169 protein-coding genes, 6 tRNA genes, 1 other RNA gene and 2 pseudogenes (2 of these 178 cut by a window edge) are annotated in these 230,686 nt (G+C 61.2%); 96 read left to right on the forward strand and 82 right to left on the reverse strand.

The annotated features are described in order from the left end of the window. A protein-coding gene (gene mtnC / locus ACSPX5_RS03790; protein WP_439820969.1) for an acireductone synthase crosses the window boundary here: on the forward strand, positions 1–258 show its final stretch. Its footprint begins 426 nt before the window's first position; 258 of the gene's 684 nt are visible here — the last part of the coding sequence; its start codon lies beyond the left edge, outside the window; the stop codon is at positions 256–258. 78 nt (positions 259–336) lie between these two features. Here the strand turns inward: mtnC and ACSPX5_RS03795 are convergent, their stop codons facing one another. Then, positions 337–615, reverse strand: a complete 279-nt coding sequence (locus ACSPX5_RS03795; RefSeq protein WP_039769924.1) for a DUF3509 domain-containing protein — start codon at positions 613–615, stop codon at positions 337–339. A 75-nt stretch (positions 616–690) separates the two neighbouring features. Continuing rightward, entirely contained in the window at positions 691–1,005 is a 315-nt protein-coding gene (locus ACSPX5_RS03800; RefSeq protein ID WP_169429530.1) for a hypothetical protein, read from the reverse strand. Between ACSPX5_RS03800 and ACSPX5_RS03805 the strand changes: the two genes are divergently transcribed. The 10 genes from ACSPX5_RS03805 (at position 1,004) to ACSPX5_RS03850 (ending at position 10,013) form a co-directional block, all read left to right on the forward strand. Then, the gene (locus ACSPX5_RS03805; protein ID WP_169429531.1) at positions 1,004–2,842 is read left to right on the forward strand and encodes a long-chain-acyl-CoA synthetase; all 1,839 of its coding nucleotides are present in this window, start codon (positions 1,004–1,006) and stop codon (positions 2,840–2,842) included. The genes ACSPX5_RS03800 and ACSPX5_RS03805 overlap by 2 nt on opposite strands. A 97-nt stretch (positions 2,843–2,939) precedes the next feature. Then, on the forward strand, positions 2,940–3,458 hold the full coding sequence (locus tag ACSPX5_RS03810) for an ankyrin repeat domain-containing protein (protein WP_169429532.1): 519 nt from the start codon (positions 2,940–2,942) through the stop codon (positions 3,456–3,458). An 89-nt stretch (positions 3,459–3,547) separates the two neighbouring features. Continuing rightward, complete coding sequence (locus tag ACSPX5_RS03815; RefSeq protein ID WP_011333215.1) at positions 3,548–4,078, forward strand: hypothetical protein; 531 nt, start codon at positions 3,548–3,550, stop codon at positions 4,076–4,078. A gap of 71 nt (positions 4,079–4,149) precedes the next feature. Further along, complete coding sequence (locus ACSPX5_RS03820) at positions 4,150–4,341, forward strand: PLDc N-terminal domain-containing protein (protein WP_003223221.1); 192 nt, start codon at positions 4,150–4,152, stop codon at positions 4,339–4,341. A gap of 135 nt (positions 4,342–4,476) precedes the next feature. Next, positions 4,477–5,352: a polyamine aminopropyltransferase gene (gene speE / locus ACSPX5_RS03825; RefSeq protein ID WP_007959983.1), complete on the forward strand. Its 876-nt coding sequence runs from the start codon at positions 4,477–4,479 to the stop codon at positions 5,350–5,352. 216 nt (positions 5,353–5,568) lie between these two features. Then, positions 5,569–5,802 (forward strand): hypothetical protein, encoded by a 234-nt coding sequence (locus tag ACSPX5_RS03830; protein ID WP_007959980.1) that lies wholly within the window; start codon positions 5,569–5,571, stop codon positions 5,800–5,802. 207 nt (positions 5,803–6,009) lie between these two features. Then, positions 6,010–6,357 (forward strand): ribonuclease E inhibitor RraB, encoded by a 348-nt coding sequence (locus ACSPX5_RS03835; protein ID WP_169429533.1) that lies wholly within the window; start codon positions 6,010–6,012, stop codon positions 6,355–6,357. A gap of 477 nt (positions 6,358–6,834) precedes the next feature. After that, positions 6,835–8,244, forward strand: a complete 1,410-nt coding sequence (locus ACSPX5_RS03840) for a circularly permuted type 2 ATP-grasp protein (protein ID WP_039769936.1) — start codon at positions 6,835–6,837, stop codon at positions 8,242–8,244. A 12-nt stretch (positions 8,245–8,256) separates the two neighbouring features. Then, entirely contained in the window at positions 8,257–9,207 is a 951-nt protein-coding gene (locus tag ACSPX5_RS03845) for an alpha-E domain-containing protein (protein ID WP_096822958.1), read from the forward strand. After that, entirely contained in the window at positions 9,204–10,013 is an 810-nt protein-coding gene (locus tag ACSPX5_RS03850) for a transglutaminase family protein (protein WP_007959971.1), read from the forward strand. Before ACSPX5_RS03845 ends, ACSPX5_RS03850 begins: the two co-directional genes overlap by 4 nt. 14 nt (positions 10,014–10,027) lie before the next feature. Here the strand turns inward: ACSPX5_RS03850 and ACSPX5_RS03855 are convergent, their stop codons facing one another. Further along, positions 10,028–10,855 (reverse strand): c-type cytochrome, encoded by an 828-nt coding sequence (locus ACSPX5_RS03855; RefSeq protein WP_439822000.1) that lies wholly within the window; start codon positions 10,853–10,855, stop codon positions 10,028–10,030. A gap of 583 nt (positions 10,856–11,438) precedes the next feature. Between ACSPX5_RS03855 and ACSPX5_RS03860 the strand changes: the two genes are divergently transcribed. The 3 genes from ACSPX5_RS03860 (at position 11,439) to ACSPX5_RS03870 (ending at position 15,624) form a co-directional block, all read left to right on the forward strand. Beyond that, positions 11,439–12,644, forward strand: a complete 1,206-nt coding sequence (locus ACSPX5_RS03860; protein ID WP_169429535.1) for an acetyl-CoA C-acetyltransferase — start codon at positions 11,439–11,441, stop codon at positions 12,642–12,644. Between the two features lie 17 nt (positions 12,645–12,661). Then, positions 12,662–14,806: a 3-hydroxyacyl-CoA dehydrogenase NAD-binding domain-containing protein gene (locus ACSPX5_RS03865; RefSeq protein WP_439820970.1), complete on the forward strand. Its 2,145-nt coding sequence runs from the start codon at positions 12,662–12,664 to the stop codon at positions 14,804–14,806. Positions 14,807–14,901: 95 nt separating this feature from the next. Then, entirely contained in the window at positions 14,902–15,624 is a 723-nt protein-coding gene (locus ACSPX5_RS03870; protein ID WP_439820971.1) for an amidotransferase, read from the forward strand. Between the two features lie 39 nt (positions 15,625–15,663). Here ACSPX5_RS03870 and ACSPX5_RS03875 read toward each other — a convergent pair whose 3' ends face one another. The 3 genes from ACSPX5_RS03875 to ACSPX5_RS03885 all read right to left on the reverse strand — a co-directional run bounded on the left by ACSPX5_RS03875 (position 15,664) and on the right by ACSPX5_RS03885 (position 18,397). After that, positions 15,664–16,635 carry a magnesium and cobalt transport protein CorA gene (locus tag ACSPX5_RS03875; protein WP_207867750.1) on the reverse strand — a complete coding sequence of 324 codons (972 nt, stop codon included), beginning with the start codon at positions 16,633–16,635 and terminating at the stop codon, positions 15,664–15,666. Positions 16,636–16,769: 134 nt separating this feature from the next. Continuing rightward, positions 16,770–17,492, reverse strand: a complete 723-nt coding sequence (locus ACSPX5_RS03880; RefSeq protein WP_439820972.1) for a 1-acylglycerol-3-phosphate O-acyltransferase — start codon at positions 17,490–17,492, stop codon at positions 16,770–16,772. Positions 17,493–17,707: 215 nt separating this feature from the next. Next, positions 17,708–18,397 carry a crotonase/enoyl-CoA hydratase family protein gene (locus ACSPX5_RS03885; RefSeq protein WP_085732367.1) on the reverse strand — a complete coding sequence of 230 codons (690 nt, stop codon included), beginning with the start codon at positions 18,395–18,397 and terminating at the stop codon, positions 17,708–17,710. Positions 18,398–18,704: 307 nt separating this feature from the next. Here ACSPX5_RS03885 and ACSPX5_RS03890 point away from each other — a divergent pair. Continuing rightward, a tRNA-Ser gene (locus tag ACSPX5_RS03890) sits at positions 18,705–18,794 on the forward strand. A gap of 153 nt (positions 18,795–18,947) precedes the next feature. Continuing rightward, complete coding sequence (locus tag ACSPX5_RS03895) at positions 18,948–19,268, forward strand: YbjQ family protein (RefSeq protein WP_207867752.1); 321 nt, start codon at positions 18,948–18,950, stop codon at positions 19,266–19,268. A 55-nt stretch (positions 19,269–19,323) separates the two neighbouring features. Here the strand turns inward: ACSPX5_RS03895 and ACSPX5_RS03900 are convergent, their stop codons facing one another. After that, complete coding sequence (locus tag ACSPX5_RS03900) at positions 19,324–19,599, reverse strand: hypothetical protein (protein WP_207867753.1); 276 nt, start codon at positions 19,597–19,599, stop codon at positions 19,324–19,326. 241 nt (positions 19,600–19,840) lie between these two features. On the opposite strand from ACSPX5_RS03900, the gene ACSPX5_RS03905 reads away from it, so the two are divergent. The 4 genes from ACSPX5_RS03905 to ACSPX5_RS03920 all read left to right on the forward strand — a co-directional run bounded on the left by ACSPX5_RS03905 (position 19,841) and on the right by ACSPX5_RS03920 (position 21,553). Then, a complete protein-coding gene (locus ACSPX5_RS03905; RefSeq protein WP_085690513.1) occupies positions 19,841–20,029 on the forward strand; it encodes a hypothetical protein in 189 nt (62 codons plus the stop codon). Between the two features lie 309 nt (positions 20,030–20,338). Further along, entirely contained in the window at positions 20,339–20,707 is a 369-nt protein-coding gene (locus tag ACSPX5_RS03910) for a bacteriocin (RefSeq protein WP_065258038.1), read from the forward strand. A gap of 136 nt (positions 20,708–20,843) precedes the next feature. Then, on the forward strand, positions 20,844–21,266 hold the full coding sequence (locus ACSPX5_RS03915; RefSeq protein WP_169429542.1) for a YMGG-like glycine zipper-containing protein: 423 nt from the start codon (positions 20,844–20,846) through the stop codon (positions 21,264–21,266). Positions 21,267–21,388: 122 nt separating this feature from the next. Further along, on the forward strand, positions 21,389–21,553 hold the full coding sequence (locus tag ACSPX5_RS03920) for a hypothetical protein (protein WP_169429543.1): 165 nt from the start codon (positions 21,389–21,391) through the stop codon (positions 21,551–21,553). 51 nt (positions 21,554–21,604) lie between these two features. On the opposite strand, the gene ACSPX5_RS03925 is transcribed toward ACSPX5_RS03920, so the two are convergent. Together ACSPX5_RS03925 and ACSPX5_RS03930 are read right to left on the reverse strand one after the other, a co-directional pair. Then, positions 21,605–22,024: a DUF6896 domain-containing protein gene (locus ACSPX5_RS03925; protein ID WP_439820973.1), complete on the reverse strand. Its 420-nt coding sequence runs from the start codon at positions 22,022–22,024 to the stop codon at positions 21,605–21,607. After that, the gene (locus tag ACSPX5_RS03930) at positions 22,021–26,799 is read right to left on the reverse strand and encodes an RHS repeat-associated core domain-containing protein (RefSeq protein ID WP_439820974.1); all 4,779 of its coding nucleotides are present in this window, start codon (positions 26,797–26,799) and stop codon (positions 22,021–22,023) included. Before ACSPX5_RS03930 ends, ACSPX5_RS03925 begins: the two co-directional genes overlap by 4 nt. Before the next feature lie 249 nt (positions 26,800–27,048). Between ACSPX5_RS03930 and ACSPX5_RS03935 the strand changes: the two genes are divergently transcribed. Then, complete coding sequence (locus ACSPX5_RS03935; protein WP_007960113.1) at positions 27,049–27,744, forward strand: HAD-IA family hydrolase; 696 nt, start codon at positions 27,049–27,051, stop codon at positions 27,742–27,744. Between the two features lie 71 nt (positions 27,745–27,815). On the opposite strand, the gene ACSPX5_RS03940 is transcribed toward ACSPX5_RS03935, so the two are convergent. Further along, entirely contained in the window at positions 27,816–28,562 is a 747-nt protein-coding gene (locus ACSPX5_RS03940; protein WP_169429545.1) for a 3-oxoacyl-ACP reductase family protein, read from the reverse strand. Between the two features lie 125 nt (positions 28,563–28,687). Here ACSPX5_RS03940 and ACSPX5_RS03945 point away from each other — a divergent pair, with 125 nt between their 5' ends. Then, complete coding sequence (locus ACSPX5_RS03945) at positions 28,688–29,629, forward strand: LysR family transcriptional regulator (RefSeq protein WP_439820975.1); 942 nt, start codon at positions 28,688–28,690, stop codon at positions 29,627–29,629. Here ACSPX5_RS03945 and ACSPX5_RS03950 read toward each other — a convergent pair. The 3 genes from ACSPX5_RS03950 to ACSPX5_RS03960 form a co-directional block, all read right to left on the reverse strand. Beyond that, positions 29,598–30,326, reverse strand: coding sequence for an aspartate/glutamate racemase family protein (locus ACSPX5_RS03950; RefSeq protein ID WP_007960127.1), 729 nt, complete (start codon positions 30,324–30,326; stop codon positions 29,598–29,600). The two genes, ACSPX5_RS03945 and ACSPX5_RS03950, sit on opposite strands and share 32 nt — an antisense overlap. Before the next feature lie 54 nt (positions 30,327–30,380). Beyond that, the gene (locus ACSPX5_RS03955) at positions 30,381–31,925 is read right to left on the reverse strand and encodes an NCS1 family nucleobase:cation symporter-1 (protein ID WP_439820976.1); all 1,545 of its coding nucleotides are present in this window, start codon (positions 31,923–31,925) and stop codon (positions 30,381–30,383) included. A gap of 509 nt (positions 31,926–32,434) precedes the next feature. Then, a complete protein-coding gene (locus ACSPX5_RS03960) occupies positions 32,435–33,169 on the reverse strand; it encodes a phosphoadenylyl-sulfate reductase (RefSeq protein ID WP_007960132.1) in 735 nt (244 codons plus the stop codon). A gap of 163 nt (positions 33,170–33,332) precedes the next feature. Between ACSPX5_RS03960 and thrH the strand changes: the two genes are divergently transcribed. Continuing rightward, complete coding sequence (thrH, locus tag ACSPX5_RS03965) at positions 33,333–33,950, forward strand: bifunctional phosphoserine phosphatase/homoserine phosphotransferase ThrH (protein WP_439820977.1); 618 nt, start codon at positions 33,333–33,335, stop codon at positions 33,948–33,950. A 41-nt stretch (positions 33,951–33,991) separates the two neighbouring features. Here the strand turns inward: thrH and pabB are convergent, their stop codons facing one another. The 4 genes from pabB to rloA form a co-directional block, all read right to left on the reverse strand. After that, a complete protein-coding gene (gene pabB, locus ACSPX5_RS03970) occupies positions 33,992–35,335 on the reverse strand; it encodes an aminodeoxychorismate synthase component I (RefSeq protein WP_439820978.1) in 1,344 nt (447 codons plus the stop codon). Positions 35,336–35,443: 108 nt separating this feature from the next. Beyond that, positions 35,444–36,430 (reverse strand): alpha-L-glutamate ligase-like protein, encoded by a 987-nt coding sequence (locus tag ACSPX5_RS03975; RefSeq protein ID WP_169429549.1) that lies wholly within the window; start codon positions 36,428–36,430, stop codon positions 35,444–35,446. Next, positions 36,430–37,965, reverse strand: coding sequence for an osmotic stress tolerance membrane protein RloB (rloB, locus tag ACSPX5_RS03980; protein WP_085711890.1), 1,536 nt, complete (start codon positions 37,963–37,965; stop codon positions 36,430–36,432). Before rloB ends, ACSPX5_RS03975 begins: the two co-directional genes overlap by 1 nt. A 5-nt stretch (positions 37,966–37,970) precedes the next feature. Then, positions 37,971–38,507: a retropepsin-like aspartic peptidase RloA gene (gene rloA, locus ACSPX5_RS03985; protein ID WP_169429550.1), complete on the reverse strand. Its 537-nt coding sequence runs from the start codon at positions 38,505–38,507 to the stop codon at positions 37,971–37,973. A gap of 298 nt (positions 38,508–38,805) precedes the next feature. Between rloA and ACSPX5_RS03990 the strand changes: the two genes are divergently transcribed. The 6 genes from ACSPX5_RS03990 to prpD all read left to right on the forward strand — a co-directional run bounded on the left by ACSPX5_RS03990 (position 38,806) and on the right by prpD (position 47,434). Continuing rightward, positions 38,806–39,528, forward strand: coding sequence for a GntR family transcriptional regulator (locus tag ACSPX5_RS03990; protein ID WP_169432611.1), 723 nt, complete (start codon positions 38,806–38,808; stop codon positions 39,526–39,528). Then, positions 39,525–40,415: a methylisocitrate lyase gene (gene prpB / locus ACSPX5_RS03995; protein WP_007951973.1), complete on the forward strand. Its 891-nt coding sequence runs from the start codon at positions 39,525–39,527 to the stop codon at positions 40,413–40,415. Before ACSPX5_RS03990 ends, prpB begins: the two co-directional genes overlap by 4 nt. 43 nt (positions 40,416–40,458) lie before the next feature. Beyond that, positions 40,459–41,586 (forward strand): bifunctional 2-methylcitrate synthase/citrate synthase, encoded by a 1,128-nt coding sequence (gene prpC, locus ACSPX5_RS04000; protein WP_439820979.1) that lies wholly within the window; start codon positions 40,459–40,461, stop codon positions 41,584–41,586. 203 nt (positions 41,587–41,789) lie between these two features. Then, positions 41,790–44,384: a Fe/S-dependent 2-methylisocitrate dehydratase AcnD gene (acnD, locus tag ACSPX5_RS04005; RefSeq protein WP_439820980.1), complete on the forward strand. Its 2,595-nt coding sequence runs from the start codon at positions 41,790–41,792 to the stop codon at positions 44,382–44,384. A gap of 54 nt (positions 44,385–44,438) precedes the next feature. Further along, complete coding sequence (prpF, locus tag ACSPX5_RS04010) at positions 44,439–45,629, forward strand: 2-methylaconitate cis-trans isomerase PrpF (protein ID WP_439820981.1); 1,191 nt, start codon at positions 44,439–44,441, stop codon at positions 45,627–45,629. A 320-nt stretch (positions 45,630–45,949) separates the two neighbouring features. Then, positions 45,950–47,434 carry a 2-methylcitrate dehydratase gene (gene prpD, locus ACSPX5_RS04015; RefSeq protein ID WP_439820982.1) on the forward strand — a complete coding sequence of 495 codons (1,485 nt, stop codon included), beginning with the start codon at positions 45,950–45,952 and terminating at the stop codon, positions 47,432–47,434. 20 nt (positions 47,435–47,454) lie between these two features. Here the strand turns inward: prpD and ACSPX5_RS04020 are convergent, their stop codons facing one another. From ACSPX5_RS04020 to ppsR, 3 genes are all read right to left on the reverse strand, one after another. Next, on the reverse strand, positions 47,455–48,777 hold the full coding sequence (locus ACSPX5_RS04020) for an ABC transporter ATP-binding protein (RefSeq protein ID WP_169429555.1): 1,323 nt from the start codon (positions 48,775–48,777) through the stop codon (positions 47,455–47,457). Between the two features lie 14 nt (positions 48,778–48,791). Beyond that, positions 48,792–50,537: an ABC transporter permease gene (locus ACSPX5_RS04025; protein ID WP_439820983.1), complete on the reverse strand. Its 1,746-nt coding sequence runs from the start codon at positions 50,535–50,537 to the stop codon at positions 48,792–48,794. Between the two features lie 296 nt (positions 50,538–50,833). Next, the gene (gene ppsR, locus ACSPX5_RS04030; RefSeq protein ID WP_169429557.1) at positions 50,834–51,652 is read right to left on the reverse strand and encodes a posphoenolpyruvate synthetase regulatory kinase/phosphorylase PpsR; all 819 of its coding nucleotides are present in this window, start codon (positions 51,650–51,652) and stop codon (positions 50,834–50,836) included. Positions 51,653–51,826: 174 nt separating this feature from the next. Between ppsR and ppsA the strand changes: the two genes are divergently transcribed. The 8 genes from ppsA (at position 51,827) to ACSPX5_RS04070 (ending at position 60,005) form a co-directional block, all read left to right on the forward strand. Beyond that, positions 51,827–54,202, forward strand: a complete 2,376-nt coding sequence (gene ppsA / locus ACSPX5_RS04035; RefSeq protein ID WP_103386412.1) for a phosphoenolpyruvate synthase — start codon at positions 51,827–51,829, stop codon at positions 54,200–54,202. A gap of 98 nt (positions 54,203–54,300) precedes the next feature. Then, complete coding sequence (locus ACSPX5_RS04040; RefSeq protein WP_207868024.1) at positions 54,301–55,290, forward strand: alpha/beta fold hydrolase; 990 nt, start codon at positions 54,301–54,303, stop codon at positions 55,288–55,290. A 226-nt stretch (positions 55,291–55,516) separates the two neighbouring features. After that, the gene (gene rraA, locus ACSPX5_RS04045) at positions 55,517–56,008 is read left to right on the forward strand and encodes a ribonuclease E activity regulator RraA (protein ID WP_065259739.1); all 492 of its coding nucleotides are present in this window, start codon (positions 55,517–55,519) and stop codon (positions 56,006–56,008) included. 24 nt (positions 56,009–56,032) lie between these two features. After that, a complete protein-coding gene (locus tag ACSPX5_RS04050) occupies positions 56,033–57,028 on the forward strand; it encodes a zinc transporter ZntB (protein ID WP_169429559.1) in 996 nt (331 codons plus the stop codon). 63 nt (positions 57,029–57,091) lie between these two features. Beyond that, positions 57,092–57,340 carry a CrfX protein gene (locus tag ACSPX5_RS04055; protein WP_085700244.1) on the forward strand — a complete coding sequence of 83 codons (249 nt, stop codon included), beginning with the start codon at positions 57,092–57,094 and terminating at the stop codon, positions 57,338–57,340. A 2-nt stretch (positions 57,341–57,342) separates the two neighbouring features. Beyond that, on the forward strand, positions 57,343–58,167 hold the full coding sequence (locus ACSPX5_RS04060) for a mechanosensitive ion channel family protein (RefSeq protein WP_065259736.1): 825 nt from the start codon (positions 57,343–57,345) through the stop codon (positions 58,165–58,167). A 90-nt stretch (positions 58,168–58,257) separates the two neighbouring features. Then, the gene (gene sigX, locus ACSPX5_RS04065; protein WP_011333251.1) at positions 58,258–58,848 is read left to right on the forward strand and encodes an RNA polymerase sigma factor SigX; all 591 of its coding nucleotides are present in this window, start codon (positions 58,258–58,260) and stop codon (positions 58,846–58,848) included. 107 nt (positions 58,849–58,955) lie between these two features. Next, entirely contained in the window at positions 58,956–60,005 is a 1,050-nt protein-coding gene (locus ACSPX5_RS04070) for an OmpA family protein (protein ID WP_169429560.1), read from the forward strand. A 74-nt stretch (positions 60,006–60,079) separates the two neighbouring features. Here the strand turns inward: ACSPX5_RS04070 and cobA are convergent, their stop codons facing one another. From cobA to ACSPX5_RS04110, 8 genes are all read right to left on the reverse strand, one after another. Beyond that, positions 60,080–60,832, reverse strand: a complete 753-nt coding sequence (gene cobA, locus ACSPX5_RS04075) for a uroporphyrinogen-III C-methyltransferase (RefSeq protein ID WP_439820984.1) — start codon at positions 60,830–60,832, stop codon at positions 60,080–60,082. Between the two features lie 13 nt (positions 60,833–60,845). Continuing rightward, positions 60,846–63,560, reverse strand: a complete 2,715-nt coding sequence (locus ACSPX5_RS04080) for a nitrate reductase (RefSeq protein WP_439820985.1) — start codon at positions 63,558–63,560, stop codon at positions 60,846–60,848. Next, complete coding sequence (gene nirD, locus ACSPX5_RS04085; protein WP_007951992.1) at positions 63,560–63,877, reverse strand: nitrite reductase small subunit NirD; 318 nt, start codon at positions 63,875–63,877, stop codon at positions 63,560–63,562. The genes ACSPX5_RS04080 and nirD overlap by 1 nt, the downstream gene beginning before the upstream one ends. Next, the gene (gene nirB, locus ACSPX5_RS04090) at positions 63,874–66,342 is read right to left on the reverse strand and encodes a nitrite reductase large subunit NirB (protein WP_169429563.1); all 2,469 of its coding nucleotides are present in this window, start codon (positions 66,340–66,342) and stop codon (positions 63,874–63,876) included. The genes nirD and nirB overlap by 4 nt, the downstream gene beginning before the upstream one ends. A 308-nt stretch (positions 66,343–66,650) precedes the next feature. Then, a complete protein-coding gene (locus tag ACSPX5_RS04095) occupies positions 66,651–68,321 on the reverse strand; it encodes a protein kinase domain-containing protein (protein ID WP_439820986.1) in 1,671 nt (556 codons plus the stop codon). A 7-nt stretch (positions 68,322–68,328) separates the two neighbouring features. Beyond that, positions 68,329–69,540 carry a nitrate/nitrite transporter gene (locus ACSPX5_RS04100; protein WP_007952035.1) on the reverse strand — a complete coding sequence of 404 codons (1,212 nt, stop codon included), beginning with the start codon at positions 69,538–69,540 and terminating at the stop codon, positions 68,329–68,331. Between the two features lie 220 nt (positions 69,541–69,760). After that, positions 69,761–70,336: an ANTAR domain-containing response regulator gene (locus tag ACSPX5_RS04105; RefSeq protein ID WP_007916390.1), complete on the reverse strand. Its 576-nt coding sequence runs from the start codon at positions 70,334–70,336 to the stop codon at positions 69,761–69,763. A gap of 15 nt (positions 70,337–70,351) precedes the next feature. Next, a complete protein-coding gene (locus ACSPX5_RS04110) occupies positions 70,352–71,563 on the reverse strand; it encodes a CmpA/NrtA family ABC transporter substrate-binding protein (protein ID WP_169429566.1) in 1,212 nt (403 codons plus the stop codon). A gap of 222 nt (positions 71,564–71,785) precedes the next feature. Here ACSPX5_RS04110 and ACSPX5_RS04115 point away from each other — a divergent pair, with 222 nt between their 5' ends. After that, positions 71,786–72,805: a quinone-dependent dihydroorotate dehydrogenase gene (locus ACSPX5_RS04115; protein ID WP_439820987.1), complete on the forward strand. Its 1,020-nt coding sequence runs from the start codon at positions 71,786–71,788 to the stop codon at positions 72,803–72,805. A 138-nt stretch (positions 72,806–72,943) separates the two neighbouring features. Here the strand turns inward: ACSPX5_RS04115 and rmf are convergent, their stop codons facing one another. Continuing rightward, positions 72,944–73,159, reverse strand: a complete 216-nt coding sequence (rmf, locus tag ACSPX5_RS04120) for a ribosome modulation factor (protein WP_003223300.1) — start codon at positions 73,157–73,159, stop codon at positions 72,944–72,946. 530 nt (positions 73,160–73,689) lie between these two features. On the opposite strand from rmf, the gene rlmKL reads away from it, so the two are divergent. Next, on the forward strand, positions 73,690–75,960 hold the full coding sequence (rlmKL, locus tag ACSPX5_RS04125; protein WP_169429568.1) for a bifunctional 23S rRNA (guanine(2069)-N(7))-methyltransferase RlmK/23S rRNA (guanine(2445)-N(2))-methyltransferase RlmL: 2,271 nt from the start codon (positions 73,690–73,692) through the stop codon (positions 75,958–75,960). Positions 75,961–76,104: 144 nt separating this feature from the next. After that, complete coding sequence (locus tag ACSPX5_RS04130) at positions 76,105–78,489, forward strand: sensor domain-containing diguanylate cyclase (protein ID WP_439820988.1); 2,385 nt, start codon at positions 76,105–76,107, stop codon at positions 78,487–78,489. A gap of 115 nt (positions 78,490–78,604) precedes the next feature. On the opposite strand, the gene dacB is transcribed toward ACSPX5_RS04130, so the two are convergent. Then, positions 78,605–80,065, reverse strand: a complete 1,461-nt coding sequence (gene dacB / locus ACSPX5_RS04135; RefSeq protein ID WP_439820989.1) for a D-alanyl-D-alanine carboxypeptidase/D-alanyl-D-alanine endopeptidase — start codon at positions 80,063–80,065, stop codon at positions 78,605–78,607. 233 nt (positions 80,066–80,298) lie between these two features. Between dacB and ACSPX5_RS04140 the strand changes: the two genes are divergently transcribed. Continuing rightward, entirely contained in the window at positions 80,299–80,643 is a 345-nt protein-coding gene (locus ACSPX5_RS04140) for a YggL family protein (RefSeq protein WP_085711916.1), read from the forward strand. Between the two features lie 61 nt (positions 80,644–80,704). Here ACSPX5_RS04140 and ACSPX5_RS04145 read toward each other — a convergent pair whose 3' ends face one another. Then, positions 80,705–81,895, reverse strand: coding sequence for a benzoate/H(+) symporter BenE family transporter (locus tag ACSPX5_RS04145; protein WP_169429571.1), 1,191 nt, complete (start codon positions 81,893–81,895; stop codon positions 80,705–80,707). A 224-nt stretch (positions 81,896–82,119) separates the two neighbouring features. On the opposite strand from ACSPX5_RS04145, the gene ACSPX5_RS04150 reads away from it, so the two are divergent. Next, positions 82,120–82,884: a GntR family transcriptional regulator gene (locus ACSPX5_RS04150; RefSeq protein WP_065259727.1), complete on the forward strand. Its 765-nt coding sequence runs from the start codon at positions 82,120–82,122 to the stop codon at positions 82,882–82,884. 157 nt (positions 82,885–83,041) lie between these two features. Here ACSPX5_RS04150 and guaD read toward each other — a convergent pair whose 3' ends face one another. The 4 genes from guaD to xdhA all read right to left on the reverse strand — a co-directional run bounded on the left by guaD (position 83,042) and on the right by xdhA (position 89,202). After that, positions 83,042–84,346, reverse strand: coding sequence for a guanine deaminase (gene guaD / locus ACSPX5_RS04155; protein ID WP_439820990.1), 1,305 nt, complete (start codon positions 84,344–84,346; stop codon positions 83,042–83,044). 13 nt (positions 84,347–84,359) lie between these two features. After that, on the reverse strand, positions 84,360–85,217 hold the full coding sequence (gene xdhC / locus ACSPX5_RS04160) for a xanthine dehydrogenase accessory protein XdhC (protein ID WP_169429573.1): 858 nt from the start codon (positions 85,215–85,217) through the stop codon (positions 84,360–84,362). Between the two features lie 138 nt (positions 85,218–85,355). Continuing rightward, positions 85,356–87,755 (reverse strand): xanthine dehydrogenase molybdopterin binding subunit, encoded by a 2,400-nt coding sequence (gene xdhB / locus ACSPX5_RS04165; RefSeq protein WP_439820991.1) that lies wholly within the window; start codon positions 87,753–87,755, stop codon positions 85,356–85,358. After that, complete coding sequence (xdhA, locus tag ACSPX5_RS04170; RefSeq protein WP_323161652.1) at positions 87,748–89,202, reverse strand: xanthine dehydrogenase small subunit; 1,455 nt, start codon at positions 89,200–89,202, stop codon at positions 87,748–87,750. The genes xdhB and xdhA overlap by 8 nt, the downstream gene beginning before the upstream one ends. A 266-nt stretch (positions 89,203–89,468) precedes the next feature. On the opposite strand from xdhA, the gene ACSPX5_RS04175 reads away from it, so the two are divergent. The 7 genes from ACSPX5_RS04175 (at position 89,469) to ACSPX5_RS04205 (ending at position 100,822) form a co-directional block, all read left to right on the forward strand. Beyond that, entirely contained in the window at positions 89,469–90,128 is a 660-nt protein-coding gene (locus tag ACSPX5_RS04175) for a GntR family transcriptional regulator (RefSeq protein ID WP_065259722.1), read from the forward strand. A 2-nt stretch (positions 90,129–90,130) separates the two neighbouring features. Further along, positions 90,131–93,619, forward strand: coding sequence for a chromosome segregation protein SMC (gene smc / locus ACSPX5_RS04180; protein WP_439820992.1), 3,489 nt, complete (start codon positions 90,131–90,133; stop codon positions 93,617–93,619). 258 nt (positions 93,620–93,877) lie between these two features. Next, the gene (gene zipA, locus ACSPX5_RS04185; protein WP_169429577.1) at positions 93,878–94,744 is read left to right on the forward strand and encodes a cell division protein ZipA; all 867 of its coding nucleotides are present in this window, start codon (positions 93,878–93,880) and stop codon (positions 94,742–94,744) included. An 87-nt stretch (positions 94,745–94,831) separates the two neighbouring features. Continuing rightward, positions 94,832–97,189 carry an NAD-dependent DNA ligase LigA gene (ligA, locus tag ACSPX5_RS04190; protein ID WP_169429578.1) on the forward strand — a complete coding sequence of 786 codons (2,358 nt, stop codon included), beginning with the start codon at positions 94,832–94,834 and terminating at the stop codon, positions 97,187–97,189. Positions 97,190–97,257: 68 nt separating this feature from the next. Beyond that, a complete protein-coding gene (locus ACSPX5_RS04195) occupies positions 97,258–98,424 on the forward strand; it encodes a zinc-binding metallopeptidase family protein (protein ID WP_439820993.1) in 1,167 nt (388 codons plus the stop codon). A gap of 111 nt (positions 98,425–98,535) precedes the next feature. Then, an RNA gene (ffs, locus tag ACSPX5_RS04200) (signal recognition particle sRNA small type) lies at positions 98,536–98,632 on the forward strand. Positions 98,633–98,863: 231 nt separating this feature from the next. Then, positions 98,864–100,822, forward strand: coding sequence for a hypothetical protein (locus ACSPX5_RS04205; protein ID WP_439820994.1), 1,959 nt, complete (start codon positions 98,864–98,866; stop codon positions 100,820–100,822). A gap of 9 nt (positions 100,823–100,831) precedes the next feature. Here the strand turns inward: ACSPX5_RS04205 and ACSPX5_RS04210 are convergent, their stop codons facing one another. Beyond that, complete coding sequence (locus ACSPX5_RS04210; RefSeq protein ID WP_169429581.1) at positions 100,832–101,581, reverse strand: substrate-binding periplasmic protein; 750 nt, start codon at positions 101,579–101,581, stop codon at positions 100,832–100,834. A 145-nt stretch (positions 101,582–101,726) separates the two neighbouring features. On the opposite strand from ACSPX5_RS04210, the gene dnaX reads away from it, so the two are divergent. The 5 genes from dnaX to ACSPX5_RS04235 all read left to right on the forward strand — a co-directional run bounded on the left by dnaX (position 101,727) and on the right by ACSPX5_RS04235 (position 107,403). Then, positions 101,727–103,811 (forward strand): DNA polymerase III subunit gamma/tau, encoded by a 2,085-nt coding sequence (dnaX, locus tag ACSPX5_RS04215; RefSeq protein ID WP_323161658.1) that lies wholly within the window; start codon positions 101,727–101,729, stop codon positions 103,809–103,811. 67 nt (positions 103,812–103,878) lie between these two features. Then, entirely contained in the window at positions 103,879–104,217 is a 339-nt protein-coding gene (locus ACSPX5_RS04220) for a YbaB/EbfC family nucleoid-associated protein (RefSeq protein WP_007951650.1), read from the forward strand. A gap of 262 nt (positions 104,218–104,479) precedes the next feature. Next, entirely contained in the window at positions 104,480–105,514 is a 1,035-nt protein-coding gene (locus ACSPX5_RS04225; protein ID WP_323161659.1) for an NADP-dependent oxidoreductase, read from the forward strand. A 66-nt stretch (positions 105,515–105,580) separates the two neighbouring features. Further along, positions 105,581–106,183, forward strand: a complete 603-nt coding sequence (gene recR, locus ACSPX5_RS04230; RefSeq protein WP_085711931.1) for a recombination mediator RecR — start codon at positions 105,581–105,583, stop codon at positions 106,181–106,183. Positions 106,184–106,254: 71 nt separating this feature from the next. Then, positions 106,255–107,403 carry an acyl-CoA dehydrogenase family protein gene (locus ACSPX5_RS04235; RefSeq protein WP_439820995.1) on the forward strand — a complete coding sequence of 383 codons (1,149 nt, stop codon included), beginning with the start codon at positions 106,255–106,257 and terminating at the stop codon, positions 107,401–107,403. 127 nt (positions 107,404–107,530) lie between these two features. Here the strand turns inward: ACSPX5_RS04235 and ACSPX5_RS04240 are convergent, their stop codons facing one another. Both ACSPX5_RS04240 and fnr read right to left on the reverse strand, forming a co-directional pair. Continuing rightward, complete coding sequence (locus ACSPX5_RS04240) at positions 107,531–108,079, reverse strand: adenine phosphoribosyltransferase (protein ID WP_003223345.1); 549 nt, start codon at positions 108,077–108,079, stop codon at positions 107,531–107,533. Between the two features lie 78 nt (positions 108,080–108,157). Continuing rightward, positions 108,158–108,892 (reverse strand): fumarate/nitrate reduction transcriptional regulator Fnr, encoded by a 735-nt coding sequence (gene fnr / locus ACSPX5_RS04245; RefSeq protein WP_007951654.1) that lies wholly within the window; start codon positions 108,890–108,892, stop codon positions 108,158–108,160. A 146-nt stretch (positions 108,893–109,038) separates the two neighbouring features. On the opposite strand from fnr, the gene ACSPX5_RS04250 reads away from it, so the two are divergent. Continuing rightward, positions 109,039–109,521, forward strand: a complete 483-nt coding sequence (locus ACSPX5_RS04250) for a hypothetical protein (RefSeq protein ID WP_439820996.1) — start codon at positions 109,039–109,041, stop codon at positions 109,519–109,521. Here ACSPX5_RS04250 and hemN read toward each other — a convergent pair. The 6 genes from hemN to ccoG all read right to left on the reverse strand — a co-directional run bounded on the left by hemN (position 109,518) and on the right by ccoG (position 116,628). Beyond that, positions 109,518–110,900, reverse strand: a complete 1,383-nt coding sequence (gene hemN / locus ACSPX5_RS04255) for an oxygen-independent coproporphyrinogen III oxidase (RefSeq protein WP_011333280.1) — start codon at positions 110,898–110,900, stop codon at positions 109,518–109,520. The two genes, ACSPX5_RS04250 and hemN, sit on opposite strands and share 4 nt — an antisense overlap. Positions 110,901–111,098: 198 nt before the next feature. Further along, complete coding sequence (locus ACSPX5_RS04260; RefSeq protein WP_169429587.1) at positions 111,099–111,782, reverse strand: sulfite exporter TauE/SafE family protein; 684 nt, start codon at positions 111,780–111,782, stop codon at positions 111,099–111,101. Continuing rightward, positions 111,775–111,987, reverse strand: coding sequence for a cbb3-type cytochrome oxidase assembly protein CcoS (gene ccoS, locus ACSPX5_RS04265; RefSeq protein ID WP_007951659.1), 213 nt, complete (start codon positions 111,985–111,987; stop codon positions 111,775–111,777). The genes ACSPX5_RS04260 and ccoS overlap by 8 nt, the downstream gene beginning before the upstream one ends. 22 nt (positions 111,988–112,009) lie before the next feature. Beyond that, positions 112,010–114,460 carry a heavy metal translocating P-type ATPase gene (locus tag ACSPX5_RS04270; protein ID WP_439820997.1) on the reverse strand — a complete coding sequence of 817 codons (2,451 nt, stop codon included), beginning with the start codon at positions 114,458–114,460 and terminating at the stop codon, positions 112,010–112,012. A 201-nt stretch (positions 114,461–114,661) separates the two neighbouring features. Beyond that, the gene (locus ACSPX5_RS04275; RefSeq protein WP_169429589.1) at positions 114,662–115,201 is read right to left on the reverse strand and encodes a FixH family protein; all 540 of its coding nucleotides are present in this window, start codon (positions 115,199–115,201) and stop codon (positions 114,662–114,664) included. An 11-nt stretch (positions 115,202–115,212) separates the two neighbouring features. Then, the gene (gene ccoG / locus ACSPX5_RS04280) at positions 115,213–116,628 is read right to left on the reverse strand and encodes a cytochrome c oxidase accessory protein CcoG (protein WP_169429590.1); all 1,416 of its coding nucleotides are present in this window, start codon (positions 116,626–116,628) and stop codon (positions 115,213–115,215) included. A 463-nt stretch (positions 116,629–117,091) separates the two neighbouring features. Between ccoG and ACSPX5_RS04285 the strand changes: the two genes are divergently transcribed. Together ACSPX5_RS04285 and ACSPX5_RS04290 are read left to right on the forward strand one after the other, a co-directional pair. Then, positions 117,092–118,099, forward strand: a complete 1,008-nt coding sequence (locus tag ACSPX5_RS04285; protein WP_439820998.1) for a metallophosphoesterase family protein — start codon at positions 117,092–117,094, stop codon at positions 118,097–118,099. A 65-nt stretch (positions 118,100–118,164) separates the two neighbouring features. Then, positions 118,165–118,389, forward strand: coding sequence for a hypothetical protein (locus ACSPX5_RS04290; protein ID WP_439820999.1), 225 nt, complete (start codon positions 118,165–118,167; stop codon positions 118,387–118,389). A 73-nt stretch (positions 118,390–118,462) separates the two neighbouring features. On the opposite strand, the gene ccoP (ACSPX5_RS04295) is transcribed toward ACSPX5_RS04290, so the two are convergent. From ccoP (ACSPX5_RS04295) to ccoN (ACSPX5_RS04330), 8 genes are all read right to left on the reverse strand, one after another. After that, on the reverse strand, positions 118,463–119,446 hold the full coding sequence (gene ccoP / locus ACSPX5_RS04295) for a cytochrome-c oxidase, cbb3-type subunit III (protein ID WP_439821000.1): 984 nt from the start codon (positions 119,444–119,446) through the stop codon (positions 118,463–118,465). After that, a complete protein-coding gene (locus ACSPX5_RS04300; RefSeq protein WP_003175465.1) occupies positions 119,443–119,628 on the reverse strand; it encodes a CcoQ/FixQ family Cbb3-type cytochrome c oxidase assembly chaperone in 186 nt (61 codons plus the stop codon). Before ACSPX5_RS04300 ends, ccoP (ACSPX5_RS04295) begins: the two co-directional genes overlap by 4 nt. 6 nt (positions 119,629–119,634) lie before the next feature. Continuing rightward, positions 119,635–120,243: a cytochrome-c oxidase, cbb3-type subunit II gene (gene ccoO, locus ACSPX5_RS04305; protein WP_007905434.1), complete on the reverse strand. Its 609-nt coding sequence runs from the start codon at positions 120,241–120,243 to the stop codon at positions 119,635–119,637. Next, the gene (gene ccoN / locus ACSPX5_RS04310) at positions 120,243–121,685 is read right to left on the reverse strand and encodes a cytochrome-c oxidase, cbb3-type subunit I (protein WP_085690137.1); all 1,443 of its coding nucleotides are present in this window, start codon (positions 121,683–121,685) and stop codon (positions 120,243–120,245) included. Before ccoN (ACSPX5_RS04310) ends, ccoO (ACSPX5_RS04305) begins: the two co-directional genes overlap by 1 nt. A 481-nt stretch (positions 121,686–122,166) precedes the next feature. Then, complete coding sequence (gene ccoP, locus ACSPX5_RS04315; protein WP_323161665.1) at positions 122,167–123,120, reverse strand: cytochrome-c oxidase, cbb3-type subunit III; 954 nt, start codon at positions 123,118–123,120, stop codon at positions 122,167–122,169. Next, entirely contained in the window at positions 123,117–123,314 is a 198-nt protein-coding gene (locus tag ACSPX5_RS04320) for a cbb3-type cytochrome oxidase subunit 3 (protein WP_085609010.1), read from the reverse strand. The genes ccoP (ACSPX5_RS04315) and ACSPX5_RS04320 overlap by 4 nt, the downstream gene beginning before the upstream one ends. A 3-nt stretch (positions 123,315–123,317) precedes the next feature. Further along, positions 123,318–123,926, reverse strand: a complete 609-nt coding sequence (gene ccoO, locus ACSPX5_RS04325; protein ID WP_169429595.1) for a cytochrome-c oxidase, cbb3-type subunit II — start codon at positions 123,924–123,926, stop codon at positions 123,318–123,320. 10 nt (positions 123,927–123,936) lie between these two features. After that, the gene (gene ccoN / locus ACSPX5_RS04330) at positions 123,937–125,361 is read right to left on the reverse strand and encodes a cytochrome-c oxidase, cbb3-type subunit I (RefSeq protein WP_011333291.1); all 1,425 of its coding nucleotides are present in this window, start codon (positions 125,359–125,361) and stop codon (positions 123,937–123,939) included. A gap of 86 nt (positions 125,362–125,447) precedes the next feature. Between ccoN (ACSPX5_RS04330) and ACSPX5_RS04335 the strand changes: the two genes are divergently transcribed. After that, entirely contained in the window at positions 125,448–126,125 is a 678-nt protein-coding gene (locus ACSPX5_RS04335; protein WP_439821001.1) for an alpha/beta family hydrolase, read from the forward strand. 393 nt (positions 126,126–126,518) lie between these two features. On the opposite strand, the gene ACSPX5_RS04340 is transcribed toward ACSPX5_RS04335, so the two are convergent. Genes ACSPX5_RS04340 through ACSPX5_RS04350 form a run of 3 tightly spaced genes read right to left on the reverse strand, consistent with a single transcriptional unit; the run spans position 126,519 to position 130,362 of the window. Next, positions 126,519–128,309 carry an ADP-ribosylglycohydrolase family protein gene (locus tag ACSPX5_RS04340; RefSeq protein ID WP_439821002.1) on the reverse strand — a complete coding sequence of 597 codons (1,791 nt, stop codon included), beginning with the start codon at positions 128,307–128,309 and terminating at the stop codon, positions 126,519–126,521. Further along, on the reverse strand, positions 128,306–128,944 hold the full coding sequence (locus ACSPX5_RS04345) for a DarT ssDNA thymidine ADP-ribosyltransferase family protein (protein ID WP_439821003.1): 639 nt from the start codon (positions 128,942–128,944) through the stop codon (positions 128,306–128,308). Before ACSPX5_RS04345 ends, ACSPX5_RS04340 begins: the two co-directional genes overlap by 4 nt. Further along, the gene (locus ACSPX5_RS04350; RefSeq protein WP_439821004.1) at positions 128,941–130,362 is read right to left on the reverse strand and encodes an AAA family ATPase; all 1,422 of its coding nucleotides are present in this window, start codon (positions 130,360–130,362) and stop codon (positions 128,941–128,943) included. Before ACSPX5_RS04350 ends, ACSPX5_RS04345 begins: the two co-directional genes overlap by 4 nt. Positions 130,363–131,025: 663 nt before the next feature. On the opposite strand from ACSPX5_RS04350, the gene ACSPX5_RS04355 reads away from it, so the two are divergent. Both ACSPX5_RS04355 and ACSPX5_RS04360 read left to right on the forward strand, forming a co-directional pair. Beyond that, positions 131,026–131,391, forward strand: coding sequence for a DUF6124 family protein (locus ACSPX5_RS04355; protein ID WP_011333295.1), 366 nt, complete (start codon positions 131,026–131,028; stop codon positions 131,389–131,391). An 87-nt stretch (positions 131,392–131,478) separates the two neighbouring features. Next, positions 131,479–131,838 carry a DUF6124 family protein gene (locus tag ACSPX5_RS04360; protein WP_169429597.1) on the forward strand — a complete coding sequence of 120 codons (360 nt, stop codon included), beginning with the start codon at positions 131,479–131,481 and terminating at the stop codon, positions 131,836–131,838. Positions 131,839–132,362: 524 nt separating this feature from the next. Here ACSPX5_RS04360 and ACSPX5_RS04365 read toward each other — a convergent pair. The 3 genes from ACSPX5_RS04365 to inhA form a co-directional block, all read right to left on the reverse strand. Next, the gene (locus ACSPX5_RS04365) at positions 132,363–133,928 is read right to left on the reverse strand and encodes a methyl-accepting chemotaxis protein (protein WP_169429598.1); all 1,566 of its coding nucleotides are present in this window, start codon (positions 133,926–133,928) and stop codon (positions 132,363–132,365) included. Positions 133,929–134,030: 102 nt separating this feature from the next. Continuing rightward, positions 134,031–134,822: a CPBP family intramembrane glutamic endopeptidase gene (locus tag ACSPX5_RS04370; protein WP_169429599.1), complete on the reverse strand. Its 792-nt coding sequence runs from the start codon at positions 134,820–134,822 to the stop codon at positions 134,031–134,033. A gap of 245 nt (positions 134,823–135,067) precedes the next feature. After that, positions 135,068–135,754, reverse strand: coding sequence for an isonitrile hydratase (gene inhA, locus ACSPX5_RS04375; RefSeq protein ID WP_439821005.1), 687 nt, complete (start codon positions 135,752–135,754; stop codon positions 135,068–135,070). 89 nt (positions 135,755–135,843) lie between these two features. On the opposite strand from inhA, the gene ACSPX5_RS04380 reads away from it, so the two are divergent. After that, positions 135,844–136,827 carry a GlxA family transcriptional regulator gene (locus tag ACSPX5_RS04380; RefSeq protein ID WP_439821006.1) on the forward strand — a complete coding sequence of 328 codons (984 nt, stop codon included), beginning with the start codon at positions 135,844–135,846 and terminating at the stop codon, positions 136,825–136,827. On the opposite strand, the gene ACSPX5_RS04385 is transcribed toward ACSPX5_RS04380, so the two are convergent. From ACSPX5_RS04385 to ACSPX5_RS04400, 4 genes are all read right to left on the reverse strand, one after another. Continuing rightward, entirely contained in the window at positions 136,796–137,695 is a 900-nt protein-coding gene (locus ACSPX5_RS04385) for an alpha/beta fold hydrolase (RefSeq protein ID WP_439821007.1), read from the reverse strand. The two genes, ACSPX5_RS04380 and ACSPX5_RS04385, sit on opposite strands and share 32 nt — an antisense overlap. Before the next feature lie 10 nt (positions 137,696–137,705). Further along, positions 137,706–138,095 (reverse strand): hypothetical protein, encoded by a 390-nt coding sequence (locus tag ACSPX5_RS04390; protein ID WP_439821008.1) that lies wholly within the window; start codon positions 138,093–138,095, stop codon positions 137,706–137,708. 308 nt (positions 138,096–138,403) lie between these two features. Then, positions 138,404–140,230: a glycoside hydrolase family 15 protein gene (locus tag ACSPX5_RS04395; protein ID WP_439821009.1), complete on the reverse strand. Its 1,827-nt coding sequence runs from the start codon at positions 140,228–140,230 to the stop codon at positions 138,404–138,406. After that, positions 140,223–141,023 (reverse strand): glucose 1-dehydrogenase, encoded by an 801-nt coding sequence (locus ACSPX5_RS04400; protein WP_207865070.1) that lies wholly within the window; start codon positions 141,021–141,023, stop codon positions 140,223–140,225. Before ACSPX5_RS04400 ends, ACSPX5_RS04395 begins: the two co-directional genes overlap by 8 nt. A gap of 208 nt (positions 141,024–141,231) precedes the next feature. Here ACSPX5_RS04400 and ACSPX5_RS04405 point away from each other — a divergent pair, with 208 nt between their 5' ends. After that, positions 141,232–142,404 (forward strand): MFS transporter, encoded by a 1,173-nt coding sequence (locus tag ACSPX5_RS04405; RefSeq protein WP_439821010.1) that lies wholly within the window; start codon positions 141,232–141,234, stop codon positions 142,402–142,404. 6 nt (positions 142,405–142,410) lie between these two features. Here ACSPX5_RS04405 and ACSPX5_RS04410 read toward each other — a convergent pair whose 3' ends face one another. Next, positions 142,411–143,544, reverse strand: coding sequence for a cupin-like domain-containing protein (locus ACSPX5_RS04410; RefSeq protein ID WP_439821011.1), 1,134 nt, complete (start codon positions 143,542–143,544; stop codon positions 142,411–142,413). Positions 143,545–143,672: 128 nt separating this feature from the next. On the opposite strand from ACSPX5_RS04410, the gene ACSPX5_RS04415 reads away from it, so the two are divergent. From ACSPX5_RS04415 to ACSPX5_RS04435, 5 genes and pseudogenes are all read left to right on the forward strand, one after another. After that, positions 143,673–144,410 (forward strand): thioesterase II family protein, encoded by a 738-nt coding sequence (locus tag ACSPX5_RS04415; protein ID WP_439821012.1) that lies wholly within the window; start codon positions 143,673–143,675, stop codon positions 144,408–144,410. A 355-nt stretch (positions 144,411–144,765) separates the two neighbouring features. After that, positions 144,766–155,145, forward strand: a pseudogene (locus tag ACSPX5_RS04420) (amino acid adenylation domain-containing protein); the annotation flags it as partial. 123 nt (positions 155,146–155,268) lie between these two features. Beyond that, a pseudogene (locus ACSPX5_RS04425) lies at positions 155,269–157,002 on the forward strand (amino acid adenylation domain-containing protein); the annotation flags it as partial. Next, a complete protein-coding gene (locus ACSPX5_RS04430) occupies positions 157,002–172,061 on the forward strand; it encodes a non-ribosomal peptide synthase/polyketide synthase (protein WP_439821013.1) in 15,060 nt (5,019 codons plus the stop codon). The pseudogene ACSPX5_RS04425 and the gene ACSPX5_RS04430, both read left to right, overlap by 1 nt. A gap of 66 nt (positions 172,062–172,127) precedes the next feature. Continuing rightward, complete coding sequence (locus tag ACSPX5_RS04435) at positions 172,128–173,087, forward strand: alpha/beta hydrolase (RefSeq protein ID WP_439821014.1); 960 nt, start codon at positions 172,128–172,130, stop codon at positions 173,085–173,087. A gap of 119 nt (positions 173,088–173,206) precedes the next feature. Here ACSPX5_RS04435 and ACSPX5_RS04440 read toward each other — a convergent pair whose 3' ends face one another. From ACSPX5_RS04440 to pvdM, 5 genes are all read right to left on the reverse strand, one after another. Continuing rightward, the gene (locus ACSPX5_RS04440; RefSeq protein WP_439821015.1) at positions 173,207–175,666 is read right to left on the reverse strand and encodes a TonB-dependent siderophore receptor; all 2,460 of its coding nucleotides are present in this window, start codon (positions 175,664–175,666) and stop codon (positions 173,207–173,209) included. A gap of 116 nt (positions 175,667–175,782) precedes the next feature. Continuing rightward, entirely contained in the window at positions 175,783–177,432 is a 1,650-nt protein-coding gene (locus tag ACSPX5_RS04445) for a cyclic peptide export ABC transporter (protein ID WP_169429613.1), read from the reverse strand. A 148-nt stretch (positions 177,433–177,580) separates the two neighbouring features. Beyond that, a complete protein-coding gene (gene pvdO / locus ACSPX5_RS04450; protein WP_439821016.1) occupies positions 177,581–178,489 on the reverse strand; it encodes a dihydropyoverdine dehydrogenase in 909 nt (302 codons plus the stop codon). A gap of 32 nt (positions 178,490–178,521) precedes the next feature. Then, positions 178,522–179,802 carry a pyoverdine-tailoring periplasmic protein PvdN gene (gene pvdN / locus ACSPX5_RS04455; protein WP_439821017.1) on the reverse strand — a complete coding sequence of 427 codons (1,281 nt, stop codon included), beginning with the start codon at positions 179,800–179,802 and terminating at the stop codon, positions 178,522–178,524. Then, the gene (pvdM, locus tag ACSPX5_RS04460; protein WP_169429616.1) at positions 179,799–181,169 is read right to left on the reverse strand and encodes a pyoverdine-tailoring dipeptidase-like protein PvdM; all 1,371 of its coding nucleotides are present in this window, start codon (positions 181,167–181,169) and stop codon (positions 179,799–179,801) included. The genes pvdN and pvdM overlap by 4 nt, the downstream gene beginning before the upstream one ends. Before the next feature lie 174 nt (positions 181,170–181,343). On the opposite strand from pvdM, the gene pvdP reads away from it, so the two are divergent. Next, positions 181,344–182,963 (forward strand): pyoverdine maturation tyrosinase PvdP, encoded by a 1,620-nt coding sequence (gene pvdP, locus ACSPX5_RS04465; protein ID WP_439821018.1) that lies wholly within the window; start codon positions 181,344–181,346, stop codon positions 182,961–182,963. A gap of 59 nt (positions 182,964–183,022) precedes the next feature. Here pvdP and ACSPX5_RS04470 read toward each other — a convergent pair whose 3' ends face one another. The 3 genes from ACSPX5_RS04470 to ACSPX5_RS04480 are packed head-to-tail and all read right to left on the reverse strand — an operon-like array spanning position 183,023 to position 187,571. Then, positions 183,023–184,417 carry an efflux transporter outer membrane subunit gene (locus ACSPX5_RS04470; protein WP_439821019.1) on the reverse strand — a complete coding sequence of 465 codons (1,395 nt, stop codon included), beginning with the start codon at positions 184,415–184,417 and terminating at the stop codon, positions 183,023–183,025. Between the two features lie 7 nt (positions 184,418–184,424). Next, positions 184,425–186,398 (reverse strand): MacB family efflux pump subunit, encoded by a 1,974-nt coding sequence (locus tag ACSPX5_RS04475; protein ID WP_439821020.1) that lies wholly within the window; start codon positions 186,396–186,398, stop codon positions 184,425–184,427. Beyond that, complete coding sequence (locus tag ACSPX5_RS04480) at positions 186,399–187,571, reverse strand: efflux RND transporter periplasmic adaptor subunit (protein WP_169429620.1); 1,173 nt, start codon at positions 187,569–187,571, stop codon at positions 186,399–186,401. A gap of 334 nt (positions 187,572–187,905) precedes the next feature. On the opposite strand from ACSPX5_RS04480, the gene ACSPX5_RS04485 reads away from it, so the two are divergent. From ACSPX5_RS04485 to ACSPX5_RS04515, 7 genes are all read left to right on the forward strand, one after another. Further along, on the forward strand, positions 187,906–188,388 hold the full coding sequence (locus ACSPX5_RS04485; RefSeq protein ID WP_169429621.1) for a sigma-70 family RNA polymerase sigma factor: 483 nt from the start codon (positions 187,906–187,908) through the stop codon (positions 188,386–188,388). 134 nt (positions 188,389–188,522) lie between these two features. Then, positions 188,523–189,860: a lysine N(6)-hydroxylase/L-ornithine N(5)-oxygenase family protein gene (locus ACSPX5_RS04490; RefSeq protein WP_439821021.1), complete on the forward strand. Its 1,338-nt coding sequence runs from the start codon at positions 188,523–188,525 to the stop codon at positions 189,858–189,860. Between the two features lie 496 nt (positions 189,861–190,356). Continuing rightward, positions 190,357–193,056: a magnesium-translocating P-type ATPase gene (gene mgtA / locus ACSPX5_RS04495; protein ID WP_207865035.1), complete on the forward strand. Its 2,700-nt coding sequence runs from the start codon at positions 190,357–190,359 to the stop codon at positions 193,054–193,056. Positions 193,057–193,110: 54 nt separating this feature from the next. Then, complete coding sequence (locus ACSPX5_RS04500) at positions 193,111–193,827, forward strand: MgtC/SapB family protein (RefSeq protein WP_439821022.1); 717 nt, start codon at positions 193,111–193,113, stop codon at positions 193,825–193,827. A gap of 144 nt (positions 193,828–193,971) precedes the next feature. Then, a complete protein-coding gene (locus ACSPX5_RS04505) occupies positions 193,972–194,403 on the forward strand; it encodes a chemotaxis protein CheY (protein WP_439821023.1) in 432 nt (143 codons plus the stop codon). Positions 194,404–194,546: 143 nt separating this feature from the next. After that, positions 194,547–195,173, forward strand: a complete 627-nt coding sequence (locus ACSPX5_RS04510) for a response regulator (protein ID WP_439821024.1) — start codon at positions 194,547–194,549, stop codon at positions 195,171–195,173. 11 nt (positions 195,174–195,184) lie between these two features. Then, the gene (locus tag ACSPX5_RS04515) at positions 195,185–198,406 is read left to right on the forward strand and encodes an ATP-binding protein (protein ID WP_439821025.1); all 3,222 of its coding nucleotides are present in this window, start codon (positions 195,185–195,187) and stop codon (positions 198,404–198,406) included. A 4-nt stretch (positions 198,407–198,410) separates the two neighbouring features. Here the strand turns inward: ACSPX5_RS04515 and dkgB are convergent, their stop codons facing one another. After that, a complete protein-coding gene (gene dkgB / locus ACSPX5_RS04520) occupies positions 198,411–199,214 on the reverse strand; it encodes a 2,5-didehydrogluconate reductase DkgB (RefSeq protein WP_439821026.1) in 804 nt (267 codons plus the stop codon). A 221-nt stretch (positions 199,215–199,435) separates the two neighbouring features. Here dkgB and ACSPX5_RS04525 point away from each other — a divergent pair, with 221 nt between their 5' ends. The 4 genes from ACSPX5_RS04525 to ACSPX5_RS04540 all read left to right on the forward strand — a co-directional run bounded on the left by ACSPX5_RS04525 (position 199,436) and on the right by ACSPX5_RS04540 (position 203,734). After that, positions 199,436–200,302 (forward strand): pirin family protein, encoded by an 867-nt coding sequence (locus ACSPX5_RS04525; protein WP_439821027.1) that lies wholly within the window; start codon positions 199,436–199,438, stop codon positions 200,300–200,302. Positions 200,303–200,453: 151 nt separating this feature from the next. Further along, on the forward strand, positions 200,454–201,896 hold the full coding sequence (locus tag ACSPX5_RS04530; RefSeq protein ID WP_439821028.1) for a mechanosensitive ion channel domain-containing protein: 1,443 nt from the start codon (positions 200,454–200,456) through the stop codon (positions 201,894–201,896). A gap of 114 nt (positions 201,897–202,010) precedes the next feature. Further along, positions 202,011–202,805: an exodeoxyribonuclease III gene (gene xth, locus ACSPX5_RS04535; RefSeq protein ID WP_439821029.1), complete on the forward strand. Its 795-nt coding sequence runs from the start codon at positions 202,011–202,013 to the stop codon at positions 202,803–202,805. Positions 202,806–202,906: 101 nt separating this feature from the next. After that, positions 202,907–203,734 (forward strand): arylamine N-acetyltransferase family protein, encoded by an 828-nt coding sequence (locus tag ACSPX5_RS04540; protein WP_439821030.1) that lies wholly within the window; start codon positions 202,907–202,909, stop codon positions 203,732–203,734. Positions 203,735–203,737: 3 nt separating this feature from the next. Here ACSPX5_RS04540 and ACSPX5_RS04545 read toward each other — a convergent pair whose 3' ends face one another. Both ACSPX5_RS04545 and ACSPX5_RS04550 read right to left on the reverse strand, forming a co-directional pair. Further along, a complete protein-coding gene (locus tag ACSPX5_RS04545; RefSeq protein WP_439821031.1) occupies positions 203,738–204,067 on the reverse strand; it encodes a BrnA antitoxin family protein in 330 nt (109 codons plus the stop codon). Further along, complete coding sequence (locus ACSPX5_RS04550; protein ID WP_439821032.1) at positions 204,064–204,354, reverse strand: BrnT family toxin; 291 nt, start codon at positions 204,352–204,354, stop codon at positions 204,064–204,066. The genes ACSPX5_RS04545 and ACSPX5_RS04550 overlap by 4 nt, the downstream gene beginning before the upstream one ends. Before the next feature lie 256 nt (positions 204,355–204,610). On the opposite strand from ACSPX5_RS04550, the gene ACSPX5_RS04555 reads away from it, so the two are divergent. Further along, positions 204,611–206,131, forward strand: coding sequence for a nucleobase:cation symporter-2 family protein (locus tag ACSPX5_RS04555; protein WP_011333335.1), 1,521 nt, complete (start codon positions 204,611–204,613; stop codon positions 206,129–206,131). A 122-nt stretch (positions 206,132–206,253) separates the two neighbouring features. On the opposite strand, the gene ACSPX5_RS04560 is transcribed toward ACSPX5_RS04555, so the two are convergent. After that, positions 206,254–206,329 (reverse strand) — tRNA-Asn (locus tag ACSPX5_RS04560). Positions 206,330–206,557: 228 nt separating this feature from the next. Between ACSPX5_RS04560 and ACSPX5_RS04565 the strand changes: the two genes are divergently transcribed. After that, on the forward strand, positions 206,558–206,788 hold the full coding sequence (locus ACSPX5_RS04565; protein ID WP_169429634.1) for a hypothetical protein: 231 nt from the start codon (positions 206,558–206,560) through the stop codon (positions 206,786–206,788). Here ACSPX5_RS04565 and ACSPX5_RS04570 read toward each other — a convergent pair. Together ACSPX5_RS04570 and ACSPX5_RS04575 are read right to left on the reverse strand one after the other, a co-directional pair. Beyond that, positions 206,785–206,985: a hypothetical protein gene (locus ACSPX5_RS04570; protein ID WP_169429635.1), complete on the reverse strand. Its 201-nt coding sequence runs from the start codon at positions 206,983–206,985 to the stop codon at positions 206,785–206,787. The genes ACSPX5_RS04565 and ACSPX5_RS04570 overlap by 4 nt on opposite strands. 111 nt (positions 206,986–207,096) lie before the next feature. Beyond that, the gene (locus tag ACSPX5_RS04575; RefSeq protein WP_207865023.1) at positions 207,097–208,293 is read right to left on the reverse strand and encodes an amino acid aminotransferase; all 1,197 of its coding nucleotides are present in this window, start codon (positions 208,291–208,293) and stop codon (positions 207,097–207,099) included. Positions 208,294–208,629: 336 nt separating this feature from the next. On the opposite strand from ACSPX5_RS04575, the gene uvrB reads away from it, so the two are divergent. Further along, complete coding sequence (uvrB, locus tag ACSPX5_RS04580) at positions 208,630–210,645, forward strand: excinuclease ABC subunit UvrB (RefSeq protein ID WP_169429637.1); 2,016 nt, start codon at positions 208,630–208,632, stop codon at positions 210,643–210,645. A gap of 113 nt (positions 210,646–210,758) precedes the next feature. Here uvrB and ACSPX5_RS04585 read toward each other — a convergent pair whose 3' ends face one another. Both ACSPX5_RS04585 and ACSPX5_RS04590 read right to left on the reverse strand, forming a co-directional pair. After that, a complete protein-coding gene (locus ACSPX5_RS04585; protein ID WP_169429638.1) occupies positions 210,759–212,309 on the reverse strand; it encodes an MDR family MFS transporter in 1,551 nt (516 codons plus the stop codon). Then, entirely contained in the window at positions 212,299–213,348 is a 1,050-nt protein-coding gene (locus ACSPX5_RS04590) for an HlyD family secretion protein (protein ID WP_207865019.1), read from the reverse strand. The genes ACSPX5_RS04585 and ACSPX5_RS04590 overlap by 11 nt, the downstream gene beginning before the upstream one ends. A gap of 230 nt (positions 213,349–213,578) precedes the next feature. Here ACSPX5_RS04590 and gltX point away from each other — a divergent pair, with 230 nt between their 5' ends. From gltX to ACSPX5_RS04650, 12 genes are all read left to right on the forward strand, one after another. After that, complete coding sequence (gltX, locus tag ACSPX5_RS04595) at positions 213,579–215,060, forward strand: glutamate--tRNA ligase (RefSeq protein WP_085711989.1); 1,482 nt, start codon at positions 213,579–213,581, stop codon at positions 215,058–215,060. Positions 215,061–215,261: 201 nt separating this feature from the next. Then, positions 215,262–215,337: transfer RNA gene (locus ACSPX5_RS04600), tRNA-Ala, on the forward strand. Between the two features lie 79 nt (positions 215,338–215,416). After that, a tRNA-Glu gene (locus ACSPX5_RS04605) sits at positions 215,417–215,492 on the forward strand. A 53-nt stretch (positions 215,493–215,545) separates the two neighbouring features. Next, positions 215,546–215,621: transfer RNA gene (locus ACSPX5_RS04610), tRNA-Ala, on the forward strand. A 78-nt stretch (positions 215,622–215,699) separates the two neighbouring features. Beyond that, positions 215,700–215,775: transfer RNA gene (locus tag ACSPX5_RS04615), tRNA-Glu, on the forward strand. Between the two features lie 181 nt (positions 215,776–215,956). Next, positions 215,957–216,496: a TetR/AcrR family transcriptional regulator gene (locus ACSPX5_RS04620; protein ID WP_169429640.1), complete on the forward strand. Its 540-nt coding sequence runs from the start codon at positions 215,957–215,959 to the stop codon at positions 216,494–216,496. A gap of 30 nt (positions 216,497–216,526) precedes the next feature. Beyond that, complete coding sequence (locus ACSPX5_RS04625) at positions 216,527–217,360, forward strand: alpha/beta fold hydrolase (RefSeq protein ID WP_169429641.1); 834 nt, start codon at positions 216,527–216,529, stop codon at positions 217,358–217,360. A 47-nt stretch (positions 217,361–217,407) separates the two neighbouring features. Beyond that, entirely contained in the window at positions 217,408–217,869 is a 462-nt protein-coding gene (locus ACSPX5_RS04630) for an acyl-CoA thioesterase (protein ID WP_169429642.1), read from the forward strand. Between the two features lie 34 nt (positions 217,870–217,903). Next, positions 217,904–218,863 (forward strand): tRNA dihydrouridine synthase, encoded by a 960-nt coding sequence (locus ACSPX5_RS04635; protein ID WP_439821033.1) that lies wholly within the window; start codon positions 217,904–217,906, stop codon positions 218,861–218,863. A 120-nt stretch (positions 218,864–218,983) separates the two neighbouring features. Next, complete coding sequence (locus ACSPX5_RS04640; protein WP_169429644.1) at positions 218,984–219,430, forward strand: Hsp20 family protein; 447 nt, start codon at positions 218,984–218,986, stop codon at positions 219,428–219,430. Between the two features lie 185 nt (positions 219,431–219,615). Next, complete coding sequence (locus tag ACSPX5_RS04645) at positions 219,616–220,311, forward strand: DUF1266 domain-containing protein (RefSeq protein ID WP_439821034.1); 696 nt, start codon at positions 219,616–219,618, stop codon at positions 220,309–220,311. Continuing rightward, a complete protein-coding gene (locus ACSPX5_RS04650) occupies positions 220,308–223,004 on the forward strand; it encodes a DUF805 domain-containing protein (protein WP_439821035.1) in 2,697 nt (898 codons plus the stop codon). The genes ACSPX5_RS04645 and ACSPX5_RS04650 overlap by 4 nt, the downstream gene beginning before the upstream one ends. Here the strand turns inward: ACSPX5_RS04650 and ACSPX5_RS04655 are convergent. From ACSPX5_RS04655 to ACSPX5_RS04665, 3 genes are all read right to left on the reverse strand, one after another. Continuing rightward, on the reverse strand, positions 223,001–224,692 hold the full coding sequence (locus ACSPX5_RS04655; RefSeq protein ID WP_439821036.1) for an Hsp70 family protein: 1,692 nt from the start codon (positions 224,690–224,692) through the stop codon (positions 223,001–223,003). The genes ACSPX5_RS04650 and ACSPX5_RS04655 overlap by 4 nt on opposite strands. A 108-nt stretch (positions 224,693–224,800) precedes the next feature. Further along, positions 224,801–228,079 (reverse strand): PAS domain S-box protein, encoded by a 3,279-nt coding sequence (locus tag ACSPX5_RS04660; protein WP_169429648.1) that lies wholly within the window; start codon positions 228,077–228,079, stop codon positions 224,801–224,803. A 69-nt stretch (positions 228,080–228,148) separates the two neighbouring features. Next, positions 228,149–229,039, reverse strand: coding sequence for a LysR family transcriptional regulator (locus tag ACSPX5_RS04665; protein ID WP_169429649.1), 891 nt, complete (start codon positions 229,037–229,039; stop codon positions 228,149–228,151). 140 nt (positions 229,040–229,179) lie between these two features. Here ACSPX5_RS04665 and leuC point away from each other — a divergent pair, with 140 nt between their 5' ends. Together leuC and leuD are read left to right on the forward strand one after the other, a co-directional pair. Next, the gene (gene leuC, locus ACSPX5_RS04670; protein ID WP_169429650.1) at positions 229,180–230,598 is read left to right on the forward strand and encodes a 3-isopropylmalate dehydratase large subunit; all 1,419 of its coding nucleotides are present in this window, start codon (positions 229,180–229,182) and stop codon (positions 230,596–230,598) included. A gap of 11 nt (positions 230,599–230,609) precedes the next feature. Then, a protein-coding gene (gene leuD / locus ACSPX5_RS04675; RefSeq protein ID WP_439821037.1) for a 3-isopropylmalate dehydratase small subunit crosses the window boundary here: on the forward strand, positions 230,610–230,686 show its beginning. The gene runs 568 nt beyond the window's last position; the window shows 77 of its 645 coding nt (coding positions 1–77); the start codon lies at positions 230,610–230,612; the stop codon falls past the right edge of the window.

A 230,686-nucleotide genomic window follows, 5' to 3' on the forward strand; every position in this document is an offset into this window, starting at 1 on the left:
GGGGATCTGACACCGTTGTTCAGCGGCTACTTCGACACCACGTCGGGGCCCAAGCGCGAAGCGCAGTCGTACAGCAATATCCAGCAAGCCATCGGGGTCGAGCCACAGGAGATCCTGTTCCTGTCCGACATCGTTCAGGAACTCGACGCCGCCCAGGCCGCCGGTCTGCAAACCTGCGGCCTGGCCCGTGAGGGCGGGGAGCTGGCAGGGCATGTGACCGTCGACAGCTTTACCGGGATTGAGCCGGAAGCGTTCTGAGCTCACACAATCGACGGGCAAAAAAAACAGGCCGTGAAGCGAAAGCTCCACCGCCTGTTTGTTTATGCGGTGCCCGGATTACATCGAGTGATAGGTCGGCAGGGCAAAACGCTGCTGACTTTGCAGCATGCCGATCTGCGGCAGCTCGCTGGCTTGTTCCGCCAGATCACGACGAATCGCGCTGATCGCCCACGACAGTTGATCGCCGGTGTGCAATTGCTGATAGGTCAACGCACGCTTGAATACTTTGCCGTCGGCACTCTTCAGTGTCAGCAGGATTCCGCCATCGGGACGTGGCTGAGTAGTGACGGCGAAGTTGGAGAACAGGGAAGTAAATTTTTCTTGGATCAGGTTCATGTCTTTCAGCTCCGTATGCACTTGAATGGCAAGCATGCGGAGGGAGTTGCAGCGATTGTGCCAGTATTTTCGATTTTAAAAATCCATATAAATCAATAAGTTATAAATCTCGTTAATTTCGGGTGTCGTGCAATCTGCATGAATGGCCATCGTGCATCCTGCATTTTGCGGGATCATGGTCGATCCGATGGAACCATTCCCTCCGGCAGCAATCACGTTTCGCCTCGTAGCGTTGGCGGATACAAAACATTGCAAAAACCGCGTGTACAGCCCGAGAAGCCCTGACGTATTTTCGGCCTCGACCCTCGCTCGAGAAGCGCCGGTTGTCTCACCCGATTGCCCGACAATAAAAATCCGGCCTGCACGCCAAGGTCGAACGGGAGCTGCCATGCGCCACGCGCCTAGCGACACGATTACCTGGGGCATGATGCTCCGCAAACTGCCGATGATCGCCAAAGCCATTCCTCGGGTGGTGAAAGGCATGAAGGTGGCCAACGTCAAGGATCCGACCCAAACCTGTGGCCTGGGCTGGACATTCGAACAAGCGACCCTGCGCAATCCCGATGGCCCCGCGCTGCTGTCGGGCGAGGTGGTGCTGAGTTATTCACAGGTCAACCAGTGGGCCAACCGCATCGCCCACTACCTGATCGGGCAGGGCATCGGCAAAGGCGATGTGGTGGCGGTGTTCATCGAAAACCGCCCGGAACTGCTGGTGACGATTCTGGCGCTGGCCAAGGTCGGCGCCGTCAGCGCGCTGCTCAACACGTCGCAGACCCGCGACACGCTGATCCACAGCATCAATCTGGTGGCGCCGGTGGCGATCGTCGTCGGGGAAGAATTGCTGCCAGCCTTCGCGGCGGTGCGCGAGCAAGTGACGATTGCGCCGGTCCGCACCTGGTTCGTGGCGGATCAGGACACTTTCAGTCACCCGGGCATCGCCCCGCAGGGTTACACCAATCTGATCAGTGCCAGCGCCGACGCACCTGTCGACAACCCGGCCAGCAGCCGGCAGATCTTCTTCGATGACCCGTGCTTCTACATCTACACCTCCGGCACCACCGGCTTGCCCAAGGCCGGGGTGTTCAAGCACGGACGCTGGATGCGCAGTTCGGCAAGCTTCGGCATGATCGCCCTCGACATGCGCCCGGACGACATCGTCTATTGCACTTTGCCGCTGTATCACGCCACCGGGCTTTGCGTGTGCTGGGGATCGGCGGTCAATGGCGCGTCGGGCTTCGCGATTCGCCGCAAGTTCAGCGCCCGGCAGTTCTGGAACGACGTGCGTCGCTACCGCGCAACCACCATCGGTTACGTCGGTGAGTTGTGCCGCTATCTGGTGGATCAGCCGGTCAGCAGCGATGACAGCCGCCATGACGTGCGCAAGATGATCGGCAACGGTTTGCGGCCCGGTGCGTGGGCCGAGTTCAAGACCCGGTTTGCGGTGGATCACATCTGTGAACTGTACGCGGCCAGCGACGGCAATATCGGCTTCACCAACATCCTCAATTTTGACAACACCATCGGTTTCTCGCTGATGGCCTGGGAGCTGGTCGCCTATGACCAGGACAGCGGTGAACCGATTCGCGGTGCCGACGGCTTCATGCGCAAGGTCGATCGGGGCGAGCGGGGTCTGTTGCTGGCCCGGATCGACGACAAGGCGCCGCTGGACGGCTACACCGATCCGCAAAAAACCGCCAAGGTCGTGCTGCAGGACGTGTTTGCCAAGGGGGATCGCTTCTTCAACACCGGCGACCTGCTGCGCAACATCGGTTTCGGTCATGCGCAGTTTGTCGACCGCCTCGGTGATACCTACCGCTGGAAGGGCGAGAACGTCTCGACCACCGAGGTCGAGAACCTGCTGCTCCAGCATCCGCACATTTCCGAAGCCGTGGCCTATGGCGTGGAAATCCCCAACACCAATGGCCGCGCCGGCATGGCGGCGATCACCCCGGCCGAGTCGCTGGCGACCCTGGATTTCGCCGAACTGCTGGCCTTCGCCCGCCAGCGCATGCCGGCCTATGCCGTGCCGTTGTTCTTGCGGGTCAAGGTGAAGATGGAAACCACCGGTACCTTCAAATATCAGAAGACGCGCTTGAAAAACGAAGGTTTCGATCCCGGCCTGACGGGCGATGATCCGATTTATGCCTGGCTGCCAGGGACCGAAACCTACGTGCAGGTCACGGATGAAATCCTTGCCGACATCCGGGCAGGCAAGTACCGCTATTGATATTGGCTATCGGCAGCCTTGGAAAAAAGGGGATGACAGCTATCGCCGCGCTCGGGAAACTATCGGCTTTCCGATTGACCGAAAGTGGAGTTGCCCCATGTCCGACCAAAGCCGCCAGATGACCCCCGAAGAAGCTGCCGAATTCACCGAGCAGGTATTCAACAAGGCGCGCGAGGGCGATGCGGTGATGCTGGATCGCCTGATTACTGCCGGTCTGCCGGTGAACCTGACCAACAGCAAGGGCGACACCTTGCTGATGCTCGCCAGTTACTACGGCCATGTGGACGCGGTGCAAGTGCTGCTCAAGCACAAGGCCGATCCGGAGCAACGCAATGGCAACGGCCAGAGCCCGATTGCCGGCGCGGCGTTCAAGGGGGATCTGGCCGTGGTCAAGGCTCTGGTCGAGGGCGGGGCGCAGATTGAAGGTGCCTCTTTCGACGGCCGCACGGCGCTGATGATGGCGGCGATGTTCAACCGGGTTGAAATCGTCGACTACTTGATCGACCAGGGCGCCGATCCGAAAGCCACGGATGCCAATGGCGTCACCGCCCTGGACGCCGCCCGGACCATGGGCGCCGTGGACACCACCGCGCAGCTGGAAAAACTGCTGGGCTGAAGCCGCTGGCCGGAACCCGCTCTGTGGCGAAGGCGAGAATGCGCTATCCTTCGCGCCCTCAAAATTCCCTTCGCCACAGGATCCGCCCCATGAAAGCCGCACTCGCCGAACTCATCAGCAAAATCAGCTCCGGCTGCATGGGCGAAGACGAGATTCTGAAAGTCGCGGATGAAGCGGCACAGGCCTACGCCGATGCAGACGCTTTTCTGACCGCCAACCCGGACATCAACTACGACGACACTTTCCCGATTCCGCTGGGTGAGTGGGTGGTGGTCGGCAGCCTGCCGGAGACCGTGCTGTTCCAGGCCGACACCTACGTTGATCTGTTCGCGCAGATCGTTGCTTCGTTCGGCCCGGGCGTCGAGTTCAACCTCAAGCCCAAGCAACTGGCCAAGACCGAAGCGCTGACCGCGCTCAACCGCATCCAGGTGCAGATGAGCAGCCTGAACAAGGAAAACGGCGGCTACACGCTGATGAACTTCAGCCAGTTGCTCGACGACGAGCTGCAAGTGGTGCTGGTCTACGGCAACGATGTGCCGCGAGTGCTGGAACTGTGTGCCGAAGTCGGCATCGCCGCTGCGCCGTCGCTGGAAGCCCTGAAGGTCGCCGTGCACGTCTGAACGCAATAAAAGGGAACCCTGCGCGCGACCGTCTATCCTAAAAGTGCATGCCACTATTCTGGAGCGACACCATGGGTTCCACGTTCAACGGCCTGATCGGCCTGATCATTCTTGCCCTCGATATCTGGGCGATCATCAACGTGCTGAAGAGCGGCGCCGAGACCGGGATGAAAATCCTCTGGGTGCTGTTGATCATCCTCCTGCCGGTGCTGGGCCTGATCATCTGGGCGATTGCCGGGCCGCGGGGCAATGTGCGGATCTGACCGTTCGCACCAAGGATTGCGCGGGGCCGATGAACTGAGGTTCGACCTGTCATCTTCGGCAACGTAGAATGCGCGCCTTTCCCGGGCAATCGAACCTGACGATTGGCGCCCGCGCATTCATCGGAGCACTTCACCATGACCGTCACCAAGACCAGCGAATACCTGGAAACCCTCTACGAAGGCTACGGCCAGCGTTTTCGCATGGAAAAACTGCTGCACGAAGTGCGCACCGAGCACCAGCACCTGGTGATCTTCCAGAACCCGCGCATGGGCCGGGTGATGGCGCTGGACGGCGTGATTCAGACCACCGAAGCCGATGAGTTCATCTACCACGAAATGCTCACGCACGTGCCGATCCTCGCCCACGGCACCGCCAAACGCGTGCTGATCATCGGCGGTGGCGACGGCGGCATGCTGCGCGAAGTGACCAAGCACGCCAGCGTCGAGCACATCACCATGGTCGAGATCGACGGCACCGTGGTCGATATGTGCAAGGAATTCCTGCCGAACCACTCCAAAGGCGCGTACGACGACCCACGCCTGAACCTGGTGATCGACGACGGCATGCGTTTCGTCGCGACCACCACTGAAAAGTTCGACGTGATCATTTCCGACTCCACCGACCCGATCGGCCCGGGCGAAGTGCTGTTCTCGGAAAACTTCTACCAGGCCTGCCACCGCTGCCTGAACGAGGGCGGCATCCTCGTGACCCAGAACGGCACGCCGTTCATGCAGATCGAAGAAGTGAAAACCACCGCCGGCCGCCTGCGTAGCCTGTTCCCGGACTGGCACTTCTATCAGGCGGCCGTGCCGACCTACATCGGCGGTTCGATGACCTTCGCCTGGGGCTCGACCAACCCGGCCTACCGCAAGCTGAGCCGTGAGGTTCTGCAACAACGCTTCATCGGCAGCGGCATCGTCACCCGTTACTACAACCCGGAAATCCACATCGGCGCCTTCGCCTTGCCGCAATACGTGCTGCAAGCGGTAAACAAGCCAAGCAACGACTAAAAGCACTGTAAACCCCCTGTGGGAGCGGGCTTGCTCGCGAAGGCGTCTTATCATTCAACGTAGAGTTGACTGGTCGTTCGCTTTCGCGAGCAAGCCCGCTCCCACATGGATAGCTTTTTTTTCATGTTCGGCGGATGTAAACCTTTTGAACGATCAATCCTGACAAAAGTCGAGATAGATGTAAGCCCATTTGCGGGTTTGTTCGAGGAGGCTCCGATGTCAAAGTGGAAAGTCACTTTCGTGGACGATCACGGTGAAACGATCGACGAAGTCTTCGAGTGCGAGGAATGCCCCAGCCATGAACGGGCAGCCCGCCTCATCAAGGAACGATTGCTGCCGGTCGCCGCCGAGCTTGACCTGAACGATCTGGAAGGGCGCACCGCCGATGCCGGCGTAAAAAGCCTGAAAACCCAGAACAGCATCGAAATCCGCAGCATCACCCCAATCTGAATCTTCATTTTCTTCATGTACCAGGCCTTGGCAGCGGCTCTATCTTGGGGCTACTCTGCAAGCGAGATCAGCGAAAGGATCGCTAAGGTCTGGTCTTGTCAGCTACATGCTTGTTTCCCGCGTGCAACCACGTTGCCGAAGTACTTAGGCCAAAGGCCCGGGGCGGGAATACGGAAAGTCTATCCATCTATGCGAGGGGGACGATTCATGAGCACAGCCTATCAAGAAGACATCAGCAGCAACGTACTGCGCCGCATGAAAGAAGGCGGTTTCGATTTTTCCCGATTCCATCCCATCGAGTTCTACGCCATTTTCCCGGACGAGGAGCGGGCGCGCAGGGCGGCAGGCAAATTTCGCGGTGAATCCATCAATGCCCAGGTCAGTGCGCGCGACGACGGCGCGTGGTCCCTGGAATTGAGCAAGGTCATGTACGCAACCTACGACGACATTGGCGATTTCGAGCAGGGCTTTTCGGCGGTGGTCGAGCCCTTGGGCGGTATTATCGAAGGCTGGGGCGTGAAACAGGAGATCCGCAACCGGCACCGTTTGAACTGATCACTCTCGCAACACGTCGAGCAACGGCTGACCTTCGGGTCGGCCGTTGTCGTTTCTGTCTCCTGAACGCTCCATGGCAAAACCCTGAAACAAGAATCCGGCGCAAAAAAAAGCCACCTGAGGGGGTGGCTGAAAGGGAAGACCGGAAGGAGAGGGAACCGGTCAGGGTTACGGTCGGGAGGGCTGCCGAGGCAAGCCGGATCAGTGAGGCTGCGTACTTCGTCAGCGACGTTTTTGCAGCGGATGCGCGGATTATCCGCAGCCGGCGCCGGGCAGTGAAATCAACTCTGACTATGCTGGTGATAGGCGACGGGACTGCGTCGCAATGAAGCGGGGGCGATCAGGTTGGGGCATTTGCCGCACAGGAATGGTGCGGTGCGTGTGGCGTGAATATCCAACCGATTGAAATCAAAGCGTTTATGCCGATGGCACGGGCCTTGCGAAGGCCTGTATGTCCGGAGTGACAAGGAGTACGGCATGATCCGCACCTATTTTGATGAGATGTACGATGCCGGCGGCCAGATCCGCCCGCATTACCGGGAGTTTGCCCGCTGGCTGGCCGAGACACCTGACGAGCTGCTGGCCCAGCGGCGACGCGAGGCCGATCTGCTGTTCCATCGCGCCGGGATCACCTTCACGCTCTACGGGGACGAGCAGGGGACAGAGCGTCTGATTCCCTTCGACACCATTCCGCGCAGCATTCCGGCCAGTGAATGGCGGATCGTCGAGCGCGGCTGTATTCAGCGGGTCAAGGCGTTGAACATGTTCCTCGCCGATCTTTACCACGAGCAGCGCATCATCAAGGCCGGGATCATTCCTGCCGAGCAGGTGCTGGCCAACGAGCAATATCAGTTGGCGATGCAGGGGCTGGATCTGCACCGCGATATCTATTCGCACATCTCCGGCGTCGATCTGGTGCGCGACGGCGACGGCACCTATTACGTACTCGAGGACAACCTGCGTACGCCCAGCGGCGTGAGCTACATGCTCGAAGACCGCAAGATGATGATGCGCCTGTTCCCTGAACTGTTCGCGGCCCAGCGCATCGCCCCGATCGACCATTACCCGAACCTGCTGCTCGACACCCTGAAAAGCTCAAGCCCGATCGACGACCCGAGCGTCGTGGTGCTGACGCCGGGCCGGTTCAACAGCGCGTTTTTCGAGCATGCGTTCCTGGCCCGGGAAATGGGCGTGGAACTGGTCGAAGGCGCCGATCTGTTCGTGCGCGACGACAAGGTCTTCATGCGCACCACCGACGGCCCGAAAGCGGTGGACGTGATCTACCGCCGGCTCGACGACGCGTTCCTCGACCCGCTGGCCTTCCGCCCGGATTCGATGCTCGGCGTACCAGGGCTGCTGTCATCGTATCGCTCCGGCAATGTAGTGCTGGCCAATGCCATCGGCACCGGCGTGGCGGACGACAAATCGGTGTACCCGTTCGTCACCGAGATGATCCGTTTCTACCTCGACGAAGAGCCGATCCTGAAGAACGTGCCGACCTGGCAATGCCGCAACCCGTCTGAACTTTCCCATGTGCTGGCCAATCTTCCGGATCTGGTGGTCAAGGAAACCCAGGGTTCCGGCGGTTACGGAATGCTCGTGGGGCCGGCGGCGACGACCGCGGAAATCGATGCGTTCCGCGAGCGGATCAAGGCCAAGCCCCACGCGTACATCGCGCAACCGACGCTGTCGCTGTCGACCTGTCCGACTTTTGTCGAAAACGGCATTGCGCCGCGCCACATCGACCTGCGCCCGTTCGTATTGTCCGGTCGTGAAACCCGGGTCGTACCCGGCGGTTTGACCCGTGTCGCCCTGCGTGAAGGCTCTCTGGTGGTGAATTCATCCCAGGGCGGCGGAACCAAGGACACCTGGGTGGTCGAGGATTGAAGGAAGCCTGCCATGTTAAGTAGAACTGCCTCGGATCTGTACTGGATGTCGCGTTACCTGGAGCGGGCGGAAAACCTCGCACGGATGCTCGATGTCAGCTATTCGCTGTCGCTGATGCCGCAGGACGGCCGTGGCGACGGTTTGCACGAACTGGCGATGCCGTTGCTGATCACCGGCACGCTGGACGATTACCTGGAACGCCACGGCGAATTGCATGCCGAGCGATTGCTGCACTTCTTCGCCCTCGACGCGGCTAATCCGGCGAGCATCTACAGCTGTCTCGGCGCGGCGCGAGCCAGCGCCCACGCGGTGCGCGGGCGAATCACCGCCGACATGTGGGAGAACATCAACGCCACCTGGCTGGAGATTCGCGGGATCGCCAATCAGGGCCTCAGTCGCTACGGCATGAGCCGTTTCTGCGAGTGGATCAAGGAGCGTTCGCACCTGTTTCGGGGCGCGTCCTACGGCACCATCATGCGCAATGACGCGTTTCGTTTCATTCGCTTGGGCACCTTCATCGAGCGGGCGGACAACACCTTGCGCCTGCTGGACGCCCGTTACGAAATGGCTGGCGATCAGGCGGAAGCTGTCAGCGACGGCACCGCCCATGCCTATTACCAATGGAGCGCCTTGTTGCGAGCCTTGTCATCGTTCGAGGCCTACACCGAGATCTACCGCGACGCACCTGGCGCCCGGCATGTGGCCGAGCTGCTGTTGTTGCGCGCCGACGTGCCGCGTTCGCTGCGGGCCTGCACGGAAGAGATCGACCAGATTCTCGCGCAACTGCCGGGGGCCAACGGTCGTCCTGCGCAACGGCTGGCGGCGGAAATGGACGCACGCCTGCGCTACACCGGTATCCACGAAATCCTCGAGGAAGGGCTTCACGCCTGGCTTACCGAGTTCATCCCGCTGGTGCGCCAGTTGGGCAACGCCATTCACAGTTCCTACCTGGAGGCCGCATGAGACTTTCCATCAGCCACGAGACCACCTATCACTACGAAGATCAGGTGCGGGCGAGCATCCAGTACCTGCGCCTGACACCTCACGACAGCGAGCGTCAGCATGTGCTGAGCTGGCAGCTCGACCTGCCGCGCCCGGTACGCGCCCAGCTCGATCCGTTCGGCAACATCCTGCATGTGCTGACCATGGACGAGCCCCATGAAGCGATCATCATCGGCGCCCGTGGTCAGGTCGATATCGACGAGTTGCGCGAGGCGGAGCATGAGAGCCAGTCGGCATTGCCGTTCCTGCGTTTTACCCGGCTGACCGAGGCTGACGAGGCATTGCGGGCGTTTGCCGAGAAATCCTGCAAGCAGCGACGGGACCGCAATGCACTGATCGACCTGATGCATGGGCTGAACCAGCACATGACGTACAAGCCGGGCGCCACCGAAGTCGACACCAGCGCCGCCGAGGCGTTTGCCGGGCGGGCGGGTGTTTGCCAGGATCATGCCCACGCGTTTCTCGCCTGCGCGCGCAGTCTCGGTGTGCCGTCGCGCTATGTGTCGGGCTATCTGTACAGCGAGGACTGCGAGCATCTGGCCAGCCACGCCTGGGCCGAGGCCTGGATCGATGACGCCTGGTACAGCTTTGACGTGACCAATGAACTGGCGCGGCCGGAGCGACATCTGAAACTGGCGGTGGGGCTGGATTACCTCGACGCCTGCCCGGTGCGGGGCATGCGCCGGGGCGGCGGGTCAGAGCAGATGCACGCGAAAGTGCTGGTGTCGCCGACACCCGCGCCAATCATTTCGGTGCAGCAGCAGTAAACGGCGTAGCTGGCTTACTGGCCGGGCGCAACCTTGCGCCCGGCCATGTGCTGCAAATACCCGATCAGTTTCTGCAGATCCGCATCCGGCAACACCTCGGCGGAAAACCCCGGCATTTTCGCCTGCGGCCACTGGCGCAAACTCTGCGGATCGCGGATGTAGCGCTTGAGGAAGTCCGCGCCGAAATACTCGGTCGGGTTGTAGGGAATATTCAGGTCAGGCCCGAACTGCGCATCGCCCGCGCCATTCAGGCGATGGCAGGCCAGGCAGTTCTTCTGGAATAGCGCAAACCCCTGATTCACCGGGTCGTCGGCCTTCAACGCAGGATCCGGCAGCAGGGCAGGGAAGCGCTCGGCCACCGGCGCCATACGCTTGATGCTGGCGACTTCGAACGGCCATTGTTCCGGGCTGATTTTGCCGGCCTGGGGATCGGTCCACACCAGATAGAACGGGCCGGCGCTGTGCTTGCCTTCCGACAGCGGCGGCCATGGGTGGGCCGGGTCTTCGATGGCCAGCCAGGCGCGGGAACCTTTGGTGTTGAGCAGCGGTGCAGCGGCCAGCTCGGCGGCGAAACCGTCCAGTGCCACCGCCTGCAGGTGATCTTGCGGTTTGATCCCGGTCAGCAATGCGGCCACGGGTACGGCGCGATAGGTCATGTCCTTCTTGTAGGACACATCATTCTTGATCGTGAGGGTTTGTACCTGAGGATGCTTGAGCAATTCCTCGGTCTGCCAGGTGCGGCTGTTCGCGCCCAGCTCCAGATTCAGCTGTGCGGCAGACAGGGGCAGGCTCAGCAGCATGGCCCCAAAGAGAATGAGCGTTTTCAATTGATCGCCGTCCATGTCGTGGAAGTGCGTAAAGGTTGGCACAGCCACGCTGGCCCGGGTAGCGGGCCAGTCACATTTTCAGTGGCGATACGCAATACCTGCCGCTTGAATCAGCCGATGACCTTGGTCAGATTCGGCAATATCAACAGCAGCGTCGTGGCGAAAAGAATGAGCCCTGCTTGACGAACTTTCGGTTGTTTGAACATGGCTTGACCGCCTTTATTGTTATTTCCTGATGCCTGCCTGCATGTCCATGATGGCAAGCGCTGCACTTCCTGTTGAAGAACGCCTGCCTCGGCAAAACCCGACGACAACGACGTACATGTTCACCTTAGGGCCCGCGTCACGCTTGGCTTAGATCCATTTCATATGTATTTGCTGCTGAACGCGATTAAAAAGGCATGAGGCCCATTGCCAGCTTCTTTGCCGCCCTTTTGCTAGACAGCTTGGCGACCTGAACCGGTTAACCTGGCCGGGAATGACCGTCCGTCTGAGCGTGCGCGTCAACGTCATTGAGCGCTGTGGTCATTGATTCCGAAAGCCCCCCGGCCAAGAGTGGAGGCACGAATTTCACTCACCGCACAGGTTCGAGAACGTCATGACCCAAGCTTTGATTTTCGACGCGTTACGCACGCCCCGTGGCAGGGGCAAGACCGACGGTTCGCTGCACAGCGTCAAACCGGTGAACCTGGTGGCCGGGCTGCTGACCGCGTTGCAGGCGCGCACGGCGCTGGACACCAGCCAGGTCGATGACGTGGTGCTCGGCTGTGTCACGCCGATTGGCGATCAAGGTTCGGACATCGCCAAGACCGCCGTGCAGGTGGCCGATTGGGACGTCAGTGTCGCTGGCGTGCAGATCAACCGGTTCTGCGCCTCGGGCCTGGAAGCGGTAAACCTGGGGGCAATGAAAGTGCGCTCCGGGTTCGAAGACCTGGTGGTGGTCGGCGGCGTCGAATCCATGTCCCGCGTGCCGATGGGCAGCGACGGCGGCGCCTGGGCGCTGGATCCGCAGACTAACCTGCACAGCCATTTCACCCCTCAAGGTGTCGGTGCCGACCTGATCGCCACCCTTGAAGGCTTCAGTCGTCAGGACGTCGATGCCTACGCGCTGCACTCGCAACAGAAAGCGGCGCGCGCCCGGGCCGACGGATCATTCAACAAGTCGTTGGTACCGGTGCAGGACCAGAACGGCATCATCCTGCTCGATCATGATGAGTTCATTCGCGCCGAGTCGACCCTCGAAGGTCTGGGCAAACTCAAGCCGAGCTTCGAGATGATCGGCCAGATGGGCTTCGACGCCACGGCACTACGCGTCTACAGCCATGTCGAGCGAATCAACCATGTGCACACGCCGGGCAACAGTTCGGGGATTGTCGACGGTGCGGCGCTGATGTTGATCGGCTCCGAGGCCAAGGGCCGGGCACTGGGCCTGCAACCCCGGGCGCGGATTGTCGCCACGGCGGTCACCAGCACCGACCCGACCATCATGCTCACCGGCCCGGCGCCGGCCACTCGCAAGGCGCTGGCCAAAGCCGGGCTGCGGGTCGAAGACATTGATCTGTTCGAGGTCAACGAGGCGTTTGCCTCGGTGGTACTCAAATTCATCAAGGACATGGCCGTCGACCCGGACAAGGTCAACGTCAACGGCGGCTCGATTGCGATGGGCCATCCGCTGGGCGCCACCGGTTGCGCAATTCTTGGCACCTTGCTCGATGAACTGGAAGCCCGGCGCCTGCGCTATGGCCTCGCGACGCTGTGCGTCGGCGGCGGCATGGGCATCGCGACCATCATCGAACGCCTCTGACCCCAAGGAACCTTGTCATGACCCAAGCCATTCGTTACGAAAAAGGTCAGGACGGCATCGTCCTCTTGACCATCGACATGCCAGGCCAGAGCGCCAACACCATGAACGCGGTGTACCGCGCGGCCATGGCTGAAAGCGTCGCCCGTTTGCAGGCGGAAAAAGATGACATCGCCGGGGTGATCATCACTTCGGCCAAGAAAACCTTTTTCGCCGGCGGCGACCTGAATGAATTGATCAAGGTCGGCAAGCCTGAAGCCAAGGCTTTCTACGACATGGTGCTGACCCTGAAGAGCCAGTTGCGCACCCTGGAAACCCTCGGCAAACCGGTGGTCGCGGCGATCAACGGCGCGGCGCTCGGTGGCGGCTGGGAAATCTGTCTGGCCTGCCACCATCGAGTGGCGCTGGACGATGCGTCGGTGCAACTCGGCCTGCCGGAAGTGACCCTTGGCCTGTTGCCGGGCGGTGGTGGAGTGGTGCGCATGGTGCGTATGCTCGGCATCGAAAAAGCCCTGCCATATCTGCTCGAAGGCAAGAAAGTCCGTCCGCAGCAGGCGTTGCAGGCGGGGCTGATTGATGAGCTGGCAGCGGATCGCGATGAGCTGCTGGCCAAGGCCCGGGCCTGGATTCTGGCCAATCCTGCGGCCGTGCAGCGTTGGGATGTGAAGGGTTATCAGATTCCCGGCGGCACGCCGTCAAACCCGAAGGTTGCACAGATGCTGGCGATTGCGCCGTCGATCCTGCGCGCCAAAACCCAAGGCACTCTTCCGGCACCGGAGAAGATTTTGTGCGCGGCGGTGGAAGGCGCGCAGGTGGATTTCGACACCGCGCACCTGATCGAAACCCGTTACTTCACTGAGTTGACCACCGGCCAGATCTCGAAAAACCTCATCGGCACGTTCTGGTTCCAGCTCAATGAAATCAATGCCGGCGGTTCGCGTCCGCAGGGTTTTGCACCTTATGCGACGAAGCGTGTGGGCGTGCTCGGCGCCGGGATGATGGGGGCGGGAATCGCCTATGTCAGCGCTGTGGCCGGGATCGACGTGGTACTCAAGGACATCAACCTTGCCGCCGCGCAAAAGGGCAAGGCGCATTCGGCGGCGCTGCTGGACAAGAAAGTTGCTCGCGGGCAAATGTCCTCGGAGCAGCGTGAAGCGGTGCTGGCGCGTATCCACCCGACCGAAAGTGATGCCGATCTGGCGGGTTGCGATCTGATCATCGAGGCGGTGTTCGAGGATCGTCAACTCAAGGCCAAAGTCTCGGCGGCGGCGCAGCAGGTGACTGGCGCCGACGCGGTGATTGCCTCCAATACTTCGACCTTGCCCATCACCGGGCTGGCGGCTGCGGTGCCGGATCAGAGCAAATTCATCGGCCTGCACTTCTTCAGCCCGGTGGAAAAAATGCCACTGGTGGAAATCATCAAGGGTGCGCAAACCAGCGACGAAACCCTCGCACGCGGGTTCGATTTCGTACTGCAAATCAAGAAAACGCCGATTGTGGTCAATGACAGTCGCGGCTTCTTTACCTCACGGGTGTTCGGCACTTTCACCAACGAAGGCATCGCCATGCTCGGTGAAGGCGTCAGCGCGCCGATGATCGAGACCGAAGCGCGCAAGGCCGGCATGCCCATCGGGCCGCTGGCGATCTCTGACGAAGTTTCCCTCAGCCTGATGAGCCATATCCGTCAACAAACGACCAAAGACTTGCAAGCAGAAGGGAAACCGCTGATTGAGCACCCGGCGTTCGCCGTGATTGACTTGCTGCTCAACGAATACAAGCGGCCGGGCAAGGCAGCGGGCGGCGGTTTTTATGAGTACCCAGCGGGTGGGCAGAAACATCTGTGGCCCGAACTGAAAGCCCGTTTCGAGAAAGCCGACGGGCAGATTTCGCCCAAGGATGTGCGTGATCGACTGCTGTTCGTGCAGGCCATCGAGACTGTGCGTTGCGTAGAGGAGGGCGTGCTGACTTCGACGGCGGATGCCAACGTCGGTTCGATCTTCGGCATCGGCTTCGCGGCCTGGACGGGCGGCGCGTTGCAGTTCATCAATCAATATGGCGTGAAGGATTTCGTCGCGCGGGCGCAGTACCTGGCGGAGCAGTACGGCGAGCGTTTCGCACCGCCAGCCTTGTTGCTGGAAAAAGCTGCGAAGGGCGAGTTGTTCTAACGGGGCGAGGACGCATTTCGGGGCTTGCCTTGCCGGGTGGTTTCAAGGCAGGCTCTGAGCTGTGCATTATTCCCATCACGTGTCAGGTATTTTTTATGTCGTTACGCATCTGCATTCTGGAAACCGACATCCTGCGTCCGGAACTGGTCGATCAATATCAGGGTTACGGGCAGATGTTCCAGCGCCTGTTCTCGCAACAGCCGATCGCCGCCGAGTTCACGGTGTACAACGTGATGCAGGGCGACTATCCGAGTGATGACCTGACCTTCGATGCGTATCTGGTCACCGGCAGCAAGGCTGACTCGTTCGGCACTGACCCGTGGATCCAGACTCTCAAGCAATACTTGCTGACCCGCTATGAGCGCGGCGACAAACTGCTCGGCGTGTGCTTCGGCCATCAACTGCTGGCGCTGCTGCTGGGCGGCAAGAGTGAGCGCGCCACTCAAGGCTGGGGTGTCGGCATCCACAACTACAAGCTGGCGGCCAAGGCACCGTGGATGAGCCCGGTGCGTGAAGAGCTGACGCTGTTGATCAGCCACCAGGATCAGGTCACGGCGCTGCCGGAGAACGCCACGGTGATTGCTTCCAGCGATTTCTGCCCGTTCGCCGCGTACCACATCAACGATCAGGTACTGTGCTTCCAGGGGCATCCGGAGTTCATCCACGACTATTCGCGGGCGCTGCTGGATCTGCGTCAGGAAGCGCTGGGCGAGCAGGTGTACAGCAAGGGCGTGGCCAGCCTTGAGAACGATCACCACGGCACCACGGTGGCGGAATGGATGATGCGTTTCGTGGCGCACAAGCCAAACGCTGCTTGAACCCGAAAGCCCCCGTGTCCTGCACGGGGGCTTTTTTTCTTACAGCCAGCCTGATTTCTTGAAGCTCGCCCACAGCCCCACGCAGCCCACCGTGATAAAGCCCAGCACGGCGAAATAGCCGTAGTGCCAGCTCAGCTCCGGCATGTTCTGAAAATTCATCCCGTAGATCCCGGCCACCGCTGTCGGGAAGGCCAGAATCGCCGCCCATGCCGCGAACTTGCGTTGCACCACGCTTTGCCGTGACGCTTCCAGCAATACACCGACCTCGATGGTCTGGCTCGCAATGTCGGCCAGGGTGGTCAGGTCTTCCATTTGCCGTGTGACATGGATCTGCACATCGCGAAAGTAAGGGCGCATGTTCTTGTCGATGAAAGGGAAGCTCAGTTTCTGCAATTCCTCGCCGATTTCCACCATCGGTGCTGCGTATCGACGCAAGCGCAGTACGTCGCGGCGCAGGCCATGAAGTTTCTGGATATCGTGCTCATTCAGCGCGCTGCACAACACATTGCGTTCCAGTTCATCGATCTCGGCATGGATTGCTTCGCCCACCGGCTGGTAGTTTTCGATGACGAAATCCAGCAGCGCATACAGTACGAAATCTTCCCCGTGTTCCAGCAGCAGCGGTCGCGCCTCACAGCGTTGACGGACATGGGCGTAGGAAGCCGAATGACCATTGCGCGCGGTGATGATGTAGCCCTTGCCGGCGAAGATATGAGTTTCGATGAACTGCAAAATCCCGTGCTGGCGCACGGGTGAGTAAGTGACGATAAACAAGGCGTCGCCAAAGGTTTCCAGCTTCGGACGACTGTGTTTTTCCAGAGCATCCTCGATGGCCAGTTCGTGCAGGTTGAACTGGCGTTGCAGGTTGGTCAGCTCCTGGGCGTTCGGCTCTTCGAGGCCGATCCAGACGAAGTGCCCGGTCTTGGCGGCCCAGGCGGCGCCTTCATCGAGGGAAATATTGGTGACTTTCTTACCGGCGCTGTAAACCGCAGCAGCAACAACTCGACCCATGGTGGTGGTTCACTTCTTCTTGGCAGATGGCAGGGGAGGCATGGCTTCAGCTTAGCCGTGTCGCTGCTTGAGAGTCAGTGAAATCTGCACAGTTCACCGGGCAAAAGAAAACCCGCACAGGGCGGGTTTCTTTTTCACGCAGCTTGCAGTTGTCGATCCATCGCTTCGATGCATTCGCGCATCTGTTCGCGGCACTGGCTGATGAGCATGGGCATGTCGTCCATGGTCAGGCCGGCGGTAGGAATCGCCGGCAGCGAGCGTATGAGAATTTTCCCGCTGCGCCAGCGGTTCAGACGCATGTGCTTGATGTAGCTGCTGACACACACCGGGACGATCGGCACGCCAGCAGCGATGGCCATCTGAAATGCACCTTTCTTGAATGGCAGCAGTTCTTCGCCCAGGTTGCGCGTGCCTTCCGGGAATACCCAGATCGAGGTGTCTTTGTGCTGCAAGGTGTCGGTGGTGGTCAGCATCGACTGACGTGCCTTGCGTGCGATACCGCGATCGATCAACACATTGCCGGCCAGCCAGAACAGTTGCCCGAACAGCGGCACCCATTTCAGGCTTTTTTTGCCGATGCACACGGTCCGCCGCGGCACTACGTTGCCGAACACGAACAGGTCATAGTTGGACTGATGGTTGGCGATGATCACGCAACTGCCGGGCTTGTTCATCAGCTGTCCGACGTCTGCCTTCACTCGCAGGCGCAGGATGCACATGGCCGGCAGGGCATAGAGACGGGCGCACAGGCGACTGTTATCCGGATTGAATGGCCGGCACAGTCCGAGAATCACCCCGAGCACACCCGCAAGAATAAAGTGCAGACCCATCAATAACATACGAAACACAAACAGCATTTTCAGGCCCACCGGGACAAAAGGTGGCGCAGTGTACGGATGTGCACTGTTTTCGGCAATTGCCGCTATAGAGTCAGGAGATGGGCGATGTTTAAGCGCATGTTTCCAATTTAGCGGTCAGATGCGTCCTAGAGCTGCCGGGGAGTTTTAAACTGTGCACGTAAGAAAAAGCCCGACACGATGGTCGGGCTTTTCTTTGAACGGAGCGAAGGGGCTCAGCCCAAGTGTTCCTGATCCTGAATGATCGCGTTATCCAGTGTTTCCAGCAGCGCCTTGCGCACCTTGAGCTTGGTGTTCTTGTGCGCAGTCATGTTGATCTTCTTCAACTGACGCGCAGCGGCGAGGGCGGCACCTTGCAGCTCTTCGGCCGAAACTACTTTATCGAGGAAACCAGCATCCACAGCACTTTGCGGATCGAACATCTCGCCGTTGATCACCGAGCGATGGAAGGCCGAGCGACGTAGGCGATCGCGGGCCAGCTCGATGCCGGCGTGGTGCATGGTCATGCCGATCTGCACTTCGTTCAGACCAATGCTGAATGGGCCGTCGACACCGATCCGGTAATCGGCGGACAACAGAATGAACGCACCCTTGGCCACGGCATGACCCGGGCAGGCAACGATCACCGGGAACGGGTGCGACAGCAGACGACGGGCGAGGGTCGAGCCGGCGGTTACCAGCGACACGGCTTCTTTAGGGCCGGCGGTCATCACCTTCAAATCGTAGCCGCCGGAGAGAATGCCCGGCTGGCCGGTAATGATCACGATTGCGCGATCCGCCACCGCCTGATCCAGCGCCGCGTTGAAGGCTGCGATCACGTCCGGGGAAATGGCGTTGACCTTGCCGTTGCTCAGGGTCAGGGTCGCGATACCGTCTTCGAGGTGGTAGGCAATCAGGTCGCTCATGGCGCAATTCCTTATAAGAAAGATGGGCAGACGTTACCCACCGTCGCCGGTCAGGTAAAGCACTGTGACTGACCCGCCGGTCACCCTGGAGCGGCTGATACACCGCAACGTGCCCCACGGCAAACGCCTGCGCGCCTATATAGAAGGGCCGCGCTCACCCGAGATTGGCCGGATCGCCATGGCCCATCGATGGCGGAAACGACTTTTTCTCTTAACCGCATGAAAATTCTGAAAAAAAGTTTGCCATCAGAAAAGCTTTCGACTACATTAGCGCGCCTCGACAGACAGAACATGTTTGAAGAGATACGGTGAAGTGTCCGAGTGGCTTAAGGAGCACGCCTGGAAAGTGTGTATACAGGAAACTGTATCGAGAGTTCGAATCTCTCCTTCACCGCCAAATTCGATGTAAACAAAACCCCTGGTTTCGAAAGAAATCAGGGGTTTTGTGCATTCTGGTGTCCGGATTTTTTGGTCACAGAGATGGGGTCGGCTTCATTTTGCCGGGGCAGTACAATCGCGGTTTTATCCGGTATGTAAAAGGACGACCTCAATGATCATTTCCACCACCCACTCCATCGAAGGCCGGCAGATTACGGCCTATCTGGACATCGTCAGTGCCGAGTCGGTGCAGGGCGTGAATGTGATTCGCGATATGTTCGCCGGGATGCGGGACTTTTTCGGTGGGCGTTCGCAGACGCTGGAGCGGGCGTTGAAGGAGGCGCGTATGCAGGCGACTGACGAGATCAAGGAGCGTGCACGGGCGTTGCAGGCGGATGCGGTGGTCGGGGTGGATTTCGAGATCAGCATGCCTGCGGGGAAGGGCGGCATGGTTGTGGTATTCGCGACGGGCACGGCGGTCAAGTTGCGCTGAGCCGCGGTTAACAGATTTGTGAGCCCATTCAACGCAATGGGCTCCTTGCCTTGAATCAGCCCTGTGGTTTGAGTACGACAGTGCCTTTGGCGTCGTAGGTCAGGGGCGTATCGATTGCAACCATTGGCGTACCGCCAGGCTGGACCGGGTCTGGGTGGTAGATCACGCCAGGTTTGCCAGGCTGCACTGGACTGGGTCCGTCCAGTGGCTTGATGACGATTTCACCGGAGGCAAGCTTCTCCTTGAATTTTTCCGCTCCGGCTTTACCGGCGGCGATCTGCTCGTCCGTGAGCTTTACAACAGGCATCGGTGGGAATCCTTTGATTTCCATGTTCTCTCCTTGAGATTCATTGCGTAGGAAAAAGGGCAACGGCCAGTCGCCGAGAATCTTTAGCTGTGTGGGACCGATGGTTCATCATCGCGCAGTTTTTTGTAGGCCATTCGTCGGGCGTCGGACGATATGAATCACAAGTCCAGGAATGACCGGCTAGTCTCAAAAGCCTTGGAGGTCGATATTTTTCCAGGCAAAAGGGTCTTGCCGGTATCGACCCGCTTTTGAAAGGGGTGACGAGATGACTGATCCGTACATCGAAGACGACGGGGCTGAGTTTCCATTCAACAATTGCGTACGCTGTGGCCAAACTGAGTATCAGGCGGGCTTCGGAGAAGATCCGGTGCAGACCGGCAAGATCAAGTCGACAGCACCCAAGGGGCCTAAAGCCAAATTTCTGCCCAAGGTGACGGCACGTTCCAGGAAGTAATCCGGATGCCACAGTACCCCGCCATCGAGCGGGGTTTTTTATCGCTGATTCGAGAGATATGCCCTACAGAAATTGCTGATTCATTTGGCTTCTTTCACAAACTTTTCACACCCTTCTACGTAGGGTGAAGCCATCCGTTAGAAAGCAAGTCTCCAGCCCGTCTCCCCAGCGGGCTTTTTTTTGCCTGCCATAAAACCTTTTTAAAAATTGCTGTCCAATCGGCGCCAAGTGCGCGGCGGTGCTGGACATTGCCGCGACAACAGCATTCAATCTGCGCCCTTTTTTCTTCCTTTTGTTGAGGTTTTCGACATGCGTTTAACTCTGCCTGCTCTGGTTCTGGGGCTTCTGGTTGCTCAAGGTGCAATGGCTGGTGATGGTACCGCCGCACTGGGTGGCGGTCTGGGTGGCGCGCTGGGTAATGTGGTCGGCCAGAAAATGGGCGGCAGCACAGGCGCGGCCATTGGTGCCGGTGTAGCAGGTGCGGCCGGCGGTGCCTTGGCAGCGAAGAAAGGCGCCCGCACCAAAGCGGCCATTGGCGGCGGTGTTGGCGCGGCGGGCGGTTCGATCATCGGCAACAGCCTGGGTGGCAAGAACGGCGCGACCATCGGCGCCGGCCTGGGTGGCGCAGCTGGCGGCGCAGTGGGCAGCAACCTGTCCAAGGGCCACAAGCGTCACTGATCGCGAATGCATGTCTGAAAAGGCCCGGCTTTATGCCGGGCCTTTTCGTTGCTGAACGTTTTTCCGAAATACACCTCCAATTGCATATAGCCCCTCTCCGGGCATACCGTCCCGATCCGGGACCTGCGAGGTCTGTATGCGATCGACTTTAACTGCATTGGTTTTAGGATTGCTTGTGGCGCAAGGCGCCATGGCTGCCGGCGATGGTTCCGCGGCGGTCGGTGGTGGTCTGGGCGGTGTGCTGGGTAATGTGGTCGGCGGACAGCTTGGTGGCAGCACGGGTGCTGCGGTTGGTGCCGGCGTGGGTGGTGCGGCTGGCAGTGCCGTCGGAGCGAACAAGCACAATCGCACGGAAGCTGCCATTGGCGGCGGCCTCGGTGCCGCTGGCGGTTCAGTGATCGGCAACAGCCTCGGCGGCTCCACCGGTTCGGCCATCGGCGCAGGATTGGGTGGCGCGGCGGGTGGCGCGGTCGGCAACAACCTCGGTGACGATGGTGGTAGATCTCACTCTGGGGGCGGCCACAAGCACAAGTACAAACACAAGAACCGTCATCATTGAGTGATCGGTTCTACTGAAACCCGGCTTTATGCCGGGTTTTTCTTGCCTGTGTGTCATGCGCAGGAACGATTCGCGACCATACTTTTCGAACGTTTACACGACTGATATTCACGAGGTGCGCCATGACTCCCGAAACCGAAGGCAAGGAAGAAAAAGGTCCGAGCGGGTTGCCGTTTATCAACGATCCGGGGAATGAAGATCCGGGGTCGTTGATGGATGATGCGACGGTTCCGCTTATGGAGGGTGAGGAGGAGCTTGAGTATGAGGATTTTGATGATGATGAGTGATTGCTGGGCAAGCCCGGGGTGTGAGTATCGGCACTTCACACCTGGACCTAATCATTCTGGTTTTCTGAGGATGTACAGGTTATCCGAAGCAGACATTTTTTCTATCTTATTTAACGCCAAATACTCGTTGAATTCTTTTTTTAGTTCGTTTTTGTTGCAGTATTTTTTGTATTTCAAAGGTCTGTCACTGGCGTAAATGTAGAGGCGCCAAATATCAAAGCCATCGATTCTATTGTTTGATCCGTAGTCGAAATCCACAGACTCTGTAGGGAAGTGGATAGCGCACCCGACACCGTGCAGTTCGTATTCCACTGTATCTGTTATTTTTCCGCATCGTTGTATCTGATTGGAGCGCCATAACCTCAAGATATTTCGCGTGCCAAAATTTTCCTCCAGCAGCTTCGTGCCGATATCTACTTTGTATAAAAAATCAGTTATTAGATCTTCAAGGGTACTGTCTTGTTCTCTCATCTTCTTCTGTGATGCTCCAATCTGTCGGGGCTAGTGTTAGCTGCTGATTCTAAGACTTCTTCGATAGTATTTAGAGTTCCTTTATGCTCTTTTATATTAGTTACTAAATTTATTGTTACGTTGGTTGAGGTTTGCCGCGCAGCCGCTGCACGATGGTGGCCATCTAAAATATAGAGGTTGCCGTTGTGTTCTGCCACGTCGATGGGGAACTCATTGTCATACCCAGCAGTTCGCATGTCTTGTCTTAACTTTTCTACTCGTTTAGTTGAGCCTTTTCCTACTATTGCATGCGTTCGTATCAAGGTTTTCGGGTCTACCTCGAAAAAAATGGTAGGGGGTAGTGGTTCACCTTTATTTACCTTTGAACCACTGACATCATCGGGCACCGGACAACCCGGCTTATTCGGCGGCGGACAATTGGACGTCAACCCCAACGGATCCACCCACCCCGTCGGATTCGGCACGTACCGGTACTGGTTCAACCCCCCCGCCAGCTTCACCGGATCCGGCGTCAGGTACCGCCCCACGTCCGGGTCGTAATAACGATGCCGGTTGTAATGCAGCCCGCTTTCGTCATCGAAGTACTGCCCCTGAAACCGCAGCGGCTGGTCCAGGTAGTCCTCGGTCGCGAGCTCCAGCGAGGTGACTTTGCCGTAGGCGCTGTATTTGGCTGACCAGACGATGTCGCCGCTGTAGTCGGTCAACTCCTGCGGGGTGCCGAGGTGGTCGAGCTGGTAGTAGAACGGGCAGGCGCGTTTCGGGCCTTTGCCGTCGAGCATCGCCAGCGGACGAAAGGTGCCGGGTTCGTAGATGAAGCTGCGGTGCTGTTCCTGGCTGCTTTCGGCGATCAGGTGGTCGCCTTGCCAGAAAAACTCGGTGGTCTGGCCGTCGACGGTCTTGCGGATGCGCCGGCCGAAGGCGTCGTATTGGTAGGTGGCGGTGGTGCCGTCGGGGCGGGTCAGGCCGATCAGGCGGTGCTGGCTGTCGTAGCGGTATGCAGTGACGAGTTGTTGCGCGCGGCCGCGGCGTTCGCGAATCAGGTTGCCGAAGGCGTCGTAGTCGTAATGGCGGTCGCCCTGCATCTGCAGGCGGTTGCCTTTGATCTGTGTCGGGCCGGGGCGGTCCTGCATCAGCAGGTTGCCGGCCGGGTCGTGGGCGAAGTTTTCCGGCAGGTCGTCGCGGGTGTGGCGTACGCGGATCAAGCGGTTGAGGGCGTCGTACTGATAGCTGCGCTGGCCGTGGCGGGTGTCGGCGATGTGTTCGAGGTTGCCGTTGGCGCTGTAGGCAAAATCGCGGCGGTACAGCGCGCTGCGTTGATGGCCTACGGCGTGGGCGCTTAAGCGGCCCTGTTCGTCGTAGGAGTATTCGCTGAGCAGCAGGCCTTGCTGGCGCTGCTGCTCGCGGCCGTTCTGGTAGGTGTGGCGGGTGAGCAAGGCGCCGTTGAGGTCGATCGCGGTCAGCGCGCCGCCCTTGGCGTAGTGATAATCGAGCTTGCTGTTGTCCGGCAGACGCAGGCGAGTGAGCTGGCCGCAGGCGTCGTAGGTGTAACGCAAGGTGCCCCAGCCCTGATGCTCACGCACCAGGCGGTCCTGCAGGTCGTACTCGAAGGCCAGCGGGTGATCCTGGCCGTCATCCACGCCGACCAAACGGCCCAAACGGTCATAGCGGTAGCTGACCTCGACCCCGTCCGGCAGGGTCTTGAGCAGCAGGCGCCCGGCGCTGTCGCGTTGGTAAGTGGTGACCAGCGTCGAGCCGTCGTCGCCGAACTCGGTCTTTTCCAGCAGATGACCGTTGCGGTCGTAGGCGTAGGCGGTGCGCCGGCCATCGAAGCCGGTTTCCTGTCGGATCAGTCCGGTCGGCGTGTAGTCCAGCCGGTACTTTTCGCCCGACTCGTTCTCGATTTCCGTGAGCAACAGCTGCGCATGGTCGTAGCGGTATTGAATCCGCGTGCCGTCGGGGTTGATCCGCCGGCTGACCAAATGCAGGTCGTCGTCATATTCGTAACGGGTGATGCGCCCCAGTTCATCGCGTTCGGCGGTGACCTGACCGTAGGCGCTGTAGGACCAGGCACGGGTGGCACCGGTCGGCATCGTGGTCTGGATCAGCCGGCCGACGGCGTCCCAGGCATGGCGGGTGATCGCGCCATGTTCGTCCTGCGCAGTAATCCGCCGTCCCAGCGCATCGTAGGAAAACCGGCGCACGCCACCGTCCGGCAGACTTTCCTCGACCAGTTGCCCAAGGTCATTCCACACGAACACATGCCGACCCGAATCCGGATAACGGATCGACAGCAACCGCCCCTGCGGGTCGTAGTAGTAATGGGTGACATGGCCGTCGGGATCGACCGCTTCGGTGACGTCGCCCTGGGCGTTGCGCCGGTACGTCCACACCGCATCGCCACGCGAACGGCTGTGCAGGAAACCGTGGCGGTACTCGTAGGACGTCGGCGCATCGTCCGGCGGAATCAGCGCGATCAGCCGTCCGACGTCGTCGTAGCGGTATTCGGTGACCGCGCCCAGCGCATCCTGCTCGGCGATCAGCCGGCCCTGAGCATCGTAGGCCTTGAGCTGCTCGCCCCCGTCGGCGGTGACCTGACGCACCAGCCGCGCCGTGTCGTCGTGGACGTAAGTCTCTTCAGTCCCATCGACGTAATGCACCGTGACGCTGCCGGCGTCATCCCAGACGTAACGCGTGTCCATCTGCGAAAACGACGCCCAGTGCCGCACGCAACGCGCCGCCTTGCCGGCACGTTCCCACTCCCAGAAGAAGCTCGCGCCGCCGCTCAATTGCCGTTGCAGAATGACGTGCTGGTCGTCGTAGTCGTAACGCTCGCTCTCGCCGACGGCGTTGGTCGCGTCGATCAACCGATGACGGGCATCAAAGCGGTAGCTGACCAGCGTCTGCTCGGTGCGCCAGGCCGACTCACAAAAAACCTGATAATCGACGGCGACCAGATGCGCCCGCTCGTAACGCAGCAGCAGCGAACGACCGGCCCCGTTATCCAGGCGCTGAATCCGGTCGGAATGATCCCGATGCACCGTCAGACGATTCGCATAGGCATCGCTGACAGCGGTGAGACGTCCAGCCCGAAAGTGATAAAACCGCGCCGCGTCCCCCGCCAGCGCGACGATCAGTTCCTCCGGCTCGTCCCCGAGAAAAATCGCCGCCCGCGACAAACTGTTGTGAATCGCCGGCCGCTCGACGCTCGGCAATGGAAACCGCGTGCGCCGGTTCTCATGGTCAACCCAGACCACCGAAGCACCATCGACCTCCAGCCGATGCGCCAGCGAATGACTCCAGCCAAACCCCAGCCCGACATCGATCTCGGCTGCACTGGTGCGATACAAGCGGCTGAACTCGAACGGCAACAGCCCGTCGAGCACGCCGTCAGTCAGCGTCAGCAATTCCTCACCGGTGACCATCGACACCGGACAGCCGTTGGTACAGGTCCGCGGCGCACAATCGGCGCTGGCGCCGTTGGGGTTTTTAGCCTGCTCCGAAGCATCATCCCGAGGCTCATGCCGTTCCATGCGCGTCATGGCGTGGGACTTGTCACGGGCAATGGCCGCCGGATTGGGCACCGTCAGCACCAGCGTATCCGCCGTGCGGACTTCCAGCGGAATGGCCGGTGTCGGGCGCAGCGGCGCCGGGCGTGCATTGACCATCAGCGGTTTCAACGCGCTCGCATGTCGGCTCAGATCGGGCGCCGAGGTCAGCTCTGCCAGCCGCAACGCCGACGCCGCCAGCCATTCCCGCGCACGCGGCGACTTGATCTTGCCCAATACCTTTGTGCTCAACCGCAGCGGCACACCCATGCCACCCGACACACACATCAACAGAAAGCCGACCAGCAGTTCGGCCCTGACCTCAGCCACCACCTCGGCCAGAAAGTGCGGCGGCAGCATCTTCAGCCAACTGGTAAAGGCCGCCAGATAAATGAACAACAACGGCTCATCGCTGAGCATCAGCAGACCATTGGCGATGGCCTCGGACGACGCGGTGAGCAGGGCATCCAGTTCAACAGCGGAAAGGTATTGCAGAAGCTTTTCGCTGTTGGCCTGCAAGTCGGCGAGCAGGGCAAACAGTTGCTTCACGTCATCCCAGACACCATTCAGGGCCGTTTCGAAACCGCGCCAGTCGGCCTGCTGCAACTGACCGTAACGCTCGGTGAAACCGGCGCTGGAAAACTCCGTCCACTGCGGTTGAAATCCTTTCCATTCCTCGCGCAGCCAGCCTTCCAGGCCATCGATAAGGCCCTGATACGAGGCATACAACGCCTGGATATGCGCGGTGGAAACATCGGGAAAGAAGGTGATGCGATAACGCTGGCCCCGGTCGCAATCGTCGACCTTGAGAATGCCACTGGGGCCGATGGTGTAATGCAGCGGTTCGCCGAACTTCAGGACACCATCGACATCGGAAATGACCGGTTCCAGGGTCACCGGCGTGTCGCCGATCGGAACGAAGCGCGCTGCTTCGAACATGTGCACCAGCGTCATGGAGCCAGTGGCGGAACACATGGCCACGGAGGAACTGATGGGCTTTCGGCTGGCCACGGGTGCACTGAGCCGCACATCGTTACCGACCTCGAACACCTGATCGACATCCAGCGCGTTGCCTGTCCAGAACTGCTCGGCCCAGCTTTCATAGTTGTTGAGGCAGAGGCGGAACTCCTGAAACAGCGTTTCGGCGTCGGGCTGGTCAGGGTTCAGCGCAGCGACCACCAGCAAACCAATGCTGTTGTTCAGGGTCAGGAGTCGATCGGATGGAAGCATTCGCAGTCACTCGCGCGCATCAAGGGAATGGCGCGAAACTTTGCGGGGGATCAAACAGGAAAGAAGTCGGGCAAGTAGGCGATGCCTGTAGGGCGATTCTCTAAATGTGCCTGGCAACGTTCGGCGGACAACCGACATTCCCCGTTGCTCAACCTCGGCTGGGCTCGTTATGCTGCTGAACCCATTAATCAGATCCGAGCAGCGGCGCTACCCCCGCCGCCCGGGATATCTTTGATAACGGATCCGATGATGAATGCACCGCTGAAGGCGTTCGGCCCGATCAAGGCCGTGATTTTCGACATGGACGGTTTGCTGCTGGACACCGAGGGCATTTACACCGAGGTCACCTCGCTGATTGCCGAACGTTACGGACGCACGTTCGACTGGAGCATCAAGCAGAACATCATCGGTCGCGGTGCCGGCGATCTGGCGCGCTACGTGGTCGAAGCGCTGGACCTGCCGATCACCGCCGAAGAGTTTCTGGTGATTCGCGAGCCGCTGATGCGCGAGCGCTTTCCCACCGCGCAAGCGATGCCGGGTGCCGAGGAACTGATCCGCCACCTCAAGGCGCACAACATTCCGATTGCCGTCGGCACCAGTTCGTCACGCCAGTCGTTCGGTCAGAAAACCACGTTGCACCGCGACTGGTTTGCGTTGTTCGACTTCATCGTCACCGCCGACGATCCGGAAGTCGGCGCTGCCAAGCCTGCACCGGACATTTTCCTCACCGCCGCTCGCCGCCTGGGTGTGGCACCGGAAGATTGCCTGGTGTTCGAAGACTCACCGTTCGGCGTGACAGCCGCGAAAGCAGCCGGCATGACCGCCATCGCCATTCCCGATGCCGCCATGGCCGATGAAAAATACGCACACGCCGACGGGATTCTTCGCACGTTGAAAGCCTTCACGCCGAGTGCCTGCGGATTGCCGGCGCTGGATTGGGCCTGATCAAACCGCCGACATAAAAACGCCGCCCCTCCTTTAACAGAGGGGCGGCGTTTTTCGATCACTCGAAACAATCAGGCGCCGAAACCACCGTCGATGGTCAGGCTGGCACCGGTGATGTAACCGGCTTCCGGGCCTGCAAGGTAGGCGACGAAGCTGGCGATTTCCTCGGCTTTGCCGTAACGACCGACCGCCATCAAAGGGATCAGGCTGTCGGCGAACTCGCCATGAGCCGGGTTCATGTCGGTATCGACCGGGCCAGGTTGCACGTTGTTGATGGTGATGCCGCGTGGGCCGAGGTCGCGGGCCAGGCCTTTGGTCAGGCCGACCAGTGCGGACTTGCTCATCGCATACACGCCACCACCGGCGAAGGGCATGCGGTCGGCGTTGGTGCTGCCGATGTTGATGATGCGTGAGCCTTCGCCCATGTGTTTGGCGGCTTCCTGGCTGGCGATGAACACGCTGCGCACGTTGATTGCCAGGGTCTGGTCGAAGTCTTCCAGTTTGAAGTCTTCCAGCGGCGCGACGGCCAGCACACCGGCGTTGTTGACCAGAATATCGAGGCGGCCAAAGGTTTCGACAGTGGCGCTTACGGCGTGGCGGATGGCGCTGGCGTCTGCACTGTCGGCCTTGATCGCCAGAGCTTTGCCGCCGGTGGCGGTGATGCTGTTTTGCAGTTCTTCAGCCTTGGCGGCGGAGCTGACGTAGGTAAAGGCAACCGCGGCGCCTTCAGCAGCCAGGCGTTTGACGATGGCGGCACCGATGCCGCGAGAGCCGCCTTGAATCAGAGCGACTTTACCGCTGAGGTGTTGAGTGGTCATGTTCGATCTCCAGAAATTTCAAGGCAGGCTGCCTTGGTGTGGTGTCGAGTATCTGCCCCTCGCCACCAGGCGAGTAGACCGTGGTTGCTATAGTCTGTGTAAACCAAAAGTTTAGAGTGGCGGCCATGGAAACCTTCAGCAGTATCGAATGCTTCGTGCGCAGCGCCGAAGTCGGCAGCTTTGCCGAGGCCGCGCGACGCCTGAGCCTGACACCGGCCGCCGTGGGCAAAAGCGTGGCGAAACTGGAAGCGCGCCTCGGCGTGAGGCTGTTCCAGCGTAGCACCCGTCGGTTGACCCTGACGGAAGCGGGGCAATTGTTTCTGAGTGAGGTCAGCGCAAGCCTCACCACCATCCAGAATGCCGTGAGCAATCTGGCCAGCGCCGGCGGTCAACCGGCAGGTACGTTGAAGGTCAGCATGGGCACGGTGTTCGGCCGCTTGTACATCGTGCCGTTGCTGGGAGAGTTCCTGAAAAGGTTTCCGGCGATCAATCCGGACTGGCACTTCGATAACCGCCAAGTCGATCTGATCGGCCAGGGTTTCGATGCGGCGATTGGCGGTGGCTTCGAACTGCCCCAAGGCGTGGTGGCGCGCAGGCTGACGCCGGCGCATCGGGTGTTGGTGGCTTCTGCGGATTATCTGGATCGGTACTCGCCGATCAGCGAGCCGGACGACCTCACGCTGCACGACGGCATCCTGATCCGCTCACCGCAGACCGGTCGTGTGCGCTCCTGGCAGTTGACCCATCGCACCCGACAACACAGCCCGCTGACCCTCAAGGCACGAATGACGATGAGTGATTCCGAAGCCGCCTGCGCCACGGCGGCGCAGGGGCTGGGGATTGCGTTGGTGAGCATGCCGTTTGCCGTCGGCTATCTGGAGGCGGGAACGTTGCAGCGGGTCCTGCCTGACTGGTACGTCGACGACGGCAACATCTCCATTTATTACGCCGAGCACAAACTGCTGCCGGGCAAGACCCGGGCGTTCGTTGATTTCATCATCGAGCAGTTTTCAACGCTGGATCTCGCAGAACGGTTCAACGCGCAAAACGTGCTGGCCAGCCGATGATGGTTTTTGGACGCGGCGTCGCATACGTGCGCACCTTGGACGTCGACAACCCCAGGCGCACCAGGGATTCGGCGATCGTGACGGCAGCGGTGACGCCATCGATCACCGGCACGCCGGTACGCTGACGGATTTTTTCATCGAGCCCGGCCATGCCGCCGCAACCCAGGCAAATCACTTCGGCTTTGTCCTGAGTCACCGCCAGTTCGGCCTGGTGAACGATCGCCTCCAGCGCCCGCTGCGGTTCATGTTCCAGCTCCAGAACCGCAAGTCCACTGGCGCGCACTGAGGCACAACGATCCCAGAGGCCGGACAGTTTCAGCCGATCCTCAATCAACGGTACGGTGCGATCCAGCGTGGTGACCACCGAATAGGCGTGGCCGAGAAACATCGCGGTGCTGGCCGCCGCGTCGGTGATGTCCACCACCGGCACGTTGAGCAACTCCTGCAAACCTTCGCGACCGTGTTCACCGTAGCCGGCCTGGATCACTGCGTCGAACGGCTGGTCGTAGGACATCACCCGGTCCATCACGGCGATGGCGGCCAGATAGCTTTCGAAATTGCCCTCGACGGAATCGGCGCCGAAATGCGGCGTCAGGCCGACGATCTCAGTGCCTGGGGAGGCGACAGCCTGCGCCGAACGGGCGATGGCCTGGGTGATGGATTCGGTGGTGTTGACGTTGACCACGAGAATTCGCATGGGAAGTCCTTATTACGGTTGGTTCTGCGGCCCCGCGAAGGGCCGCCAAAATAATCAGTGGCTGACGTTGTCGACGGCGATGGATTCACCGTCCACGTCGGCGTAGTGCGGCTGGCGTTTGGCGATGATCAGGTAGAGCATCCCGGCAATGCCGGCACCGATCAGCCAGGAGAAGGGCGAAACGCTGTGGAAGCCCGGTACCAGTGCGAGGACGATCGCGATCAGTGCGGCCGGAATGAACGCCGCCACCGCGCGCAGATTGACGCCACGGCTGTAGAAATACGCGCCGTTCGGGTCTTCGCTGTACAGCTGCGGCACGTGGATCCGGCCTTTGCGGATCAGCCAGTAGTCGACCATGATCACGCCGTACAACGGGCCGAGCAGGGCGCCGAGGCCGGACAGGAAATACACAATCACCAGCGGGCTGTTGTAGAGATTCCACGGCAGGATCAGCACGGCAATGGTGGCGCTGATCAGCCCGGCGCGGCGGAAGGTCAGGTATTTCGGCGCCAGGTTGCTGAGCACGAAGGCCGGGGCGACGAAGTTGGCCATGATGTTCACCGCCACGGTGACGATCAGGAACGCCAGGCAGCCGAGTACCAGAAAGAACGTGTTGGGGATCGAGGCGATGATCTCGGTCGGACTTTCGATGATCCGGCCGTTGATCTGAAATTGCGCACCGCACAGCAAGACTGTGATCCCGGCGAACACCAGAATATTCACCGGCAGGCCCCAGAAGTTTCCGATCTTGATGGTTTTGCGGCACGGCGAGGAGCGTGCGAAGTCGCAGAAGTTGAGGATCAGCGTGCCGTAGATCGCCAGCCACAAGGCGCCACCGGCAAAGATGTTGCGCCACATCTCGCCGCCGGTCAGCGGTTCGCGAATCGACCAGGCGATGGTCGCGTTGGCCTGGGTGTACATCCACGCGGCGAGGCAGGCGACGGTCAGCAGAATCACCGGCCCGGCGAACGCTTCGTAGCGGCGGACCATTTCCATGCCGTAGGCGAGGATCGCCAGTTGCACGAACCAGATCGCCACGAAACACACCCAGCCCAGGCTCGACAGGCCGAGGATCGAGTTGTGGTCGTAGTCGGCGAAACCGGGATGGATCGCCGTGAGCAACACGCGAAACACCACCGACGCCAGGTATGTCTGAATCCCGAACCAGGCGATGGCGATCACCGCCCGGATCAATGCAGGAATCTGTGCCCCGTGAATGCCGAAACTGATCCGGCTGATCACCGGAAACGGCACGCCGGTTTTCTGTCCCATGTAGCCGGACAGGTTCATGAAGAAATACACCAGCGCCGCGCCGATCACCAGCGACAGCAGAATCTGCCAGCCGCCCAGGCCCAGGGCGTAGAGGCCGATGGCAAATGAATAGTTGGCGATGTTGTGCACATCGTTGGTCCACAGGGCAAAGATGCTGTATTTGCCCCAGCGCCGTCCTTCGACCCTGGTCGGCGCGAGGTCACTGTTGTGTAGACGCGGGCTCAGTTGCAGCGACTCGGCGATACCGTCAGGAAGCACGGTGTGGTCGAGGGTTGAGGAGGAGGGCTGATTCAGCGCGATGGTGTTGTTCGAGAGACTCGTACGCATTCCGGCAGGCTCCTGATGTTCGGGCCACGATGACTGTGCATGAGCGCTCAGGCTCGGCAGATCTTCGTCGGGGCGGTGAAACATCACAGGTTAGGGGCATCTGCAGCCTGTACGGGATAGGGCGCTTCAGGCTGGCGGATCGAAGTGTGGGTTCATGTTTTGCAGATTTGTATACAAAACATGTATGCACATAAGCCAGATCTGTGCCAGTTATCGATCTATGCATACCCTCGCTGATTTCTAAAAGTTATTGAATGGCGCCAAGTCGCTGAAACTCAGGCGATATAAATTGACCGTTCGAACAGGTATTTATTTTTCGGGAGGGATTTTGGCGGGCGCTGGGAGGATTCGTTTCTGGAGCGTGATGTAACTTTTCAGGGCGCAGAAACGAAAAGTGCACACATAAATGGCACTGATGGTGACATTCGTGTGTACACATTTTTCAAGGCGGGTAGAGAACACTGTGGGAGCTGATTTGTTCCCACAGTCGCATCATCGGGGCTGGGAATTTACGCCTTGCTGATGATATTCCCCGCATGCAGCCCGCATTCTTTCTGGGTCGCTTCTTCCCACCACCAGCGACCTTCGCGTTCGTGCTGGTTCGGCAGGACAGGGCGGGTGCACGGTTCGCAGCCGATGCTGATGAAGCCGCGCTCATGCAGGCTGTTGTACGGCAGCTCCAGCATGCGGATGTAGCCCCAGATTTCCTCGCTGGTCATCTGCGCCAGCGGGTTGAACTTGTACAGGGTGCGCTCCGGGGTGGAGAACGCTGTATCGATTTCCATCACCGCCACGGCGCTGCGGGTGCCAGGGCTTTGATCGCGGCGCTGGCCGGTGGCCCAGGCTTTGACACCTGACAGTTTGCGGCGCAGCGGCTCGATCTTGCGGATGCCGCAGCATTCGCCATGGCCGTCCTTGTAGAAGCTGAACAGGCCTTTTTCCTTCACGAACGGTTCAAGTTTGGTGTAGTCCGGCGAGACCAGTTCGATATCGATCTTGTAGTGCTCGCGCACCTGATCGATGAATCGGTAGGTTTCCGGATGCAGGCGACCGGTGTCGAGACTGAACACCTTGACGTTCTTGTTCAGCTTCCAGGCCATGTCCACCAGCACCACATCCTCGGCGCCGCTGAAAGATATCCACAGGTCGTCGCCGAACTCGGCGAACGCGAGCTTGAGGATGTCCTGCGCGGATTTGTTGGCATAGGTCGTGGCGAGTTCCACGACGTCGAACGTTGGGCTCATCAGGGCGGCTTCCTACAGGTCGGTGGCGCTGGGCGCTCTATATGGCGGCGATGGTAACAAAAAGCAACGCCCGTCGGGGCGGCCTCTGCGTTGCGCGCTCCAGGTCGAGCGGCTAGAGTTCGGGCTCGCTCGACTCAATAAACATTACAAACGGGAGTGTCTTGTGGAAATCGCCTGTCTTGATCTTGAAGGGGTGCTGGTACCGGAAATCTGGATCGCCTTCGCCGAAAAAACCGGAATCGAATCGCTCAAGGCCACAACCCGGGACATTCCCGACTACGACGTGCTGATGAAGCAGCGCCTGCGAATCCTCGACGAGCATGGCCTGAAGCTTTCGGACATCCAGGAAGTGATCGCGACCCTCAAGCCGCTCGACGGCGCGGTGGAGTTCGTCAACTGGCTGCGCGAGCGGTTTCAGGTGGTGATTCTGTCGGACACGTTCTACGAGTTTTCCCAGCCGCTGATGCGTCAGCTGGGTTTTCCGACCTTGCTCTGTCACCGCCTGATCACTGACGAAAGCGGGCGGGTCACGGGCTATCAGTTGCGTCAGAAAGATCCGAAGCGTCAGTCGGTCCTGGCTTTCAAGAGCCTGTATTACCGGGTGATTGCGGCGGGGGATTCCTACAACGACACAAGCATGCTGGGCGAGGCGGATGCGGGGATTCTGTTCCATGCGCCGGATAACGTGATCCGCGAGTTCCCGCAGTTTCCGGCGGTGCACAGCTTTGCCGAGTTGAAACAGGAATTCCTCAAAGCTTCGAGTCGTGATTTGAGCCTTTAAGTCATTCTGTGACGAGGGCGCAAATGCCCTCGCCACACACGTCAGAGGTTCTGCAAGGTTTCGAGCAGAACCCTGACTTTGGTAATCGACTCCTGATACTCCGCTTCCCAGTCCGAGTCGGCGACGATCCCGCCGCCGCCCCAGCAGCACACCTGTCCATCCTTCACCAGCAGACTGCGAATGGCGATGGAGCTGTCCATCTCGCCGCGAACATCCAGATACAGCAACGATCCGCAATACAAACCACGGCGGGTCTGTTCCAGTTCGTCGATGATCTGCATCGCGCGGATCTTCGGTGCGCCGGTGATCGAGCCGCCGGGGAAGCTGCCGGCGATCAGATCCAGGGCGTCGCGATCTTCCGCCAGTTCACCGGTCACGCTGCTGACCAGATGATGCACGTTCGGATAGCTTTCCAGGCTGAACAGCTCCGGCACTCGCACCGAGCCGATACGGCAGGTGCGGCCCAGGTCATTGCGCAGCAGGTCGACGATCATCAGGTTTTCCGCGCGATCCTTGGGACTGGCCAGCAGCTCGGCGGCGTTGGCTGCGTCTTCGGCCGGGGTCGCGCCACGGGGGCGAGTGCCTTTGATCGGACGGGTTTCCACCTGGCGCTGGCTGACTTTGACGAAGCGCTCGGGGGAGAGGCTCAGCACTGCATTGCCGTCAGGAAGGCTCTGGAATCCGGAAAACGGCGTCGGGCAGGCCTCACGCAATTTGCAGTAGGCCAGCCATGGGTCGCCTTCGCAGGGTGCGCGGAAACGCTGGGCGAAGTTGACCTGATAGCAGTCGCCGGCCTGGATGTATTGATGAATGCGTTCGAGCGCCTGACGGTATTCGTCGGCCGAAAGATCGGCCGCCATCGGGCTGTTCAGCTTGAACGGGGCCGGTTCGGTGTTCACCGGTTGGCTGAACACAGTGATCAGCCGTTGTTTTTCGCTGGCGCTGGCCGAGGGGTGAAACACCAGTTGGCTGGTGGCCGATTGGTGATCGCTGATCAGTGCCCAGTCGTACAGACCAAAACGCGCATCGGGCAATTGCAGGTCATCCCGGGCCTGGCTCGGCAGGTTTTCCAGATGCCGACCGAAGTCGTAGCTCAGGTAGCCGATCAGGCCGCCGGCGAAGGGCAATTCGTACCCGTCGGGCAATTGTGCTTCGCCCAGCCGGGTCAGATTGTCCCGCAGACGTTGCAGGAAATCGTCGCCGCGCTCGTCCGGCAATACCGCCAGCTGTTCCAGCGGCCAGGCGCTGAGCAGGTCATAACGGCCACGGTCGGCACTCGGCCGGCCGCTGTCGAGCAGCACGGCGCCGGGCGCATGGCGGACGGCCGCAAAATAGTCGGCGGGGTTGGCGCGGTAGGGCAGCGGGTGTACGGAACAGGTCAACATGGGCGGGGCAGATCGGCCATCGAGGCGGGGTGGGGATTGTAGTCCCCTCCGGGAATTGCTCCTAGAGGGGATGTCGGGGATTGGCAGATTGGTGGCAGGTAGTGCGACTTAGCCCTCGACCGCCGGAATATGCCCAAACAACGCCTGAGCAAACGCCACCCGCTCTTCAGCCGACTCTGTCACGCCACGTGTCTTGAGATCCTCCAGATGCGCTTCCACCGCATGGGTACGTGCAGTCAGGCCGCAGTCATTGGCAATCTGGATATTCAGCCCCGGTCGCGCATTGAGTTCGAGAATCAGCGGGCCCTTTTCCTGATCCAGCACCATGTCCACGCCGATGTAACCCAGACCACACAGTTCATAGCAACCGGCGGCAAGCTTCATGAAACCGTCCCAGTAGGGCAGTTGCACGCCGTCCACCGCGTTGGTGGTGTCCGGGTGTTTGGCGATGATGTTGTTCAGCCAGGTGCCACGCAATGTCAGGCCAGTGGCCAGATCGACACCGACGCCGATGGCGCCCTGGTGCAGGTTGGCCTTGCCACCGGACTGACGGGTCGGCAGGCGCAGCATGGCCATCACCGGGTAGCCCATCAGCACGATGATGCGGATGTCCGGCACGCCTTCGTAGCTGATGCTCTTGAAGATCTGGTCCGGGGTCACCCGATATTCGATCAGCGCCCGGTCGCGGTGACCACCGAGTGAATACAGGCCGGTCAGGATGCTGGAGATATGGTGCTCCAGCTCCTCGTGGGTGAGGATCTTGCCCGATACGGTGCGATAGCGACCTTCGAAACGGTCGGCGATGACGATGATGCCGTCACCACCGGCGCCCTGGGCCGGCTTGATCACGAAGTCGTTGCGCCCGCCGATGATCTCGTCGAGGTTGTCGATTTCCTTCTCTGTGGAAATCACGCCGTACAGTTCCGGCACATGAATACCGGCCTTGATCGCGCGTTCCTTGGTGATGATCTTGTCATCGACGATCGGGTACAGGCTGCGCTTGTTGTACTTGAGCACGTAGTCCGCGTTACGCCGATTGATGCCCATGATGCCCCGGGCTTCCAGGGCCTTCCAGGTCTTCCAGAAACCGAACATCAGGCGTCAGCCTTCTTCAGGAAGGCCTTGAAGCGCACCAGTTCGGTCAGGCGATAACCGCGATAGCGACCCATGGCCAGCATGAAGCCCACCAGGATCAGCAGGATCGCCGGGAAGGTGAACACGAAGTACACCAGCTCCGGAACGGTCATGATCAGGTGGGCCAGGGACGCTGCGAACAGCGTGCCGATCGCCACTTTCAGAGCGTGGCTGGCGCCGCGTTCTTCCCAGGTGATCGACAGGCGTTCGATGGTCATGGTCAGAATCACCATCGGGAACAGCGCCACCGACAGGCCGCGTTCCAGACCGAGCTTGTGGCTGAACAGGCTGATCGCCGCGATCAGCACCACCACGAAGGTCAACACCACCGACAGACGGGGCAGCATTTGCAGTTTCAAGTGTTCCAGGTACGAACGCAGTGACAGCCCAAGCGCCGTGATCACGGTAAACAGCAGTATGCCGAAGCCCAGCTGCGTCTCGCGGAAGGCCAGGGCGATCAGCACCGGAGTGAACGTGCCAAGGGTCTGCAGGCCGACCAGGTTGCGCAGAATCAGGATCACCAGCACGCCGATCGGGATCATCACCATGATCATGAACGTCTGCTGGGTTTGCAGCGGCAAGCCGTACAGCGAGTATTCGAGGAAGTTGGCGTCGGTGTTTTCGTCGGTCAGCTTGGCCAGACGAATCGCGTTCATCTCGCTGTTGTTCAGGCTGAAGGTCACGTTGGCCTTCTTCGCGCCGTCGACGGTGATCAGGTTTTCGTCGCCGGTCCACCATAGCAGGCGGTCGGTCGGCAGACCTTGTTCGCCGGTTTCCGGATTGAAGTACAGCCAGTCGTTGCCGTTGAAGCTGCGCAGCCACAGTTCAGGGGTTTGTGGCTGATCGGCGACGAGGCGAATGGTGTGGACTTTCTCGACAGGAACGTGGGCGATGGACAGCAGCAGCTCAACGATTTTTGCCTTGTGGGCCGTCGATGGGTCGCCAGCCAGCAGCAGTTTCACGTTGTCGTCGTTGGTATTGTTGACACGTTTGATCGCTTCGCCAATGAAGGTCTCGACGTCGGCCGAGTGCTGGCGGATCGGGGCGAGCAGGGCTTCGGCGGCGATTTTTTCCGGGCCTTCGATGGCCATGCTGTCGCGGAAAGTCGGGCCTTTGACCTTGGTTTTCTCGGCGGTGTAGCGCTTGGTCAGTACCAGGCGGTAATACAGGGTCTGGTTGCCCTTGGCCCGGCGTGCCGACCAGGTGACCTTGCGGTTGCCGTCGACACGGTTGACCGCCACGCCGTAATTGTTGGAGATGAAGCTTTCATTGAGGCTGACGTAATCGCGGCTCAGGGGCGGCACGAACATCTGGATCTTGACCGGATCCTTGGTGCTGGCGACGAACTCGACCTTGGCGTCGATGTTCCACAAGTCGTCGGTGGCGTCTTCGGTCACCGGGATGCCAAGCACGAAAATCTGATAGGCCGTAACCGAAACGCCCAGGAGCACCAGGATGGTGATCAGGATTTTCAGGTGGAAGGTTAGAGAACGCATGGAAATTACTCGGCGGTATGAGCGGCGATGGCGCAGGCGGGTTTGCCGGCAGCGTATTTAAGACTGGGATCGACCAGCGCATCGAAGCGTTTCAGCGCCTCGGAGCCGATCAAAAGCGGATATTGGAACGCACTGCGGTCGGTCAGGTTCACTTCGATGCTGCGCATTGCTGAACCCATACAGATATCCAGCTCGATCACCGGGCGCGCGGTGTACTTCTTGCCTTCTTCCGGATCGTAGTCGCCGGCGCGGCGCTTGATCTTGCTGACCCGGGCCAGCGGCCGTTCGATCGGGTGCGAATGCGCGGCGTCGATGGCCAGGTAGAAACGCACCCAGGATTCGCCGTTGCGCTTGAAGCGTTTGATGTCGCGGGCACTCAGGGAAGCGGTTTTCGCCCCGGTGTCGAGTTTCGCCGCCACTTCCAGGTTGATCCCGTCGAGGGCAGCGTATTCGTTGAGGCCGTACACAGTCTTTTCCCCCGCCACAGCCAGGCTGGGCAGGCAAAACAGATAGAAAAAGGTGGGGAAGGGCTTGAGTCTCATAAATCCTGGTGAGCAGCGGTCCGTTCTCGGTTCAGGGCCACGGCATCAGGAGATCCTGTCTGCGCGCGCCTTCGTGTGCCTATCAGCTTTTTATGACAAGCCGTGCAAGTGACTGGCAAATGCGGGCGGCATTCTAGCACGGTGGTTTTATGGCGCCAGCGCCCGAGCGGGTCTATAACCCTTGGGGTTGATCCTGAGGGTTATTAGACGATTGTCGACAATATCCATTTATCCTTTGACTGGGATGGGCTGATTCGCTAGTTTTTGCCGCATTGGATTTAAAGGTGTCGACAATATGCTGGATCAACTCGATCCCCCCGTTATCAGCGGCGACGATTCGGAAACCCTGTCCGAAAACGTCTTCCGGCGTATCCAGGCCGCCATCGTCAAAGGCGAGATCGCTCCGGGCAGCAAGATCTCCGAGCCGGAGCTGGCGCGCACCTACGGCATCAGCCGCGGGCCGCTGCGCGAGGCGATTCATCGTCTGGAAGGCCAGCGCCTGTTGGTGCGCGTGCCGCATGTCGGCGCACGGGTGGTGTCGTTGAGCCACGCCGAACTGCTCGAACTCTACGAAATCCGCGAATCCCTCGAAGGCATGGCCTGCCGTCTGGCGGCCGAACGCATGAGTGTCGAAGAAATCGACGAACTGCGCCGGGTGCTGGAAACCCATGAGCGCGATGCGGCATTTCAGGCCGGCGTCGGCTACTACCAGCAGGAAGGCGATTTCGACTTTCACTACCGGATCATCCAGGGCAGCGGCAACCGCACCCTGACCCAGATGCTCTGCGGCGAGCTGTATCAACTGGTGCGCATGTACCGCATCCAGTTTTCCACCACGCCCAACCGCCCGCGCCAGGCCTTTGCCGAACACCACCGGATTCTCGATGCCATCGCCGACCGTGACGGCGAGCTCGCGGAATTGTTGATGCGCCGTCACATCGGCGCCTCGAAACGCAACATCGCCCGTCACTACCAGGACGGCGCCGACAATAAGACAGCCACTGAACGAGGTGAGTCATGAGTTCCAACAAGAGCACTCCAGGCCAGCGTTTCCGCGATGCGGTCGCCAGCGAACATCCGCTGCAAGTGGTCGGGGCGATCAACGCCAACCACGCGTTGCTGGCCAAGCGCGCCGGTTTCAAGGCGATCTACCTGTCAGGTGGCGGGGTGGCTGCCGGCTCCCTCGGCGTGCCAGACCTGGGCATCACCGGCCTGGATGACGTGCTGACCGACGTGCGCCGCATCACCGACGTCTGCGACCTGCCGCTGTTGGTGGACGTGGACACCGGTTTCGGCGCCTCGGCGTTCAACGTGGCCCGCACCGTCAAATCGATGATCAAGTTCGGCGCGGCAGCGATTCACATCGAAGACCAGGTTGGCGCCAAGCGCTGCGGCCACCGTCCGAACAAAGAGATCGTGACCCAGCAGGAAATGGTCGACCGTATCAAAGCCGCCGTCGATGCCCGTACCGACGACAGTTTCGTGATCATGGCGCGCACCGACGCGCTGGCTGTTGAAGGCCTGGAATCGGCACTGGATCGCGCCGCCGCGTGCATCGAGGCCGGCGCCGACATGATCTTCCCGGAAGCCATCACTGAACTTGAGATGTACAAGCTGTTCGCCAGCCGCGTGAAAGCGCCGATCCTGGCCAACATCACCGAGTTCGGCTCGACGCCGCTGTACACCACCGAGCAACTGGCTGGAGCGGATGTGTCGCTGGTGCTGTACCCGCTGTCGGCGTTCCGCGCGATGAACAAGGCTGCAGAAAACGTCTACACCGCGATCCGCCGCGACGGCACTCAGCAGAATGTCATCGACACCATGCAGACTCGCATGGAGCTCTACGATCGCATCGATTACCACACCTTCGAGCAGAAGCTCGACGCGTTGTTTGCGGCGAAGAAGTAAGCCGCAACCGTACTCCCTAATAAATTCAAGATTGGAGACAACAATGGCCGAAGCAAAAATACTCAGTGGCGCCGGGCTCCGGGGCCAGGTCGCCGGGCAAACCGCACTGTCGACCGTGGGCCAGGCCGGTGCCGGGCTGACCTATCGCGGCTACGACGTGCGCGAACTGGCGGCAGACGCACAATTTGAAGAAGTGGCCTACCTGCTGCTCTACGGAGAGCTGCCGACCCAGGCACAGCTCGCCGACTATCAAGCAAAACTGAGCAAGCTGCGCGACCTGCCGCAAGCGCTGAAAGAAGTGCTGGAACGCATCCCCGCCGACGCCCACCCGATGGACGTGATGCGCACCGGTTGCTCGTTCCTGGGCAATATCGAGCCGGAGAAGGACTTCTCCGAGCAACGCGACAAGACCGACCGCCTGCTGGCCGCGTTCCCGGCGATCATGTGCTACTGGTATCGCTTCAGCCACGACGGCAAACGCATCAATTGCGTGACGGACGAGCAGTCCATCGGCGGCCACTTCCTGCACCTGCTGCACGACAAGAAGCCAAGCGAACTGCATGTCAAAGTCATGAACGTGTCGCTGATCCTCTACGCCGAACACGAATTCAATGCTTCGACCTTCACCGCTCGGGTGTGCGCTTCGACCCTGTCCGATCTGTATTCCTGCGTCACGGCGGCCATCGGCTCGCTGCGCGGCCCGCTGCACGGCGGCGCCAACGAAGCGGCGATGGAAATGATCGAGCGCTTCTCGTCGCCGGAAGAGGCGGTCAAGGGCACCCTCGGCATGCTTGAGCGCAAGGACAAGATCATGGGCTTCGGCCACGCGATCTATAAGGACAGCGATCCGCGCAATGAGGTGATCAAGGGCTGGTCGAAAAAACTCGCCGACGAAGTGGGCGACAAAGTGTTGTTCGCCGTCTCCGAAGCCATCGACAAGACCATGTGCGAGCAAAAGAAACTGTTCCCCAACGCCGACTTCTACCATGCCTCGGCGTATCACTTCATGGGCATCCCGACCAAGCTGTTCACCCCGATCTTCGTCTGCTCGCGCCTGACCGGCTGGGCAGCGCACGTGTTCGAACAGCGCGCCAACAACCGCATCATCCGTCCAAGCGCCGAGTACACCGGCGTCGAACAGCGCAAGTTCGTGCCCATCGAACGTCGCTGAATGGTGGCGCTGCCGCGTTGTTGACTGGATAAACCGGGAACCAATGTGGGAGCGGGCTTGCTCGCGAATGCGGCGTGTCAGTCAATGATATGTCGACTGACACGCCGCATTCGCGAGCAAGCCCGCTCCCACAGTTGACCGAGTTGATTTCAATACCGAGGTAGCGCTCACCTCTTGTTATCACCGTGACCGAGTCCTGACCGATGAACACAGAATTTCGCAAGAACCTGCCCGGCACGCCGCTGGATTATTTCGACGTCCGCGCGGCAGTCGATGCGATCCAGCCCGGCAGCTACGACACCCTGCCGTACACCTCTCGCGTGCTGGCGGAAAACCTCGTGCGTCGCTGCGACCCGGCGACGCTCACCGATTCCCTGAAACAACTGATCGAGCGCAAACGCGACCTCGACTTCCCGTGGTTCCCGGCCCGCGTGGTGTGCCACGACATTCTCGGCCAGACCGCGCTGGTGGATCTGGCCGGCCTGCGTGACGCGATTGCCCGGCAGGGCGGCGACCCGGCGCAGGTCAACCCGGTAGTGCCGACCCAACTGATCGTCGACCACTCGCTGGCGGTCGAGGCGGGCGGTTTTGACAAGCAGGCGTTCGAGAAGAACCGCGCCATCGAAGACCGTCGCAACGAAGACCGTTTCCACTTCATCAACTGGACCAAGAAGGCGTTCAAGAACGTCGACGTGATCCCGCCGGGCAACGGCATCATGCACCAGATCAACCTGGAGAAAATGTCTCCGGTGATCCAGGTGCGCGACGGCGTGGCGTTCCCGGATACCTGCGTCGGCACCGACAGCCACACCCCGCACGTCGATGCGCTGGGCGTGATCGCCATTGGTGTCGGTGGCCTCGAAGCTGAAAGCGTGATGCTCGGCCGCGCGTCGTGGATGCGTCTGCCGGAAAGCGTCGGCGTCGAACTGACCGGCAAGCTGCAACCGGGCATCACCGCCACCGACATGGTGCTGGCGCTGACCGAGTACCTGCGCAAACAGAAAGTGGTCGGCGCATGGTTGGAGTTCTTCGGCGAAGGTGCTTCCGCGCTGACCCTCGGCGACCGCGCGACCATCTCCAACATGGCTCCGGAATACGGCGCCACGGCGGCGATGTTCTACATCGACCAACAAACCATCGACTACCTGAAACTCACCGGTCGTGAAGATCAGCAAGTGCAGCTCGTCGAGCAGTACGCCAAACAGATCGGTCTGTGGGCCGACAGCCTGAAAGGCGCGCAATACGAGCGCGGCCTGACCTTCGACCTGTCTTCGGTGGTGCGCAACATGGCCGGTCCGAGCAACCCGCACGCCCGTGTGGCGGTGTCGGATCTGGCGGCCAAAGGCATCGCCGGACAGTGGGAAGAGGTGCCGGGGCAAATGCCTGACGGCGCGGTGATCATCGCCGCCATCACCAGTTGCACCAACACCAGCAACCCGCGCAACGTGATCGCCGCCGGCCTGCTGGCGCGCAACGCCAACAAGCTCGGGTTGACGCGTAAGCCGTGGGTCAAGTCGTCGCTGGCGCCGGGCTCGAAAACCGTGGCGCTGTACCTCGATGAAGCAGGGTTGACCACGGAGCTGGAACAGCTCGGTTTCGGCGTCGTCGCCTTCGCCTGCACCACCTGCAACGGCATGTCCGGCGCGCTGGATCCGGTAATTCAGCAAGAAATCATCGACCGCGACCTGTACGCCACCGCTGTGCTGTCCGGCAACCGCAACTTCGACGGTCGGATTCACCCGTACGCCAAGCAGGCATTCCTCGCTTCGCCGCCGCTGGTGGTGGCCTACGCGATTGCCGGCACCATCCGTTTCGACATCGAGAAAGATGTGCTGGGCGTGGTCGACGGCAAGGAAATTCGCCTGAAAGACATCTGGCCGAGCGACGAAGAAATCGACGCCGTAGTGAAGTCCTCGGTCAAGCCCGAGCAGTTCCGTCAGGTCTACATCCCGATGTTCGCCATTCATGAAGACACCGGCCCGAAAGTCGCGCCGCTGTACGACTGGCGCGAGATGAGCACCTACATCCGCCGTCCGCCGTACTGGGAAGGCGCGCTGGCCGGGGCGCGTCCGCTCAAGGGCATGCGCCCGCTGGCGGTGCTGCCGGACAACATCACCACCGATCACCTGTCGCCGTCGAACGCGATCATGCTCGACAGCGCCGCCGGCGAATACCTGGCGAAAATGGGCCTGCCGGAAGAGGACTTCAACTCTTACGCGACCCACCGTGGCGACCACCTGACGGCGCAGCGCGCGACCTTCGCCAACCCGAAACTGTTCAACGAAATGGTCGTGGAAAACGGCAAGGTCAAGCAGGGCTCGCTGGCCCGTGTGGAGCCGGAAGGCAAAGTGATGCGCATGTGGGAAGCCATCGAAACCTACATGGAGCGCAAGCAGCCGCTGATCATCATCGCCGGCGCCGACTACGGCCAGGGCTCGTCCCGGGACTGGGCGGCCAAAGGCGTGCGTCTGGCGGGTGTGGAAGCGATCGCCGCCGAAGGTTTTGAACGCATTCACCGCACCAACCTGGTGGGCATGGGCGTGTTGCCGCTGGAATTCAAACCGGGCACCGACCGCAAGACATTGGGCATCGACGGCAGCGAAACCTACGACGTGATCGGCGAGCGCACCCCGCGCGCCGACCTGACGCTGGTGATCCATCGCAAAAACGGCGAACGCGTCGAGGTGCCGGTGACCTGCCGCCTCGACACTGCCGAAGAAGTGTCGATCTACGAGGCCGGTGGCGTGTTGCAACGCTTCGCCCAGGACTTCCTCGAAGAGTCGGCGGTTGCCGTTTAAATCACGTAGTGCGAACGCGGGTCGGTTGACCCGCGTTTGCTGATAAGGAGCACCATGGCTCACGCACCGCAAATAAGAATTCCCGCCACCTACATGCGCGGCGGCACCAGCAAAGGCGTGTTTTTCAGCCTCAAGGATCTGCCCGAAGCCGCGCAGATTCCCGGTCCGACCCGCGATGCGCTGTTGCTGCGGGTCATCGGCAGCCCCGACCCGTACGACAAGCAGATCGACGGCATGGGCGGCGCCACGTCCAGCACCAGCAAAACCGTGATCCTGTCGAAAAGCATCAAGGCCGATCACGACGTCGATTACCTGTTCGGTCAGGTGTCGATCGACAAGCCGTTTGTGGACTGGAGCGGCAACTGCGGCAACCTGTCGGCGGCGGTCGGTTCGTTCGCCATCAGCAACGGTCTGGTGGACGCCAGCCGCATTCCGCACAACGGCGTGGCGGTGGTTCGCGTGTGGCAGGCCAACATCGGCAAGACCATCATTGCCCACGTGCCGATCACTAACGGCGAAGTGCAGGAAACCGGTGATTTCGAACTCGACGGCGTGACTTTTCCGGCCGCCGAAGTCCAGGTCGAATTCATGGACCCGGCGGCGGAAGAAGAGGGTGGCGGTGGCTCGATGTTCCCCACCGGCAACCTGATCGACGATCTGGAAGTGCCGGGCGTCGGCACGTTCAAGGCGACCATGATCAACGCGGGTATCCCGACGATCTTCGTCAACGCTGAAGACATCGGTTACACCGGCACCGAACTGCAGAGTGCGATCAACAGCGACCCGAAAGCGTTGCAGATGTTCGAGACGATTCGTGCCTACGGTGCTTTGCGCATGGGGCTGATTTCCAATCTGGATGAAGCGGCCAAGCGGCAGCACACGCCTAAGGTTGCGTTTGTCGCCAAACCTGCGGATTACGTGGCATCCAGTGGCAAGGCGATTGCGGCCGGGGATGTGGATTTGCTGGTGCGGGCGTTGTCGATGGGCAAGTTGCACCACGCGATGATGGGCACTGCGGCGGTGGCGATTGGTACGGCGGCGGCCATCTCTGGCACTTTGGTTAACCTCGCGGCCGGTGGCGTTGAACGCAATGCCGTGCGCTTCGGGCATCCGTCCGGGACGTTGCGCGTCGGGGCCGAGGCCAGTCTGGAAAACGGTGAGTGGGTTGTGAAGAAAGCGATCATGAGCCGTAGTGCGCGCGTGCTGATGGAAGGTTACGTCCGCGTACCTGGCGACTCTTTCTGATCCAGAATCGATGCACTCACCCCAGCCCTCTCCCGGAGGGAGAGGGAGCTGACCGAGGTGTCTTGCGGGATACATCGACCTGAAAAATCGTGGCGATTATGGATTCGGCAAAGCACTTTCAGGTCGATGTAACGCTTGAATATCCCACGGTCAGTTCCCTCTCCCTCCGGGCGGTCCGACGTTTCGGGAGGGCTAGGGTGAGGGGCTTTACTAACTGAAGAAACACACAATGAGCAGGCAACCCAGACCTGCATTCAACAAACCAGCCAAGCCCCTGAGGAAGACCCCACCACTCATCATTCCCCACCAGGAGAACCGCAATGAGCGCCAACGTCGACCTGAACAACCGCCCCGACTACGACGATGTCCTGCAGGACATCGCCGATTACGTCCTCACCTGCAAAATCGAATCCGCCGAAGCCCTCGACACCGCCCGCAACTGCCTGATGGACACGCTGGGCTGCGGACTGCTGGCCCTGCGTTTTCCCGAATGCACCAAGCACCTGGGCCCCATCGTAGAAGGCACCGTCGTGCCGTTCGGCGCCCGAGTGCCGGGCACTTCCTATCGCCTCGATCCGGTAAAGGCCGCGTGGGACATCGGCTGCATCGTGCGCTGGCTCGATTACAACGACACCTGGCTCGCCGCCGAATGGGGGCATCCATCGGACAACCTCGGCGGGATTCTCGCGGTGGCCGATCACTTGGCACAAAAGCGTCTGGCCAATGGCGAAGCGCCGTTGACCATGCGCGATGTGCTCGAAGCGATGATCATGGCCCACGAGATTCAGGGCGTGATCGCCCTGGAAAACTCTTTCAACCGCGTAGGCCTCGACCATGTGATTCTGGTGAAAGTGGCTTCGACAGCCGTCGTCGCCAAACTGATGGGCGCCAATCGCGAGCAGTTGTTGTCGGCGTTGTCCCATGCGTTTGCCGATGGTCAGGCGTTGCGCACTTACCGCCACGCGCCGAATGCCGGATCGCGAAAGTCCTGGGCGGCGGGGGATGCCTCGAGCCGGGGCGTGCGCCTTGCCGACATCGCCCTGCGCGGTGAAATGGGAATTCCCGGTGTACTGACGGCAAAGCAGTGGGGTTTCTACGACGTGCTGTTCAGCCACACCAACAACGATCTGGCACTCAAGCCCGAAGGCAAGCGTGCCTTCAGCTTCTCGCGGCCGTTCGGCAGTTACGTGATGGAAAACGTGCTGTTCAAGATCAGCTTCCCCGCCGAATTTCACGCGCAAACTGCCTGCGAAGCCGCCGTGACCCTGCATCCGCAGGTGCGCAATCGTCTGCATGAGATCGACCGGATCGTCATCACCACCCACGAATCGGCGATCCGCATCATTTCCAAGGTCGGGCCGCTGGCCAATGCCGCCGACCGCGATCACTGCCTCCAGTACATGACCGCCGTGCCGCTGGCGTTCGGCAATCTGGTGGCCGAGCAGTACGAGGACGATTTCCACAGGGCCCATCCGATCATCGATGTGCTGCGCGAAAAAATGGTCATCGTCGAAGATCCGCGTTTCACCCGCGAATATCTCGAGCCCGACAAACGCTCGATTGCCAATGCGGTGCAGGTGTTTTTCAAGGACGGTTCCAGCACCGAAAATGTGGTGGTGGAGTACCCGATCGGTCACCGTCGGCGCCGGGCCGAGGGCATTCCGTTGCTGGAGGACAAGTTCAGGGCGAACCTGGCCACGCGTTTTACCGGCCAGCGCGGCGCCGAGATCCTTGCGCTGTGCAAGGATCAGGTGCGGCTCGAGGCGACGCCGGTGAACCGCTTTGTCGACTTGTTCGTGATCTGAATCGCCGGGATTGTCGAGGGCTACAGGCTGCCCTCGACATCTTCCAGGCTGAAGGTCTCCGTGTTGTCGTCGTAGGAGAAAATCTCGGCGTAGCGACCCCAGGCAATCACGATTTCCAGGTTTTTCTCGACGAAGGCCTCGGTCAGCGAATCTTCCAGTTCCTGCTCGAAACGCACCCGTGGCGCCCGGTGGCCGTTGCGCTCCAGCAATACCTGACGGATCCGCGCGGCCAGCGGTATGTAGCGGATCAGATGTTCGGCAAACAGGGTCTTGCGTGCCTGGGTGCTGTAGTCGGCGAACAGTTTCCCGGCCTCGGTCAGGGTGATATCCGCGCCTTTGAGTTCGGCGAAGCCCAGGTATTCGAGCATTTCGGCCACCGGAAACAGGTCGTCCACTTCCAGCAAGCGACGTTCGGCCACGGTGGGCAGGCCGGCGTGACCGTTGTAGGGCTCGGCCGCCAGGGTTTCGATCAGGCCTGCCATCAGGTTGGTGGATACTTCCTGCAGCGGGCTGCTGATCTTCAGTTCGGGTTTGCCGGTGCCAGCGTCGGCGCTGCGGCGGTCGGTCATCTGCGCGTAGATGTCATCGACCATTTGCCGGAACACCGGATCCAGGCGATTGCGCGGATGGGCGAAGGGCACCTTGATTTCCGCCACCAGCCGCCCCGGGTTGGACGACAACACCAGAATGCGGTCGCACATCAGTACCGCTTCTTCGATGTTGTGGGTCACGATCAGGATCGATTTGATCGGCAGTTGCTTGCCGCTCCACAGGTCCAGCAGATCGTTTCTCAAGGTTTCGGCGGTCAGCACGTCCAGCGCCGAGAAGGGTTCGTCCATCAACAACAGCGTCGGGTTGACCACCAGCCCGCGAGCGAACCCCACGCGCTGGCGCATGCCGCCGGACAGTTCACGAGGGTAGGCGTTTTCGAAACCGTCCAGGCCGATCAGGTCGATGGCCGCCAGCGCTCGCTTGCGTGCTTCTTTGCGTTCGACCTGCAAGGCCTGCAGGCCGGCCTCGACGTTTTCCAGCACCGTCAGCCACGGGAACAGGGCAAAGGTCTGGAACACCATGGCCACGCCTTCGGCCGGGCCGTCCAGCGGCTTGCCGTTGTACAGCACTTCCCCGGACGAGGGCTCGATCAGGCCCGCGATGATCCGCAGCAGGGTGGACTTGCCCGAGCCGGAGCGGCCAAGCATGCCGACTATTTCGCCTTCGTGCAGGGCCAGGTTGATCCCGCTGAGCACCTGCAGCTCGTCCTTGCCCTTGCCGAACACTCGGTTGACGTCGGTGAGCGAGTAGATTTCGGGTGTGGCACCCGTGTGTTCGGTATAGGTATTCATCACATCGAATCCCGTCAGTTCAGGCGAAGTTTGTTTTCGGCCATGGCGTACATCGGTCGCCAGACCACGCGATTGAAGGCCACGACAAAGAACGACATCACCACCACGCCGAGGGTGATTTTCGGGAAGTCGCCGGCGGCCGTGGTTTGCGCGATGTAGGCGCCGAGGCCGTGGGCGACGACTTTGTCCTGCCCCCAGGAAACGAATTCGGAGACGATGCTGGCGTTCCATGCGCCGCCCGAAGCGGTGATGGCGCCGGTCACGTAATACGGGAAGATCCCCGGCAGCATCACCTTGCGCCACCACAGCCAGCCGCGAATGCGGAAGTTGGCGGCGGCTTCCTTGAAGTCATTGGGGAAGGCGCTGGCCCCGGCGATCACGTTGAACAGGATGTACCACTGCGTCCCGAGCACGATCAGCGGGCTCAGCCAGATGTCCGGGTTCAACTGGTAGCGCAGGATCACGATGACGAATACCGGGAACAACAGGTTTGCCGGAAACGCCGCGAGAAACTGCGCCAGCGGCTGGATCTTTTCCGCCAATGCCGGGCGCAGACCGATCATCACGCCCAGCGGCACCCAGATCAGCGAGGCGATGAAGATCAACCCGGCCACCCGCAACAGAGTGAACAGCCCCAACAGCAACACATGCCCGACCTCTGCGAACGTCACCTCGGTGCCGACATACAGCACGATGTGGTACAGCGCATACGCGGTCAGCAGCGCGATAAACGAGCCCCAGATCCAGTCGATGGCCTTGGTGGTGGCGGGGCTTTGCGAGGTCATGACCTTGCGCGCCGAACGCGGCAGGTTCAGACGCATGTTGCCGAGGCGGCTGATGGCGCGACTGATGGGGCGCAAAATGCGCTGGATCATCCGGGTGCGCTGAATCAGATTCAGCACCCAGGACTCCGGCGCAGCGGTCTGCGAGGCGGTGTTCTCCATGCGGAACTTGTCGGCCCAGGCCACCAGCGGGCGGAACAGAAACTGGTCATAGATCAGGATGACCACGATCATCGTCAGGATGACGTAGCCCACGGCGTGCATGTCTTTTTGCGCGATGGCCAGGGCGAGGAACGAGCCGATCCCGGGCAGGGTGATGGTCTGGTCGCCGACGGTGATCGCTTCGGAGGCCACCACGAAGAACCAGCCGCCGGACATGCTCATCATCATGTTCCAGATCAGCCCGGGCATCGCAAAGGGTACGTCGAGCTTCCAGAATTTCTGCCAGCCGGACAGTTGCAGGTTGGTCGAGACCTCCACCAGATCCCGCGGCAGCATGCGCAGCGACTGATAGAAGCTGAACGTCATGTTCCAGGCCTGGCTGGTGAAAATGGCAAAGATCGCAGCGAATTCCGCGCCCAGTACCCGGCCGGGAAACAGCAACAGAAAGAAGGTCACGGTGAAGGAGATGTAACCCAGCACCGGCACCGATTGCAGGATGTCCAGCACCGGCACCAGGAGTTTTTCGGCGCGTCGGCTTTTGGCCGCCAAGGTGCCGTAGAGCAGGGTGAACACCAGTGACGCCACCATCGCCGCGAGCATGCGCAGGGTGGTGCGCATGGCGTATTCCGGCAAATGGCTCGGGTCGAGTGAGACCACTTCACTTTGCAGCGTGCCGATCGGGGCCCAGGTTTCCCGGGCACCGATCGAGAAAAACAGCAGGAAGCCGATCACCAGCGGCAGGGCGATCAAGTCCCAGCGATTGGGCAGCAGACGTCGGGTCGAGGCCGGTATGTAGTGACGGAACACCTTATTCATAAGCAGTGATTCCTGCAGTGCTCTGAATGGAGGCGCGGCAGTCTGAACGTAGCTTCAGTCTGCACGGCGCACCCGGGAATGAACGGACGCTCATTCCTTGACTTCAATGGGGAGGCTGGATGCTGCGGGCCCGTTGAATTCAGCGGGCCGAGAGGGTTGGCGCATCCGGTTTGTGGCCGGATACGCAACTTGCGCGGATTGTATATTTCGGAATGTTACAAAGGCGTAAAAAACACGGCCCGCAGGCGAGCTTGTGATACTTCATTCAGCCTGCGGACAGGTTGGGCGCGTCGGGGTTACTTGAAACGCCGCTCCACGCCTTTTTCCACCAGGATCTTCGCCGAAATCTCTTCCACGGAAAAATGCGTGGAGTTGATGTGCGGGATGTTTTCGCGGCGGAACAGGTTCTCCACTTCGCGCACTTCGAATTCGCACTGGGCGTAACTCGAATAGCGGCTATTGGGCTTGCGCTCGTTGCGGATCGCGGTAAGGCGGTCCGGGTCGATGGTCAGACCGAACAGCTTGTGCTGGTGGGCGCGCAGGGCGGTCGGCAATTGCAGGCGTTCCATGTCGTCTTCGGTCAGCGGGTAGTTGGCCGCGCGGATGCCGAACTGCATCGCCATGTACAGACACGTCGGCGTCTTACCACAACGCGACACGCCCACTAGTATCAGGTCGGCCTTGTCGTAATAGTGGGTGCGGGCGCCGTCGTCGTTATCGAGGGCGAAGTTCACCGCCTCGATCCGCTCCATGTAGTTGGAGTTGTGGCCGATCGAATGGGATTTGCCGACGGTGTAGGAAGAATGCTCGGTCAGTTCCTGTTCGAGCGGGGCGAGGAACGTCGAGAAAATGTCGATCATGAAACCATTGGAGGTTGCGAGAATCTCACGGATGTCCTGATTGACGATGGTGTCGAAGATAATCGGCCGGAAACCATCGGTTTCAGCGGCTTTGTTGATTTGTTGTACCATGGCCCGCGCTTTGTCCGCGTTGTCGATGTAGGGCCGCGTGAGCTTGGTGAAGGTAATGTTTTCGAACTGCGCCAGAAGGCTTTGACCCAGGGTTTCGGCAGTAATGCCGGTGCCATCGGAGATAAAGAAAGCAGATCGTTTCATTTGCACCTTGGGCCTTAAGCTAATGAGTATTTCTGGATATGATAGGCGCGATTTGCCGGCCGCCATCGGCCCGCATTCTCACTTATTTTCCAGGTCCAGGCCATACAACCGGCCGATGCTCCCCCGAGCCGCCGGTTTCTGAGCTTTTCCAACACAGTTAGTGGAGAGATCACCTTGGTAGAGTACGTAGTTTCCCTCGATAAGCTCGGCAAACACGATGTTGAGCATGTGGGGGGCAAGAACGCATCCCTGGGCGAGATGATCAGCAACCTGGCCGGTGCCGGTGTGTCGGTCCCCGGCGGTTTCGCCACCACGGCGCAGGCCTATCGCGACTTTCTCGAGCTGAGCGGCCTCAACGACCAGATCCACAAGGCTCTCGACGCCCTGGACGTCGATGACGTCAACGCGCTGGCCAAGACCGGCGCCCAGATCCGCCAATGGATCATGGAAGCCGAATTCCCTGAAAAACTGAACACCGAGATCCGCACCGCGTTCGCCGCGCTGTCGGCCGGCAATCCCGATGTGGCCGTGGCCGTGCGTTCCTCCGCCACCGCCGAAGACCTGCCGGACGCCTCGTTCGCCGGTCAGCAGGAAACCTTCCTGAACATCCGTGGCGTGGAAAACGTCATTCGCGCAGCCAAGGAGGTGTTCGCTTCCCTGTTCAACGACCGTGCCATTTCCTACCGCGTGCACCAGGGCTTCGACCACAAACTGGTCGCCCTGTCGGCCGGCGTGCAGCGCATGGTGCGTTCGGAAACCGGCACCGCCGGCGTGATGTTCACCCTCGATACCGAATCCGGCTTCCGTGACGTGGTGTTCATCACCGGCGCCTACGGCCTGGGCGAAACCGTCGTACAAGGCGCGGTGAACCCGGACGAATTCTATGTCCACAAGGGCACGCTGGAGGCCGGTCGCCCGGCGATCCTGCGCCGCAACCTGGGCAGCAAGGCCATCAAGATGATCTACGGCGACGAGGCCAAGGCCGGTCGTTCGGTGAAAACCGTTGATGTCGACAAGGCCGAGCGCGCGCGTTTCTGCCTGACCGACGCCGAAGTCAGCGAGCTGGCCAAGCAGGCGATGATCATCGAGAAGCACTACGGCTGCCCGATGGACATCGAATGGGCCAAGGACGGTGACGACGGCAAGCTGTACATCGTGCAGGCCCGTCCGGAAACCGTGAAGAGCCGCACCCAGGCCAACGTCATGGAACGTTACCTGCTAAAAGAAACCGGCACCGTGCTGGTGGAAGGCCGTGCCATCGGTCAGCGCATCGGCGCCGGCAAGGTGCGGATCATCAAGGACGTCTCCGAAATGGACAAAGTCCAGCCGGGCGACGTGCTGGTCTCCGACATGACCGACCCGGACTGGGAACCGGTGATGAAGCGCGCCAGCGCCATCGTCACCAACCGTGGCGGCCGTACCTGCCACGCGGCGATCATCGCCCGTGAACTGGGGATTCCGGCTGTCGTCGGTTGCGGCAACGCCACCCAGTTGCTGAAGGATGGCCAGGGCGTGACCGTGTCCTGCGCCGAAGGCGACACCGGTTACATCTTCGAAGGCGAACTGGGCTTCGACATCAAGAAAAACTCCGTGGACGCCATGCCGGAGCTGCCGTTCAAGATCATGATGAACGTCGGCAACCCGGACCGCGCCTTCGACTTCGCGCAGCTGCCGAACGCCGGTGTGGGCCTGGCCCGTCTGGAATTCATCATCAACCGCATGATCGGCGTCCACCCGAAGGCGCTGTTGAACTACGACGGCCTGCCGCAGGACATCAAGGAAAGCGTCGACAAGCGCATCGCCGGTTACGACGATCCGGTCGGTTTCTATGTCGAGAAACTGGTTGAAGGCATCAGTACCCTGGCCGCTGCGTTCGCGCCGAAGAAGGTCATCGTGCGTCTGTCGGACTTCAAGTCCAACGAATACGCCAACCTGATCGGCGGCAAGCTGTACGAGCCGGAAGAAGAAAACCCGATGCTGGGCTTCCGTGGCGCTTCGCGTTACATCAGCGAATCGTTCCGTGACTGCTTCGAACTCGAGTGCCGTGCGCTGAAACGCGTGCGCAACGAGATGGGCCTGACCAACGTCGAAATCATGGTGCCGTTCGTCCGTACCCTCGGCGAAGCCAGCCAGGTGGTCGATCTGCTGGCCGAAAACGGCTTGAAGCGTGGCGACAACGGCCTGCGCGTGATCATGATGTGCGAACTGCCATCCAACGCGATCCTGGCTGAAGAGTTCCTCGAATTCTTCGACGGTTTCTCGATCGGTTCCAACGACCTGACCCAGCTGACACTGGGCCTGGACCGTGACTCCGGGATCATCGCGCACCTGTTCGACGAGCGTAATCCGGCAGTCAAGAAGCTGCTGGCCAACGCGATTGCCGCGTGCAACAAGGCCGGCAAGTACATCGGCATCTGCGGTCAGGGCCCTTCGGACCACCCGGACCTCGCCAAGTGGCTGATGGAGCAGGGCATCGAAAGCGTATCGTTGAACCCGGACACCGTGCTGGAAACCTGGTTCTTCCTTGCCGAAGGCCAGGCGGCGGAATAAACCGTGAATGAAGCCCCGGCCCGTTGACCCGGGTCGGGGCTTTAAGATTGAAGTAGGGCGAGCTCTCCGGATGCCGCCCTTTTTTGTGCAAGAGCATTATGCAAAGCAGCAGCAACCTATTTCCTGTCGCCCTGATCAGCGCTGAACGACGCGGTGATCTGAGCGAAGACATCTACCGTTTGAAGCCGGGCAACAGCCCTGACTGGTCCGTGGAAATCGCGGTGACCCGTCTCGGCATGGCCGATGAACCGGCGACACGCGGCGTGCCGGTGATCTTGCTGCACGGCAGCTTCTCCAACCGGCGCTTCTGGTTCTCCCCGAAAGGTCTGGGGCTGGGCGCTTATCTGACGCGTCTGGGGTTCGATGTATGGATCCCGGAAATGCGCGGCCACGGCATGTCCCAGCGCAACGAGGACTATCGCCGCAACCGCGTCGCCGATTACGCCCGTTACGATTTGCCGGCCATCGCCGCGTTCGTGCGTGAACAGAGCGGGCAGATCCCGCACTGGATCGGTCATTCGCTGGGCGGCATTACGCTCGCGGCCGCCCTGGGCGGCGAATACCTCGGCGAACCGGCCGTAGCGTCGGCAGCGTTTTTCGGCACGCAGGTCAGTCGTACCTACTGGCCGCTGAAAATTCCGCCGGTGGAATGGAGCGGGCGTTTCATTCTCAAGCGTTTTGCCCAGTTGTCCGGCTCGCGTCTCAAGCGTGGCCCGGAAGACGAGCCGATCGGCCTCGCGCTGGAAAGCATGCGCTGGTATGGCCTGTTCGGGCGTTTCGGGGACAAGGACAAGGATTGGTGGGCGGGGCTCGCCGATGTCAAGGTGCCGGTGTTGGCCGTGACGGCGGTCGGGGATCATCAGGATCCGGCCTGGGCCTGCCGCAAGTTGTTCGATCAGGTCGGCTCCGAGCACAAGCAATTTATCAATCTGGGTCGTGAACAGGGCTTCAGCGAAAATTTCGGTCATGTCGAAATGCTGGTGAGCAAGGCTGCCCAGGCCGAAGTCTGGCCACTGGTGGCGCGCTGGCTGGCTGACCAGCACACGCCATTACTTGGCGAAAAGATGGATCTGGCGGCGGCAGGATGAGCGGAGGGCTCTGAAAAGGGCATTTCGTTCGGGTCGGCTTGCGGCTAAGATATGACGCATTGGACGGTTCCGGTCACATTTGGTGGCTGTTTCGCTATTACGTTTCAGCCTGTGTTCAGGTTCACTCAGCGACCATTGCATGGACTAAGGTAAACAGCGACCGTCGGATCTCGTTTCAAAAGAGTGCGACATCCTTGATCGTCTTCCTTGTTACAGGAGTTATTCGATGAACCATTACCTCACGCCTGACCTGTGCGACGCCTATCCCGAGCTGGTGCAGGTGCTGGAACCGATGTTCAGCAATTTCGGTGGCCGTGATTCCTTCGGCGGCGAAATCGTGACCATCAAGTGCTTCGAAGACAACTCGCTGGTCAAGGAACAGGTTGAACTCAAGGGCAACGGCAAGGTGCTGGTGGTCGATGGCGGCGGTTCCCTGCGGCGTGCGCTGCTGGGCGACATGCTCGCCGAGAAAGCCTCGAAAAACGGTTGGGAAGGGCTGGTCATCTACGGCTGCATCCGTGATGTGGACGTCATCGCCCAGACCGATCTCGGCGTGCAGGCACTGGCCAGCCACCCGATGAAGACCGACAAGCGGGGTATCGGCGACCTCAACGTGCCGGTGACTTTTGCGGGCGTTACGTTTCATCCGGGCCAATACATCTATGCGGACAACAACGGCGTGATTATCTCGCCGAGCCCGCTGAAGATGCCTGAATAAATCGCGGCAAGCACTGGGGTGAGGATGTTCGAGGAAGAAAACGCGCAATGGGGGCTGGTGCATGCCCTGGTGCTGGATGGTAAAGGCGGTGCGCGTTCGATAGCCCGGACTGAACTCGACGATTTGCAGCTGCAGGCCCATGAAAGCCTGTGGCTGCACTGGGATCGCAGTCACCCGCAGACCCAGACCTGGCTGCGCAAGTCCAGCGGACTGAACGAATTCACCTGCGATCTGCTGCTGGAAGAGAACACCCGTCCACGGCTGTTGCCGCTGCCCGATTCCGAGTTGCTGCTGTTTTTGCGCGGGGTCAACCTCAATCCTGGGGCCGAGCCGGAAGACATGGTCTCGGTACGGATTTTCGCTTCGGCCCAGCGTGTGATTTCCCTGCGTTTGCGCCCATTGCGCGCCACGGATGAACTGCTGGCGATGCTGGGGGAGGGCAAGGGCCCGAAAACGTCGTCCGAACTCATTCTTTATCTTGCGCAATATCTCACCAACAAGGTGCAGGATCTGGTCACTTGCCTTTCGGAAGTGGTCGATGAAGAGGAAGAAAAGCTGGATGCCGACGAACGGTATACCCCCGAGCACGGAGCGGTTTTGCACATCCGTCGCCGAGCCGCCGGACTGAAGCGTTTTCTCGCACCGCAGCGCGATATTTTCGGACAGCTGACGCGAATAAAACTGCCATGGTTCGTCGATGACGACGCGGACTATTGGAACGAATTGAACAACAGCCTGACCCGCTACCTCGAAGAGCTCGAATTGACCCGAGAGCGCGTGGGGCTTGTGCTGGACACCGAAGACCGGCGTTTGAGCGTGCGCATGAATCGCACCATGTACCGCTTCGGGATCATCACCGGGATCTTCTTGCCGATGAGTTTTCTCACCGGCCTGCTGGGGATCAATGTCGGCGGAATTCCACTTTCCGGAAGCCCTTACGGCTTCCTGGTGGCATGCCTGCTGATGGTCCTGGTGGCGCTCGGACAATGGTGGTTGTTCCGCCGATTGCGCTGGGTTTGACGATGGGCCATGTGACCCGACCAAATTTGCCCGCGTCTTTCACAGACATCACGAGAGGTGCGTATGCACGATCCGTTTGAACAGTCTTTGCGCGACATGCTCAACGCCTCGCCGTCCGGCCGCGACGACGATGCCTGCCTGGGCCGCGTACTCAAAACCGCCAACCGCCAGGTCGGCGCCGGTGATCTGTTCAGCCTGCTGGGCCGCTGGCTGCCTGCGCTGATGATCGCCCTGAACAACGGCTCGGCTCATGTCGCGCCGGTTTCCCGTCTCCGTAAACCTACCGCTCGCACTGCTGATAAGGCTGATTGAATATGGAACTTGATCTCTGGACTCAGAGCCTCGTCACGGCAATGACAGCGTTGTGGACCAAAGTCGCTAATTTCATCCCGAACCTGTTCGGCGCACTGGTGGTGCTGCTGTTGGGCTTCGTGGTGGCCAAGTTGCTGGACACATTGCTGTCCAAGCTGCTCGCCAAACTCGGCCTCGACCGCTTGATGGGCGGCACCGGCCTGACCAAACTGATGTCCCGTGCGGGACTGCAAGTGCCGATCTCGACCCTGATCGGAAAAATCGTCTATTGGTTTGTTCTGCTGATTTTCCTGGTTTCTGCGGCAGAATCCCTTGGACTTGAGCGAGTTTCAGCTACGCTGGACATGTTGGCGCTGTATGTGCCAAAAGTTTTCGGCGCCGCGCTGGTGCTGCTGGTGGGTGTATTGCTGGCGCAACTGGCCAACGGACTGGTGCGCGGTGCGGCAGAAGGCGTAGGACTGGACTACGCTTCAGGACTTGGGCGAATTGCCCAAGGCCTGGTGATCATCATCAGTATCTCGGTCGCGATCAGTCAGCTTGAGGTCAAGACCGACCTGCTGAACCATGTGATCGTCATCGTATTGATTACCGTTGGTCTGGCGGTTGCGCTGGCCATGGGCCTGGGAAGCCGGGAAATTGCCGGTCAGATTCTTGCGGGAATCTATGTGCGTGAGTTGTATCAGGTTGGGCAACAAGTGCGTGTTGGCGAGGTCGAAGGCCAGATCGAAGAGATCGGCACGGTTAAAACCACATTGCTGACCGATGAGGGTGAGCTAGTCTCTCTCTCCAATCGGATCCTGCTGGAACAGCATGTGAGTAGCCGCTAACCCGGCAAACCCTGCTAATGTATGCCGCCGCAAAATGCCAGCTGATGCTGGCAGCGGTGGACATTGACCTGACTGTCGGCACGACTTGTTTTGAATAAAGCCCAAACGCTATCCACGCGCTACGACCCCCGCGAGCTCTCTGACGAGGAGTTGGTCGCGCGCTCGCATACCGAGCTGTTTCACGTGACGCGCGCCTATGAAGAACTGATGCGGCGTTACCAGCGGACATTATTTAACGTCTGTGCACGATATCTTGGGAACGATCGCGACGCAGACGATGTCTGTCAGGAAGTGATGTTGAAGGTGCTGTATGGCCTGAAGAACTTCGAGGGCAAATCGAAGTTCAAGACGTGGCTGTATAGCATCACCTACAACGAATGCATCACACAGTATCGGAAGGAACGGCGAAAGCGTCGCTTGATGGACGCACTGAGTCTTGACCCCCTCGAGGAAGCGTCCGAAGAAAAGGCGCCGAAACCCGAGGAGAAGGGCGGACTCGATCGCTGGCTGGTGTATGTGAACCCGATTGACCGTGAAATTCTGGTGCTACGTTTTGTCGCAGAGCTGGAATTTCAGGAGATCGCAGACATCATGCACATGGGTTTGAGTGCGACAAAAATGCGGTACAAACGTGCTCTAGATAAATTGCGTGAGAAATTTGCAGGCATTGCTGAAACTTAGTTCAGCGCAAATATCTCTTACGTGTAGGCAAGTTCTGATAGACTTGCCGCCGAGTTGTCCCCCGGTTTGCGGGACTGCTTCACAATCACCAGATGGGGATTTAACGGATGAAACTGAAAAACACCTTGGGCTTGGCCATTGGTTCTTTGATTGCCGCTACTTCGTTCGGCGCACTGGCACAAGGCCAAGGCGCAGTTGAAGGCGAACTGTTCTACAAGAAGCAGTACAACGACAGCGTTAACCATGTCGAAGACGGCTTCAACCCAGGCGCCTCTATCGGTTACTTCTTGACCGACGACGTATCGTTGAACTTGACCTACGACAAGAACAACCACACCCGTTCGAACGACGGCACCGGCAGCCAGAAACTGCACGGCGACAACTTCGGTCTGAACGCTCAGTACCACTTCAACAACGCTGGCGACGCTCTGCGTCCTTACGTTTCCGGTGGTGTTAAGCACGGCAGCCTGACCAACGTAGCTGCTGACGGCCACACCGGTCGCGATCAGTCGACCTACCTGACTGCTGGCGCTGGCGTCAAGTACTACTTCGCTGAAAACTTCTACGCCCGTGCTGGTGTAGACGCTGACTACAAGCTGGACAACGGTCGCTGGAACTACGCTCCAGTAATCGGTCTGGGCGTGAACTTCGGTGGCGGCAACAAGCCTGCCGCTGCTCCAGTTCCAGCACCAGCTGAAGTCTGCTCCGACAGCGACAACGATGGCGTTTGCGACAACGTTGACAAGTGCCCGAACACCCCAGCCAACGTAACTGTTGACGCTGATGGCTGCCCGGCAGTTGCTGAAGTTGTTCGTGTAGAGCTGGACGTGAAGTTCGACTTCGACAAGTCGGTCGTCAAGCCAAACAGCTACGCTGACATCAAGAACCTGGCTGACTTCATGAAGCAGTACCCATCGACTCACACCACTGTTGAAGGTCACACTGACTCCGTCGGTCCTGACGCTTACAACCAGAAACTGTCCGAGCGTCGTGCAAACGCCGTTAAGCAAGTTCTGGTTAACCAGTACGGTGTTGAATCGTCCCGCGTTCAGTCGATTGGCTACGGCGAAACCCGTCCAGTTGCTGACAACAAAACCGAAGCTGGCCGCGCCGTTAACCGTCGCGTAGAAGCTCAGGTTGAAGCTCAAGCTAAGTAATTAGCTCGCTGCTTTGAGGAAAGCCCGGCTCAGGCCGGGCTTTTCTTTGTCTGGGATTTGGTAAAACCAGAGGGTCAGGCTGACTGATTGGCGGGCCAGGCGAGCAAACCGGATCGGTCCGCAGAAGCCGCCACCGCACCAATCACCAGAATGGCCGGGCTCTTGAGCTGGAACCTGCAGGCTGCTTCCTCCATCCCCGTCAGATCGCTCCGGCATTCCCGTTGTTGTGGCAGGGATGCGTTCTCGATCATCGCCACCGGCGTCTCCATCGCCATTCCGCCTGCCAGCAACTGCTCACGAATTTCGCTGAGCTTGGCCACCCCCATGTAGATCACCAGCGTCGTGCCGCTCTGCGCCAGTGCCTGCCAGTTCACCTGACTGTCATCCTGAGTGTGCGCGGTGACCAGCGTCACCCCCCGCGCTACGCCGCGTAACGTCAGCGGAATGTCACACTGCGTCGCCCCGGCCAGCCCGGCGGTGATGCCATTGACCAGCTCCACTTCAACCCCGCGCTCACGCAGCCACTGCGCTTCCTCGCCGCCACGGCCGAAGATGCAGGGATCGCCGCCCTTGAGGCGCACCACGCATTTGCCCTGGCGCACATAACGCAGCATCAGCCGATGAATGAACGCCTGTGGCGTCGAGCGACAGCCGCCGCGTTTGCCGACCGGAATGATCCGTGCGGCGGGGCAGTATTCCAGCACTGCGTCGTTGACCAGATCGTCGATCAGCACCACATCCGCTTCGCGCAAGGCACGTACGGCTTTGAGCGTCAGCAATTCAGGATCGCCAGGACCTGCGCCCACCAGCCAGACTTTTGCGTTCATGGTGTTTTCCTCTTCAGATGACGGCGACCGGCCGCGTTTCGGCGGCCAGCAAACGCTTGATTTCCGGGACGCAGGAACCACATTGCGTGCCGCAGCCCAGTGTGTTTTTCAAACCCTGCAGATCCAGACCTTCTCGAATGCCGGCGCAGACCGCGCTGTGGCTGACGTTTTTGCAATTGCACAGGGTCTTGTCGGCAACGCTCTGCACACCGGCATTGCCCGGCGGCGCACTCATTGGCGCCAGCAGCCAGCGCCGCAGTTGTTCGTCTGCGCGGCCCTCCAGCCACAGGCCTTGCAACCAGTGTCGGGCAAGGGTTTCGCCGGCGAGGCGAATCGCGGTGATTCGCCCGTTTTCGATGCGTACCCGTTTGCCGATCGCCCGGCGCGGATCGTCATAGGCCAGTACCGGGCCGTCGATCAGAGCCAGGCACTGGTCGATTTCGCGCAGCAATTGCGGATCGGGTGCGGCGGCGCTGGCAGCGCGTATCAGCAGCGCGGGACGCTCGCGACCGACCAGGCTGAGGCTGACGTAGGAAAACGCCTCACACAGCGGGCGAAGTGCCTCAAAATGCCGCTGAACATCACCCTCGATCAGTGCGAAAAGTTGCCAGGGCAGATTCACCGGTTCCAGGCGTACCCCGCTGTGCTTGAGTTCAGGTTGTTTCGACAGGGGATCGAAGGCGGGCAGCGTCAGGCAGTTCACGCCGCCCTTGAGAAAACGATCACCCCAATGCATCGGCAGAAACGCCTGACCAGGACGCACGCTGTCATCGCTGCCGACCGCCACGACCACTGCGCCACGACGACTTTTCAGGCTCACCAGATCCCCCGGTTGCAAGCGGTGACGGCGCAATTCGTCCGGATGCAGACTCAACACTGCTTCGCTGACATGACCGAATAACTGCGCCGCCGTGCCGGTGCGGCTCATACCGTGCCATTGATCACGCAGGCGGCCGGTGATCAGGGTCAGGGGAAAACGTGCGTCGCGTTGTTCCTTGGCGGCGCGATAGGGATCGGCAACGAACTGCGCCCGCCCGTTCGCTGTAGGAAAGATCCCGTCGCCATACAGCCGGGCTGTACCTTGGCGGGCGCCAGCGGGGAAGGGCCATTGCTGTGGCCCCAGCTCATCAATCAACCCATGGCTGATCCCCGATAGATCCAGATCGCGCCCCCGGGTCAGTTGTTTGTACTCGTCAAACAACTGCGCCGGTTGCTCGAAAGCAAACAGACCCGGCTGTTGCGGGCGGAGACGTTTCTCCAGGCGCTGTGCGAAATCTACGGTGATCGCCCAGTCCGGACGCGCCTCACCCGGTGCGGCAATGGCTTTGCGGACGTGGGAAATCCGCCGCTCAGAGTTGGTCACCGAGCCTTCTTTCTCGCCCCAACTGGCTGCCGGTAACAGTAGATCGGCAAACGCCGCGGTTTCGGTGGTGCGAAACGCCTCCTGCAACACCACGAACGGACAGGCTTCCAGCGCCGCGCGGACGGCGTTCTGATCCGGCATCGATTGTGCGGGGTTGGTGCAGGCAATCCACAGCGCCTTGATCTGGCCGCTGCGCACCTGTTCGAACAGTTCGATGGCGCTGAGGCCGGTGTTTTCCGGAAGCGAATCCACCCCCCAATACGCCGCCACTTCGGCGCGGTGCTGTGGGTTGGCAGCCTCACGATGACCGGGCAACAGGTTGGAAAGGCTGCCGGTTTCCCGCCCGCCCATGGCATTCGGCTGACCGGTCAGGGAGAAAGGTCCTGCACCTGGCCGACCGATTTGCCCGGTGGCCAGATGCAGATTGATCAGCGCGCTGTTCTTCGCACTGCCGGCGGTGGACTGGTTCAGGCCCATGCACCACAGCGACAGAAAACTCGGCGCGGTGCCGATCCATTCGGCGCATTGCTGCAGCTGCTCGACACTGATCCCGCACAGCTGCGAAACCATGGCCGGGGTGTAATCGCGCACCAGGCTTTTCAGCTCGGCGAGCCCGTCGGTGTGCGCCTTGATGAAGTCGCGGTCGATCCAGTCTTCCCACAACAGCAGATGCAAAATCCCATGGAACAACGCGACATCGGTGCCCGGCAGAATCGCCAGATGCAGGTCGGCGAGGTCGCAAGTGTCGGTGCGCCGAGGGTCGATGACGATGACTTTCATCTGCGGGCGGCGGGATTTGGCCTCTTCGAGGCGGCGAAACAGTACCGGATGGGCGTAGGCCATGTTACTGCCGACGATCATCACGCAATCGCTCAGCTCCAGGTCTTCATAGCTGCACGGTGGTGCGTCGGCACCAAGGCTGCGCTTGTAGCCAACCACCGCCGAAGACATGCACAACCGCGAATTGCTATCGATGTTATTGGTGCCGACCAGCGCCCGCGCCAGTTTGTTGAACGCGTAGTAATCCTCGGTCAGCAACTGCCCGGAGATGTAAAACGCCACGCTGTCCGGGCCGTGTTTAGCGATGGTGTCGGCGAACACGTTGGCGGCGTGATCCAGCGCGGTGTCCCAGTCGCAACGGCTACGCGCCAGGCCTTTGCCCAGGCGCAATTCCGGGTACAACGCCCGGGCCGCGAGGTCACCGGTCAGGTGCAGGGTTGAGCCTTTGCTACACAGTTTGCCGAAGTTGGCCGGATGCGCCGGATCGCCGCTGACGCCGAGAATGCGCTCGCCGTCATGCTCGATCAGCACGCCGCAGCCGACCCCGCAATAGCAGCAGGTCGAGGCGGTCGTCTGGCGGTTCATCAGACGGCGTCCCGCAGGGCCAGTTGCACACGGCCGTTTTCCACACGGGCCGGGTGATGGTGCGCGCAGCCGACGTCCGGCGCCTGGGCTTCGCCGGATTGCAGGTCGATCTGCCAGTTGTGCAGTGGGCAGGCCACGCGTTTGCCGTAGATCAGGCCTTGGGACAGCGGGCCACCCTTGTGCGGGCAGCGGTCATCGAGTGCGAAAACTTCGTCGTCGCTTGTGCGAAAGATCGCAATGTCACCTTTGGGGCCGGCGATGATCCGCGAACCGAGGGCGTTGATTTCTTCCAAGGCACAGATATCGAGCCAGTTCATGCCGGCACCTCCAGATTTTTCACGGGGATCACGTCGAATTCTTTCTTCAGTTGCGGCTGGGCAAGGCGCTCTTTCCACGGGTCCTGTTCGAACGACAGGGAGAATTGCAGGCGCTCGTTCAGGGCCTTGCGGCGTTCGGGATCTTCCAGCACGGCTTTCTTGATGTGCTCCATGCCGACCCGCTGCAGGTAGTGCACGGTGCGTTCGAGGTAGAAGGCTTCCTCGCGGTACAGCTGCAGGAACGCGCCGTTGTATTCGCGCACTTCTTCGGCGGTCTTGAGCTTGACGAAGAATTCGGCGACTTCGGTCTTGATCCCGCCGTTGCCACCGATGTACATCTCCCAGCCGGAATCGACGCCGATGATGCCTACGTCCTTGATCCCCGCTTCCGAGCAGTTGCGTGGGCATCCGGAGACCGCCAACTTCACTTTGTGCGGCGACCACATGTTGAACAGGTCATGTTCAAGATCGATGCCCAACTGGGTCGAATTCTGCGTGCCGAAGCGGCAGAACTCGCTGCCGACGCAGGTTTTCACGGTGCGGATCGATTTGCCGTAGGCGTGGCCGGACGGCATGTCGAGGTCCTTCCATACACCCGGCAGGTCCTGCTTCTTGATTCCCAACAGGTCGATGCGCTGGCCGCCGGTGACCTTGACCATCGGCACCTGATATTTGTCCGCCACGTCGGCGATCCGCCGCAGTTCCGACGGGTTGGTCACGCCGCCCCACATCCGTGGCACCACTGAATAGGTGCCGTCCTTCTGAATGTTGGCGTGGGCCCGTTCGTTGATCAGACGTGACTGTGGATCGTCCTTGGCTTCGCCGGGCCAGGTGGAAATCAGGTAATAGTTGAGGGCCGGGCGGCAGGTAGCGCAGCCGTTCGGGGTGCGCCAGTTGAGGTAGCTCATGGTGCCGGCGATGGTCAGCAAATGCTGTTCGCGAATGGCCTGGCGAATCTGGCCGTGGTTGAGGTCGCTGCAACCGCAGATGGCTTTTTCGCTTTTCGGTTTGACGTCCGCCGCGCCGCCGACGGTGTTGATCAGGATCTGCTCGACCAGCCCGGCGCAGGAGCCGCAGGAGCTGGCGGCCTTGGTGTGTTTCTTTACCTCGTCGACGCTGAACAGGCCGTGTTCCTGAATCGCCTTGACGATGGTGCCCTTGCACACGCCGTTGCAGCCGCAGACTTCGGCGTTGTCGGCCATGCTCATGGCTTTGTCCTGGCCCTGATGTCCTACATCGCCTAAAGCATGCTCCATAGAAGAAGAGCCGCCGAACATCAGGTGATCGCGGATCTGCCGAATGTCGTGATTCTCACGAATCTGCCGGAAATACCAACCACCATCCGCCGTATCGCCGTACAGACAGGCGCCGACCAGCACGTCATCCTTGATCACCAGTTTTTTGTACACCCCGCCGATCGGATCGGAGAGGGTGATGGTCTCGGTGCCTTCGCCGCCCATGAAGTCGCCGGCGGAAAACAGGTCGATGCCGGTGACCTTCAATTTGGTCGAGGTCACCGAGCCCTGATAGCGGGCGAAACCCAGTTGCGCCAAGTGGTTGGCGCAGACCTTGGCCTGTTCGAACAGCGGCGCGACCAGGCCGTAGGCGATGCCGCGATGGCTGGCGCATTCGCCGATGGCATAGATGCGCGGGTCGTAGGTTTGCAGGGTGTCGTTGACCAGAATCCCGCGATTGCACGGGATGCCGGCCTTTTCCGCGAGTTCGGTATTGGGGCGAATGCCAGCGGCCATGACCACCAGATCGGCAGGAATGATGTCGCCGTTCTTGAATTGCACCGAGCCGACGCGACCGTTGCCGGCGTCGTGCAGGGCCTGGGTCTGTTCGCACAGGCGAAAGTGCAGGCCGCGGGATTCGAGGGCGGTTTGCAGGAGTTGGCCGCTGGTCTTGTCCAGTTGCCGCTCCAGCAGCCATTCACCCAGGTGCACCACGGTGACGTGCATGCCGCGCAGCATCAGGCCGTTGGCCGCTTCGAGGCCGAGCAGGCCACCGCCGATCACCACGGCGTGCTTGTGGGTCTTGGCGGTGTCGATCATGGCTTGGGTGTCGGCGATGTCGCGGTAGCCGATCACGCCCTGCAAGGTGTTGCCGGGGATCGGCAGAATGAACGGGGTCGAGCCGGTGGCGATCAGCAAGCGATCATATTCGGCTTCGGTACCGTCTTCGGCGATCACACGGCGTTTGACCCGGTCGATCTCCACCACTTTGCGGTTGAGCAGCAGTTTGATGCCGTTTTCCAGGTACCAGTCGAGGTCGTTGAGCACGATCTCTTCGAAGGTCTGTTCGCCGGCCAATACCGGCGACAGCAGGATGCGGTTGTAGTTGGTGTGCGGTTCGGCGCCGAAGACCGTGATGTCGTACAGCTCGTTGCTCAGTTTCAGCAGTTCTTCCAGGGTGCGGACCCCGGCCATGCCGTTGCCGATCATCACCAGTTTGAGTTTTTTCATCAGGTTCTCCGGGAGCATCGGGCTTGCCTCTTGTGGGCAGTCAGGCCTTGCTCGACAAAATGGCGCAAACAAAAAAGGCGTCCCGCCAGTTACCTAGCGAGGACGCCTTTGTCCTTGTCCCGTTCTCTCGGGAAGCCTGGCCTTCGTCGTTGAAGGTCGGGCTTTATGTCAGTTGGAAACGTTAATGCAGTGGTTGTGCCAATTCGCGCTCAGACACGAATTCATTGGGGTGGGGCTGGAATTGGCCAGATGTTCATTGTGGTTTTTGCACTGAATGGAAGCAGTCTGCTCGCTAATGGAGCGTCGGATCAGCCATGAAACAACAGAAACAGCAGCACCAGATTGCCCAGTAGCGCCAGCAGCGCCAGTGTCCGCCAGACCTTCAGCGGCTCCCGCTCGAGCAAGGGACGAGGACGTACATTCAGGCTGCGGCGTTCACCCTGTTCCAGCGTGAGCAGCCATTCTTCAGCGGTTTCATAGCGTTGCAGCGGGTCAGTCGAGACACCACGTTCCAGACACTGCGCCAGCCATTCCGGCAGATCCGGCCGATAACGAGCCGCACTCACCGGCAGCCCGAAACGCGGACGCTGGAAGGCTTCGACTTCTCCGTAGGGAAAATGCCCGGTGAGCAGGAAATACAAGGTTACGCCCACCGCATACAGATCCTGACGAGCCTGGGGCGCATCCCCTCGAAAGGATTCCGGTGCGATATAGCTCGGGGTTCCCGGCAGCGTCGACGGCGTGTCCTGCGAAAGACCGGGGCAATACGCCAGACCGAAATCCAGCAAACGCAACTCGCCGTCGTCCCCCAGCAGCAGGTTCTCCGGTTTGATGTCGCGGTGCAGAATCTGCCGCCGATGCAGAAGGCCGACGGCCCGCAACAGGCGTTCGGCCACGTCCTGCCACTGAGCCAGCGGTAGTGGGCCGGCTCGCTCGAACAACTGCGCGAGGGTGATTCCCGAATATTCACGCATCACGTAGTACAAATGCTGACGCTGACTGGCGCTATGGACTTCAGGGAAATGTCGCCCGGCCACGCGTTTGAGAAACCATTCCTCCGCCAACAGTGCCTGACCTGCGTGGGTATCGTCCGCCAGCCGTGGGGGCAAGGTCTTCAACAGCCACGCCTGGCCTTGGCCATCGAGGACGCGATACAGCAACGATTGCTGGCTTTGGCCGACGATGCCTTGCACCTGCCAGCCTTCGAAGGTCTGACCCGGTTTGAGCGTCGGGGGCAGCGGCCATTGCTGCAACTGAATCAGCGCATCGCCGATGCTCGCTTCCCCCACGGCATCCACCCGCACCAGCAAGGCGCTGGCGTTGTCCTGGCCGCCGGCCAGATGCGCGGCGTTGACCAGCGTTTGTGCCGCACTGTGCAGATCCGGTTGATCACGCAGGATCCCGGCGATGGCGGTATCGCCGAGCGCCGCCCACACGCCATCGCTGAGCAGCACGAAACATTCGCCCTCACGCAGTTCGCCGTCGAGAAAGTCCAGCACCAGATGCTGATCCAGCCCCAGTGCGCGCTTGAGCACGTGCTGCATGCCCGGTTGTTCCCAGACGTGATCCTCGGTGATGCGCTGCAGGGTGTCGGCGTGCCAGCGATAGACCCGGCAATCCCCCACATGCGCCAGCGTGAAGCGCCTGCCGCGCAGGACCAGCGCGCTGACGGTGGTGAGCAACGGCTGGCCACCGCCATTGGCTTGCAACCAGCGATTTTGCGCGAGCAACAGGCGATCCAGCGCCTGGGCCACGCTCCAGGTCTGCGGGGTGGCGTAGTAGTCCAGCGCCAACGCCTGCAAGGTCGAGCGCGCAGCCAGACCGCCATCGGCGCACTGGCTGACGCCGTCGGCGATGGCGAACAGGAAACCCTTGCTGGCGGCCAGCGCCGGGGCCGGAGTGACCAGGCGCAAGGCGTCCTGATTCTCCGCGCGGGGGCCGGTGGCGCTGGCTTCAGCGAAGCTCAGTCGCAGTGCCATGCGGGCCTCAGACCCGGGCAGCGGTCACGGCCGCCGAACCCCAGGTGGTTCTCCAGCGACGTTTGACCCCGTGCAGGCCGAACCACGCCAGCACACCAAGGCTGGCGAACAACCACAGCGCCAGTTGATAGCTGCCGGTGCTCTGTTTGATCGCGCCCATGCCCGCCGCCAACGCAAAACCGCCGATGCCGCCGGCCATGCCGATCAGCCCGGTCATCACGCCGATCTCCCGGCGAAAGCGCTGTGGCACCAGTTGGAACACCGCGCCGTTACCCGCGCCAAGACCGAGCATGGTGCAGACGAAAAGTGCCAGCGCCGCGTAGGAACTGGGCAGGTTGAATCCGACCGCTGCGATGCAGACCGCCGCCACCGTGTACATCGCCAGCAAGGTGCGAATCCCGCCGAAACGGTCAGCCAGCGCGCCGCCCAGCGGTCGCATCAGGCTGCCGCCGAACACGCAGGCAGCAGTGTAGTAACCGGCGGTGACCGGGCTCAGGCCGTATTGATCGTTGAAGTAACCGGGCAGGGCGCTGGCCAGGCCGATGAAACCGCCGAAGGTGACGCTGTAGAAGAACATGAACCACCAACTGTCGCGGTCGCCCAGAGCCTTGAAGTAGTCGGCCATGGATTTGGCTTTTGGTCGCTCCGGCGCGTTTTTCGCCAGCCAGGCAAACAGTACCAGGGTCAGGATCAGCGGAATCAGGGCGAAACCGAACACGTTGCTCCAGCCGAACGCCGCTGCCAGTACCGGGGCGATCAACGCCGCGAATACGGTGCCGGAGTTGCCGGCGCCGGCGATGCCCATCGCCTTGCCCTGATGCTCCGGCGGATACCACTGCGAGGCCAGCGGCAGCGCCACGGCGAATGAAGCGCCGGCCATGCCGAGGAACAGGCCAAGCAACAAGGCTTGTTCGTAACTGTGGATGCCGAGTTTCCAGGCGCCGAACAGCGCGCAGATCACGATCACCTGGCCGATCAGCCCGGCGGTTTTCGGCGACAGGCGATCGGCAAGCATGCCCATCGCAAAGCGCAGCACGGCGCCGGCCAGAATCGGCGTGGCCACCACGAGGCCGCGTTGTTGGGTGGTCAGGTGCAGGTCAGCGGCGATTTGTACCGCCAGAGGGCCGAGCAGGTACCAGACCATGAAACTCAGATCGAAATACAGGAAGGCCGCGAACAGGGTCGGGGTGTGGCCGGATTTCCAGAAGCTTTTATTCATCGCGCACCTCAGCGGTAGAGAATCTCGGGAAGGAATCAGAACCAGCACAGTGGGGCGCCGCCACGGCCGCACCACCGGCCCCGGTCAATGGGGCCAAAACGCAAAAACGCCGCTACCCGGATCGCCGAAAGGGGCGAAGAAGGTGAGCGACGTCTTTGTCGTGGGTGGGGCAACCGCCGTTGGTTACCTGTAGCGATTGCTTAGCGAGATCTGTGCCAGCTCAGCCAAGCAACTCGCTCATCGCGATGATCTGTTCGGCGACCTGGATCAGTTTCTGCTGGCGGCTCATGGCCTGGCGGCGCATCAGGGTGTAGGCCTCTTCTTCGTTGCAATCCTTCATTTTCATCAGCAGCCCCTTGGCCAGTTCGATGCGCTTGCGCTCGGCCAGTTGCTGGTCGCGGGCCTGAAGCTGGGCGCGCAAGGCCTGATCGCTCTCGAAACGGGCCATGGCCACGTCGAGAATCGGTTGCAGGCGTTGTGCGTGGATGCCCTCGACGATGTAGGCACTGACCCCGGACTTGATCGCCTGACGCATCACGCCAGGGTCGTGCTCGTCGGTGAACATCACGATCGGCCGGGGTTGGTCGCGGCTGACCAGCACCACTTGTTCCATCACATCGCGGCTCGGTGACTCGGTATCGATCAGGATCACGTCCGGACGCACCGTTTCGACGCGCGCCGGCAGGTCGATGGTCAGGCCCGACTCGTCGATCACCTCGAAACCGGCCTCGGTCAGCGCGGCTTTCAGGCGCCCGACTTTTTTCGCGGTGTCGTTGATCAGCAGAATGCGCAGCATGTTCGCGGTCTCCTGTCAGCGCTGGGCGAGAAGGGGCGCGCTGTCGCTCAGCGCGTGGAGCTTGAAGCTCCGGGCATAGGCGGCCGGGTCGCTGCCGTCCCAGATCTTGCCGTCGATCAACTGGCTGCTGCGCATGTCCTTGCCCCAGGCCGCGACGCCCACGGCAGTCGCCGCGTCGCGATAGATCTCCAGTTGTTGCACCTGCCGGGCGACGGCGAGGTAATCCGGGTCGTCGCGCAGCAAACCCCAGCGGCGGAACTGGGTCATGAACCACATGCCGTCCGACAAGTACGGCAGGTTTACCGCGCCATCGCCATGAAAGCGCAGGGCGTGTGGGTCCTGCCAGCGATTGCCCAGGCCGTCGTCGTAGTCGCCGAGAAAGCGCGGTTCGATGCAGGACACCGGGGCGTCGAGGTATTCCGCTGCGCTCAACAACTGGGCGGTGCTGCGGCGGTTTTCCGGGCTCTCTTCGATGAAACGGCTGGCTTCGAGGATCGCCATCACCAGCGCACGGGCGGTGTTGGGGTATTGCTCGACGAAGGCGCGGGTGCAGCCGAGGACTTTTTCCGGGTGATCGGGCCAGATGGTCTGGCTGGTCGCCAGCGTGAAGCCGAGATTCTGTTGCACGGCGCTGGCGGCCCACGGCTCGCCGACGCAGAAACCGTCGATGCGACCGGCCTGCAGGTGCGCAACCATTTGTGGCGGCGGCACGACCACGCTGTCGACATCCTGCAACGGATGAATGCCCTGGCTCGCCAGCCAGTAATACAGCCACATGGCATGGGTGCCGGTCGGAAAGGTCTGGGCGAAGGTCAGTTTTGCGCGGGTTTGGTGCACATGGTGGTGCAGCGCTTCAGGACCGGTCACGCCCAGGCCCTGCAAACCGTGGGACAGGTTGAGGCTCTGACCGTTCTGGTTCAGGCCCATCAGCACCGCCATGTCGGTCGGCGCGACGCCGCCGATGCCCAGATGCACCGCGTAGATCAGGCCGTAGAGGCTGTGGGCGGCATCGAGTTCGCCGCTGACCAGATTGTCCCGCAGGTTGGCCCAGGAACTCTGGCGCTTGAGGTTCAGGGTCAGGCCGTAAGGCTGGGCAAAGCCCTGGGTGGCCGCGACCACCAGCGAGGCGCAGTCGCTCAGGGCCATGAAGCCCAGGTTGATCGCGCTTTTTTCCGGGGCATCGCTGCCGTTGACCCAGGCCAGCGGCCCGGCGGAGGTTTGAGTCATGAAAGCCACCCTCAAAAAAAACGCCGTCCCAGGCTTTGCCCGCGCAAAACCGAGAGACGACGCCATTGTCCTTGCCTGCACGCCACCATTGGCCTGCAGGCTGATGCCGAGGAAGGTGCAAGGCATATGCCATGCGCACCGATTTACCCGTGCGCCTCGCGCGGCGGGACGATGCCCGGCTATAATCGCCGCCTCTTTTCGCCGCCCGAGTCATAGCCGCCCATGTACACCCTGGCCCGTCAGCTGTTGTTCAAACTTTCCCCGGAAACCTCCCACGATCTGTCGCTGGATCTGATCGGCGCGGGCGGGCGTTTGGGCCTCAACGGCTTGCTGTGCAAGGCGCCGGCGTCGCTGCCGGTGACTGTCATGGGCCTGCAGTTCCCGAATCCTGTGGGTCTGGCGGCCGGTCTGGACAAGAACGGCGCGGCCATCGACGGCTTCGCCCAGCTGGGGTTCGGTTTTGTCGAAATCGGCACCGTGACCCCGCGTCCGCAGCCGGGCAACCCGAAACCACGGATTTTCCGCCTGCCGGAAGCCGAGGCGATCATCAACCGCATGGGTTTCAACAACCTCGGTGTGGATAACCTGCTGGCGCGGGTGGTGGCGGCCAAATACAAAGGCGTGCTGGGGATCAACATCGGCAAGAACTTCGACACCCCGGTCGAGCGCGCGGTAGACGACTACCTGATCTGCCTGGACAAGGTCTACGCCCACGCCAGCTACGTCACGGTCAACGTCAGCTCGCCGAACACCCCGGGCCTGCGCAGCCTGCAATTCGGCGATTCGCTCAAGCAATTGCTGGCGGACCTGGCCACGCGCCGCGCCGAACTGGCCCTGCGTCACGGCAAACATGTACCACTGGCGATCAAGATCGCGCCGGACATGACCGACGAAGAAACCGCGCAAGTCGCCCAGGCGCTGATCGAAACCGGGATGGACGCGGTGATCGCCACCAACACCACCCTCAGCCGCGTGGGCGTCGAAGGCATGGAACACGGCGACGAGGCGGGCGGTCTGTCCGGCGCGCCGGTGCGTGAAAAGAGCACCCACACCGTGAAAGTGCTGGCGTCCGAGCTGGGTGGCAAACTGCCGATCATCGCGGCGGGCGGTATCACCGAAGGCAAGCATGCGGCCGAGAAGATCGCTGCTGGCGCGAGTCTGGTGCAGATCTACTCCGGCTTCATCTACAAGGGCCCGGCGCTGATCCGCGAATCCGTGGACGCCATCGCCGCCAAACGCTGATCGGCGGACATGAAAGGCAGGCATAAAAAAGGGCTCCTCGAAGGAGCCCCTGGGCCGTAGCCCGCCGTCCGGGAAGGACGTGCATGGTGATCAGGTTGTTACGAAATCAGATTGTCGTGTCGCAATAAGTGCCCTGTGTCAGCCGACGGCGTGAAGTTCGTTGAGTCTGTGGATTCCCGCAGTGCCGGTCATACCGTCCCAGTTGTCGCCGCGTCCTTCTCGCCAGCCGTTGATCCAGGCTTGACGTACCGACGGTAGAGTAAATGGGCAAAGCTCACGGGATTTGCCACCAACGCCATATTGATATCCGCGCAAAAATGCTCTTTCCAACGGATCACGCTTAAGTCTTCTCATAGGGTGTTTCCCTCACTTGTTGACTGTTTTTGTCGCGTCGACCTCAATTGAGGTCTGGCAGAAAAACTCTGCCGTTGGCGGCTCGCTGCCGGCGTGGCGAGCCAAGGTGTTGACGCCGTTGCGACGTCAACCTGTGTCCAGTTCTAACCAATGAGTCACATCGATGGAATGACCGTTTTGTCATAAGGACGTAACGAAAAAGATGCTATTGCCATAAGTAACCGCGTATTTATCCAGTGTTCGTTGGCTAAACCCCGGTATGATCGGCCCCGCGCTGGATGATGAGGTTAATCCTTTAGTGAGAATGACCCACGTTTACGCTGGGGTACTATTCGACGAAGGGTTGCTTTGAGTCATTTTGTTGCATCAACTTTTTTATCTGTCCCGGCATCTAAGCTCTTTTAACCCGAGCAGCGGGGATGGAACGGCACACCTTCGTGCCACGCGGGCGCTCTTGTAGAAAAGCGCCTGATTGAAAACCGGATCGGCAATGCGTTGCCGGTTCATCAGCCAAAGGCTCTGGAAAAACCATGTCCGACCGTTTCGAACTCTTCCTCACTTGCCCCAAAGGCCTTGAAGGCCTGCTCATCGAGGAAGCCGTCGGGCTTGGCCTTGAAGAAGCTCGCGAGCACACTTCCGCCGTGCGTGGCATGGCGACCATGGAAACCGCTTATCGCCTGTGCCTCTGGTCGCGTCTGGCCAACCGGGTGCTGCTGGTGCTCAAACGCTTCCCGATGAAAGACGCCGAAGACCTGTACCACGGCGTACTCGACGTCGACTGGCAGGATCACATGCTGGCCGACGGTACCCTGGCCGTGGAATTCAGCGGCCATGGTTCGGGCATCGACAACACCCACTTCGGCGCCTTGAAGGTCAAGGACGCCATCGTCGACAAGCTGCGCACCCCGCAGGGCGACCGTCCAAGCATCGACAAGCTCAACCCGGACCTGCGCATTCATCTGCGCCTGGATCGCGGCGAAGCGATTCTGTCCCTCGACCTCTCCGGTCACAGCCTGCACCAGCGCGGTTATCGCTTGCAGCAGGGCGCTGCGCCGCTGAAGGAAAACCTCGCGGCCGCGATCCTGATCCGTTCCGGCTGGCCACGCATTGCCGCCGAAGGTGGCGCGCTGGCTGACCCGATGTGCGGTGTCGGCACGTTCCTGGTCGAAGCCGGCATGATCGCCGCCGACATGGCGCCGAACCTGCGTCGCGAACAGTGGGGCTTCACCGCCTGGCTCGGTCACGTACCGGCGCTGTGGAAAAAACTGCATGAAGAAGCCGTCGAACGCGCCGCCGCCGGTCTGGCCAAGCCGCCGCTGTGGATCCGTGGTTATGAAGCCGACCCACGGCTGATTCAGCCGGGCCGCAACAACGTCGAGCGCGCCGGCCTGAGCGAATGGATCAAGATCTATCAGGGCGAAGTCGCCACCTTCGAACCGCGCCCGGACCAGAACCAGAAAGGCCTGGTCATCTGCAACCCGCCGTACGGCGAGCGTCTGGGCGATGAAGCCAGCCTGTTGTACCTCTACCAGAACCTTGGCGAGCGTCTGCGTCAGGCCTGCCTGAACTGGGAAGCGGCGGTGTTCACCGGCGCGCCGGACCTGGGCAAGCGCATGGGTATCCGCAGCCACAAGCAGTATTCGTTCTGGAACGGCGCGCTGCCATGCAAGCTGCTGTTGATCAAAGTGTTGCCGGACCAATTCGTCACCGGCGAGCGTCGTACCCCGGAGCAACGTCAGGCCGAACGCGAGCAAGCCGCTTATGATCAGGCGCCGAACGAGCCGCAAGAGCGCAAGTTCAACAAGAACGGCAACCCGATCAAACCGACGCCGGCCCCGGCGCCTGTGATCGAGCAGCCGCGCCTGAGTGAAGGCGGGCAGATGTTTGCCAACCGCCTGCAGAAGAATCTCAAGGCGATGGGCAAGTGGGTCAAGCGCGAAGGCATCGACTGCTACCGCGTCTACGATGCGGACATGCCGGAATACGCCATGGCCATCGACCTCTATCACGACTGGGTGCACGTCCAGGAATACGCCGCGCCGAAGTCGATCGACCCGGAAAAAGCCTCGATCCGCATGTTCGACGCCCTGGCGGCCATTCCGCAGGCGCTGAACATCGACAAAAGCCGCGTGGTGGTCAAGCGCCGCGAGCGCCAGAGCGGCACCAAGCAGTACGAGCGTCAGGCTGCCCAAGGCAAATTCAATGAAGTGACCGAGGGCGGCGTGAAGTTGCTGGTCAACCTCACCGACTACCTCGACACCGGGCTGTTCCTCGATCACCGGCCGATGCGCATGCGGATTCAGAAAGAGGCCGCCGGCAAGCGCTTCCTCAACCTGTTCTGCTACACCGCGACCGCCAGTGTGCACGCAGCCAAGGGCGGCGCGCGCAGCACCACCAGTGTCGACTTGTCGAAAACCTACCTCGACTGGGCGCGCCGCAACCTGTCGCTCAATGGTTTCTCCGACAAGAACCGTCTGGAGCAGGGCGATGTGATGGCGTGGCTGGAAAACTGCCGGGAAGAGTACGACCTGATCTTCATCGATCCGCCGACCTTTTCCAACTCCAAGCGCATGGAAGGGATCTTCGACGTGCAGCGTGACCAGGTGCAACTGATCGACCTGGCCATGGCCCGCCTGGCCAGCGGCGGGGTGTTGTACTTCTCCAACAACTTCCGCAAGTTCCAGCTGGAAGACAACCTGGCCGAGCGCTACGCGGTCGAGGAAATCACCGCCAGCACCATCGACCCGGATTTCGCCCGCAACGGCAAGATCCACCGCGCCTGGAAAATCACGGCCCGTTGACACTCTGAGCAGTTGGATCCACAGAGCCTTGATTTTTAAGGCTCTTGGATCCCATCAGAGCTAGCCAAATTAGTGGCTAATAGCTATAACTCACTCACGGCCAACGGGGTTATCCCGCAAGTACTGGCGTAGTGAGTGGCCCATATGTCGTTGCACCCCGTGCGCCCAAAGATCCTGGGTTTCATCAGCGAAGAAGTCTCGGCCTGGCTGGTCGCGCTGCTGGTATTGCTCGCCGGCGGGATTCTCACGGGGCTGCTGGCCTGGGCCACCCTCAATCAGTTTCACAGCCAGTTGCGCCAGCGTTTTCAATTGCTGGCCAATGAGCGATACAGCCGCATCGAAGAACGTTTTCAGGATCAGGAGCAACGCCTCGACGGCCTGCGCCGGTTCTTCGCCAACTCTGAATCGGTGTCCCGCGCCGAATTCGACGGCTACACCCATCCTTTATTGCTGCGCACCCAGGCCTATTCGTTCGCCTTGCGGGTGAGCGGCGCCGAGCGCGCCGCGTTCGAGCAGCGGGTGCGTGACGAAGGCCTGAGCACCTTCAGCGTGCGCGAACTCAATGCCCGCGGCGAGCTGCAACTGGCCGCGGCCCGGGATGAATACGTGGTGGTGTTGTACAGCCAGACCCAGAGCCGGCTCGGCTCGCCGTTGGGTTACGACCTGCTGGCACAACCGTTGCGCCGCACGACCCTGGAGCGCGCCGACCAGCTTCGCGGCCTGGCAGTGTCGCAGCCAATGCATCTGGTGGGTATCGAGCCGGCTTACGCCCGCGGCGTATTGTTGGTGGCGCCGGTGCTGCGCGAAGGCGAGCCCAGATCATACGGCTACGTGATAGCCGTCATCAGCATGCGTCAGCTGCTGGCGGACGGTTTGCCGGATCCCCCTCATGACTACCTTTCGGTGCGCATCCTCGATCTGTCCACCAACGACCAGCATGAGGTGCTGTTCGAGTCGACCAATGATCCGGCGCCCAGCGATCTGTCGACCACGCGGCTGGTGCGCATGGCCGACCATGACTATCAGGTCGATATCTCGCCCAGCGAGGCTTTTTTGCAGGCTAACCATTCGTCGGTCGGCAGTGTGGTCATTCTGGGTGGCTTGCTCAGTCTGCTGCTCAGTGCGTTGCTGTATATGCTGGTCAGTCAGCGTCAGCGGGCCTTGCGCATGGTCGAGTTGCGCACTCAGGAGCTGCATGAGCGCGAGCAGGAACTGCGGGGCACCCACGGCCAGCTGCGCGGGGTGCTTAACGCGGCAACTCAAGTGGCGATCATCGCCACCGACCTGCGCGGTGTAATCAACACATTCAATCCCGGTGCGGAGCAGATGCTGGGCTACAGCAGCACCGAGGTCATCGGCCACATGACGCTGGAAAACCTGCATTTCCCCCGGGAGCTGGTCACCCGTGCGGCGGAGCTGAGCGCCCGCTATGGCAAGGCCATCCCGACCTGCCAGGCGATGCTGGTGGAGGGCGGCGAAGTCGGCGGGCATGAGGCGCGCGAGTGGACGCTGGTGCGCAAGGACGGCAGTCATCTGCCGGTGAACATGCTGGCCACCCCAGTCCTGGACGAGCAGGGGCTGTGGGTCGGGCACCTGGCGATCTGCATCGACATCACCGAACGCAAGCGCGTACACGAAGCGCTGGCGGCGCGGGACCTGCTGTTGAAGAAACTCAGTGCTCACGTTCCCGGCGGCATCTATCAGTTCAAGATGGAATTCGACGGGAGCTTCAGCGTGATCTACGCCAGCGAGGGGATTCGCGAGATCTACGAGCTGGAACCTGACGTGCTGCTGCTCAATGCCGAATCCATCTTTACCCGGATTCATCCGCAGGATGTCAGCCGCGTGCGCAAGTCGATCCGTGCCTCGGCGGACAACCTCAGCCCGTGGCGCGAGGAATACCGCGTGCAATTGCCAGAGCGTGGCCTGCGCTGGGTGCGCGGCGAAGCGACCCCGGAGGAACTGCCGGGCGGTGGCGTGCTCTGGCATGGCTACATCTCGGACATCTCCGACCTGAAGCGCGTGGAGGAAGAACTGCGCGCACTGTCGGTGACCGATTCACTGACCGGCATCCACAACCGGCGCTATTTCCAGGAACGTCTGACGACCGAAATGGCCCGGGTCGAGCGTGGAGGTGGCGAACTGTCGGTGATCATGCTCGATATCGATCATTTCAAACGGATCAACGATCAGTACGGCCATGCAGTCGGCGACCGGGTGTTACAGGCGGTGTGCGAGCGCATCGGCCATCGGCTGCGGCGTACCGACGTGTTCTGTCGCTTGGGCGGTGAAGAGTTCATGGTGCTGTGCCCGGACATCGACGGTGATCATGCGTACATGCTGGCCGTGGAGTTGTGGCAAGGCCTGCGCGGGGCGCCGGTGGATGTGGTCGGTGTGGTAACGGCGAGTTTCGGGATTGCCAGCTGGCGGCCGGGGGAGGGCGCTGATTCGCTGTTGTTGCGGGCGGATTCAGGGGTTTATGCGGCGAAGCAGGGCGGGCGGGATCGGGTCGAGAGGCAGATGAACTAGGCACTAAACGTGTGGGAGCCAGCCTGCTGGCGATCGCTTCAGTTCAGTCAATGATCCAGTGACTGACACTCCGCCATCGCCAGCAGGCTGGCTCCCACAGTGTTTTGTGGTGTGCTTACAAGACCGAAGCGGTTTGCGTCGCTCGCGGCTGTTTGTAGAGATCCAGCAGCACCTGATCCAGCACCGACGATGCACCGAAAGGCGCCTTGTCGTTGAGGATCGCCACCACGGCCCAGGTGTTGCCATTGACGTCGCGGCTGAAACCGGCGATTGCGCGCACAGTATTCAGGGTGCCGGTCTTGACGTGGGCTTCACCGCGCACGGCGGTGGTCTTCAGGCGTTTACGCATGGTGCCGTCCATGCCGGCAATCGGCAGCGAGCTGATGTACTCGGCAGCGTAAGGGCTGTGCCACGCGGCCTGCAGCATCGCGGCCATTTCCCGGGCGCTGACCCGCTCGGCACGGGACAGGCCGGAACCGTTCTCCATGACCAGATGCGGCGCGGTGATGCCTTTTCTCGCCAGCCACTGGCGCACCACGCGTTGCCCGGCCTTGGCGTCATCGCCATCGGCTTCGTTGCGGAATTTCTGGCCCAGACTCAGGAACAGCTGCTGAGCCATGGTGTTGTTACTGTATTTGTTGATGTCGCGGATGATTTCCGCCAGATCCGGCGAGAAGGCGCGGGCCAGCACTTTGGCGCTGCTTGGCGTTGGCGCCAGACGATCCTTGCCCTGGATGCTGCCGCCCAGTTCCTTCCAGATCGCCCGCACGGCACCGGCGGTGTAGGTCGCGTGGTCGAGCAGCGACAGATAAGTCTGCGAGCTGCAGCCTTCACCCAACTGACCGGCAACGGTCACGGTCACGCTGCCATCGGCCTGTGTCACCGGGTTGTAGCGCACGCCACCGGTGCATTGCTTGGAGTTGAGGGCCTTGACGGTGTTCTCGATCTTGATGCTGGCAATCGGCGGTTCTACTGAAACCAGCACCCGGCCGCCGTCATTGCGGGCCACGAAACGCAGGGCCTTGAGGTTGACCAGCAACGAGTCCGGCTTGACCAGGAACGGCTTGTTCTCGTCATTGCCGTCATCGTTGAATTCCGGCAGCTGCGGTTGTATGAAGAAGCTGCGGTCCAGCACCAGGTCGCCGGTGACCTGGGTCACGCCGTTGGCGCGCAGGTCGCGCATCAGCAGCCAGAGTTTTTCCATGTTCAGCTTTGGATCGCCGCCACCCTTGAGGTAGAGGTTGCCGTTGAGGATGCCGCCGCTCAGGTCGCCGTCGGTGTAGAACTCGGTTTTCCACTGGTGGTTGGGGCCGAGCATTTCCAGTGCGGCGTAGGTGGTCACCAGTTTCATGGTCGAGGCCGGGTTGACCGACACGTCGGCGTTGTACACGGTCGGCGTGCCCGGACCCTCCAGCGGCACCATCACCAGCGACAGGGCGCTGGACTGCAGCTTGCTGGCCTTCAGGGCTTTTTCGACGTTGGGTGTCAGGGACGTGTTGATGGTGGCAGCGCAGACAGGCAGGGCCAGGGGGAGAAAAAGGCCGGCCAGGAGCAGAGGACGCAACGATTTGATCATATGAAATAAAACCCTACAGCCGAGGGGAAAAAGACGAGGACATGGATGAAAAGGCCCTCAGTGGTCATGAAAGTGTCGGCATTATGCCCCAAGGTGTAACAGCTTGTGCCTTTCCCAAGGGGCCCGATGGGTTATTTTTTTACGGGCGGTCGTACGCACGTCCCGGATAGGCGGGCAATCGCCGCCTTAAACTGGTAAAGTGCCGGCCGTTATTACTTAAGAGGATTGTTCCAATGGCGACTAACCGTTCCCAGCGTCTGCGCAAAAAACTGTGCGTCGATGAATTTCAAGAGCTGGGTTTCGAACTGAACCTGGGCTTCAAAGAAGACCTGTCCGAAGAAGCCATTGACGCTTTCCTCGAAGCATTCATCAAAGAAGCCATGGAAGCCAACGGTCTGGGCTATGTCGGCGGCGAAGACTTCGGTCTGGTTTGCCTGCAGAAGCGTGGCTCGGTTTCCGAAGAGCAGCGCGCTGCCGTTGAAGCCTGGCTGAAAACCCGCTCCGAGCTGACCACTACTGAAATCAGTCCGCTGCTGGACGTCTGGTATCCGGAAAAGCCGATCAACGCGGCCAAGTGATGCAAAAAAAAACGGCGACCCTGGGGTCGCCGTTTTTTTATGCCTGCTTTTTAATCAGGCATCAGGCCTTGCGCCAGTTGAGGATCAGCAAGGTCAACACTCCCGCGACAATCCCCCAGAAGGCCGAACCGATGGAAAACAGCGTCAGCCCCGACGCCGTGACCATGAAAGTGATCAGCGCCGCTTCCCGTTCCTTCACTTCGGTCATGGCAATGCTCAAGCCGTTGATGATCGAACCGAACAGCGCCAGCGCGGCAATCGACAGCACCAGTTCCTTGGGCAGCGCGGCAAACAACGCCGCCAGCGTGGCGCCGAACACCCCGGCAATCCCGTAGAAAATCCCGCACCACACCGCCGCGGTGTAACGCTTGTTGCGATCCTCATGGGCATGGGGCCCGGTGCAGATCGCCGCGCTGATGGCCGCCAGGTTGATGCCATGAGAACCGAATGGCGCCAGCAGCAGCGAGGCAATGCCTGTGGTGGTGATCAACGGCGAGGCCGGGACGTTATAGCCGTCGGCGCGCAGCACGGCGACGCCGGGCATGTTCTGCGAGGTCATCGCTACGACAAACAACGGAATGCCGATGCTGATGGTCGCGGCGAGAGAAAAGTGCGGCGTGGTCCAGACCGGCGTTGCCACTTCCAGATGAAAGCCGCTGAAATCCAGCAGCCCCATGAAGCCCGACAGCGCGGTGCCGATCAGCAGCGCAGCGAGTACCGCATAACGCGGCGTCAGGCGCTTGACCACCAGATAAGTGAAGAACATCCCCAGCACCAGGCCGGTACGGTGCTGCGCAGCGACGAAGATTTCGCTGCCGATCTTGAACAGAATCCCTGCCAGCAATGCGGCGGCAAGGGAGGCCGGGATTTTTTTCACCAGGCGTTCGAAGCTGCCGGTCAGACCGCAGATCGTCACCAGCACCGCGCAGGTGATGTAGGCGCCGATGGCTTCGCCGTAGGTGACGCCGCCGAGGCTGGTGATCAGAAGGGCTGCGCCGGGTGTCGACCAGGCAATGGTGATCGGCGTGCGATAGCGCAGCGACAGGCCGATCGAACATACCGCCATGCCGATGGAGATCGCCCAGATCCACGAGGAAATCTGCCCGCTGCTCAGGCCCGCGGCCTGCCCGGCCTGGAACATCAGTACCAACGAACTGGTGTAGCCGGTCATCATCGCGATGAATCCGGCGACGATGGCGGAGGGCGATGTGTCCGCAAAGGGGCGCAGTCGGGTGTGGGTGATTTCGTTCATGACAGCGGCGTTCCTTGTTCAAGCCACGGATTTCGGGTTTAAGCCTAAACTCAAACGTAACGATGCGTTGCAATACAGCCGAAGTCACAAACAGCCGTACAGTCGTGTTGCCACCTTCCATTGTGTACAATCGCGCTGTTTTTTACGCGATACTTGCCAGCGACCCACTGTGCCGTATTACAGTCACGGTCAATTCGCCGCCGTTCTTCCCGACTCGAGTGCCCATGAACGAACAGTTGCAACCCCTCAAGAAACAACCGCGAGCAGGCAAAGCCGGCCGCAGCGGAACCCAGGACGATATCGTCTATGCGCATATCTTCGAGGCCATCCTCGAACAACGCCTGGCGCCCGGTACAAAGTTGAGCGAAGAAGCGCTGGGGGAAATTTTCGGGGTCAGCCGCACCATCATTCGCCGCGCGCTCTCGCGTCTGGCCCATGAAGGCGTGGTGCTGTTGCGGCCGAACCGTGGCGCGGTGGTGGCGAGCCCGAGCGTTGAAGAAGCGCGTCAGGTGTTCCTCGCCCGGCGTCTGGTGGAGCGCGCAATCACCGAGCTGGCGGTGCAGCACGCCACCGCCGAGCAGATCGCCGAACTGCGCCAGATGGTCAACGACGAACGCGACAGCTTCTCCCGTGGCGACCGCGGCGCGGGTATCCGTCTCTCCGGCGAATTCCACCTGAAACTGGCCGAAGCGGCGAAAAATGCGCCGTTGATCAGCTTCCAGCGCAGCCTGGTTTCACAGACGTCGCTGATCATTGCGCAATATGAAAGCGGCAACCGTTCGCACTGTTCCTACGACGAGCACACTCAGTTGATCGACGCCATCGAAGCGCGCAACGGTGAGCTGGCCGTAGATTTGATGATGCATCACATGGATCACATCGACAGCAAACTCAACCTCGACGAGGAAAGTGCTTCGGACGATCTGCATGCGGTGTTCTCGCATCTGTTGCAGACCAGGAAGCCGGGGCGTCCGGCGGCCAAGCTCTGACCGGCACCGAGTCGCGGCCTTCGCGAGCAAGCCCGCTCCCACATTTGAAATGCATTCCCCCTGTGGGAGCGGGCTTGCTCGCGAAGGCGTCCTGACAGGCAATAAAAATCCCCCGGAGCTGAACGCTGTCGGGGGATTTTTTTGCCTTGGGGGAAACTCAGCGCTGGTGCACCAGCGCACCTGCCGCGTAGGTCTGGGCAACGGTGCGGTCATCGCCCAGCGTCATCAGCACGAACAACGTCTCGGCAATGTTGTTTGACTGCTTCAAGCGATAGCTCAGCAGCGGCGTGGCGTTGTAGTCCAGCACCAGGAAGTCGGCGTCGGAGCCCGGTTGCAGGTTGCCGATCCTGTCTTCCAGGCGCAGGGCTCGCGCGCCGCCGAGGGTGGCGAGGTACAGCGATTTGAACGGGCTCAGGCGCGCACCTTGCAGCTGCATCACTTTGTAGGCTTCGTTCAGGGTCTGCAGCAGCGAGAAACTGGTGCCACCGCCGACGTCAGTGCCGAGCCCGACGTTCAGCTTGTGCTTCTCGGCCATCGGCAGGTTGAACAGGCCGCTGCCAAGGAAGAAGTTCGACGTCGGGCAGAACGAGATCGCCGAACCGGTTTGCGCCAGGCGCGCGCATTCTTCGTCGCACAGGTGCACGCCGTGGGCGAACACCGAGCGCTCACCGAGCAACTGATAGTGGTCGTAGACGTCCAGATAGCCTTTGCGCTCCGGGAACAGCGCCTTGACCCACTCGATTTCCTTGAGGTTCTCGCTGATGTGGGTCTGCATGTACAGATCCGGGTATTCAGTCAGCAACTGCCCGGCGAGGGTCAGTTGTTCCGGAGTGCTGGTGGGGGCGAAGCGCGGGGTCACGGCGTAATGCAGGCGACCCTTGCCGTGCCAGCGCTCAATCAGCGCCTTGCTCTCGGTGTAGCTGGATTCAGCGGTGTCAGTCAGGTAGTCGGGCGCGTTGCGGTCCATCATCACCTTGCCGGCGATCATCCGCAGGTCCAGCTTCTCGGCCGCTTCGAAGAACGAGTTCACCGATTGCGGGTGCACGCTGCCGAACACCAGGGCCGTGGTGGTGCCGTTGCGCAGCAGTTCCTTGATGAAGATGTCCGCGACCTCATCGGCGTGGGCCTTGTCGGCGAACTGGCTTTCGCACGGGAAGGTGTAGGTGTTCAGCCAGTCCAGCAGCTGTTCGCCGTAGGCGCCGACCATGCCGGTCTGCGGCAGGTGGATGTGGGTGTCGATGAAGCCCGGGGTGATCAGCGCATCCTGGTGATGCGTGATCTCGATATCCGCCGGCAGCGTCGGCAGCAGTTCGCTGGCGTGGCCGAGGGCGCTGATCTTGCCGCCATCGACCACCAGCAGGCCGTCCTCGAAATACTCGTAGGAGGCTTCGATGCCGACCTCGGCAGGGTCGGCGATGCTGTGCAGGATGGCGGCGCGGTAGGCTTTGCGAGTCAGAGGCATGAGGGTTCTCTAATCAGTTTGAGGCTTTGAGTGTGGCGGCCTGACTGCGGCGCGAAACCGGCAGCAGTTTGGCAATCGGTTCGGCGCTGGCGGTGTGCTGGCCGAAATTGGCGTTATAGGTGGCGATGATTTCGCCGGCGATGGAGATGGCGATTTCCACAGGCAACTTGCCTTTGACTTCGCTGATGCCCATCGGGCAGCGCATGCGTTGCACGACACTGGCGTCGAAGCCACGGTCACGCAAGCGGTGTTCGAACTTGGCCCGTTTGGTTTTCGAGCCGATCAGGCCGAACCAGGTGAAGTCGTTGCGCTTGAGGATCGCGGCGGTGAGTTCCAGATCCAGTTGATGATTGTGGGTCATGACGATGCAGTAGCTGCCGGCGGGCAGGTCGTCGATTTCATCCACCGGTTCCTCGGCGACGATCTTGCGCACGCCGTGGGGAATCTGCTCGGGGAATTCCTCTTCCCGGGAGTCGATCCAGCGCACCCGGCAGGGCAGGCTGGCGAGCAAGGGAACCAGTGCGCGACCCACATGACCGGCGCCGAACACAGCGATCTGCGCCTGCACCTGGCCCATTGGTTCGAACAACAGCACCGTAGCGCCGCCGCAGCACTGGCCGAGGCTGGCGCCGAGGCTGAAGCGCTCCAGATGGGTGTCTTGCTTGCCGCTGGCGAGCATCTCGCGGGCGATCTGCATGGCTTTGTATTCCAGGTGCCCGCCACCGATGGTGTCGAATGTCTGGCGGGCGCTGACGACCATTTTCGAGCCGGCATTGCGCGGCGTCGAGCCCAGCTCTTCGATGATCGTCACCAGAACGCAGGGTTCGCCCTGGTTCTGCAGGTCGGCGAGGGCGTCGATCCAGTTGTACATGTTCACCTCGACATCTGTCGTTGTCTGTTCGGGCCTCTTCGCGAGCAAGCCCGCTCCCACATTGGATTTGCACAAGTCCAACAGTCAGCACATATCCCTGTGGGAGCGGTTTTGCTCGCGAAGGCCGCGCCTCGGTCCTTAAAGCGGAGCCAGCTCGGTTTCAGCTTCGACGGCTTTCACCGCCTTGAGCTGACGCATCTGCTCGCAACCCCACAACACCCGCTCCGGGGTCGCCGGCGCGTCGATCTTCGGCTGATGCTTGTAGTCGCCCAGACTGGCCACCGCATCCTTGATTGCGCACCACGCGGCGATGCCGAGCATGAACGGCGGCTCACCCACAGCCTTGGAATGGAACACGGTGTCTTCCGGGTTCTTGCGGTTTTCCACCAGTTTCACCCGCAGGTCCAGCGGCATGTCCGCCACGGCCGGGATCTTGTAACTGGCCGGGCCGTTGGTCATCAGCTTGCCTTTATTGTTCCAGACCAGTTCTTCCATGGTCAGCCAGCCCATGCCCTGGACGAAGCCACCCTCGACCTGGCCGATGTCGATGGCCGGGTTCAGCGAGGCGCCGACGTCGTGGAGGATGTCGGTGCGCAGCATCTTGTATTCGCCGGTCAGGGTGTCGACGATTACTTCGCAGCACGCCGCGCCGAAGGCGAAGTAGTAGAACGGTCGGCCACGAGCCTGGCTGCGGTCGTAGTAGATTTTCGGGGTCTTGTAGAACCCGGTGCTCGACAGCGACACCTGATTGAAATACGCCAGTTGAATCAGCGCCTCGAAGGTCATGATGTGGTCACGAACCCGCACGTGGCCGTTGTGGAATTCCACGTCCTCTTCGCTGACTTTGTAGTGCCGCGCGGCGAATTCGACCAGCCGCTGCTTGATTGTCTCGGCAGCGTTCTGCGCCGCTTTGCCGTTCAGGTCGGCGCCACTGGAGGCCGCGGTCGGCGAGGTGTTCGGCACCTTGTCAGTGTTGGTCGCAGTGATCTGTACCCGGTCCATTTCCACCTGGAACACTTCGGCCACGACCTGCGCAACCTTGGTGTTCAGGCCCTGGCCCATTTCCGTGCCGCCGTGGTTCAAGTGGATGCTGCCGTCGGTGTAGACGTGCACCAAGGCACCGGCCTGGTTGAGGAAGCTGGCGGTGAAGGAAATGCCGAATTTCACCGGGGTCAGCGCCAGGCCTTTTTTCAGGATCGGGCTGTTGGCGTTGTAGCGACGGATCGCTTCGCGGCGCTCGGCGTACTGGCTGCTTTCTTCAAGTTCAGCGGTCATCTCTTCGAGCATGTTGTGCTCGACGGTCTGGTAATAATGGGTGACGTTGCGCTCGGTCTTGCCGTAGTAGTTGGCCTTGCGCACGGCCAGCGGATCGAGGTTCAAGTGACGGGCGATGGCGTCCATCACTTCTTCGATCGCGACCATCCCTTGCGGGCCGCCGAAACCACGGTAGGCGGTGTTCGACGCAGTGTTGGTCTTGCAGCGGTGACCATTAATGGTGGCATCGCCCAGGTAGTACGAGTTGTCCGAGTGGAACATTGCGCGGTCGACAATCGAGGCCGACAGGTCAGGCGAGCAGCCGCAGTTACCGGCCAGATCCATCGCGATCCCGTGCAGACGCCCGGTGCTGTCGAAGCCGACGTCGTACTCGACGTAGAACGGGTGACGCTTGCCGGTCATCAGCATGTCTTCGACCCGTGGCAGACGCATCTTGGTCGGCTGGCCGGTGAGGTGTGCGATCACCGCACACAGACACGCCGGGCTCGCGGCCTGGGTTTCCTTGCCGCCGAAACCACCGCCCATGCGGCGCATGTCGACCACGATCTTGTTCATCGACACGTCGAGAACTTCGGCCACCAGTTTCTGCACTTCGGTGGGGTTCTGGGTCGAGCAGTAGACGATCATGCCGCCATCTTCGGTCGGCATCACCGAGGAGATCTGCGTCTCCAGATAGAAGTGTTCCTGGCCGCCGATGTGCAGCGTGCCCTGGATGCGATGTTCAGCCGTGGCCAACGCGTTGGCCGAATCGCCGCGCTGATGGGTGTGACTGTCGAGCACGAAGTGGCGTTTGCGCAGGGCTTCGACCACGTCCAGCACCGGTTCCAGATCTTCGTATTCGATGATCGCGGCCATGGCGGCCTTGCGGGCGGTTTCCAGATCCTTGGCGGCCACGGCCAGCACCGGTTGACCGACAAACTGCACGTCATCGATGGCCAGCAGCGGATCACCCGGCAGCAGCGGGCCGATGTCTTTCAGGCCCGGCACGTCTTCGTGGGTGATGGCGATGCGCACGCCTTCGAAGGCGTAGCAGGGTTTGGTGTCGATGCTGATGATTTTCGCGTGGGCGCGATCCGACAACCGCGCGTAAACATGCAACTGGTTGGGGAATTCCAGGCGGTCATCGATGTACTGCGCTTCACCGGACACATGCTTGGCGGCGCTGTCGTGCTTGACGCTGCGGCCGACGCCGGTGGTCAGGTCTTTGGCGAACAGTTCGGCCAGTTCAGCTTGCGTTTTCTCTACGCCGTGATGGTTAGACATAAGCGGTCACCCGAGTCTCGATGTGCGGTGTTTGCAGTTCGATGAAGTATTTGCGCAGCAGGTTCTGCGCGCTGAGCAGGCGGTATTCCTTGCTGGCGCGGAAGTCCGAGAGCGGGGTGAAATCCTCGCCCAGCGCGGTGCAGGCGCGCTCGATGACAGCGTTGTTGAACGGCTGGCCGAGCAGCACGGCTTCACAGTGCGCGGCGCGTTTCGGGATCGCGGCCATGCCGCCGAAGGCGACGCGGGCGTCGGTGATCACGCCGTTCTCGACCCGCAGGTTGAACGCGGCGCAGACGGCAGAGATGTCGTCGTCCAGACGTTTGGAGACTTTGTAGGCGCGGAAGCGCTGCTCAGCCGTGGCGCGAGGGACGATGATTTTCTCGATGAACTCGCTTTCCTGACGCGCGGTGACCCGGTAATCGATGAAGTAATCCTCGAGCGCCAGTGTGCGGCGGGTCTCGCCCTTGCACAGCACGATCTGCGCGCCGAGGGCGATCAGCAGGGGTGGCGAGTCACCGATCGGCGAAGCGTTGCCGATGTTGCCGCCCAACGTGCCCTGGTTGCGGATTTGCAGGGAGGCAAAGCGGTGCAGCAGCTCGCCGAAGTCCGGGTACTCGGCGTTCAACGCTTCGTAGCAGTCGGAGAGGGCGGTGGCGGCGCCGATTTCGATGCGATCCTCGAAGTGCTCGATGCGCTTCATTTCGGCGACGTTGCCGACGTAGATCATCACCGGCAGGGTGCGGTGGAACTGCGTGACTTCCAGCGCCAGATCGGTACCGCCGGCCAGCAGCCGAGCCTGTGGATAAGCGTCGTAGAGATCGGCCAGGTCGGCCACGGTCAGCGGCACCAGGCAGCGTTTGTCGCCGCTGTTGAGTTCGCCGATCGATGTCGGGGCAATGGCTTTGAGGCGGGCGATGGTTTGCGCTTCACGGGCGTCGAACTGGTCCGGTTGCTTGCCGCAGCAGGATTGTTCGGCAGCGGCCAGGATCGGCCGGTAGCCGGTGCACCGGCAGAGGTTGCCGGCCAGCGCTTCGTGGGCCTTGGCCTGATCCGGTGCATCGCTGTTCTTTTGCAGGGCGAACAGTGACATCACGAACCCGGGGGTGCAGAAACCGCACTGCGAACCGTGGCACTCGACCATGGCTTTCTGCACACTGTGCAGTTCGCCCTTGTGCTTGAGGTCTTCGACACTGATCAGCTGTTTGCCGTGCAGCGACGAAACGAACGTCAGGCACGAATTGAGGCTGCGATAGCGAATGTGCTCGCGGCCATCGTCATCCGTCTGCAACTCGCCGACCACCACCGTACAGGCGCCGCAGTCACCGCTGGCGCAGCCTTCTTTGGTGCCGGATTTACCCACATGTTCACGCAGGTAGTTGAGCACAGTCAGGTTCGGGTCCAGGGCGTGCTCGCTACGGAGTTCCTGGTTAAGTAAAAACTGGATCACGGAAGGCCTCGCAGACTCATTATTGTTGTTGAGCGACTTGAGCCGAATTTAGCAGGTCTGACTTTTCGGTCAATGGTTTTCTGACTTAAAGGTCAGGAAAAACCGTTTTGTCGCTCAACCACGTGTCTCTTCAGTATTGACCCTCATTGGATCAAGCGCTTTTTTGCGGGATTCGTGCCAAAAACCGCTGTGCGGGCACTCCGCCATGACCGCGCATTGCGCTACACTGCGCCGCTTGTGCAGATCGAAGAGTTTGAAGGACAACCATGACGTTCAAGGCGCCGGACAGCCTCGCCGAGCAAATCGCTCACCACCTCGCCGAACGGATCATTCGCGGCGAAATGAAGCCGGGAGAGCGTATCCAGGAACAGAAGGTCACGCTGGCGCTGAACGTCAGCCGCGGCTCGGTCCGCGAAGCCTTGCTGATCCTCGAGCGCCGTCACCTGATCGCGATCCTGCCGCGCCGCGGCGCCCACGTCACAGAGCTGACGGCGCACAAGGTGCAGAGCCTGTGCACGTTGATGAGCGAGCTGTACATCCTGCTCGGCAATGCAGTGGCCAATGGCTGGCAAGTCCAGGCCGACATGGCGCCGTTCGTGCAGATCCAGCAACGCCTGACCGCCAGCTACGAGCGTCAGGACATCCGCACCTTCGTCGACGACAGCTTCAACGTGATGCGCGCCGCGTATCCATTCGCCAACAACCCGTACCTGCAGGAAACCGTCGAAAACCTGCAACCGGCCATGAGCCGTGCGTACTTCCTCGCGCTGGAGCAGCGCAAGGCCGAGATGAGCGAGTTCCTCGAATTGTTCGAACGCTTGCTGGCCGCCGTCCTTGCCCGTGACCTGCCGCAGATCCGCATCGTGCTGACGGCTTACGCCCAGCGCAGCTGCGATCTGGTGGTGTCCGCCCTGACGGTTGCCTGACCTTGCGCCTCAAGTGCATCAAGCTGGCGGGGTTCAAATCCTTCGTCGACCCGACCACGGTGAACTTCCCCAGCAACATGGCGGCAGTCGTCGGGCCGAACGGTTGCGGCAAGTCGAACATCATCGACGCCGTACGCTGGGTGATGGGCGAAAGTTCGGCGAAAAACCTGCGCGGCGAGTCGATGACCGACGTCATCTTCAACGGCTCGACCAGCCGCAAACCGGTGAGCCAGGCGAGCATCGAACTGGTGTTCGACAACTCCGACGGCACGCTGCTGGGCGAGTGGGCGGCGTACGCGGAAATTTCGATCCGCCGCAAAGTGACCCGCGACAGCCAGACCACTTATTACCTCAACGGCGCCAAATGCCGTCGTCGCGACATCACCGACATCTTCCTTGGCACCGGCCTCGGCCCGCGCAGTTACTCGATCATCGAGCAGGGGATGATCTCCAAGCTGATCGAGTCCAAGCCCGAAGACCTGCGTAACTTCATCGAAGAAGCCGCCGGTATCTCCAAGTACAAGGAGCGCCGGCGCGAGACCGAAAACCGCATCCGCCGCACCCACGAAAACCTTGCCCGTCTGACCGACCTGCGCGAAGAACTCGAACGCCAGCTCGAACGCTTGCACCGTCAGGCCGAGGCCGCCAGGAAGTATCAGGAATTCAAGGCCGAAGAGCGCCAGCTCAAGGCGCAACTGTCGGCCTTGCGCTGGCAGGATCTGAACGATCAGGTGGGCCAGCGCGAATCGATCATCGGCAACCAGGAAATCAGCTTCGAAGCGCTGGTCGCAGAACAACGCAACGCCGATGCGGCGATTGAGCGGCTGCGCGACGGTCACCATGACCTGTCCGAGCGCTTCAATCTGGTGCAGGGGCGCTTCTATTCGGTCGGCGGCGACATCGCCCGGGTCGAGCAGAGCATCCAGCACGGTCAGCAGCGTCTGCGTCAGTTGCAGGACGACTTGAAGGAAGCCGAACGCGCGCGCCTCGAAACCGAATCGCACCTGGGTCACGACCGCACGTTGCTGCTGACCCTCGGCGAAGAGCTCGATCAACTGACCCCCGAGCAGGAAATCACCAACGCCGCCGCCGAAGAAGCCGCCGCTGCGCTGGAAGATTCCGAAACCGTCATGCATGGCTGGCAGGAGCAGTGGGACGCCTTCAACCTGACCGCCGCCGAACCGCGCCGTCAGGCCGAAGTGCAGCAGTCGCGCATCCAGCAGCTGGAAACCAGCATGGAGCGTCTGGCTGATCGGCAAAAGCGTCTGGGCGAAGAGCGGGCGCTGCTGTCGGCCGATCCGGAAGACGCGGCAATCATGGAACTCAGCGAACAGCTCGCCGAGTCCGAGGCCACCCTTGAAGATCTGCAGACCAGCGAAGAAGCCCAGGTCGAAAAACTTGAGCAGCTGCGCCAGGAATTGCAGCAGGCACTGACTGCGCAGCAGCAGGCGCAGGGCGATTTGCAGCGCCTCAATGGTCGCCTCGCATCGTTGGAAGCCTTGCAGCAGGCCGCGCTCGATCCGGGTACCGGCACCGCCGAATGGCTGAAGGAACACAACCTCGCCGAGCGTCCGCGTCTGGCCGAAGGCCTCAAGGTCGAGGCTGGTTGGGAGCTGGCGGTGGAAACCGTGCTCGGCGCCGACCTGCAAGCGGTGCTGGTGGATGATTTCGATGGTTTCGATCTGTCCGGTTTTGCCCAGGGCGATCTGCGTTTGCTCAGTCCCGGCAATGACGGCGTGCGCATGCCGGGCAGCCTGCTGGACAAGGTCGAGGCGCAGGTTGATCTGTCGTCCTGGCTCGCTCAGGTCAAACCGGTCGACAGCCTTGAACAGGCGCTGGCCCTGCGCGGCCAACTGGCTGCCGGGCAGAGCCTGATCAGTCGCGACGGTTATTGGGTCGGCCGGCATTTTCTGCGGGTACGCCGCGCCAGCGAAGCCGAAAGCGGCATGCTCGCGCGCGGTCAGGAAATCGAAGCGCTGCATCTGGAACGCGAAGAACGCGAAGCCACGGTCGAGGCCATGGAAACCCGTTTGCAGACCCTGCGCGCGCAACAGCGTCAGCAGGAAAACGGCCGCGAACATCTGCGTCGTTTGCTGCAAGACGAGGCCCGCCAACAAGGCGAATTGAAAGCCCAGCTGTCCGCCGGCAAAGCCAAGGCCGAACAGTTGAACCTGCGCCGCACCCGTCTCGATGAGGAACTGGTCGAACTCGCTGAACAGCGTGCGCTGGAGCACGAAAGCATCGGCGAAGCGCGGATCCAGTTGCAGGACGCCCTCGACGCCATGGCCCTCGACACCGAGCAGCGCGAATTGCTGCTGGCCCAGCGCGACAGCCTGCGCGAGCGGCTGGATCGCGTGCGTCAGGAAGCCCGTCAGCACAAGGACCACGCCCATCAATTGGCCGTGCGTCTCGGCTCGCTGCGGGCGCAGCATGATTCGACCCGTCAGGCCCTTGAACGTCTGGAAATGCAGGCCGAGCGCCTCACTGAAAAACGTGAACAGCTCAGTCTTAATCTGGAGGAGGGCGAGGCACCGCTGGAAGAGCTGCGCCTGAAACTCGAAGAGTTGCTCGACAAGCGCATGAGCGTCGACGATGAACTCAAGACTGCTCAAATCGCCCTGGAAGACGCCGACCGTGAACTGCGCGACGCGGAAAAGCGCCGGACCCAGGCCGAGCAGCAATCGCAATTGATCCGTGGCCAGCTCGAACAGCAACGCATGGAATGGCAGGCCCTGACCGTGCGCCGCAAGGCGCTGCAGGATCAACTGCTGGAAGACGGCTACGATTTGCATGGCGTGCTCAATACCTTGAGCGCCGAGGCCAGTGAGAAGGAGGCCGAAGAAGAACTGGAACGCATCGCCGCACGCATTCAGCGCCTGGGCGCGATCAACCTCGCGGCGATCGACGAATACACGCAACAATCCGAGCGTAAACGTTATCTGGATGCTCAGGACGCCGATCTGGTCGAAGCACTGGAGACTCTGGAAAACGTCATCCGCAAGATCGACAAGGAAACCCGTAACCGTTTCAAAGATACCTTTGATCAGATCAATGGCGGTTTACAGGCCCTTTTCCCGAAAGTTTTCGGTGGAGGGCGCGCCTATTTGGAACTGACGGGCGAAGATCTACTCGATACAGGGGTGACGATCATGGCGCAGCCGCCCGGAAAGAAGAACAGCACCATCCATTTGCTGTCCGGTGGCGAAAAAGCCCTGACCGCACTGGCGCTGGTTTTTGCGATCTTCAAGTTGAATCCGGCGCCGTTCTGCATGCTCGATGAAGTTGACGCACCACTGGATGACGCTAACGTTGGACGCTACGCACGATTGGTCAAAGAGATGTCGCAGACCGTGCAGTTCATCTATATCACCCACAACAAGATCGCCATGGAAATGGCTGACCAGTTGATGGGCGTGACGATGCACGAGCCGGGTTGTTCGCGACTGGTAGCCGTGGATGTCGAGGAGGCGATGGCAATGGTGGATGCCTGAGCCGGCGCTGTCGGAAAAGGTATTTGTAGTCTGTAGGACATATTTACCGGCTTCGACTTGCTGGCCAATCGACATAATCGCGCAAGCCAATGAGACAGACGGTGTAAAGTTGTCTTTGGTCGTGCTAGTTTAATGTCAATTTTTCGTATACGTGGGCAAAACGCCTGTCAGAACATAGAGTTGGCGCCACGTTTTAAAGCGGTTTGCACAATGTAAACCCCTTATTTTTCAGCATTTTTTATAGAGGCACGGGATTACATGGAAATCGGTCTGCGCGAGTGGCTGATCGTCATCGGCATCATTGTGATAGCCGGTATTCTTTTCGATGGCTGGCGCCGTATGCGCGGCGGCAAGGGAAAACTGAAATTCCGTCTTGACCGAAGTCTGTCCAACCTGCCGGACGAGGACACCAGCGCTGAGCTGTTGGGCCCGGCCCGCGTGCTGGATACCCATAAAGAGCCGCAACTGGACGAACACGACCTGCCATCGGTAAGCATGCCGGCCCGCGAACCACGCGAGCCTCGCGAATCCGGTTCCAAGCGCGGCAAGCGGGGCGGCAATGGTCCGGCCCAGGGCGACCTGAACCTTGATCTGGATCTGGACGGCGGCCCTAGCTTCAGCAGCCGCGACGATGATTTCGTCGAGCCTGCCGCCAAGGCGTCGCCGGCAGTGGCCGATAAAGATCAGCCGCAAGCCGAAGAAGTGCTGGTGATCAGCGTGATCTGCCGCGACCCGGCCGGCTTCAAGGGCCCGGCACTGCTGCAGAACATTCTGGAAAGCGGTCTGCGTTTCGGCGAGATGGACATTTTCCACCGTCACGAAAGCATGGCCGGCAACGGTGAAGTCCTGTTCTCCATGGCCAACGCGGTCAAACCGGGCATTTTCGATCTGGACGACATCGACCATTTCAGCACCCCGGCGGTGAGCTTCTTCCTCGGCCTGCCAGGCCCGCGTCATCCGAAGCAGGCCTTTGACGTGATGGTCGCGGCAGCCCGCAAGCTGTCCCAGGAACTGAACGGTGAATTGAAAGATGACCAGCGCAGTGTCCTGACCGCGCAGACCATCGAGCACTACCGTCAGCGCATCGTCGAATTCGAACGTCGCGCCCTGACCCAGAAGCGTTGATTGAAAAGGTTGCCTCGCGATAAAGAGGCAATCGGCAAAATAGATTGAGCAGCCTCGGCTGCTCTTTTGCTTTATGAGAGAACACCCATGACTGCCGCCAAAGACCGCATTCTAGAGCTGCGCGCTGAACTCGATCAGCACAACTACCGTTACCACGTCCTCGATGAACCGAGCATTCCGGATGCCGAGTACGACCGGTTGTTCCATGAGCTCAAGGCACTTGAAGCGGCCAACCCGGAACTGATCACCAGCGACTCGCCGACCCAGCGCGTCGGCAGCGTGGCGTTGACCGCGTTCACCCAGGTGCGTCACGAAGTACCCATGCTCAGCCTCGGCAACGCTTTCGAAGAAACCGACATGCGTGAGTTCGATCGCCGGGTGACCGAAGGTCTGGACCTGCCGGCCGGCGACCTGTTCGGCGGTGGCGCGGCGGTGGAATACAGCTGCGAGCCGAAGCTCGATGGCCTGGCGGTCAGCCTGCTGTATCAGGACGGCTTGCTGGTGCGCGGCGCCACCCGTGGCGACGGCACCACCGGCGAAGACATCAGCGTCAACGTCCGCACCGTGCGCAACATCCCGCTGAAGCTGCACGGCACAGGCTGGCCGGCGACCCTGGAAGTGCGCGGCGAAGTGTTCATGTCCAAGGCCGGTTTCGAACGCCTCAACGCCTCGCAACTGGAAGTCGGCGGCAAGACCTTCGCCAACCCGCGCAATGCTGCCGCCGGCAGCCTGCGTCAGCTGGATTCGAAGATCACCGCCAACCGCCCGCTGGAATTCTGCTGCTACGGCATCGGACAGGTGTCCCACGATATTTCCGACACTCACATCGGCAACCTCAAGCAACTGCAAGCCTGGGGCCTGCCGATCAGCCACGAATTGAAACTGGCCAAGGGCATCGGTGAATGCCTGGATTATTACCGCGATATCGGTGAGCGCCGGAACGCGCTGGCTTATGAAATCGATGGCGTGGTGTTCAAGGTCAACAGCATTGCCGACCAGCGCGAACTGGGCTTTCGCGCACGTGAACCGCGCTGGGCCATTGCGCACAAATTCCCGGCGATGGAAGAACTCACCGAATTGCTCGACGTGGAATTCCAGGTCGGTCGTACCGGTGCTGTCACGCCTGTGGCGCGGTTGAAACCGGTCAAGGTGGCCGGCGTCACCGTGGCCAATGCCACGCTGCACAATATGGACGAAGTCGCCCGGCTGGGACTGATGATTGGCGACACAGTGATCATTCGCCGCGCCGGTGACGTGATTCCGCAAGTGGTGCAGGTGGTGACCGAGCGTCGTCCCGAAGATGCGCGGCCGGTGCAGATTCCCGAGAGCTGCCCGGTGTGCGGATCTCACGTCGAGCGCACGCAACTGGTCAAGCGCAGCAAGGGCAAGGAAACCATCAGCGAAGGTGCGGTGTATCGCTGCGTCGGCCGACTGGCCTGCGGTGCGCAACTCAAGCAGGCGATCATTCACTTCGTCTCCCGTCGGGCGATGGACATCGAAGGGCTTGGCGACAAGAGCGTCGAGCAACTGGTCGACGAAGGTCTGGTCAGTTCGCCGGCCGATCTCTACGCCCTGAAGTTCGACGACATCGTCGACCTGGAAGGCTTTGCAGAGGTGTCGAGCAACAAGTTGCTGGCCGCCATCGAAGACAGCAAGAAACCGGGGTTGGCGCGCTTCATTTATGCGCTGGGCATTCCGGATGTCGGCGAGGAGACGGCCAAGGTGCTGGCGCGTTCGCTGGGGTCGCTGGAGCGTGTTCAGCAAGCCTTGCCGCAAGTGCTGACGTACCTGCCGGACATCGGCCTGGAAGTGGCCCACGAGATTCACAGCTTCTTTGAGGATGCGCACAACCAGCAGGTGATCACCGAGTTGCTGGGTCACGGTTTGCAGATTCAGGATCAGGGTGAGCTGGGCGCCGAGTTTGCCGCCAGCACCACCCTGGGCGGCTTCCTCGACAAGCTGCACATTCCTTCGGTCGGGCCGGGCGGGGCGCAGAAGCTGGCGGACAAGTTCGAGTCGCTGGAAGGGGTGATGAACGCTGACTGGCTGGACATGCGCCAGGCATTGCCGGAGAAGCAGGCCAACTCGGTTCGCGAGTTTTTCGCCTTGCCCGAGCATCGTCAACTGGCTGAAGACGCCGAGAAGCAACTGCGCGCTTTTGGCATGCACTGGAAGAGCGAAAAGAAAGTCGTCGAAGGCCTGCCGCTGGCCGGGGAAACCTGGGTGTTGACCGGCAAGGTCGAGCTGATGAGCCGCGACGTCGCCAAGGAACACCTGGAAAGCCTTGGCGCCAAGGTCGCCGGCTCCGTGTCGGCCAAGACTCACTGTGTGGTGGCCGGGCCGGGTGCCGGGTCGAAACTGACCAAGGCCAACGAACTGGGCGTGAAAGTGATGGATGAAGAGGCGTTTATCGCGTTCCTGAAAGGGCACGGTATCTCCGCCTGACGCAACGCGCGGGAACGATCAACTCGCGGGAATGATCTAGTCTTGGCAAGCCCAAGGGAGAGATCGCCATGTACCGCTTTTTCGAGCAGCTCAGTTCCCGCATCGTCGCGCCGTTCATGGGCGAATCCTCGCGCAACAGCAAGGTCTGGCCGTGTCGTTGCGGCCAGTCGCTGTTCTTTCGCAACAGCCAGTGCCTGGCCTGCAACGCGGCGCTGGGTTATCAACCGGAACACAGTCGGCTGACGTCGCTGCAACCGGGGCCGCAGGAAGGCACCTGGATGCTGGACGTCGATCCCGAGGCCGGGCTGTTCCGGCGCTGCGCCAACCTCGATACCCCGGCGGCCTGCAACTGGCTGCTGCCCGCCAACGATCACGACACACTGTGCGCGGCCTGCGCTCTGAACCGCACCATCCCCGATCTTTCCGTCCCGGAAAACCCCGAACGCTGGCGCAAGGTGGAAATCGCCAAACGCCGACTGGTGGCGCAACTGATCAGCCTCGGCCTGCAGGTCATCCCGAAAACCGTCGATGAAGACACTGGTCTGGCGTTCGATTTCATCGGCGTCGATCTGCAAGGCAACGCGCCCATGACCGGCCATGCCAACGGCCTGATCACCCTCGACATCGCAGAAGCCGACGACGCCCACCGTGAGCGGGTCCGGGCGCAGATGCACGAGCCTTATCGCACGTTGCTCGGGCACTTTCGCCATGAGGTCGGGCATTACTACTGGGATCGGCTGATCGACAACGGCCCGTGGCTGGGTTCGTTCCGCAACCTGTTCGGCGACGAACGCGCCAGTTATGCCGAAGCGCTGGAGCGGCATTATCAACAGGGTGCGCCGGCGGACTGGTCGCAGCATTACGTCAGCGCCTACGCCACCATGCACCCGTGGGAAGACTGGGCGGAAACCTGGGCGCATTACCTGCACATGATGGACGCGGTAGACACGGCGCTGGGTTTCGGCATGAGCGCCCGGGAGATGGACCTGGATTACCAGCCGTTTCCGTCGAGTACGCTGTACGACCCTGAACATCCCGGCGGCACGGCGTTCCTGTCGTTCGTCAACGCGTGGATCGAACTGGCGGGCATGCTCAACGAACTGTCGCGCAGCATGGGCCAGCCGGATTTCTATCCCTTCGTCCTGCCGCCGGCGGCGATCGCCAAGCTGCACTTCATTCATCTGGTGATCCAGCAGGAGGGCGGCCGCGCGGACGAGGTGCTTCAGGCGCAATAGCAAGTGCTTGAAGCCCTTCATATTTTTAATCTGCAACCAGCGGTTGTAACTTCGTCTCAGATAGGTACAATGGCGCGGCTCGCCGACAGGTGAGTGTCGTTATGGTGACCCTATCGGTCCCCCCGCAACGATTACCCGTGAACCTGGTCAGAGCCGGAAGGCAGCAGCCACAGCGGGAACATTGTGTGCCGGGGTGTGGCTGGTAGGGTTACCACCTTAACGAACATCGAACGAATCGACACCGAACTGCATGGGTTTCGCCCACTGCGGTTTTTTTATGCCTGCGATTTGGCGGTTCGTACCCAACCCCCTGCTCGTGAGGGCGCCGACACGGGGTAATCATTTGCTCTTCAATCCCGCATACTCGCAGCCACCGAAATAAATGAAGAGTCTGGCCAGGATCGACCCAGCAAGGTCTGCGCCCTGGCCGCGAGGTTTTATGCTCCCGGAACATTCCGATCTATCCAGCCCTGTGTTCTTGCCCGTCACGGATGAAACCTGCGCGAACCTGTTGCAGGCGAGTGGCACCAAAGCCCTCGAAGCCCTGACCGATCCCGAGTTGGCGGCAGTGCTGGTCATCCAGAATCTGGTGCAGACGTCAGAGCAGGATCTCGGTGCAGCTGCGGCAGAGAAGATTCTGGCCAAGCTCTTGTCCTGGGCTGTCGAAAAACGTCAGTCATCGACTGCCGGTCTGCTGTCCGAGGCGCAGCGACTGTTCGACCCGCGCAAATTGTATTTCGGCCTGAAGGTCCTCAAACCTCTGAACCTGCGTTTTCTGCTTTGCGAAGAAGTGTCCGCACGCGACTATTTGTTGCCCGATGGTCAATGGGATTTCGAATACAAGGTTCGGCGCCATCGCCGTCATGACCCGTTCAGCCAGCCGATAGTGACGCCCCGGCACCGTGAGCGCTGGTTGAGCCCGGCCCAGGACAAACTGGTCAGAACCTTCCGCGCCAATCTGGACGAAGACCTGCACGTTCAAGGCTATGCAGGAATCGGCAAAAGCCATCTGCTGGTGGCGCTGCTGGAACATCTTCGCCCGGAAAAGACCCTGTTGCTGGCGCGCACTCCGGCCAAGCTGGAAGTCCTTCGCCAGCGCATGGTGGGGTCAAGCGAGAAGAAGGCCGGCAAGACCTTTCTGGCATTTGCACAGTCGCTGATGCTCGGTCGCAGGCTTCAGGCCGAGGGGGCAGCTCGAGTCCCGAGTCGGCAGGCGCTGGCACAGGAACTGAACATCTACGGTTTTCGCCACTACGACGGGCAGGCGACCCTTGAGCTCTGCCTCAAAGTGATCGAGCGCTACTGCCGTTTCCGCGACCACACTTTTTCCGCTAAGCATCTACCGCATTTCAACCAGCCGCTCTCGAGCGTGGATGCTCAGGTTCTGTTGGAGTATTCGAGCCGGGTGTGGGGCTACCTTGAGCTCAATCCGGCATGGGGCAGTCAGACCGGGTTCGAAGCGTTACTGATGATCAAGCGGGCCTGCATTGCCGGCTGCGCGGTGTCATCACGCTACACGCACGTGCTGATCGACGAGAGTCAGGACATTCCCGGGTCACTGTTACAGATCATCGAACGTGGCCGCCAAGTGTTGATCACCCTCGGCGACGAGTACCAACAGGCCAGCGGCGTGCCGGTCAAACGCCAGCGTGAGGTTCGCCAAAGCGATATCAGCTATTCCGTGCGCTCGGGCCGCAACGTCGAACGGCTGGTCAATCCGCTGATCGCCCGGCACTCGCAGAAGGGCAAGATTCCGTTCGAAGGCGCCAGTGATGCTGACGTCGTCATCAAGGAATATCCGGAAGGTTTCGTGCCATCCGAAGGTAGCGTCGTGCTGACGGCATCGCCCTGGGACACCATGATCTGGGCCATCCACCTGCACGATTCCAGCTGCAAGTTCAGATTCTCCGACAAGCGAACTCAGGATGATCTGAAGCATTTCATGGCCACGGCCATCGAACGGTTCAAGCCGGAGTTCTACCGCTCCGAATTCAGCGAAAATGGCGTGCACCCGTACTTCAGCGACCTGCCCGACTGGCAAGCCGTGTGCGACGCCAATCAGTTCGACGAGTCGTTTTTGCGGGTCAAGGCCAAGCTGGAAAACGGCTTCATGATTGCCGATCTGACGCGCCTGAACCGAATGATCGACAACGCCGGCAACAGTTGCCTGCTGATGCTGGCGGAGGAGGCGGGTGGCATGGAGTTCGACAAAGTGCTGCTGACCCCCGGCCTGCTGACAAACGAGAAATTCAAGGATGCCTACGCGTTCGATCAGCGGATCTGCGCCGTGTACATCGCCATCTCCCGCGCCAGGCTGAAGCTCTATGTGCCGTACGATGTGGTTGCGTGGGTCGAGTATCACGAATACCAGAAATTCCGCGATACGGCGGGGCATTGATGGTCTGGCTCACGGTTCGCCACCCGCGCTGCCGGTATACAACCGAATAATGTCATCAATCTCCCCCGACATTTTCATCCGCAGCAACGTCCTCAATATCCGCTGCACCGGCACATTCGGATCATTGCGCACATAGCAGCCGACCTGCTGCTCCTGCAACACCGCCACCGCTTGCAGCTGCTGTCCCGGCAGCAGGCGCTGGTTGAACCAGTCCAGGGTCCATTGATTGCTCACGGCGTAGCGGTAACGGCCAGCCAGCAGCTTGTCCAGGACCTGTTCCTGATTGCGCGCATCTTCGCGCCATAACCGGTCGGCGTCGAACAGTGGCTGAAGCGTGGGGTAGCTGTAACCGAGCACGGTGCCGATCGACTGACGGGGAAGGTCGGCCGGGTCGGACTGGGTCGGCAATCCCTGACGACTGATCAGCAGGTCGCGCTGGAAGAACAGCGGGATGCTCCAGATGTAATCGCCGGACAGGTTCGGCAACCAGGATTGTGCGGCATAGCAGCGCACGTCGACTTCGCCGTGTTCCATGGCGTTCTGCACCCGGGCGCGGGGCAGGACGTGAAATTGCGCCGGCACGCCGACCTGGGTCGCCAGGCTGAGCATCATGTCGTAGAGGATGCCCTGGGTCGGACGGCCACGTTCGATCTGCACCATCGGCATCGCCCAGCTGTCGGCAACGACGAAGCGCAGCGGCGGTTGCGACGCCATCGCGCTCAGGCTCAATCCCAGTAATGCCCCCACGGCCCACCGCATAAACGCTCCGGTAATTCCCGATCCCGAGCCGACAAAAGCCCTCGCCCATGCAGCTTAGCCAGAATAGACGAGCACACCGGATGCAATTTTGCCCTTGCTCCGCTAGCATTAGCCGCTTCTGCTTCCTTTGCCGCGACGGTTTTCGATGAGTTATCAGGTTCTTGCACGTAAATGGCGTCCGCGCTCGTTCCGCGAAATGGTCGGCCAGACCCATGTGCTCAAGGCTCTGATCAATGCCTTGGACAGCCAGCGCCTGCACCACGCCTACCTGTTCACCGGGACGCGGGGCGTCGGCAAGACCACGATTGCGCGGATCATCGCCAAATGCCTGAACTGTGAAACAGGTATCACTTCAAGCCCCTGCGGCGAGTGTTCGGTGTGCCGCGAGATCGATGAAGGCCGCTTCGTCGACCTGATCGAGATCGACGCCGCGAGCCGGACCAAGGTCGAGGACACCCGCGAGCTGCTCGACAACGTGCAGTACGCCCCGAGCCGCGGGCGCTTCAAGGTCTACCTGATCGACGAAGTGCACATGCTCTCCAGCCATTCCTTCAATGCGCTGCTCAAAACCCTCGAAGAGCCGCCGCCCTACGTCAAGTTCATCCTGGCGACCACCGACCCGCAGAAACTTCCGGCAACGATTTTGTCGCGATGCCTGCAGTTCTCCTTGAAGAACATGACGCCCGAGCGTGTGGTCGAGCATTTGACGCATGTCCTGACCGCCGAAAACGTACCGTTCGAAGACGACGCCCTGTGGCTGCTCGGCCGCGCGGCCGATGGTTCGATGCGCGACGCCATGAGCCTGACCGACCAGGCCATCGCCTTCGGTGAGGGCAAGGTTCTGGCCACCGACGTACGGGCGATGCTCGGCACGCTGGACCATGGTCAGGTCTATGACGTACTGCATTCCTTGATCGAGGGTGACGCCAGGGCGTTGCTCGAAGCCGTGCGTCATCTGGCCGAACAGGGGCCGGACTGGAACGGCGTGCTCTCGGAAATTCTCAATGTGCTGCACCGTGTCGCCATCGCCCAGGCGTTGCCGGAAGGTGTCGACAATGGCCACGGCGACCGTGACCGGGTGCTGGCACTGGCCCAGGCCCTGCCGGCCGAAGACGTGCAGTTCTACTACCAGATGGGCCTGATCGGTCGTCGTGACTTGCCGCTGGCGCCGGACCCGCGAGGCGGTTTCGAAATGGTGCTGCTGCGGATGCTGGCCTTCCGACCCGCAGACACGGCGGACGCCCCGAGGCAACCGCTAAAGCCAGTGGGAATCAGCCAGGCCACAGTTGATTCCGCAAACTCAGTGGCTGCCGCGCCGAAACCTGCGCCGGTAGTTGCTGCGGCTGTTGCGCCGGCTCCGGTGTCTGCACCTGTGCCAGCTCCCGAGCGCGCACCGGTTGCCCCGGTGATTGCGCCTGAACCCGTTCCTGAGCCAGAGCCAGAGCCCGAGCCGGTCGCCGCCGAAGAAGTCGTCGATCTGCCATGGAATGACCCGGTAGAGCCGGCGCCTGTGCAGCAGCCAGCGGTCGAGCCCGTGCTGGAAACCACCGCCGAACAACCGGACCTGCCGCCGATGCCGCTGCCGACCCCGGACAGCGCCGTGCCGGATGCCCCTGAATGGGCAGCTGCGCCGATCCCCGAGCCGTCAGTGGCCGAGGTCGATGCCGCCACGCCGGGCATGGACATGGACGACGAGCCGCCGCTCGACGAAGACTACATCGAGCCGGACATGGATTCGGCCTACAGTTACCTCGACGATCTGGCCAGCGAACACGCGGCCGATCCGGTGCCGGAGCCCGAGCCGGAACCTGCCGCCGCGCCGGCCACCGGTCTGGCGCTGCAATGGCTGGAGCTGTTCCCGCAACTGCCGATCTCCGGCATGACCGGTAGCATCGCCGCCAACTGCACGCTGATCGCGATCGATGGCGACAACTGGCTGATGCACCTGGACCCGGCCCACAGCGCCTTGTTCAACGCCACCCAGCAGCGTCGTCTGAACGATGCGCTGAACCAGTTCCACGGACGCACGCTGACCCTGACCATCGAGCTGATCAAGCCCGAGCAGGAAACCCCGGCCCAGGCCGCGTCCCGGCGCCGTGCGAACCGTCAGCGCGAGGCGGAGGAATCGATCCACGGCGATCCGTTCATCCAGCAGATGGTGCAGCAGTTCGGTGCGGTCGTGCGACACGATACTATTGAACCTGTCGACGCCCTGGTCAGTCAGGGCTAATAACTGAGGGCGTCCGGCCTGTGTGGCCGGGCGCTGTTTTGATCCAAGTACTTTTGAGGTGATTCCCATGATGAAAGGTGGCATGGCCGGCCTGATGAAGCAGGCGCAGCAGATGCAGGAAAAAATGGCCAAGATGCAGGAAGAGCTGGCCAACGCCGAAGTCACCGGCAAAGCCGGTGGCGATCTGGTCACCGTGGTGATGACCGGTCGTCATGACGTGAAGAAAGTCAGCATCGATCCGAGCGTACTGCCGGGCCTGGACGAAGATGACCGCGAAGTGGTCGAGGATCTGGTGGCCGCTGCCGTCAACGCCGCCGTGCGTCAGATCGAAGCCAACAGCCAGGCGAAAATGGGCAGCATGACCGCTGGCATGAACCTGCCGGCCGGTATGAAACTGCCGTTCTGATTCGCCTTGGCGGGTTGGATGAGCTACAAAAAATGCCAGGCATCGCGCCTGGCATTTTTGTTTCTGGCCGGTAGAGATGTGTTGGCTGTAATGACGCCTTCGCGAGCAAGCCCGCTCCCACATGGGATTGCATTTCAAATGTGGGAGCGGGCTTGCTCGCGAAAGCGTCAACACGATTTGCCGGAATAAACATCGAACACCCCACCGCCCCAAGGGTCTGCTTCCTATACCCTCGAATTCACCCTTCACAGGAGACGCTGACATGTCCGACCCTCTGACCCTCAATCAACGCTTCGTGCTGGCCTCGCGGCCGGTGGGCGCGCCGACGCCCGAGAACTTCCGTCTGGAGCGTGAGGCGCTGCCTGACCTTGAAGACGGCCAGGTGTTGCTCAAGACCCTGTACCTGTCGCTCGATCCCTACATGCGCGGACGCATGAGTGATGCGCCGTCCTACGCGGCGCCGGTACAAATCGGCGAGGTCATGACCGGCGGGGCTGTCAGCCGGGTCGAACAGTCGCGTCATCCGAAATTCCACCCTGGCGATCTGGTCGTCGGCGCCACCGGCTGGCAAAGCCACAGCATCAGCGACGGCCGCAACATCATCCCGATCCCGTCCGGCCTGCCGAGCCCGTCGATGGCGCTCGGTGTGCTGGGCATGCCCGGCATGACCGCGTACATGGGACTGATGGACATCGGCCAGCCGAAAGAGGGCGAAACCCTGGTGGTTGCCGCTGCGTCCGGCGCAGTGGGCTCGGTGGTCGGCCAGGTCGCCAAGATCAAAGGCCTGCGCGCCGTTGGCGTGGCTGGTGGAGCCGAGAAATGCAAGTACGTGGTCGAGGAACTGGGCTTCGACGCCTGTGTCGATCACAAGGCGCCGGACTTCGCCGAGCAGTTGGCCAAAGCCTGCCCGAAAGGCATCGATATCTACTATGAAAACGTCGGCGGCCATGTCTTCGATGCCGTCGTCCCGCTGCTCAATCCCAAGGCACGGATCCCTCTGTGTGGCCTGATTGCCGGTTACAACGCAATGGAAGCGCCGAAAGGCCCGGATCGCTTGCCTGCCTTGCAACGCACCTTGCTGACCAAGCGCGTACGGATTCAGGGCTTTATTGTGTTCGACGATTACGGTGACCGTCAGCCGGAATTCATCAGCGCCATGGTGCCGTGGGTGCGCGATGGCAAGGTCAAATTCCGCGAAGACGTGGTCGAGGGCCTGGAGCAGGCACCGCAAGCGTTTATCGGGCTGCTGGAGGGGCGCAACTTCGGCAAACTGGTGGTGAAGGTCGCCCAGGACTGAGGATTTGACGCTGGCCGGAGGCGCGGGTATAAACCGCGTCTCGTTGTTTTGTCGGACTTTTTCCCCATGAGCTTCAGCCCTTTGATTCGCCAACTGATCGACGCCCTGCGAATTCTGCCGGGCGTGGGTCAGAAAACTGCCCAACGTATGGCGTTGCAGTTGCTCGAACGTGACCGCAGCGGCGGCACGCGCCTGGCCCAGGCCTTGAGTCAGGCCATGGAAGGGGTCGGACACTGCCGCCAGTGCCGCACGCTGACCGAAGACGATCTGTGCCCGCAATGCGCCGATACGCGCCGTGACGACACGCTGTTGTGCGTGGTGGAAGGGCCGATGGATGTCTACGCGGTCGAGCAGACCGGATTCCGTGGCCGTTACTTCGTGCTCAAGGGGCATCTGTCGCCGCTGGACGGGCTCGGCCCGGAGGCCATCGGTATTCCGCAGTTGATGGCACGGATCGAAGAGGCGGGCACTTTTACCGAAGTCATCCTCGCCACCAACCCGACCGTGGAAGGTGAAGCCACTGCGCACTACATTGCCCAGTTGCTCAACAACAAAGGTTTGATCGCCTCGCGCATCGCTCACGGCGTGCCGCTGGGCGGTGAACTGGAGCTGGTGGACGGCGGCACGCTGGCCCACTCGTTTGCCGGGCGCAAGCCGATTTCCCTCTGAACCCCACAATCCTGTTGAAAACCAAGCAAGCGCTCGGTTAAGTTCGGCGAACCCTTCCATGGAGTTCGCCGATGCCCGCCTTCCAGGAATACTTCGACCTCAGCCACCAAATGGTCCGCGACAGCGTCAGACGTTTCGTCGAGCGCGAGATCCTGCCGGACATCGATGCGTGGGAGGAAGCCGAAAGCTTCCCCCGTGAGCTGTATCTAAAGGCCGGTGCAGCCGGCATCCTCGGCATCGGTTATCCCGAAGCACTGGGCGGCAGTCACGAGGGTGACCTGTTCGCCAAGATCGCCGCCAGCGAAGAACTGATGCGCTGTGGCTCCGGCGGGCTGGTGGCCGGACTCGGCTCGCTCGACATCGGTTTGCCGCCGATCGTCAAATGGGCCCGGCCCGAAGTGCGTGACCGCGTCGTGCCTCTGGTACTCAGTGGCGAGAAGATCAGCGCCCTGGCGGTGACCGAGCCGGGCGGCGGTTCCGATGTCGCCAACCTGCAGACCCGCGCCGTACGCGATGGCGATCATTACCGGGTCAGCGGCAGCAAAACCTTTATCACCAGCGGCGTGCGCGCCGACTTCTACACCGTCGCGGTGCGTACCGGCGCGCCCGGTTTTGGCGGTATCAGCCTGTTGTTGATCGAGAAGGGCACACCCGGTTTCACCGTCGGCCGGCAACTGAAGAAAATGGGCTGGTGGGCGTCGGACACGGCTGAATTGTTCTTCGACGATTGCCGGGTGCCTGTAGGAAACCTGATCGGCGTTGAAAACATGGGATTCGCCTGCATCATGGGCAACTTCCAGAGCGAGCGTCTGGCCTTGGCGCTGATGGCCAACATGACCGCGCAACTGGCACTGGAAGAGAGTTTGAAGTGGGCGAAGGAGCGTGAGGCGTTCGGCAAACCCATCGGCAAGTTCCAGGTGATCAAGCATCGCCTCGCGGAAATGGCCACGGCGCTGGAGGTCTCACGGGAGTTCACCTACCGGCAGGCGGCGAAGATGGCGGCGGGGCAGAGCGTGATCAAGGAAATCTCCATGGCCAAAAACTTCGCCACGGATACCTCGGACCGCATCACCACCGAAGCAGTGCAGATTCTTGGCGGGTTGGGTTATATGCGCGAAAGTCTGGTGGAGCGGCTGTATCGGGATAACCGCATCCTGTCGATTGGCGGCGGGACGCGGGAAGTGATGAACGAGATCATCAGCAAGCAGATGGGACTTTAGATTTTGCAGTGAGGCTGGTGGCCCTTTCGCGAGCAAGCCCGCTCCCACATTCGATCGTGTTCCATCAGGGGAATACGGTCGAATGTGGGAGCGGGCTTGCTCGCGAAGGCGTAATGGCAGGCGCCGCTTACTTGTCGGTCAACGCAAACTGCGTCAGGCAGAACGTCGGAATTCCCATGTCCTCAAGACGCTGCGAACCACCCAGCTCCGGCAGATCGATGATCGCCGCCGCTTCATGAACGCGGGCGCCCATGCGGCGGATCAGGTTGGCCGCTGCGATCAGCGTGCCGCCGGTGGCGATCAGATCATCGAACATCACCACCGAATCGCCTTCGCACAGGCTGTCGGCGTGCACTTCCAGAAACGCTTCGCCGTACTCGGTCGCGTAACCTTCGGCCAGCACGTCCGCCGGCAGCTTGCCTTGCTTGCGGAACAGCACCAGCGGCTTGTTCAACTGATAGGCCAGCACCGAACCGATCAGAAAACCACGCGCATCCATCGCGCCGATGTGGGTGAAGTCGGCTTCCACGTACCGGTGGGCGAAGCTGTCCATCACCAGGCGCAAAGCCTTGGGCGACTGGAACAGCGGCGTGATGTCGCGAAAGATCACGCCCGGTTTCGGGAAATCGATCACAGGGCGGATCAGGGATTTGATGTCGAAGGAGTCGAAGACCATCGTCGAGGTGTCCTGGCAGGGCTGCAAACGGCGCAGTATACCCGCGGCTGAAACGATACGCTCGGCCGCGGGGCGAGATCAGACTTCGAGCGAGCCGCCGGCCAGGGCGCAGAGCTGGATCGGGTCGAGGATATGGATTTCCTTGCCTTCGGCGGCGATCAGTTCGTTCTGCTGGAAGCGGGTGAAGACCCGGGACACGGTTTCCACCGCCAGCCCCAGGTAGTTGCCGATTTCATTGCGCGACATGCTCAGGCGGAACTGGTTGGCCGAGAACCCGCGAGCGCGGAAGCGTGCAGACAGGTTGACCAGGAACGTGGCGATGCGCTCGTCGGCGGTTTTCTTCGACAGCAGCAACATCATTTGCTGATCATCGCGGATTTCCCGGCTCATCACGCGCATCAACTGACGGCGCAGCTGCGGCAATTGCAGGGCCAGTTCGTCGAGGCGTTCGAACGGAATTTCACAAACCGAAGTGGTTTCCAGCGCCTGGGCGGAAACCGGGTGTTTCTCGGTGTCCATGCCGGACAGGCCGACCAGTTCGCTCGGCAGGTGGAAGCCGGTCAGTTGTTCTTCGCCGGTGTCGCTCAGGCTGAAGGTCTTCAGGGCGCCGGAGCGTACTGCATAAACGGAATCGAAGGTGTCGCCCTGGCGGAACAGGAACTCACCCTTTTTCAACGGGCGGCCACGTTTAACGATTTCGTCCAGCGCATCCATGTCTTCCAGATTCAGCGAAAGTGGCAGGCAGAGAGGGGCCAGGCTGCAATCCTTGCAATTAGCCTGGTTATGAGCGCGCAGTTTAACTGGCTCGGACATTTCTTAAATCCTTGTGGGAAAACACACATAAGGCGTAAGGGTAACCCAGCGGAGGACATTCAGGCCAGCGATTGCCTGCACGGCATAAAGCTGCAGGGACGACGGCCGATAAACAGGTATCTGACGGCTTGCAAGGAACCGCTTCGATGACTGCTATTGGTACGCTGCCCCCCGGTAACAACGGCGTTGCGTCGTTGCCGGAAAGTGCAGAGACCGCCCTCGGCCATAAGGCCGGCACAGATGAAGCATCATTGGGAACCCCGACCTTGGTCGAGGGCGTCAAAGTGTCGCTGTCCGGTGTCGCCATTGAAAAATCCGCCGGTGCCGGCGGGAAAAACCGTGATATCGAGGAAAGCGGTTTGCCGGAAAACGTTCAGCAATTGCTGAAGATGATTCACAAGTTACGCCAGCAGATCGCCGAGAAGAACGCCCAGATCAACGCGCTGATGGCCAGCAAGACCCTCTCCAGCGAAGAGCGATTCGCGAAAATCTCGGCTCTCAAAGGCGCCATCTCTGCCCTCAACAACGGCCTGATCACCGCCAACCTGTCCCTGGCCAAGGTCATCGGCCAGTCGGGCCTGACCTCGGACCAGAACCTGAAAACCAACGCCTTGCTGATGAAAGGTTAAATCACCCGCGAGAACCGCTGACGGTTCTGCTGTTCCAGGTACGCATCGAACACCATGCACACCGAACGCACCAGCAATCGGCCGGCCGGCAGCACGGTGATGCGCTCGCGATCCAGTTCGATCAGCCCGTCCTGCGCCATGCCCTGTAATTGCGGCCAGAGCGCGCCGAAGTAACCCTGAAAATCGATGTTGAAACTGCGCTCGATCTCGGCGAAATCCAGGCTGAAGTTGCAGATCAGTTGCTGAATCACTGCGCGGCGCAGGCGGTCGTCGGCATTGCACACCAAGCCACGACTGGTGGCCAGTTGTGCGCCCGCGAGGGTGTTCTGGTAGTGATTGAGATCGCTGCTGTTCTGACAGTACAGGTCGCCGATCTGACTGATCGCCGACACGCCCAGACCGATCAGGTCGCAATGACCATGGGTGGTGTAGCCCTGGAAGTTGCGTTGCAGGGTCGATTCTTCCTGGGCAATCGCCAGCTCATCGTCGGGCAGGGCGAAGTGGTCCATGCCGATGTAGCGGTAGCCGGCAGCAGTCAGTTGTTCGATGGTGCGTTGCAGCATTTCCAGCTTTTGCGCCGGGCTCGGCAGTTCGTTGCCGTTGATCCGCCGCTGCGGCATGAAGCGTTCCGGCAGGTGCGCGTAGTTGAACACCGAGAGCCGGTCCGGTTGCAGGCTGATGACTTCCTCGACGGTGCGGGCGAAGTTGTCCGGCGTCTGTTTGGGCAAACCGTAGATCAGGTCGATGTTGATCGAGCGAAATTGCAGGGTACGCGCCGCGTCGATTACCGCGCGGGTTTCTTCCAGGCTTTGCAGGCGATTGACCGCCCGCTGCACCGCCGGGTCGAGATCCTGCAGACCGATACTGACCCGGTTGAAGCCCAGCTCACGCAGCAGGCCCATGGTCGACCAGTCGGCTTCGCGCGGGTCGATCTCGATGCCGTAATCGCCGGAGTCGTCATCCAGCAGATTGAAATGCTTGCGCAGGTGCGCCATCAGTTGCCGCAATTCATCGTGGCTGAGAAAGGTCGGCGTGCCGCCACCGAAGTGCAGTTGCTCGACTTTCTGCGCCGGGTCGAGGTGGCAGGCGATCAGCTGGATTTCCTGCTCGAGCCGTTGCAGATACGGCAGTGCGCGGCCGCGATCCTTGGTGATGACCTTGTTGCAGGCGCAGTAGTAGCAAATGTTCGCGCAGAACGGCACGTGCACGTACAGCGACAGCGGGCGCAGGGCCTTGCGGCTGTCGCGCAGGGCGTGAAACAGGTCGAAGGTGCCGACCTGACTGTGAAATTGCACGGCCGTCGGGTACGAGGTGTAGCGCGGCCCCGCCAGGTCGTAGCGGCGGATCAAATCGGTGTCCCAACGAATGGCGTCGAGCATGCGGGCATTCCCCCGGATAGGCTGGCAGTGTGCCGAGTCTAGGGGGGAGCGCGAAAAGGCATCTTGATTTGCATCAACGGGGAGGATTTGTATAAGTCATGCGGCCCCATCGCGAGCAGGCTCGCTCCCACGGGGGATTTCTGGTGCTCACTCGATCAATGTGGGAGCGAGCCTGCTCGCGAAGGTCGCACCGCCGATTTAATGGCCCATCAACCAGTGTTGGTGCGGCCCCGGCAGGGTCCAGATGCCGAACAGGATCACCAGCAGACCGCCGGCCATGCGCACGCTGCGTTTGCGCAACAGCGCCGTGACCCGCTCGGCTGCCAGCCCGGTGGCGAGCAACACCGGCCAGGTACCGAGCCCGAAGGCGAGCATCAACAATGCGCTGTCGACCGCATTGCCCTGGCTGGCCGACCACAGCAATGTGCTGTAAACCAGACCGCAGGGCAGCCAGCCCCACAGTGCGCCAAGCAGCAGGGCGCGGGGCAGGCTCGACACCGGCAGCAAGCGGTTGGCCACCGGTTGAATGTAACGCCATAGTCCGCGACCCAGGCTTTCGATGCGGGTCAGACCGCTCCACCAGCCCGCCAGATACAGGCCCATGGCGATCAGCAGCAACCCGGCCAAAACCCGCATGAACAGCGCGGCGGGACTGTTGGCCACCGCCCAGCCGGCCAGCCCGATCAGCAGACCGGCCGTGGCATAGCTGAGGATTCGTCCGAGGTTGTAGGCCAGCAGCAATCGAAAGCGTCGGCTGCGTTGTTCCTTGGGAATCGCCAGGGTCAGCGCGCCCATCAAGCCGCCGCACATGCCCAGGCAATGGCCGCCACCGAGCAGGCCGAGAATCAACGCAGACACCAGCAGCGGCGCCAGTTCAAGCATGGGGTGGCGCCTTGTCGTCCGGTTTGGCGGGGTTGGCTTCGTCCACAGCGGCGGTGTGGTTCGGGTCCTGGTCGTCGAACAGGATGCTGTGGGCCGGACCGTCGAGGTCGTCGTACTGGCCGCTGTCCACCGCCCAGAAGAAGATGTAGACGGCGATGGCCACGATCAGCAGTGCGGCCGGGATCATCACGTAGAGAGCTGGCATCTGTACTCCATGCCCGTGCGGCTCAGGCCGGCAGCGGGCGGGTTTCTGACGTGGTATTGACGGCCGGCGCACTCGGCAGGCGAGTCAGGCGCAGGGCGTTGAGCACCACGGTCAGCGAACTGATCGACATGCCGACAGCGGCCCACACTGGCGTGATCCAGCCGAGGGCGGCGAACGGCAACATGAGGCCATTGTACAGCGCGGCCCACAACAGGTTCTCGATGATCACCCGACGGGTGCGGCGGGCCAGCGTGAAGGCCTGTACCAGCGCGTCGAGGCGATTGGACAGGAGCACCGCATCGGCACTGGTTTTCGCCAGATCGGTGGCCGAGCCCATGGCCACGCTGATGTCCGCGGCAGCCAATACCGGCACGTCGTTGACCCCGTCGCCGAGCATCAACACCTTGCGGCCGGCCTTGTGCAGTTGTTGCAGCACTTGCAGCTTGTCGTCCGGACGCAAACCGCCCCGGGCCTCATCGATGCCCAGTTCGGCAGCGACACTGGCAACCATCGGCGAACTGTCACCCGACAGCAGCAGCGTGCGCCAGCCGCGGGCCTTGCACGCGGCGAGCAGCGCGGGGGCGTCGGTGCGCAGACGATCATCGAGGACGAACCAGGCCAACGGTCCCTGAGCGTCACCGAGCAACAACCATTGGCCCGGTTCGTCGGGCATTGATGGTACGGGCGTGCCGCTGAGATCACAGACAAAATCAGCCTGCCCAATGCGCAAACGCTGTTCTGCGACCAGGCCTTCAAGCCCGAGCCCCGGTGTGCTGTGAACCTCTTCGGCGGCCAGCGGCGCCCGGCCGAAGGCCCGGGCAATCGGGTGTTCCGAACGGTTCTCCAGCGCAGCGGCCAGGCTCAGGCACCGATCACTGTCGAGGGCGCCGAGCGGACGGATCGAACGCAGCACCAGTCGGCCCTCAGTGAGGGTGCCGGTCTTGTCGAAAATCACCGTGTCGATCTGGTTCAGGCCTTCCAGCACATGGCCGCGTGTCAACAGCAGGCCGAGTTTGTGCAGGGTGCCGGTGGCGGCGGTGAGTGCGGTCGGCGTTGCCAGTGACAATGCGCATGGGCAAGTGGCAACCAGCATCGCCAGAACGATCCAGAACGCTCGCGAAGAATCCAGTTCCCACCACAGCAGGCCGATGGCGGCCGCCGCAATCAACGACAGCAACAGAAACCATTGAGCGGCGCGGTCGGCGATTTCCGCCAGCCGTGGTTTCTCTGCCTGAGCGCGATCCAGCAAACGCACGATGGCCGACAGCCGCGTGTCCTGGCCGAGCGCCTGCACTTCAACAGTCAGCGCACCTTCTACGTTCAGCGTGCCGGCGGTGACGGCATCGCCCGGTGTGCGCGGTTGCGGCAGGTATTCGCCGGTCAGCAGCGATTCATCGATGCTCGACTGACCGTCGAGGATCTTGCCGTCCGCCGGCAGCACCGAGCCGGGCTGCACCAGTACGCGGTCGCCAAGACGCAGCTCGCTGAGCAGGATGCGTTCACTGTGGCCGGCGTCGTCGAGGCGCAGGCACGAGGCGGGCAACAGATTGACCAGTTGCGCGGTGGCAGCGGCGGTGCGTTCCCGGGCGCGGCGTTCGAGGTAGCGTCCGGCGAGCAGGAACAGCGCGAACATCCCGACTGCGTCGAAATACAGCTCGCCGACCCCGGTGATCGAGGTCCAGATCCCGGCGATATAAGCCGCGCCGATGGCCAGCGAGACCGAAACGTCCATGGTCAGATGACGAGTGCGCAGATCGCGCATGGCCCCTTTGAAAAACGGCGCGCAGCTGTAGAACACAATCGGCGTGGTGAGGAACAGCGCGACCCAGCGCAGGATCGTGTGCAGCTCCGGGCTGAGGTCGATGTTGAATTCCGGCCATGTCGCCATGGTCGCCATCATCGCCTGGAACCACAGTAGCCCGGCAACACCGAGCTGGCGCAGGGCCAGGCGGTTTTCACTGGCCAGTTGTTCGCTGGCGCGGTCGGCCTGATACGGGTGCGCGACGTAGCCGATGTGGCGCAGTTCGCCGAGGATCTGGCTCAGCGGCAACTGAGCGTCAGCCCAGCGCACATGCAGGCGATGATTGGACAGGTTCAGCCGCGCCTCGGCCACGGCGGGCAGGGTGCGCAGGTGTTTCTCGATCAGCCAGCCGCACGCGGCGCAACTGATGCCTTCCATCAGCAGCGTGGTTTCCGCCAGCTCACCTTCGTGGCGCACGAAAGGTTGCTGCACGTCGGCGCGGTCGTACAGCGCCAGCTCGTCCACCAGTTGCACCGGCAGCGTCTCGGGGTTGGCCGAGGCTTCGCTGCGGTGCTGGTAATAGCTTTCCAGTCCACCGGCGACGATGGCTTCGGCCACGGCCTGACAGCCGGGGCAGCAGAACTCGCGGGATTCCCCGAGCACGACAGCGGTGAAGCGGCTGCCGGACGGGGCGGGCAGGGCGCAGTGGTAGCAGGGGATGGGGGTGGTCATGGCATTGTCGAGGGGATAAACCCTTGGAATCGAGTGGTCCGCTTGCCCTCACCCCAGCCCTCTCCCGGAGGGAGAGGGGGCCGATTGATGTGAGCCGGAAAAATGGGTTCAGTCAGCACAATCGTCACTGGCGAATATCAAGTCTGCAAACACCCGAGATCAGTTCCCTCTCCAGGGGGAGAGGGGGCACTTGCAGGCTGCTTACTTCTTCAGGTCTTCAGCACCCTGCAGCGGCTCGTCGCCCAATAACAAATCCTTGTCATGACTGACCAGCTCTTCCTCGAACATCCGCCACACGTGATCGTCCTGAGTACCCAGCAACTCAACAAAACGTCGGCCTTCGATCTTGTCGCTCAACTGGCCGATGTACCGACCGGTTTCAGTCTCGCTGCGAGCCAGGACGATCTTGCGATCCTTGTCCGGCTGGGTCGGCGAGATCAGGTTCAGTTCCAGGGTTTTCGGCTGGCTGTCGCCGCTCAGGCGCAGGTCGACTTCGCCGGTGACGTCATCCAGGTGCACGGCAGCGCGCATCTTCAGGGTCTGCGCCAGCAGTTCACGGTCCAGCGAACGGTTGATGCCCTTGCCGGCCTCGTAGTAGTTGTCGTTGACCAGGTTGTCCGGGTTGTTCACCGCGATGGTCACCATGGACAGGGTCAGGGTCACCGAGCAGGCCAGAATCCCGATGATGATCCACGGCCAGAGATGCTTGTACCAGGGGCTTGCGGCGTTTGCTGCGGGCATGTTCAGTTCTCTCAACGATTCTGTGGGCCGATGAACCGGCTCTTGGCTTCTACGTGGACGCTGTCGTCATCGGCATCCTTGAGGATGAATTTCACCTCGTTGGTGCTCGACGGCAGTTGTTCGGGCGCACTCGACAGTTCGACCGGCATGCTGAAGATTTCCCCGGCCGGCACTTTGATCTCGCGCTTGCCTTGCAGGCGCAGATCCGGCAAACCGGCGGCTTCCAGCACATACGTGTGGTCGCGCTGATCCTTGTTCATGATCTTCAGGCTATAGACGTTTTCGATCCGGCCTTCGGCGTTTTCGCGGTACAGCACGCGGTCCTTGCTGACGTCGAAACCGACCAGCGAACGCATGAAGAACGCCGTCACCAGCAAGCTGATCATCGCCAGCAGCACCACGGCATAACCGATCAGGCGCGGACGCAGTTTATGGGTTTTCTGCCCGGACAGGTTGTGTTCGGTGGTGTAGCTGATCAGCCCGCGCGGGTAGTCCATCTTGTCCATGATGCTGTCGCAGGCATCGATGCACGCGGCGCAGCCAATGCACTCGATCTGCAGGCCGTCGCGGATGTCGATGCCGGTCGGGCAGACCTGGACGCACATGGTGCAGTCGATGCAATCGCCCAGGCCCTGGGCCTTGTAATCGACGCCTTTCTTGCGCGGGCCACGGCTTTCGCCGCGACGCGGGTCGTAGGAGACGATCAGGGTGTCCTTGTCGAACATCACGCTCTGGAAGCGCGCATACGGGCACATGTAGATGCACACCTGCTCACGCAGCCAGCCGGCGTTGCCGTAGGTGGCGAGGGTGAAGAAGCCGACCCAGAAATACGACCAGCCATCGGCTTGCCCTGTGAAGAAGTCGAACACCAGTTCGCGGATCGGCGAGAAATAGCCGACGAAGGTCATGCCGGTGACGAAACCGATCAGCAGCCACATGGCGTGCTTGGCGAACTTGCGCAGGAACTTGTTGGCGCTCATCGGCGCCTTGTCGAGTTTGATGCGCTGGTTGCGGTCGCCTTCGGTGACCTTTTCGCACCACATGAAAATCCATGTCCACACGCTTTGCGGACAGGTATAGCCGCACCAGACCCGGCCGGCATACACGGTGATGAAGAACAGGCCGAACGCCGCGATGATCAGCAGCCCGGAAAGCAGAATGAAATCCTGCGGCCAGAACGTGGCGCCGAAGATGAAGAACTTGCGCTCCGGCAGGTTCCACCACACGGCCTGGTGGCCGCCCCAGTTCAACCACACCGTACCGAAGTACAGCAGGAACAGCGCCGTTCCACCCATCATCCGCAGATTGCGGAACAGGCCGGTGAAAGCACGGGTGTAGATTTTTTCTCGAGAGGCGTAAAGGTCGACGCTGTTGTTCGCGTTCTTGCTGGGTGGCGTGACGTCGTGTACCGGAATCTGGTTGCTCATCATTGCATCCCACGGCAGTGGAAAAATGCCTCGGTCGATACGTGCCGGCCGGGGTCAGAAAGGGTGTTGCGGTGGCGCAATGATACGCCTGTGATGCCGACGAACAGGTGCGACCTTTGGTCGCGTTGGGCAAAATCAATTGATGGTGTAATGACTTGAATCAATTGACTTGTAAGGGATTACCCTTTTTTGCCCGGCTATGACTGAGTCTAGGCGATCCGTCGCCGTTGCGCTGCCTGGTGATCTGCGTGGCTGAAAATCGGCTCGTTGCTGTCCGGTTGTCCAGACTTCGAGAAACAGGGATGAAGTAAGAAGTTTTGGTTTCTGTTAGTTGTATGTCTGAAACAAGTTTATTTAATTGTCTGTGTTGTGTGCTTTGAAAGGTTTCGTTTAATCGAATATGTTTGCGGCTGGCGATATTCAGTTGCCAGTTCGTATTCGAGTTAAATGGAGTTTCAAGGTTATGGCTTTCAATGGAGTTGTAAGTTTTCTGCTGGGTGTCTGTTTGTTTTCTTCTGTTACTTTGGCTCATGCCGTTGAGGGCATGCCACGGCATATGGTGTTCGCGTCCGATACGCAATATCCATGGACCGACAAGACTGACAGCGGAGAGCCGGAATCCGATGCGGACTTCGAAAAACGTGCCAAGTGGCTGGTTGACAGCCAGTTGGGCAGTATTGCCGAGTTTCGAAATGCCCACGGGGGGCAGGCGGCAGTCCCGTTGATGATCAATGGTGACATGACCGCTTTCGGTCACGGTTGGCAGCGCTCGTATATGAAGTCGGCCCTGCAGAAGTACTTCAAGGACGATTATCTATATGGTTTGGGTAATCATGATTATGAGAATAACGTGGACGACTGTTTCAGCAATAGTTGTGCGGCGGGCAGTGTTGTCGAGTTCAATGAACATCATAAGGGTAAGGTGGATAACTTTGATCTCAAGGTGACGGGGGCTTTTCTGGGTGTTCGCTATTCGGGCAGTCTCGCCTACTCGAAAAGCATCGGCGAAGTTCACCTTGTGCAGCTTAATAATGAACCCACCTACACCACGAAGATCGCTCATGCATTGAATCCGACAACCTTCAATATCACCAGCGCACTGGACTGGCTGGAAAACGATTTGAGGGTGGCGAGAGCCCAGGGTTACGCGATCATCATCAACATGCACAAGTGGGATGACTGGCAGGGAGACTGGCAACAGGAGCAACGCTTTCTGGACATGGTCGAAAAGTATCAAGTCACCGCCATCTTTGCAGGTCATTACCATAGGCGAGGGGGTGGCAAGCGCTGGATGGGTCAGGTGCCGATGTTTCTCAGCGGCGCAACGTCCCAGCAGACGTACCTGACCGCCAGCTTCTCAGGTGATCGCAAGCAGTTACAGGTCAACCTGATCGAGAACAATGACTGGAAAAACCCGCGTTTTGTGCACTCGGTTCCGGTGAAGTCCATCTGGTCCAATCGGCCTGAGTAATGTCCGGTTCACCGCCTTCATTGGTTTTATCCGGAGCACCGGACTTTATTCAAGGATGACAATGTATGAACAAAAGCACTCTCAAGGCACTTGGCGTTACTCAGGAAGCAATTGATGCACTGAACGTCGTTCTCAATAGCGCCATTCCGGGCGTCTCCGTTGCCGCCGCGCACTTGAAAGCGGCGCTGGCAGCGCTTGAGTCGGCCGACGCTGCAGAGCAGACGAAGGAGCCGGCCAGACAACACAAACCTTCGGGCCTGGACAGTCTTGGCGCAGGCAATATTCTTTGAATCAATAGAGAGGAAACAAAAAGGCCCCGCCAGTTCTCACTGGCGGGGCCTTTTTTCGCTTCAAGCGTCGGCCTTACTGAGCCTCGGCTTCCGGTGTTTTTTCACCGTGAGACAGGCTGTAAACATAAGCCGCCAGCAGGTGAACCTTGTCGTTGCCTTGCAGTTGTTCCTGAGCAGGCATCTGGCCCTGACGGCCGTAACGGATGGTCTGCTGCAGTTGCGCGAAGCTCGAACCGTAGATGAACGCGGCCGGGTGGGTCAGGTTGGGGGCGCCCATGGCTGGCGTACCTTTACCTTCCGGACCGTGGCAGGCCACGCAGTTGGCAGCGAACAGCTTCTGGCCGTTGGCCGGATCCGCCTTGGTGCCTTCCGGCAGCTTGCGGCCATCCAGATTGGTCAGCACGAACGCGGCCACGTCGGCCACGCCTTGCTCACCGATCACTTCAGCCCAGGCCGGCATCACCGCGTGACGACCGCCCATGATGGTGGTCTTGATGGTTTCCGGCTCGCCGCCCCAGCGCCAGTCGGCGTCGGTCAGGTTCGGGAAACCATAAGCGCCCTTGGCGTCGGAACCGTGGCAGACCGAGCAGTTGGAGGCGAACAGGCGGCCACCCATCTTCAGGGCTTGCGGATCCTTGGCCACTTCTTCGATCGGCATGGCGGCGAACTTGGCGAAGATCGGACCGAACTTGGCGTCCGAGCGCGCCATTTCCTTTTCCCACTCGTGAACGCCGGTCCAGCCGGTCTGGCCGTTGGCGAACGCGGTCTGCTTCTCGGTATCGAGGTAGTTGTAGCCCGGCAGCAGGCCTTTCCAGTTGCCCAGGCCCGGGTACAGCACCAGATAACCCAGCGCAAACACGATGGTGCCCACGAACAGCATGAACCACCATTTCGGCAGCGGGTTGTCGTACTCCTCGATCCCGTCGAAGGAGTGGCCGACCGTCTCGTCGGTCTGCTCGGTGCGCTGGCCCTTGCGGGTCGACAGCAACAGCCAGGTCAGGGAAAAGATCGTACCGAGACTGAGGACTGTGACGTACAGACTCCAGAATGTAGTCATTCTTTGTTACTCCTAGAAGCTTGCTCGACGTGCTTGATGGCTTCGGGATCATCCGCGAAGGGCAGCAAGGTCGCGTCTTCAAACTCCGACTTGCGCTTGGGGCTGAACACCCACAACGCCAGGCCGATGAAGGCAACCATCACGACAACGGTGCCCAGGCCTCGAATCATCCCGATATCCATTAAGAATCACCGTTTGCTTTTGATGATGGTGCCCAGGCCTTGCAGATAGGCCACCAGCGCGTCCATTTCGGTTTTGCCCTTCACGGCATCCTTGGCACCGGCGATGTCTTCGTCGGTGTAAGGGACGCCGAGCGTGCGCAACACTTCCATTTTTTTGGCCGTGTCTTTGCCGTCGAGCTTGTTTTCTACGAGGAACGGGTAGGCCGGCATTTTCGACTCGGGGACGACGTTGCGCGGGTTGTACAAGTGCGCACGCTGCCAGTCATCGGAGTAACGACCGCCGACGCGGGCCAGGTCCGGGCCGGTACGCTTGGAACCCCACAGGAACGGGTGATCCCAGACGCTTTCACCGGCGACCGAGTAGTGGCCGTAGCGTTCGGTTTCGGCACGGAACGGACGGATCATCTGCGAATGGCAGCCGACACAGCCGTTGGCGATGTAAACGTCGCGGCCTTCCAGTTCAAGGGCGGTGCGCGGCTTCATGCCTTCGACCGGCTTGTTGGTGACGTCCTGGAAGAACAGCGGAACGATTTGGGTCAGGCCACCGACGCTGACGGCGATGACCATGAAGAAAGCCAGCAGGCCAATATTCTTCTCGACAGCTTCATGCTTCATCAGTGAGCTCCAACTACGGCGATCTTGGCGGCGGCTTCAGCTTCAGCCGGGTCCGAGGCGCGAACGGTGCGCCACACGTTGTAGGCCATCAACAGCATGCCGCTGGCAAAGAACGCACCGCCCAGGGCGCGAACGATGTAGCCAGGGTGGCTGGCCTGCAGCGCTTCGACGAACGAGTAGGTGAGGGTGCCGTCATCGTTGATTGCACGCCACATCAGGCCTTGGGTGATGCCGTTGACCCACATCGATGCGATGTACAGCACGGTACCGATGGTCGCGAGCCAGAAGTGCGCGTTGATCAGACCGACGCTGTGCATCTGTGCGCGGCCGAACAGTTTCGGGATCATGTGGTAGATCGCGCCGATCGAGATCATCGCGACCCAGCCCAGAGCACCGGCGTGTACGTGGCCGATGGTCCAGTCGGTGTAGTGCGAGAGCGAGTTGACGGTCTTGATCGCCATCATCGGACCTTCGAAGGTCGACATGCCGTAGAACGCCAGCGATACCACGAGGAAACGCAGGATCGGGTCGGTGCGCAGCTTATGCCAGGCGCCCGACAGGGTCATCATGCCGTTGATCATGCCGCCCCAGCTTGGCGCCAGCAGGATGATCGACATCGCCATGCCCAGCGATTGCGCCCAGTCCGGCAGTGCGGTGTAGTGCAGGTGGTGGGGACCTGCCCAGATGTACAGAGTGATCAGCGCCCAGAAGTGCACGATCGACAGACGATAGGAGTAGATCGGACGCTCGGCCTGTTTCGGCACGAAGTAATACATCATCCCCAGGAAGCCGGTGGTCAGGAAGAAGCCCACGGCATTGTGGCCGTACCACCACTGGATCATTGCGTCGGTCGCGCCCGAGTAGGCCGAGTAGGACTTGAACAGGCTGACCGGCAGCGACATGTGGTTGACGATGTGCAGCATCGCGGTCACGACGATGAACGCGCCGTAGAACCAGTTACCGACGTAGATGTGCTTGGTTTTGCGCTTGGTGATGGTGCCGAAGAACACCAGACCGTAGGTGACCCAGACAATGGCCAGCAAAATGGCGAGAGGCCATTCCAGTTCCGCGTATTCCTTGGTGGTGGTGTAACCCAGCGGCAAGGTAATGATCGCGCCGACGATCACCGCTTGCCAGCCCCAGAAGGTGAAGGCCGCGAGGCTGTCGGAAATCAGTCGCGTCTGGCAGGTTCGCTGCACGACATAGTAGGAAGTGGCAAACAGTGCACAACCACCGAAGGCGAAAATCACCAGGTTTGTGTGCAACGGGCGCAGGCGTCCAAAGCTCGTCCACGGCAGACCGAAGTTCAACTCCGGCCAGACCAGTTGCGAGGCAATGAAGACACCGAGCCCCATGCCAAGGATCCCCCAGACCACCGTCATGATGGCGAACTGGCGGACTACCTTATAGTTATAAGCAGTCGGACTGATTGCTGTGCTCATTCTAAGGTTCCACGGTTTGGGTGTTTTATTAGGATTAAAATCGGCCGCAAGTATGTAGAAAGCAGGGGGTCAATGCAACGCGCCATGACCTGGGTCAATGCTTTCCAACGCTGATTCTGCGGCCTTTCCATGCGCCGCGTAAGGACAAAATTGCCCTCGGGCAAAATGTCGCAGCGGACGAAAAAAGCGAGGGGTTCCGGTCGGATGTAACGGGGTGTGTTCGAACGCTCGGTTCGGGTGACGGACGGTAATCGGCACGACAGCCGGTATCTACCGGCCTTTGCGGCCATGTCAGTCAGCCGATTCGTTCAACGCCTCGCTCAGGGTCGACCTGGAACCGGCACGGGCCAGTCCGCATCGAGCAAGCGTAGACCCGAATCCGGGTAACCGAAAGGAGAGGGTGTGAAGGGGTGCGACAATGCGTCGCAAAGAGGCTGGAAACTGCCGCACTGGAAACGTGCGGCAGTGTTGTACTCAATAATTACTGTTTTTTGTCTTCAGTAATCAGTTTTTCTGTATTCAGTCCATGGCTCAAGCTGTACACATAAGCGGCCAGCAATTGCACTTTATCGTTGCCCAGCAACTCGTTCTGAGCCGGCATGTGGCCCTGACGACCATGGCGGATGGTCTGCTCAAGCTGGGTCAGGCTGGTGCCATAGATAAATCCGGCCGGGTGCGTCAGATTCGGCGCACCCATGGCTTCAGTGCCCTGGCCGGTTGCCCCATGACAGGCTACGCACATGGTGCTGAACGTCTGCTGTCCGGCTTGCAGGTCGGCCTTGTTGTCCGCCGGCAGTGGCAGCCCGGCCAGTTCGTGACGAACATAGGCGGCGACGTTCTTCACGCCAACCTCGCCGAGGGATTCGCCCCAGGCCGGCATCGCCGCCATCCGGCCACCCATGATGGTGGTCTTGATGGTTTCGGCGCTGCCGCCCCAACGCCAGTCCTTGTCGGCGAGGTTAGGGAAACCGAACGCGCCCTTGGCGTCCGAGCCGTGGCACACCGAGCAGTTGGAGGCGAACAGGCGGCCGCCCATTTTCAGCGCCTGAGGATCCTTCGCCACTTCTTCCACCGGCATGGCGGCGAATTTGGCGAAGATCGGCCCGAATTTGGCGTCAGCCTTGCTCATTTCCTTTTCCCACTCATGGACGCCGGTCCAGCCGTCCTCGTAGCCGGGCAGGATGCCTTTCCAGTTGCCCAGGCCCGGATAAAGGATCAGATAACCCACGGAAAACACCAGCGTGCCGGCGAACAGCATGAACCACCACTGCGGCAGCGGGTTGTCGTACTCCTCGATGCCGTCGAAGCTGTGGCCCATGGTCTGGTCGACGCTGCCCTTGGTCTCGCCCCGACGGGTGCCGACCAGCAGCCAGGTCAGGCCGATCAGGCTGCCGATGGTCAGTACGCAGATCCACGTACTCCAGAAGGTGGTCATGGCCGGGTACTCCTTGTTTCAGATGCTTGGGTTGGGTCGGGTTGTGGCTCGTCGGCAAACGGCAGCAGGCGCGCTTCGGCGAATTCCGGCGTGCGCTTGCGGTTGAACACCCACAGGGTCAGGCCGACGAAGGCCACGAACACCACGACCGTGCCGAGGCCGCGAATCAGCCCCGCGCTCATTTCAAAGACCATTTCTCACCTCTTGCTCTTGATCGCAGTGCCAAGCACTTGCAGGTAGGAGACGAGGGCGTCCATTTCGGTCTTGCCCTTGAGGCTGGCCACCGCGCCGCTGATGTCGTCGTCGGTGTACGGCACGCCGAGGGTGCGCATGGCCTTGAGCTTGGTTTCGGTGTGGCTGCTGTCGACCGGTTGCGTGACCAGCCATGGGTAGGCCGGCATTTTCGATTCCGGTACGACGTTGCGCGGGTTGTACAAGTGCGCACGGTGCCAGTCATCCGAGTAACGCGCGCCGACCCGGGCCAAGTCCGGACCGGTACGTTTCGAACCCCACAGGAACGGGTGATCCCACACGCTCTCGCCGGCCACCGAGTAGTGCCCGTAGCGTTCGGTTTCGGCGCGGAACGGACGAATCATCTGCGAATGGCAACCGACGCAGCCTTCGCGGATGTAGATGTCGCGGCCTTCCAGTTGCAGCGCGGTGTAGGGCTTCATGCCTTCAACCGGTTTGTTGGTCACGTCCTGGAAGAACAGCGGGACGATCTGGGTCAGGCCGCCGATGCTCACGGCGAACACCATCAGCAGCATCAGCAGGCCGACGTTCTTTTCAATCGTTTCGTGTTTCATGGCGGACTCCTCAGGCCATCTGCGCGGCAGCAACGACATCAGCAGGCTGCGAGGCCCGCACGGTGCGCCAGGTGTTGTAAGCCATCAGGAACATGCCGCTGAGGAAGATCGCCCCGCCAATCAGCCGCACGACGAAGCCTGGGTGGCTGGCCACCAGGGTTTCGACGAAGGAGTAGGTCAGCGTGCCGTCCTCGTTGACTGCGCGCCACATCAGGCCCTGGGCGATGCCGTTGACCCACATCGAGGCGATGTAGAGCACGGTGCCGATGGTCGCGAGCCAGAAGTGCGCGTTGATCAGGCCGATGCTGTGCATCTGCTCTTTGCCGAAGACTTTCGGGATCATGTGGTACAGCGCGCCGATGGAAATCATCGCCACCCAGCCGAGCGCGCCGGCGTGTACGTGGCCGATGGTCCAGTCGGTGTAGTGGGAGAGGGCGTTCACCGTCTTGATCGCCATCATCGGACCTTCGAAGGTCGACATGCCGTAGAACGCCAGCGACACCACCAGGAAGCGCAGGATCGGGTCGCTGCGCAACTTATGCCAGGCGCCCGAGAGGGTCATCATGCCGTTGATCATGCCGCCCCAGCTCGGTGCCAGCAGAACCAGCGACATCACCATGCCCAGCGACTGCGCCCAGTCCGGCAGCGCGGTGTAGTGCAAGTGGTGGGGGCCGGCCCAGATGTACAGGGTGATCAGCGCCCAGAAGTGCACGATCGACAGGCGATACGAATACACCGGACGTTCGGCCTGTTTCGGCACGAAGTAGTACATCATCCCGAGGAAACCGGCGGTGAGGAAAAAGCCTACGGCGTTGTGGCCGTACCACCATTGCACCATTGCGTCGGTTGCACCGGCGTACACCGAGTAGGACTTGGTGAAACTCACCGGCAACTCAAGGTTGTTGACGATGTGCAGGATCGCCACGGTGATGATGAACGCGCCGAAGAACCAGTTGCCCACATAAATGTGCTTGGTCTTGCGCTGCATGATGGTGCCGAAGAACACGATGGCGTAGGCGACCCAGACGATGGTGATCAGGATGTCGATCGGCCATTCCAGTTCGGCGTATTCCTTGGAGCTGGTGTAACCCAGTGGCAGGCTGATGGCCGCCAGCAGGATCACCAGTTGCCAGCCCCAGAAGCAGAACGCGGCGATTTTCGGTGCAAACAATTGCGTCTGGCAGGTGCGCTGCACCGAGTAGAACGAACTGGCGAACAAGGCACAGCCGCCGAACGCGAAGATCACCGCGTTGGTGTGCAGCGGGCGCAGGCGTCCGAAGCTGGTCCACGGCAGGTTGAAGTTGAGTTCGGGCCAGACCAATTGAGCCGCGAGAAAAACCCCGAGCCCCATGCCGACGATGCCCCACACCACCGTCATAATGGCGAATTGGCGGACCACCTTGTAGTTGTAGGCGGTACTGATAGAAGTGTTCATGGTTCCCCATCCACGGTTCAGCCGAAGTGAGCGCCAACAGCGCGTCCTTCGCCTGGAGTTATAGGCAGACTAAAAGCGAGGCAAGCATGGACAAACAGCACAAGGCCAGTATTGACGGGGATCAATGGGCGCAGTGCCTGCGGGATCATGGGTGGCTTTGGGATGCCGCTGTTGGTGAGGCTTCGGCGACGCTGATCCTGGCGCATGGGGCGGGGGCGCCGATGGATAGCGACTGGATGAACGATATGGCTGGGCGCCTTGCTGGGCTTGGTATCAACGTGTTGCGGTTTGAGTTTCCTTATATGGCGCAGCGGCGGGTTGATGGGGTCAAACGACCGCCGAATCCTGCGGGGAAATTGCAGGAGTGCTGGCGTGAGGTTTATGGCCTGGTGCGACTTCATGTCGCTGGTCCGCTCGCGATTGGCGGGAAGTCCATGGGGGGGCGGATGGCGAGTTTGCTGGCTGATGAGCTTGGCGCTGATGCGTTGGTTTGTCTGGGGTATCCGTTTTATGCGGTGGGGAAACCGGAGAAGCCGCGGGTCGAACATCTGGCTGGGTTGAAGACTCGGACGTTGATTGTTCAGGGGGAGCGGGATGCTCTGGGGAATCGGGACGCTGTCGAAGGGTATTCCTTATCGCCGAGTATTGAAGTGTTTTGGCTGGCGGCGGGGGATCATGATTTGAAGCCGCTCAAGGTTTCCGGGTTTACGCATGAGCAGCATTTGGCTTCGGCGGCGGAGGAGGTTGTTGAGTTTCTTCGGTGAGGTTTTATTAACGCGACTTAGTTCGTATATCCGTTATTGCGGTGATAACTGCGTTACGGAGTGACATCAGCTCACTTTTGGGACTTTGCAGAGGCAGGCGAAGCCGTATCGCAGAAACTCGTAGGTTCGGGATTGGCGTACTTGAACTTGGATAGTGAAGCGACGGTAGAGTCAGCCGCAAAGCTTCTTAGCCACTGACTCAGTCGACGAGAATTGATTGAAAAAAACCGGTTGCTCAAACCCACTATCACTTTTTTCAGCGTTACGAACCAATACGTCGAATGATCCAATGGTTGCTGGTCCACTCGCAGGTACACATCAAGAAACGCGGTAAGAGCTGTGTCTATATTGGCAACACGCCCTTCAGGATTTCAGAAAGGGCGTGAGGTCCAGTTAATGTGGTTTGCGATGTTTCAGTCTAGCACTCCGAGCTTTGATGACGATTGACGTGTAGGCGATGGATAATGAGATTGCATTTGGCTGTTCAGCCAAGAACAGTAAATGGCGTCCGATGACTTCTGGGTCAAAGCCTTTGATGGCCTCGTTCGTCAACGTGTCCAGGTCGATCATCGAGATGATCGGCTCTTCCTGAGCGGCCCATTCAACTCCTGAAGGCGGTTGTTCTGGCTTGAGCTCCTCATGGCTTGGAGAGGGCGCAGTAGCGAGCGCAGATACTTCATTGCTAAGACTGTGAGTCGACGTTGCAGGTACGGGCTGCTGTATACGCTTAGGCTGCCCCTTGCGATTCAATATTAGTGGATCCTTTTCGGGCTGTTGAAACATGTCCGGGGTATCCATCTGGGCGTGTGCTGGGGGGGCAACATTCTCTGAACTCGAGTCATTGCCCGCGCGGTATCTAACAAGGATCGACTGTCCAAAGTCCAACCTGAACCAGCGCCATGCTGTGTTTTTCTGCATGCCTAGATACGGGTCTCCGAAGGCAACGGCATTGCCTAATCCCTCGACAAAGGTTTGATTCCCATCTCTGCCCAGCATATCTATAGCTGCGCGGGGTGCTTGCCAGTAAAGCGTGTCAGGATAACTGAAGGTTGCAGCTGACTCGCCTTGGCTGACTTCGTACATGCGCGTGGCCTCTTCGGTAATGTAGAAGCTGTCCTGAATTGGTCCAATGAATCGAGCCTCAGGGTTCGCAGCGCCAATTAAAGCCCCCGCCATGGTCGCAATCGTATCGGTATCGCTATCGAGCAGGTTGGCAACCATTTCGATCGTCTCTTGAGATCCGTAACGTTTACCGAGGAAGGCCGCCACGTTGGCGAACAGCGCGCATTTGAGTCCAGACCCGCGCTCCTCCTTGCTCAAACCATTTTCAAGTGCGATCAATTGGGCGTAGATAGCTGTCCCATCTGTGTTATAGGCTTTTTCGATCAAGTCATAAGCGTTTCGCGCAGACTGACGCCACTCGCTAGCGGTATCTGCGATTGCAGAACTCAAACTCCGGCCTGATTTTTCTTCCCATGTCGGGAGCCAAAATGTAGAGAGTTCGTTGTCGTTCGCTACGATATTGGGAATGTTTTCAATATCGTTTGCATAGCTGAGCCACTCCTCGGGCCCAGGAATTCTGCCTGTCTCAAGAGTGTGAGCAAGGCTCAGAGCGTGAACGGCGGCTCCCGCTATCGCTCGCATATGGCCGTGAGTACAAAGTGCATTACGAATCACGTCAGGCAGATATGAATCTTTTTTCTTCAAGTCCGCTGCGGCCCAGATGTGTGGCTGAACTCGCATCGCAGCGCCATTGCCGCCACCATTTTCATAACCGGAAAAGAAGTTGCTGAACCAGCTATTGCTTCTGTTGCATAGCGCTCCCGCAGCGGATTTGCTGCCTCTTCCTGCACCGAGTGCATAGGATTGCCATACCGGAAGTTCGATTTTGGCGAATGCTTCGACGTCGAAGTAGCCTTGCCCTGTAATCGCCCTGCATGTCGATAGGCGCAGTTGCGTGTCGTCGGAGTAAGCGCCAGCAGGTAGTTGTACCTGTGCACCGAAGCGGCCGCCTATTAGGCGTTTCCAACTTTCTGTGCGTGTGACTCGAGAGTGACCAAGGCGCTGTTGCACAGTCTTATCCGACGCGAGTTCGGTGGGAAAGCCCAACGCGTCCCCATAAGCCGACCAGAGGGCTGAAGAGATCGTACGCTTGAGTCGATTTTCTGACATTGAATGGCTCACTTAATCTCATCAAACAGGTCGGGGTTCACGATGACGGGCACTATCCGGTGACCCACCGCGTACATCTGCGCGGCGATCTCATTACTGTCCGAGTCGCAGCGTGCATAAACGCGCTGCAGGAAATCAGTAGAGACCTCACCTGGGTACAAGATTTCTGCTTGAGGACAGGTTGGAAGGCACGGCAGGTGATCGGCAGTTCGTGCAATAACGTTGCCCGTCCAAAGCGTAGTAGTGTCCTTGAACGCATCTTCCAGTCCTTCAAGGCCCTGGGCGCGATGTACGCCGGTGTAGATGTTGTTGGTAGTCGTGAACCAGACCCCATCGTGCTGCATTATCTCAGGTGAAAAATCAAAAATGCACCAGAAAAAATTCTGCTCGCGGTGCCAGTTGCCTGAGTAGCGAAAGAAGCTGGTATTGATGCGGCTGATTGAAAGGTTGGCATAGTCCAACCACGCAACGTCCTTGTTCCTGCGCTGCGCGTTAGGCTGAAAAATATGCTTGAGCTGATCATCAGCGTCGAGGCGCTGGCGGGATTTGAGTCCATTTGACGCAAATATTCCCAGCGCGCCACGGTTTGTGGTGAAGTGGACAATGGACTCGATGCCTCGGTCCTTGGAGAATTTTTCGATGCTCATACCTTTACTTCCGTGTACAGGCCATTATCGATAAAACGCATAATATCGGGAGTATCCGAGGTTTTGAACCCAAGCACCACGCTTTCCTTGGCTCGGCCTATTCCCATGGCAATCAGTCTACGGAGGCGAGCAGACAATTCATATTCATCACTGCCCTGATCCTCATCCGAGTCGTCCTTGGGAGCGGAGATGTCGAGGATGCTACCGTCCAAACCGATCATGATGACGTGATCGAATTCTAGGCCTTTACTTGAATGCACACTGCATAGTGCAATGTTTTCTGGGCCTTGCGGCCAGTTGGGCTCGCCGGTAATTTCGACGTAGCCCAACTTCAGGGATTGAAGTAAAGGCTTGAGATCTCGAAACCAGATCTTCGGGTGAAGAAATGCGACGGATTCTTTTGTCAAGTCGATACGTTTTACGTAGTCCACAGCCCAGCGTAACTGAGCGGGGTAATCACCGGTGACTACAAAGGGTTTGACCCCATTCGACCGTGCGCTGTCAAAATTGGGCATGGTGCCGTTATCATCGAGTGTCAGTCCAGTCAACATTGCACTGGCAAACTGCGCAATTTCCCTTGTGTTTCGATAGTTAGTTTGGAGTCGGCTGCTTTTCTCAGGGCGCAGGTTCACACCGACCTCGCTCCAGGTAAAGTTACGGCTGTATATGCGTTGTGCGCTGTCGAGGACGAAGGTTACAGTGGCATCTTCAGATCTCTGATTCAGTACTGCACGGATTTCGTTTCCCGAGAAATCTTGAGTTTCGTCCACTACGATGACGTCGTATTGGCGGAGCGTCTTGGCCGAAAGCTTGGCAGCGAGATCATTCCAATCTAGCAGCTTTCTTGCCCGCTTCATCTCGTTGTAGGGCCGGATAACTTCGTCCAGCAGCCGTTGGCGAGCAGGGCGTTCCATACGTGGCGTGATTCCGCGACCGTCGCGTCGAGCCGTCAGGTAGTCATCCAGTTTATCTGGTTCGAATCGGCCTAAGACGTAACCGGCTTCATCGACAACAAAGTCGGCATCCATTTTCATCCGGCCGGCCAAACTTTTTAGGTGTCCGGCGGTTCCCGCGATATCAATGATGCCCTGAGCACCGGTCAGGTGTTGAGCCCATTTGTTGAAGGTATAGAAATCGAGTTTCACCAACGGCTCACCTGCAAACTGTCGTTCAGTGAGCTCAGCGATGTAGCCACGCAACGTTCGATTGAATGTCAGTACCAGAATGTTCACTGGGCCTGGGGTTGGGCGCTTTTTTTCACGATTTAAATAAAAGCCTGCTGCCGAGCGAAGTTTGAGCAGGGCTGTCGTGGTCTTTCCGCTGCCGGCGGCGCCTCGAATGACCTCGACCCCCGCGCTGCTGCGGGAGAAAAGCGCCAGTTGCTCTGGGCTCGGTTTTACATTGATCAGCGCTTTCATCCTGCAATCCTTCGCAATAAAAGGCCAAATGCTATCATCGAAAAGGTTTCACTACTGCAGGTGTCGAGCTTACTAAGACCAAAGTCTATGAAAGGTAAAGTACGGACGCGGACAGTGTATGCAAAGGATTAGAGGTAAGGTGTAGGTAAAATTTTGACCTACATCAATCTCCCTCAAAGGGCGGATTAATATTTGCTCGCATCTCAAACTGATCGCTCTCGAGTGCCACGTTGCTCATTAGAGCGATATGCCAGACATCATTATTAAGAACAACAGAGTTTCCAGCATTTTCAGTGAGTAAACGTAATCCGGTAAGCGTGTTTAAAGTACACGAACCGTTACGCCATAAGGGCTACAACAACTTGCGTCGTTGCCTACACGTACGCCAGAATCCGCCGGCTTACGCGGCTATGGGGCGGGCTATATCGTTTCCCTGTCACTGAAAAACAGTGATCGGGTTTGGTAGCCCGTCTGTAATAGCTGTGTGGCAACACCGTATGCAGTCCCTTTCTTGGGGCTCGGTTTTATGGTGGTCATGCGTGGGGCTCATTCGTGGGCGCCGGGTTCCTATTGCAGCCGGTCTACCAACCCGCGTATGGCCGCCACCCATCGTTTGGTAGCGTGGGTGATGGCTCCTTGAAGTCTGCGATAGGAGTTACATCTATGTTCAAAGTCACACCCAACCCACCAGAAACCGATTCAATCCCCTACGACGCCGCACTGGAAGCCGAAAACATAAAAACGGCAACCGAGCGGGCGATCAATCATTACCTCGATCCTGGGGCGCAGAAGACGTCCAAGCCATCGCGCAAGCCCGGCAGGATTTATCTGGTCAATCCAACGGTGGACGACGAAACGCTGCTGGTCGAAGCCTGCGAAACGCTGTCGTCGGCCAGTGATATGGCCCGGGTTATTGGCGACACCGTCGATCCGTCGCAGCGCAAGGCGATGCAGATACTGCAGCAGGTCATCATGCTGAGTGAGCTGCTGGTCAATCGTGTGCTGGATAACCATCACGTCTCGCGGTAGTTGCGGCCTCGGTGAGGGGCTTGTCCCCTCACTGTCAGGCAGCCGTCTATAAAAATCCTCAAGCGACTCTTTCCGGAGTTTCAGCTGATGTCCAAGACCGTCATTCCACCGGTAGAAGATCCGGTGTCCCCCTACGAATTTCCCGATTCAAGAAAGCTCCACGACGCCGCCGAACGCGCGCTCGACTATTACCTGACACCCGCAGCCCGGATCATGGCCACGCCCTACACCCCAAACGACATGTTCATGGTCAACCCGCAAACCGACACGGAGTCCTTGCTGGCCAACGCCTGCGAATCCCTCGCGTCAGCCACGGTCATGCTCGGCGACTTTGCCGGCCTGCTGGAAGGGCCGAACCGCAAGACCCTGTTGGGCATTGCTCAAGTGGTGATGTTGGGCGAGTTGGCGGTGAATCAGGCGCTCGATAACCTCGTGCCGAAGGAGTAAACGACACAAAAAACCGGAAGTGTTTGGCTTCCGGTTTTTTCATCGATATCAAAAGGTCACAGCCTGCCAGTGATCACAAATTTATCGAATGCTTTCTGCCCATCACGTGCCGCTCGCCGCACTTCAAGGAATGTCAGTTCTCCTCGGACTTCCTTTCTCACAGGTTTGTCAGTCCTGATCATCGGATGCTGCGTAGGAGGTTTTTTCATGCTGGCTAGCCCGTGTAAATAGGTTTGAACGACAAAGTAGAGCCGGGCTTCATTGCGTGCCAGTCAGTTGGGTCTGATTCAGTTGTAGGCACTGTCCGCGCTTTTTGAATGAGATTTTCGCCGGCCGGCGGGGCCTCTTCGCGGGCAAGCCCGCTCCCACAATGATGGTGGTGCTACGAGGTTTTGCGGCCAATGCGAAACCCTGTGGGAGTGGGCTTGCCCACGAAGAGGGCGGTGCTGGCTACGCCCATTTCAGACTGGCAATAAAAACCCCGGAAGCTTTCGCTGTCCGGGGTTTCTTTATTGCCAGATCAATCAGCGGTTAAACCGCTCCACCAACGAGTATTGCGTGTTGGCAGTCTTCGTCAGCTCTTCACTCAGCAACGCCGAGTTATGCGCCTGTTCCGAGGTCTGGTCCGCCAGTTCCGAAATGTTGCTGATGTTGCGGCTGATTTCTTCAGCCACGGCACTTTGCTCTTCGGTCGCGGCGGCGATCTGGGTGGTCATGTCGGTGATGTTGGCCACGGCTTCGCTGATGCCGACCAGTGCCTGGTCTGCTTCCAGCACCCGTGCCACACCTTCTTCCGCCTGACGATGGCCGGCTTCCATGGTTTGTACGGCGCTGGACGCAGTCTGTTGCAGCTTGGCGATCAGGGCGTGGATCTGGCCGGTGGATTCGCTGGTGCGTTGTGCCAGTTGGCGGACTTCGTCGGCCACCACGGCAAAACCACGGCCCATTTCGCCGGCACGTGCTGCTTCAATCGCAGCGTTGAGCGCGAGCAGGTTGGTCTGGTCGGCGATGCCTTTGATCACGTCGACCACGCCGCCGATTTCGTCGCTGTCCTTGGCCAGTTGGGTCACGGTCAGGCCGGTTTCACCGACCACCACCGACAGGCGCTGGATGGCTTCGCGGGTTTCGCCGGCGATGTCGCGGCCGCGACCGGTCAGGCGATTGGCTTCCTGGGTGGCGTCGGCGGTGCGTTGGACGTGGCTCGCCACTTCTTGCGTGGTGGCGGCCATCTGGTTGACGGCGGTGGCGACCTGTTCGGTTTCCACGCGCTGGCGTTCCAGACCGCTGGAGCTGTTGTGCGCCAGGGCGTCGGACTGTTTGGCCTGATCGGTCAGGTGCTCGGCGGTGTCCTGCAGCCGGGTCAGGCAGGTTTTCAGTCGGGCTTCCTGGCTGAGGATCGACATTTCCAGACGCGCCTGGGCGCCACGGCTGTCGGTGTACATTTGCGCGATCAACGGGTCGGACGTGGTCTGCTCGGCCAGACGCAGCAGGCGCTTGAGCCCGCGTTGCTGCCATTGCAGGCCCAACAGACCCAGCGGCACCGACAGACCGGCGGCGAGGGCAAAGCCCCAATGCGAGTTCAGGGTGGCGCCGATCATGAAACTCAACTGGCTGACCAGAATGAACGGCAGCCAGTCCTGCACGATCGGCAGCCATTTGTCGCTCGAAGGAATCGCCGACTTGCCCTGGTTGATGCGTTGGTAGAGCGCTTCGGCACGGCGGATCTGTTCGGCAGTGGGTTTGACCCGCACCGACTCGTAACCGATCACCTGACTGCCATCGAACACCGGCGTTACATAGGCGTTAACCCAGTAATGGTCACCGGATTTGCAGCGGTTCTTGACAATGCCCATCCATGGCAAGCCTTGTTTCAGTGTGCCCCACATATGCGAAAACACCGCCGCCGGGACGTCGGGGTGACGAACCAGGTTGTGCGGCGCACGGATCAGTTCCTCACGCGAGAACCCGCTGATTTCGACGAAAGCGTCGTTGCAGTAGGTGATCACGCCCTTGGCGTCGGTTGTGGAAATCAACCGTTGCTGAGCCGGGAAAGTCCGTTCGCGTTGTGTAATGGGCTGGTTGTTACGCATGGTTTTTCAATCCGCAAGGCTTTGAAAGGTTGTCGGCGGGGTCGGCCATTTATTGAAGTTTTTTTTCATTTATCCGTACGGCGTCGCAAAACGGGCCTTGCTTCAACCCGCGAGCATCGGATAAGTGAACAGGCCGAAATGCAGCAGGTTCAGGCCAAAATGCGTGGCGATCGCTGCAGCAAGCCCGCCAAATCGGTAGGCCAGACCATAGCCGACACCCGCCAGGCCCGCCAGCAACACCCATTGCCAGCCAGCGCCCACATGCACCAGGCCGAACAGCAGGGACGCGAGCAGCAGCGCGAGGTTGTCGCCGTAGGGCAGGTGTTTGAAACGCCGGCTGAGGCCACCCTGTATATAGCCGCGAAACAGCGCCTCTTCGACCAGCGTCACCAGCAGCAGATTGTTCAGCACCCACAGCCACGCCTGATCCGGCCATTTCGGTGCCCAGGTGATCATGCCCAGCAACACCGCGCCGCCCAGCGCCAGAATCACACTCAACGTCAGTGCCAGCGCGGTGGCGTAGACCGTCAGGCGCAACGAGCGCCGCGCGACGATCCACGGGCAAACCAGCAACAGCCAGAAGCCGATCAGCGGTTTGTCGAGATTCACGAACATCGAGAACGGCACGGCGTTGTCAGTGAAACGTTGCGCGGGGATGGCCCGGCCGTTGTAGAAACCCGGCAGCCAGTGCATGGCCAGCGCCACGGCCAGCACGATAAACAGGCCATGGCCGAGAAAACGCCCCACCGGTACGGTTTGCTGGCGCACGGCGTAACCGGCGAAAACCAGCAGTGCAATGGAGATCAGCGCCAGCCAGCCGAGTTGGCCGAAGCTCAGCGCCAATCCGTAACCAAGGCTGAGAAGCCCGAGATAGAGCCATGGCAGAGCTGTCATGGAAAGTCCTTGTGCACGATTTGTGGACAGGCTTTCTACACGGGTGGGGGCGAGGGGACAAGTGAAGGTGTGGCGGGATGTGGGGACAGCGCGTGAATCCGAATTCATACACAAACCCAATGTGGGAGCGGGCTTGCTCGCGAATACGGTGTGTCAGGCAAAAAGATATCGACTGATATACCGCATTCGTCGGATCGCCGCCCGGAGCAAGCCCGCTCCCACAGGGTTTTGTGTTTGGCGGGAGATCAGCGCAGGTTGAGTTTCGCCGCCGCACGCTCGGTGATTTCCGTGCGCAACTTCAGCGAAGGCGCCGCACGTTTGCGCGCCTCATCGACAACAGCACTCGGCGCCGTGTCCGGGCTGCCCGAATCAAACGGCGGCGCTGGCGCATATTCCAGCTGCAACTGCACCAGTTGCGCCGTGTCGACGCCCACCAGCTCCTGCGCCAGGGTCAGGGCAAAATCGATCCCGGCCGTGATGCCGCCCCCGGTGAACAGATTGCCGTCGCGCACCACCCGATCCTTCACCGGGATTGCGCCCAATGTCGGCAGCAGATCGTGATAAGCCCAGTGCGTGGTCGCCCGTTTGCCCTGCAACAGTCCCGCCGCGCCAAGCACCAGCGAACCGGTGCACACCGACGTCACGTAACGCGCCTGCGCGGCTTGCGCCTTGATGAACGCCAGCGTCTGCTCATCCTCCATCAACGGCCCGACCCCGGCGCCGCCGGGTACGCAGATCACGTCCAGATCCGGGCAATCCTCGAACGTGGTGGTGGGTTTCAGCACCAGCCCGGTGCTGGAAGTCACCGGCACCAGATCTTTCCAGACCAGATGCACTTGCACGTCCGGCAATGAGGCCAGCACGTCGTACGGGCCGGTCAGGTCGAGTTGCTGCACCTGGGGAAACAACAGAAAACCGATCTGCAACGCCATGATTCTTCTCCGTGAAAAGGGGGTAGACGGCTTCACTGTAGGCGCGTAGGTTTTGGCGCATACGCCAATCAGCCCACGAATTACGCCAAATGCCGAAAACCATCCACGTACTCGCGTTCGCCAATGTGCAACTGCTCGATGTCACCGGCCCGTTGCAGGTCTTCGCCTCGGCCAACGACATCGCCCGCCAGCAGGGTTTGCCCGCGCCGTATGCGCCAACGGTCATCGCCAGCGGCGGCGGGGCGGTGAGTTCTTCCGCCGGGTTGGCGATGCTGGCCGAACCACTGCCGAAACAGCCCAGCGATACCCTGATCGTCGCCGGCGGCTGGGGCGTTTACGCCGCTGCGGAAGACACCGGGTTGGTGAGTTGGGTGCGTGAACACGCCAACGGCTGTCGACGCGTGGCTTCGGTCTGCACCGGCGCCTTTCTGCTGGCGGCCAGCGGCTGGCTCGACGGTCGCCGGGTCGTCACCCACTGGACCCGCTGCGAGCAACTGGCGCAGCAGCATCCGCAATTACAGGTCGAGCCCAACCCGATCTTCATCAACGACGGCCCGGTCTGGACCTCGGCGGGCGTTACCGCCGGCATCGACCTGGCGCTGGCCATGGTCGAAGACGACCTCGGCCGCGACATGGCCCTGGACGTCGCCCGGCAACTGGTGGTGTTCCTCAAACGCCCGGGCGGGCAGTCGCAATTCAGCGTGACGCTGTCGCTGCAAAAACAGGGTAACCGCTTCGACGATCTGCACGCGTGGATTGCCGAACACCTGACCTGCGATCTGGGCATCCCGACCCTCGCCGAACAGGCCGGCATGAGCGAACGCAGCTTCGTGCGCCACTACCGCGCCGACACCGGCCAGACCCCGGCCCGGGCCATCGAACTGATCCGCGTTGAAACCGCGCGCCGGTTGTTGAGCGATACCGGGCTGCCGATCAAACGGGTTGCGGCCAATTGCGGATTTGGCAGTGAAGAAACCTTGAGACGCAGCTTCCTGCGGGCCATGGGCGTGACGCCGCAAGCGTATCGGGAGCGGTTTTCGGTCAGCGCTGGAGCAGATCCAGTAATGCCTTGAGCGTTTCGCCCGGTGCTTCCTCGGGAATGTTATGCCCGACACCGGCCAGCACCCGCCGCTCATAAAGTCCGGTGAAGTGATGGGCATCTTCATCGTCCGCCGGGGCTGGGCCTACACCATCATCAGCACCGCACAGCGAAATCGTCGGAACGCCGATCGCCGGTTGTTTCTCCAGCGCCTGCTCCATCCAGTCCAGCTCCGGATCGCCCGGCGCATACATGAAGCGATGGCGGTAGGAGTGAATCACCACCTCAACGAAATCCGGGTTGTCGAACGCCTGCGCGCTCAACGGAAAACGCTCGGCGTTCCGCGCCCAGGTCGGCGACCACAACTGCCACAGCAACTCGCACAGCGCCCGTCGATTCTGCGTCAGCCCTTCAACGCCACGGGGCGTGTGGAAGTAGTACTGATACCAGTAACGATGCTCGCTCTGCGGATCCAGCGGCTGGACCGAGTTCGGAATGTCCTGCAGGTTGTAGCCATCGCCCGTCACCAACCCGCGCACCCGCTCAGGGAACAGCGCCGCCACAATGCACGCCGCCCGACCGCCCCAGTCGTAACCGCACAACGTCGCTTGTTCGATATCCAGTGAGTCCATCAGATCCAGCAGATCCTGAGCCAATGCCGCTTGCTGACCGGAGCGCAACGTGTCCGGGCTGTTGAAACAGGTCGGCCCGTAGCCGCGCAGGTACGGCACGATCACCCGATAACCTTTGGCGGCGAGGGGCGAGGCGATTTCGTCATAGGCGCGGGGGGAGTAGGGGAAACCGTGGAGCAGGATGACCGGCGTGCCGTTTTTCGGGCCGTGATGCTCATAGCCGATGGTCAGGCTTTCAGTTTTGCAAAACTGCATCACGGCTTGGGTCATACGGGACTCCTCAAGTTTCGGCTTCCGCCACCTGATTGAAATACTTGCTGCGATCCGGCGTAAACGTCACCACCATTTTCGTCCGCGAGCAGGTCATGACCCGCTCGGCGCCCAGATCAATATCCAGATCCTCCCCGCGCAAACCCTGCCACTGGGCGAGGTATTTCAGCGATCCGTACTTTTCGTTTTTCTTCAGGCTGCGGCTCACGCCACCTTTCCAGCCCAGCACCGGCAACTCATCGGCGCTGCAGCGTTGGGCGAGGTCGGGGAAGCGGGTGGCGCGCTGGCGGCCGATTTCCCAGCATTTGATCAGGCCCTTGTCGGCGGCTTCCCACAGTTCGTCGCGGGTCAGGCCAGACCTCAACGGGGAATCGATGGGGCGGTGGATGCGTTGGCTCATTCTGGTTCCTTGAATCGGGTTTTTATTGGACAGCTCCGCTGTGCCCGTTGCGGTGGATGGTAGGGGGGGATGTAACAGCTGGCAACAAGGTATTTCGGGGTGTAAGTGCGAGTCGAGGGCCAAGCGTTACACGGGGTTGGCAGGTTTTTGCAGGTCGCGCCTTCAACAAGTTGTATCGAAAGGAATCGATTGTGTGGGCCAGCCCTTCAACCGCAAGGCTTGGGGGTGTTTGCCGTTCGTAGGTAGCCATCCTACAAACGGCAATTGGAGTTGAGATCTTTCTTACAGACTCTGGCGAAGAAGGATGACTACGGTTGCCAGTAATTCTTCTCCCCGCTCAACTTGCGATCGAGAAAACTCGCCGCGCTGATCAACGCCAGATGGGTCAACGCCTGAGGCGTGTTGCCCAGATGCCGTCCACGGTTGTCGAATTCCTCCGCGTACAGACCCAGCGGATTGGCGTAACGCAGCAGTTGCTCGAATTCCAGATGGGCCTTTTCCACTTGCCCGGCCCGAGCCAGACACTCGACGTACCAGAACGAGCACGCAGCAAAAGCGCCTTCAGTGCCCGACAAACCATCGATGCCGGCATCGTCGTTGCGGTAGCGGTAAACCATGCCGTCACGCACCAGATGCTTCTCGATCGCTTCCAGCGTCGCCAGCCATTTCGGATCCTTGGCGCTGACGAAGCGCACCAACGGCATCAGCAGCATCGAGCCATCCAGCGCGGTGCCGCCCTGGTATTGCACGAAATGCCCGCGCTCTTCGTTCCAGAAGTTGTCCCAGATGTCGGCGTGGATGGCCTGACGGGTCTGGTCCCAGCGGGCGAAGGGCGCCGGTAGCGAGCGTTTCGAGGCCAGGCGGATCGCCCGGTCCAGCGCCACCCAGCACATCAGCCGCGAATGCAGGAAGTGATGTTGCTCACCGCGCATTTCCCAGATGCCTACATCCTTGGTCTGCCAGGTCTCACAGACCTGATCGACCACTTCCATCACATGTTTCCAGCCTTCGTGGGAAATCGCGTCGCCGTATTTGTTGACCAGATAAACGGCGTCCATCAGTTCGCCGAAGATATCCAGTTGAATCTGGTCGTAGGCGCCATTGCCGATACGCACCGGTTTTGCGCCGCCATGTCCCGACAAATGCGTGAGTTCGGTTTCCGGCAGTTCCTGGCGCCCGTCGATGGCGTAGAGGATGTTCAGCTTCATCGGCCGGCCGCTGCAATCGCTGACCCGCCCGCGCAGCCAGCGCATGTAGGCGTTGGCTTCGTCGACAAAGCCCAGGCGCATGAAGGCGTAGACGGTGAACGAGGCGTCGCGGATCCAGGTGTAGCGATAGTCCCAGTTGCGTTCGCCGCCGGTTGTTTCCGGCAGGCCGAAGGTGGCGGCGGCGAGGATTGCGCCGTGCTGGCGCGAGGTCAGCAGCTTCAAGGCCAGGGCCGAGCGGTTGACCATTTCCCGCCAGCGACCGCGATAGTTGGACTGGCCGATCCAGTCGCGCCAGAACTTCAGGGTGCGTTCGATGCACAGCTGCGCGGCGCCTTCGGCAAAACGCGGATCGTCGCTGGCGCCGAGCATGAACGCCGCCGTTTCATCCTGCTTGAGGGTGAATTGCCCGACCGCTGCAGCGTCATCGACGCTCAAGGTTTGATCCGAGGCCAGCCGCAGGGTCGCCTGCCCGCTGGCGCTGAACAGCACATCCTTTTGATCGATGACGGCGCGGGTATCAGCACGGGCATAGTCATGCCGAACGGCGCAGCGCAGATGAAACGTCGCCTGCCCGCTGACCACCCGCACCCGGCGCATCAACAGCGGCAGTGCATCGTCGTTGTCGCCGATGGGCAGCAGATCGGTGATTTCCACCACGGCGTGATCGCTGAGCCAGCGGGTTTGCAGGACGTTGGTGTCCGGCAGGTAAATCTGCTCGCGCCGGGCATCGGGCAGGTCCGGTGCGAGCTGAAAAATCCCCGCATCGGGGGTGTCCAGCAGCGAGCAGAAGATCGACGGGCTGTCGAACTCCGGCCAGCAGAAGAAATCCACGCTGCCCTTGTCATTGACCAGCGCGGCACTGCGCATGTCGCCAATGATGCCGTGGGCGTCGATGGGACTTTGTCGTTCGCAAGGATGCTCAGCCATTGCCACGGAACTCCGGATAGAGGCTCATGCCGCCGTCGATGAACAGGGTGGTGCCGACGATGTAGTCCGAGGCATCGGAGGCGAGGAACACCACCGCGTTGGCCACGTCCTCGACATCGCCGATGCGACCGTAAGGGATGAGTTTGAGCAGCGCTTGCCCGGCGTCGCCTTCGGTGGCGTCTTCATTGATGGCCGTGCGGATCGCTCCTGGCGCGATGCCGTTGATGCGGATTCGCTGGTGGCTGACTTCCTGGGCCAGGGTCTGCATCAATTGATCGACGCCGCCCTTGGACGCTGCGTAATTGACGTGCCCGGCCCAGGGAATGCGCTGGTGCACCGAGCTCATGTGGATGATCTTGCCGGCAGCCCGGGACACGCCTTCGCGCACGCCCTGGCGATTGAAGATCCGCAGCGCGGCGCGGGCGCAGAGGAACTGGCCGGTGAGGTTGACGCCGATCACCGCGTTCCAGTCGGCCAGCGACATATCCACCGCCGCCGCGTCTTTTTGCAGGCCGGAATTGGCCACCAGAATGTCCAGCGTTCCGAAGGCATCGAGGGTGTGCTGGAACAGTCGCTCCACGTCCTCTTCCTTGGACACATCCGCGCCGATGGCGATGGCCTGACCACCGTCGGCGACGATCTGCCGGGCCAGCGCTTCGGCCGGCTCGGCCTGCCGGTTGTAGTTGATGACCACGGCGGCACCGGCAGCGGCCAGGGCTTTGGCGGCGCCGTGGCCGATGCCGGAGCTGGCGCCGGTGACAAGAGCCACTTGGCGGGCGAGGGAAATCTGCATGCAGGGGTGCGCCTTGGGTTGGGGGCTTACTTAGCTGACTGATGGCCGGCGACGAGAGTTCATCCGCGTACATGAAATCATCGACAGCTTTATGCGGCAGCGATTGGCCTTGCATTCCACAGGGACTTCACATTCCGCCAACAATTGCGCGCTTCCCCGGCCGTCAGGCTTTGTGGCAACTTGGCCGCCCCTGATGAGGCTGCATCCGATGGCAAACCCTTACCGCGAGTTGTTCAACGCACCCGGCGCCCGGGCTTTTGTGATCGCCGCGATGGTCGCGCGCATGCCGATTTCGATGACCGGTATCGGCGTGATCACCATGCTCTCGCAATTGACCGGCGGCTACGCGTTGGCGGGTGGGGTGGCGGCGACCTTTGCCTTGGCCACGGCGTTTTGCGCGCCGCAGGTGTCACGGCTGGTGGATCGTTTCGGTCAGGGGCGAGTGCTGCCGGTGGCGGCGCTGATCGGCGGGGGCGCGCTGCTGATGTTGCTGTTGTGCACCCGCTTGCAGGCGCCGACCTGGACCCTGTTTGTCTGCGCCGCGCTGGCCGGTTGCATGCCGAGCATGTCGGCGATGGCGCGGGCGCGCTGGACCGAAATCTATCGCGGCCAGCCGCAGTTGCAGACGGCCTATGCGCTGGAGTCGGTGCTCGACGAAGTCTGCTTCATTGTCGGCCCGCCGTTGTCGGTGGGCTTGTGCGTCGGCGTGTTTCCCGAGGCCGGGCCACTGGCGGCGCTGTTGATGCTGGCGATTGGCGTGACGGCGTTTGTTGCCCAGCGCAGCACCGAGCCGCCGGTGCATCCGCACGAATCGCAGCATCAGGGCTCGATCATTCGTTCGACCGACGTGCAATGGCTGCTGGCGTTGATGCTCGCCATGGGCGTGATTGTCGGCGTGGTGGATGTGGTCAGCGTCGCGTTCGCTCAGCAGCAGGGCCAGCCGGCGGCGGCGAGCATCGTGTTGTCGGTGTACGCCATCGGTTCCTGTCTGGCCGGTATCGCCTTCGGCGCGATGCGCTCGAAGCTGCCGTTGCCTCGGCTGTTTCTCTACGGCGGTCTGGCGACAGCGGTGACCACTTTGCCGCTGTTGCTGGCGAGCAATATTTTCGGGTTGGCCGTCGCGGTGTTCATCGCCGGGCTGTTCTTCTCTCCGACCCTGATCGTGGCGATGGCGTTGATCGAACGCATTGTGCCGCCGGCCAAACTCACCGAAGGCCTGACCTGGCTGGTGACCGGTTTGAGCATCGGCGTGGCCATCGGCGCCGCTGGCTCCGGCGCATTGGTGGATGCGTTCGGTGCGCGCAGCGGCTTCTGGCTGGCGATTGCCGCCGGGGTGGTGGTGCTGGGCTCGGCGGTGCAGAGCTTTCGTCACCTCAAATAATGCCGGTCACCAGCCCCGGCCCGAGTTCACCCAGAAGTTGACGGAAAGCGACGTCGAGACGGATTCCACCTGATGGAACCAGCCTTCGGGCAGGAACAACAGATCCCCGGCCTCCAGGGTCACGCGCAGGAATGTCACGTCGCGGGCGGCGGGGAAGCGCTCATAATCCGGCGCGTCCGGGTTGAAATCGCAGCCGTCCAGCCCACCCTCGGGCGCAGTGGACCAGGTGCCCAGCGCTTCGCGGTGGTGGGGCGCGGCGAGGGTGAATTTCTTCTGGCCCCAGACCTGGGCGAACAGGTTGTCGGAGTCGTCGCGGTGCAGCGGCGTCAGCGTGCCCTTGGGGCCGATCCAGATCCGTGGCGGGATGAACAGCGACGCATCGAAGTAGGGCGGGTATTTAATCTGCTGCATCAGGGCGGCCGGCAGGATGTTGTTGCCCATGTACGCCGGCGGCTCGCCGTCCGCGCCCTTGACTGCCGGGCTGTCCAGTGAGGCGATGAAATCGGCCATCGAGGTGGAACGGAAATCCCGTTCGGTGGAGAAGGTTTTCTTCACGTAATCGCCGTGGCGGGTGATGCCTTGCAGTTCGGCGAAATGCACCAGCGACTCTTCGCGGCTGAGCTTGAACAGCGGCCAGTCGTGCAAGGCATTGCTGATGACCACCGGCGTGCCGGCGGGCAGATAGCGCTCCTTGAACTCCTGAAGTGACAATTCGCTGCGCGGCCGGCGTTCGACGATGGTCTGCACCGGTCGTGCGGCGGTGATGGCTTCACTGCGGCGCGGCGGAGTCGGGTAGCGCTTGTTCATGTCGACCTTCTGCGCCGGCGCACCCCCGTAGCGGGCGTGGTCGATGATCTGCGGCAGCATTGTCGCCAGGCCCATGTTGCCGCCGATCTTCAGCCGACCGCTGGCGAACAGTTCTTCGACGTTGGCAGTACCGGACATGATCCCGGCAAAATCGTCGGGCGCCACCTCAATGGTCACGTCCGGGCTCGGGTGTCGACCGGCCTCGGTGCGGGTGCTGGCCTTGACCTCGGACCAGCACGCCAGCTGTGGACCCAGCACGAATTGGAAAACGCCTTCGATGCCGACGGCGCCGGCATTGGCGAACAGCTTGCCCAGGATGGTCTGCAGGTCCACGGTGAATCCTCGTTGTTGTTTTGGCCTGAACGGTTAACGAGGGTTTGTGGGGGGAATTTAGTCACCGCCGACTAATTTGCCCGGTCGTTGATCCGTAACCTCATGAAGAGACATTTTTCGAGGGAAACGTGGTGAACAAGTTGACCCTGCTGTGCCTGCCGTACTCCGGCGCCAGTGCCATGGTCTACAGCCGCTGGCGGCCGAAGCTGCCGCAATGGCTGCAACTGCAACCGGTGGAACTGCCGGGGCGCGGCGCACGGTTCGACGAGCCGCTGCACACCGACATGCGCGTACTGGCGATGCAACTGGCCAGGGAATTGCGCCCGACACTCAAGAGCCCTTATGCGCTGTTCGGCCACAGCCTGGGGGCGCTGATGGCCTGCGAAATCGCCCACGCGCTACGGGCGCTGGGCTGTCCGGAACCGGTGGCGCTGTTCGCCTCGGGGACTGCTGCGCCGACCATGCGCGCCGATTACGACCGCGGTTTTGCCGACCCGAAGACCGACGCCGAACTGATCGACCAGTTGCGCACGCTCAACGGCACCAGCGAGGAAGTGCTGGCCAACGCAGAGTTGATGAGCCTGACCCTGCCGATCCTGCGCGCGGATTTCCTGCTCTGCGGCAAATTCCAGCCGTTGCAGCGCCCGTTGCTCAAGTGCCCGGTGCATGTGTTGGGCGGCAAGGCCGACAAGGCCACCACTGAACAATTGATCGGCTGGAGCAAGGAAACCTCCGGCAGCTTCTCGGTGGACATGCTGGCCGGCGGGCACTTCTTCATTCATGAACACGAAGCCAGGGTGCTCAAGGTGATCAAGGATCAACTTGAGGTACATCACCGTCGCCATGCCATGGCTGCAACCGCCTGAGCACCGAATCCTTGTGTGGGAGCAAGCCCGCTCCCACAGTTGATCGGTGGTGCGCCTGAAATCCCCGCTCTACCTCCCGCCTGACACTTCTTCTCAATCGCTAATTTTTCCGGTCTGCATTCGTTTTATAGGGACGACGTGCCTTTGTGCGGCCTGTGCCTACTGATCCGGATGCCAAGAAATGAATGCAGAAGACTCCTTGAAACTCGCTCGCCGGTTTATCGGGTTGCCCCTGGAAAAGCGCCAGATGTTCTTGGCTGCCCTGGCGAAAGAAGGGGTGGATTTTTCCCGGTTCCCGATTCCCGCAGGCGTCGAGGCCGAGGATCGGCAGGCGCTGTCTTATGCCCAGCAACGCATGTGGTTTCTCTGGCATCTGGACCCGCATAGCGGCGCCTACAACCTGCCGGCGGCGGTGCGCCTGACCGGTCGCCTGAACCCGTCGGCGCTGGAGCAAGCCTTCGCCAGCCTGATCGAACGTCACGAAACCCTGCGCACGGTGTTCCAGCAGCAGCCTGACGACAGCCTGCTGCAAGTGCCGCTGCAACAACCGCTGGACATCCAGTGCATCGACCTCAGCGATTTGCCTGCCGCCGAACGTGAAGCCCGTGTGGCCGCCGCCGCGCAGGAGCAATCGCTGCTGCCGTTCGACCTGGCCAACGGCCCGCTGCTGCGGGTGCGCCTGTTGCAACTGGCCGAGCAGGAACACGTGCTGCTGTTGACGCTGCATCACATTGTGTCTGACGGCTGGTCGATGAACGTGCTGATCGACGAATTCTGCCGCTGCTATGACGCCCACGATCAGGGCCGCGCTGCCGAACTGCCGCCGCTGGCGGTGCAATACAGCGACTACGCCCTGTGGCAGCGCCGCTGGCTGGAGGCGGGCGAACAGCAGCGTCAACTCGACTACTGGCTGGCGCACATGGGCGACGAACATCCGGTACTGGAATTGCCGGTGGATCACCCGCGCCCGGTGCTGCCGAGCAATCAGGGTCGGCGTCTGGAACGCGTGGTGGACGCTGCGCTGGTCGAGCAATTGCGCGGCATCGCCCGTCAGCACGGCGTGACGCTGTTCATGCTGTTGCTCGGCACCTTCAATATTCTGCTGCACCGTTACACCGGCCAGAGCGACCTGCGCGTCGGCGTGCCGATTGCCAACCGCAACCGCCGGGAAATCGAAGGGCTGATCGGTTTCTTCGTCAACACTCAGGTGCTGCGCGTCGAACTGGATGGCCAGACCTCCATCGCCGATCTGCTGCGTGACCTCAAGGAAACCGCCCTCGGCGCCCAGGCCCACCAGGACTTGCCGTTCGAGCGTCTGGTCGAGGCGCTGAAATTGGAGCGCAGCCTGAGCTACAACCCGCTGTTCCAGGTGATGTACAACCACCAGCCGGAAGTCGCCGACGTCACCACGCTCAAGGTCGGCAGCGGCCTGGAACTGGGTGTCATCGAGTGGGAAAGCCGCAGCACCCAGTTCGACCTGAGCCTGGACACCTACGAGAAGGGCGGGCAACTGCACGCGGCGTTCACCTACGCCACGGATCTGTTCGAGCCTGAAACCATCGAGCGCATGGCGCGTCACTGGATGAACTTGCTGCGCAGCATCGTCAGCGATCCGCAGCAGCGCGTCGGTGAAATTGCTTTGTTGGAAACGACCGAGCTCGAACAACTGACTCAGGACTGGGGCCGTCACGACACCCAATGGCCGAGCGAGCGCCCGGTGCATCAACTGTTCGAAGCCCAGGCCGAACTGACAGCGGATGCCGTCGCGCTGATTTTCGACGGCCAGCGACTGACCTATGCCCAGCTCAACGCCCGGGCCAATCGCCTGGCGCGCACGCTGCTGGCGCAAGGTGTCGGCCCGGACGTGCTGGTGGGCGTGGCGGTGGATCGCGGACTGGAGCTGATCGTCGCGATTCTCGCCGTGCTCAAGGCCGGCGGCGCTTATGTGCCGCTGGATCCGCAATACCCGCGTGATCGCCTGCTGTGCATGATCGAAGACAGCGGCAGCCGCTTGCTGCTGACCCAAAGCCATTTGCTCGACCGTTTGCCGGTGCCGCAGAACGTCCAGAGCCTGTGTCTGGATCAGGCCGAAATCTGGGCCCACACCGATGAAAGCAATCCGCAACGCACCGTGTGGGCCGACAACCTCGCCTATGTGATGTTCACCTCCGGCTCCACCGGTCGCCCGAAAGGCGTCGGCATCAGCCACGGAGCCCTGAGCAAACACGCATTCGCCTCGCAGCATTACTACGGCCTGAGCGCTGCCGATTGTGCGCTGCAATTTGCGACCTTCAACTTCGATGCATTCGGCGAGCAGCTGTTCGGCCCGTTGACCTGTGGCGCCTCGGTGGTGCTGCGCGGCAACGAAGTGTGGGACAGCGAAACCCTGTACCGGAACATTGTTGAACACCGCATCACGGTCATGGACCTGACCACCGCTTACTGGAACATGATCGCCAAGGAATTCGCCGCCGCCGGCCCGCGTGACTACGCGGCGCTGCGTCAGGTGCACAGCGGCGGTGAAGCGATGCCGCCGGAAGGTGTGCAGGCCTGGCGTCAGGCCGGGCTCGAACACGTCAAACTGCTCAACACCTACGGCCCGACCGAGGCCACCGTCACTGCGACCACCCTCGATTGCAGCGACTATGTCTTCGGTCGCCAGCCGTTGCCGCTGACAATGCCGATCGGTCAGCCACTGCCGGGCCGTCACACCTATCTGCTGGACGCCGACGGGCAACCGACTCCGGTCGGTGTGGTCGGTGAGCTGCTGATCGGTGGTGAATTGCTGGCGCGTGGTTACTTCCAGCGTGCCGATCTGACCGCCGAACGCTTCATTCCCGATCCGTTTTCCAGCACAGGGGCGCGCCTGTATCGCACCGGCGACCTGGCGCGTTACAACGCCCTCGGCCAGCTCGAATACGTCGGCCGCGTCGACCATCAAGTGAAGATCCGTGGTTTCCGTATCGAGCTGGGCGAGGTCGAAGCGCGCCTGCTGGAACTGAACGACGTCAGCGAAGCCGTGGTGCTGGCGGTGCAGGGCGGCAGCAGCCTGCAACTGGTGGCTTACGTGGTGCCGAAGCAGGCATCGGTGGTTGCAGCGAGCGCCGACGAACAAGGCGCGGCACGGGAAGCGATCAAGGCGCAGCTCAAGGACAGCCTGCCGGACTACATGGTGCCGACGCAGCTGTTGTTCCTCGCCGAACTGCCCCTGAGCCCGAACGGCAAACTGGACCGCAAGGCCTTGCCGGCGCCGGACGCCAGCCAGATGCAGCAGGCGTTCGTCGCGCCGCGCAGCGAGCTGGAGCAGAAAATCGCCGGCATCTGGCAGGACGTGCTCAAGCTCGAACGGGTCGGCCTCACCGACAACTTCTTCGAACTGGGCGGTGATTCGATCATCTCGATTCAGGTGGTCAGCCGTTCGCGTCAGGCCGGGATTCATTTCAGCCCTCGCGATCTGTTCCAGCATCAGACCGTACAAGGTCTGGCCAGCGTGGCGCAGCAGGGCAGCGCTGGCGTGAGCATCGATCAGGGCCCGGTGACCGGCGAACTGCCGTTGCTGCCGATCCAGCAGGTGTTCTTCGAAGACCCGATTCCCCAGCGTCACCACTGGAACCAGGCGGTGCTGCTGCGCAGCCACCAAACCCTGAACGCCGAAGCACTGTTGCAGGCGCTGAATGCATTGCTTGCACATCACGACGGTCTGCGTTCGCGCTTCGTTGAAGGCACCGAAGGCTGGCGTGCCGAAGTGGCGCCAACGGCTTATGATCCGGAACTGTTGTGGACCGCCGACACGCTGGCCGACAGCGAACGGCAAGCGCTGTACGCCAAGGCCCAGCAAAGCCTGAACCTGCAAAACGGCCCGCTGCTGCGCGCGGTGCTGGCGACCGTCGCCGATGGCAGTCAGCGTCTGCTGCTGGCGGTGCATCACCTGGTGGTGGACGGTGTGTCGTGGCGGATTCTGCTGGAAGACCTGCAACTGGCTTATCAACAGGCTGCGCAAAAAAACGCAATCAAACTGCCGGCGAAAACCAGCGCCTACAAGGTCTGGGGCGAGCATCTGCAAGCTTATGCCGCGACCGAGTCGTTGCAGGCCGAACTGGGATTCTGGAAGCAACAACTCGACGGCGCGGCACTGGATCTGCCCTGCGACAACCCGCAGGGCAGCCTGCAAAGCCGTCACGCATTGGTGCTGCACAGCCGCCTCGAAAAAACCTTCACCCGGCAATTGCTGCAACAGGCCCCGGCCGCTTACCGCACACAGGTCAACGATCTGCTGCTGACCGCACTGGCGCGAGTCATCAGCCGCTGGACCGGCCACGCCGACACCCTGATTCAGCTGGAAGGCCACGGCCGCGAAGACCTGTTCGACGACGTCGACCTGACCCGCACCGTCGGCTGGTTCACCAGTCTTTTTCCGGTACGTCTGACACCGGCGGATTCCGTTGCGGCGGCGATCAAGCAGATCAAGGAACAACTGCGCGCCATTCCGAACAAAGGCATCGGTTTCGGTGTGCTGCGCCATCTGGGCGATGCGTTCACCCAGGCCGGCCTCAAGGCGCTGGCGATGCCGCGCATCACCTTCAACTACCTCGGCCAGTTCGATGGCAGCTTCGATGCCGAGGACGGTGCGCTGTTCAGCCTGGCCGGTGAAAGCGCCGGGCTTGAGCAAAGCCTCGACGCGCCGCTGGACAACTGGCTGGGCGTCGAAGGCCAGGTCTACGACGGCGAACTGGATCTGCGCTGGACCTTCAGCCGCGAACAATTCAACGAGGTGACCATCGCCCGTCTCGCCGAGGATTACGAGCGCGAACTGCAAGCCTTGATCAGCCATTGCTGCGACGCGGATTCGATGGGCGTGACGCCGTCGGACTTCCCGCTGGCGCACATCGATCAGGCGCAACTGGACGCGATCCCGGTGCCGGCCGCGGGCATCGAAGACATCTACCCACTGTCGCCGATGCAGCAGGGCATGCTGTTCCACACCTTGTACGAACAGGGCACCGGTACTTACATCAACCAGTTGTGCGTCGATGTCGATGGCCTCGATCCCGAGCGTTTCCGTGCGGCGTGGCAAGCGACCATGGACGCCCACGACATCCTGCGCAGCGGCTTCATCTGGCAGGGCGAATTGCAGGAGCAACTGCAAATCATCCATCGCCAACTGGCGCTGCCGTACACGCTGCTCGACTGGCGTGAACACAGCGACATCGCCCAGGCCCTCAAGGATTTCACCGCCGCCGATCTGGCCGAAGGGTTCGACCTGACCCAGGCCGGGCTGCTGCGCGTGACCCTGATCCGCGTCAGCGATAACCGACATCACCTGATCTTCACCAACCATCACATCCTGATGGACGGCTGGAGCAGCGCGCAGATGCTCGGCGAAGTCCTGCAGCGTTATGCCGGCCAGCAACCCCCGCGTCCGGTCAGCCGTTATTCGGATTACATCCAGTGGCTGCAACGTCAGGACGCGGCGGTCAGCGAAGCGTTCTGGCTGCAACAACTGGCGGATTTCCACGAGCCGACCGTACTGGCGCAAGCCGCGGCCGGCGGTGGCGAATTACGCAGCGAGGTCGGTCATCTGCTCAAGCATTACAACCTCGAAGCGTCGCGCACCCGTCGTCTGAATGCGTTTGCCCGAGAGCAGAAAGTTACCGTCAACACCTTGGTGCAAGCCGCGTGGCTGCTGCTGTTGCAGCGCTACACCGGCAGCGCCTGCGTGGCGTTCGGCACCACCGTGGCCGGGCGTCCGGCGGAACTGGTGGGGATCGAGCAGCAGGTCGGCCTGTTCATCAACACCTTGCCGCTGATTGCCGGCAGTCGTCCCGATCAGAGCGTAGCCGCGTGGCTGGCGGCGGTGCAGGCGCAGAACCTGTCGCTGCGCGAGTTCGAACACACACCGCTGGCGAGCATTCAGCGCTGGGCCGGGCAGGGCGGCGAGTCGCTGTTCGACACGCTGCTGGTGTTCGAGAACTTCCCGATTTCCGAAGCGCTGCAACACGGCACCGCCCAGGGCGTGGTGTTCGGCGAAGTTGCCAACCAGGATCAGACCCACTATCCGCTGACCCTCGGCGTGACGCTGGGCGAAACCCTGGCGCTGCACATGAGCTTCGACCAGGCGCATTTCAGCGTCGCCACGGTCGAGCGCCTGAGCGCGCAGTTGCTGCATCTGCTGGAACAGTTCGCTGAATCCGCCGAGCGTCGTCTCGGTGAAATCGCTTTGGCCACGGCTGACGAACATGCGCGGCAACAGGCGCAAAATCATCCGCAGGCGTACCCAACCGATATCGCCGTGCACCAGCGCTACGCCCGATTGGCGGCGCTGCAGCCTGATCGCACGGCGGTCATTTTCGATGGCAAGCATTACAGCTACGGCGAACTGGATGCCCGGGCCAACCGTCTGGCCCATGAACTGGTGGCCCGTGGCGTGCGCGCCGAAGTGCGGGTCGGCGTGGCGATGCCGCGCGGCGAAGGGCTGATCGTTGCCTTGCTGGCGGTGCTCAAGGCCGGCGGCGCCTATGTGCCGCTGGACACCAGCTACCCGCGCGAGCGTCTGGCGTACCTGATGCAGGATTCCGGGCTGGCGCTGCTGCTGAGCGATTCCCGCGTGTCGGCGCAACTGCCGATCGACGACGCCATGAGCGTGCTGGAACTGGATCGCCTCGACCTCAGCGGCCATTCGGCGCAGGCGCCGGTGGTGACAATCGATCCGGACAACCTGGCCTACGTGATTTACACCTCCGGCTCCACCGGCAACCCGAAAGGCGTCAGCGTCACCCACGGGCCGCTGGCGATGCACTGCCTGGCCATCGGTGAGCGCTATGAAATGCGCGACAGCGATTGCGAATTCCACTTCATGTCGTTCGCCTTCGACGGCGCCCATGAGCGCTGGCTGACCAGCCTGACCCACGGCGGCTCGCTGCTGATTCGCGACGACAGCCTGTGGACACCGGAGCAGACCTACAACGCGATGATCGAGCACGGCGTGACCGTGGTCGCGTTCCCGCCGGTGTACCTGCAACAACTGGCCGAACACGCCGAGCGCGTGGGCAATCCGCCGCCGGTGCGCATCTATTGCTTCGGCGGTGATGCGGTGCCGAATGCGAGTTTCGAACGGGTCAAGCGTGTGCTGAACCCGGAGTACATCATCAACGGCTACGGCCCAACCGAAACCGTGGTCACGCCACTGATCTGGAAGGCTGGTCGCGATGTGCCGTGCGGCGCCGCCTACGCGCCAATCGGCAGCCGCATCGGCGACCGCAGCGCCTACGTGCTCGACGCCGATCTGAATCTGTTGCCGCAAGGCATGGCCGGCGAGCTGTACCTCGGTGGCAGCGGCGTGGCCCGTGGTTACCTGAATCGCCCGGCGATGACCGCCGAGCGCTTTGTCGCGGACCCGTTCAGCGCAAGCGGTGGCGTGCTGTACCGCACCGGCGACCTGGTGCGCCAGCGTGCCGACGGCACTTTCGACTACCTGGAGCGCATCGACAACCAGGTGAAGATCCGTGGTTTCCGTATCGAACTGGGCGAAATCGAAGCCAGCCTGCAAGCCCTCGACGGTGTGCGCGAAGCGGTGGTCGTGGCCCAGGAAAGCGCTGGCAGCAAACGGCTGGTGGCGTACGTGGTCGGCGACTCGCAACAGGCGGATTTCGCCGAGCAACTGCGGGCGCAACTCAAGGCCACGTTGCCGGCGCACATGGTCCCGGCCTACGTGCTGACCCTCGAGCGCATGCCGCTGACGCCGAACGGCAAACTCGATCGCAAGAACCTGCCCAAGCCTGACGTCAGCCAATTGCAGCAGTCTTACGTGGCGCCGCAAAGCGCGCTGGAGCAGCAATTGGCGACGATCTGGCAGGACGTGCTGAAGCTGGAACGCGTCGGCCTGACTGACAACTTCTTCGAGCTGGGCGGCGATTCGATCATCTCGATCCAGGTGGTCAGCCGCGCCCGTCAGGCCGGGTTGCGCTTCACCCCGAAAGATTTGTTCCAGCACCAGACCATTCAGGCCCTGGCCAATGTGGTGCAGACCGGCGAGCCGGTGCAACCGATCGATCAGCAACCGGTGACCGGCGAAACCGCGCTGCTGCCGATTCATCAGTGGTTCTTCGCCCAGCCGATTCCCGACCGTCATCACTGGAACCAGTCGGTGATGCTCAAGACGGCTCAGCCGTTGGATGCTTCTGTTCTGGAGCAGGCACTGGATGCGCTGGTCGTGCATCACGACAGCCTGCGCCTGGACTTTGCCGAGCAACCGCAGGGCTGGACGGCGCAGTACCGCGACGTTGAAACCCGGGCCGGCGAAACCGTGCTGTGGCAAGTCGAGGTCGCCGATCTGGCGGCTCTCGAAGTGCTGGGCAATCAGGCCCAGCGCAGTCTGCAACTGAGCGGCGGTTCGCTGATCCGTGCGGTGCTGGCGGACCTGGCCGATGGCAGCCAGCGTCTGTTGCTGGTGGTCCATCACCTGGTGGTGGATGGCGTGTCGTGGCGGATTCTGTTCGAAGACCTGCAAAGCGCTTACCGGCAGACCCAGTCGGGGGCGGCCGTGCAGCTGCCGGCCAAAACCAGTGCCGTGAAAGCCTGGACCGAAGCATTGCAGGACTACGCCGGCAGCGCGCCGCTGCAAGCCGAGCTGGGCTTCTGGCAACAGCATCTGCAAGGCGCATCGAACACTCTGCCGTGCGACAACCCGCAGGGTGGCCAGCAACATTGCCAGGCCATGTCGATCCGCACGCCGCTGGACAAAACCCTGACCCGCCAACTGCTGCAAGAGGCCCCGGCGGCCTATCGCACCCAGGTCAACGACCTGTTGCTGACCGCGCTGGCGCGGGTGATGGTGCGCTGGACCGGTGACGACAATGTGCTGGTGCAGCTGGAAGGGCACGGTCGTGAAGACCTGTTCGATCACGTCGACCTGACCCGCACCGTGGGCTGGTTCACCAGTCTGTTCCCGGCAAAACTGACCCCGACCGCTGACCTCGGCGCGTCGCTGAAACAGATCAAGGAGCAACTGCGGGCTATTCCGAACAAAGGCATCGGTTTTGGGGCGCTGGCGCACTTGGGTGACGACCACGCCCGGGCCACCCTGCAGGCGTTGCCGACGCCGCGCCTGACCTTCAACTATCTGGGCCAGTTCGACGGCAGTTTCGAGGCCGGCGACGCAGCGCTGTTCGTGCCGACCAGCGAATCCGGCGGCGAAGAAGTGAATATGCAAGGCCCGCTGGGCAGCCCGCTGGCCCTCGACGGCAAGGTGTTCAACGGCGAGCTGGACCTGAGCTGGACCTTCAGCCGCGAGATGTTCGAACCGGCGACCATCCAGCGTCTGGCCGACGATTACCTGCAGGAACTGACCACACTGATCGCCCATTGCTGCGACAGCGCCAACCGTGGCGTGACCCCGTCGGACTTCCCGCTGGCGACCCTGACCCAGGCCCAGCTCGACGTGTTGGCGCCGCAGCCTCAGGCCATCGACGACATCTACCCGCTGTCGCCGATGCAACAGGGCATGCTGTTCCACACCTTGCTCGAACACGGCAACGGCGACTACATCAACCAGATGCGTCTGGACGTCGATGGCGTCGACCCGCGGCGTTTCCGCGCCGCGTGGCAAGCGGTGGTGGATGCCCATGACATCCTGCGTACCGGTTTCGTCTGGCAGGGCGATCTGGAGCAGCCGGTGCAAGTGGTGCAGCGTCAGCTCGAAGTGCCGTTCCGGGTACTCGACTGGAGCGGTCAGAGCGACGTTGATGCCGCGCTGAAAAAACTTGCCGATGAAGAACGTGCCCAAGGCCTCGACCTGAGCTGCGCACCGTTGCTGCGTCTGGTGCTGGTGCGCATCGCTGAAAGCCGTCATCACCTGATCTACACCAACCATCACATCCTGGTGGACGGCTGGAGCAGTGCGCAGTTGCTCGGCGAAGTGTTGCAGCATTACAGCGGCGCAGCGGTGCCGCGTCCGACCGGGCGTTACCGCGATTACATCGCCTGGCTGCAGCGTCAGGACGCCGCGACTGCCGAAGCCTACTGGCTGGCGGCGCTGGGCAATCTGCAAGAGCCGACGCGTCTGGCCGATGCCATCGCGCGGCCGAGTGCCGGTCTGCCGAGCGTCGGTTACGGCGATCATTTCCAGGTGCTCGATGCCAGCCTGACCCAGCGTCTGGGCGAGTTTGCCCGAGCCTCGAAAGTCACCGTCAACACCCTGATGCAGGCCGCATGGCTGCTGCTGTTGCAGCGCTATACCGGCAAGGAGTGCGTGGCGTTCGGCGCCACCGTTGCCGGGCGTCCGGCGGATCTGCCGGGGGCCGAGCAGCAGGTCGGTCTGTTCATCAACACCTTGCCGGTGATCGCCGCGCCACAAGCGCAGCAGAGCCTGGTCAGTTGGCTGCAAGGCGTACAGGCGCAGAACCTGGCGCTGCGCGAGTTCGAGCACACACCGCTGGCGCAGATCCAGCGCTGGGCCGGGCAGGGCGGTGACGCGCTGTTCGACAGCCTGATGGTGTTCGAGAACTACCCGATCGCCGAAGCGCTGGCGCAAGGCGCGCCGCAGGGCCTGCGATTCGGTCCGGTGCAGAACCACGAACAGACCAACTATCCGTTGACCCTGCTGGTGCATCTGGGCGCCGAGCTGTCGGTGCACTTCAGCTACCAGCGCGACCGTTTTGCCGACGCCAGCGTGGCGCAACTGGGCGCGCACTTGCGGCGTTTGCTCGAGCAGATGACCGAGGCGGGTGAGCGCTCGCTCAGCCAATTGCGTCTGATCGAGACGGCGCCGGTTTCCACCGACTTCGTCACCGATCTGTGCATCCATCAGAGCATCGCCCTTCAGGTCGCCGCGACCCCGGATGCGCTGGCCGTGACCTTCGCCGACACGCAGCTGACCTACGCTGAACTGGACGCCCGGGCCAACCGCCTGGCGCATAAACTGATTGAACTCGGCGTCGGCCCGGAAGTGCGGGTGGGCGTGGCGTTGCCGCGTTCCGGGCAGTTGCTGGTTGCACTGCTGGCGGTGCTCAAGGCCGGTGGCGCCTACGTACCGCTGGATCCGGACTACCCGGCCGACCGTGTGGCCTACATGCTCGAAGACAGCCGTGCGCGAGTGCTGCTGACTGAGCAAGAACTGGCGGCAACACTGACCGTGCCGTTCGACACGCAAGTGTTGCTGCTGGATCAGATCGCGCTGGATGGCTATCCGGCTCAGGCACCGCAAACTGCGGTGACGCCGGACAACCTCGCCTACGTGATCTACACCTCCGGTTCCACCGGCAAGCCGAAAGGCGTGGCGATTGCCCATCGCAACGTCATGGCGCTGATCGACTGGTCGGCCAAGGTCTACCGCCGCGAAGACATTCAAGGCGTGCTGGCCTCGACCTCGGTGTGCTTCGACCTGTCGGTGTGGGAGCTGTTTGTGACCCTGGCCAACGGCGGCTCGCTGATCATCGCCCGCAATGCGCTGGAACTGCCGCAACTGCCGGCGCGGGATCAGGTGCGCCTGATCAACACCGTGCCGTCGGCGATCAACGCGTTGCAGCGTGCCGGGCAGATTCCGCCGGGCGTGCGGATCATCAACCTGGCGGGCGAGCCGCTCAAGCAAGGGCTGGTGGACGCGTTGTATCAGCAGCCGAACATTGAACACGTCTACGACCTGTATGGCCCGTCGGAAGACACCACTTACTCGACCTGGACCCGCCGCACCGCCGGTGGTCAGGCGCGGATCGGCCGGGCGCTGGATCACTCCGCCAGCCACTTGCTCGATGCCGATCTGCAAGCGGTGCCGCACGGGGTGTCGGCCGAGTTGTACTTGTCGGGCGCCGGCGTCACGCGTGGCTACCTGGGCAAAGCGGCGATGACTGCCGAGAAGTTTGTGCCCAATCCTTTCGCCCGCAATGGCGAGCGTCTCTACCGCACCGGCGACCTGATTCGTCAGCGCGAGGACGGCGAGCTGGAGTACATGGGCCGGATCGACCATCAGGTGAAAATCCGTGGTTTCCGGATCGAACTCGGCGAAATCGAAGCGCGCCTGCTGGCGCAACCGGGCATCAGCGAGGCGGCCGTGCTGGCCGTCGAGGCCGAGGGCGGCGCACAACTGGTGGCTTACGTGGTCGCCCCACAACTGGACGTGTACGACGGGCAAGCGCAACGACAACTGCGTGACGGACTAAAGACTGGCCTCAAGTCTTCGTTACCTGACTACATGATTCCCGCGCACCTGCTGTTCCTTGAGCAGTTGCCCCTGACCCCCAACGGCAAGCTCGACCGCAAGGCGCTGCCGGCGGTGGATGCCAGCCAGATGCAGGCCGCGTATGTCGCGCCGCAATCGGAGCTTGAGCAGCAGGTCGCGGCAATCTGGCAGCAAGTGCTCACCGTGGAACGCATCGGTCTGAACGATCACTTCTTCGAACTCGGCGGGCACTCGCTGCTGGCGGTCAATGTCGTGTCGCGCATCGCCCTGGAACTGGGCCTGGCGCTGACGCCGCAACTGCTATTCCAGCACCCCGTCCTCGGCGACTTTGTCGCTCGACTCGATACAGGAGGCGGGGCAATCAACGAACAGAAACTGAACAAGCTGGAAGCCCTGCTTGACGATATGGAGGAGTTCTGATGGACACGAGTGTTGCTTTGAGGATTGCCAAGCGCTTTATCACTCTGCCGCTGGACAAACGTAAGCTCTACCTGGAAAAGATGCTCGAAGAGGGCGTCTCGCCGGCGAACCTGCCGATTCCGGAAACTCGCTCAAGCTTCGAGGCGATCCCGCTGTCCTACGCCCAGGAACGCCAGTTGTTCCTGTGGCAGATGGACCCGCACAGCACCGCGTACCACATTCCCAGCGCCCTGCGGTTGAAGGGCCGACTGGATGTCGCGGCGCTGGAGCGCAGTTTCAACGCGGTGATCGCCCGCCATGAAAGCCTGCGCACCACGTTCGTCGAGCAAGGTGAAACCTTCTGTCAGAAGGTTCACGGGCAGATGCCGTTGAACATCACGGTCGAGACGCTGGCGCCCGGTCAGGACGCTGACACCGCGATCAAGGCTTTCGTCGAAAACGAAACCGCACGCCCGTTCAACCTGCAACAGGGCCCGTTGCTGCGGGTGTCGTTGCTCAAGGTTGGCGAAGACGATCACGTGCTGGCGCTGATCCAGCACCACATCATCTCCGATGGCTGGTCGATGCAAGTGCTGGTCGGCGAGCTGATCAAACATTACGCCGCCGACACCGGCGGCCAGTCCCTGAGCCTGCCGCCGCTGGAGGTGCAATACGCCGACTACGCGATCTGGCAGCGCCACTGGCTGGAGGCCGGCGAGCGTGAGCGGCAGCTGAAATACTGGATCGACACCCTCGGCGGCGAACAGCCGGTGCTGGAATTGCCGATCGATCACCCGCGTCCGGCGGTGCAAAGCTTCCGTGGCGCGCGCCTCGATCTGAACCTGCCGGCGGCACTGGGCGAGGCCCTCAAGCAACTGGCCCAGCGCGAAGGCGCGAGTCTGTTCATGGTGCTGCTGGCGTCGTTTCAGGCCTTGCTGCACCGCTACAGCGGCCAGTCGCAGATCCGCGTCGGCGTGCCGACCGCCAACCGCAACCGGGTGGAAACCGAAGGCTTGATCGGCTTCTTCGTCAACACCCAGGTGCTGAGCGCGGACGTCCACGGACAACTGCCGTTCAATCAATTGCTGGCCCAGGTCAAGCAATCGGCGATGGCCGCCCAGGCCCATCAGGACCTGCCGTTCGAGCAACTGATCGAAGCCCTGCAACCGGAACGCAGCCTGAGCCACAGCCCGGTGTTCCAGGTGATGTACAACCACCAGGCGGTCAACGACCAGACCCAGCGTCAGAGCGAGGTGCAACTACCGCAACTGAGTGTCGAGGATATCGTCTGGGAAGGCCGCACCGCGCAGTTCGACCTGACCCTAGGCACCTACGAATCCAGTGAAGGCGTGGCGGCGGAACTGACCTACGCCACCGACCTGTTCAAGCCGCAAACCATCGAGCGTCTGGCGCGCCATTGGCTGAACCTGCTGCACGGCATCGTCGCCGCGCCGAATCAGCGTGTCGGCGAACTGCCGCTGCTGGAAACCACCGAACATCAAGTGCTGTTGCAGGACTGGAAACGCGTGGTCGATCACGCCGCGCCGGCGCCCTGTGTGCAGCAACGCATTGCCCTGCAAGCCGCGCAGACGCCTGAGGCTACCGCGTTGATCATCGGCGAAGACCAACTGACTTACGGTCAGTTGAACGCCCGCGCCAACCAGCTCGCGCACAAGCTGATGGAGCTGGGCGTCGGTCCGGATCGACTGGTCGGCATCGCCGTCGAGCGCAGCGTCGAAATGATCGTCGGCCTGCTGGCAATCCTCAAGGTCGGCGGCGCTTATGTGCCGCTGGACCCGGCGTATCCGCAAGACCGCCTGGCCTACATGATCGAGGACAGCGGCATCGAATTGCTGTTGACCCAAGCGCACTTGCAGACGTTGCTTCCAATCCCGGCCGGTCTTGCCACGGCGTTGCTGGATCAGTCGCAGGACTGGCTGGCGGCGTACCCGACCACCGTGCCTGACGTGGCAGTGAACGGCGAGCATCTGGCCTACACGATTTACACCTCGGGCTCGACCGGCAAGCCTAAGGGCGTGATGGTCCGCCACGCAGCCCTGAGCAACTTCGTCGCAAGCATGGTCGGGCAACCGGGCATCGCTGCGGCGGATCGCATGCTGTCGCTGACCACGTTCTCGTTCGACATTTTCGGCCTGGAAATCTACGGCCCGCTGCTGGCCGGCGCCGCCGTGGTGCTGACCGGCAAGGATGTGCATCAGGACCCGCAAGCAGTGCTCGAACTGATCGACCGCCACGGCGTGACCATACTGCAAGCCACGCCTTCGACCTGGCGCATGCTGCTGGACCACGAACACGCCGGGATTCTCGACGGCCGCACTTTCCTGTGTGGCGGTGAAGCGCTGCCTCAGGAGCTGGCGCAACGCATGCTGGAGCGCTCGCCGAAGGTCTGGAACCTCTACGGCCCGACCGAAACCACGATCTGGTCGGCGCTGCATCCGTTGAGCGTGGACAACAGCCGTCCGTTCCTCGGCAAACCGATCGACAACACCGCGCTGTACATTCTCGGCAGTGATCTGGAACTCAATCCGCTCGGCGCGCCGGGCGAGCTGCTGATCGGCGGCGACGGTCTGGCGCGGGGTTATTTCCAGCGTCCTGCGCTGACCGCCGAACGCTTTGTGCCGGACCCGTTCTCGACCAGCGGCGAGCGTCTGTATCGCACCGGCGACCTGACCCGTTACCGTGCCGAAGGCGTGATCGAATACATCGGCCGGATCGACCATCAGGTGAAAATCCGGGGGTTTCGCATCGAACTGGGCGAAATCGAAGCGCGCCTGCTGGCGCTCGACAGCGTGCGCGAAACGGTAGTGGTCGCCCAGGACGGCCCGACCGGCCCGCAACTGGTGGGCTACGTGGTGCCGACGTCCGGCGAGGTGCTGGATGCCGACGGTGAAGCCGCGTTGCGCGCTGCGCTCAAGACCAGCCTCAAGGCTGAATTGCCGGAGTACATGGTGCCGGCGCACCTGCTGTTTCTCACGCAACTGCCGCTGACCCCCAACGGCAAAGTCGACCGCAAGGCCTTGCCGGCCCCCGACGCGAGCCAGTTGCAATCGACCTACATCGCGCCGCAGACCGCCACCCAGCACACCGTCGCCGAAATCTGGAAAACCGTGTTGAAACTGGAGCAGGTGGGCCTGGGCGACAACTTCTTCGAACTCGGCGGCCATTCGCTGCTGGTGACTCAGGTCGTTTCGCGGGTGCGTGAGGCGCTCAACGTGCAAGTGCCGCTGCGCACCCTGTTCGAACACAGCACGCTGGTGGATTTCGTCGCCGCCCTCGGCGTCGAGCAGGTGCAGCAGGAGCCGCCGATTGTTGCGTTGCCGCGTCAGCAACCGCTGACGCTGTCCTACGCTCAGGAACGTCAGTGGTTCCTCTGGCAGCTGGAGCCGACCAGCACCGCCTACCATGTGCCGGCCGCATTGCGCCTGCGCGGTGAACTGGACCTGCCGGCGTTGCAGCGCAGCTTCGATGCGCTGATTGCCCGCCACGAATCCCTGCGTACCTGCTTTGTCGAAGAGCAGGGCCAGACCCTGCAAGTGATCCAGGCTCAGGCAGCGCTGAACATCGCGGTCGAAAGCATCGACGGCGAGCTCGATGATGCCGCGTTGCAAGCCTTGGTCGCTGCCGAAACCCTGCACCTGTTCGACTTGCAGAAAGGCCCGCTGCTGCGGGTCAAACTGCTGCGCCTGGCGGCCGATGACCACGCGCTGATCATCACCTTGCACCACATCGTGTCCGATGGCTGGTCGATGGGGATCATGGTCAACGAGCTGGTGGCGTTGTATGCCGCCCACAGCGAAGGCAAGACCGCGCAGCTGCCGGCATTGCCTGTACAGTACGCCGACTATGCGGTGTGGCAGCGCCAGTGGATGAACGCCGGTGAGCGCGAACGTCAACTGAGTTACTGGACCGCGCAACTGGGCGACGGCGATCAGCCGTTGCTGGAACTGCCGACCGACCGTCCGCGTCCGCCGGAGCAAAGCTACCGGGGCGCGCGTCAGGACATCCCGCTGAGCGCCGAACTGGCCGCCGGCCTCAAACAGGTCGCACAGCGGGAAAACGTCACCCTGTTCGCGCTGCTGCTGGCGTCGTTCCAGACTCTTCTGCATCGCTACAGCGGCCAGGCCGACATTCGCGTCGGTGTGCCGGTGGCCAACCGTAACCGGGTCGAGACCGAAGGCCTGATCGGCTTCTTCGTCAACACCCAGGTGCTGAAGACTGAGTTCGACAGCCAGCAGACCTTCCGCAGCCTGTTGCAGCAAGTGAAGAACACCGTACTCGGTGCCCAGGCCCACCAGGACCTGCCGTTCGAGCAACTGGTCGATGCGCTGCAACCGGAACGCAGCCTGAGCCACAGTCCGCTGTTCCAGGTGCTGCACAACCACCAGAGTCAGACCCGTCAGGCGCAGGGCGCGACGCGTCTGCCGAAGATCGAGATCGAAGGCCTGAGCTGGGTGTCGCATACCGCGCAGTTCGACCTGACCCTCGACACCTTCGAGTCGACGGACAACGTCTGGGCCGAACTGACTTACGCCACCGACTTGTTCGACGCAGTGACCATGGAGCGTCTGGCGCAACACTGGACGAATCTGCTGCACGGCATCGTCGCCGATTGCGCTCAGCGCATCGCCGAACTGCCATTGCATGAGGCGGCCGAACGTCAGGCCACGCTGTTGCAATGGAACCCGGCCGTGGCCGATTTCCCGAGCGAGGCGTGCCTGCATCAACTGATCGAAGCTCAGGCCGAGCGTGCGCCGCAAGCGGTGGCCGTGACCTATGGCGAACAGACCCTGAGCTATGGCGAGCTCAACAGCCGCGCCAACCCGTTGGCCCACAAGCTGATTGCCAGCGGTGTCGGGCCGGACGTGCGCGTCGGTCTGGCGGTGGAGCGCAGCCTGGAAATGCTCGTCGGGCTGCTGGCGATTCTCAAGGCTGGCGGGGCTTATGTGCCGCTCGACCCGACGTATCCGGAAGATCGTCTGGCCTACATGATCGGTGACAGCGGCATCAGCCTGCTGCTGACCCAGAGTCATCTGCTCGGCCGTCTGCCAGTGCCGGACTCGGTGCGCAGCGTGATGCTCGATCAGGAAGGCGACGGCCTCGAACGCTACAGCGACAGCAACCCGCAGGTGCGCATGAGCCCGGACAACCTGGCTTACGTGATCTACACCTCCGGTTCCACCGGCCAGCCGAAAGGCACCTTGCTCGCCCATCACAACGTGCTGCGTCTGTTCAAGGCCACCGATGCCTGGTTCGATTTCGGCCCGCAGGATGTCTGGAGCCTGTTCCATTCCTACGCGTTCGACTTCTCGGTCTGGGAGATTTTCGGTGCGCTGCTGTACGGCGGCAAACTGGTGGTGGTGCCGTACGAGACCAGCCGTTCGCCGGAAGATTTCTACACCTTGCTGTGCCGTGAAGGCATCACCGTTCTCAACCAGACGCCGTCGGCGTTCAAGCAACTGATGCAAGTGGCGTGTGCCCCGGCACACGCGGCGGCGCAACCGTCCCTGCGCTACGTGGTGTTCGGCGGCGAGGCGCTGGAGGTCAAGAGTCTGCGGCCGTGGTTCGAGCGCTTCGGCGACCGGGCCCCGCAACTGATCAACATGTACGGCATCACCGAAACCACGGTCCACGTGACCTACCGGCCGATCTCCCTGGCCGACCTGCAACGCGACGCCAGCAGCCCGATCGGCGAGCCGATTCCGGACTTGTCCTGGTATTTGCTCGACGGCGACCTGAACCCGGTGGCCAAGGGTTGCATCGGTGAGCTGTACGTCGGCCGCGCCGGTCTGGCCCGGGGGTATCTGAACCGTCCTGACTTGACCACGCTGCGCTTCATTCCCGATCCGTTTGCCGCCGATGGCGGGCGTCTGTACCGCACCGGTGACCTGGCGCGTTATCGCGCCGACGGCGTGATCGAATACGTCGGCCGGATTGACCATCAAGTGAAGATTCGCGGCTTCCGCATCGAACTCGGCGAGATCGAAGCGCAGTTGCTCGAACAAGCAGCCGTGCGTCAGGCCGTGGTGCTGGCGCAGCCGGGCCTCAGCGGTCAGCAACTGGTGGCGTACCTGGTGCCGAGCGAGGCCGCCTTGCTCGCCGCCGACGCTGCCGAACAGGGCCAGTGGCGTGACAACGTGCGGGCCGCGCTCAAGGAAAACCTGCCGGATCACATGATCCCGGCGCACTTGCTGTTGCTCGAACAACTGCCATTGACCGCCAACGGCAAACTCAACCGCAGTGCCTTGCCGTCTGCGGATGCGAGTCAGGCGCAGCAGGCCTATCAAGCACCGCAAAGCGAACTGGAACAGCGTCTGGCCGAGATCTGGCAGGACGTGTTGAAGCTGGAGCGCGTGGGTCTGACCGACAACTTCTTCGAGCTGGGCGGCGATTCGATCATCTCGATTCAAGTGGTCAGCCGCGCCCGTCAGGCCGGCATCCGTCTGAACCCCAAAGACCTGTTCCAGCACCAGACTATCCAGCGTCTGGCGCTGGTTGCGCAGATGGGTGACAGCGAATCGACCATCGATCAGCAACCGGTTACCGGCCCGGCGTTGCTGTTGCCGATTCAGCAGCAGTTCTTCGAGGACGACATCCCCGAGCGTCACCATTGGAACCAGTCGGTGCTGCTCAAGCCACGTCAGCCGCTGGCGGCCGAAAAGGTCGAGCAAGCGGTGCGTGCGCTGGTCATCCATCACGATGCCTTGCGCCTGAGTTTCAGCCAGCAGGGCAGCGTCTGGCAGGCCGAACACCTGTCGGTCGATGCGTTGCCGCAAGACCTGCTCTGGCAGGAAGACATTGCCGACATCGCGGATCTTGAAGCCTTGGGCAATCGCGCCCAGCGCAGCCTCGACCTGCAGAACGGCCCGTTGCTGCGTGCGGTGCTGGCGAATCTGGCTGACGGCACGCAACGCCTGTTGCTGGTGATCCATCACCTGGCGGTGGACGGCGTGTCGTGGCGGATTCTGCTGGAAGACCTGCGAACCGCGTATCAACAAGCCAACAGCGGTCAGACCCTGGACCTGCCGGCCAAGACCAGTGCCTTCAAGGACTGGAGCGAACACTTGCAGCGTTACGCCAACAGCCCGGCGTTGCAGGAAGAACTGGCGTACTGGCAGGCCTGCCTGAGCGATGTCAGCACCGATCTGCCGTGCAAGCGTCTCGACGCCGGCCAGCAGAACCGTCTGGCGCAAACCGTGCAGACCCGCCTCGGCGCGGAGCTGACCCGGCAGCTGTTGCAAGAAGCCCCGGCGGCCTATCGCACCCAGGTCAACGACCTGCTGCTGACCGCGCTGGCCCGAGTGATCGGGCGCTGGAGCGGGCAGACGTCGACGCTGATTCAACTGGAAGGTCACGGTCGCGAAGAGCTGTTCGACGGCGTCGACCTGACCCGCACCGTGGGCTGGTTCACCAGCCTGTTCCCGGTGCGCCTGACCCCGGCCGAAGGCGCGGGGGAGTCGATCAAGCAGATCAAGGAACAACTGCGCTCGATCCCGAATAAGGGCATCGGTTTCGGTGCGCTGCGTCACCTTGGTGATGCCGATGTGCAGCGCAGCTTGAAGGCGTTGCCGACCCCGCGTATCACCTTCAACTACCTCGGCCAGTTCGACGGCAGTTTCGAAGCCGATGACGGCGCGCTGTTCGCCCCCGCGCCGGACAATGCCGGCCTGGAACAAAGCCCGGATGCGCCGCTGGGTAACTGGCTGACCCTCAACGGTCAGGTCTACGGCGGTGAACTGAGTGTCGGCTGGACCTTCAGCGAAGAACGCTTCGACAGCGCCACCATTGAGGCGCTGGCTCGCGACTACGCCGATGAACTCGCCGCGCTGATTGGCCACTGCCTGACCCCGGACGTGGAAGGCCTGACCCCGTCGGACTTCCCGCTGGCCGGCCTGACCCAGGCACAACTCGACAGCCTGCCGCTGCCGGCCTCGCAGATTGCCGACATCTATCCGCTGTCGGCGATGCAGCAGGGCATGCTGTTCCACAGCCTGTACGAGCAGACGTCCGGCGACTACATCAACCAGGTTCGCCTGGATGTCGAAGGCCTCGACCCGCAGCGCTTCCAGCAGGCCTGGCAGGCAGCGGTGGACAACCACGACATCCTGCGCACCAGCTTCGTCTGGCAAGGCCAGGTGGCGCGTCCGGTGCAAGTGGTGCACAAGCATCTGGAGATGCCGTTCAGCGTGCTCGATTGGCGTGACCGTAATGCCGATCCGGCAGCCCTGGATCAGTTGGCCGCCAGCGAGCAGGCGCAAGGTTTCGACCTCAGCCACGGCCCGCTGCTGCGCATGGTCGTGGTGCGTCTGGACGATCAGCGCTGCCACCTGATCTACACCAACCACCACATCCTGATGGACGGCTGGAGCAATTCGCAGTTGCTCGGCGAAGTCCTCCAGCGCTATGCCGGGGAAACCCTGCCGGCACTGGCCGGGCGTTATCGCGACTACATCGAATGGCTGCAACGCCAGGACGTCAAGGTCAGCGAACACTACTGGACCGCGCAACTGGCCAACCTGCAGGAGCCGACCCGTCTGGCCCAGGCGATTCAGGCCCAGCGCAGCGACGAGTCCCGTGAAGGTCACGGCGAGCGTTACGTGTTCATCGACGCCGAACAGACCCGGCGTCTGGGGGAATTCGCTCGCCAGCAGAAGGTCACGCTCAACACCCTGATCCAGGCTGCATGGCTGCTGCTGTTGCAGCGCCTGACCGGTCAGGAAAGCGTGGCGTTCGGCGCCACCGTGGCCGGTCGTCCGGCCGAGCTCAAGGGCGTCGAGCAGCAGATCGGCCTGTTCATCAACACCTTGCCGGTGATCGCCAGCCCGCGTTCGGACTCCAGCGTCGGCCAGTGGTTGCAGAACGTGCAGGCGCAGAACATCGGCCTGCGTGAACACGAACACACGCCGCTGTTCGACATCCAGCGCTGGGCCGGGCAGAGCGGTGAAGCGTTGTTCGACAACATTCTGGTGTTCGAGAACTATCCCGTGTCCCAGGCCCTGGAAGAGGGCGCGCCACAGGCGTTGCGCTTTGGCGAGGTCAACAACCACGAGCAGACCAACTACCCGCTGACTCTGGCGGTGAATGTCAGCGATGAACTGTCGCTGCACTACAGCTACCAGCGCGGGCAGTTCACCGATTCGGTGATCGAGCAATTGAGTGCGCAACTGCACAACCTGTTGCAGCAAATGGTGCAGTCGGGCAATGCCATGCTCGGCGCGTTGGACTTGCTCGACACCGCCGACCGCTGCTTGATGGTCGAGCAGTGGAACGCCACCGGCATCGACTATCCGCTGGAGCAAGGTGTGCACACGCTGATCGAAGCCCAGGCCCTGCGCACCCCGGACGCGCCGGCGCTGGTGTTCGCCGGTCAGACGCTGAGCTACGCGCAGCTCAACGCCCGCGCCAATCAGTTGGCCCATGGCTTGATCGCCCGTGGCGTCGGCCCGGATGGGCTGGTCGGAATTGCGGTCGAGCGCAGCCTGGAAATGGTCATCGGCCTGCTGGCGATTCTCAAGGCCGGCGGCGCCTATGTGCCGTTGGACCCGGAGTACCCGCGTGATCGCCTGAGCTACATGATCGCCGACAGCGGCATCGGCCAGTTGCTGACCCAGCCGCACCTGCTGGCCAGCCTGCCGATTCCCGACGGCGTACAGACCCTGTGCCTGGAGCCGTCCGGTGCGGACTTCGCCGAGTGGCCGACGCACAATCCGCAGGTCGAATACGACGCCAGCAACCTTGCGTATGTGATCTACACCTCCGGTTCCACCGGTCTGCCGAAAGGCGCAGGCAACGCCCATCGCGCCCTGACCAACCGCCTGATGTGGATGCAGCAGGCCTATGGTCTGGACGCCAGTGACACCGTGTTGCAGAAAACCCCGTTCAGCTTCGACGTGTCGGTGTGGGAGTTCTTCTGGCCGCTGATGACCGGCGCCCGGCTGGTCGTCGCGGCACCGGGCGACCACCGCGATCCGGCGAAACTGATCGCGCTGATCAATGCCGAACGCGTCACCACGCTGCACTTTGTGCCGTCGATGCTGCAGGCCTTCCTGCAAGACGCCAACGTGTCGAGCTGCACCGGTCTGAAACGCATTGTCTGCAGCGGTGAAGCGCTGCCGGTGGATGCGCAGGTGCAGGTGTTCGCCAGACTGCCGCAGGCCGGTCTGTTCAACCTGTACGGCCCGACCGAAGCGGCCATCGACGTGACCCACTGGACCTGTCGCGACGAAGGCCGCGACGGCGTGCCGATCGGTCAGCCGATTGCCAATCTGTCGACCTTCATTCTCGACAGCGGCCTCAATCCGCTGCCGGTGGGTGTGGCTGGCGAGCTGTACCTCGGTGGCATCGGTCTGGCCCGTGGTTATCACCGTCGTCCGGGGCTGAGCGCCGAGCGTTTTGTCGCCAACCCGTTCGCGGCCGGCGAGCGGATGTACCGCACCGGTGACCTGGCACGCTACCGCGCCGACGGCGTGATCGAGTACGTCGGGCGCATCGACCATCAGGTCAAACTGCGCGGTCTGCGGATCGAGCTGGGTGAAATCGAAGCGCGGCTGATGGAGCACGCCGCCGTGCGGGAAGCGGTGGTGGTTGCCCGTGATGTGCTGGGCAGCCAGCAACTGGTGGCGTACCTGGTGCCGAGCGATCCGGCGACCGTCGATGCTCCGGACGCCGTGCGCAATGAACTGCACGACAGCCTGTCGACCTGGCTGGGCGCAAGCCTGCCGGATTACATGGTGCCGGCGCACCGGATGTGGCTGGCGCAGATGCCGCTGAGCCCCAACGGCAAACTCGACCGCAAGCGTTTGCCGGCGCTGGCGTTCTCGGCTGCGCAGCAACACGTCGAACCGGCCAGTGCCATCGAACAGACGCTGGTGGACATCTGGAAAGACGTGCTGGGCCTTGAGCGGATCAGCACCACCGACAGTTTCTTTGCGTTGGGCGGCGATTCGATCATCTCGATTCAGGTGGTCAGCCGCGCCCGTCAACAAGGCATCGAGCTGAGCCCGAAAGACCTGTTCCAGCAGCCGACCATCCAGCAACTGGCCGCGCGTGCCCAAGCCACCGAAGGCACTCAGGCACCGGTAGCCGTTTTGGTCGACATGCCGTTGCACGGTCTGAGCGAGGCGCAGATTGCCGAGCTGCCACTGCCGGAAGGGCAACTGGACGGGTTGTACCGCTTGTCGCCGATGCAGCAGGGCATGCTGTTCCTCGGCCTGAACTCGCCGGAGGCCGACCTCTACATCAACCAGGTGAGCATTCCGGTGCAGGGCCTGGAGCCGGCGCGCTTCAAGGCGGCGTGGGAAGCGGTGAGCCGCCGTCACGACATTCTGCGCACCGGTTTCCTCTGGCAGGACATGGCCGAGCCGCTGCAATTCGTGCTCGCCGATCCGCAACTGCCGGTGAGCCTGCTCGACTGGCGCGATCAGGATCACTCGGAACAAGCCTTGCAGGCACTGGCCGCCAGTGAACGGGCCAAGGGTTTCGACCTCGACCGTCCGCCGCTGCAACGCCTGACGCTGGTGCAAGTGGGCGAGGGCAGCTATCAGCTGATCTGGACCTATCACCACATCCTGATCGACGGCTGGAGCAGTTCGCAGCTGATCGGCGAAGTTCTGAGCCAGTATTCCGGCCAGCCACTCGCCGAAGCGGTGCCGTACCGTCGCTACATCAACTGGCTGCAACAGCAGGATGCCAATGCCAGCGAAGGTTTCTGGCGTGAACATTTGAGCCTGCTCGACGAGCCGACTTATCTTGCCGACGCCGTGGCGCGCACCGGCGAAGGTCGCGGTCACGAAGCGCTGTACAGCCGTCTGGGCGAAACCCGCACCGAACAGCTCAAAGCCTTCGCCCAGTCCCAGCAGATCACCCTCAACACGCTGGTGCAGGGGGCGTGGCTGATGCTGCTGAGCCGTTACAGCGGCCAGCGCTGCGTGGCGTTCGGCGCCACGGTGGCGGGGCGTCCGGCAAGTTTGCCGGCGTCGGAGTCGATCCTCGGTCTGTTCATCAACACCTTGCCGGTGATCAAGGACGTGCCGGCCGAACAGGCGGTCGGCCAGTGGCTGCGCGACTTGCAGGACTTCAACCTGGAAATGCGCGAGCGCGAATACACGCCTCTGTCCGACGTTCAGCGCTGGGCCGGGCGGACCGGGCAGTCGCTGTTCGACAGCATCATCGTGTTCGAGAACCACCCGATCGATCAGGCGTTGCGCGAGTGGCGCGACGACTCGCTGAAGTTTGGCGAGAGCGCCAGCGCCGGCCTGACCAACTTCCCGATGGACCTGATGGTCACGCTCGAAGATGGCCTGGTGATCGAGTACATGTTCCTGCGCGAGCATTTCGACCGGGCGACCGTCGAAGGCATCCGCAGCAATATGGAAGGGCTGCTGACCGCACTCACCGAGGACGCTGCGCAACCGCTGGGCCGCATCGGTCTGCCGACTGCGAATGTCGCGGATTCGACGGCGGTTGCCGTGCAGCCGCCAGCGGTGGCGGTGCATCAGCGCATTGCTCAGTGGGCCGCGCAGCGCAGCGAGCAGACTGCCGTGGTTTTCAATGATCAGGCGTTCAGCTACGGCCAGATCGAGGCTCGGGCCAATCGTCTGGCCCATGCGCTGATCGCCGAGGGCGTCGGTCCGGAAGTGCGGGTCGGCGTGGCGTTGCCGCGCAGCGAGAACATGATTGTCGCGCTGCTGGCGGTGCTCAAGGCCGGCGGTGCCTACGTGCCGCTGGACGCGACTTATCCTCGCGAGCGTTTGAGTTATCTGATGCGCGATTCCGGTATCGCGCTGCTGCTCAGCGATTCGAGCCTGCGTCAGGTGATGCCGCCTCAGGACAACCTGCATGTGCTGGAACTGGATCGACTGGACCTCAGCGCCCGGCCGGAGACTGCGCCGCAGGTTTCGGTCGAACCGGGCAACCTCGCTTACGTGATCTACACCTCCGGATCCACCGGGCTGCCGAAAGGCGTCGGTGTGGCTCACGGGCCGCTGGCGATGCACTGCGAGGCGATCGGTCAGCGTTATGAAATGAGCGCGGCTGATTGCGAATTGCACTTCATGTCGTTCGCGTTCGACGGCGCTCACGAGCGCTGGCTGACCACCCTGACCCACGGCGCGCGCCTGCTGATCCGTGACGACAGCCTGTGGACGGCCGAGCAGACCTGCAACGCCATGCATCAGCACGGCGTGACCGTGGCGGCATTCCCGCCTGTGTACCTGCAACAACTGGCCGAACACGCCGAGCAACACGGCAACCCACCGCCGGTGCGGATCTACTGCTTCGGTGGCGATGCGGTGCCGGTGGCGAGTTTCGAACTGGCCAAGCGTGCGCTCAAGCCGCGCTACATCATCAACGGCTACGGCCCGACCGAAACCGTGGTCACGCCGCTGATCTGGAAGGCCGGTGCCGAGGATGTCTGCGGCGCTGCCTACGCGCCGATCGGCAGCGTGGTCGGCGAGCGTTGCGGTTACGTGCTCGACAGCGATCTCAACCGTCTGCCGGTCGGCATTGCCGGCGAGTTGTACCTCGGTGGCGCGCTGGCCCGTGGTTATCTGGGACGCGCCGGCGGTACCGCCGAGCGCTTCGTGGCGAACCCCTTCAGCGCCGATGGCAGCCGTCTGTATCGCACCGGTGACCTGGTGCGCCAGCGCGCCGATGGCACGGTCGACTACCTCGGCCGGATCGACCATCAGGTGAAGATCCGCGGTTTCCGGATCGAGCTGGGCGAAGTCGAAGCACGCCTCAAGCAACAACCGGGCGTGCGCGATGCCGCCGTGGTCGCTCGCGAAGGCGTCAGCGGCAAACAACTGCTCGGCTATGTGCTGGCCGGTGCCGATGCGTCGGTGGACGGTCTGTGCGAACGCTTGCGCGAACAGCTCAAGGCCAGCCTGCCGGACTACATGGTGCCTGCGCACCTGATGTTGCTCGAGCGCATGCCGCTGACGCCGAACGGCAAACTCGACCGCAAGGCCTTGCCGGATCCGGACGCGGAACAGCGTCAGGATTACGTGGCCCCGCGCACCGAACTGGAAAAAGCTCTGGCGAAGATCTGGCAGGAGGTGTTGAAGATCGAACGCGTCGGCTTGACCGATAACTTCTTCGAACTGGGCGGCGACTCGATCCTCAGCCTGCAGGTGGTCGCCCGCAGCCGTGGGCTCAAGTCCCAGGGCCTGAGCCTGAAACTGCGCGACCTGATGCAGAAACCGAGCATCGCCGAACTGGTGGCCAGTGTTCAGGGGGCTGCCGAGAAGGCCTCCGGGCTGCTGGCAATGAACGCCGAGGTCAAGGGCCGGGCGCCGTTGTTCTGCATCCATGCCGGTTTCGGCACGGTGTTCGACTACGAGCCGCTGGCCCGTCGCTTGAGTGGTCAGCGCCAGGTGTTGGCGATCCAGTCGCGGATGTTGCTCGACCCGGCCTTCAGCGATACGTCGCTGCAAAGCATGGCGAGTGATTACGTGGCGCAGATTCGCGAGAAACAGCCGCAGGGGCCGTATCACCTGTTGGGCTGGTCGCTCGGCGGTACGCTGGCGATGCTGATGGCGGCGCAGCTTGAGCGGGAAGGGCAGCCAGTGAAGTTCGTCGGTCTGGTGGACAGCTTCGTGGCGTCGGCGGCCATCAATGCCGGGGCCGTGGATGACTGGCGAGCCGATCTGCGTGACTTCCTGCGGGTCACTTTGCCGGACGCCGCGAACGTGGCCATCGACGGCGAGGAAACTACGCAGAACCTGCGCGCAGTGTTCAACGCCGCCATGGGCGCCGAAAGTGGGGCTTCGACCTACGTCGCGCTGGGGGCCGATGAACTGGCCCATGTGTTCAGTGTGGCGCGCCGGCTCAAACAGCTGTCGCTGCAGCTCGACCGCTGTCCGCCGCTGGCGGTGCACCCGGTTTGCTGGTGGACACTGGGCCGGGAAGAGGAGGCGGTCGAACTGGCGGCGCAACTCGAACAGCCGGGCATGGGTGGCGAATGGCTGGACTGCGGGCATTTCCAGATCCCGCGGGATGAAACTTTCCTGTCCGAGGCTGAAGAAATGCTCGGCGAGTTCGTTGAATCAGTAGCCATGTCCTGAAACCTGCTTCGTAACCGCAAACACCACTCGGGCGCCTAAGGCGCCCGAGTGGTCTGGAGAAATTGAATGTCGTTGAATCCTGATATCGCCGCATTTCTGCAATTGGTCGGCAACGGCCGGGCCAGCGGCAAACGCGTGGGCATGCATGAGCTGAGCCCGGAACAGGCCCGTGAACAGTTCGATCAGTCGTCGCTGCTGATGGACGCCGGCGGCGAAGACCTTGCGCTGGTCGATGAACTGCAACTGCCGGTGCGTGACGGCTCGCTGCTGGAGGCGCGGGTCTACAGCAATCAGCCCTTGAAAGCCGGGGCCGGACGTCCGGCGCTGTTGTATTTCCATGGTGGCGGTTATGTGGTCGGCAGCCTCGATTCCCATGACTCACTGTGCCGGGCGCTGGCGTCGATGGCCGAATGTGTGGTGCTGTCGGTGGCTTATCGACGGGCGCCGGAGTTCCGTTTTCCGACCGCCGCCAACGATGCACAGGATGCCTGGAACTGGCTGGTGGCAAATGCTCAGGATCTGGGGCTGGACAGCACGCGTCTGGCGATTGCCGGTGACAGCGTCGGCGGCAGCCTGGCCACCGTGCTCGCCGCACAATTGGTGGGCGCCCCGGTGCAGCCGCGTTTGCAGGTGCTGATCTACCCGGTCACCGACGCCAGCCGCAGCACGCCCTCCATCGAGCGTTACGCCGAGGGTTATCTGCTGGAGAAGGCATCGCTGAACTGGTTCTACAACCACTATCAGCGTGAGGCGGGTGACCGTCTCGATCCGCGTTTCTCGCCGTTGCTGGGGGAAGTCTCAGCCGGTGTGGCGCCAACACTGCTGGTGTTGGCCGAGTGCGATCCACTGCACGACGAAGGCGTGGCGTATGCCCGGCATTTGCAGGCAGCGGGTGTCGAGGTCGAGTTGAAAGTGTACGAGGGCATGACCCATGACTTCATGCGCATGGGTGCGATCATCGATGAGGCCGAAGAGGCGCAGCAGCACATCGCCGAGCGGCTGCTGGAGGTGTTTGCAGCACGGTGACAGAGGTGATCGAGGGACTGAAAGGGTCGCTGTCTGCGGCCCTTTTCTATTGCCCGGGGAAAAAAGGGCAGACAGCAAAACGCCGGCAAATGCCGGCGTCTTGTCGGGTGCTGAACGTGTTACCAGTTGTAGGTCACGTCGGCGGTCATGGTCCGGCCTTCGCCGTAGTAGCAGTCCAGGGTGCTGTTGCAGCTGGCGACGTACTTTTTGTCGGCGAGGTTTTCCAGGTTCATCTTCACTTTCACGCCTTTGACGTGCAGTGGCGATTTTTCCAGGTCGTAGGAAATCATGGCGTCATACACGGTGTAGGACGGGATCTGGAAGGAGTCTTCCTCGTAGTCCGAGCCATAGCTGCTGCGCACGTAGCGTGTGCCCAGGCCCATGCCCAGACCGGCCAGCGAAGTCGACTGGTCGAAGTCGTAGTTGATCCACGCCGATGCGGTCAGTGGTGGGCTCATGGCCAGGGTGCGACCTTCGCGACCGTCGTTGACGCTGCGCCACTTGATCTGGTTGCGCGACACCGAGGCCAGCACACGCAGGTTCTGGGTCACGTTGACCTTGCCTTCCAGTTCCACGCCGCGCGAACGCACCGAACCGCTCTGGCTGCTGAAGCCCGGGTTGTTCAGGTCGTTGGTCAGCATGTTGCTCTGGTCGATCTGATAGGCCGACAGCTGGATGAACCCGTCGACGAAGCTTGGCTCGTACTTGATGCCGACTTCGTACTGTTTGCCCTCGGTCGGCTCGAACGGACGGCCGTTCATGTCGGCACCGGTCTGTGGCAGGAACGATTCGGCGTAGCTCACGTACGGTGTCAGGCCGTTTTCGAACTCGTAGCCAAGGCCTGCACGACCGGTGAACTTCTCGTCCTTGATGTTCGAGCGGTTGCCGCCCAGCGGTTCCTTGTTGATGGTTTCGGCGAAGTCGTAGCGACCGCCGACGGTCAGGAACCACTGGTTCCAGCGCATCTGGTCCTGGGTGTACAGGCCGGTCTGCTTGACCGTGTTGTCCCAACGGTAAGGCTGGCGGAAGTTGAACTGGCTGCCGTAGACCGGGTTGTACAGGTCGATGGCCGGGCCCTGACGGTCATAACGGCCGAGGAACTTGGAGTTGTACTGGTAGTAGTCGACACCCAGCAGCAGGGTGTGATCCAGCTCGCCGGTCTTGAACTTGGCCTGGGCGATGTTATCGATGCCGTAGACCTTGTTGTCCTGGGCCCAGTCCACACCGAAGCGGGTCTGGCGACGTTCGTCGTCGGCGCCGGTGACCGGATTCGGTTCGAAGGAGTAGCCGTGCAGCGGCGCGATGTAACGGTCGTTGAGTTGCGCGTAACGGGCGTTCTGCTTGAGGGTCCAGACGTCGTTGAGTTCGTGGGAAATCTCGTAACCGAGCACGAACTGCTCGCGGTCGTACTTGTTCACATTCGGCTCGCCGAGGAACAGGCTGCGGCTGATGCGACCGTTGGCGGTGCGGTACACGGTGCCGTTGGCCGGCAGGCCCTGGGCTTCCGGGGTGTCGTGGTCTTTCTGGTACTGGCCGTACAGGGTGATGCTGGTGCGGTCGTTCGGCAGCCAGGTCAGGCTGGGCGCGAGCATCATGCGTTTCTGGTCGGCGTAGTCGATCTGCGAGTTGCTGTCGTTGACCACACCGGTCAGGCGATAGAGAAACTCTCCCTGATCGTCGAGCGGGCCGCCGAGGTCGAAGGCGCCGTATTTGCGGTCATAGCTGCCGCCACCAATGATCACTTCGTGCAGAGGCGTGGCCGTCGGACGCTTGCCGACCATGTTGACGATGCCGCCTGGCTGGTTCTGGCCGTAGAGCACCGACGCCGGGCCCTTGAGCACTTCGATGCGCTCCAGGCTGTATGGGTCGATCTGCAACGAACCGCCGGTGCTGCCGCCGCCGTAAGGCAGGTGCAGGCCGTCGAGGTACAGCGGCGTTGGCGAGAAACCCCGGGAGGTCGGTTCGTCGAAGATCTTCACCCGGTCGGAGAAGCCGCCGCCGGTCATGCCCGCGGTGTAGCGCAGGGCTTCGGTGACCGACTGCGAACCGCGCATCTTGATTTCGTCTTGCGTGACGACGTTGATGGTCTGCGGGATTTCCTTCAGCGCGGTATCGGTCTTGGAGCCGGTGGCGCTGCGTTTCGCAACAATGCCGTCAACCGGGCCCCACGCTGACTCCAGGGCGGCGGTGATGCTGGTCGGCGCCAGGTCAAGGCTCGCGCCGCTGCTGCGGGCACGCAAGGAAACATTGTTGCCCTGCACGCTGTAGGCGATGTCGGTGCCCTGAAGCAATTGCGCGATGGCGGCGGTCGGCTCCAGGTTGCCACTGACAGCGGTGCTGCGCAGGCCGCTGACGTCGTCCGGGCTGTACAGCACTTGCAGATTGGTCTGGCGGCCGAATTCCTGCAGCGCGCTCCCCAGCGACTGTGCCGCAATATTGATCGTCACCGCTGCGGCCTGCGCCTGACCGATCACCGGCAGGGTCAATGCCATGGCGCAAAGGGCTGGAAGGGTGGTGCGCAAGGAGCGGCGGATCAGCAGAGCCTTGGCGAGCGGGTGGAGTCCGTGCGGTGCGGGCATTGTTCTTCTACTCTTCAAAGTGTTGACTGAGAACTATTTCTATTAACTGTTAGTAAGACGTTGAACCCTCCGAAAACCGGAAAGGCTCAACGCACTTTTTTACAGATTTCTCACGATCAGGCGGGTTGCAGCTCGGTGACCACTTTGCCGGCGTTCATGCGCACCAGTTGATCGGCGACGTCGAAGTAACGATCGTCGTGGGAAATGACGATGATGGTCTTGCCCAGACGCTTCAGGTCCGGCAGCAATTCGGTGTAGAAAATCCGCCGGAACGTCGGGTCCTGGTCGGCGGCCCATTCGTCGAACACCAGCACCGGACGCTCTTCCAGCCACGCATTGATCAACGCCAGACGCTTGCGCTGGCCGGTCGACAGATCGGTGGTGGTGAATGCACCGTCGCGCACGCTGACCTTGTGCGCGATTTCCAGGCGCTCGAGGTATTGGTTGGCGTCTCGCGGAATAGGCGTGTCGCCCTGCACCACGTCATCGAACAGGTAATAGTCGGCGAAGATCGTTGTGAACAACTGGCGATAGTCGTCGCGGGTGAGGGCGGTCACGACCTGGTCGTTGAGGCGGATTTCACCCTGCTGTGGCGCATACAGGCCCAGCAGCAGTTTGATCAGGGTGGTCTTGCCGCAGCCGTTTTCACCGACGATGAAAATGATGTCGCCCTGATCGATCTTCAGATTCACCGGGCCCAGACGGAACGGCGCAGCGCCTTCCACGGTCGGGAAGCTGTACGAGACATCGGCCAGTTCCAGGCTGTGCACGGGTGTTTTTTTATTGCCCTGATCGCTGAGCAGCAAGTGCGGCTCGGGCGAGGAGAATTGCTCGGACAACTCGGCGATCCGCCGGAACGCGATCTGCGCGCGGCCCACAATCGGCAAAGCCGCCATGACATGTTCCAGCGGACCTTTCATGTACAGCAGCACCAGCACGAAGCCGCTCATCACCGCTTTGTCGGCGCTCGGCCACAGCGATTGCAGGGCCAGCGCCAGGCCGATCACCACAAAGAACAACATCGAGCCGAGGGTCTTGGCGACCACATAGATGTTCACCGAGCGCACCTGGGTGTCGCAGATCTGGTCGGCGGTGGTCTGGATGCCCGAAACGAACATGCGGTGGCGACGCGGACGGTGGATGCGCAGTTCCTTGGCGCCTTCGGCAATCGCGTTGTAGTGCTTTTGCAGGTCGTCTTCATGGTCGCGGGCTTTCATGAAACCCTGCATGCCACGGCCCTGAGCGATGTACTGGATGATGGTGCCGATCAGGACCGCCACCACCATCATCAGGAACATCGGCCACGACAGCATCGCCAGGTAACCCATGCAGCCGAGGGTGACGGTCATGGAAATGGCCAGCGGCGAGAAGGCGAAAGCAAAGTCGCTGATGGTGTCGACGTCGTGGGTCAGCACCGGGATCAGCCGATGACTGCGGTAGCGCTCGATCTGCTCGATGGGTGCCGACAACACTTTTTCGCCCAGCTCTTTGCGCAGCCTGGCGATGATGTGCTGGCCGACGAAGTTGGTGCCGATGTCGGAAAAGATCGAACTGGCCAGGGCCAGCAGGCACAGCCCGGCGAACACCGCGACCACGTTGCTGGTCAGGCCGGCTTCGGAGTGCAGTGCGGTGTTGATCGTCGCCAGCAGCGCCGTGACGCTCAGGCCGCCGACCATGCCGAGCAGGATCGACCCGGCAACGATCAGCCGAAAGGGTTTGAGCAGGGCGAACAATTCATTGATCACCCCGCGTGTTGGTTTGCTCATGGAGGTTCCCTGCGTGAAAGAGCGGCGAAGGCCGGCATCGGCTGCGGGCGTCGCCTGGGTGACGTAGAGGGCAGTGGCGCGTCGCAATGGATCGCGCCATCTGTAGAACGACTGGCGGGAGGGTTAATTTAGCGTGGCGACGGGGGCGTTACAGATCCCGCGCGACCCGGAAACCGATCCAGTCGCCGCGCTCGGTCGGCACCAGCGCATTGCGGTTGCCGGAGCGCGAGAACACCGGCGCTTCGCCCCAGTCGTTGCCGCGGATACGCTTGAATTCGCATTTGCCGGTCAGCCAGGCGCTGCCATCGCTCGGAGCGCCTTCGTAGTTGTCGTTGTAGCAATCGGCGGTCCATTCGTAGACGTTGCCGTGCATGTCGTACACACCGAAGGCGTTGGGCGGGAAGCTGCCGGCCGGCGCGGTGAAGTTGTAGCCGTCGGCTGCGCCGTAGGTGTTGGCATGTTTGGCGATGCTGTATTCCTTGCCCTCATCGAAGGGGAAGGGGAACGGGCCAGTGGTGCCGCCGCGGGCGGCGTATTCACGCAGGGATTCACTGACCAGTCGATATGGCTTGCCGGTTTTTTTCGACAACCAGGCCACGTAGGCGTTGGCCTCGGCGAAGTCCATGCACACCGCCGGGTGCCTGTCGGTGTACTGCTTGCGCGGGTCGCTGCCGGCGTAGTCCGGAACCCCGGCCTTGCATGCGCGCCCCGGGCGATCATCGCCGTCGGGCATTGGGTAGCCGGTGTCCTTGAGGTAGGCGAACCATTCGCCCTTGAGTACCTGGAAGCGGCTGATCGCCAGCGGTTTGGCGAACGTCACCGGGTGCATCGGGCCTTCGTCGGGCTCACGGCCGACTTCGTCTTCCGGCGTGCCCATGGTGAACGTGCCGGTGGGCAGCACGACCATTTCCGGGCAGTCCTTGCAGTCCTTGAACACTTTGCCCGGTGCTGGCTGGGTGGCGGCCTGTGCAGCGCTCGGCAGCAGGCTGGCGGCGAGGGCGGCGAACATCAGCGCCGGCAGGGTTTTCAGGGCGGAACGAGGCAGTTCACTGTTCATTTCGAGTCTCGTCAAAAGGAAAAAGGTTCGGCTCACAGCGCCTGATCCAGTACGGCCAGCAGGCGATCGATCTGGGCCTCGTCGTTGAGCAGGCCCGGTGCGGTGCGGATCACCGGGCCGACATCGCGCTCCACGGCATCGGCCACCACCTTGTTGGCCATCAGGTGCGCGGCGATCTTGTCGCAGTCCTTGCCCTTGACCCGGAAGAAGGTGAACCCGGCGGAAAACTCCGGGCTCAACGGCGTGACCAGTTCGATCTGTGGACGCTGCAACAGGCGTTTTTTCAGGTAGCTGTTGAGCTCATGAATGCGCGCCTGCACGTCGGCCTTGCCCAGTTGCAGGTGCAACTTGAACGCCTCGGTCAGCGCCCAGCGATGCTCGAACGAGTGGTAGCCGCCCGGCGTCATGGTGGTGGAGAAGTGTTCGGCCTCGGAAAAGGTCGGGATGATCGGTGTGACGTATTTCACGTCCGCCGTGCGGCTGACTACGATCCCGGTGCCGCGGGGGCCGAACATCCATTTGTGGGTGCCGGCGATGAAGAAATCGCAGTTCATCGCGGGGAAGTTCACGTCTTCCACACCGAAACCGTGCACGCCGTCGACGACATACACGATGCGGTCGGCTTCGCTGCGGCCACGGTTGTGTTTGTCGACCAGCGCACCGATGTCGGCCAGCGGCAGTTTCACACCGCTGCCCGAATGCACCCAGCACATGCCGAGCACGCGGGTCTGCGGGCGGATGCTGCGGTCGATATTCGCCAGCAGCTCTTGCTTGCTGATCGGGTACGGATCCTTGAACAGACGGATCTTGCGCACCTTGGTGCCGTCACGCTGGGTGCGCAGTTCGAGGATCGTGTGGGTCGCGTAGTGTTCGTGTTCGGTGGTGAGGATTTCCTGATCGGCGCGTACCTGAACACCGCCGTAAATCATCGCCAGCCCTTCGGTGGTGCTGCCGGTCAGGGCAATCTGCCGGGCATCGGCCTGCACGTATTGGCCGGCCCAGGCGCGCACGTCCTCTTCCCGTTTTTCGGTGACGCCGTGGTCCCAGTCCATCGCCAGCCCCGGGTTTTTGTCGAGGGCGGCGCGGTGCATCTCGATTGCTTCGCGCACCGGGCGCGGGTGGCTGGTGACGAGGAAGTTGGAAAAGTGCAGCCAGGCCGGATCCTGATCGAACAACTGCTGCAACTGCGCCCACTTGTTGCGTGGCAGCGCGGCGGCGGTCGAGGCACTGGCGATGTTCGGCAGGCTCGCGGCCAGCGGCAAGGCCGCGGCGAGAAGCCCGGCCTGCTTCAGAAAGTCACGACGGTTACTCATGGCCTGGCGACTTCCCGGTTCGAAGCGATCGCCGGTCTGGCGGATTTCTCGACCTGATCCCAGACCCGCAGGAAATTGCCGCCCCAGAGCTTGGCGATGTCCGCTTCGGAATAGCCGCGCGACAGCAGTTCAGCGGTGACGTTGCGGATCTCGCCGACGTTCTCCCAGCCTTTGACGCCGCCACCTTCGTTGAAGTCAGAGCTGATGCCGACGTGGTCGATGCCGATCTTGCGCACGGTGTAATCGATGGCGTCGCCCAGGTCCTTGAGGCTGGCTTTGGGCTCTTCTTCGAGGATCGCGTAGAGCTGGCCGGCATACTCGCCGAACTTCTGTTCGGACCAGGCGGAGATGATCGGATCGCCCGGCATCAGAGCCACGGCCAGGTTCGGCAGCGGCGGCAGGTCGAAGCGCTTGCGCAGCTCATTGAGCTTGTCCTGAGTGCCTTGGGTCAGCGGTCGCAGGTACTGCGAGAAGCCGACGATCTGCACCACGCCGCCGCTGTTTTTGATCAGCTGCATTTCCTTGTCGCTGAGGTTGCGCGGGATATCGACCATGGCCCGCGGTGCCGAGTGCGAGGCCACCAGCGGCGTACGGCTCAGTTGTGCGACTTGCTCCAGAGCCTTGGTGGACATTTGCGAGACGTCGATGATCACGCCCAGGTCATTCAGGCGCTTGACCGCTTGCTTGCCGATATCGGAAAGACCGTCGAGGGCGTCCGGCGAGTCATTGAAGAACGGCAGCGGGCGCGACGAGTCGGCCCAGTCGTTGTTGCCGATGTAGCTGAAGCCGAACATGCGCATGCCGCGTGCCGTCCACAGGTCCAGCTGGCTCAGGTCATGGCCTAGCGGGTAGGCGTTGAGCATGCTGATGAAGATCGCGAACTTGCCTTCGCCGTGCAGGCGCCGGAAATCGTTGGCGGTATAGGCGATGCCGACCTGGTTGGGGAAGTCGCGGACCATGCCGGACAGGATCTTGTAGCGGATCTCCTGCTGGTTGCGCGCCTCTTCGACAAAACCGGCGGTGGGCTTGTGCGGGGCGTTCGGGCCGTTCCAGATTTCCGGCCAGCCGAAAATCGTCAGCGCCGCGCCGGACAATCGTCCGCGATTGGCCTTGACCAGGTCGAACTGCTCGCTGCCGTCCTTGTCGATCTCGTTGCCGGTGGTGCCGAAGTTCTGGGTGATGGTGATGTGGCTGTCGAACGAGAGCATGTGCTCGTGCAGTTCTTCGGCTTGCTGCATGATTTTGACCGGGTAGCCCGGATTGTCCTTGAACCCGATATCCCAGACCGCGAAACCGGCACCGGCGCTGATCGCCAGGGCCAGTGGCAGGCCGATGAATAGAGCCTTTTTTGAACGTGGTTTTGTCATTGCCATCTCAGTCAGGTTCGCCGTCGAGGTACAGGCGCAGAGGCCTTTGCTATCTGGGAAGAACGAGCGGGCGCGGCAGAAAATTAGTCCGCCCTGATGGCGCTTAAATTTGTTCGGTCAGCAAACGTTCTAGCTTGGATAAAGCCTGCTTCAGGGCTGAACACAGGTAGGGCAATGAGGATTTCTCGACGATGGTTCATGGCAGGCCTGGCGTTGACCGGCGCTGCCGTACCTGCAGCTTATTTCGGGCATCGTGAATGGACGAAGCCCGACCCGACGATCACGCCCGGCGAGGCGTCTTTCGATGTCGCCGACGTGGCCGGGCAACGCCTGGCGAACGCGTTGCGCGGGGTCTGGACGATCCGCTTCACGGGCCGGGATGCCGGCCTGGACGGCTTGCCGACCCAGGGCCTGGAAGTGTTCATCGACATCGGCCAGAAAGGCCGGGGCGTGTGTGGCTTTCTCGACACGCCGGAGCGTCTGCGCTCTGCCGACACCCCCCGTTACCGGATTCTCGGCGATCTGGCCGGGGCCGAGGCATCAAAACTGAGTTGGCGACTGTTGGGTGCCGGCGGCAGTGTGGACTACGAACTGAACATGATCCTCGATGAGGTCTGGGCCGATTTCGGCAACGCCGGCAGCGGCACGCTGAGCGGTACGGTGCAGCGTCTCGACCGCTCGTTGGCCTTGCCGGCTCAGGATCACCGTTTTGTTGCGGTCAAGTGCCTGTTCCCGGAAGCGCGACAGCGCACGCCGTTGAACCCGACGCTGCTGGCCTGGCTGGTATCGCCCGAGCATCGGTTGTTTCACCAGGTCTGGCATGCGACGCGGGACAAGTGGCACACCTTGTCCGAAGACAAGCGCAATGCCTTGCGTGGTCTCGGCTGGCAGCCAGGCCCGCGCGACCTTGAGCGTGACGCCCGTGGCCCGCGAAAGGATCGCAATGGCTCGGGCATCGATTTCTTCTTCATGCACCGGCACATGCTCGGTACGGCGCGCTCCATGCAGGATCTGCCGTCCTGGCAGTTCTTCCCGTTGCCGCAGCCGGAACTGATTCGCGACCGTGTCGGGTTCGCCCGTTACTTCGATAACCACGACGGCACCTCGCTGCCGCCGACCTGGCTGGCCGAAGGCGACGACGAGTACGCGCAATGGGTCAGCGACATCAAGACCGCCGAGACCTACCAGAGCAACTTCGAGGTCTGGGAATCGCAGTACCGCGATCCGCAGTATCTGTCGAAGCTGACTCTGGGCCAGTTCGGCTCCGAGGTGGAGCTGGGCCTGCACGACTGGCTGCACATGCGCTGGGCCTCGGTGCCACGCGATCCCTCCAACGGTCAACCGGTGCCGTTTGCCCGGGATCTGGATGACTTCGCCGCACGCTGGTTCGCCCCGGAAAACGACTTTCTCGGCGACCCGTTTTCGTCTCATGTGAACCCGGTGTTCTGGGCGTTCCATGGCTGGATCGATGACCGGGTGGAGGACTGGTTCCGCGCTCACGAGCGTTTCCATCCGGGCCAGGTCACGCGACTCGAGGTCAACGGTGTGAAATGGTTTGCCCCAGGCCGCTGGGTCGAAGTGGCGGATCCATGGCTCGGTCCGACCACTCACGGTTGCAGCACGGTGCCGGGTTTGCAGGTCGGCAAGTCGGTGGAGATGGACCCGGAAACAATGAAGCTGGCGCTGCGCATCACCTTCGGCGAGGACGAAAAGAAGCTCGAGAGCCTGTTCCGGCGAGTGCCGAAACGGCCGTGGTATGCGCGTCATCTGACGGCGAAGAACAGTCCGTTCTGAGGACTGTGTTGTCGCGCATTCGCGGGCTCGCCCGCGAATGCAATGCGAAGGCGACGCCGTCAGGGCGTCCGCCAGCCTCCACCCAGTGCCTTGTACAGCGCTACGCTCGCCTGCAGGCGCGACAGGCGCAGTTGCACATTCAGATCCTGCGCCGCGTACAGCGTGCGCTGGGTTTCCAGCACCGTCAGCCAATCCTCGGCGCCGGCCTGATAGCGGCGCTGGGCGATATCGAACGCAGTCTGCGCCTGATTCAGTTCTTCACTTTGCCATTGCCGCTGTTCATCGAGCCCGCGAATCCCGTTGAGGGCTTTTTCGACGTCGGCGAAACCGTTGATGATCGCCCCGCGATAGGTTTCCAGCAGTTCTTCCTGGCGTGCCGTGGCCTTGTCGCGCTCGGCGCTCAGGCGACCGTTGTTGAAGATCGGTGCGACCAGCCCGGCGGTGAGGTTGTAGAAGGGGCTGCGAATCATGTCGTCGAACTGGTTGGCCCCGGAGCCCAGTTGGGCGGTGAGGGTGACGGTCGGCAGCATGGCGGCGCGGGCGACTTTGACGTCGGCTTCGGCCGCCGCCAGTTGCGCTTCGGCGCGGGCGATGTCCGGGCGACGGCTGAGCAGGTCACTGGGTACGCCGGCGGCGATGGTCGGCCATTGCAGGCGCTCGAACGGTTCGGCGCCGGTCTGCAGCTCCTGCACCGACCGGCCGAGCAGGGCGGCGAGGCTGATCAAGGCGTCACGGGCCTGTTGTTGCACCAGTGGCAATTGCCGTTGTTGCGCCGCCACCAGACTTTTCTGCTGGGCCAGTTCCAGCGCGGTGGCCGAGCCTGAGTCGAAGCGGGTCTGCACCAGTTTCAGCACGTTCTGCGCGTTGGTCAGGTTCAGTTCGGCGATGCGACTTTGCTCACGCAGCGACAAGGCTTGTGCGTAGGTGTTGGCCACCCCGCTGAGCAAGGTCAGCTCCACGGTCGCCCGGTCGAACTCGCTGGCTTGCAGGGCAAACTGCGCGCTGTCGCGGGAGGCGCGTTTGCCGCCCCAGAAGTCGATTTCGTAGGACGCGCTCAGATTGGCATCGAAATAATCCACAGCCTTGTTGCTGCTGTCCGCGTCGAGCTGGGAGTAGCCATTGCCGCGCAGCAGTTTCTGGCGATTGGCGTTGGCCCCGGCTTTCACCTCCGGCAACTGCGAGCCGCCGGCGATCACCGTGCCGGCCTGGGCCTGGCGCACCCGGGCGACGGCGGCCGCGAGGTCGAAGCTGCCGAGGCGGGCCTGTTCGATCAGGCGGTCGAGCTCGGGACTGCCGAACTGTTTCCACCAGTGCGGATCGATGCGGGCGACGCTGGCACCGTGGGGAGATTGCCAGGTCGTGGGCGGTTGCAAGCCGCTGTCGGGACGCTGGGCGGGACTGCCGCAGGCGCTGAGCAACAGGCACACGGTCAACAGGCTGAGGCGCGGTTTCATAGAGCGATCATTCACTGGTAAGGGCCGTGACCGGGTCGAGCCGGGCGGCTTTGCGGGCAGGCATGAAGCCGAAGACAACACCGGTCACGAGGGCGCAGCCGAAGGCGCCGAACACCGCCATCAAGGAAAACGCCACGGCGACTTCGCTGAGCATCAGCACGCCGCCGACGATCAGCGCCAGGGCGATCCCGGCGATCCCGCCGACCACCGAGAGCATCACCGCTTCGGTGAGGAACTGGCGCAGGATGTCCCGTTGCCGGGCGCCGGTGGCCATGCGGATGCCGATCTCGCGGGTGCGTTCGCGCACGGTCATGAGCATGATGTTCATCACGCCGATCCCGCCCACCAGCAGCGAAATGGCAGCAATCGAACCGAGCATCAGCGACAGGGTGTTTTGCGTGCGCGCCTCGGCCTGGATCATCGCGGCGTTGTTGGTCAGTTCGAAATCCTTCTTGCCGTTGTGCAGGCGCAGCATCAATTGTTCGATGGCGTGTTCGGTTTCCTTGACCTTGCGCGCATCGGCCGCGGCAATGGCCACGTATTCCGGATTGCGCGTGCCGAACAGCCGGACGCTGGCGGCGGAGTAGGGGATGGCGATGCGGTCATCGCTGTCCTGATCGCCGGAACTCGCGCCTTTTTCCTGAAGCACACCGACTACCTGGAAGGGCACGTTCTCGATCAGGATGTACTGGCCGATGGGGTTCGGCACATCCTTGAGCAGTTTGTCCCGGACCTTCTTGCCGATCACCGCCACGGCGCTGGCGTTGCGTTCGTCAGCGTCGGTGAAGTAACTGCCTTCGACCACCGGCCAGTTGAAGATCGCCGGGAAGTTGGTGTCATTGCCGCCGACATAGCTCAGGTGGTCGACGTTGCCGAAACGCACGCCGGCCTCGGCGCCGTTCACCGGCATGATCCGCTTGACCTGCGGCAGGCTGGCCAGCGCCGCCACGTCATCGAGGGTGACGATGCCTGGTGGCGTGCGCGGGTTGGGTGCCGAGCCGCTGAGGTAAATGATGTTGGAGCCGAACGCGCCCATCTGTGCCATGACCTGGCGCTTGCTGCCTTCGCCGACGCCAAGCATGACCACCACCGAGGCTACGCCGATGATGATCCCGAGCAGGGTCAGCGCCGTGCGGAAGCGGTTGATCCACATCACCCGCCAGGCGGCATGCAGGGCGTCCACCAGCTCGCCTTTCCAGGCGCCTGAGGCTTGCGCGCCTTCGCTCAGGCGCTTGCGCAGGTCGACGGCTTGCAAGGCGCCGGGGCGGGCCGTGGTCTGGGCTTCGGGATTGTCCCGGGCGCTGTCGCTGATGATCAGGCCGTCGCGGATCTCGATGATGCGCTTGGCCCGGGCTGCCACTTCGCGGTCGTGGGTGATCAGGATGACCACGTGGCCCTGACTCGCCAGTTCGTCGAGCAGTGTCATGACCTCTTTGCCGCTGTGGCTGTCGAGGGCGCCAGTGGGTTCGTCGGCAAGAATGATGTGGCCGCCGTTCATCAACGCCCGGGCAATCGACACCCGTTGTTGCTGACCGCCGGACAACTGGTGTGGGCGGTTGCCGGTGCGCGAGGCCAGCCCGAGGCGGTCGAGCAGGGCGGCGGCGCGGGCGTGGCGTTCGGCGGCGGGTGTGCCGGCATAGATTGCCGGCATCTCGACGTTTTCCTGGGCTGAACCGGACGGAATCAGGTGATAACCCTGGAACACGAATCCAAAGGCTTCGCGGCGCAGCCAGGCCAGTTCATCGGTGTCGAGGCCGGCGACGTTTTCCCCGGCAAAGCGGTATTCGCCGCAAGTGGGGCGGTCGAGGCAGCCGAGGATGTTCATCAGTGTCGATTTGCCGGAGCCGGACGCGCCGACAATCGCCACGAATTCCCCGGCATGGATCGACAGGTCGATCCCGCGCAACACATGCACTTCAGGTGCGTCGCCGCCGCCGTAGGATTTGCGGATGTCCAGCAGGTCGATCAGGGGCGTCTGCATTCAGCCTCCGCTGCCATCGGCCGGGCCGACCAACAGGTGATCGCCTTCACTCAAGCCTTCCAGTACCTGGACTTTCAAGCGATCGCTGATGCCGGTGTGCACTTCGCGAAACTGAATCTCGCCATTGGCGGCGATCACCTGGGCGGTCTGCCGGTTTGCCGTGGCAGTGCCTTGCAGGGCGGCGACCGGTGCGGTGAGGACGTCTTTTGCCTGACTGGCGACGAAGAACACCTGGGTGGTCATTTCCGCCATCAAGGCATTGTCGGAGTTGTCGACATCCAGCAGCACGGTGTACAGCACCACCCGGGCGCTGCCACTTTTGCTGGAACTGGCGGGACTGCCGCCGCCCTGGCTGGTCTGGTCCAGCGGCTTGGGCGGCACTGGCAGAATTTGCCGCACGGTGCTGCTCCAGCGCCGGTGGCCGCCACTGAGGGTGGTGAAGTAGGCGGTCATGCCCGGTTTGACGTGGCCGATGTCGGCTTCGGAAACCTCCGCCCACACGGTCATCGGCGACAGCTTGGCGATGCGCAGGATCAGCGGTGTCTGCTGTTGCGCGTTGAGGGTCTGGCCTTCGCGCGCATCGAGAGCAACCACGGTGCCGGCCATCGGCGCATAAATGCGGGTGTAGCCGAGTTCGGCCTGATCGCTGCGCAGGCTGGCTTCGGCCTGACGGATCTGCGCCTGGAACATGTCGATGCGCGCCTGGGTGGCTTTCAGTTCGGCGCGGGCGGTCTGCACATCCTCCTCACGGGTGGCACCACCGGCGGCGAGATGCTGCTGGCGCTGGTATTTCTGTTGTGCCAGTTCGTGCTGTGCCTTCTGTTCCTGCAACTGGGCCTTGAGGTTTTCGATGGAAAAACGTCCGGCGTCGAGTTTGGCTTTCTGGGTCGAGGGGTCGATCTCCACCAGCAGTTGGCCTTCCTTGACCACATCGCCGACTTCCACGTGGATCTTCTGGATCTGCCCCGACGCCTGAGCGCCGACGTCCACATAACGCCGTGGTTGCAGGGTGCCGAGTGCGGTGACGCTGCTTTCGATATCGCCACGGGTCACTTGCACCGTGGCGAATTTGTCCCGGCCGGGCGGCAGGATCTGCCAGGCGGCGTAGGCCGCGACGGGGATCAGACAAAGGGCTGCGAGCAGGGCGCGTCGGGCGGGGCGGGGACGTTTCATGCAGGGTTCCGGCCAGTGGAAATCGGCCCGTCGTTCAGCACGCATGCACAGGATCGGGCACCGTTGAACGCTGCCGCAGGGCGCGGCAGACACGGGGAGCTGTCCTGTTAACGATGAAAGCGGAACGGAATTTAAGCGGCGACACAGGTTGTTACAGCAATCTGAAGGTATAGCCGGACACAATTTGTCGGGCAACGACAAACACTACTTTAAATCTATATGAGAATTACTATAAATTACGCACCTCAAGTTGCCACTATCTTGCTACTGCCTCGTGCGGCTCAGCAGAACGGTGTGCTCAAGGACAGAACCCGCACTCAAGCGGCCGGGAGTCATGTTGGAAAACTACTATCGTGAGCTGGTGTGTTTCCTGAACGCCAGGCTCGGCAACCGACAGGTGGCCGAAGATGTGGTGCATGACGCTTATGTGCGGGTGCTGGAGCGTTCCAGCGACACGCCCATCGAACAACCCCGGGCCTTCCTTTATCGCACCGCGCTGAATCTGGTGATCGACGACCATCGGCGCAACGCCCTGCGTCAGGTCGAATCCCTGGAAGTGCTCGACAGCGAGGAGCGTTTTTTCACCCCGTCCCCCCACAGCACCCTCGACCATGGCCAGCGCCTGGACATGATGCAGCGTGCACTGGCCGAGCTTGCGCCGCTGTGTCGCGAAAGTTTTCTGCTGCGCAAGATCGAGGGCCTGTCGCACCCCGAGATCGCCGAACGCCTTGGCATTTCCAAGGCGCTGGTGGAAAAGCACATCGTCAACGCCATGAAGCATTGCCGCCTGCGAATCAAACAATGGGATGCCCATTGAGCCGTCGTCGTTAAATTTTATTTCACTGTCCTCGTTCCTACTCAACAGACGACCTGCTGTCCTGCTCCGGGCCGGCCGGTCACCCAAGCTCTTCCTCCGCGCTGTTCGGGGGGTTCATCCAGAGGACACTGGAAATGACACAGGCAATTGCATCGCCCATCGTTCACGACCTGATCGGCGTCGGTTTCGGCCCTTCGAACCTGGCGCTGGCCATCGCTCTGCAGGAGCGTGCCCCGACCCTGGGCGAGCTGGATGTGCTGTTTCTCGACAAGCAACCGACCTACAGCTGGCACGGCAACACCCTGTCGACCCAAAGCGAACTGCAGATTTCCTTCCTCAAGGATCTGGTGACCCTGCGCAATCCGACGAGCCCGTATTCGTTCGTCAATTACCTCAAGCATCACGGTCGTCTGGTGGACTTCATCAACCTCGGCACCTTTTACCCATGCCGCATGGAGTACAACGACTATCTGCGCTGGGTCGCCGCGCAGTTCACCGAACAGAGCCGTTATGGCGAAGAAGTGCTGACCATCGAGCCCGTGCTGCACAACCATCAGGTCGAAGCGCTGCGGGTGATTTCCCGTGGGACGGACGGCCAGCAATTCGTCCGCACTGCGCGTTCGGTGGTGGTCAGCGCCGGCGGTACGCCGCGCATTCCTGAATCCTTCAAGGCGCTCAAGGGCGATGCCCGGGTATTCCACCATTCGCAGTACCTGGCCGAGATGGCCAGGCAGCCGTGCGTGAGCAACAAACCGATGAGCATTGCGATCATCGGCGGTGGTCAGAGCGCGGCGGAAGCCTTCATCGACCTGAACGATTCGTTCCCGTCGGTGCAGGTCGACATGATCCTGCGCGGCTCGGCCCTGAAACCGGCGGACGACAGCCCGTTCGTCAACGAAGTGTTCTCGCCGGAATTCACCGACCTGATCTTCCAGCAGAAGAGCAGCGAGCGTGAGCGTCTGGTCAACGAGTACCACAACACCAACTACTCGGTGGTGGACATCGACCTGATCGAACGCATCTACGGCATCTTCTATCGTCAGAAAGTCTCCGGTGTTGCGCGTCATGCGTTCCGCACCCTGACCACCGTCGAGAAAGCCACCGCCACCGAACGCGGCATCGAACTGGCGGTGCGCAACAACGCCACCGGTGAAGTCACCGTGCGTGTCTACGACGCCGTGGTGCTGGCCACCGGTTACGAGCGTCAGATGCACCGCAAACTGCTGGCGCCGCTGGAAGAGTACCTGGGTGACTTCGAGGTCGATCGCAACTACAAACTGATCACCGACGAGCGCTGCAAGGCCGGTCTGTACATGCAGGGCTTCTGCCAGGCCAGCCATGGTCTGAGCGATACGCTGTTGTCGATCCTGCCGATCCGCGCGGACGAAATTGCCGGCTCGCTGTATGAGCATGGCAAAAACCGTGGGCACAGCCGTTCGGTGATGGATCTGTTGCTGGCCACCGCCAGCTGATCGTCCTTTCAGCCTGATCGTTCCCACGCTGCGTGGGAACGATCCTGAAGGCAATCCTGAACCCTTCCTGAACACCCGCCACATTCCCCGACGCACTTCTTTTTGCGGGTTTACTCTCCAGACATCGGGGCGTAAGCTTCGCGCGTTTTCATCAATAGCGGAGACCCACAGTGGGTACTTGTTCGAGTGACAGTTGTCGGCCGGTCCTTGTAACCGGCAGATTCTCGGCAAGATAACGCGCATTCCTTTGTGCCGTTGTCTCGCCGAACAGCGAGCAGCGGCATCCCGATCATGGTCAGTTGAGACCCTGTCCCGAAGTCCTTCTCATCGACGCTGAAAAGAGCGTGGTTTCGACTTTTTCGTCGCAATCGCAGCCCTATCGACACGCCTGTCTTTTTTGACTGGCGCGCCAACCCTTGCCGTGCCGGTTTTTCGGTGCAAGAGGGCTGGACGTACCTGCTTGACGGTTTCCCGGCTGACCATAGGGGCAACAGCCATGAAACTTACGCTCAAGGAATTTTTCGCAGGCTTCCTGCGTACACGCCACATCGCCCGGCACTTCCGTCGCCTGGCGTTGCTGGAAACCCTCAAAGACACCACGGTCAGCCGTGAGGTGCCACCCACCCTGGCCAATACGCTGGTGGACGCCGCCCATTGCGACAGCGGCGTGCTGCTGTCGAACCTCGGCACGCACACCGACGGCCTCACGGATTTTGAAGTCGATGCGCTGCGGGCGCAGCACGGCCTCAACGAAGTCGAGCACGAGCAACCGCTGCCGTGGTGGACCCACCTGTGGCATTGCTACAAAAATCCGTTCAACCTGCTGCTGACTTTGTTGGCGGTGATCTCGTGGCTGACCGATGACCTGAAAGCCGCCACCGTGATCTTCTCCATGGTGGTGCTCTCGACTCTGCTGCGCTTCTGGCAGGAAAGCAAATCCAACCAAGCCGCCGATGCGCTCAAGGCCATGGTGAGCAACACCGCCACGGTGATGCGCCGGGACGAACCGCGTATCGAACTGCCGATCAAGCAACTGGTGCCGGGTGATCTGATCGTGCTCTCGGCCGGTGACATGATTCCTGCCGATTGCCGGGTGCTGAGCGCCAAGGATCTGTTCGTCAGCCAGGCGGCGATGACCGGTGAATCGATGCCGGTAGAGAAATTCCCCCGTCAGGCGGATCGCGATACGCGCAACCCGCTGGAACTCGACAACATCCTGTTCATGGGCACCAACGTGGTGTCCGGCACGGCGGTGGCGGTGATTCTCACCACCGGCAACAACACCTACTTCGGTGCGCTGGCCCTGCGGGTCGGGGCGACTGATCGCGCGGTGACTTCGTTCCAGCAAGGCGTGAACAAAGTCAGCTGGCTGTTGATCCGCTTCATGTTCGTCATGGCGCCGCTGGTGTTGTTCATCAACGGTTTCACCAAGGGTGACTGGACCGAAGCGCTGCTGTTCGCGCTGTCGATTGCCGTGGGCCTGACCCCGGAAATGCTGCCGATGATCGTCACCTCGACCCTGGCCAAAGGTGCGGTGTTCCTGTCGCGCAAGAAAGTCATCGTCAAACGCCTGGACGCGATCCAGAACTTCGGCGCCATGGACGTCCTGTGCACCGACAAGACCGGCACGTTGACCCAGGACAAGATCTTTCTGGCGCGCAATGTCGACGTCTGGGGCGAAGACTCCGACGACGTGCTGGAAATGGCCTATCTGAACAGCTACTACCAGACCGGCCTGAAAAACCTGCTCGATGTGGCGGTGCTGGAACACGTGGAGATCCACCGTGAGCTGAAGGTCGGCACGGCATATCGCAAGGTCGACGAGATCCCGTTCGACTTCAATCGCCGGCGCATGTCGGTCGTGGTGGAAGGACACGGCCAACCGCATCAGTTGATCTGCAAAGGCGCGGTGGAAGAAGTGTTGTCGGTGTGCACCCGGGTTCGTCACGGTGAAGTCGACGAAGCCTTGAGCGATGAATTGCTGGCGAGAATTCGTCAGGTAACAGCAGCATTCAACGCTGAAGGCTTGCGCGTGGTAGCGGTGGCGGCACGGTCGATGCCTGAAGGTCGCGACACTTACAGCCTGGGCGACGAGCAGGAATTGACGCTGATCGGTTACGTGGCATTCCTCGATCCTCCGAAGGAAAGCACCGCACCGGCGCTCAAGGCCCTGGCCGAACACGGCGTGGCCGTGAAAGTGCTGACCGGCGACAACGAACTGGTGACCGCCAAGATCTGCCGCGAAGTGGGTCTTGCCCAGCAAGGCCTGTTGATGGGCAACGACATCGAGCGCATGAGCGACGCGCAACTGGCAGTGGCGGTGGAAACCACCAACGTGTTCGCCAAGCTGACACCGACCCACAAGGAGCGCATCGTGCGCATCCTCAAGGGCAACGGCCACGTGGTCGGGTTCATGGGCGACGGCATCAACGACGCACCGGCCTTGCGCACTGCGGACATCGGTATTTCCGTGGACAGCGCGGTGGACATCGCCAAGGAAGCGGCCGACATCATCCTGCTGGAAAAGAGCCTGATGGTGCTGGAGGAGGGCGTACTGGAAGGGCGTCGGACCTTCGCCAACATGCTCAAGTACATCAAGATGACCGCCAGCTCCAACTTCGGCAACGTGTTCTCGGTACTGGTGGCCAGTGCGTTCATTCCGTTTCTGCCGATGCTGCCGATGCACCTGCTGGTGCAGAACCTGCTGTATGACATTTCGCAGATCGCGATCCCGTTCGACAACGTCGATGACGAGATGCTGAAACAGCCGCAACGCTGGCAGCCAGGGGATGTCGGGCGCTTCATGCTGTTCTTCGGCCCGATCAGTTCGATCTTCGACATCACAACGTTCGCCTTGATGTGGTACGTGTTCGATGCCAACACCCCGGATCACCAGACCCTGTTCCAGTCCGGCTGGTTCGTGGTCGGGCTGCTGACCCAGACGCTGATCGTGCACATGATCCGCACGCCGAAGATTCCGTTCCTGCAAAGCCGCGCGGCCATGCCGTTGCTGGTGATGACCGCAATCATCATGGCCGTGGGCATCTTCCTGCCGATGGGGCCACTGGCGCACTACTTCAAACTGCAGGCGCTGCCGTCGATGTACTTCGTGTTCCTGCCAGTGATCCTGCTGGCGTACATGGCACTGACCCAAGCCGTGAAAGGCTTCTACATCCGCCGGTTCGGCTGGCAGTAACAGGAAAGATTCCCCCCTTGTGGGAGCAAGGGGGGCGGTTTCAAGGAGTTCAACATGCAAGCCATCAACAACATCAACCTCGATTCGCTGCTCGACACCCTGGTCAGCCTCAGCGCAGCCTTCATCCTCGGTGGCCTGATCGGTTTCGAGCGCCAGTACCGGCAACGCACGGCGGGTTTGCGCACCAACGTGCTGGTGGCAGTCGGCGCGGCGATTTTCGTCGACATGGCCAACCGGCTCGGCGGGGCGGAAGGTGCGGTCCGGGTGGTCGCCTACGTGGTGTCCGGCATCGGTTTCCTTGGCGCCGGTGTGATCATGCGCGAAGAAGGCAACGTACGCGGCCTCAACACCGCCGCCACACTCTGGACATCGGCAGCGGTAGGCGCCTGTGCCGGCGCCGACCTGCTGGCCGAAGCCGTGCTCGGCACCTTGTTCGTGCTCGCCGCGAATACCTTGCTGCGGCCGATCGTCAACAACATCAACCGCCAGCCGCTGGATGTAGTCTCGGCGGAAGTCACCAACATCGTCTACGTGATAGCCCGGCGCTCGCAGCAGACGGCCGTGTTCGCCTTGCTTGAAGCCGAGCTCGAGCGCAGCAACTACCCGGCCAGCGATGTCGATGTACATGCCTTCGGTGCCGATGAAATCGAGATCGAAGCGACTCTGGCGACCACCTCGGTGGACGGCGAAGAACTGGACGCGCTGGTGAAGCGGATTTCAACTTCGAACCTGGTGGTGCAGGCGTTCTGGAGTCCGAGTACCACGGAATAACCAAGCGAACGCCCGTCGTCGGGCAATGGCATGGGTGACCGTCAGCCGGATGAGTGACGGTCATTTTCGGAATAGTCCTACAGAGCATGCCTCGATGCTTGGGTAGTCTTGCCGCCACTTGAAGCGACTGACGAGACTTCCACGATGGCCGACAAAACCTTGCGTATTTTGATCGCCGACACCCGGCATTTTCACCGGATGAAGATCGAGCGGATGTTCAATGCCCTCGATTACTACCGCATTGCACCGGTGCAGAACTTCTCCGAACTGATGTCACTGATCGATTACGGCTGCGAGCCGTTCGATGTATTGGTGACTGACTCTCAACTGGCAGGTGGAATGCCGGATCTGCACGGATTCCTGTTTGATCTGGCGCAGGTCCGGCATGCACTGGTCTATGGCGAAGCGGTGAACGCGTCGGATGTTCCCGGATACTTTCGACCAAAGATCACCACCTGCAACGCCGCGCTGCCCTCAATGAGTTCCATCTCACAATTGATGGCATCCGTCGATGCTTCACGTGAGCATTCATCGTGCAGGTGCCCGGCAAAATCCCTCATGCAATTGCACGCTTGATCACAATTCGGTCGATGGCGCAACTGTCAGGTCTGACAGGTGTTTCGCCATGCGTTCCGTGTAACAGTCGTAGCGCAGCTACCAGTAGTCCCGTTCATGCAAGATCGGTGGCGTCATCGTCATGTATTCGCCCGGGAGTGGTCATGGATTCAGCATTGATCGTCGACGACCATCCGGTGGTCGTCGGCGCCGTCAGAATGGTTCTGGAATCACTGGGCTATAAATCGATTCATGTCGCTTCGAGTGGCGTCGAAGTGGTGCCGATGATCCGTGCACACGCGCCGAAACTGATCGTGCTCGATTTGAAGCTCAAGGGCATGGGCGGTCTTGAAGTGCTGGAGAGGATCAATGCGCTCGGGCTGGTCTGCAAAATCGTGATTTTTTCATCGGCCGACCCCGACAGCTACCTGGCGCGTTGCCGACGTGCAGGTGCGATGGCTTTTGTGGCCAAGTCTGCCGAGTTGCAACAGTTGCAGAGTGCGATCAAGGCTGTCCGTTCGGGTTACAGCTACTTTCAGGAATTGCCTCAGGTCAGCGCAGGTGATTGTGGTGTGCACAGTGACGAGCGAGAGCAGATCGAACGATTGTCCAATCGCGAATTACACATTCTCGTGCAATTGGCGCTTGGCAAGCCCAACAAGGACATCGCCCTGGAGATGAACCTGAGCTACAAAACCATCAGTACTTACAAGACTCGCCTGATGCTGAAGCTCGGGATCGGCTCACTGGTGTTGTTGCGAGAGTTTGCCAGACGCAACCATCTGCTGTGAGAGGCTGCCCCATGATGAGGCCGCTGCGATTCATTCTTCTGTTGATCTTCATTTTGGCAAACGCAGTGCAGGCAGCCGGGACTGCGCAAAAACTGGAAATCATCTCCCGCACCCGGCTGGAGGGTGTGCAGTTACGTCTCGACGAGCAGGATCGGCAGTGGCTCCGGGCACACCCGGTTTTGCGCATCGGCGCCTCCGGGCCGGACTATCCTCCCTTTGAACTGACCCGCAACAGACACGAACTGGAAGGCCTCACGGCCGAATACGCCGACGCGATCGCACAGGTGCTGAATGTCCGGATCGAGGTCTGGTGCTACCCCGATCGCGAAGCCGCCATGGCCGCGCTCAAGTCCGGGGAACTGGACTTGCTGGGGACCTCGAACAACTATGAGATTGCCGATCCCGACCTGATGCTGTCCCGTGCCTACGCCGAAGATCAGCCGATGTGGGTGACCCGGCTGGACGAGCCGTTGCCCGATGATCTGGCAGGCAAGCGCATTGCCATGGTGGAAGACTACCTGCCGGCTTCGACCATCGAAAAGGTTTACCCGCAAGCCACCTTGCAGCGTTATCGCTCGATTCTCGATGCCCTCGGCGCCGTGGCATTCGGGCGGGATGACCTGTACCTCGGCGATTTCATCAGCGCCAGCTATCTGATCAACATCAACTTCCACAACGACCTGCAACTGGCCGGCCCTTCGGGCCTCGACGCCAACCCTTTCGCTTTTGCCCTGACTCGCAGCAGTCCACACTTGAAACGTCTGGTCGACAAGGCCTTGTTTGCGATTCCCATGGAGCAGCGCCTGGCCATGGAGCTGCGCTGGAGTGCCGGGCGTGCGGACATGACGGGACAAGCGCGGGTAAGTCTCAGCAGCAGTGAACAGGCGTGGCTCGACCGGCATCCGAGCGTGCGGGTCGGTGCGATTGAGGATTTCGCCCCACTGACGTTCTTTGATGGCGAAGGAAAATTTCAGGGGCTTACGGCGCAGTTGTTGAGTCTGATCAGTCTGCGCAGCGGTCTGAAGTTCGAGATCGTACGGGGGCAGTCACTGGATCGACAGATCGAACAATTGAAGAGCGGGAAACTCGATCTGCTGCCTGTGGTGACACCGAGCAGCGAGCGTGAACTCGAAATGCGTTTCTCCCGGGCTTACCTGAACAATCCGTTCGTATTGGTCGGCGGCGTGTCGGCGCAAGACGTGAGAACGCTGGACGACATGGCCGGCAAGCGTCTGGCGATCTATCGCGGTCACCCGTTGCGCGATTATCTGCGGGAAAGAGTACCGCAGCTCGGAATGGTCGAAGTACAAAGTCCGGCTGCCGGAATGGAAGCGATTGTCAGCGGGCGAGCCGACGCCACGCTGAGCTCATTGATGGTGGCTCGCTATCTGATTTCCCGTCAGTACCGGGGTCGAGCCCGGATTGTCGGCACGGTGGGGGATCAGCCTGCCCGGATCGCGCTGGCCACCGCGCCGGATGCGGTGGCATTGCACTCGATTCTGAACAAGGCCCTGTTGAGCATTGCGCCGAAGGAAATCGACGCTCTGGTCGAGCGCTGGGGGCGTGATGCCGTTGCCGATGACAGTTACTGGCAGCGCCATCGACGGGAAATCCTGCTTGGATTCGCCGGTGCTTCGGGATTATTGCTGCTGGCGTTGGGCTGGATCGCTTTTCAGCGCCGGCAGATTCGCCAGCGCCAGCAATGGCTGCTTCAACTGCAGGAAGCCAAGGACGCGGCGGACGACGCCAATCGGGCCAAGAGCACATTTCTGGCAGTCATGAGTCACGAAATCCGTACACCGATGAATGCCTTGCTGGGCATGCTGGAACTGGCGCTTAAACATGCCGATGAAGGTGTGATCGATCGTCCGGCGATTCAGGTGGCTTCCTCTGCGGGGCAGCAACTGCTGGCATTGATCGGCGATATTCTCGACATCGCACGTATCGAATCCGGACATCTGTCGCTGACTCCCGAACGCGTCAATCTGCGTGACGTGGTGTTGTCGGTGTGCCAGGTTTTCGAAGGGCTGGCACGGGAGAAGCAGTTGTCATGGCACGTAAACCTGGATGAACGCAGCAATGTCGAGGTGATGCTCGATGCCCTGCGTTTCAAGCAGATGTTGTGGAACCTGCTGAGTAACGCGATCAAGTTTACCGATCAAGGCAAGGTCAGTCTGCGCTGCCAGGTTTTTACCGAACAGGACGGGCGGGTGGACGTGGGAGTGGTCATCGAAGACAGCGGCCGGGGCATCAGCGCCGAAGATCAGCAACGCTTGTTCAGCCCGTTTGTGCAAGTTGGCAGCCATCCGGCGACGGCCCGCAGCGGCTCCGGCCTGGGGCTGGTCATCAGCCGCAGCCTGTGCCGGATGATGGGCGGCGATCTGTGGATGACCAGCGAACTCGGACGTGGCACACAAGTCATGCTGCGCCTGGAGCTGACCGTGCTCGAGTCGCTGGTTCAGAAGGACGCCACGACGCCGTCGGTCACGGCAGTAAAGCCGCTGGACGTGCTGGTGGTGGACGATCACCCGGTTAATCGTTTGCTGTTGTGTCGGCAGTTGAGCGAACTCGGGCATCGCTTTGTCGACATCGGGAGTGGTGAGCAGGGGCTGGATCTGTGGCGCGGCCAAACGTTCGATGCACTGATCACCGACATCAACATGCCCGGACTCAACGGTTATGAACTGGCGCGAACAATTCGCGAAGAAGAGGCGGCGACGGGCAGGGCGCCTTGTCTGATTCTGGGGTTTACCGCCAATGCGCAGATGGAAGAGAAACAGCGATGTCTGGCTTGCGGAATGGATGATTGTTTGTTCAAACCTGTTTTGCTGCGGGAACTGAGCCGGGCGCTGATGGCCGCAGATTCCGGCGAAATACAGGCCGCAGGAGCGGAGGATCAGCTATCGCCCGGTTTCGATCTGACTTCGCTGTTGCGGCTGGCGGGTGCAGACAACCCGCTCATCGGGCAATTGCGTGAGGAAGTATTGAGCAGTTTGCGCACCGACCTGGAACGCCTGGATGAGGCCGGTCGGGAAGGCGATCGTGCGGGTCTGAAGGATCTGGCTCATCACGTCACGGGTGGCGCGCACATGATCGGTGCCGAGCGTGTGGTCTCGGCGTGCCGGGTACTGGAACAGGCCTGTCGGGAAGGTGAGCCCGAGGCTGCACTGGAAGTTGCAATCGAATCGCTGCGCGTGGCCATGCACGACCTCGCGCAGCAACTTCAGGCCTGAGCGGTCAGTCCCACTGCGGCGCGATGCCTTTGGGGCTGGTCAGGCGATGACCGCGATCCAGGGTGGCGATCAGCGTCATGTCGGCCTCGCTCAGGGTCAACGCGGTGGCGCCGAGATTGCCTTGCAGGTTGGCGCGTTTGGTCGATGACGGAATCACCGCGTAACCCGATTGCATCGCCCACGCCAGGGTGACCTGCGCCGGGGTGGCTTGCAGACGCTCGGCGATCTGTACGATCAGCGGATCCTTCAGCACTTCGCCATAGGCCAGGGTCATGTACGAGGTGATCTGAATGCCCTGACTCTGTGCGAACTCCACGACTTTGCGGTTCTGAAGGTACGGGTGCAGCTCGATCTGGTTGGTGGCGATGTTGTCTGCGCCAACCGCTGCGATGGCTTGTTTCATCAAGTCGATGGTGAAGTTGGACACACCGATCTGCCGGGTCAGGCCCAGACGCTTGGCTTGCAGCAGGGCGCCCATGAACTCCTCCACCGGCACCTGATCTTCCGGCGACGGCCAGTGGATCAGCGTCAGGTCGAGATAGTCGGTCTGCAGCTTTTGCAGGCTCTCCTTGAGGCTCTCGATCAGACGGTCTTTGGTGAAGTTGGCGATCCAGATCTTGCTGGTGATGAAGAGTTCGTCGCGGGCAATACCGCTGGCGGCAATGGCCTGGCCGACCTCGGCTTCGTTCTCATAGATTTGCGCGGTGTCGATGACCCGGTAGCCGAGCTCAAGGGCGGTGCTCACCGAATCGATGACCACCTGACCTTGCAGGCGAAACGTACCAAGACCGAAAGCGGGAACAGACATGCAGGACTCCAGGGTTGCAGTGGGAATGGGCGGGAGTATCCGCTGCTGCTTCCTTGAGAAAAACCGCTGTCGGGGCAAAGTACTGTTGACTGAAAGTCACGAATCACAGTGACAGGCCATTGTTCTACCCGTAGAACGATGAGAACGGTTTTGGCTGACTAGTGCTAAATACATGGCGAATTTATGATCAGTCCATGAACAACCTGATTGCGGAGACCACCATGAAAAACCTCATCGGTATCTACACCAGCCCTCGCGGCCATTGGGTCGGCGATGGGTTTCCGGTGCGTACCCTGTTTTCCTACGACAACCTGGGCAAGCACATCAGCCCGTTCCTGCTGCTCGATCACGCAGGGCCTGCGCAGTTCACCCCGACCACCGAACGACGTGGGGTCGGTCAGCATCCGCACCGCGGGTTTGAGACCGTGACCATCGTCTACGACGGTGAAGTGGAGCACCGCGACTCCACGGGCAGCGGCGGCAAGATCGGCCCGGGCGACGTGCAGTGGATGACCGCTGCTTCAGGGATCCTGCACGAGGAGTTTCATTCCTCAGATTTCGCCAGAACGGGTGGCAACCTGGAAATGGTGCAGCTTTGGGTCAACCTGCCGGCCAAAGACAAGATGGCTGAACCGGGTTACCAGACGATTCTTGATAGCGACATCCCGAACGTTGCGCTCCGGGACGGTGCCGGCAACCTGCGCCTGATCGCGGGTGAGTTCGACGGTCACAAGGGGCCTTCCCGGACCTTCACACCCATCGACGTCTGGGACCTGCGCCTCAATGCCGGCAAGTTGCTGACGCTGGATCTGCACGAGGGCCGGAACACCGCGCTGGTGGTCCTGTGTGGTTCGGTCCGGATCAATGATCAGGAGTCGGCGGGAGCAGGACAGTTGGCGTTGTTCGAGCGTGATGGCGACCAATTGACTCTGGCAGCCAGCGAGGATGCTGTGGTGTTGCTGCTCAGTGGCGAGCCGATCGATGAGCCGATTGTCGGTCATGGTCCGTTCGTGATGAACACCGAGCAGGAAATTCACCAGGCCTTTGTCGACTTTCAGTCGGGTCGTTTCGGTCGCATGCCGGCCTGATCCGGGTTTCACTTGTTGCCGTGGGAGACGCTCTGCTCCCACGGTTTTTTCAGTGCCTGCCAAATAGCACTCATCGCGCCAAATCAATTGCTCCTACACTAAGCCCAATCTGTGCGATCTTCTCGCGACTGGCCCCTGTCGGAGTTGTTAGATGCTGTCTCTGCTCACCGATCATCCGTTGTTTTGCGCGTTGATCCTGATCCTGCTCGATCTTGGTCTGTGGCGTCTGATCAGTTCCCACGGCAGCGCGTGGAAACTGCTGGTGCGGGTGCTGATTTTCAGCCTGTTCAGCGTGCTGCTGTTCAACGAAGGCCTCAATCCGATGGAGCCGGCGCCGTGGGCCGACAACGTGCCGTTGCATCTGGCGGCGACCGGGTTGCAGATCGGCTGGTGGCTGTTTGGTGCACGGACCCTGACGGTGTTGATCGGGGCGGTGATGATGCAGCGGGTCGGCCACACCGGACGGCTGTTGCAGGATCTGCTCGGCGCGGTGATTTTCCTGATCGCCATCATTGCCGCGCTGGCCTATGTGCTGGATCTGCCGGTCAAAGGCGTGCTGGCCACGTCCGGGGCCTTGGCGATCATCGTCGGTCTGGCGTTGCAGAGCACATTGAGTGACGTGTTTTCCGGCATCGTCCTGAACACCACCAAGCCCTACCAACTCGATGACTGGATCTCCATCGACGGCACGGAAGGGCGGGTGACTGACATCGACTGGCGCGCCACACGCCTGCAAACCTCCCAGGGAAGCATGGCGGTGATTCCCAACTCGTTGGCGGCCAAGGCCAAGATCATCAACTTCAGCCGTCCGAGCAACATGTTCGGTGTTGCGGTCAGCGTGCAGGTCAGTCCCCATGCTCGGCCGAATTCGGTGATCGATGCACTGGAGCGGGCGATGCAGGGCTGTCGCCCGTTGCTGGACAACCCGGCGCCAAGCGTAGCGTTGAAGAGCTCGAGCAGTGCCGGCGCGGAGTACGAAATCAGCGGCTTCGTGGCTTCGATGAGCGAGAAGCGTGCGGTGCGCAATCAGTTGTTCGATCTGGCTTACCGACATTTGCAGGCGTCCGGGGTCAATCTGTTGTCGAGTGATGAACCTGCCGCCCCGGCCCATCTCTCGCGGGCACGGGCGCTGCTCGACAGCTCGCCGATCTTCTCGACCCTGCGTCAGGAAGAAAAAGAGACCTTCAGCCAGAACATGGCCCTGCAAACATTCCGTGCCGGCGAGATCATACTGGAGGGCGGCGAGGTCAGTGACCATCTGTTCATCATCGAGTCCGGTGTGGTCTCGGTGACTTTGAACCGGCACGGCGTTCCGTTCGAATCAGGGCGCATGGGGCCGGGGGAAGTGATCGGCGAAGCCGGGATTCTTTCCGATACTTCGTTGCCGGCCGACTTTTCCGCCAAGACGTTCTGCGCCCTGTATCGCATCGAGAAGTCGTATCTCAAGCCTTGCCTGGATGCCCGTCACGACATCAACGATGCAATGAAGGCGCTGCTTGATTTCCGCCTGCTCAAGGCGCAGGCGCTGACTCAGGAAACGCCGGTAGCCGCACCGAAAAGAGGCTTCCTGCAGTGGCTGCGCCATCGCGCCTGAGACGGTTCAGCGGCGTTCGTATCCGGCGAGTTTCTGTTCGAGGTTCTGGCGTACCTGCGCGTCGCGGGGACCTGATGTCACAGTTTTTATCGGTCAATGGCAGGAACACGGACGATGAAAAAAATGCGGATTGCCACGTTCAACGTCAACGGCCTGCGTGCCCGTCTGCCGAATCTTCTGGAGTGGCTCAGGCGCGAGCAGCCGGACATCGTCTGTTTGCAGGAGCTCAAAATGGTGGACGGCGCGTTTCCAGCCATGGATCTGGAGGCCGCTGGTTATGGCGCCATCTGGCATGGCCAGGCCTCATGGAACGGCGTGGCGATTCTTGCCCGCGATGCGCAACCGCTGGAGAGTCGTCGCGGTCTGCCGGGTGATCCTGACGATAAACACAGCCGGTACCTCGAAGCGGCGGTGCACGGGGTGTTGGTGGGTTGTCTGTACCTGCCCAACGGCAATCCGCAACCGGGGCCGAAGTTCGACTACAAACTGGCCTGGTTCGAGCGTCTGATCACTTACGCCCAGGCTTTGCAAAGCAGCGATCACCCGGTGGTGCTGGCCGGCGATTACAACGTAGTGCCCACTGATCTGGATATCTACAACACCCGTTCGTGGCTCAAGGATGCGTTGTTGCAACCGGAGAGCCGCGAGTGCTATCAGCGCCTGCTGGATCAGGGCTGGACGGATTCGTTGCGGCACCTGTATCCCGAAGATCGGCTGTACACGTTCTGGGATTATTTCCGTCAGCACTGGCAGAAGAATTCCGGGCTGCGGATCGACCATTTGCTGCTCAATCCGGCGTTGAGCCCTTATCTGCACGAGGCCGGTGTGGATGCCTGGGTACGTAACGAACCGCATGCCAGCGACCACGCGCCGACATGGATTCGTATCGATTCGCGTAAAAGACGCTAGCCGGTGATTGGTTAATTCAATTGTCGATTCGATGCCCGGATCCCGTATACATGGCGACCATCGGCGCAGCGATCCGCGTCTTCATGCATAAGGACTGAGCAATGAGCGAGCCACGCCTGGCGAATCTGAAACAGTATCTGCAACGGCTGGGGTTCGACACGCCCCCGGCACCGACCCTTGAAACCCTGCGACTGTTGCAGTTGCGTCATACCGGCGCCTTTCCTTTCGAGAATCTGTCGACCCTCTCGGGCGAGCCCGTGCTGATCGATCTGGTGTCGATCCAGCGCAAGGTCTTGAACGATGCCCGTGGCGGTTACTGCTACGAACTCAACAATCTGTTTCTGGCCTTGTTGCTGGAACTGGGGTTCGAGGCGCGGGGCATCAGTGGCCGTGTGGTCATGAATCAGCCCGAAGGCAGTTGGACGGCACGGACTCACCGTTTGAGTCTGGTGACCCTCGACGGCGTGCGTTACATCACCGACGTGGGTTTTGGCGGCATGGTCCCGACCGCGCCGCTGATTCTGGATACCGAAGCCGAGCAGTCCACACCCCACGAGCCGTATCGCATCGAAGTGCAGGCCGATGGCTACATGTTGCGGGCCAGGGTCGCCGGCGAATGGCGGCCGATGTACCTGTTCGACCTGCAACGCCAGGAAGACATCGATTACACCCTCGGCAACTGGTACGTCTCGACTCATCCGGACTCGCCATTTGCCCAACGTCTGATGGTCGCGCGTACCGGCGACGGCTGGCGGCGCACGTTGAACAACGGCAGTTTTGCCATCCATCGCATCGGTATGGAGAGCGAGCGGCGTGAGGTGACGGATGTCGATGAGCTGATCGAATTGCTGGAACGGGAATTCGGCTTGCGCTTGCCGCACCAGCCTGGTGCGCGGGAGGCGCTGGCGCGCTTGATTCAGCCAGTTTGAACGCTACGGTTTGACGTCCGGTTCCAGTACCCGCCGGATTTCATTCACGGCCGCTGACAGTTTTTTCTCAAGGCTCTTGAGGTCGGTGGCAGTGATGCCTTTCTTGAATTGCCCGCCGGCATGCTCGACTTCATCGGCTGTACCCCGGCTGTCGAGCAGTGCATGGCGAAGGGTGTTGTTGATTACCGTCTGATAGCCATAGCCCTCGCTTTCAGCGACCTCGCGCGCGGCTTCGATGACCGCGTCATCGAGCATGATGGTGATGCGGGTCTTGCCCTTGTTGGGCGCCAATGCGCCGCGTTTGCCCTGAGAGAAGTCGTACTCGTCTTTCATCGGTCAGCCTCCAGAAAATATTCGCGACGTTCGCTCGGTGTAGCGACACGTGCGGAAATGATTCGAACGAAATTCGGTTCGCGGTAACTGTACTCAACAACCAACAGACGTCCTTTGCCGTCGTTGCCGAGTGTGATCCAGCGTTGCTCGTCATGGTCGTTGTCTTCAATGGTCAGTGCTCGGTCGTCGTAGAAGACCGGTTCGGCCTCGGCGAGGCTGATCCCTCTGTGCTTGAGTTTGTTGGCAGCATTCTTGCTTTTGTCGAACTGAATCTTGAATGACTTCATTATGCATACTTTATATGTATAAAAAAGGGTGCGACCGCGCCGTCGGTCGCCATGAACACTTCAGCCTAGGCGGATAAAACGTGGACTCGATTGGGGATGTGTTGCCGGATTTGTGGGGGATGAAAGCAGCGGGATAGAAGGTTGAGTGGCTGGCTAACCATTATGTGACTGACAAGTTGTATACAAGTCTATGGACATTTGTCCCGACTCTTGAATACAGTGTGTGCATAACAAAAACCAGGGAACTCCCCCCATCATGAAAACGCCCCATGTTTCACACCAACGGCCCGAGGACGAGAATCTCGGGGTCGGCGCGAATATGGCTTACGGCCTGCAACACGTTCTGACCATGTATGGCGGTATCGTCGCGGTGCCACTGATCATCGGTCAGGCTGCCGGGTTGTCGCCGGCGGACATTGGTCTGTTGATTGCTGCTTCATTGTTTGCGGGGGGGCTGGCCACGTTGCTGCAAACCCTGGGTCTACCGTTTTTCGGCTGTCAGTTGCCGCTGGTGCAGGGCGTGTCGTTCTCCGGTGTTGCCACGATGGTGGCAATTGTCAGCAGTGGCGGGGAGGGCGGCTTTCAGTCAGTACTCGGGGCGGTGATTGCCGCGTCGTTGATCGGTTTGCTGATCACGCCGGTGTTCTCGCGAATCACCAAGTTCTTCCCGCCGCTGGTCACCGGCATCGTGATCACCACTATCGGCCTGACGCTGATGCCGGTGGCCGCACGCTGGGCCATGGGTGGCAACAGTCATGCGCCTGATTTCGGCAGCATGCAGAACATCGGTCTGGCGGCGGTCACGCTGGTGCTGGTGCTGCTGCTGAGCAAGGTCGGCAGCTCGACCATCTCGCGTCTGTCGATCCTGTTGGCCATGGTCATCGGCACGGTGCTGGCGGTGTTCCTCGGCATGGCGGACTTCTCCAGCGTCACCCAGGGGCCGATGTTCGGCTTCCCGACGCCGTTCCATTTCGGCATGCCGACCTTCCACTTCGCCGCGATCCTGTCGATGTGCATCGTGGTCATGGTGACCCTGGTGGAAACCTCGGCGGACATTCTGGCCGTCGGTGAAATCATCGGCACCAAGGTCGACTCCAAACGCTTGGGCAACGGCCTGCGGGCGGACATGCTGTCGAGCATGTTTGCGCCGATCTTCGGCTCGTTCACCCAAAGCGCCTTCGCCCAGAACGTCGGGCTGGTGGCGGTGACCGGGATCAAGAGCCGCTATGTGGTGGCGACCGGCGGTATCTTCCTGGTGATCCTCGGCCTGCTGCCGTTCATGGGCCGGGTCATCGCAGCCGTGCCGACCTCGGTACTCGGCGGCGCCGGTATCGTGCTGTTCGGCACCGTGGCGGCGAGCGGCATCCGCACGCTGTCCAAGGTCGATTACCGCAACAACGTCAACCTGATCATCGTCGCCACTTCGATCGGCTTCGGCATGATCCCGATTGCCGCGCCGAACTTCTACGATCACTTCCCGAGCTGGTTCGCGACCATTTTCCATTCGGGCATCAGCTCTTCGGCGATCATGGCGATCCTGCTGAACCTGGCGTTCAACCACTTTACGGCGGGTAACTCGGATCAGCAGTCGGTGTTTGCGGCGGCAGAAGAGCGGACCCTGCGTTATCGCGATCTGGCAGCGTTGCGTGAAGGCGACTACTTCAGCGACGGCAAACTGCATGACTGCGACGGCAATGAAGTGCCGGTGATCGATCCGGATGCGGATCACGGTCACGGCGCGCCGAAGGTACATGCCAAGAGCAGCGAGCACGTCTGACCGTTGTAGTTGAATGAAAAGGGCCGATCAGTTGCGAAACTGATCGGCCCTTTTTCTATGGCGCCGCTTTTTCAGCGCCCACAAAAAAGCCCCTGAATCTTTCGATTCAGGGGCTCTGTATTTGGCTCCACAACCTGGACTCGAACCAGGGACCCAGTGATTAACAGTCACTTGCTCTACCAACTGAGCTATTGCGGAATTGGTGCGTATGTTACTGATTTAAAAAGACTAGTCAAGCGCGAGATGTAAATTTGTTGGAAAGGTCAGGACGGGCGGCGGTTTATCGGCGATTGGCGGTTACCAGAACCGTAGCAGAGGTCTACCATGGCCGCCCGGAAGTGGTCACACGCGCTGCCGGCCATTCGCCGAAAAGGTATGCGCCATGAATAGTCCCATCCTCACCCATTGTCCTGTCGAGGTGTTCGCATGAGCACCGCACAAATCAGCCTGCCCAAAGGCGTTGGCCTTCACGCGGAAAAGCTTTTCGACGCGATCGTTCAGGCCGCTACGGCTGAAGAGCTGAATCGCGCAGGCGGCAAGGCCGAAGGTTTTGTTCTCGGCCTGGAAAGCACCAAGGCTATCAAGAGCCAGGTCGCTGAATCGCTTTACGTCGTTTATGACGATGCGGCGACCCAGCGTGCAACGGAACTGGCTTAACCGCCGAACGTGAAGGTGCCGAGCATCAGTTTGGCGTACAGCATCGTTGCGCCCAGTTGTACCAGCCACAGCGCCAGCCCACCGAGAAACACCCCGGCCGCGACTTGCAGCACCAGGTTGTTGCCGCGCTTGGCCGGGACGCGGGGGATGAAGTCATCCAGATCATCACGGTCGGCGCGCAGGTCATCGTTTTTCATGTCGTCTCTCTGAAATATCGTCTGTGTGCAGTCTAGAGGGTGTTGCGGCTTTTCTTCAGACAAATAAAAACGGGAAGCCCGAAAGCTTCCCGTTTTCAGTGCCGCGTCAGATCAGATGACCTGAACGATAGCGTCCGTCACGACTTCGATGTTGCTCTGGTTCAGCGCGGCCACGCAGATGCGGCCGGTGTCCAGGGCGTAGATGCCGAACTCGTTGCGCAGGCGATGAACCTGCTCGGTGGTCAGGCCGGAGTAGGAGAACATGCCACGCTGACGACCGACGAAGCTGAAGTCGCGCTGCGGGGCTTTTTTCGCCAGCAGAGCAACCATCTGCTCGCGCATGCCGCGAATGCGCAGGCGCATTTCGGCCAGTTCGGCTTCCCACTGGGCACGCAGTTCCGGGCTGTTCAATACAGCGGCAACAACGCTTGCACCGTGAGTCGGCGGGTTGGAGTAGTTGGTGCGGATCACGCGTTTGACCTGCGACAGTACGCGGGCGCTTTCTTCTTTCGATTCGCTGACGATCGACAGAGCACCGACGCGCTCGCCGTACAGCGAGAACGACTTGGAGAACGAGCTCGACACGAAGAAGGTCAGGCCCGACTCGGCGAACAGACGCACGGCAGCGGCGTCTTCGGCGATACCGTCACCGAAACCCTGATAGGCCATGTCGAGGAACGGTACGTGACCTTTGGCCTTGATCGCTTCCAGCACGTTGTTCCAGTCCGCCGGGCTCAGGTCGACGCCGGTCGGGTTGTGGCAGCAGGCGTGCAGCACGACGATCGAGCCGTTCGGCAGGGCGTTGAGGTCCTCCAGCAGGCCGGCACGGTTCACGTCGTGGGTGGCGGCGTCGTAGTAGCGGTAGTTCTGCACCGGGAAACCGGCGGTTTCGAACAGGGCGCGGTGGTTTTCCCAGCTAGGGTCGCTGATCGCCACAACGGCATTGGGCAGCAGTTGCTTGAGGAAGTCGGCACCGATTTTCAGTGCGCCGGTCCCGCCGACGGCCTGAGTGGTGACAACGCGGCCAGCAGCCAGCAACGGCGAATCATTGCCGAACAGCAGCTTTTGCACGGCCTGGTCGTAGGCCGCAATGCCGTCGATCGGCAGGTAGCCGCGCGAGGCGTGCTGAGCGGCGCGAATGGTTTCGGCTTCAATGACGGCGCGCAGGAGTGGAATTCGCCCCTCTTCGTTGCAGTACACACCCACCCCAAGGTTGACCTTATTGGTCCGGGTATCGGCGTTGAATGCTTCGTTGAGGCCCAGGATTGGATCGCGGGGTGCCATTTCGACAGCGGAGAACAGGCTCATTTTTACGGCAGCTCTATTGGAGAGTGGAGGGACGTGTGGCGCTCCAGCCGAATGCACTAGAGCGGTGCACAAACGGGGAGCTAGTATAGAGGCCATCATCGATCAATGGCGACAGGCGATTCGGCTTTTAAGGTAAGTTTTTCCGATTATTTCTCGACCGTTAGTCGAATGGGCTTGTCGGAGACTTTACCGGGTGTAGGACGTTTGCCTTGAAAGGTGAGGCAATCGGCTCCACATTCAGCACAATCTTCGTTTTTCCTTGCGCGACATCGGTCGTTAGCGGTCTTTCTCGTGGTGCTGCGATTGGTCGCCAGCGTCGCGATTCCAGAGGTGTTTATGTCTGAATTCCAGCTCGTCACCCGATTCGACCCAGCCGGCGATCAGCCTGAAGCCATTCGCCAGATGGTCGAGGGCATCGAAGCCGGACTGGCGCACCAGACCCTGCTCGGTGTGACCGGGTCGGGCAAGACCTTCAGCATCGCCAACGTGATCGCCCAGGTGCAGCGCCCGACCCTGGTGCTGGCGCCGAACAAGACCCTGGCCGCGCAGTTGTATGGCGAGTTCAAGTCGTTCTTTCCGAATAACGCCGTCGAATACTTCGTTTCCTACTACGACTACTACCAGCCCGAAGCCTATGTGCCGTCGTCCGACACCTTCATCGAGAAGGATGCGTCGATCAACGACCACATCGAGCAGATGCGTCTGTCGGCGACCAAGGCATTGCTGGAGCGCAAGGACGCAATCATCGTCACCACGGTGTCGTGCATCTACGGTCTGGGCAGCCCGGAAACCTATCTGAAAATGGTGTTGCACGTCGACCGCGGCGACAAACTCGATCAGCGTGCGCTGGTGCGGCGTCTGGCCGACCTGCAATACACCCGCAATGACATGGATTTCGCCCGGGCGACCTTCCGGGTGCGGGGTGATGTGATCGACATCTACCCGGCGGAATCCGACCTCGAAGCGATCCGCATCGAGCTGTTCGATGACGAAGTGGAGAGCATTTCCGCGTTCGACCCGCTGACCGGCGAGGTCATCCGCAAGCTGCCGCGCTTCACCTTCTACCCGAAAAGCCACTACGTGACGCCCCGGGAAACCCTGCTCGACGCCATCGAGGGGATCAAGGTCGAGTTGCAGGAGCGCCTAGAATACCTGCGCAGCAACAACAAGCTGGTCGAGGCTCAGCGTCTGGAGCAACGCACCCGGTTCGATCTGGAGATGATCCTCGAGCTGGGCTACTGCAACGGCATCGAAAACTACTCGCGCTACCTGTCGGGCCGTCCGGCCGGCGCTGCACCGCCAACACTCTATGACTACCTGCCGGCCGACGCCTTGCTGGTGATCGACGAATCCCACGTCAGCGTGCCGCAGGTCGGCGCGATGTATAAGGGCGACCGTTCGCGTAAAGAGACGCTGGTGGAATACGGTTTCCGTCTGCCATCGGCGCTGGACAACCGGCCGATGCGTTTCGACGAGTGGGAAGGGGTGAGCCCGCAGACGATTTTCGTCTCGGCCACGCCCGGCAACTACGAAGCCGAGCACGCCGGGCGGGTGATCGAACAGGTTGTGCGCCCGACGGGGCTGGTCGACCCGCAAGTCGAAGTGCGCCCGGCGCTGACTCAGGTCGACGATTTGCTTTCGGAAATCACCAAGCGTGTGGCGGTGGAGGAGCGGGTGCTGGTCACCACGCTGACCAAGCGCATGGCCGAAGACCTGACCGATTACCTGGCCGATCACGGCGTGCGTGTGCGTTATCTGCACTCGGACATCGACACCGTCGAACGCGTGGAAATCATCCGCGACCTGCGCCTCGGCACCTTTGATGTGCTGGTGGGGATCAACCTGCTGCGTGAAGGCCTGGACATGCCGGAAGTGTCGCTGGTGGCGATTCTCGATGCGGACAAGGAAGGCTTTCTGCGTTCCGAACGCTCATTGATCCAGACCATCGGCCGTGCGGCACGTAACCTCAATGGCCGGGCGATTCTCTACGCGGATCGCATTACCGGTTCGATGGAACGCGCCATCGGCGAAACCGAACGCCGTCGTGACAAACAGATCGCCTTCAACCTGGCCAACGGCATCACACCGAAGGGCGTGTTCAAGGACGTCGCCGACATCATGGAAGGCGCCACCGTACCCGGTTCGCGCAGCAAGAAGCGCAAAGGCATGGCCAAGGCCGCCGAGGAGAACGCCAAGTACGAAGCCGAACTGCGTTCGCCGAGCGAGATCACCAAGCGCATCCGTCAACTGGAAGAGAAGATGTACCAGTTGGCCCGCGACCTGGAGTTCGAAGCGGCGGCGCAGATGCGCGACGAGATTGCCAAAATGCGCGAGCGTCTGTTGGCCGTCTGATCTTCATCGTCTGACAGTGCCTCATCGCGAGCAGGCTCGCTCTCACATTGGATCTGTGTCGTTCACAAATCCCCTGTGGGAGCGAGCCTGCTCGCGATTGGGGCCGCTCGGTCTCAATGTGCCTCGCCGGCCTTCAGGCCGGCGGGCAGTTTCTTGGTCAGCAAGATCGCCAGCATGCTGATCCCCAGCGCAATCCCGACAAAATGAAACGCATCGTTGTAGGCCATGATCAGCGCCTGCTGATGCACGATCTCGCTCAACTTGCCCAAAGCCGCCGTGTCACTGCCAAAGCGATCGGTCATCGACGCCAGGCGTTCGGCCACCTGGGGATTGGTCGGCACCACGGCTTCGCGCAAGTAATCGAAGTAGGTTTTGGTGCGCGCATCCAGCAGGGTGGCGAGCAGGGCGATGCCGATGGCGCCACCGAGGTTGCGCAGGATGTTGAACAGGCTCGACGCCGAGCCCGCGTCCTGCGGCAGGATATAGGCCGTGGCGATCAATGAAATGGTGACCATGATCAGCGGCTGGCCGAGGGCACGGATGATCTGGATCTGATTGAACTGCGGCCCGGCAAAGTCCGGGTTAAGCACGCCGGATGAGAAGCTCGCCAGACCAAACAGACCGAACCCCAAGGTGCACAGCCATTTCGGCGACACGAATTTCATCAGTTTCGGAACCAGCGGAATCAGAAACAGCTGCGGCACGCCCATCCACATGATCACTTCGCCGATCTGCAAGGCGTTGTAATTCTGGATCTGCGCCAGATACAGCGGCAGCAGATAGATCGAACCGTACAGCCCGACGCCCATGCCCAGGCTGGAAATACTCGACAGCCCGAAGTTGCGATTGCGCAGGATGCCGAGGTTGATCAGCGGATTGGGCTTGGAAATCTGCACGATCACGAAGGTGATCAGACTCAGCAGGGCGATGCTGCCCAGCGTCACGATCAGGCTCGATTCCAGCCAGTCCTTGCGATGGCCTTCTTCAAGAAAGACCTGCAAACAACCGAGGCCGATGCCCAGCGTGAGAATGCCGGTGTAATCGGTGCTTTTGAGCAGTTCCCAGTGCGCTTCTTTCTTCTCCAGGCCGTACATCAGCCCGGCGATCATGATCAGCCCCGGCGGAATGTTGATGTAGAAGATGTATTCCCAGCCCCAGTTCTCCGTGAGCCAGCCGCCGAGGGTCGGGCCGATGGACGGGGCGAAGGTAGCGGTCATGGCGAACATCGCCATGCCTTTTGCGCGGTGGTGTTCGGGGAGTTTGATCAGGGTCAGGGTGAAGGCCAGCGGAATCAGCGCGCCACCGGTGAAGCCCTGCATGGCGCGGAACACGATCATGCTGTCGAGGCTCCAGGCCATCGAGCACAGCAATGACGAAATCAGAAAACCCAGCGATACCCACACCGCCAGCCGCCGCGCCGAAAGCAACTGCACCAGCCACGCGGTCAGCGGGATCATGATGATTTCCGCCACCAGATAGGAGGTGGAAATCCACGAGCCTTCTTCCAGCGTCGCCGACAGTGCGCCCTGAATGTCCTTGAGCGACGAGTTGGTGATCTGGATATCGAGCACCGCCATGAACGCGCCGAGCATGACGCTCATGACCGCGATCCAGTCCCGCCGGGTCGGTTCGCCGACCGGGCGGATCAGTTGATCACCGGCCATTGTCCGGGGCGTCTTTGATATTCACGGTGGCGGTGACCGACATGCCCGGACGGATTTTGCCGTGCAGCGGGTTATCGGCCTTGAAGGTCAGCTTGACCGGAATCCGCTGCACGACCTTGGTGAAGTTGCCGGTGGCGTTGTCCGGCGGCAACAGGCTGAACTGCGCACCGGAAGCTGCGAACAGACTGTCGACCCGTGCTTCGATCGGCGTATCGCCGTAGGCATCGAAGATCAGCTCGGCCTTCTGCCCCGGTTGCATGTGGCCGATCTGGGTTTCCTTGAAGTTGGCCTGCACCCAGATGTCTTCGTCCGGAACGATCGACAGCAGATACGCGCCGGCCTGAACAATCTGCCCATTGCGTGCGGCGCGCTGGCCGACCAGGCCGCTGATCGGTGCGTGGATTTCGCTGCGGGTCAGGTTCAGCTCGGCCTGGGCGAGGTCGGCGCGGGCGTTGGCGATCTGCGCATCGAGGCGTTTGATTTCGGCGCTCAGTGCGCTGACCTGCTGGCGCTGGCTCTGCGCATCGGCCTGGGCCTTGGCCACTTGCGAGCGGGCGATGTGGGCGTCGGCGGAGAGGGTGGTGACCCGTTCCTCGGAAACGAAACCGGGTTTGCGCAGTGCTTCTGCGCGGGACAGATCGATCTGCGAGCGGCCCAGTGTCGCTTGCGTGGTTGCCACTTGCGCTTCGCTGGCGGCGATCAGGCTGGCCTGTTGGGTCAGTTTGCTCTGGGCTTGCAGGCGCTCGGCTTCACGGGTGGCGAGGGCGGCGTTGGCGCGATCGACGGCGAGGCGGAAGTCCTCACCTTCGAGACGGACCAGCAACTGGCCTTTTTCCACGTGCTGGTTGTCCTGCACCAGGACTTCGTCGATGCGTGCGCTCAACTGACTCGACACGCGGGTGATTTCACCCTGGACATAGGCGTTGTCGGTGCTTTCATAAAAGCGTCCCTTGAAAAACCAATGAGCGAAAAAGCCCCCGGCAATCAGCAGGACGAGCAGCAGGAAAATGAACAGGCGACGCTTGAGTTGGGCAGGCATGGGCAAACTGTAGTCGAGGAATTGTAAGAAAAGTTATCAGCGGGCGAATCTGGCATACAGCCGATGAGCGGTAAATGCCGTCTGTTGATATTTGGCCATTCATCACGGCCTACGGGCGTTGCAGACGCAAAATTGGCTTAAATGCCCTGCCTGCTGGAGCGGGGCGGGTGTCGCCTGTTACCATTCGCCGCTTGATTGTTCTTTGCTTTTCATTCTTTTCGAGACATGCCATGACCACCGTCCGCACTCGCATCGCGCCATCGCCTACCGGGGATCCTCACGTAGGTACCGCTTACATCGCACTGTTCAACTACTGCTTTGCCAAGCAGCACGGCGGTGAGTTCATCCTGCGGATCGAAGACACCGATCAGTTGCGTTCGACCCGCGAGTCCGAACAGCAGATCTTCGACGCCCTGCGCTGGTTGGGTATCGACTGGAGCGAAGGTCCGGACGTCGGCGGCCCGCACGGCCCGTACCGTCAAAGCGAGCGCGGTGACATCTACCAGAAGTACTGCCAGCAACTGGTCGACATGGGCCACGCCTTCCCGTGCTTCTGCACCGCCGAAGAGCTGGATCAGATGCGTGCCGAGCAAATGGCTCGCGGCGAAACCCCGCGTTACGACGGTCGGGCACTGTTGCTGTCCAAGGAAGAGGTCGCGCGCCGCCTGGCTGCCGGCGAACCCCATGTGATCCGCATGAAGGTGCCGACCGAAGGCGTTTGCGTGGTGCCGGACATGCTGCGCGGCGACGTCGAGATCCCGTGGGATCGCATGGACATGCAAGTACTGATGAAAACCGACGGCTTGCCGACGTACTTCCTGGCCAACGTGGTCGACGACCACCTGATGGGCATCACCCACGTCCTGCGTGGTGAAGAATGGCTGCCGTCGGCGCCGAAACTGATCCTGCTCTACGAATACTTCGGCTGGGAACAACCGGAGCTGTGCTACATGCCGCTGCTGCGTAACCCGGACAAGAGCAAGCTGTCCAAGCGCAAGAACCCGACCTCGGTGACGTTCTACGAGCGCATGGGCTTCATGCCTGAAGCGATGCTCAACTACCTGGGACGCATGGGCTGGTCGATGCCGGACGAGCGCGAGAAGTTCTCGCTGCAGGAAATGGTCGACAATTTCGACCTCAAGCGTGTGTCGCTGGGCGGGCCGATCTTCGATATCGAGAAACTGTCGTGGCTCAACGGCCAGTGGCTGCGTGATCTGCCGGTGGAAGAGTTTGCCGCTCGTGTGCAGAAGTGGGCGTTCAACTCCGAATACATGATGAAGATCGCGCCGCATGTTCAGGGCCGCGTCGAAACCTTCAGCCAGGTTGCACCGCTGGCCGGGTTCTTCTTTGCCGGTGGCGTGAATCCGGATGCCAAGCTGTTCGAGTCGAAAAAACTTTCGGGCGATCAGGTTCGTCAACTGATGCAACTGATCCTGTGGAAGCTGGAAAGCCTGCGTCAGTGGGAGAAGGACAGCATCACCGCAACGATTCAGGCGGTGGTCGAATCCCTTGAGCTCAAGCTGCGTGATGCGATGCCGCTGATGTTTGCCGCGATCACAGGGCAGGCGAGTTCGGTGTCGGTGCTCGATGCGATGGAAATCCTCGGGCCGGACCTGACCCGTTTCCGTCTGCGCCAGGCGATTGACCTGCTGGGCGGCGTGTCGAAGAAAGAAAACAAAGAGTGGGAAAAGCTGTTGGGCGCTATCGCCTGATTGCGTTTGACTCTGCAGGACGCGCCGAAGGCCAGGATCTTTTGATCCCGTCCTTCGGCGTTTTCCCCGAATTTACGGGGGGAGGGCGGTAAGTGATTGTAATGCCGACAAAAAATTTTGAAATTTTTCAAAAATAAGTTTGACAGCCTTTCGATACGCCCTTAAGATTCGCCCCGTCCTCAGCGATGACATCAACGATGAGGGGCTATAGCTCAGCTGGGAGAGCGCTTGCATGGCATGCAAGAGGTCGACGGTTCGATCCCGTCTAGCTCCACCAATTTACACTTCGAAGCCTGGCCACACCGGCTTCGAAGCGATCAACACTCAGCGTTGATCAGTTGTATAGAAGGGTTTGCGTCCCCTTCGTCTAGTGGCCTAGGACACCGCCCTTTCACGGCGGTAACAGGGGTTCGAGTCCCCTAGGGGACGCCAGTTTTACAGAAGCGATGTTGCAAAATGTCGCTCCGCCGCGAGGCGAAAAATCCGGGGCTATAGCTCAGCTGGGAGAGCGCCTGCATGGCATGCAGGAGGTCAGCGGTTCGATCCCGCTTAGCTCCACCAATTTACACTTCAAGGTCTGGCCACACCGGCCTTGAAGCGATCAGCACTCAGCACTGATCAGTTGTATAGAAGGTTTGTGTCCCCTTCGTCTAGTGGCCTAGGACACCGCCCTTTCACGGCGGTAACAGGGGTTCGAGTCCCCTAGGGGACGCCACGATTACCCGCTCTGCGGGATTTATAAGGGTCATTCAATTATTGAATGGCCCTTTTGTTTGTCTGGCGTTTGGCCAAATCTCCTTTTTCCTTAAACTGTGCATCAGACCAGCGGTCATATTTTCGACTTGCAGAATATTATTATGAGAATAATATTCTAATCGTAATATTCGGAGGCAACGATGAACGACAAAAAAGCTCAAACCCGCGAACGCATTCTCAAGGCTGCCAGCGCCGCGCTGATCCAGCGTGGCCCGGCCGAGCCGAGCGTGGGTGAAGTGATGGGGGCGGCCGGTCTGACCGTCGGTGGCTTCTATGCACACTTCGAAAGCAAGGACGCCATGATGCTTGAGGCGTTCAAGCAATTGCTTGGTCGTCGTCGCGACCTGATTGCCGACATGGACAGCGAGCTGACCGGTGAAGAACGCCGCGCTCTGGTGGCGGCGTTCTACCTGTCGCGCAAGCACCGTGATTCCAGCGATTCGGCCTGCCCGATCCCGGCGTCTATCGGTGAGTTGGGGCGGCTACCGGAGGCATTTCGCATAGCACTGAACGAACACTTGGAACTGATGATCGCGCAGTTGGCTTCAAGCCCTGAAGACACCGACAAAGCATTGGCCGACGTGGCCCTGATGGTAGGTGGCCTGGCGCTCGCAAGGGCGTTGGGCCCTGGGGATTTATCCGATCGATTGCTGCGCGCTGCCAAGTCGGCGGTGCGTTGACCTGAAGGCTACAAGCCCGGGGAGAGAGCGATGAGCACGTTGAAGTGGGTTCGCGGCGTTAATGGCACCTTGGGCTGGTTCGCACCGAAACTGGTGGCGAGCAAAATGCGGTTGGCGTTCATGACGCCCCGCGCGAATAAACCGCGGGACTGGGAATTGCCGCTGCTGGCCAAATCCGAACGCATCACCTTGCGCTTCGGTCTTTCGGCCCTGCGCTGGGGGCAAGGCCCGACCGTCTTGCTGATGCACGGCTGGGAAGGGCGGCCCACCCAGTTTGCCGCGTTGATCACGGCGCTGGTCGAAGCGGGCTACACCGTGGTCGCGCTTGATGGCCCGGCCCACGGTCGCTCGCCGGGGCGTGAAGCCAACGTGGTGCTGTTCGCCCGGGCGATGCTCGAAGCCGCCGCCGAATTGCCTCCGTTGCAGGCTGTCATCGGTCACTCCATGGGCGGCGCCAGCGCCATGCTCGCGGTGCAACTGGGGCTGCGCACCGAAACCCTGGTCAGCATTGCCGCGCCGGCCCGAATTCTGGGCGTGTTGCGCGGATTTGCCCGCTACGTCGGCATGCCGCCCAGAGCGCGTTCTGCTTTCATCCGCCAGGTCGAACAGGACGTCGGCATGCGCGCCGCCACGCTCGACGTCGCCCACTATCAATTGGATATGCCGGGGCTGATCGTGCATGCCGAAGACGACACCTTCGTTTCGGTCAAGGAATCCCGATTGATCCACGAATCCTGGTTCGACAGCCGACTGCTGCGTCTGGAATCCGGCGGCCATCAGCGTGTACTGGCCGACCCTCGGGTGATTGATGGCGTGTTATCACTGCTCGCCGGGCGCAGCCTTCAGGCGCGGCAATCGGCGTAGTCATCCGTTACACTGCCCCGGTTGAATCATTTGACCGGGAGTAGGGCATGGGCTGGGATCGGGCAACGCCGTTTACCATTGATCTGCAAGTAGGCGCCGAGGACATCGACGGGCTGGGGCACGCGAACAACGCGGTGTACGTCTCCTGGCTTGAACGTTGCGCCTGGCGCCACTCGCAGCGGCTGGGCCTGGATCTGGTCGAGTACCGTCGCCTGGATCGGGCGATGGCGGTGGTACGGCACGAAATCGATTATCTGGCCGCCGCCTACGAAGGTGACGAACTGCAATTGGCGACCTGGATCGTCGATTGGGATCAGCGCCTGAAAATGACCCGTCACTTCCAGTTGATCCGCCCCAGCGACAACACCACGCTGCTGCGCGCCCAGACCACGTTTGTCTGCATCGAGCTGTCTACCGGCAAGCCCAAGCGCATGCCCGCCGAGTTCATTGAAGGTTACGGTCCGGCCATCCGGACAGCGGACATGGGTTTAACCCGCGAAACCCAGTAAACTGCCGCACGTTTTTCCTTGAGTGTGTGTTTCCATGCAAATTGCTCTGGCGCCGATGGAAGGGTTGGTCGACGACATCCTGCGCGATGTCCTGACCCGTGTCGGCGGTATTGACTGGTGTGTGACCGAGTTCATCCGCGTCAACGACCAGTTGCTGACCCCGGCCTATTTCCACAAGTTCGGCCCTGAACTGCTCAACGGTGCCCGTACCGCATCCGGCGTACCGCTGCGCGTGCAACTGCTGGGGTCGGATCCGGTGTGCCTGGCGGAAAACGCCGCGCTGGCCTGCGAACTCGGCTCTGAAGTGATCGACCTGAACTTCGGCTGCCCGGCCAAGACCGTCAACAAGTCCCGTGGCGGTGCGGTGCTGCTCAAGGAGCCGGAACTGCTCAACCAGATTATCGAACACGTCCGTCGCGCCGTACCCGCGCACATTCCTGTCACCGCCAAGATGCGCCTGGGTTTCGACAGCCCGGACGGCTCGCTGGTGTGCGCCACGGCGCTGGCCGAGGGCGGCGCCGAACACATCGTGGTTCATGCCCGAACCAAGGTCGACGGTTACAAGCCGCCAGCGCATTGGGAGTGGATTCCGCGCGTGCAGGACGTGGTCAAGGTGCCGGTGTTCGCCAACGGTGACATCTGGAGCGTTGAAGACTGGCGTCGCTGCCGGGAAATCAGCGGTGTCGAAGACATCATGCTCGGTCGTGGTCTGGTATCGCGCCCGGATCTGGCCAAACAGATTGCTGCCGCCCGTGCCGGCGAGGACGTCGTCGAGATGACCTGGGCCGAGCTGCTGCCGCTGATCCAGGACTTCTGGCTGCAAGCCAAAGCGCAAATGACCGCTCGTCAATCACCGGGCCGTTTGAAGCAGTGGCTGGCCATGCTGACCCGTAATTACCCCGAGGCCACCGAGCTGTTTACCGTGCTGCGCCGGGAGACCGAGCCGGATCAAGTCTCGCGTTTACTGGGTTTGCCGGTCGCCGAAGCGGCCTGAAAAAATCTTCAAATACGCTCTTGAAAACAAAACGCAGGTCCCTATTTAAGGGTTACGCGATGCCGAATTCGGGTCGCGGAGACAAAAAAACTTGCTGATTGTTTTCAGGAGATTTGAACCATGAGTACTGCATTTTCCCTCGCTCCACTGTTCCGTTCCTCGGTTGGTTTCGACCGTTTCAACGACCTGTTTGAAACCGCCCTGCGCAACGAGCCAGGCAGCACCTATCCGCCTTACAACGTCGAAAAACACGGTGACGACCAATACCGCATCGTCGTGGCGGCGGCCGGTTTCCAGGAAGAAGACCTGGAACTGCAAGTCGAGAAAGGCGTGCTGACCATCAGTGGCGGCAAGCGTGATGCCAACGAAGGCGTCACGTTCCTGCACCAGGGCATCGCCCAGCGTGCATTCAAGCTGTCCTTCCGCCTGGCCGATCACATCGAGATCAAGGCCGCCGGCCTGAGCAACGGCCTGCTGAGCATCGATCTGCTGCGTGTGATCCCGGAAGAAGCGAAAGCCAAGCGCATCCCGATCAACGGGACGGAGAAGCCGGCGCTGCAACACTGATTCACTTGCAGAAACAAATCGTCTGAACAGGCGATAAGCCGCTGAATGAAGGCCCCGATACGTCGGGGCCTTTTTTGTGGGCGCAGGAAAATGGCTGTTCGACTTTGCCGCCAGCGGCGGTTTCTCTACAATCCGCCGCAGTTTTGCCGACCCCATCCTTATCGGTCGGCCTGGAGCCTTTTTTCATGGACGATATTCAACAGCGCTGGCTGTGCGCCCTCTCTGCGCCAATGGCTGCTCTCAACACCGGCGCCGGGTATGACGACCCCGCCTTCTGCGACGACCGCTACATCGATCTGAAAGGCAGCTGGGGAATCGATGACCGGCGGCAATTGTTCGACATGCTCCAATGGATGACGGACGACGGACATGCAAAGCACCTGAGTGGCGCCTATTTGGCATGGCAACGTTGTCTGCCGAGTGAATGGCAGCGCCTGCTCGAAGAACTGAGCCCCCGCGAGCGTGTTCTGCATGAGTTTGCCAGTCGAACTTTCGGCGGTTGCGGTCCAGGAGGGATCTTGTCCTGGGACTACGGGCGGATGGGGTTTCTCCTGCGTTGCGCAGTGCGCAATCAGTGGATTGATCTGGCCGAAAGCAACTGGCTGCACAGCCGTTTGGCCGTCAGGGCGCAATTTCACTACGGTAGCTGGATGTCTTACTTCAATGGCTTTGTTGTGGGGCGTACGTTCTGGTGTTGCCTGGACACAAGCGACGACGAGTTGGCTTGCGAGCTGGAGCGGCAAGGGGACAGTGTTCATAACCTGCGGATCACCCGCGGCCTCGCCCAGAACATCCCGCACTTTCTGGCCGACCTGCCCTGGCACATGGAAATTGATTCGTTACCCCGTCCGGCATCGCTCAAGGAGTTCGACTGGTCATGAGTTGCTGGATTCGCTTGGGCATTGAGCCCACTTCCGACGAAACCCTGATTCGCGATGCCTACCGCGCACGTTTGCCGTCGCATCATCCGGAAACCGATCCTGAAGGGTTTCAGGCGCTACGCATGGCCTACGAAAACGCCTTGCGCCTGGCGCGTGAAGACGAGGAAGAAGTGCCCGAGGAAGAAACTGAAGAGTCAGGGCAGGAGGTTGTCGAGGTCCCGCAGGCGTTCGTGGATTTCTGCGAGTTGCTTGACGATCCCGCGCGACGTTTCAACTTCGAGGCGTGGCAGGCATTTGTGCGGGTGCTGGATGAGCTGTCGCTGGAACAGCTCGATGAACTCGGTTGGGGGCTCTACCACCGGATGGCCGACGCCGGCCCGCTGTCTTACCGCTGTGCGAATCTGTTGGCCAAGCGCATGGCCTGGCAACAACAGTTACTGGATCTGGAGTTCAACGACGCGCATCGGGTGGAAGCCTTTTTGCAGCGAATCGAAACGCCTGACCCGTTCGATACCGATCTGATGAGCGCCTGGTCAGTGGCTGCGCAGACCGAAACACTTTGGTACGCCCGCAGCCTCGACTTTATTTTCACCCAGCGTCCCCTCCATGAGTTCGCTGACTTCGCCAGTCAGCACACGTGTCTGCCGTTGCCGGATGATGCTGCGTTCATGAAACGTTTGCTGGTGCAGTTCACCCAGGCGGGCATCGGTGCACCGATATTTTTGCAGTGCTGTGTCGAAAAACAGCTGGAAGCACCGGATGACGTGGACTGGCTTTACCTGTTGGCGTGTCAGAGCAGTCTGCTGGGGCGGGACGATCAGGCATTGCCGTGCTGGATCAGGCTGTGGAACGAGTTTCGCCATCCGATGGCCGAAAGCCGTCTGCTGGAGTTGTGTGCCAAACGGCAACCGACTTTTCTGCCTTTGCTGATTCAGGCGTTCGATTGTCTGGGCGATTTCTCCGATTGGCCTGCGGATCTTGGGGATGACGCCCAGGTATACGGCAGTCCGTCACAACGCCCCGAGACGCTGAACCGTTGGTTGGGCGTCGGGCGGTTGAAGCTTGATAGTCTGGCGCAGAGTTTTGTCGATTGGCGCATGAAAGGTGATGAGCTCCCGTTGCTTGCCCAACTGCTGGGCGAGAACGCCGACAGCCGGCTGCTGCAACTGTACCGGCATGCCTGGGCGTTGCATCGGGGGGATGCGGTCTTTCTGCAGCGGATTCTGGATCAGCCGCTCCCGGTCGATGCGCTCGAATGTCTGGTGTTGAGCGGGTTCAAAGTTCAGGCCGGGCAACATCTGCGCTGGTTGGAGAATGCGCCGATTGCGCAGGCGATGAGCGCATTCAGCGAAGCGGATTCAACATCGCAGCAATTGCCGCAGGCACTGACAACAGGCGAGCTGCACAAGGTCTGTCGCCTGTGGCTGCGTCGCTTGCGGCCCTACAGTGACACCGGTCTGGAGCGCATCGCCGAAGCGTTCAAATTGGGCGCCGTCAAAGACGACTGTGACTTGTCCGAACTCGATCTGCTTCTTCAATTGAGCCGTCGCGGGATAGGGTTGCCGCCGGTCGGGTTGGGCGATGCTGTCTGGGAGTGGCACGCTCAAACCGTGTTTTTGCTGGCGTTGCTGGAGCAGCCGGAGCGCTGGCTGCAAATGATCGATGGGCAGTGTCTGGAGCGTCTGCCGTTCAATCCGGCTCATCCTTTGAGCCGACTGCAGCCACTGCTGCGGCGGTTGCAACGCGAGCAAGGCAATTGCGACGGTTTACTGGGCTTGCTGCAAGGCAATGATCCAGTACACGGCTTGTTGGTGCAGCAATTGTTCAGCGTGCAGCAGGCACTCGACAGCGCCCGATTGCCTGCCAATACCCTGCTTTACACCTGCATCGAAAGCGACCGCGCTGCGTGTGGCGACGATCTGTTGGGTTTGTTGATGTTCTGGGGCGTGCTCTATCACGACCCGAGCCTGAGCGCCGAGCAGCATCGTGTGTTGCTGCAATCCATCGCTGCAGTCAGTTGCGAGGATGACTGGTTCGAAGGGTTTCGTGACGGCTTGATCAAGGGCGAGCCGGTGTGGCCGCCGCGCAAGGTGTTGACGGATTTTGGGGTCGACAAACTGTTGGCATACGAGGCCCTCGATTCGCTCAAGGCCTTGGTTTGCTATGGCGCTGCCGGAGTGCCGAAAACGCGAGTGCTGCGCCAATTGCGGCAGGGCAAGGATGACGCGCAGAACAGTATCGGCTTGCGCCTGGCGCTGTGTGCCTTGTTGTCCTGGTCGGAGCGTTTGATGCTGGCCAAAAGTGATATTCAGCCGGTGCCGGCAGGGGCGATCTGGCGCCTGGGGTCGCGGCTGGGGCGCAAGGCTTTTATCGCCCAGGTCCTGGGGTGTGTGGTGATTACGCCGGTGGCAGGTTTGATTAGCGGCACCACATTCTTTGGCATTCTGATCCTGTTACTGGGTGTTCTGGTGTTATTCGGCGCCACTCTGCGCCGTTTGCATGATATGGGGCGAGGCCTGCCCACATTGCTGATATTTATGGCCTTGTCGCCGGTTTTGCCGTTCCTGCCGCTGTTGCTGTTCGGCTTTCCCGGTGACAAGTTGCCCAACCGGTATGGGGTGCCGCCGGACAGCGGTGCTGGCGAGATGCTGTCCGGGGGTCTGCAGGCTGCTCTGCAGCGACTTGACGATTAGAGGCGCAGTTGGTCCAGCGCCTTGTTGAGCTCTGAGCGGTGGCTGGCGATCTCTGCCGGCTGCTGCCCGCCGAGTACCGTGGTGAAGTTGTGCAGCCACTCGGCAATGTGTTCGCGCTGCGTGCCCAGACTCTGCATCCATGCCCGCTCCAGACGGGCCAGCAGGGTGCGGTTGGGCAATGCGTCGCGTGGATGGACCTTCAGCGTCGACAGTCGGTTATGGCTGTCTCTGCGCGCTTGTTCATTCAGCCCGGTGGGACTGCGGTCGATGCTGTGGCCGTGGCGTTCACCGGTCTCGAGCAGCGTGACATCGACTTCGAGCAAACCGTTGATGTCGTAACTGAAGCGTACGTCCAGCTCCTGAATGTTATCGGTGGGCGTCAAGGTGACATCGAAAGCGTCAATGAGGATATTGTCACGTACCCATGGCCGCTCACCCTGATAAACGGCAATGCGCAGCAGCTCCTGTCGGGGATGGGTTGTGTGGTAGCGCTCTACCCGTGACGTCGGAATGATGGTGTTGCGTTCGATGATCGGCGAAAAGGCGCCGTCGATGCCTTTGCCACGCATGGTTGCGATGCCCAGCGTATACGGGCAGACATCGGTCAGAATCAGCTCTTCGATCGCGCCATCGCGCGCCTTGCAGGCCGCTTGCGTGGCCGCGCCCAATGCAACGAGGGTGTCGGGATCAAGATGCCGGTAGGGCAGGCGTCCGAACAGTGTGGCGACCAACTGTTGTACCGCAGGCATCCGCGTCGCCCCGCCGACCAGCACCAGACTGTCGAGATCCCGTGGTTTCAGGCGCGCATCGCGCAGGGCCTGCTCGATCGGCGCGCGCAATCGTGCCAGCAACGGTTCCCAGATCTTCACGGCAGCGGCTTCGTCCAGCGACCATTCGTACAGTTCGTCGGCATGGCGCCAGCTCAACGATTGAGGGCCTTCGCCGAGTTTGCATTTGAGTTGTTCCAGGGCATCGCCCAGGCTGGCCATGCCTTGCGGATCAATCATCGACGGGGTCAGTCGCCAGTTTTTCAGACAGGCATTCAGCAGTGCAGCAGTAAAGTCTTCACCACCCAAAAAGTTGTCACCGGTGGACGCATGCACTTCAATCAGTGGCAACGCATATTCCAGCACCGTGACATCGAAAGTCCCGCCGCCCAGATCGAAGATCAGCGTGCGTTCGAATTTCTGTTCGTGCAGACCGTACGCCATCGCGGCGGCGGTCGGTTCGTTGATCAGCCGAGAAACTTTCAGGCCCGCCAGTTCGGCAGCGAACAGCGTGCGTTTGCGTTGCTCGTCACTGAAATACGCCGGCACGGAAATCACCGCTTCAGAAACCGGATGGCCGAGAAAGGCCTCGGCATCCTGTTTGAGTGAGCCGATCACCAGCGCCGAGAGTTCTTCCGGGCTGAATGAGCGTCCTCCCAGTTCCAGACGCTTTTCACTGCCCATGAAGCGCTTGAACGCGGCGGCAGTGCGTTCCGGATGTGTGGTCAGTCGGGCGCGGGCGGCTTTGCCGACGAGAATGGTGTCATCCTCATCGAGGCTGACGACCGAAGGTGTGAGCACGTCGCCGAGTGCGTTGGGGATCAACCGGGCCTGACCGTTCTGCCAGACGGCGATCAAACTGTTGGTGGTGCCAAGGTCAATGCCCAGCAGGGCCGGGCGGGAGAGGGTTGCATCCTGCATGATCGATCTCGAAACAGCGCGAAAAAACGCGACCCTACAGGTTGTCGCCAACCCTGGCAATTACCGGTCTGGCATCAACACCGGCGCAATGCAACTGCAGGTGTCTGCTCACTCCAGCAAGGTTTTCAACACTTCCAGCGCCACCGGCCGACTGTGCAGATAGCCCTGATACAAATGGCAGCCCAGCCCTTGAAGGAACTCCAACTGCTCGGGTGTTTCCACGCCTTCGGCGATCACTTCCAGTTCCAGGCTGCGGGCCATGGCGACGATGGCGCGGATGATTTCGGCGTCGTTGGGATCGCTGGTGGCGTCGCGGATAAACGACTGATCGATCTTCAGCGTGTCCACCGGCAATCGCTTCAGATAGGTCAACGATGAATAGCCGGTGCCGAAATCGTCCATGGCAAAGCTCACACCGAGTTTTTTCAGGCGACGCATTTTGCTGATGGTGTCTTCCAGGTTCTGGATGACGATGCCTTCGGTGATCTCCAGTTTCAGCAGCGAGCAGGGCAGCCCATGGCTGCTCATGCTGCGCTCGATGCGCTCGACGAAGTCGTTCTGGCGGAACTGCCGGGGGCTGATGTTCACGCACAGGCTGAAGGCCAGAGGATCGATCAGCTTTTCGGCGATCAATTGCTTGAAGGCTTCGCAGGCCTCATCGAGGATCCAGGTGCCAACCTCCAGAATCAGCCCGCTGTCCTCCAGCACCTTGATGAATTCGGTGGGCGATTGCGCGCCGAGTTCCGGGTGATTCCAGCGCACCAGCGCTTCGGCGCCGATGATACGGTTGTCCCGGGCGTCCACTTGTGGCTGGAAATGCATGCTGAATTCGCCCCGGGACAGCGCCAGACGCAGGTCGGTCTCCATGCGCAGCCGTTCGCTGGCCGCTTTCTGCATGGTGTTGTGGTACATCTGCGTGGTGTTGCGCCCCGAATCCTTGGCACGGTACAGCGCAATGTCGGCGCGTTTGAGCAGGTCGGTCGGGGTCGAGCCGTGATCGGGAATCAGCGCCACGCCGATGCTCGGCGTCACTTGCAGGCGCTGGCCGTCGAGGAACATCGGCTCTGACAGCAACTCGCGAATGGTGTCGGCCAGCTCGCGTACCTGAGCGCTGACTTCGTTGCGCGTGCCTTCCAGACCGCTGAGCAACACTACGAATTCATCGCCACCGAGCCGCGCCACGGTGTCTTCCATGCGCACGCTGGCCTCAAGCCGCGCGGTGATGATTTTCAGCACCGTGTCGCCGACCGGATGGCCGAGCGAGTCGTTGATGTGCTTGAAGTGATCCAGATCGAGAAACAGCAAAGCGCCGCGCAGGTTGTGGCGCTTGAGCAGGGCGATCTGCTGGCTCAGGCGATCCATCAGCAGGGCGCGGTTGGGCAGGTTCGTCAGCGGATCGTGATAGGCCAGATGGCGGATCTGTGCTTCGGCGTTCTTCAGCAGGCTGACGTCCCGGGCGGTGAGCAGCAGGCACGCGGTTTCGTTGAGGGTGATCGGCTCTACCGAGACTTCCACCGTCAGGATCTCGCCGCGCTTGTTGCGCCCGAGCATTTCCTGATGGTGTACGCGGCCCTTGATCTGTAGCTCGGCAAGCAGTGCCGAACGCTGTTTTTCCTCGGCCCAGATACCCACCTGATACACGGTTTTGCCCACCACTTCGTCAGCGCGATAGCCGGTGAGGCGGCAGAAACCGTCGTTGACCTCCAGATAGCGTCCGGTGTCGCGTTCAGTGATGGTGATGGCGTCGGGGCTGGAGTGAAACGCCTTGGCGAACTTCTCTTCACTGGCCTTCAGCGCCGCTTCCGAGCGCTGTTGCTGGGTGATGTCGCGCAGCGTGGTGACAATGCACGGCTGGTTGCCGACGCTGATCTGGCGGCTGGAAATCACGCAGGTCAACGATTGGCCGTCCTTGTGCTGGACGATGATCGCGACATTGCTCAGGCCCTGTTCGCGGATCACCCGTTCGATGCGTTGCAGGCTTTTCGCCGAGGCGTCCCATAGACCGATTTCTTCGGCGGTGTGGCCGATCACGTCAGTGGCGCTCCAGCCGAAGGTCTGGGTGAAACTGGAGTTGATTTCGATGAATTCCCCGGTTTCCTGGCGCGTGACGCAGATCGGGTCGGGGCTGACCTGAAACAGGGTGGCGAATTTCTCTTCGGAAGCCACCAGGCGTTGTTCGCGTTCGACCTGATCGGTGATGTCGAGCAAGGTGCCCGCCATGCGCAGCGGCGCGCCGTTTTCGTCGCGATAGAGGCGGGCGCGGCTTTCCAGGTAGCGCGAGCTGCCGTCCGGCAACTGTACGCGATACGTCAGCTGATAGTTGCCCGCCGGGCCCTCGCGCAGGCTGCGGTAGGCGTCGCGCATGCTGTCGCGCTCTTCGCCGGGCACGCCTTCAAAGAATTCATCGAACGATTCGTGAAACGGAATCGGTTCCAGTCCGTGCAATTGCGCGGCCCGCGCCGAGCCGTAAAGCATACCGCTGGGGATGTGCCAGTCCCAGGTGCCGAGTTGCGCCGAGTCCAGCGCCAGATCGAGGCGTTCCTGGCTGTCCTTGAGCGCATGTTCGGCGGCTTTGCGTTCGGTGGTGTCGAGAAACGTGCTCAAAAGGTAAGGCTGGCCCTCAAGCTCGACTTTCTGTGCGCTGAGAATACCGTCGTGGACCTGGCCGTTGCTGGCACGAAACTGCACCTCCATGCTGATCAGTTCACCCTTGGCCTTGGTCTTCTTGACCAGCTCCGCCCGCTGCTCGGGATGCACCCACAGGCCCAGCTCCAGGGTGGTGCGACCGATGGCGCTCTGTACCGGCCAGCCGAAGAGGCTTTCGAAATACTGATTGGCCTCGCTGATCAGGCCGTCTTCCTGGCGGGTCAGCAGCACCATGTTCGGGCACAGGTGAAACAGTGTCGCAAAACGTTTCTCCGAGCTGCTGAGGGCCTGTTCCCGTTGCCGCTGATGGGTGATTTCACGGATCACCCCGATCATTCGGGGGCGGCCATGCTTGTCCGGCAGCAGGCTGCCATTGATCTCCAGCCAGTGCAGGCTGCCATCGGGCCAGCGGATGCGATGGTGCATCGCCTGTTCCAGTGGCGCGCCGGCAATCACCGCGTGGAAGGCGCGAATGGTTTTTGCCCGGTCCTCTGGCGGCAGCAGGTCGAGGTATTCAAGATCTTCGGGCAGTGGTTGCCGTGGATCGAAGCCGAACAAGGCCTGAGTGCCCCGCGACCAACTGATCTGCCCGCGCTCGATGTCCCAATACCAGGCGCCGAGGCGGGCGCCGTTGAGCGCCGCGAGCAATTGCGGCGCGCTCTCCCAGCTCTGTTCGGAACGCCGTGGATCAATGGCCTGAATACGCGGCATCGGCGGAATACGGTCAACAGATTTCGGCATTGTTAAGGGGCCTTGAGCTGATTTGGGCATTAGGCACAGGGAACGGCAGCTCTATAGGAGTAGCACAAGTCAGCCGAGAGTCCCTGGCAGATCGATTTGCGCGTCCAGCAGGGCCATAAACGCCCGAGCAGCATTCGACAGCGTCCGTTCGGTGTGCAGGATATAGCCTAGCTGGCGACTGAGTTGTATGCCCGGTAAAGGTATGCGCGCCACCTGATCGTCGAGCATGGTGCGTGGCAAAACGCTCCAGGCCAGGCCGATCGACACCATCATCTTGATGGTTTCCAGATAGTTGGTGCTCATGGCGATGTTCGGCGTCAGGCCCTGAGCCTCGAACAGCTTTTGAACGATGTGGTGGGTGAAGGTGTTGCCGCCGGGAAAAACTGCCGGATGGCCGGCAATGTCGGCCAATGTGACAGCGCCGTTGCTGATCAATGTGTGTTCCGGGGCGACCACAAAATCCAGCGGGTCATCCCAGACCGGTGTGGCCTTGACCAGCGTGTGCGGCTCCGGCGCCAGGGTGATGACCGCCAGTTCTGCGCGGCCGTGGAGAATCTCCTCGTAGGCCACTTCCGAATCGAGGAACTGAATATCCAGCGCAACCTGTGGGTAGCGGCGGGTGTACTCCCTTAATAAGGGGGGCAAGCGGTGCAGGCCGATGTGGTGACTGGTGGCCAGGGTCAGGCGCCCGGTGACTTCACCGGTCAGGTTGGTCAGGGCGCGGCGCGTGTCGTCCAGCACGTTGAGAATCTGATAGGCCCGTGGCAGCAACGCCCGGCCGGCTTCGGTCAGGCCCACTTCACGGCCCAGTCGGTCGAACAGCCGCACATTCAATTGCTGCTCCAGTCCGGCGATGCGTTTGCTGATCGCCGGTTGCGTCAGGTGCAGGCGTTCACCGGCACCGGAGAAGCTCCCGGACTCGGCAATCGCGATAAAAGCATTGAGGTTGGCCAGATCCATGGTTGTATTCCAGTTGGTTATCCAAAGCATAAAAAATATGAATTTGAGTTATTCAATTTAACCCCATAGGATCGGCCTCACAAGCCAAAGGGTTATTGATAAGCCCAGGGCATAGAAACAAGCTGATGAGGAAACGTCTGATGGCCGGCAAAACGCTCTACGACAAGCTCTGGGATTCGCATTTGGTCAAGCAGCGCGACGATGGTTCGGCGCTGATCTATATCGATCGTCACATCATCCACGAAGTGACCTCGCCGCAAGCCTTCGAAGGCCTGCGTCTGGCCGGGCGCAAGCCTTGGCGCATCGATGCCAACATCGCGACCCCGGACCACAACGTACCGACCACCCCGGAGCGCAAGGGCGGCATCAGCGCCATTGCCGACCAGGTTTCGCGTTTGCAGGTCCAGACCCTCGACGACAACTGCGATGAATACGGCATCGTCGAATTCAAGATGAACGACGTGCGCCAGGGCATCGTCCACGTCATCAGTCCGGAGCAGGGCGCGACCTTGCCGGGCATGACCGTGGTCTGCGGCGACTCGCACACCTCGACCCATGGCGCCTTCGGCGCATTGGCCCACGGTATCGGCACTTCCGAGGTCGAGCACGTGCTCGCCACCCAGTGCCTGGTCGCCAAGAAAATGAAGAACATGCTGGTGCGCGTCGAAGGCCGGTTGCCGTTCGGCGTGACCGCCAAGGACATCGTTCTGGCCGTGATCGGCAAGATCGGCACCGCCGGCGGTAACGGCCACGCCATCGAATTTGCCGGCAGCGCGATTCGCGACCTGTCCATCGAAGGCCGCATGACCATTTGCAACATGTCCATCGAAGCCGGCGCCCGTGTGGGCCTGGTGGCGGCGGACCAGAAGACTGTGGATTACGTCAAGGGTCGTCCGTTCGCACCGAAAGGCGCCGAGTGGGATCTGGCGGTCGAATCCTGGAAAGACCTGGTATCCGACGCCGACGCGCATTTCGACACCGTGGTCGAACTCGACGCCGCGCAGATCAAGCCGCAAGTCAGCTGGGGCACTTCGCCGGAAATGGTCCTGGCCGTTGATCAGAACGTGCCGGACCCGGCCAAGGAAATGGATCTGGTCAAACGCGACTCGATCGTCCGCGCCTTGAAATACATGGGGCTGACCGCCAATCAGGCGATCACCGACATCCAGCTCGACCGCGTATTCATCGGTTCCTGCACCAACTCGCGGATCGAAGACTTGCGCGCTGCCGCTGTGATCGCCAAGGGCCGCAAGGTTGCCTCGACCATCAAGCAGGCCATCGTGGTGCCAGGCTCGGGTCTGGTGAAGGCTCAGGCCGAGGCGGAAGGTCTGGACAAGATCTTCCTTGAAGCCGGTTTCGAATGGCGTGAGCCGGGTTGCTCGATGTGTCTGGCGATGAACCCGGATCGTTTGGAGTCCGGCGAGCATTGCGCCTCGACCTCCAACCGTAACTTCGAAGGCCGTCAGGGCGCCGGTGGCCGTACCCACCTCGTCAGCCCGGCCATGGCCGCTGCGGCGGCGGTGAACGGTCGTTTCATCGACGTTCGTGAATTGATCTAAAGGAGCGCAGCATGAAAGCTTTTACCCAGCACACTGGTCTTGTCGCGCCTCTGGATCGTGCCAACGTCGATACCGATCAGATCATTCC

The sequence above is a fragment of the Pseudomonas sp. HLG18 genome (assembly GCF_051903985.1).
Lineage (GTDB): Bacteria > Pseudomonadota > Gammaproteobacteria > Pseudomonadales > Pseudomonadaceae > Aquipseudomonas > Aquipseudomonas fluorescens_BT.

Coding starts and splice junctions, on each gene's coding strand:
- ACSPX5_RS03795 (WP_039769924.1), bottom strand. CDS start 615: ATGAACCTGATCCAAGAAAAATTTACTTCCCTGTTCTCCAACTTCGCC.
- ACSPX5_RS03805 (WP_169429531.1), top strand. CDS start 1,004: ATGCGCCACGCGCCTAGCGACACGATTACCTGGGGCATGATGCTCCGC.
- ACSPX5_RS03800 (WP_169429530.1), bottom strand. CDS start 1,005: ATGGCAGCTCCCGTTCGACCTTGGCGTGCAGGCCGGATTTTTATTGTC.
- ACSPX5_RS03810 (WP_169429532.1), top strand. CDS start 2,940: ATGTCCGACCAAAGCCGCCAGATGACCCCCGAAGAAGCTGCCGAATTC.
- ACSPX5_RS03815 (WP_011333215.1), top strand. CDS start 3,548: ATGAAAGCCGCACTCGCCGAACTCATCAGCAAAATCAGCTCCGGCTGC.
- ACSPX5_RS03820 (WP_003223221.1), top strand. CDS start 4,150: ATGGGTTCCACGTTCAACGGCCTGATCGGCCTGATCATTCTTGCCCTC.
- speE (WP_007959983.1), top strand. CDS start 4,477: ATGACCGTCACCAAGACCAGCGAATACCTGGAAACCCTCTACGAAGGC.
- ACSPX5_RS03830 (WP_007959980.1), top strand. CDS start 5,569: ATGTCAAAGTGGAAAGTCACTTTCGTGGACGATCACGGTGAAACGATC.
- ACSPX5_RS03835 (WP_169429533.1), top strand. CDS start 6,010: ATGAGCACAGCCTATCAAGAAGACATCAGCAGCAACGTACTGCGCCGC.
- ACSPX5_RS03840 (WP_039769936.1), top strand. CDS start 6,835: ATGATCCGCACCTATTTTGATGAGATGTACGATGCCGGCGGCCAGATC.
- ACSPX5_RS03845 (WP_096822958.1), top strand. CDS start 8,257: ATGTTAAGTAGAACTGCCTCGGATCTGTACTGGATGTCGCGTTACCTG.
- ACSPX5_RS03850 (WP_007959971.1), top strand. CDS start 9,204: ATGAGACTTTCCATCAGCCACGAGACCACCTATCACTACGAAGATCAG.
- ACSPX5_RS03855 (WP_439822000.1), bottom strand. CDS start 10,855: ATGGACGGCGATCAATTGAAAACGCTCATTCTCTTTGGGGCCATGCTG.
- ACSPX5_RS03860 (WP_169429535.1), top strand. CDS start 11,439: ATGACCCAAGCTTTGATTTTCGACGCGTTACGCACGCCCCGTGGCAGG.
- ACSPX5_RS03865 (WP_439820970.1), top strand. CDS start 12,662: ATGACCCAAGCCATTCGTTACGAAAAAGGTCAGGACGGCATCGTCCTC.
- ACSPX5_RS03870 (WP_439820971.1), top strand. CDS start 14,902: ATGTCGTTACGCATCTGCATTCTGGAAACCGACATCCTGCGTCCGGAA.
- ACSPX5_RS03875 (WP_207867750.1), bottom strand. CDS start 16,635: ATGGGTCGAGTTGTTGCTGCTGCGGTTTACAGCGCCGGTAAGAAAGTC.
- ACSPX5_RS03880 (WP_439820972.1), bottom strand. CDS start 17,492: ATGCTGTTTGTGTTTCGTATGTTATTGATGGGTCTGCACTTTATTCTT.
- ACSPX5_RS03885 (WP_085732367.1), bottom strand. CDS start 18,397: ATGAGCGACCTGATTGCCTACCACCTCGAAGACGGTATCGCGACCCTG.
- ACSPX5_RS03895 (WP_207867752.1), top strand. CDS start 18,948: ATGATCATTTCCACCACCCACTCCATCGAAGGCCGGCAGATTACGGCC.
- ACSPX5_RS03900 (WP_207867753.1), bottom strand. CDS start 19,599: ATGGAAATCAAAGGATTCCCACCGATGCCTGTTGTAAAGCTCACGGAC.
- ACSPX5_RS03905 (WP_085690513.1), top strand. CDS start 19,841: ATGACTGATCCGTACATCGAAGACGACGGGGCTGAGTTTCCATTCAAC.
- ACSPX5_RS03910 (WP_065258038.1), top strand. CDS start 20,339: ATGCGTTTAACTCTGCCTGCTCTGGTTCTGGGGCTTCTGGTTGCTCAA.
- ACSPX5_RS03915 (WP_169429542.1), top strand. CDS start 20,844: ATGCGATCGACTTTAACTGCATTGGTTTTAGGATTGCTTGTGGCGCAA.
- ACSPX5_RS03920 (WP_169429543.1), top strand. CDS start 21,389: ATGACTCCCGAAACCGAAGGCAAGGAAGAAAAAGGTCCGAGCGGGTTG.
- ACSPX5_RS03925 (WP_439820973.1), bottom strand. CDS start 22,024: ATGAGAGAACAAGACAGTACCCTTGAAGATCTAATAACTGATTTTTTA.
- ACSPX5_RS03930 (WP_439820974.1), bottom strand. CDS start 26,799: ATGCTTCCATCCGATCGACTCCTGACCCTGAACAACAGCATTGGTTTG.
- ACSPX5_RS03935 (WP_007960113.1), top strand. CDS start 27,049: ATGAATGCACCGCTGAAGGCGTTCGGCCCGATCAAGGCCGTGATTTTC.
- ACSPX5_RS03940 (WP_169429545.1), bottom strand. CDS start 28,562: ATGACCACTCAACACCTCAGCGGTAAAGTCGCTCTGATTCAAGGCGGC.
- ACSPX5_RS03945 (WP_439820975.1), top strand. CDS start 28,688: ATGGAAACCTTCAGCAGTATCGAATGCTTCGTGCGCAGCGCCGAAGTC.
- ACSPX5_RS03950 (WP_007960127.1), bottom strand. CDS start 30,326: ATGCGAATTCTCGTGGTCAACGTCAACACCACCGAATCCATCACCCAG.
- ACSPX5_RS03955 (WP_439820976.1), bottom strand. CDS start 31,925: ATGCGTACGAGTCTCTCGAACAACACCATCGCGCTGAATCAGCCCTCC.
- ACSPX5_RS03960 (WP_007960132.1), bottom strand. CDS start 33,169: ATGAGCCCAACGTTCGACGTCGTGGAACTCGCCACGACCTATGCCAAC.
- pabB (WP_439820978.1), bottom strand. CDS start 35,335: ATGTTGACCTGTTCCGTACACCCGCTGCCCTACCGCGCCAACCCCGCC.
- ACSPX5_RS03975 (WP_169429549.1), bottom strand. CDS start 36,430: ATGTTCGGTTTCTGGAAGACCTGGAAGGCCCTGGAAGCCCGGGGCATC.
- rloB (WP_085711890.1), bottom strand. CDS start 37,965: ATGCGTTCTCTAACCTTCCACCTGAAAATCCTGATCACCATCCTGGTG.
- rloA (WP_169429550.1), bottom strand. CDS start 38,507: ATGAGACTCAAGCCCTTCCCCACCTTTTTCTATCTGTTTTGCCTGCCC.
- prpB (WP_007951973.1), top strand. CDS start 39,525: ATGAGTTCCAACAAGAGCACTCCAGGCCAGCGTTTCCGCGATGCGGTC.
- prpC (WP_439820979.1), top strand. CDS start 40,459: ATGGCCGAAGCAAAAATACTCAGTGGCGCCGGGCTCCGGGGCCAGGTC.
- acnD (WP_439820980.1), top strand. CDS start 41,790: ATGAACACAGAATTTCGCAAGAACCTGCCCGGCACGCCGCTGGATTAT.
- prpF (WP_439820981.1), top strand. CDS start 44,439: ATGGCTCACGCACCGCAAATAAGAATTCCCGCCACCTACATGCGCGGC.
- prpD (WP_439820982.1), top strand. CDS start 45,950: ATGAGCGCCAACGTCGACCTGAACAACCGCCCCGACTACGACGATGTC.
- ACSPX5_RS04020 (WP_169429555.1), bottom strand. CDS start 48,777: ATGAATACCTATACCGAACACACGGGTGCCACACCCGAAATCTACTCG.
- ACSPX5_RS04025 (WP_439820983.1), bottom strand. CDS start 50,537: ATGAATAAGGTGTTCCGTCACTACATACCGGCCTCGACCCGACGTCTG.
- ppsR (WP_169429557.1), bottom strand. CDS start 51,652: ATGAAACGATCTGCTTTCTTTATCTCCGATGGCACCGGCATTACTGCC.
- ACSPX5_RS04040 (WP_207868024.1), top strand. CDS start 54,301: ATGCAAAGCAGCAGCAACCTATTTCCTGTCGCCCTGATCAGCGCTGAA.
- rraA (WP_065259739.1), top strand. CDS start 55,517: ATGAACCATTACCTCACGCCTGACCTGTGCGACGCCTATCCCGAGCTG.
- ACSPX5_RS04050 (WP_169429559.1), top strand. CDS start 56,033: ATGTTCGAGGAAGAAAACGCGCAATGGGGGCTGGTGCATGCCCTGGTG.
- ACSPX5_RS04055 (WP_085700244.1), top strand. CDS start 57,092: ATGCACGATCCGTTTGAACAGTCTTTGCGCGACATGCTCAACGCCTCG.
- ACSPX5_RS04060 (WP_065259736.1), top strand. CDS start 57,343: ATGGAACTTGATCTCTGGACTCAGAGCCTCGTCACGGCAATGACAGCG.
- ACSPX5_RS04070 (WP_169429560.1), top strand. CDS start 58,956: ATGAAACTGAAAAACACCTTGGGCTTGGCCATTGGTTCTTTGATTGCC.
- cobA (WP_439820984.1), bottom strand. CDS start 60,832: ATGAACGCAAAAGTCTGGCTGGTGGGCGCAGGTCCTGGCGATCCTGAA.
- ACSPX5_RS04080 (WP_439820985.1), bottom strand. CDS start 63,560: ATGAACCGCCAGACGACCGCCTCGACCTGCTGCTATTGCGGGGTCGGC.
- nirD (WP_007951992.1), bottom strand. CDS start 63,877: ATGAACTGGCTCGATATCTGTGCCTTGGAAGAAATCAACGCCCTCGGT.
- nirB (WP_169429563.1), bottom strand. CDS start 66,342: ATGAAAAAACTCAAACTGGTGATGATCGGCAACGGCATGGCCGGGGTC.
- ACSPX5_RS04095 (WP_439820986.1), bottom strand. CDS start 68,321: ATGGCACTGCGACTGAGCTTCGCTGAAGCCAGCGCCACCGGCCCCCGC.
- ACSPX5_RS04100 (WP_007952035.1), bottom strand. CDS start 69,540: ATGAATAAAAGCTTCTGGAAATCCGGCCACACCCCGACCCTGTTCGCG.
- ACSPX5_RS04105 (WP_007916390.1), bottom strand. CDS start 70,336: ATGCTGCGCATTCTGCTGATCAACGACACCGCGAAAAAAGTCGGGCGC.
- ACSPX5_RS04110 (WP_169429566.1), bottom strand. CDS start 71,563: ATGACTCAAACCTCCGCCGGGCCGCTGGCCTGGGTCAACGGCAGCGAT.
- ACSPX5_RS04115 (WP_439820987.1), top strand. CDS start 71,786: ATGTACACCCTGGCCCGTCAGCTGTTGTTCAAACTTTCCCCGGAAACC.
- rmf (WP_003223300.1), bottom strand. CDS start 73,159: ATGAGAAGACTTAAGCGTGATCCGTTGGAAAGAGCATTTTTGCGCGGA.
- rlmKL (WP_169429568.1), top strand. CDS start 73,690: ATGTCCGACCGTTTCGAACTCTTCCTCACTTGCCCCAAAGGCCTTGAA.
- ACSPX5_RS04130 (WP_439820988.1), top strand. CDS start 76,105: ATGTCGTTGCACCCCGTGCGCCCAAAGATCCTGGGTTTCATCAGCGAA.
- dacB (WP_439820989.1), bottom strand. CDS start 80,065: ATGATCAAATCGTTGCGTCCTCTGCTCCTGGCCGGCCTTTTTCTCCCC.
- ACSPX5_RS04140 (WP_085711916.1), top strand. CDS start 80,299: ATGGCGACTAACCGTTCCCAGCGTCTGCGCAAAAAACTGTGCGTCGAT.
- ACSPX5_RS04145 (WP_169429571.1), bottom strand. CDS start 81,895: ATGAACGAAATCACCCACACCCGACTGCGCCCCTTTGCGGACACATCG.
- ACSPX5_RS04150 (WP_065259727.1), top strand. CDS start 82,120: ATGAACGAACAGTTGCAACCCCTCAAGAAACAACCGCGAGCAGGCAAA.
- guaD (WP_439820990.1), bottom strand. CDS start 84,346: ATGCCTCTGACTCGCAAAGCCTACCGCGCCGCCATCCTGCACAGCATC.
- xdhC (WP_169429573.1), bottom strand. CDS start 85,217: ATGTACAACTGGATCGACGCCCTCGCCGACCTGCAGAACCAGGGCGAA.
- xdhB (WP_439820991.1), bottom strand. CDS start 87,755: ATGTCTAACCATCACGGCGTAGAGAAAACGCAAGCTGAACTGGCCGAA.
- ACSPX5_RS04175 (WP_065259722.1), top strand. CDS start 89,469: ATGACGTTCAAGGCGCCGGACAGCCTCGCCGAGCAAATCGCTCACCAC.
- zipA (WP_169429577.1), top strand. CDS start 93,878: ATGGAAATCGGTCTGCGCGAGTGGCTGATCGTCATCGGCATCATTGTG.
- ligA (WP_169429578.1), top strand. CDS start 94,832: ATGACTGCCGCCAAAGACCGCATTCTAGAGCTGCGCGCTGAACTCGAT.
- ACSPX5_RS04195 (WP_439820993.1), top strand. CDS start 97,258: ATGTACCGCTTTTTCGAGCAGCTCAGTTCCCGCATCGTCGCGCCGTTC.
- ACSPX5_RS04205 (WP_439820994.1), top strand. CDS start 98,864: ATGCTCCCGGAACATTCCGATCTATCCAGCCCTGTGTTCTTGCCCGTC.
- ACSPX5_RS04210 (WP_169429581.1), bottom strand. CDS start 101,581: ATGCGGTGGGCCGTGGGGGCATTACTGGGATTGAGCCTGAGCGCGATG.
- dnaX (WP_323161658.1), top strand. CDS start 101,727: ATGAGTTATCAGGTTCTTGCACGTAAATGGCGTCCGCGCTCGTTCCGC.
- ACSPX5_RS04220 (WP_007951650.1), top strand. CDS start 103,879: ATGATGAAAGGTGGCATGGCCGGCCTGATGAAGCAGGCGCAGCAGATG.
- ACSPX5_RS04225 (WP_323161659.1), top strand. CDS start 104,480: ATGTCCGACCCTCTGACCCTCAATCAACGCTTCGTGCTGGCCTCGCGG.
- recR (WP_085711931.1), top strand. CDS start 105,581: ATGAGCTTCAGCCCTTTGATTCGCCAACTGATCGACGCCCTGCGAATT.
- ACSPX5_RS04235 (WP_439820995.1), top strand. CDS start 106,255: ATGCCCGCCTTCCAGGAATACTTCGACCTCAGCCACCAAATGGTCCGC.
- ACSPX5_RS04240 (WP_003223345.1), bottom strand. CDS start 108,079: ATGGTCTTCGACTCCTTCGACATCAAATCCCTGATCCGCCCTGTGATC.
- fnr (WP_007951654.1), bottom strand. CDS start 108,892: ATGTCCGAGCCAGTTAAACTGCGCGCTCATAACCAGGCTAATTGCAAG.
- ACSPX5_RS04250 (WP_439820996.1), top strand. CDS start 109,039: ATGACTGCTATTGGTACGCTGCCCCCCGGTAACAACGGCGTTGCGTCG.
- hemN (WP_011333280.1), bottom strand. CDS start 110,900: ATGCTCGACGCCATTCGTTGGGACACCGATTTGATCCGCCGCTACGAC.
- ACSPX5_RS04260 (WP_169429587.1), bottom strand. CDS start 111,782: ATGCTTGAACTGGCGCCGCTGCTGGTGTCTGCGTTGATTCTCGGCCTG.
- ccoS (WP_007951659.1), bottom strand. CDS start 111,987: ATGCCAGCTCTCTACGTGATGATCCCGGCCGCACTGCTGATCGTGGCC.
- ACSPX5_RS04270 (WP_439820997.1), bottom strand. CDS start 114,460: ATGACCACCCCCATCCCCTGCTACCACTGCGCCCTGCCCGCCCCGTCC.
- ACSPX5_RS04275 (WP_169429589.1), bottom strand. CDS start 115,201: ATGCCCGCAGCAAACGCCGCAAGCCCCTGGTACAAGCATCTCTGGCCG.
- ccoG (WP_169429590.1), bottom strand. CDS start 116,628: ATGAGCAACCAGATTCCGGTACACGACGTCACGCCACCCAGCAAGAAC.
- ACSPX5_RS04285 (WP_439820998.1), top strand. CDS start 117,092: ATGGCTTTCAATGGAGTTGTAAGTTTTCTGCTGGGTGTCTGTTTGTTT.
- ACSPX5_RS04290 (WP_439820999.1), top strand. CDS start 118,165: ATGAACAAAAGCACTCTCAAGGCACTTGGCGTTACTCAGGAAGCAATT.
- ccoP (WP_439821000.1), bottom strand. CDS start 119,446: ATGACTACATTCTGGAGTCTGTACGTCACAGTCCTCAGTCTCGGTACG.
- ACSPX5_RS04300 (WP_003175465.1), bottom strand. CDS start 119,628: ATGGATATCGGGATGATTCGAGGCCTGGGCACCGTTGTCGTGATGGTT.
- ccoO (WP_007905434.1), bottom strand. CDS start 120,243: ATGAAGCATGAAGCTGTCGAGAAGAATATTGGCCTGCTGGCTTTCTTC.
- ccoN (WP_085690137.1), bottom strand. CDS start 121,685: ATGAGCACAGCAATCAGTCCGACTGCTTATAACTATAAGGTAGTCCGC.
- ccoP (WP_323161665.1), bottom strand. CDS start 123,120: ATGACCACCTTCTGGAGTACGTGGATCTGCGTACTGACCATCGGCAGC.
- ACSPX5_RS04320 (WP_085609010.1), bottom strand. CDS start 123,314: ATGGTCTTTGAAATGAGCGCGGGGCTGATTCGCGGCCTCGGCACGGTC.
- ccoO (WP_169429595.1), bottom strand. CDS start 123,926: ATGAAACACGAAACGATTGAAAAGAACGTCGGCCTGCTGATGCTGCTG.
- ccoN (WP_011333291.1), bottom strand. CDS start 125,361: ATGAACACTTCTATCAGTACCGCCTACAACTACAAGGTGGTCCGCCAA.
- ACSPX5_RS04335 (WP_439821001.1), top strand. CDS start 125,448: ATGGACAAACAGCACAAGGCCAGTATTGACGGGGATCAATGGGCGCAG.
- ACSPX5_RS04345 (WP_439821003.1), bottom strand. CDS start 128,944: ATGAGCATCGAAAAATTCTCCAAGGACCGAGGCATCGAGTCCATTGTC.
- ACSPX5_RS04350 (WP_439821004.1), bottom strand. CDS start 130,362: ATGAAAGCGCTGATCAATGTAAAACCGAGCCCAGAGCAACTGGCGCTT.
- ACSPX5_RS04355 (WP_011333295.1), top strand. CDS start 131,026: ATGTTCAAAGTCACACCCAACCCACCAGAAACCGATTCAATCCCCTAC.
- ACSPX5_RS04360 (WP_169429597.1), top strand. CDS start 131,479: ATGTCCAAGACCGTCATTCCACCGGTAGAAGATCCGGTGTCCCCCTAC.
- ACSPX5_RS04365 (WP_169429598.1), bottom strand. CDS start 133,928: ATGCGTAACAACCAGCCCATTACACAACGCGAACGGACTTTCCCGGCT.
- ACSPX5_RS04370 (WP_169429599.1), bottom strand. CDS start 134,822: ATGACAGCTCTGCCATGGCTCTATCTCGGGCTTCTCAGCCTTGGTTAC.
- inhA (WP_439821005.1), bottom strand. CDS start 135,754: ATGGCGTTGCAGATCGGTTTTCTGTTGTTTCCCCAGGTGCAGCAACTC.
- ACSPX5_RS04380 (WP_439821006.1), top strand. CDS start 135,844: ATGCCGAAAACCATCCACGTACTCGCGTTCGCCAATGTGCAACTGCTC.
- ACSPX5_RS04385 (WP_439821007.1), bottom strand. CDS start 137,695: ATGACCCAAGCCGTGATGCAGTTTTGCAAAACTGAAAGCCTGACCATC.
- ACSPX5_RS04390 (WP_439821008.1), bottom strand. CDS start 138,095: ATGAGCCAACGCATCCACCGCCCCATCGATTCCCCGTTGAGGTCTGGC.
- ACSPX5_RS04395 (WP_439821009.1), bottom strand. CDS start 140,230: ATGGCTGAGCATCCTTGCGAACGACAAAGTCCCATCGACGCCCACGGC.
- ACSPX5_RS04400 (WP_207865070.1), bottom strand. CDS start 141,023: ATGCAGATTTCCCTCGCCCGCCAAGTGGCTCTTGTCACCGGCGCCAGC.
- ACSPX5_RS04405 (WP_439821010.1), top strand. CDS start 141,232: ATGGCAAACCCTTACCGCGAGTTGTTCAACGCACCCGGCGCCCGGGCT.
- ACSPX5_RS04430 (WP_439821013.1), top strand. CDS start 157,002: ATGGACACGAGTGTTGCTTTGAGGATTGCCAAGCGCTTTATCACTCTG.
- ACSPX5_RS04435 (WP_439821014.1), top strand. CDS start 172,128: ATGTCGTTGAATCCTGATATCGCCGCATTTCTGCAATTGGTCGGCAAC.
- ACSPX5_RS04440 (WP_439821015.1), bottom strand. CDS start 175,666: ATGCCCGCACCGCACGGACTCCACCCGCTCGCCAAGGCTCTGCTGATC.
- ACSPX5_RS04445 (WP_169429613.1), bottom strand. CDS start 177,432: ATGAGCAAACCAACACGCGGGGTGATCAATGAATTGTTCGCCCTGCTC.
- pvdO (WP_439821016.1), bottom strand. CDS start 178,489: ATGAACAGTGAACTGCCTCGTTCCGCCCTGAAAACCCTGCCGGCGCTG.
- pvdN (WP_439821017.1), bottom strand. CDS start 179,802: ATGAGTAACCGTCGTGACTTTCTGAAGCAGGCCGGGCTTCTCGCCGCG.
- pvdM (WP_169429616.1), bottom strand. CDS start 181,169: ATGACAAAACCACGTTCAAAAAAGGCTCTATTCATCGGCCTGCCACTG.
- pvdP (WP_439821018.1), top strand. CDS start 181,344: ATGAGGATTTCTCGACGATGGTTCATGGCAGGCCTGGCGTTGACCGGC.
- ACSPX5_RS04470 (WP_439821019.1), bottom strand. CDS start 184,417: ATGAAACCGCGCCTCAGCCTGTTGACCGTGTGCCTGTTGCTCAGCGCC.
- ACSPX5_RS04475 (WP_439821020.1), bottom strand. CDS start 186,398: ATGCAGACGCCCCTGATCGACCTGCTGGACATCCGCAAATCCTACGGC.
- ACSPX5_RS04480 (WP_169429620.1), bottom strand. CDS start 187,571: ATGAAACGTCCCCGCCCCGCCCGACGCGCCCTGCTCGCAGCCCTTTGT.
- ACSPX5_RS04485 (WP_169429621.1), top strand. CDS start 187,906: ATGTTGGAAAACTACTATCGTGAGCTGGTGTGTTTCCTGAACGCCAGG.
- ACSPX5_RS04490 (WP_439821021.1), top strand. CDS start 188,523: ATGACACAGGCAATTGCATCGCCCATCGTTCACGACCTGATCGGCGTC.
- mgtA (WP_207865035.1), top strand. CDS start 190,357: ATGAAACTTACGCTCAAGGAATTTTTCGCAGGCTTCCTGCGTACACGC.
- ACSPX5_RS04500 (WP_439821022.1), top strand. CDS start 193,111: ATGCAAGCCATCAACAACATCAACCTCGATTCGCTGCTCGACACCCTG.
- ACSPX5_RS04505 (WP_439821023.1), top strand. CDS start 193,972: ATGGCCGACAAAACCTTGCGTATTTTGATCGCCGACACCCGGCATTTT.
- ACSPX5_RS04510 (WP_439821024.1), top strand. CDS start 194,547: ATGGATTCAGCATTGATCGTCGACGACCATCCGGTGGTCGTCGGCGCC.
- ACSPX5_RS04515 (WP_439821025.1), top strand. CDS start 195,185: ATGATGAGGCCGCTGCGATTCATTCTTCTGTTGATCTTCATTTTGGCA.
- dkgB (WP_439821026.1), bottom strand. CDS start 199,214: ATGTCTGTTCCCGCTTTCGGTCTTGGTACGTTTCGCCTGCAAGGTCAG.
- ACSPX5_RS04525 (WP_439821027.1), top strand. CDS start 199,436: ATGAAAAACCTCATCGGTATCTACACCAGCCCTCGCGGCCATTGGGTC.
- ACSPX5_RS04530 (WP_439821028.1), top strand. CDS start 200,454: ATGCTGTCTCTGCTCACCGATCATCCGTTGTTTTGCGCGTTGATCCTG.
- xth (WP_439821029.1), top strand. CDS start 202,011: ATGAAAAAAATGCGGATTGCCACGTTCAACGTCAACGGCCTGCGTGCC.
- ACSPX5_RS04540 (WP_439821030.1), top strand. CDS start 202,907: ATGAGCGAGCCACGCCTGGCGAATCTGAAACAGTATCTGCAACGGCTG.
- ACSPX5_RS04545 (WP_439821031.1), bottom strand. CDS start 204,067: ATGAAAGACGAGTACGACTTCTCTCAGGGCAAACGCGGCGCATTGGCG.
- ACSPX5_RS04550 (WP_439821032.1), bottom strand. CDS start 204,354: ATGAAGTCATTCAAGATTCAGTTCGACAAAAGCAAGAATGCTGCCAAC.
- ACSPX5_RS04555 (WP_011333335.1), top strand. CDS start 204,611: ATGAAAACGCCCCATGTTTCACACCAACGGCCCGAGGACGAGAATCTC.
- ACSPX5_RS04565 (WP_169429634.1), top strand. CDS start 206,558: ATGAGCACCGCACAAATCAGCCTGCCCAAAGGCGTTGGCCTTCACGCG.
- ACSPX5_RS04570 (WP_169429635.1), bottom strand. CDS start 206,985: ATGAAAAACGATGACCTGCGCGCCGACCGTGATGATCTGGATGACTTC.
- ACSPX5_RS04575 (WP_207865023.1), bottom strand. CDS start 208,293: ATGAGCCTGTTCTCCGCTGTCGAAATGGCACCCCGCGATCCAATCCTG.
- uvrB (WP_169429637.1), top strand. CDS start 208,630: ATGTCTGAATTCCAGCTCGTCACCCGATTCGACCCAGCCGGCGATCAG.
- ACSPX5_RS04585 (WP_169429638.1), bottom strand. CDS start 212,309: ATGGCCGGTGATCAACTGATCCGCCCGGTCGGCGAACCGACCCGGCGG.
- ACSPX5_RS04590 (WP_207865019.1), bottom strand. CDS start 213,348: ATGCCTGCCCAACTCAAGCGTCGCCTGTTCATTTTCCTGCTGCTCGTC.
- gltX (WP_085711989.1), top strand. CDS start 213,579: ATGACCACCGTCCGCACTCGCATCGCGCCATCGCCTACCGGGGATCCT.
- ACSPX5_RS04620 (WP_169429640.1), top strand. CDS start 215,957: ATGAACGACAAAAAAGCTCAAACCCGCGAACGCATTCTCAAGGCTGCC.
- ACSPX5_RS04625 (WP_169429641.1), top strand. CDS start 216,527: ATGAGCACGTTGAAGTGGGTTCGCGGCGTTAATGGCACCTTGGGCTGG.
- ACSPX5_RS04630 (WP_169429642.1), top strand. CDS start 217,408: ATGGGCTGGGATCGGGCAACGCCGTTTACCATTGATCTGCAAGTAGGC.
- ACSPX5_RS04635 (WP_439821033.1), top strand. CDS start 217,904: ATGCAAATTGCTCTGGCGCCGATGGAAGGGTTGGTCGACGACATCCTG.
- ACSPX5_RS04640 (WP_169429644.1), top strand. CDS start 218,984: ATGAGTACTGCATTTTCCCTCGCTCCACTGTTCCGTTCCTCGGTTGGT.
- ACSPX5_RS04645 (WP_439821034.1), top strand. CDS start 219,616: ATGGACGATATTCAACAGCGCTGGCTGTGCGCCCTCTCTGCGCCAATG.
- ACSPX5_RS04650 (WP_439821035.1), top strand. CDS start 220,308: ATGAGTTGCTGGATTCGCTTGGGCATTGAGCCCACTTCCGACGAAACC.
- ACSPX5_RS04655 (WP_439821036.1), bottom strand. CDS start 224,692: ATGCAGGATGCAACCCTCTCCCGCCCGGCCCTGCTGGGCATTGACCTT.
- ACSPX5_RS04660 (WP_169429648.1), bottom strand. CDS start 228,079: ATGCCGAAATCTGTTGACCGTATTCCGCCGATGCCGCGTATTCAGGCC.
- ACSPX5_RS04665 (WP_169429649.1), bottom strand. CDS start 229,039: ATGGATCTGGCCAACCTCAATGCTTTTATCGCGATTGCCGAGTCCGGG.
- leuC (WP_169429650.1), top strand. CDS start 229,180: ATGGCCGGCAAAACGCTCTACGACAAGCTCTGGGATTCGCATTTGGTC.